General features: G+C 71.1%; 214 protein-coding genes, 1 tRNA gene, 2 pseudogenes and 2 riboswitches (1 of these 219 cut by a window edge). Of the genes and pseudogenes, 118 read left to right on the top strand and 99 right to left on the bottom strand.

The annotated features are described in order from the left end of the window. The 3 genes from HALOF300_RS15015 to HALOF300_RS15025 form a co-directional block, all read left to right on the top strand. Positions 1-474 (top strand): LuxR C-terminal-related transcriptional regulator (locus HALOF300_RS15015; protein ID WP_156741746.1); only part of this gene is annotated, 474 nt, incomplete at its 5' end. Positions 475-523: 49 nt separating this feature from the next. After that, positions 524-1,171 carry an SDR family oxidoreductase gene (locus HALOF300_RS15020; protein WP_156741747.1) on the top strand — a complete coding sequence of 216 codons (648 nt, stop codon included), beginning with the start codon at positions 524-526 and terminating at the stop codon, positions 1,169-1,171. 49 nt (positions 1,172-1,220) lie between these two features. Continuing rightward, a complete protein-coding gene (locus tag HALOF300_RS15025) occupies positions 1,221-1,568 on the top strand; it encodes a hypothetical protein (protein ID WP_156741748.1) in 348 nt (115 codons plus the stop codon). Position 1,569: 1 nt separating this feature from the next. Here the strand turns inward: HALOF300_RS15025 and HALOF300_RS15030 are convergent, their stop codons facing one another. Beyond that, complete coding sequence (locus HALOF300_RS15030) at positions 1,570-2,562, bottom strand: aldo/keto reductase (RefSeq protein ID WP_197522587.1); 993 nt, start codon at positions 2,560-2,562, stop codon at positions 1,570-1,572. A gap of 76 nt (positions 2,563-2,638) precedes the next feature. Between HALOF300_RS15030 and HALOF300_RS15035 the strand changes: the two genes are divergently transcribed. The 5 genes from HALOF300_RS15035 to HALOF300_RS15055 all read left to right on the top strand — a co-directional run bounded on the left by HALOF300_RS15035 (position 2,639) and on the right by HALOF300_RS15055 (position 9,035). Then, a complete protein-coding gene (locus tag HALOF300_RS15035; protein WP_156741749.1) occupies positions 2,639-3,031 on the top strand; it encodes a MerR family transcriptional regulator in 393 nt (130 codons plus the stop codon). 143 nt (positions 3,032-3,174) lie between these two features. After that, the gene (locus HALOF300_RS15040) at positions 3,175-4,368 is read left to right on the top strand and encodes a Fic family protein (RefSeq protein ID WP_156741750.1); all 1,194 of its coding nucleotides are present in this window, start codon (positions 3,175-3,177) and stop codon (positions 4,366-4,368) included. Positions 4,369-4,424: 56 nt separating this feature from the next. Beyond that, positions 4,425-4,901, top strand: coding sequence for a DUF456 domain-containing protein (locus HALOF300_RS15045; protein ID WP_231955419.1), 477 nt, complete (start codon positions 4,425-4,427; stop codon positions 4,899-4,901). Positions 4,902-4,956: 55 nt separating this feature from the next. Next, the gene (gene pcrA / locus HALOF300_RS15050; RefSeq protein ID WP_156741751.1) at positions 4,957-7,443 is read left to right on the top strand and encodes a DNA helicase PcrA; all 2,487 of its coding nucleotides are present in this window, start codon (positions 4,957-4,959) and stop codon (positions 7,441-7,443) included. Positions 7,444-7,484: 41 nt separating this feature from the next. After that, positions 7,485-9,035, top strand: coding sequence for a hypothetical protein (locus HALOF300_RS15055; protein ID WP_156741752.1), 1,551 nt, complete (start codon positions 7,485-7,487; stop codon positions 9,033-9,035). Positions 9,036-9,063: 28 nt separating this feature from the next. Here the strand turns inward: HALOF300_RS15055 and HALOF300_RS15060 are convergent, their stop codons facing one another. Next, positions 9,064-9,948: a GNAT family N-acetyltransferase gene (locus tag HALOF300_RS15060; RefSeq protein WP_197522588.1), complete on the bottom strand. Its 885-nt coding sequence runs from the start codon at positions 9,946-9,948 to the stop codon at positions 9,064-9,066. 161 nt (positions 9,949-10,109) lie between these two features. Further along, positions 10,110-11,801 (bottom strand): alpha/beta hydrolase, encoded by a 1,692-nt coding sequence (locus HALOF300_RS15065; protein ID WP_156741753.1) that lies wholly within the window; start codon positions 11,799-11,801, stop codon positions 10,110-10,112. Between the two features lie 214 nt (positions 11,802-12,015). Between HALOF300_RS15065 and HALOF300_RS15070 the strand changes: the two genes are divergently transcribed. From HALOF300_RS15070 to HALOF300_RS15100, 7 genes are all read left to right on the top strand, one after another. After that, positions 12,016-13,530 (top strand): PQQ-binding-like beta-propeller repeat protein, encoded by a 1,515-nt coding sequence (locus tag HALOF300_RS15070; RefSeq protein WP_156741754.1) that lies wholly within the window; start codon positions 12,016-12,018, stop codon positions 13,528-13,530. A gap of 71 nt (positions 13,531-13,601) precedes the next feature. Beyond that, the gene (locus tag HALOF300_RS15075) at positions 13,602-13,985 is read left to right on the top strand and encodes a YciI family protein (protein ID WP_156741755.1); all 384 of its coding nucleotides are present in this window, start codon (positions 13,602-13,604) and stop codon (positions 13,983-13,985) included. A 108-nt stretch (positions 13,986-14,093) separates the two neighbouring features. Continuing rightward, a complete protein-coding gene (locus HALOF300_RS15080) occupies positions 14,094-16,046 on the top strand; it encodes an acyltransferase family protein (RefSeq protein WP_156741756.1) in 1,953 nt (650 codons plus the stop codon). A 113-nt stretch (positions 16,047-16,159) separates the two neighbouring features. Further along, entirely contained in the window at positions 16,160-17,335 is a 1,176-nt protein-coding gene (sucC, locus tag HALOF300_RS15085; RefSeq protein WP_154793005.1) for an ADP-forming succinate--CoA ligase subunit beta, read from the top strand. Between the two features lie 42 nt (positions 17,336-17,377). Then, positions 17,378-18,268, top strand: a complete 891-nt coding sequence (sucD, locus tag HALOF300_RS15090) for a succinate--CoA ligase subunit alpha (RefSeq protein WP_154793006.1) — start codon at positions 17,378-17,380, stop codon at positions 18,266-18,268. 151 nt (positions 18,269-18,419) lie between these two features. Continuing rightward, positions 18,420-20,618 (top strand): RNA polymerase recycling motor ATPase HelR, encoded by a 2,199-nt coding sequence (gene helR / locus HALOF300_RS15095; RefSeq protein ID WP_156741757.1) that lies wholly within the window; start codon positions 18,420-18,422, stop codon positions 20,616-20,618. A 55-nt stretch (positions 20,619-20,673) separates the two neighbouring features. Beyond that, positions 20,674-21,945 carry a cell division protein PerM gene (locus HALOF300_RS15100; protein ID WP_156741758.1) on the top strand — a complete coding sequence of 424 codons (1,272 nt, stop codon included), beginning with the start codon at positions 20,674-20,676 and terminating at the stop codon, positions 21,943-21,945. Positions 21,946-21,960: 15 nt separating this feature from the next. Here the strand turns inward: HALOF300_RS15100 and HALOF300_RS15105 are convergent, their stop codons facing one another. Beyond that, the gene (locus HALOF300_RS15105; RefSeq protein ID WP_156741759.1) at positions 21,961-22,488 is read right to left on the bottom strand and encodes a UbiA prenyltransferase family protein; all 528 of its coding nucleotides are present in this window, start codon (positions 22,486-22,488) and stop codon (positions 21,961-21,963) included. Positions 22,489-22,592: 104 nt separating this feature from the next. Here HALOF300_RS15105 and purN point away from each other — a divergent pair, with 104 nt between their 5' ends. Next, positions 22,593-23,252: a phosphoribosylglycinamide formyltransferase gene (gene purN / locus HALOF300_RS15110; RefSeq protein ID WP_156741760.1), complete on the top strand. Its 660-nt coding sequence runs from the start codon at positions 22,593-22,595 to the stop codon at positions 23,250-23,252. Between the two features lie 30 nt (positions 23,253-23,282). Here purN and HALOF300_RS15115 read toward each other — a convergent pair whose 3' ends face one another. After that, a complete protein-coding gene (locus tag HALOF300_RS15115) occupies positions 23,283-23,822 on the bottom strand; it encodes a GNAT family N-acetyltransferase (protein ID WP_156741761.1) in 540 nt (179 codons plus the stop codon). 13 nt (positions 23,823-23,835) lie between these two features. Then, on the bottom strand, positions 23,836-24,009 hold the full coding sequence (locus HALOF300_RS15120; protein ID WP_156741762.1) for a hypothetical protein: 174 nt from the start codon (positions 24,007-24,009) through the stop codon (positions 23,836-23,838). Positions 24,010-24,138: 129 nt separating this feature from the next. Then, a riboswitch (ZMP/ZTP riboswitch) is annotated at positions 24,139-24,231 on the top strand. Positions 24,232-24,305: 74 nt separating this feature from the next. Here HALOF300_RS15120 and purH point away from each other — a divergent pair. Then, the gene (purH, locus tag HALOF300_RS15125) at positions 24,306-25,892 is read left to right on the top strand and encodes a bifunctional phosphoribosylaminoimidazolecarboxamide formyltransferase/IMP cyclohydrolase (RefSeq protein ID WP_156741763.1); all 1,587 of its coding nucleotides are present in this window, start codon (positions 24,306-24,308) and stop codon (positions 25,890-25,892) included. 33 nt (positions 25,893-25,925) lie between these two features. On the opposite strand, the gene HALOF300_RS15130 is transcribed toward purH, so the two are convergent. Next, a complete protein-coding gene (locus HALOF300_RS15130) occupies positions 25,926-27,170 on the bottom strand; it encodes an NAD(P)/FAD-dependent oxidoreductase (protein ID WP_231955421.1) in 1,245 nt (414 codons plus the stop codon). 68 nt (positions 27,171-27,238) lie between these two features. Here HALOF300_RS15130 and HALOF300_RS15135 point away from each other — a divergent pair, with 68 nt between their 5' ends. Then, complete coding sequence (locus HALOF300_RS15135; RefSeq protein WP_156741764.1) at positions 27,239-27,814, top strand: GNAT family N-acetyltransferase; 576 nt, start codon at positions 27,239-27,241, stop codon at positions 27,812-27,814. An 11-nt stretch (positions 27,815-27,825) separates the two neighbouring features. Here HALOF300_RS15135 and HALOF300_RS15140 read toward each other — a convergent pair whose 3' ends face one another. Continuing rightward, entirely contained in the window at positions 27,826-28,146 is a 321-nt protein-coding gene (locus HALOF300_RS15140; protein ID WP_156741765.1) for a Uma2 family endonuclease, read from the bottom strand. A 54-nt stretch (positions 28,147-28,200) separates the two neighbouring features. Here HALOF300_RS15140 and HALOF300_RS15145 point away from each other — a divergent pair, with 54 nt between their 5' ends. Then, the gene (locus HALOF300_RS15145) at positions 28,201-28,509 is read left to right on the top strand and encodes a DUF3017 domain-containing protein (RefSeq protein WP_156741766.1); all 309 of its coding nucleotides are present in this window, start codon (positions 28,201-28,203) and stop codon (positions 28,507-28,509) included. Positions 28,510-28,605: 96 nt separating this feature from the next. Here HALOF300_RS15145 and HALOF300_RS15150 read toward each other — a convergent pair whose 3' ends face one another. Next, a complete protein-coding gene (locus HALOF300_RS15150; RefSeq protein WP_156741767.1) occupies positions 28,606-29,697 on the bottom strand; it encodes an MIP/aquaporin family protein in 1,092 nt (363 codons plus the stop codon). 253 nt (positions 29,698-29,950) lie between these two features. On the opposite strand from HALOF300_RS15150, the gene HALOF300_RS15155 reads away from it, so the two are divergent. Next, a complete protein-coding gene (locus HALOF300_RS15155; protein ID WP_156741768.1) occupies positions 29,951-30,937 on the top strand; it encodes a malate dehydrogenase in 987 nt (328 codons plus the stop codon). Between the two features lie 92 nt (positions 30,938-31,029). Here the strand turns inward: HALOF300_RS15155 and HALOF300_RS15160 are convergent, their stop codons facing one another. Beyond that, positions 31,030-31,611 carry an HdeD family acid-resistance protein gene (locus HALOF300_RS15160; RefSeq protein WP_197522589.1) on the bottom strand — a complete coding sequence of 194 codons (582 nt, stop codon included), beginning with the start codon at positions 31,609-31,611 and terminating at the stop codon, positions 31,030-31,032. 172 nt (positions 31,612-31,783) lie between these two features. On the opposite strand from HALOF300_RS15160, the gene HALOF300_RS15165 reads away from it, so the two are divergent. Both HALOF300_RS15165 and HALOF300_RS27545 read left to right on the top strand, forming a co-directional pair. Further along, the gene (locus HALOF300_RS15165; protein ID WP_156741770.1) at positions 31,784-34,840 is read left to right on the top strand and encodes an alpha-mannosidase; all 3,057 of its coding nucleotides are present in this window, start codon (positions 31,784-31,786) and stop codon (positions 34,838-34,840) included. 109 nt (positions 34,841-34,949) lie between these two features. Beyond that, positions 34,950-35,597 carry a hypothetical protein gene (locus HALOF300_RS27545; RefSeq protein WP_156741771.1) on the top strand — a complete coding sequence of 216 codons (648 nt, stop codon included), beginning with the start codon at positions 34,950-34,952 and terminating at the stop codon, positions 35,595-35,597. A gap of 134 nt (positions 35,598-35,731) precedes the next feature. Here the strand turns inward: HALOF300_RS27545 and purU are convergent, their stop codons facing one another. Further along, on the bottom strand, positions 35,732-36,589 hold the full coding sequence (gene purU, locus HALOF300_RS15175) for a formyltetrahydrofolate deformylase (protein WP_156741772.1): 858 nt from the start codon (positions 36,587-36,589) through the stop codon (positions 35,732-35,734). Between the two features lie 68 nt (positions 36,590-36,657). Between purU and HALOF300_RS15180 the strand changes: the two genes are divergently transcribed. From HALOF300_RS15180 to HALOF300_RS15200, 5 genes are all read left to right on the top strand, one after another. After that, positions 36,658-37,194, top strand: coding sequence for a GNAT family N-acetyltransferase (locus HALOF300_RS15180; RefSeq protein ID WP_156741773.1), 537 nt, complete (start codon positions 36,658-36,660; stop codon positions 37,192-37,194). Between the two features lie 123 nt (positions 37,195-37,317). Next, positions 37,318-37,405: riboswitch (ZMP/ZTP riboswitch) on the top strand. Between the two features lie 41 nt (positions 37,406-37,446). Further along, a complete protein-coding gene (glyA, locus tag HALOF300_RS15185; protein WP_156741774.1) occupies positions 37,447-38,745 on the top strand; it encodes a serine hydroxymethyltransferase in 1,299 nt (432 codons plus the stop codon). After that, a complete protein-coding gene (locus HALOF300_RS15190) occupies positions 38,742-39,599 on the top strand; it encodes a bifunctional 5,10-methylenetetrahydrofolate dehydrogenase/5,10-methenyltetrahydrofolate cyclohydrolase (protein WP_156741775.1) in 858 nt (285 codons plus the stop codon). The genes glyA and HALOF300_RS15190 overlap by 4 nt, the downstream gene beginning before the upstream one ends. A gap of 102 nt (positions 39,600-39,701) precedes the next feature. Further along, positions 39,702-41,093 carry a UTP--glucose-1-phosphate uridylyltransferase gene (locus tag HALOF300_RS15195; RefSeq protein ID WP_156741776.1) on the top strand — a complete coding sequence of 464 codons (1,392 nt, stop codon included), beginning with the start codon at positions 39,702-39,704 and terminating at the stop codon, positions 41,091-41,093. Then, a complete protein-coding gene (locus HALOF300_RS15200; RefSeq protein WP_156741777.1) occupies positions 41,087-41,881 on the top strand; it encodes an exodeoxyribonuclease III in 795 nt (264 codons plus the stop codon). The genes HALOF300_RS15195 and HALOF300_RS15200 overlap by 7 nt, the downstream gene beginning before the upstream one ends. A gap of 55 nt (positions 41,882-41,936) precedes the next feature. On the opposite strand, the gene HALOF300_RS15205 is transcribed toward HALOF300_RS15200, so the two are convergent. Together HALOF300_RS15205 and HALOF300_RS15210 are read right to left on the bottom strand one after the other, a co-directional pair. Then, the gene (locus HALOF300_RS15205) at positions 41,937-42,161 is read right to left on the bottom strand and encodes a hypothetical protein (RefSeq protein WP_197522590.1); all 225 of its coding nucleotides are present in this window, start codon (positions 42,159-42,161) and stop codon (positions 41,937-41,939) included. Between the two features lie 90 nt (positions 42,162-42,251). After that, complete coding sequence (locus HALOF300_RS15210; protein WP_156741778.1) at positions 42,252-43,247, bottom strand: serine hydrolase domain-containing protein; 996 nt, start codon at positions 43,245-43,247, stop codon at positions 42,252-42,254. A 127-nt stretch (positions 43,248-43,374) separates the two neighbouring features. On the opposite strand from HALOF300_RS15210, the gene HALOF300_RS27550 reads away from it, so the two are divergent. Further along, the gene (locus tag HALOF300_RS27550) at positions 43,375-43,509 is read left to right on the top strand and encodes a hypothetical protein (RefSeq protein ID WP_269455295.1); all 135 of its coding nucleotides are present in this window, start codon (positions 43,375-43,377) and stop codon (positions 43,507-43,509) included. Then, on the top strand, positions 43,506-44,687 hold the full coding sequence (locus tag HALOF300_RS15215; protein WP_156741779.1) for a N(5)-(carboxyethyl)ornithine synthase: 1,182 nt from the start codon (positions 43,506-43,508) through the stop codon (positions 44,685-44,687). Before HALOF300_RS27550 ends, HALOF300_RS15215 begins: the two co-directional genes overlap by 4 nt. Here the strand turns inward: HALOF300_RS15215 and HALOF300_RS15220 are convergent. The 4 genes from HALOF300_RS15220 to HALOF300_RS15235 all read right to left on the bottom strand — a co-directional run bounded on the left by HALOF300_RS15220 (position 44,681) and on the right by HALOF300_RS15235 (position 49,166). Continuing rightward, a complete protein-coding gene (locus HALOF300_RS15220; RefSeq protein ID WP_156741780.1) occupies positions 44,681-45,883 on the bottom strand; it encodes an ABC transporter permease in 1,203 nt (400 codons plus the stop codon). The genes HALOF300_RS15215 and HALOF300_RS15220 overlap by 7 nt on opposite strands. Next, positions 45,880-46,677 carry an ABC transporter ATP-binding protein gene (locus HALOF300_RS15225; RefSeq protein WP_156741781.1) on the bottom strand — a complete coding sequence of 266 codons (798 nt, stop codon included), beginning with the start codon at positions 46,675-46,677 and terminating at the stop codon, positions 45,880-45,882. Before HALOF300_RS15225 ends, HALOF300_RS15220 begins: the two co-directional genes overlap by 4 nt. Next, positions 46,674-47,705 (bottom strand): efflux RND transporter periplasmic adaptor subunit, encoded by a 1,032-nt coding sequence (locus HALOF300_RS15230; RefSeq protein ID WP_156741782.1) that lies wholly within the window; start codon positions 47,703-47,705, stop codon positions 46,674-46,676. The genes HALOF300_RS15225 and HALOF300_RS15230 overlap by 4 nt, the downstream gene beginning before the upstream one ends. A 120-nt stretch (positions 47,706-47,825) precedes the next feature. Next, positions 47,826-49,166, bottom strand: coding sequence for an MFS transporter (locus HALOF300_RS15235; RefSeq protein WP_156741783.1), 1,341 nt, complete (start codon positions 49,164-49,166; stop codon positions 47,826-47,828). Positions 49,167-49,271: 105 nt separating this feature from the next. On the opposite strand from HALOF300_RS15235, the gene HALOF300_RS15240 reads away from it, so the two are divergent. Next, positions 49,272-49,790 carry an ArsR/SmtB family transcription factor gene (locus HALOF300_RS15240; protein ID WP_156741784.1) on the top strand — a complete coding sequence of 173 codons (519 nt, stop codon included), beginning with the start codon at positions 49,272-49,274 and terminating at the stop codon, positions 49,788-49,790. 12 nt (positions 49,791-49,802) lie between these two features. Here the strand turns inward: HALOF300_RS15240 and HALOF300_RS15245 are convergent, their stop codons facing one another. From HALOF300_RS15245 to galK, 3 genes are read right to left on the bottom strand one after another with little or no spacing between them, the layout of a single operon-like run. Next, a complete protein-coding gene (locus tag HALOF300_RS15245; protein WP_156741785.1) occupies positions 49,803-51,395 on the bottom strand; it encodes an Hsp70 family protein in 1,593 nt (530 codons plus the stop codon). A gap of 24 nt (positions 51,396-51,419) precedes the next feature. Beyond that, positions 51,420-51,854 carry a transferase gene (locus HALOF300_RS15250; RefSeq protein ID WP_156741786.1) on the bottom strand — a complete coding sequence of 145 codons (435 nt, stop codon included), beginning with the start codon at positions 51,852-51,854 and terminating at the stop codon, positions 51,420-51,422. Positions 51,855-51,906: 52 nt separating this feature from the next. Continuing rightward, complete coding sequence (gene galK, locus HALOF300_RS15255; RefSeq protein WP_156741787.1) at positions 51,907-53,106, bottom strand: galactokinase; 1,200 nt, start codon at positions 53,104-53,106, stop codon at positions 51,907-51,909. A 158-nt stretch (positions 53,107-53,264) separates the two neighbouring features. Between galK and HALOF300_RS15260 the strand changes: the two genes are divergently transcribed. The 24 genes from HALOF300_RS15260 to HALOF300_RS15375 all read left to right on the top strand — a co-directional run bounded on the left by HALOF300_RS15260 (position 53,265) and on the right by HALOF300_RS15375 (position 78,011). After that, complete coding sequence (locus HALOF300_RS15260; RefSeq protein ID WP_156741788.1) at positions 53,265-53,804, top strand: 2'-5' RNA ligase family protein; 540 nt, start codon at positions 53,265-53,267, stop codon at positions 53,802-53,804. Positions 53,805-53,889: 85 nt separating this feature from the next. Next, positions 53,890-55,020 (top strand): YihY/virulence factor BrkB family protein, encoded by a 1,131-nt coding sequence (locus HALOF300_RS15265; RefSeq protein ID WP_156741789.1) that lies wholly within the window; start codon positions 53,890-53,892, stop codon positions 55,018-55,020. Between the two features lie 106 nt (positions 55,021-55,126). Further along, positions 55,127-56,236 (top strand): mannose-1-phosphate guanylyltransferase, encoded by a 1,110-nt coding sequence (locus HALOF300_RS15270; protein WP_156741790.1) that lies wholly within the window; start codon positions 55,127-55,129, stop codon positions 56,234-56,236. Between the two features lie 213 nt (positions 56,237-56,449). After that, a complete protein-coding gene (locus HALOF300_RS15275) occupies positions 56,450-57,400 on the top strand; it encodes a nucleoside hydrolase (protein WP_156741791.1) in 951 nt (316 codons plus the stop codon). A 61-nt stretch (positions 57,401-57,461) separates the two neighbouring features. Next, positions 57,462-58,781 carry an ABC transporter substrate-binding protein gene (locus tag HALOF300_RS15280; protein WP_156741792.1) on the top strand — a complete coding sequence of 440 codons (1,320 nt, stop codon included), beginning with the start codon at positions 57,462-57,464 and terminating at the stop codon, positions 58,779-58,781. A gap of 46 nt (positions 58,782-58,827) precedes the next feature. Continuing rightward, positions 58,828-59,757 carry a carbohydrate ABC transporter permease gene (locus tag HALOF300_RS15285; RefSeq protein WP_231955422.1) on the top strand — a complete coding sequence of 310 codons (930 nt, stop codon included), beginning with the start codon at positions 58,828-58,830 and terminating at the stop codon, positions 59,755-59,757. Next, positions 59,754-60,617 carry a carbohydrate ABC transporter permease gene (locus tag HALOF300_RS15290; protein WP_156741794.1) on the top strand — a complete coding sequence of 288 codons (864 nt, stop codon included), beginning with the start codon at positions 59,754-59,756 and terminating at the stop codon, positions 60,615-60,617. The genes HALOF300_RS15285 and HALOF300_RS15290 overlap by 4 nt, the downstream gene beginning before the upstream one ends. Next, the gene (locus HALOF300_RS15295) at positions 60,614-61,543 is read left to right on the top strand and encodes a ribokinase (RefSeq protein ID WP_156741795.1); all 930 of its coding nucleotides are present in this window, start codon (positions 60,614-60,616) and stop codon (positions 61,541-61,543) included. Before HALOF300_RS15290 ends, HALOF300_RS15295 begins: the two co-directional genes overlap by 4 nt. Before the next feature lie 60 nt (positions 61,544-61,603). Beyond that, positions 61,604-62,647, top strand: a complete 1,044-nt coding sequence (locus HALOF300_RS15300; RefSeq protein WP_156741796.1) for a LacI family DNA-binding transcriptional regulator — start codon at positions 61,604-61,606, stop codon at positions 62,645-62,647. Between the two features lie 56 nt (positions 62,648-62,703). Then, on the top strand, positions 62,704-63,948 hold the full coding sequence (locus tag HALOF300_RS15305) for an amidohydrolase (RefSeq protein ID WP_156741797.1): 1,245 nt from the start codon (positions 62,704-62,706) through the stop codon (positions 63,946-63,948). 207 nt (positions 63,949-64,155) lie between these two features. Beyond that, entirely contained in the window at positions 64,156-65,274 is a 1,119-nt protein-coding gene (locus tag HALOF300_RS15310; RefSeq protein WP_156741798.1) for a BMP family lipoprotein, read from the top strand. Positions 65,275-65,395: 121 nt separating this feature from the next. Beyond that, positions 65,396-66,985 (top strand): ABC transporter ATP-binding protein, encoded by a 1,590-nt coding sequence (locus tag HALOF300_RS15315; protein WP_156741799.1) that lies wholly within the window; start codon positions 65,396-65,398, stop codon positions 66,983-66,985. Next, on the top strand, positions 66,982-68,256 hold the full coding sequence (locus HALOF300_RS15320) for an ABC transporter permease (RefSeq protein ID WP_231955423.1): 1,275 nt from the start codon (positions 66,982-66,984) through the stop codon (positions 68,254-68,256). The genes HALOF300_RS15315 and HALOF300_RS15320 overlap by 4 nt, the downstream gene beginning before the upstream one ends. Further along, a complete protein-coding gene (locus HALOF300_RS15325) occupies positions 68,253-69,542 on the top strand; it encodes an ABC transporter permease (RefSeq protein WP_231955424.1) in 1,290 nt (429 codons plus the stop codon). The genes HALOF300_RS15320 and HALOF300_RS15325 overlap by 4 nt, the downstream gene beginning before the upstream one ends. Next, on the top strand, positions 69,539-69,955 hold the full coding sequence (locus HALOF300_RS15330) for a cytidine deaminase (RefSeq protein ID WP_231955425.1): 417 nt from the start codon (positions 69,539-69,541) through the stop codon (positions 69,953-69,955). The genes HALOF300_RS15325 and HALOF300_RS15330 overlap by 4 nt, the downstream gene beginning before the upstream one ends. A 46-nt stretch (positions 69,956-70,001) precedes the next feature. Further along, complete coding sequence (locus tag HALOF300_RS15335; RefSeq protein ID WP_156741800.1) at positions 70,002-71,297, top strand: thymidine phosphorylase; 1,296 nt, start codon at positions 70,002-70,004, stop codon at positions 71,295-71,297. Further along, positions 71,294-71,701, top strand: coding sequence for a YidH family protein (locus HALOF300_RS15340; protein ID WP_197522591.1), 408 nt, complete (start codon positions 71,294-71,296; stop codon positions 71,699-71,701). The genes HALOF300_RS15335 and HALOF300_RS15340 overlap by 4 nt, the downstream gene beginning before the upstream one ends. A 13-nt stretch (positions 71,702-71,714) precedes the next feature. After that, positions 71,715-72,032, top strand: a complete 318-nt coding sequence (locus HALOF300_RS15345) for a DUF202 domain-containing protein (RefSeq protein WP_156741801.1) — start codon at positions 71,715-71,717, stop codon at positions 72,030-72,032. Between the two features lie 46 nt (positions 72,033-72,078). Continuing rightward, positions 72,079-73,209: an adenosine deaminase gene (locus HALOF300_RS15350; RefSeq protein ID WP_156741802.1), complete on the top strand. Its 1,131-nt coding sequence runs from the start codon at positions 72,079-72,081 to the stop codon at positions 73,207-73,209. Then, positions 73,209-74,396, top strand: a complete 1,188-nt coding sequence (locus HALOF300_RS15355; RefSeq protein WP_156741803.1) for a TerC family protein — start codon at positions 73,209-73,211, stop codon at positions 74,394-74,396. Before HALOF300_RS15350 ends, HALOF300_RS15355 begins: the two co-directional genes overlap by 1 nt. A gap of 148 nt (positions 74,397-74,544) precedes the next feature. Beyond that, on the top strand, positions 74,545-75,408 hold the full coding sequence (locus tag HALOF300_RS15360) for an ABC transporter substrate-binding protein (protein WP_197522592.1): 864 nt from the start codon (positions 74,545-74,547) through the stop codon (positions 75,406-75,408). Positions 75,409-75,418: 10 nt separating this feature from the next. Further along, entirely contained in the window at positions 75,419-76,285 is an 867-nt protein-coding gene (locus HALOF300_RS15365) for an amino acid ABC transporter permease (RefSeq protein ID WP_156741805.1), read from the top strand. Further along, entirely contained in the window at positions 76,282-77,028 is a 747-nt protein-coding gene (locus HALOF300_RS15370; RefSeq protein WP_156741806.1) for an amino acid ABC transporter ATP-binding protein, read from the top strand. The genes HALOF300_RS15365 and HALOF300_RS15370 overlap by 4 nt, the downstream gene beginning before the upstream one ends. After that, on the top strand, positions 77,025-78,011 hold the full coding sequence (locus tag HALOF300_RS15375) for an EamA family transporter (RefSeq protein ID WP_156741807.1): 987 nt from the start codon (positions 77,025-77,027) through the stop codon (positions 78,009-78,011). Before HALOF300_RS15370 ends, HALOF300_RS15375 begins: the two co-directional genes overlap by 4 nt. Positions 78,012-78,156: 145 nt before the next feature. Here the strand turns inward: HALOF300_RS15375 and HALOF300_RS15380 are convergent, their stop codons facing one another. From HALOF300_RS15380 to HALOF300_RS15410, 7 genes are all read right to left on the bottom strand, one after another. Then, positions 78,157-79,047, bottom strand: coding sequence for an aldehyde dehydrogenase family protein (locus HALOF300_RS15380; RefSeq protein WP_156741808.1), 891 nt, complete (start codon positions 79,045-79,047; stop codon positions 78,157-78,159). Beyond that, on the bottom strand, positions 79,044-80,492 hold the full coding sequence (locus tag HALOF300_RS15385) for an aldehyde dehydrogenase family protein (protein ID WP_156741809.1): 1,449 nt from the start codon (positions 80,490-80,492) through the stop codon (positions 79,044-79,046). Before HALOF300_RS15385 ends, HALOF300_RS15380 begins: the two co-directional genes overlap by 4 nt. Positions 80,493-80,500: 8 nt before the next feature. Continuing rightward, the gene (deoC, locus tag HALOF300_RS15390) at positions 80,501-81,538 is read right to left on the bottom strand and encodes a deoxyribose-phosphate aldolase (RefSeq protein ID WP_156741810.1); all 1,038 of its coding nucleotides are present in this window, start codon (positions 81,536-81,538) and stop codon (positions 80,501-80,503) included. A 77-nt stretch (positions 81,539-81,615) separates the two neighbouring features. Then, positions 81,616-82,236 carry a CYTH domain-containing protein gene (locus tag HALOF300_RS15395; protein ID WP_156741811.1) on the bottom strand — a complete coding sequence of 207 codons (621 nt, stop codon included), beginning with the start codon at positions 82,234-82,236 and terminating at the stop codon, positions 81,616-81,618. Between the two features lie 85 nt (positions 82,237-82,321). Continuing rightward, positions 82,322-83,599: a threonine ammonia-lyase IlvA gene (gene ilvA / locus HALOF300_RS15400; RefSeq protein ID WP_156741812.1), complete on the bottom strand. Its 1,278-nt coding sequence runs from the start codon at positions 83,597-83,599 to the stop codon at positions 82,322-82,324. Beyond that, entirely contained in the window at positions 83,596-85,383 is a 1,788-nt protein-coding gene (locus HALOF300_RS15405; protein ID WP_156741813.1) for a phospho-sugar mutase, read from the bottom strand. The genes ilvA and HALOF300_RS15405 overlap by 4 nt, the downstream gene beginning before the upstream one ends. Then, complete coding sequence (locus HALOF300_RS15410; protein WP_231955461.1) at positions 85,383-86,240, bottom strand: purine-nucleoside phosphorylase; 858 nt, start codon at positions 86,238-86,240, stop codon at positions 85,383-85,385. Before HALOF300_RS15410 ends, HALOF300_RS15405 begins: the two co-directional genes overlap by 1 nt. A 50-nt stretch (positions 86,241-86,290) precedes the next feature. Between HALOF300_RS15410 and HALOF300_RS15415 the strand changes: the two genes are divergently transcribed. After that, the gene (locus HALOF300_RS15415; RefSeq protein ID WP_156741815.1) at positions 86,291-87,757 is read left to right on the top strand and encodes an NAD(P)H-quinone dehydrogenase; all 1,467 of its coding nucleotides are present in this window, start codon (positions 86,291-86,293) and stop codon (positions 87,755-87,757) included. A gap of 48 nt (positions 87,758-87,805) precedes the next feature. Here the strand turns inward: HALOF300_RS15415 and HALOF300_RS15420 are convergent, their stop codons facing one another. From HALOF300_RS15420 to HALOF300_RS15455, 8 genes are all read right to left on the bottom strand, one after another. Next, positions 87,806-88,525 (bottom strand): NADPH-dependent F420 reductase, encoded by a 720-nt coding sequence (locus HALOF300_RS15420; protein ID WP_231955427.1) that lies wholly within the window; start codon positions 88,523-88,525, stop codon positions 87,806-87,808. A gap of 130 nt (positions 88,526-88,655) precedes the next feature. Beyond that, a complete protein-coding gene (locus tag HALOF300_RS15425; protein ID WP_156741817.1) occupies positions 88,656-89,375 on the bottom strand; it encodes an ABC transporter ATP-binding protein in 720 nt (239 codons plus the stop codon). Then, complete coding sequence (locus HALOF300_RS15430) at positions 89,365-90,198, bottom strand: ABC transporter ATP-binding protein (protein ID WP_408636859.1); 834 nt, start codon at positions 90,196-90,198, stop codon at positions 89,365-89,367. Before HALOF300_RS15430 ends, HALOF300_RS15425 begins: the two co-directional genes overlap by 11 nt. Then, the gene (locus HALOF300_RS15435; protein WP_156741818.1) at positions 90,191-91,405 is read right to left on the bottom strand and encodes a branched-chain amino acid ABC transporter permease; all 1,215 of its coding nucleotides are present in this window, start codon (positions 91,403-91,405) and stop codon (positions 90,191-90,193) included. The genes HALOF300_RS15430 and HALOF300_RS15435 overlap by 8 nt, the downstream gene beginning before the upstream one ends. Then, the gene (locus tag HALOF300_RS15440; protein WP_231955429.1) at positions 91,402-92,397 is read right to left on the bottom strand and encodes a branched-chain amino acid ABC transporter permease; all 996 of its coding nucleotides are present in this window, start codon (positions 92,395-92,397) and stop codon (positions 91,402-91,404) included. The genes HALOF300_RS15435 and HALOF300_RS15440 overlap by 4 nt, the downstream gene beginning before the upstream one ends. A gap of 114 nt (positions 92,398-92,511) precedes the next feature. After that, entirely contained in the window at positions 92,512-93,666 is a 1,155-nt protein-coding gene (locus tag HALOF300_RS15445) for a branched-chain amino acid ABC transporter substrate-binding protein (RefSeq protein WP_156741819.1), read from the bottom strand. Positions 93,667-93,833: 167 nt separating this feature from the next. Then, a complete protein-coding gene (locus HALOF300_RS15450) occupies positions 93,834-95,300 on the bottom strand; it encodes a sugar porter family MFS transporter (protein ID WP_156741820.1) in 1,467 nt (488 codons plus the stop codon). Positions 95,301-95,424: 124 nt separating this feature from the next. Continuing rightward, a complete protein-coding gene (locus HALOF300_RS15455) occupies positions 95,425-96,492 on the bottom strand; it encodes a fatty acid desaturase family protein (RefSeq protein WP_156741821.1) in 1,068 nt (355 codons plus the stop codon). Positions 96,493-96,671: 179 nt separating this feature from the next. On the opposite strand from HALOF300_RS15455, the gene dapE reads away from it, so the two are divergent. The 4 genes from dapE to HALOF300_RS15475 all read left to right on the top strand — a co-directional run bounded on the left by dapE (position 96,672) and on the right by HALOF300_RS15475 (position 100,605). After that, positions 96,672-97,829, top strand: coding sequence for a succinyl-diaminopimelate desuccinylase (dapE, locus tag HALOF300_RS15460; RefSeq protein ID WP_156741822.1), 1,158 nt, complete (start codon positions 96,672-96,674; stop codon positions 97,827-97,829). Further along, entirely contained in the window at positions 97,826-98,632 is an 807-nt protein-coding gene (locus HALOF300_RS15465) for an LOG family protein (RefSeq protein WP_156741823.1), read from the top strand. Before dapE ends, HALOF300_RS15465 begins: the two co-directional genes overlap by 4 nt. Before the next feature lie 261 nt (positions 98,633-98,893). Beyond that, entirely contained in the window at positions 98,894-99,061 is a 168-nt protein-coding gene (locus tag HALOF300_RS15470; RefSeq protein ID WP_133106452.1) for a DUF3117 domain-containing protein, read from the top strand. An 8-nt stretch (positions 99,062-99,069) separates the two neighbouring features. Next, positions 99,070-100,605 carry a leucyl aminopeptidase family protein gene (locus HALOF300_RS15475; protein ID WP_156741824.1) on the top strand — a complete coding sequence of 512 codons (1,536 nt, stop codon included), beginning with the start codon at positions 99,070-99,072 and terminating at the stop codon, positions 100,603-100,605. A 40-nt stretch (positions 100,606-100,645) separates the two neighbouring features. Here HALOF300_RS15475 and HALOF300_RS15480 read toward each other — a convergent pair whose 3' ends face one another. Then, the gene (locus HALOF300_RS15480; protein WP_331716238.1) at positions 100,646-101,170 is read right to left on the bottom strand and encodes an O-methyltransferase; all 525 of its coding nucleotides are present in this window, start codon (positions 101,168-101,170) and stop codon (positions 100,646-100,648) included. 284 nt (positions 101,171-101,454) lie between these two features. On the opposite strand from HALOF300_RS15480, the gene HALOF300_RS15485 reads away from it, so the two are divergent. The 5 genes from HALOF300_RS15485 to HALOF300_RS15505 all read left to right on the top strand — a co-directional run bounded on the left by HALOF300_RS15485 (position 101,455) and on the right by HALOF300_RS15505 (position 105,927). Further along, a complete protein-coding gene (locus HALOF300_RS15485) occupies positions 101,455-102,195 on the top strand; it encodes a tetratricopeptide repeat protein (RefSeq protein ID WP_156741826.1) in 741 nt (246 codons plus the stop codon). A 76-nt stretch (positions 102,196-102,271) separates the two neighbouring features. Beyond that, positions 102,272-102,922, top strand: coding sequence for an RNA polymerase sigma factor SigE (gene sigE / locus HALOF300_RS15490; protein ID WP_231955431.1), 651 nt, complete (start codon positions 102,272-102,274; stop codon positions 102,920-102,922). Further along, on the top strand, positions 102,919-103,809 hold the full coding sequence (locus HALOF300_RS15495) for an anti-sigma factor family protein (protein WP_156741827.1): 891 nt from the start codon (positions 102,919-102,921) through the stop codon (positions 103,807-103,809). The genes sigE and HALOF300_RS15495 overlap by 4 nt, the downstream gene beginning before the upstream one ends. Before the next feature lie 89 nt (positions 103,810-103,898). Further along, the gene (locus HALOF300_RS15500; RefSeq protein WP_156741828.1) at positions 103,899-105,461 is read left to right on the top strand and encodes a S1C family serine protease; all 1,563 of its coding nucleotides are present in this window, start codon (positions 103,899-103,901) and stop codon (positions 105,459-105,461) included. 19 nt (positions 105,462-105,480) lie between these two features. After that, positions 105,481-105,927 carry a twin-arginine translocase TatA/TatE family subunit gene (locus HALOF300_RS15505; protein WP_156741829.1) on the top strand — a complete coding sequence of 149 codons (447 nt, stop codon included), beginning with the start codon at positions 105,481-105,483 and terminating at the stop codon, positions 105,925-105,927. Positions 105,928-105,980: 53 nt separating this feature from the next. On the opposite strand, the gene HALOF300_RS15510 is transcribed toward HALOF300_RS15505, so the two are convergent. The 3 genes from HALOF300_RS15510 to HALOF300_RS15520 form a co-directional block, all read right to left on the bottom strand. Next, positions 105,981-107,165, bottom strand: coding sequence for an Mrp/NBP35 family ATP-binding protein (locus HALOF300_RS15510; RefSeq protein ID WP_156741830.1), 1,185 nt, complete (start codon positions 107,163-107,165; stop codon positions 105,981-105,983). Positions 107,166-107,229: 64 nt separating this feature from the next. Further along, positions 107,230-107,742, bottom strand: a complete 513-nt coding sequence (locus HALOF300_RS15515) for a DUF1003 domain-containing protein (RefSeq protein WP_156741831.1) — start codon at positions 107,740-107,742, stop codon at positions 107,230-107,232. Further along, positions 107,735-109,015, bottom strand: a complete 1,281-nt coding sequence (locus HALOF300_RS15520; protein ID WP_156741832.1) for a magnesium transporter MgtE N-terminal domain-containing protein — start codon at positions 109,013-109,015, stop codon at positions 107,735-107,737. Before HALOF300_RS15520 ends, HALOF300_RS15515 begins: the two co-directional genes overlap by 8 nt. Positions 109,016-109,090: 75 nt before the next feature. Here HALOF300_RS15520 and HALOF300_RS15525 point away from each other — a divergent pair, with 75 nt between their 5' ends. Further along, entirely contained in the window at positions 109,091-109,594 is a 504-nt protein-coding gene (locus tag HALOF300_RS15525) for a general stress protein (protein ID WP_156741833.1), read from the top strand. A 115-nt stretch (positions 109,595-109,709) separates the two neighbouring features. Here the strand turns inward: HALOF300_RS15525 and HALOF300_RS15530 are convergent, their stop codons facing one another. Next, complete coding sequence (locus HALOF300_RS15530; RefSeq protein ID WP_197522594.1) at positions 109,710-111,155, bottom strand: DUF2079 domain-containing protein; 1,446 nt, start codon at positions 111,153-111,155, stop codon at positions 109,710-109,712. After that, positions 111,152-112,651, bottom strand: a complete 1,500-nt coding sequence (locus HALOF300_RS15535; protein ID WP_156741928.1) for an aminopeptidase P family protein — start codon at positions 112,649-112,651, stop codon at positions 111,152-111,154. Before HALOF300_RS15535 ends, HALOF300_RS15530 begins: the two co-directional genes overlap by 4 nt. A gap of 86 nt (positions 112,652-112,737) precedes the next feature. Here HALOF300_RS15535 and HALOF300_RS15540 point away from each other — a divergent pair, with 86 nt between their 5' ends. Together HALOF300_RS15540 and HALOF300_RS15545 are read left to right on the top strand one after the other, a co-directional pair. Then, complete coding sequence (locus HALOF300_RS15540; RefSeq protein WP_156741835.1) at positions 112,738-113,580, top strand: PHP domain-containing protein; 843 nt, start codon at positions 112,738-112,740, stop codon at positions 113,578-113,580. Further along, positions 113,577-114,194 carry a MarC family protein gene (locus tag HALOF300_RS15545; protein WP_156741836.1) on the top strand — a complete coding sequence of 206 codons (618 nt, stop codon included), beginning with the start codon at positions 113,577-113,579 and terminating at the stop codon, positions 114,192-114,194. Before HALOF300_RS15540 ends, HALOF300_RS15545 begins: the two co-directional genes overlap by 4 nt. Positions 114,195-114,295: 101 nt before the next feature. Here HALOF300_RS15545 and HALOF300_RS15550 read toward each other — a convergent pair whose 3' ends face one another. The 3 genes from HALOF300_RS15550 to HALOF300_RS15560 form a co-directional block, all read right to left on the bottom strand. Beyond that, on the bottom strand, positions 114,296-115,990 hold the full coding sequence (locus HALOF300_RS15550) for a DEAD/DEAH box helicase (RefSeq protein WP_231955432.1): 1,695 nt from the start codon (positions 115,988-115,990) through the stop codon (positions 114,296-114,298). A 228-nt stretch (positions 115,991-116,218) separates the two neighbouring features. Beyond that, positions 116,219-117,007 carry a thioesterase family protein gene (locus tag HALOF300_RS15555; RefSeq protein ID WP_156741837.1) on the bottom strand — a complete coding sequence of 263 codons (789 nt, stop codon included), beginning with the start codon at positions 117,005-117,007 and terminating at the stop codon, positions 116,219-116,221. 81 nt (positions 117,008-117,088) lie between these two features. Further along, a complete protein-coding gene (locus HALOF300_RS15560; protein WP_156741838.1) occupies positions 117,089-117,331 on the bottom strand; it encodes a DUF3107 domain-containing protein in 243 nt (80 codons plus the stop codon). A 152-nt stretch (positions 117,332-117,483) separates the two neighbouring features. Between HALOF300_RS15560 and HALOF300_RS15565 the strand changes: the two genes are divergently transcribed. From HALOF300_RS15565 to HALOF300_RS15575, 3 genes are read left to right on the top strand one after another with little or no spacing between them, the layout of a single operon-like run. Continuing rightward, on the top strand, positions 117,484-118,272 hold the full coding sequence (locus HALOF300_RS15565; RefSeq protein WP_156741839.1) for a DUF3152 domain-containing protein: 789 nt from the start codon (positions 117,484-117,486) through the stop codon (positions 118,270-118,272). 40 nt (positions 118,273-118,312) lie between these two features. Further along, the gene (locus tag HALOF300_RS15570) at positions 118,313-121,672 is read left to right on the top strand and encodes a UrvD/REP family ATP-dependent DNA helicase (protein ID WP_156741840.1); all 3,360 of its coding nucleotides are present in this window, start codon (positions 118,313-118,315) and stop codon (positions 121,670-121,672) included. Beyond that, positions 121,669-125,034 carry an ATP-dependent DNA helicase gene (locus tag HALOF300_RS15575; RefSeq protein ID WP_231955435.1) on the top strand — a complete coding sequence of 1,122 codons (3,366 nt, stop codon included), beginning with the start codon at positions 121,669-121,671 and terminating at the stop codon, positions 125,032-125,034. Before HALOF300_RS15570 ends, HALOF300_RS15575 begins: the two co-directional genes overlap by 4 nt. A 31-nt stretch (positions 125,035-125,065) precedes the next feature. Here HALOF300_RS15575 and HALOF300_RS15580 read toward each other — a convergent pair whose 3' ends face one another. Continuing rightward, entirely contained in the window at positions 125,066-126,442 is a 1,377-nt protein-coding gene (locus tag HALOF300_RS15580) for a macrolide 2'-phosphotransferase (RefSeq protein ID WP_231955436.1), read from the bottom strand. 72 nt (positions 126,443-126,514) lie between these two features. Here HALOF300_RS15580 and nudC point away from each other — a divergent pair, with 72 nt between their 5' ends. Continuing rightward, positions 126,515-127,477, top strand: coding sequence for an NAD(+) diphosphatase (nudC, locus tag HALOF300_RS15585; RefSeq protein ID WP_231955439.1), 963 nt, complete (start codon positions 126,515-126,517; stop codon positions 127,475-127,477). 24 nt (positions 127,478-127,501) lie between these two features. Here the strand turns inward: nudC and HALOF300_RS15590 are convergent, their stop codons facing one another. Then, on the bottom strand, positions 127,502-127,726 hold the full coding sequence (locus HALOF300_RS15590; RefSeq protein WP_156741932.1) for a mycoredoxin: 225 nt from the start codon (positions 127,724-127,726) through the stop codon (positions 127,502-127,504). A gap of 196 nt (positions 127,727-127,922) precedes the next feature. Between HALOF300_RS15590 and HALOF300_RS15595 the strand changes: the two genes are divergently transcribed. Beyond that, entirely contained in the window at positions 127,923-129,986 is a 2,064-nt protein-coding gene (locus tag HALOF300_RS15595; RefSeq protein ID WP_156741841.1) for an ATP-dependent helicase, read from the top strand. 423 nt (positions 129,987-130,409) lie between these two features. Then, positions 130,410-130,778: a WhiB family transcriptional regulator gene (locus HALOF300_RS15600; protein ID WP_331716239.1), complete on the top strand. Its 369-nt coding sequence runs from the start codon at positions 130,410-130,412 to the stop codon at positions 130,776-130,778. Positions 130,779-130,818: 40 nt separating this feature from the next. Here HALOF300_RS15600 and HALOF300_RS15605 read toward each other — a convergent pair whose 3' ends face one another. Continuing rightward, a complete protein-coding gene (locus tag HALOF300_RS15605) occupies positions 130,819-131,850 on the bottom strand; it encodes a ThiF family adenylyltransferase (RefSeq protein ID WP_156741843.1) in 1,032 nt (343 codons plus the stop codon). Between the two features lie 104 nt (positions 131,851-131,954). On the opposite strand from HALOF300_RS15605, the gene HALOF300_RS15610 reads away from it, so the two are divergent. Beyond that, complete coding sequence (locus tag HALOF300_RS15610) at positions 131,955-132,482, top strand: M48 metallopeptidase family protein (RefSeq protein WP_156741844.1); 528 nt, start codon at positions 131,955-131,957, stop codon at positions 132,480-132,482. Positions 132,483-132,506: 24 nt separating this feature from the next. Here HALOF300_RS15610 and HALOF300_RS15615 read toward each other — a convergent pair whose 3' ends face one another. Further along, positions 132,507-134,036: a zinc-dependent metalloprotease gene (locus HALOF300_RS15615; protein ID WP_156741845.1), complete on the bottom strand. Its 1,530-nt coding sequence runs from the start codon at positions 134,034-134,036 to the stop codon at positions 132,507-132,509. 87 nt (positions 134,037-134,123) lie between these two features. Between HALOF300_RS15615 and HALOF300_RS15620 the strand changes: the two genes are divergently transcribed. Continuing rightward, the gene (locus HALOF300_RS15620; RefSeq protein ID WP_231955440.1) at positions 134,124-135,293 is read left to right on the top strand and encodes a YlbL family protein; all 1,170 of its coding nucleotides are present in this window, start codon (positions 134,124-134,126) and stop codon (positions 135,291-135,293) included. 58 nt (positions 135,294-135,351) lie between these two features. Here HALOF300_RS15620 and HALOF300_RS15625 read toward each other — a convergent pair whose 3' ends face one another. After that, entirely contained in the window at positions 135,352-135,900 is a 549-nt protein-coding gene (locus tag HALOF300_RS15625) for a PPA1309 family protein (RefSeq protein ID WP_331716240.1), read from the bottom strand. Positions 135,901-136,090: 190 nt separating this feature from the next. Between HALOF300_RS15625 and HALOF300_RS15630 the strand changes: the two genes are divergently transcribed. The 3 genes from HALOF300_RS15630 (at position 136,091) to HALOF300_RS15640 (ending at position 139,869) form a co-directional block, all read left to right on the top strand. Next, the gene (locus HALOF300_RS15630) at positions 136,091-139,030 is read left to right on the top strand and encodes a UPF0182 family membrane protein (protein ID WP_231955442.1); all 2,940 of its coding nucleotides are present in this window, start codon (positions 136,091-136,093) and stop codon (positions 139,028-139,030) included. An 87-nt stretch (positions 139,031-139,117) separates the two neighbouring features. Beyond that, positions 139,118-139,191: transfer RNA gene (locus HALOF300_RS15635), tRNA-Met, on the top strand. 132 nt (positions 139,192-139,323) lie between these two features. After that, positions 139,324-139,869 (top strand): hypothetical protein, encoded by a 546-nt coding sequence (locus HALOF300_RS15640; protein WP_156741847.1) that lies wholly within the window; start codon positions 139,324-139,326, stop codon positions 139,867-139,869. Between the two features lie 68 nt (positions 139,870-139,937). On the opposite strand, the gene HALOF300_RS27555 is transcribed toward HALOF300_RS15640, so the two are convergent. The 14 genes from HALOF300_RS27555 to HALOF300_RS15705 form a co-directional block, all read right to left on the bottom strand. Continuing rightward, positions 139,938-140,066: a hypothetical protein gene (locus HALOF300_RS27555; protein WP_269455296.1), complete on the bottom strand. Its 129-nt coding sequence runs from the start codon at positions 140,064-140,066 to the stop codon at positions 139,938-139,940. An 82-nt stretch (positions 140,067-140,148) separates the two neighbouring features. Then, complete coding sequence (locus HALOF300_RS15645) at positions 140,149-141,402, bottom strand: FAD-binding protein (protein ID WP_156741848.1); 1,254 nt, start codon at positions 141,400-141,402, stop codon at positions 140,149-140,151. Positions 141,403-141,460: 58 nt separating this feature from the next. Further along, complete coding sequence (locus tag HALOF300_RS15650; protein WP_156741849.1) at positions 141,461-142,207, bottom strand: hypothetical protein; 747 nt, start codon at positions 142,205-142,207, stop codon at positions 141,461-141,463. Next, complete coding sequence (locus HALOF300_RS15655; RefSeq protein WP_156741850.1) at positions 142,204-143,610, bottom strand: DUF58 domain-containing protein; 1,407 nt, start codon at positions 143,608-143,610, stop codon at positions 142,204-142,206. Before HALOF300_RS15655 ends, HALOF300_RS15650 begins: the two co-directional genes overlap by 4 nt. After that, entirely contained in the window at positions 143,607-144,623 is a 1,017-nt protein-coding gene (locus tag HALOF300_RS15660) for an AAA family ATPase (protein WP_156741851.1), read from the bottom strand. Before HALOF300_RS15660 ends, HALOF300_RS15655 begins: the two co-directional genes overlap by 4 nt. After that, positions 144,620-145,120 carry a hypothetical protein gene (locus HALOF300_RS15665; protein ID WP_156741852.1) on the bottom strand — a complete coding sequence of 167 codons (501 nt, stop codon included), beginning with the start codon at positions 145,118-145,120 and terminating at the stop codon, positions 144,620-144,622. Before HALOF300_RS15665 ends, HALOF300_RS15660 begins: the two co-directional genes overlap by 4 nt. Then, on the bottom strand, positions 145,117-145,950 hold the full coding sequence (locus tag HALOF300_RS15670) for a DUF4129 domain-containing protein (protein ID WP_156741853.1): 834 nt from the start codon (positions 145,948-145,950) through the stop codon (positions 145,117-145,119). The genes HALOF300_RS15665 and HALOF300_RS15670 overlap by 4 nt, the downstream gene beginning before the upstream one ends. Positions 145,951-145,988: 38 nt before the next feature. Beyond that, positions 145,989-146,462 carry a dihydrofolate reductase gene (locus tag HALOF300_RS15675; RefSeq protein WP_197522595.1) on the bottom strand — a complete coding sequence of 158 codons (474 nt, stop codon included), beginning with the start codon at positions 146,460-146,462 and terminating at the stop codon, positions 145,989-145,991. A gap of 21 nt (positions 146,463-146,483) precedes the next feature. Beyond that, a complete protein-coding gene (locus HALOF300_RS15680; protein ID WP_156741855.1) occupies positions 146,484-147,281 on the bottom strand; it encodes a thymidylate synthase in 798 nt (265 codons plus the stop codon). A 72-nt stretch (positions 147,282-147,353) separates the two neighbouring features. Next, positions 147,354-148,145, bottom strand: a complete 792-nt coding sequence (locus HALOF300_RS15685; protein ID WP_156741856.1) for a nucleotidyltransferase domain-containing protein — start codon at positions 148,143-148,145, stop codon at positions 147,354-147,356. A 58-nt stretch (positions 148,146-148,203) separates the two neighbouring features. After that, positions 148,204-148,977, bottom strand: coding sequence for a hypothetical protein (locus HALOF300_RS15690; RefSeq protein ID WP_156741857.1), 774 nt, complete (start codon positions 148,975-148,977; stop codon positions 148,204-148,206). A gap of 53 nt (positions 148,978-149,030) precedes the next feature. Continuing rightward, the gene (locus tag HALOF300_RS15695; RefSeq protein WP_156741858.1) at positions 149,031-149,456 is read right to left on the bottom strand and encodes an OsmC family protein; all 426 of its coding nucleotides are present in this window, start codon (positions 149,454-149,456) and stop codon (positions 149,031-149,033) included. A gap of 52 nt (positions 149,457-149,508) precedes the next feature. Then, complete coding sequence (locus HALOF300_RS15700; protein WP_156741859.1) at positions 149,509-150,063, bottom strand: maltokinase N-terminal cap-like domain-containing protein; 555 nt, start codon at positions 150,061-150,063, stop codon at positions 149,509-149,511. A gap of 41 nt (positions 150,064-150,104) precedes the next feature. Further along, positions 150,105-151,259: a hypothetical protein gene (locus tag HALOF300_RS15705; RefSeq protein WP_156741860.1), complete on the bottom strand. Its 1,155-nt coding sequence runs from the start codon at positions 151,257-151,259 to the stop codon at positions 150,105-150,107. Positions 151,260-151,293: 34 nt separating this feature from the next. On the opposite strand from HALOF300_RS15705, the gene HALOF300_RS15710 reads away from it, so the two are divergent. The 3 genes from HALOF300_RS15710 (at position 151,294) to HALOF300_RS15720 (ending at position 157,026) form a co-directional block, all read left to right on the top strand. Continuing rightward, positions 151,294-152,310, top strand: coding sequence for an NAD-dependent epimerase/dehydratase family protein (locus HALOF300_RS15710; RefSeq protein WP_197522596.1), 1,017 nt, complete (start codon positions 151,294-151,296; stop codon positions 152,308-152,310). Positions 152,311-152,395: 85 nt separating this feature from the next. Next, positions 152,396-153,373: an NAD-dependent epimerase/dehydratase family protein gene (locus tag HALOF300_RS15715; protein ID WP_156741861.1), complete on the top strand. Its 978-nt coding sequence runs from the start codon at positions 152,396-152,398 to the stop codon at positions 153,371-153,373. A 56-nt stretch (positions 153,374-153,429) separates the two neighbouring features. After that, positions 153,430-157,026, top strand: a complete 3,597-nt coding sequence (locus HALOF300_RS15720) for a bifunctional proline dehydrogenase/L-glutamate gamma-semialdehyde dehydrogenase (protein WP_156741862.1) — start codon at positions 153,430-153,432, stop codon at positions 157,024-157,026. On the opposite strand, the gene HALOF300_RS15725 is transcribed toward HALOF300_RS15720, so the two are convergent. Continuing rightward, positions 157,004-157,690, bottom strand: a complete 687-nt coding sequence (locus tag HALOF300_RS15725; RefSeq protein ID WP_197522597.1) for an NUDIX hydrolase — start codon at positions 157,688-157,690, stop codon at positions 157,004-157,006. The two genes, HALOF300_RS15720 and HALOF300_RS15725, sit on opposite strands and share 23 nt — an antisense overlap. A gap of 192 nt (positions 157,691-157,882) precedes the next feature. Between HALOF300_RS15725 and HALOF300_RS15730 the strand changes: the two genes are divergently transcribed. Genes HALOF300_RS15730 through HALOF300_RS15740 form a run of 3 tightly spaced genes read left to right on the top strand, consistent with a single transcriptional unit; the run spans position 157,883 to position 161,125 of the window. Further along, positions 157,883-158,794 carry an ABC transporter ATP-binding protein gene (locus tag HALOF300_RS15730; RefSeq protein WP_231955445.1) on the top strand — a complete coding sequence of 304 codons (912 nt, stop codon included), beginning with the start codon at positions 157,883-157,885 and terminating at the stop codon, positions 158,792-158,794. A 22-nt stretch (positions 158,795-158,816) separates the two neighbouring features. After that, positions 158,817-159,965 (top strand): ABC transporter permease, encoded by a 1,149-nt coding sequence (locus HALOF300_RS15735; RefSeq protein ID WP_156741865.1) that lies wholly within the window; start codon positions 158,817-158,819, stop codon positions 159,963-159,965. Beyond that, positions 159,962-161,125, top strand: a complete 1,164-nt coding sequence (locus HALOF300_RS15740) for an ABC transporter permease (protein ID WP_156741866.1) — start codon at positions 159,962-159,964, stop codon at positions 161,123-161,125. The genes HALOF300_RS15735 and HALOF300_RS15740 overlap by 4 nt, the downstream gene beginning before the upstream one ends. Positions 161,126-161,187: 62 nt before the next feature. Here HALOF300_RS15740 and fdhA read toward each other — a convergent pair whose 3' ends face one another. Beyond that, positions 161,188-162,405, bottom strand: coding sequence for a formaldehyde dehydrogenase, glutathione-independent (gene fdhA / locus HALOF300_RS15745; RefSeq protein WP_156741867.1), 1,218 nt, complete (start codon positions 162,403-162,405; stop codon positions 161,188-161,190). Between the two features lie 319 nt (positions 162,406-162,724). Then, positions 162,725-163,060: a hypothetical protein gene (locus tag HALOF300_RS15750; protein WP_156741868.1), complete on the bottom strand. Its 336-nt coding sequence runs from the start codon at positions 163,058-163,060 to the stop codon at positions 162,725-162,727. A gap of 141 nt (positions 163,061-163,201) precedes the next feature. Here HALOF300_RS15750 and HALOF300_RS15755 point away from each other — a divergent pair, with 141 nt between their 5' ends. Then, the gene (locus HALOF300_RS15755; RefSeq protein ID WP_156741869.1) at positions 163,202-163,675 is read left to right on the top strand and encodes a DUF1801 domain-containing protein; all 474 of its coding nucleotides are present in this window, start codon (positions 163,202-163,204) and stop codon (positions 163,673-163,675) included. Between the two features lie 42 nt (positions 163,676-163,717). Here HALOF300_RS15755 and HALOF300_RS15760 read toward each other — a convergent pair whose 3' ends face one another. Next, entirely contained in the window at positions 163,718-164,689 is a 972-nt protein-coding gene (locus HALOF300_RS15760; RefSeq protein ID WP_156741870.1) for a GlxA family transcriptional regulator, read from the bottom strand. A gap of 165 nt (positions 164,690-164,854) precedes the next feature. Between HALOF300_RS15760 and HALOF300_RS15765 the strand changes: the two genes are divergently transcribed. Further along, a complete protein-coding gene (locus HALOF300_RS15765; protein ID WP_156741871.1) occupies positions 164,855-165,451 on the top strand; it encodes a hypothetical protein in 597 nt (198 codons plus the stop codon). Positions 165,452-165,499: 48 nt separating this feature from the next. After that, complete coding sequence (locus tag HALOF300_RS15770; protein ID WP_156741872.1) at positions 165,500-165,871, top strand: DUF4342 domain-containing protein; 372 nt, start codon at positions 165,500-165,502, stop codon at positions 165,869-165,871. Between the two features lie 18 nt (positions 165,872-165,889). Here the strand turns inward: HALOF300_RS15770 and HALOF300_RS15775 are convergent, their stop codons facing one another. The 6 genes from HALOF300_RS15775 to HALOF300_RS15800 all read right to left on the bottom strand — a co-directional run bounded on the left by HALOF300_RS15775 (position 165,890) and on the right by HALOF300_RS15800 (position 172,332). Beyond that, on the bottom strand, positions 165,890-167,056 hold the full coding sequence (locus HALOF300_RS15775; RefSeq protein WP_197522598.1) for a DNA glycosylase AlkZ-like family protein: 1,167 nt from the start codon (positions 167,054-167,056) through the stop codon (positions 165,890-165,892). Positions 167,057-167,090: 34 nt separating this feature from the next. Next, entirely contained in the window at positions 167,091-168,104 is a 1,014-nt protein-coding gene (locus HALOF300_RS15780) for a LacI family DNA-binding transcriptional regulator (protein ID WP_156741873.1), read from the bottom strand. Between the two features lie 73 nt (positions 168,105-168,177). After that, on the bottom strand, positions 168,178-169,089 hold the full coding sequence (locus HALOF300_RS15785) for a carbohydrate ABC transporter permease (protein ID WP_156741874.1): 912 nt from the start codon (positions 169,087-169,089) through the stop codon (positions 168,178-168,180). Beyond that, positions 169,089-170,159: a carbohydrate ABC transporter permease gene (locus HALOF300_RS15790; protein ID WP_156741875.1), complete on the bottom strand. Its 1,071-nt coding sequence runs from the start codon at positions 170,157-170,159 to the stop codon at positions 169,089-169,091. Before HALOF300_RS15790 ends, HALOF300_RS15785 begins: the two co-directional genes overlap by 1 nt. 70 nt (positions 170,160-170,229) lie before the next feature. Next, positions 170,230-171,561 carry an ABC transporter substrate-binding protein gene (locus tag HALOF300_RS15795; RefSeq protein WP_231955447.1) on the bottom strand — a complete coding sequence of 444 codons (1,332 nt, stop codon included), beginning with the start codon at positions 171,559-171,561 and terminating at the stop codon, positions 170,230-170,232. 270 nt (positions 171,562-171,831) lie between these two features. Next, complete coding sequence (locus HALOF300_RS15800) at positions 171,832-172,332, bottom strand: DUF2505 domain-containing protein (RefSeq protein WP_156741876.1); 501 nt, start codon at positions 172,330-172,332, stop codon at positions 171,832-171,834. 170 nt (positions 172,333-172,502) lie between these two features. Between HALOF300_RS15800 and HALOF300_RS15805 the strand changes: the two genes are divergently transcribed. Then, a complete protein-coding gene (locus HALOF300_RS15805) occupies positions 172,503-173,957 on the top strand; it encodes a sensor histidine kinase (protein ID WP_156741938.1) in 1,455 nt (484 codons plus the stop codon). A gap of 59 nt (positions 173,958-174,016) precedes the next feature. On the opposite strand, the gene HALOF300_RS15810 is transcribed toward HALOF300_RS15805, so the two are convergent. After that, a complete protein-coding gene (locus tag HALOF300_RS15810; RefSeq protein WP_154793131.1) occupies positions 174,017-174,265 on the bottom strand; it encodes a WhiB family transcriptional regulator in 249 nt (82 codons plus the stop codon). A 278-nt stretch (positions 174,266-174,543) separates the two neighbouring features. On the opposite strand from HALOF300_RS15810, the gene HALOF300_RS15815 reads away from it, so the two are divergent. Continuing rightward, on the top strand, positions 174,544-174,984 hold the full coding sequence (locus tag HALOF300_RS15815; RefSeq protein ID WP_156741877.1) for a hypothetical protein: 441 nt from the start codon (positions 174,544-174,546) through the stop codon (positions 174,982-174,984). Here HALOF300_RS15815 and HALOF300_RS15820 read toward each other — a convergent pair. Then, positions 174,981-178,493, bottom strand: coding sequence for an FtsK/SpoIIIE domain-containing protein (locus HALOF300_RS15820; protein WP_197522599.1), 3,513 nt, complete (start codon positions 178,491-178,493; stop codon positions 174,981-174,983). The two genes, HALOF300_RS15815 and HALOF300_RS15820, sit on opposite strands and share 4 nt — an antisense overlap. 100 nt (positions 178,494-178,593) lie before the next feature. Here HALOF300_RS15820 and HALOF300_RS15825 point away from each other — a divergent pair, with 100 nt between their 5' ends. The 4 genes from HALOF300_RS15825 to HALOF300_RS15840 are packed head-to-tail and all read left to right on the top strand — an operon-like array spanning position 178,594 to position 183,410. Next, positions 178,594-179,202 (top strand): TetR family transcriptional regulator, encoded by a 609-nt coding sequence (locus HALOF300_RS15825; RefSeq protein WP_231955449.1) that lies wholly within the window; start codon positions 178,594-178,596, stop codon positions 179,200-179,202. Next, complete coding sequence (locus tag HALOF300_RS15830; RefSeq protein WP_156741880.1) at positions 179,199-180,914, top strand: MDR family MFS transporter; 1,716 nt, start codon at positions 179,199-179,201, stop codon at positions 180,912-180,914. The genes HALOF300_RS15825 and HALOF300_RS15830 overlap by 4 nt, the downstream gene beginning before the upstream one ends. A 41-nt stretch (positions 180,915-180,955) precedes the next feature. Then, entirely contained in the window at positions 180,956-182,995 is a 2,040-nt protein-coding gene (gene recQ / locus HALOF300_RS15835) for a DNA helicase RecQ (RefSeq protein ID WP_231955451.1), read from the top strand. 22 nt (positions 182,996-183,017) lie between these two features. Then, positions 183,018-183,410, top strand: coding sequence for a DoxX family protein (locus HALOF300_RS15840; RefSeq protein ID WP_231955452.1), 393 nt, complete (start codon positions 183,018-183,020; stop codon positions 183,408-183,410). Between the two features lie 65 nt (positions 183,411-183,475). On the opposite strand, the gene HALOF300_RS15845 is transcribed toward HALOF300_RS15840, so the two are convergent. From HALOF300_RS15845 to HALOF300_RS27050, 7 genes are all read right to left on the bottom strand, one after another. Next, complete coding sequence (locus HALOF300_RS15845) at positions 183,476-186,070, bottom strand: ABC transporter permease (protein WP_231955454.1); 2,595 nt, start codon at positions 186,068-186,070, stop codon at positions 183,476-183,478. Then, positions 186,070-186,861 carry an ABC transporter ATP-binding protein gene (locus HALOF300_RS15850; RefSeq protein WP_156741881.1) on the bottom strand — a complete coding sequence of 264 codons (792 nt, stop codon included), beginning with the start codon at positions 186,859-186,861 and terminating at the stop codon, positions 186,070-186,072. The genes HALOF300_RS15845 and HALOF300_RS15850 overlap by 1 nt, the downstream gene beginning before the upstream one ends. A gap of 123 nt (positions 186,862-186,984) precedes the next feature. Continuing rightward, positions 186,985-187,698 carry a response regulator gene (locus HALOF300_RS15855; protein WP_156741882.1) on the bottom strand — a complete coding sequence of 238 codons (714 nt, stop codon included), beginning with the start codon at positions 187,696-187,698 and terminating at the stop codon, positions 186,985-186,987. After that, positions 187,695-189,116 (bottom strand): sensor histidine kinase, encoded by a 1,422-nt coding sequence (locus HALOF300_RS15860; protein WP_197522600.1) that lies wholly within the window; start codon positions 189,114-189,116, stop codon positions 187,695-187,697. Before HALOF300_RS15860 ends, HALOF300_RS15855 begins: the two co-directional genes overlap by 4 nt. A 186-nt stretch (positions 189,117-189,302) precedes the next feature. Continuing rightward, the gene (locus HALOF300_RS15865; protein WP_156741883.1) at positions 189,303-190,283 is read right to left on the bottom strand and encodes a carbohydrate kinase family protein; all 981 of its coding nucleotides are present in this window, start codon (positions 190,281-190,283) and stop codon (positions 189,303-189,305) included. A gap of 42 nt (positions 190,284-190,325) precedes the next feature. Then, the gene (locus tag HALOF300_RS15870; RefSeq protein ID WP_156741884.1) at positions 190,326-191,105 is read right to left on the bottom strand and encodes an SOS response-associated peptidase; all 780 of its coding nucleotides are present in this window, start codon (positions 191,103-191,105) and stop codon (positions 190,326-190,328) included. 99 nt (positions 191,106-191,204) lie between these two features. Further along, on the bottom strand, positions 191,205-191,492 hold the full coding sequence (locus HALOF300_RS27050) for a hypothetical protein (protein ID WP_197522601.1): 288 nt from the start codon (positions 191,490-191,492) through the stop codon (positions 191,205-191,207). A 96-nt stretch (positions 191,493-191,588) separates the two neighbouring features. On the opposite strand from HALOF300_RS27050, the gene HALOF300_RS27055 reads away from it, so the two are divergent. The 4 genes from HALOF300_RS27055 to HALOF300_RS15890 all read left to right on the top strand — a co-directional run bounded on the left by HALOF300_RS27055 (position 191,589) and on the right by HALOF300_RS15890 (position 195,422). Then, a complete protein-coding gene (locus HALOF300_RS27055; protein WP_197522602.1) occupies positions 191,589-192,068 on the top strand; it encodes an SRPBCC family protein in 480 nt (159 codons plus the stop codon). A 181-nt stretch (positions 192,069-192,249) separates the two neighbouring features. Further along, on the top strand, positions 192,250-193,533 hold the full coding sequence (locus HALOF300_RS15880; RefSeq protein ID WP_156741885.1) for an ABC transporter substrate-binding protein: 1,284 nt from the start codon (positions 192,250-192,252) through the stop codon (positions 193,531-193,533). 156 nt (positions 193,534-193,689) lie between these two features. Then, the gene (locus tag HALOF300_RS15885) at positions 193,690-194,535 is read left to right on the top strand and encodes a carbohydrate ABC transporter permease (RefSeq protein ID WP_156741943.1); all 846 of its coding nucleotides are present in this window, start codon (positions 193,690-193,692) and stop codon (positions 194,533-194,535) included. Then, positions 194,532-195,422, top strand: a complete 891-nt coding sequence (locus tag HALOF300_RS15890; protein WP_156741886.1) for a carbohydrate ABC transporter permease — start codon at positions 194,532-194,534, stop codon at positions 195,420-195,422. Before HALOF300_RS15885 ends, HALOF300_RS15890 begins: the two co-directional genes overlap by 4 nt. Before the next feature lie 27 nt (positions 195,423-195,449). Here HALOF300_RS15890 and HALOF300_RS15895 read toward each other — a convergent pair whose 3' ends face one another. Beyond that, positions 195,450-195,674 (bottom strand): hypothetical protein, encoded by a 225-nt coding sequence (locus HALOF300_RS15895; protein WP_156741887.1) that lies wholly within the window; start codon positions 195,672-195,674, stop codon positions 195,450-195,452. 213 nt (positions 195,675-195,887) lie between these two features. Between HALOF300_RS15895 and HALOF300_RS15900 the strand changes: the two genes are divergently transcribed. The 3 genes from HALOF300_RS15900 (at position 195,888) to HALOF300_RS15910 (ending at position 198,748) form a co-directional block, all read left to right on the top strand. Next, positions 195,888-196,799 carry an SH3 domain-containing protein gene (locus tag HALOF300_RS15900; RefSeq protein ID WP_156741888.1) on the top strand — a complete coding sequence of 304 codons (912 nt, stop codon included), beginning with the start codon at positions 195,888-195,890 and terminating at the stop codon, positions 196,797-196,799. 96 nt (positions 196,800-196,895) lie between these two features. Continuing rightward, complete coding sequence (locus HALOF300_RS15905; RefSeq protein WP_156741889.1) at positions 196,896-197,246, top strand: hypothetical protein; 351 nt, start codon at positions 196,896-196,898, stop codon at positions 197,244-197,246. 467 nt (positions 197,247-197,713) lie between these two features. Then, positions 197,714-198,748 carry a LacI family DNA-binding transcriptional regulator gene (locus HALOF300_RS15910; protein ID WP_197522603.1) on the top strand — a complete coding sequence of 345 codons (1,035 nt, stop codon included), beginning with the start codon at positions 197,714-197,716 and terminating at the stop codon, positions 198,746-198,748. Here the strand turns inward: HALOF300_RS15910 and HALOF300_RS15915 are convergent. The 6 genes from HALOF300_RS15915 to HALOF300_RS15940 form a co-directional block, all read right to left on the bottom strand. Continuing rightward, the gene (locus HALOF300_RS15915; RefSeq protein WP_197522604.1) at positions 198,714-200,018 is read right to left on the bottom strand and encodes a glycoside hydrolase family 32 protein; all 1,305 of its coding nucleotides are present in this window, start codon (positions 200,016-200,018) and stop codon (positions 198,714-198,716) included. The genes HALOF300_RS15910 and HALOF300_RS15915 overlap by 35 nt on opposite strands. Beyond that, entirely contained in the window at positions 200,015-200,905 is an 891-nt protein-coding gene (locus HALOF300_RS15920) for a carbohydrate ABC transporter permease (protein WP_156741891.1), read from the bottom strand. The genes HALOF300_RS15915 and HALOF300_RS15920 overlap by 4 nt, the downstream gene beginning before the upstream one ends. A gap of 8 nt (positions 200,906-200,913) precedes the next feature. Next, complete coding sequence (locus tag HALOF300_RS15925) at positions 200,914-201,858, bottom strand: carbohydrate ABC transporter permease (RefSeq protein ID WP_156741892.1); 945 nt, start codon at positions 201,856-201,858, stop codon at positions 200,914-200,916. Next, positions 201,855-203,249, bottom strand: coding sequence for an extracellular solute-binding protein (locus HALOF300_RS15930; RefSeq protein ID WP_156741893.1), 1,395 nt, complete (start codon positions 203,247-203,249; stop codon positions 201,855-201,857). The genes HALOF300_RS15925 and HALOF300_RS15930 overlap by 4 nt, the downstream gene beginning before the upstream one ends. 331 nt (positions 203,250-203,580) lie before the next feature. Further along, the gene (locus HALOF300_RS15935; protein ID WP_156741894.1) at positions 203,581-203,985 is read right to left on the bottom strand and encodes a hypothetical protein; all 405 of its coding nucleotides are present in this window, start codon (positions 203,983-203,985) and stop codon (positions 203,581-203,583) included. A 26-nt stretch (positions 203,986-204,011) separates the two neighbouring features. Continuing rightward, positions 204,012-204,584, bottom strand: coding sequence for a hypothetical protein (locus HALOF300_RS15940; protein ID WP_156741895.1), 573 nt, complete (start codon positions 204,582-204,584; stop codon positions 204,012-204,014). Between the two features lie 305 nt (positions 204,585-204,889). On the opposite strand from HALOF300_RS15940, the gene HALOF300_RS15945 reads away from it, so the two are divergent. The 5 genes and pseudogenes from HALOF300_RS15945 (at position 204,890) to HALOF300_RS15965 (ending at position 207,133) form a co-directional block, all read left to right on the top strand. Continuing rightward, positions 204,890-205,042, top strand: a complete 153-nt coding sequence (locus HALOF300_RS15945; RefSeq protein ID WP_156741896.1) for a hypothetical protein — start codon at positions 204,890-204,892, stop codon at positions 205,040-205,042. Positions 205,043-205,066: 24 nt separating this feature from the next. Further along, on the top strand, positions 205,067-205,324 hold the full coding sequence (locus HALOF300_RS15950) for a hypothetical protein (protein WP_156741897.1): 258 nt from the start codon (positions 205,067-205,069) through the stop codon (positions 205,322-205,324). Positions 205,325-205,346: 22 nt separating this feature from the next. After that, positions 205,347-205,484 (top strand): annotated as a pseudogene (locus tag HALOF300_RS15955) (CpaF family protein); the annotation flags it as partial. Positions 205,485-205,583: 99 nt separating this feature from the next. Beyond that, positions 205,584-206,450, top strand: a complete 867-nt coding sequence (locus HALOF300_RS15960) for a hypothetical protein (protein WP_156741898.1) — start codon at positions 205,584-205,586, stop codon at positions 206,448-206,450. Positions 206,451-206,476: 26 nt separating this feature from the next. After that, positions 206,477-207,133 (top strand): hypothetical protein, encoded by a 657-nt coding sequence (locus tag HALOF300_RS15965; protein WP_197522606.1) that lies wholly within the window; start codon positions 206,477-206,479, stop codon positions 207,131-207,133. Here the strand turns inward: HALOF300_RS15965 and HALOF300_RS15970 are convergent. Then, positions 207,130-207,288 carry a hypothetical protein gene (locus HALOF300_RS15970; RefSeq protein ID WP_156741900.1) on the bottom strand — a complete coding sequence of 53 codons (159 nt, stop codon included), beginning with the start codon at positions 207,286-207,288 and terminating at the stop codon, positions 207,130-207,132. The two genes, HALOF300_RS15965 and HALOF300_RS15970, sit on opposite strands and share 4 nt — an antisense overlap. Before the next feature lie 647 nt (positions 207,289-207,935). Between HALOF300_RS15970 and HALOF300_RS15975 the strand changes: the two are divergent. After that, positions 207,936-208,162: pseudogene (locus HALOF300_RS15975) on the top strand (CpaF family protein); the annotation flags it as partial. A 216-nt stretch (positions 208,163-208,378) separates the two neighbouring features. Here HALOF300_RS15975 and HALOF300_RS15980 read toward each other — a convergent pair. After that, positions 208,379-208,603, bottom strand: a complete 225-nt coding sequence (locus HALOF300_RS15980) for a hypothetical protein (protein ID WP_156741901.1) — start codon at positions 208,601-208,603, stop codon at positions 208,379-208,381. A 343-nt stretch (positions 208,604-208,946) separates the two neighbouring features. Here HALOF300_RS15980 and HALOF300_RS27560 point away from each other — a divergent pair, with 343 nt between their 5' ends. The 9 genes from HALOF300_RS27560 (at position 208,947) to HALOF300_RS16020 (ending at position 215,436) form a co-directional block, all read left to right on the top strand. After that, positions 208,947-209,081 carry a hypothetical protein gene (locus HALOF300_RS27560; RefSeq protein ID WP_269455299.1) on the top strand — a complete coding sequence of 45 codons (135 nt, stop codon included), beginning with the start codon at positions 208,947-208,949 and terminating at the stop codon, positions 209,079-209,081. 1,226 nt (positions 209,082-210,307) lie between these two features. Beyond that, positions 210,308-211,534: a CpaF family protein gene (locus HALOF300_RS15985; protein WP_156741902.1), complete on the top strand. Its 1,227-nt coding sequence runs from the start codon at positions 210,308-210,310 to the stop codon at positions 211,532-211,534. 4 nt (positions 211,535-211,538) lie between these two features. Continuing rightward, positions 211,539-212,399 carry a type II secretion system F family protein gene (locus tag HALOF300_RS15990; protein WP_156741903.1) on the top strand — a complete coding sequence of 287 codons (861 nt, stop codon included), beginning with the start codon at positions 211,539-211,541 and terminating at the stop codon, positions 212,397-212,399. Further along, positions 212,396-213,337, top strand: a complete 942-nt coding sequence (locus HALOF300_RS15995; protein WP_156741904.1) for a type II secretion system F family protein — start codon at positions 212,396-212,398, stop codon at positions 213,335-213,337. Before HALOF300_RS15990 ends, HALOF300_RS15995 begins: the two co-directional genes overlap by 4 nt. 14 nt (positions 213,338-213,351) lie before the next feature. Then, positions 213,352-213,534, top strand: coding sequence for a hypothetical protein (locus tag HALOF300_RS16000; RefSeq protein ID WP_156741905.1), 183 nt, complete (start codon positions 213,352-213,354; stop codon positions 213,532-213,534). Beyond that, positions 213,531-213,899, top strand: coding sequence for a TadE/TadG family type IV pilus assembly protein (locus HALOF300_RS16005; protein WP_156741906.1), 369 nt, complete (start codon positions 213,531-213,533; stop codon positions 213,897-213,899). Before HALOF300_RS16000 ends, HALOF300_RS16005 begins: the two co-directional genes overlap by 4 nt. Next, the gene (locus HALOF300_RS16010) at positions 213,896-214,369 is read left to right on the top strand and encodes a TadE/TadG family type IV pilus assembly protein (RefSeq protein WP_231955456.1); all 474 of its coding nucleotides are present in this window, start codon (positions 213,896-213,898) and stop codon (positions 214,367-214,369) included. The genes HALOF300_RS16005 and HALOF300_RS16010 overlap by 4 nt, the downstream gene beginning before the upstream one ends. After that, on the top strand, positions 214,366-214,839 hold the full coding sequence (locus HALOF300_RS16015) for a hypothetical protein (RefSeq protein ID WP_408636861.1): 474 nt from the start codon (positions 214,366-214,368) through the stop codon (positions 214,837-214,839). The genes HALOF300_RS16010 and HALOF300_RS16015 overlap by 4 nt, the downstream gene beginning before the upstream one ends. Before the next feature lie 39 nt (positions 214,840-214,878). Continuing rightward, positions 214,879-215,436 (top strand): TetR-like C-terminal domain-containing protein, encoded by a 558-nt coding sequence (locus HALOF300_RS16020; protein WP_156741907.1) that lies wholly within the window; start codon positions 214,879-214,881, stop codon positions 215,434-215,436. Between the two features lie 411 nt (positions 215,437-215,847). Here the strand turns inward: HALOF300_RS16020 and HALOF300_RS16025 are convergent, their stop codons facing one another. The 6 genes from HALOF300_RS16025 to HALOF300_RS16050 form a co-directional block, all read right to left on the bottom strand. Then, positions 215,848-217,293, bottom strand: coding sequence for a pyridoxal phosphate-dependent decarboxylase family protein (locus tag HALOF300_RS16025; protein WP_156741908.1), 1,446 nt, complete (start codon positions 217,291-217,293; stop codon positions 215,848-215,850). Further along, positions 217,290-218,729: an MFS transporter gene (locus tag HALOF300_RS16030; protein ID WP_156741909.1), complete on the bottom strand. Its 1,440-nt coding sequence runs from the start codon at positions 218,727-218,729 to the stop codon at positions 217,290-217,292. The genes HALOF300_RS16025 and HALOF300_RS16030 overlap by 4 nt, the downstream gene beginning before the upstream one ends. A gap of 148 nt (positions 218,730-218,877) precedes the next feature. After that, positions 218,878-219,672 (bottom strand): ectoine/hydroxyectoine ABC transporter ATP-binding protein EhuA, encoded by a 795-nt coding sequence (gene ehuA / locus HALOF300_RS16035; protein ID WP_156741910.1) that lies wholly within the window; start codon positions 219,670-219,672, stop codon positions 218,878-218,880. Then, positions 219,659-220,306, bottom strand: coding sequence for an ectoine/hydroxyectoine ABC transporter permease subunit EhuD (gene ehuD, locus HALOF300_RS16040; protein ID WP_197522607.1), 648 nt, complete (start codon positions 220,304-220,306; stop codon positions 219,659-219,661). The genes ehuA and ehuD overlap by 14 nt, the downstream gene beginning before the upstream one ends. Then, positions 220,306-221,070, bottom strand: coding sequence for an ectoine/hydroxyectoine ABC transporter permease subunit EhuC (gene ehuC, locus HALOF300_RS16045; protein WP_156741911.1), 765 nt, complete (start codon positions 221,068-221,070; stop codon positions 220,306-220,308). The genes ehuD and ehuC overlap by 1 nt, the downstream gene beginning before the upstream one ends. Before the next feature lie 12 nt (positions 221,071-221,082). Next, positions 221,083-222,006, bottom strand: coding sequence for a transporter substrate-binding domain-containing protein (locus HALOF300_RS16050; RefSeq protein ID WP_197522608.1), 924 nt, complete (start codon positions 222,004-222,006; stop codon positions 221,083-221,085). Positions 222,007-222,386: 380 nt separating this feature from the next. On the opposite strand from HALOF300_RS16050, the gene HALOF300_RS16055 reads away from it, so the two are divergent. Next, complete coding sequence (locus HALOF300_RS16055) at positions 222,387-222,962, top strand: HhH-GPD-type base excision DNA repair protein (protein WP_156741912.1); 576 nt, start codon at positions 222,387-222,389, stop codon at positions 222,960-222,962. Between the two features lie 310 nt (positions 222,963-223,272). Continuing rightward, positions 223,273-224,640 (top strand): multidrug effflux MFS transporter, encoded by a 1,368-nt coding sequence (locus HALOF300_RS16060; RefSeq protein ID WP_231955459.1) that lies wholly within the window; start codon positions 223,273-223,275, stop codon positions 224,638-224,640. An 83-nt stretch (positions 224,641-224,723) separates the two neighbouring features. Here HALOF300_RS16060 and HALOF300_RS16065 read toward each other — a convergent pair whose 3' ends face one another. Together HALOF300_RS16065 and HALOF300_RS16070 are read right to left on the bottom strand one after the other, a co-directional pair. Then, positions 224,724-224,861, bottom strand: a complete 138-nt coding sequence (locus HALOF300_RS16065; protein WP_156741913.1) for a putative transporter small subunit — start codon at positions 224,859-224,861, stop codon at positions 224,724-224,726. Positions 224,862-224,877: 16 nt separating this feature from the next. Beyond that, a complete protein-coding gene (locus HALOF300_RS16070) occupies positions 224,878-226,554 on the bottom strand; it encodes a sodium:solute symporter family protein (RefSeq protein ID WP_156741914.1) in 1,677 nt (558 codons plus the stop codon). 426 nt (positions 226,555-226,980) lie between these two features. On the opposite strand from HALOF300_RS16070, the gene HALOF300_RS16075 reads away from it, so the two are divergent. Then, positions 226,981-227,089: the beginning of an aldehyde dehydrogenase family protein gene (locus tag HALOF300_RS16075; RefSeq protein WP_156741915.1), read on the top strand. It continues 1,388 nt past the right edge of the window; only the first 109 of its 1,497 coding nucleotides appear in the window; its start codon is at positions 226,981-226,983; its stop codon lies beyond the right edge, outside the window.

The raw sequence follows: 227,089 nt of genomic DNA on the forward strand, positions 1-227,089 counted from the left end.
CAGGGTGGGGGTGGGGCGGAGGTGCTGGCCGGTTGCGCCGACGTGCTGGGCGACGTCACATTCCTCGCGCTGTCGGTCTCGGACGCCAGTGAGGACGTGGTCTCGGTGATCCGGGCCGGCGCGCGCGGGTACGTGACCAAGGCGATCAACGGAGCAGACCTGTCCGATGCGGTGCGTCGGGTGGCCTCCGGAGATGCGGTGTTCTCGCCGCGCCTGGCCGGATTCGTGCTGGACGCGTTCGGCACCGCTGCGGCGGACGTCGCCGTCACCGACGACGAGCTGGACCGGTTGTCCGCACGCGAGCAGGAGGTGATGCGCCTGATCGCCCGTGGGTACACCTACCGCGAGGTCGCCGGCGAGTTGTTCATCTCCATCAAGACCGTCGAGACGCACGTCTCCGCCGTGCTGCGCAAGCTGCAGCTCTCGTCCCGGCACGAGTTGACCCGCTGGGCCGCCGTGCGAAGGTTGCTGTAGCGGGCGCACCTCACCGCGCCCGGCGAGAAACCGAGACGAAGGTAGGAACATGTCCCTCATCGCGATCATCGGCGGCCACGGCAAGGTCGCGCTGCACCTGAGCCGGATCCTGGTCCAGGACGGGCACCGGGTCAGCTCGCTGATCCGCAACCCCGCGCACGCGGCGGACGTCGAGGCGACCGGGGCGACGGCGGTGGTCGCCGACGTGGAGAACCTGTCCGCCACGCAGATCTCCGAGTACCTCGCCGGACACGACGCCGTGGTGTGGTCAGCCGGTGCCGGCGGTGGCAACCCGGCCCGGACCTACGCCGTCGACCGTGATGCGGCGATCCGCTCGATGGATGCGGCCCAGCTGGTCGGCGTGCTGCGCTACGTGATGGTCTCCTACCAGGGCGCGCGCATCGATCACGGCGTCCCCGAGGGCTCCGGCTTCTTCGCCTACGCCGAGGCGAAGGCCGCCGCCGACGAGCACCTGCGCGGCACCGCGCTGGACTGGACGATCGTCGCGCCGGGTGCGCTCACCGACGAGCCGGGAACCGGGAACATCGCCGTGGACACCGACACCGGCGGCGTCGCGCGCGAGGACGTCGCGCGCGTGGTCGCGTTCGCCCTCGACGAGCCCCGCACGATCGGCCGGTTCGTCGGCTTCACCGGGGGCAGCACGCCGATCCCGCAGGCGCTCGCAGCCCTGGCCTGAGCTGGCGCCGATTGGCCCCGCGGAACCGTTCTGACGTAGTGTCAGCAACATGGACATCGTCTACGGGATCCTGCTCGTCCTGCACCTCATCGGCTGGGCCATCGTGCTCGGCGGCAGCCTCGCCGGCCTGAAGTCGGCGACGCTGTACAAGGGCACCGTGCACGGCATCCTCACCGCCCTGGTCACCGGCATCCTGATGGTCGGCCTTGCCTCCGCCGGCGTCGCGGGACATGACCCGAACAACATCAAGATCGGCGTGAAACTCGTCATCGCCCTCGTGGTGACCGGGCTCGTGATCTACGGCTCCCGGAACTCCGAGAAGGTCACCAAGGGTTACCTCGGTGGGATCGCCGGCCTCACCGTCGTCAACATCGCGATCGCGGTGCTCTGGAGCTGACTCACCAGGCCTCCTCGAGCCGACTCCGGAGTTCGGTCGGCAGGTACAGGCCCACGCCGGTCATCGCTGTCGCCAGTTGGTCGAGGTTGCTCACCCCGATCACCGGGGTGATCGCCGGGGTGCCGCCCGTCATCCAGGCGAGCACCACCTCACTGCGTGAGTGCCCGACGGCGTCGGCCACCTCCGCAAGTGCCTCCAGCCGGCGGGTGGTCCCCACGTGCACGAAGGCCTCCGAGACCGGCCGGTCCGCCCGTTCGTAGGTGCCGGCAATCAGCGGGCGGTAGGCCCAGATGTCCACGTCCGGATCGGACGCCGCGTAGTCGAGGGCCTCGTCGGTGACCCATCCGAACCGGTGGTCGTGGTCGCGTCCGCGCACCATCGGCCGCGGCTGGAGGTAGCTGTAGCGCAACTGCAGTGCGGTCGGTCCGGCGGTGCCGAGCCCGGCAGCGATGCCACGGGCGCGCTCGGTGCGCCACAGGGCGGTGTTCGAGTGCCCGAGCCGACCGACCTTCCCCTCGGTGACGAGGGAACCGAACGCGGCGACGTTGTCCGCCTGTGCCACGTCCCGGTCGTCGCGGTGGGCCCAGTACAGGTCGATGTGCTCGATGCCCATCCGGCGCAGGCTCTGCTCGGCGACGTCCCGGATAACCTGTGGGGCGAGTCCCTCGGAGACCTCGGGCCAGCTGTTCGGCGTGAGGCACTCGCACCCGACCTTCGTGGCGATCCGGACCCGGTCCCGGACGCCGGGACGCGCGGCCAGCCACCGCCCCAGGAGTTCCTCGCTCTGACCGCCGTACCCGCTCGGGTCGGCCCAGAACGCGTAGCAGTCGGCGGTGTCGATCCAGACGCCGCCGGCATCGACGTAGGCGTCCAGGATGTCGAAGGAGGTGGGCTCGTCGATGGTGGTCCCGAACAACATGGCGCCGAGCGCGACGCGCGGCTGGGTTTGCTCGAGGGGAGTGGTGGAGCCGGTGGGCGGTGTCGTTGGTGTCATGGAGCCACCCTCTGACCTGTAGCGCGCTATAGGTCAAGCCCTTGATCGAGGGACTTCCGCGGCGCACGATGGACCCGTGGCCACCTACACACCTGCCGAGACCGAGGCCCGCAGCGGATTCAGCATCGGGACCCTGCGCTACTACGAACGGGTCGGGTTGCTCTACGACATCGCCCGCGATACGAGCGGGCGGCGTGTGTTCACCGACCGGGACCTCGAGTGGTTGGAGATCCTGCGCTGCCTGCGTGACACCGGGATGCCGATCGCCCAGATGCAGCGGTACGCCGACCTGACCGTCAACGACGGTTCCGTCGACGAGCGCCTGGAGATCCTCCGTCAGCACGACGACGCGGTGACCGAGCAGATGGCGCAATTGCGTCGCTGGCGGCGGCACCTGCGGGACAAGATCGCCTACTACGAGGGCGTCCAGGAGCAGGCGCCGCCCGGACCCGATGCACCCTCAGAGTGAGTGCACTCCGGGACCGAGCATGGCTGCCGGGCAGATCTCGGCCAGGTTCTCTTGCATCAATCTCCGACAAGCCACATGCTTATTTGAGGTTAGCGGTACAACATCCAATAAGGCCGCTCGTTGTTGGAGGATCTGGAGGCGTCATGCCATGGCCACCGGTGGCCTGGGAGGAACACAACTGGGTGCCCTCCGACTCCGGCCTGCTCTCACGTCGCATGACGCGGGCCAACAACGGCGCGTACCGGTCAGCGGTGCCCCCCGGCATCACTGCGCTCGACGTCGCCATCCCGGCCGAGGTGCAGACCGACGCCGAAGAGGCGGCCCTGGAGATCTCCAGGTTCGACTCCGAGGCCCAACACGTGCTCGGCGACGCCGAGATCGCCCCCATCGGTGCCGTCCTCATGCGCAGCGAATCCGCGGCATCCTCACAGATCGAGAACCTCACGGTCGGAGCACGCCAGCTCGCCCTGGCCGAGCTCGGGGAGGAGTCCAGTGCCAACGCCCGGATCGTGTCAGCCAACGTCGCGGCGATGGCAGCAGCCACCGACCTCGCTGGTGACCTCAGCGAGACCGCGGTGCTGGCCATGCATGCTGCACTGATGGTGCACCAGCCGCGGGTCGCCCCGGGGCGGTGGCGCAGCGAACAGGTGTGGATCGGCGGTACTGACGCCGGCCCGCACCAGGCGTCGTTCGTCCCGCCACACCATGGCTTGGTGCCGGCGGCCATGGCCGACCTGATGACATTCGCAACCCGAGCCGACCTGCCCACGCTCCCGCACGCGGCCCTCGCGCACGCTCAGTTCGAGACCATCCACCCGTTCCCCGACGGCAACGGGCGCACCGGCCGCGCACTCATCCACGCCATGGTCCGCCGGGCCGGGCTGACCCGACGCATGACGGTCCCGATCTCCGCAGGTCTGCTCGCCGACACCGGGACCTACATCGAGGCGCTCACCGCCTACCGCGGCGGCGACATCGTCCCGATCATCGGCGAGATCACCAACGCCACATTCCGCGCCGTCTCCAATGGGCGAACGCTCCTGAGCGACCTGGCCGACATCCACGGCCGGTGGCTCGAGACGATCACCGCCCGCAGAGGCGCTGCCGTCTGGCGCGCAGCCGACCTGCTCATCGGGCAGCCGGTCGTGACGGTTCGGTTCGTTCAGCACCGGCTCGGCGTCGACTTCAACACCGCGCAGAAGGCACTCGACCGCCTCGAGGCCGCGAGCGTCGTGAGCCAGACCGTGGTTGGCCGAAAGCGCAACCGCACCTGGCACGCAAGGGAGATCACACAGGCTCTCGACGCCTTCGCCGAGCGAGCGGGCCGCCGCGGCTGACCCCGCCACGAGGTCGTCCATGAGCAGGCGCCGCCCGAACCCGGCACACTGACCGGGTGAGTGCACTCGAGGTCATCTGCGCCCTGATCATGGTGGTCGGCCTGTTCGGCGTGGTCGTCCAGGTCCTGCCGGGCTCCTTGATCGTGCTCGGCGCCGTGCTCATCTGGGCGATCGCCACCGGCGGCGGCGCCTGGTGGGTGTTCGTGATCGGGGCGCTGGCCGTAGTGGCCGCGGGCGTGGGCAAGTACCTGCTCGCCGGACGCGGGCTGAAGCGGGCCGGCGTGCCGAACTCGACGCTGATCTGGGGCGGGATCGCCGGCGTGGTCGGGTTCTTCGTGGTGCCGGTGATCGGTCTCCCGCTGTTCTTCGTGCTCGCGGTGTTCCTCGCCGAGTGGATCCGCCTGCGGGACCTGGCGCCCGCCTGGTCCTCCACGAAGTCGGCGTTGAAGGCCACCGGTGTGACGATCCTCGTGGAACTCGCCGGCGCGATGGTCGCGATCGGTGCCTGGGTCGTGGCCCTGATCGTCACCTGATCGAGTGGACGCCTCGTTCACCGGTGTCGGCGGTGACGCCTAGTCTTGAGGTGCCATGACCTCACTGTTCGACAACCTCCCGCTGCCCGGTCTGTCCGCGTCCGCCGACGCCCACCTGCCCCGGGTGATGCCACCACGCGACCCGGATGCGCAGGCATCCCCCGACGGTCGAGACGCCAACGGCGAGAACGGGCCGGGCTCGCTCGCCGCCGAGGCCCTGTTGGACGGACTGAACCCGCAGCAGCGTGCGGCCGTGGTGCACGAGGGTGGGCAGCTGCTGATCATCGCCGGGGCAGGTTCGGGCAAGACCCGGGTGCTGACCCACCGGATCGCGTACCTGCTCGCGACCGGTCGCGCGCGCACCGGCGAGATCCTCGCGATCACGTTCACGAACAAGGCCGCGGCCGAGATGCGCGAGCGGGTCAGCGAGCTCGTGGGACCCCGCGCCCGGAACATGTGGGTCTCCACGTTCCACTCCGCGTGTGTGCGCATCCTGCGTCGTGAGGCCAAGACCCTCGGGCTGCGCTCCAACTTCTCGATCTACGACGCCGCGGACTCCCAGCGGCTGATGCTCCTGGTCTGCCGCGAGCTCGACCTGGACCCGAAGCGGTTCCCCCCGAAGGCGTTCTCGAACCGGGTCTCCGATCTCAAGAACGAACTCGTCGACCCGGACGACTACGCGAGGACGGTCGGGGACTCCAACCCGTTCGAGCAGAACCTGGCCGCGGCGTACCGCCTCTACAACGAGCGGTTGCGCCAGGCGCACGCCCTCGACTTCGACGACCTGATCATGACGACCGTGAACCTGCTCCAGGCGTTCCCGGCCGTCGCCGAGCACTACCGGCGCCGGTTCAGGCACATCCTCGTCGACGAGTACCAGGACACGAACCAGGCCCAGTACATGCTGGTGCGCGAGCTGGCCGGGGTCCCGCTGGACCCGTCCGAGGGCGCCGCTGGCGCCGAGGCGAACGACAACGACCTGCCGACGGCGGAACTCACCGTCGTCGGTGACGCGGACCAGTCCATCTACGCGTTCCGCGGCGCGACGATCCGCAACATCGTCGAGTTCGAGAGCGACTACCCGGACGCGACGACGGTCCTGCTCGAGCAGAACTACCGCTCCACCCAGACCATCCTGAGCGCCGCCAACGCCGTCATCTCCCGCAACCCGGACCGCCGGGCGAAGAACCTCTGGACCGACAGCGGCTCCGGCCCGCAGATCATCGGGTACGTCGCGGACAGCGAGCACGAGGAGGCCCGGTTCATCGCCGAGGAGATCGACCGGCTCGGTGACTCCGACGGCGTCCGTCCCGGCGACGTGGCGATCTTCTACCGGACGAACGCCCAGTCCCGGGCCCTGGAGGAGGTCCTGATCCGCGTCGGGCTGCCGTACAAGGTGGTCGGTGGCACCAGGTTCTACGAGCGCCGCGAGGTCAAGGACGCGATCGCCTACCTGCGGGCTATCGCCAACCCGGATGACGCGATCAACCTGCGCCGGATCCTGAACGTCCCCAAGCGCGGCGTGGGGGACCGGGCCGAGGCTATGATCACGGCGCACTCCGAGCGGGAGCGGATCTCGTTCGGTGCCGCGATCTCGGACGCCGAGAACGTGATCGGCCTCGCGACCAGGTCGCTGACCGCGGTCCGCGGCTTCGCGACCCTGATGAGCGGCCTGCGGGAACTCGCCGCCGGCGGCGCCTCGCCGGCGGAGGTCCTCGACGCGGCACTGGACCGGTCCGGCTATCTCGCCGAGCTGCGCGCGAGCGACGACCCGCAGGACGCCTCCCGCGTGGAGAACCTCGCCGAGCTGCATGCCGTCGCCACGGAGTTCTCCGAGAGCGACCCGGAGGGCGACCTTGGCGACTTCCTCGAGCGGGTCGCTCTGGTCGCGGACACCGACCAGATCCCCGACGACGACGACGATCGCGGCGTGGTCACCCTGATGACAGTCCACACCGCGAAGGGGCTGGAGTTCCCGGTGGTCTTCGTCACCGGTCTCGAGGACGGCACGTTCCCGCACCAGCGTTCCCTCGCGGACGAGACGGAACTCGCCGAGGAGCGCCGGCTCGCGTACGTCGCGCTGACCCGGGCGCGGCAGCGGCTGTACCTGTCCCGGGCGGCGGTCCGGACGGCGTGGGGGATGCCCAACGAGTTGCCAGCCAGCCGGTTCATCGCGGACATCCCCGAGGAGCTGATGGACTGGAAGCGCCGCGAGTCGTCGATGGCTGCTCTACGGGGCGGATCCTTCACCGGCGGGTACCGGAACCGCGGGGACGGTGGCCGCGGCGGGTCCCGCGGGCCGTCGGCGCCACCGGTCCGCACCACCCGCGCGGGGGCGGACACGCCGTCGTTCGGCTCGGCGAAGCCCCGAGCCGACGCACCGTCGGTGGACGTCGGTGACCGGGTGACCCACGACGCCTACGGCATGGGCCGGGTGATCGCCGTCGAGAGCACCGGCGCCAACGCGGTCGCGAAGATCGACTTCGGATCCAGCGGGACGAAGCGGCTGCTGCTGCGATATTCGCCGGTGACCAAGCTCTGAATCGTCGCCACGATCGAGTGCGCCGCTAGTACCCTCCGATGGTGGCGTGGTGGGCGTACCTGATCGGCGGTGGCCTGGTCATCCTTGCGGGTGTCGTCTGCGGCATCGTCTTCGCCATCTGGCGTACTCGCAGTGCAGCGCGTGCGGAGTCCCGGATTCGGGCGGGTCGTCACGCGGCCGTCGCAGTGATGGTCCTGACCGATCAGTTGCGTCGTGGTCGCGCGTTCGGGGACGGCCGCGACATCCGGATGTCCGGTCGAGGGGTCGCCTACGTCGTGGACCGGTCGGAGCTGTCGACCGCGGCTGTCCGTCGCGATCAGATCGACGACCAACTGGCGGAGTTCGCGCAGTTACGCGGACTCACGGACGAGGACGGGACACACATCTTCGTGGGGCCACCGGACGCGTGGGCGCCGGCCTACGAGTCGCTGGTCTGCGCTTCCGTCCCACGTCTGGGACGCCTGCGGGTTCTGGGGTTGGCGATGCCCCGCGCGGCACTGATCACAGGCGTCGTCGCCTTGGCCCTGGCCGGCGTGTTCCAGGCCATCTGGTGGACCGGACACGACCAGGTCGCGACCGTGATCAGCATCGGGCTGGACGAGGAGGGGTACGGGCTGTGTCAGGTCGCCTGGGAGGACGCCGGCCGGACCGAGGAGACGATCGTCGACTGTTACGAACCCCTGCCGTCGGCTGGCGATCACCTCACCGTTCGGGTGCTGCCCTGGCCCTTCCGTGGTGAGGCCCTCGACCACGAGGGTTCGTACGAGGGCCTCACCTCCGTGACCGCAGGACCGGCCCTGGCGCTGCTCGGCACAGCCGTCGGAGTGGGCCTGGCCAGAGCGATCCGACGGCCGGTGCGCCTCCAGCGCACCGTGGGTGTGGAGTCAGAGCCGGCCACACCAGATGGGCAGGACCTACAGTCGGCGCGCTCCGGCGCCGGGTCGGTAGTCGCACCGCCCGGTGGAGCGAGACCGGTGGAACTCGGAGATCTGACCATTCGGGAACTGATCCGGCGGGTCGGCGTGCTTGAGGGCTGGGCGGACGAGGCCGATGCGGCACCGTCGCCACCGACGGCCTGGCAGTTCGCAGGGGAGGCCGCCCGGTCCCCGATCTGGTGGGTCCTGGTGCCGCTCCTGGCACTGGCGGGGCTGGCGGACGACATGCCCATGGGCGTGCGTCTGGCGATCGTGGTGATCGCGGGGGTTGTGCTGGTGTGGACGATCATCAGGACAGCGCGGTCGTGGTTCATCTTGCGCGAGGTTGCCGCCCAGCCGATCACCAGCGAATGGGACTACCTGGTCTTCCGAAGCGTGGCAGGCGAGTGGTTCCTCTTCCTCGTGCTCGGTCAGACCCCGTATTGGGCCATCGGGCTCCCGGAGCGTCGCCATCCGATCATGGCCGGACGTTGTGGGGTCCGAGGCACGCTGTTCGAGGGAAGCGCCGTGAACCTCGTGATCGATGACGAGATCTGGGTGCCGACCGGCCCGGTCATGCGCGAGGACGACGAGTCCCGCGCCCTCCTGCGTGAGGACCTCACCGCGCGCCTCGAGCCTGCGACACCCCCGGCGCCAGGACCGTCGGCCCGGTCGTGAGAGTCGTTTCGCGCCCGTTCGGTGCCGATCAGGCCGGCGAGATGCCCAGGTTCGCCATGTCGGCGACGCGTCGGTAGCCGATCGCCTCGTAGATCCTGTTCGAGGTGGGGTTGGCCTGGTCGGTGAACAGGCACATCCGCACCCCGTCGGCCAGGCCACTGTCGGTCAGTTCGGCGACGACGTGGGAGGCGATCCCGCGGCCGCGGTCGGCCTTGGGTGTGTAGACCGGCGCGATCCGGACGACCCCGAACGCGGGCGGGCTGGTCCCGGTCAGATGCACGGGTCTGCCGTCCGGATCGGTGAACAGCCAGAACCCGCCCGCCGTGATCGCGCGGCGGACACGATCCGGGTCGGGACCGAAGCCACGGTCCGGAACCCGACCGGCCTGCTCCTGCGCGTCGCGGTGGAACGCCGCGTACCAGTCCAGGACGAGTTCGGCGTCCGGGACCTCCGCCCGCCGCAGCAGCCCGGGCACCTCGCGCGGCCGGACCACCTCAATGCACTCGAACAGCCGGGTGTGCTGGGCGATCGCCGAGGCCCCACCCCAGAGGCGCACGGTCTCGTCGGCGAAGACCCGGGCCGCCGGAAGTGCCCCGTTGCAGCCGCCGGGATGTTCGCCACGGTCCCGCAGCGATCCTGCAAGAAGGCGAGCAGCGGCGTCCGGCATCGGCAGCACGAACACCGGATACGGTGGCTGCGCAGCGGTGCGCATGGCGAGCCCGATGACCGTGTCACCGTCGGTCACGGTCGCCCACCAGCACGGGCGGGCCGGGGCTGGAACGCCGGCGGCCCGGTCACCGGCGGCGCGTTCGGTCGTCGTGGCGACCACGCTGCCGACCACCGGGTCCCCGGCCAGCATCGGGCGGGCATTCGCGAGGAACTCAGCCGGATCGGTGTGGAACGTGACCTTCACAGGACCGACTGTAGGACGGGCAGGCGCGGCGCGGCAGGGCACATCTGCCGACCGGCGCCGTCACCCTCGATCGTGCCCGGCGCAACCGCTGCCGACGGCGAGGCGGTGCACCCGGGTGCACCGCCCCGCCGTCGGGCCGGGTCTTGCTTCCTTCCGGTCCGTCAGCCGACCGGGATCGTCGCCGGCACCTGCTCCTGCGCTGCCGCCGTGAACGGCGCGAGATCCTGCTCGCAGGTCGCCCCGTCGGTGGCCTCGAGGTGGATCAGGTAGTTCGTGATCGCCGCGTCGGCGCACGCGCTCGGGGTGGCCAGGGTGGTGTGTCCGTAGCCCTCGACGGTGAGCATCCGGGCGTCGCGCCACAGGTCCGCATACGGCTGCGTGAACGCGTACGGCGTCGCCGGGTCATAGCGGGTCCCGATGACCAGCACCGGGGCGTCGGTGCCCTGCTCCCACGGGCCCGTGTACCGGTCCTCGTCGGCCACCGGCGTGAACTCGCACTGGATGCCGACCCAAGCCCTGGCGGTGCCGAAGTGCGGTGCCTCCGCCTCCGCCGCGGCCGCCTGCGCCGGGTAGTCGAGCGCGGTGCCGGGGTGCTCCCCGTCGACGCACATGCTCGCCAGCGCACCGCCCATCGAGGGGTAGTCCTCGAGGATCCCGACCCGGCGGAGCAGGTCCTGGATCGAGTCGTTCCCGAGCGAGTCCTCCTGCGCGGACAGGGTGCCAGGTTGTTCGGGGACCGGGACCAGCGAGGCCAGCGCGGCAGCGAGGTCCGCCCAGCCGGCCGGCGCGTACAGCGACGAGAAGATCGTGGTGACGGCGTCGTCGTAGCCGATCGTGACGGTGGTCCCGTCGCCCAGCGGCACCTCGACGGGCTCGGCCTGCAACTGCGCGAACAGGTCATCCATCACCTGCTCCGGGTCACCAAGGGCGGCCAGTGCGCAGCCCTGCGGTCCGGCCTCGGCGCACAGGCGCAGGAACTGCCCATAGGTTTCGCTCGCGGCGACCGCCTGACCGGTCCGGCGTCCGATGCTCCGGTCGTCACCCAGGCCCGTGTAGGCCTCCGGGTCCATCGTGCCGTCCAGCACCAGGGCGCGGATCCGGTCCGGGAACAGGGCCCCGTACGTCGCGCCGAGGTAGGTGCCGTAGGAGTAGCCGAGGTAGTTCAGCTCCGTGTCGCCCACAGCCTGACGCAGCAGATCCAGGTCCCGGGCCACGTTGGCCGTGGAGGACGTGGCGATCCGGTCACCGGAGATCGCGGTGCACGAGGCACCGGCCACGGCCCAGGACCCGATGAACCGCGCCTCCTGCTGGGGGCCGACCGGGAACGCCTCGAGGTTCGAGGTCCATCGGGCTTCCGCGTCGGCGTTGCGGAAACAGGTCACCGGGTCGGAGAGCCCCACACCGCGTGGATCGAAGCCGATGATGTCGAACCGGGCGCGCAGCTCGGGTCCGTACGCCTGCGGGCCGAGCGCCTGGAGGTTCGCCACCCCGGGACCGCCCGGGCCGCCGAAGTTCAGGAACAGCGAGCCGATCCGCTGCTCCGGGTCGGTGGCCGGAAGCCGGGTCAGCGCGATCGTAGTGGTCGGGCCGTACGGGTCGTCGTAGTCGCTGGGCACCTCGGCGCTCGCGCACTCGAAGCCCTCCAGCCCCTCGCCGCAGTCCTCCCAGACGAGGTCCGGGATCGGTGCTTCCACCTGCGCGGCGTCGGCCGGCGGTGGGGTGGGCCCGGCGCCCGCGGACGGGGACGCCCCGGCGGCTGTGGCGCCGCCGAGCAGGAGCCCGGCGGCCGCCAGCGCGGCGAACGCGGCGGTGCGTGATCGTGATGGTCTGAGGTCCCCCGTGATCTGTGTCATGCCGTCCTTGCTAACAGCGGAGCCGGGCCGCGGCAATGGCTGACGGCGTCTCGGAGGCGAGGTTCACCCGGGCGACGGAGGCGCCGGGCGCGCAGTCTCCCCCATGCGGAGGAGGGCGCTCCACCTCAAGGACCGGATCGCGGATCCGATGCTGCGGCCACGGTCGAGGTCTGCGAAAGTGGGGCGGCGAGCAGACATCGACGAGGGGGACAGCATGTCGACCAAGCGGGCCGACGTCCACGGGCCGGCCAGGTTCACCGGGCGCCTGCTCGCCGTCATCGGAGCGGGACTGCTGCTTGTGGCCGCCGGCTGCGCGGACTCCGATCCGCAGGGCTCGGAGGACCCCGGCGGTTCCGGTTCCACCGGGCCGACGAGCGACGCGGAGACCACAGATCCCGACCCTGCCGGCCCGACCACCGGGGACTGGGTCGAGGTGCCGCCGGGATCGGTCCTGCTGGCCTCGACCGTGGGAACCGCGGTGCTCGCGGTCGGCGCGGCAGTGCCGAGCGAGGCAGCCGGCGAGAGGGTCGACGGTGCGGTCACCACGACCCGCGACGTCGCAGCCTACGACGCCGCGGGGGCCGTCCGCTGGGAGTTCCCCGGAGTGGTCGAGGACTACTACGACCCGACCGTGGTGGCCACCACGTCCGGGGTGGCGCTGCTCTCACCGGAGGATGGCGGCACCCGGCTGACCCTGGTCGACTGGGCTACCGGCGAGGAGGTCTGGAGCTTGGGCCCGGACGATCTCGGCGGGTGCCGGCAGTGGCGCTTCACGGACCTGCCCGAATCGGACGTGATCGCGTTGACCTCGGACGGCCCGCCCTGCCCGGGCACCGAACCCGACCGCGCCGGCGTGGTCACGATCGACGCCGCCACCGGGGCCACCCGGGACGCCTACCTGCCCAGCGCCGGCACGATCACCACCGTCCTCGCTCCGGCGACGGCGGAGGTGTGGAGCGTCGAGCTCACCGACACCGCGCTCACCGTGCAGCGCTTCGACCCCGCGAGCGGCGCGGTGGACGCCCGCGCGTTCGGGTGGGACGCCGAGCACGCGGCGGAGTTGCGCGCCCTGAGCGCCCACGAGCACAACCGGATCGAACAGGTCGGCCCAGACCTCGCCGTCGTCCAGCGTTGGGGCGGGGAGGGCCTGGTCGCCTCCTACCTGATGGACTGGACCACGGAGATCCCCGGGTTCACCTCGGGCGACGCCGTCGGCCCGTGCTTCGGCGAGGCGCTCGCCGCGAGGGACGTACCGTCCGCCGGGTGCCTCGCCCAGGACCTCGGTACCGACGATCCGCCCCTCACCTCGGCCGGCTTCGACGGCACCACCCGCTGGGAGATGCCCGGGAGCGCGGGACTGACGATGGAGGTCCCGGCCCGGGTGACCCCGGTGCACGTGGGCCAGGACCGGGCGTGGGTCGTCTCCACCGGGTCGGACCTGCTCACCGCGGTCGACGTCGAGACCGGTAAGACGCTCTGGGTGGTAGGCGCCGGGGAGGGTGCCGGCGAGATCAGCCAGGGCTACCTCGCCGAGGGTCGCGTACTCGTCGCGGCGGTCGCCGGCGCCGCGGGCGGTCCCGGCGAGGTGGTCCGCGTCGACGTTGCGACCGGTGCCGAACTGGATCGGCACGACTATCCCGGCGGTTGGGTCTCGAGCACGGATACCGCGGCGGTCGTGACCGGCGCCGAAGCCGCCCTGCTCACGGTCGTCATCGAATCCGTCGGCTGAGACTGTCGATCCGTGTGCGTCCCGGCCGTCATCACTGCTGAGAGCCCATCACCGACCGAGAGGCCAAACCGATGAAATTCCTGGTGCTGATGACCGAGGCGGAGCACTTCGACCGCTGGGATGCCAGCGACGACGCGGCGCAGCAGGCCGTGCTGGACGCCTATGCACGGTTCACCGACGCCGTCCGCGCCCGTGGCGCCGTCCTCTACGGTGACGCCCTCGCCCGCCCCGAGCAGGCCCGGACGCTGCAGCCGGGTGACGGCGAACACCGGCCGGTCACGGAGGGGGCGTACGTGGAGTCCGTCGAGCAACTGGGTGGTTTCTACGTCGTCGAGGCACCGGATCTCGCCGGCGTGACCGAGGCAGCGCGGCAGCTGCCGCGGGAGTACACGATCGAGATCCGGCCGTTGCTGGACGTGTACCAGGGGGTGACCTGGCCGCTTCGGGCCGGGTGAGCACGGACCGGACCGATTCGGCGCATCGCCGAGAACGGTCCGGCCGGAACCGCGTGCCGCGCCCTAGGCTCGGTCCGAACGAAGAGGCGAGCCGGACCGGAGGAGATCGTGAGCGTTGACGCGCCCAGCGCGCCCAGCCGTGAGCAGGTCGACTCGGGTGACCCTGCACAGGCCCTGCGCACCGGCCGGATCGACGGGCTCGACGGCGTGCGTGCCCTGGCGATCATCGCCGTCCTGATCTTCCACCTGCGCCCCCTGAGCCTGCCCGGCGGGTACCTCGGCGTCGACGTGTTCTTCGTGATCTCCGGGTTCCTGATCACCACCCTGCTCGTGCGGGAACTGCGCGGGAACCGGCGCATCGACCTGCGCCGGTTCTGGACCCGGCGCGCGCGCCGGCTGCTGCCCGCGCTCGTGGTCGTGGTGTTCGCGACGGTCTCGCTGGCGGTGTTCGCGGGCGGAGACCTGCTCGTCAACATCGGCCGGCAGGTGACCGGTGCCCTCACGTTCTCCAACAACTGGCTGGAGATCGGCGCCGGCTCCAGTTACTTCAACGCCACCTCGCCGCAGTTGTTCGTGAACTTCTGGTCCCTGGCCGTTGAGGAGCAGTTCTACCTGTTCTGGCCACTGCTGTTCACGGTGATCATGGCGATCACCAGGACCGGCCGGCAGCGCGTGGGAGTCCTGCTCGCGCTCGCGGCCGCATCCGCGCTCGCCATGGCCGTGCTGTACACCCCGGGCCAGGACGCCACCCGCGTCTACTACGGCACCGACACCCACGCGTTCGGCCTGATGATCGGCGCCGCGCTCGCGGTCAGCGCCGCCGGGCAGTCCTGGAACCTGCTCGCCACCCGGTTCTGGCGACGGGGCCGCGTGTTCATCGCGCTCGCGGCACTGGCCGGCCTGATCGCACTGATGCTCTGGATGGACCCGAGCCGCCCGGTCGCCTACCGGGGCGGAATCCTGGCGGCCTCCCTGCTCACCGCGGCGATCGTCGGCGCACTGCCCGGGCCGACCACGGTGCTCACCGCGGTGTTCTCGCTGCGTCCGCTCGCCTGGATCGGGGAGCGCTCGTACGGCATCTACCTGTGGCACTGGCCCGTGATCCTGCTGATCGCCGCGTTCGCACCCCCGGTCGGCATGGACACCCCCGGGCACTGGGTGCAGCGCGGCCTGGCCGTGCTGGCGACGCTCGTGATCGCTGCGGTCTGCTACCGGTGGATCGAGAACCCGATCCGGGAGCTGGGCTTCCGGGAGGCGAGCCGCCGCGCGCTGGATGCGATCGGCGCCCCGGGGCGCCTGACCGGTCCGCGGCTCGGCGTCGCCGCAAGCCTGGCCTGCGTGTCCCTGTTCACCGCAGCGCTCGCGACCGCACCGGACCGCTCCCAGGTGGAGATCGCCCTCGCGGACGCGGCCGCGATCGTCGAGGACACCGGGGCCGTCGCCAGCGAGGGCGTCGGGGACGACGAGGCGACGGCGCAGGGCGAGTCGGCCACCGACGGCACCGACGAGGCGGCCCCGGAGGCGCCGGCCACGGAGGCGCCGCCGGCCGCCGCGGAGGAGCCCGCTGCGCCACCCGAGGCGCTGGGGGAGCAGATCTCCGGATTCGGTGACTCGATGCTCTATGTGGCAGCACCCGGCCTGTCCGCAGACCTGCCGGGCATCGGCATCGACGCCCAGTCGAACCGGCAGTGGCCGGACGTCCTGGCGGCCATCCAGGCCGCCGTGGCGGCAGGCTCCGTGCGCGAGCACGTGGTGATCGCCGCGGGCACGAACGCCGGCGTGCGGGATCCGGACCTCGTCCGGGCGGCCCTCGACCTGCTCGGCCCGGACCGGTCCGTGGTGCTCGTGAACATCTATGGGTCGAGCAGCTGGGTGCCGGAGTCCAACCAGAACCTGGCCGACGTCGCCGCCGAGTACCCGAACGTGGCGGTGGCGGACTGGAACGCCGCGGCGACCGCGCATCCAGAGCAGCTCCAGCCGGACCTGATCCACCCGAACATGGACGGCATGTACCTGTTCTCGGACGTGGTCCAGGCCGCTCTGGCGACACTGACCGCCTGAGGTCGCGGTCGGGGGCATCGTCGGGCGCCTGCCCCGGTGCGCGGTACAGTTCGAGGGAAAGTCTCGATGTCGAGGCATCCGATGACAGCGGGCAATAGAAGGGCGCGACGCAGGTGGACCTGTTCGAATACCAGGCACGAGATCTGTTCGAGAAGCACGGCGTACCCGTGCTGGGCGGCATCGTCGCCACCACACCCGAGGAGGCCAGGGCCGCGGCGGAGCAGCTGCTCGGTGACTCCGGCGGGGTCGTGGTCGTCAAGGCGCAGGTGAAGATCGGTGGCCGCGGCAAGGCCGGCGGTGTCAAGGTGGCGAAGTCCGCGCAGGAGGCGGCCGACCGTGCGTCGGAGATCCTCGGCATGGACATCAAGGGCCACACCGTGCACCGGGTCATGATCGCCGCGGGCGCCGACATCGCGGAGGAGTACTACTTCTCCGTGCTGCTGGACCGCTCCGAGCGCCGCTACCTGGCCATGGCCAGCGTCGAGGGCGGCATGGAGATCGAGGAACTCGCGGTCGAGCGTCCGGAGGCGCTGGCCCGGGTGCCCGTCGACCCGCAGGTCGGGATCGACCAGGCCAAGGCCGATGAGATCGTCGCGGCCGCCGGCTTCGCCGCCGACGTCGCCCCGAAGGTCGCCGCCGCCATCCAGAAACTGTGGACCGTCTACCGCGAGGAGGACGCCACGCTGGTCGAGGTGAACCCGCTCGTCAAGACGGGCGCCGGGGACATCGTGGCGCTTGACGGCAAGGTCACCCTTGACACGAACGCCGACTTCCGGCACGCCGACCACGCCGAGCTCGAGGACAAGGCCGCTGCCGACCCGCTCGAGGCGAAGGCCAAGGCCGCCGGCCTCAACTACGTCAAGCTCGACGGCGAGGTCGGCATCATCGGCAACGGTGCGGGCCTCGTGATGAGCACCCTGGACGTCGTCGCCTATGCCGGGCAGGCGCACGGCGGCGTCAAGCCCGCCAACTTCCTCGACATCGGGGGCGGTGCCTCCGCCGCGGTGATGTCCGCCGGACTCGACGTCATCCTGAACGACCCGCAGGTCAAGAGCGTCTTCGTGAACGTCTTCGGTGGCATCACCGCCTGCGACGAGGTCGCGAACGGCATCGTGCAGGCCCTCGAGATCCTCGGCGACAAGGAGAACAAGCCGCTCGTCGTCCGCCTCGACGGCAACGCTGTGGAGGAGGGCCGGGCGATCCTCGCCCGCGCCGCCCACCCGCTGGTCACCGTCGTGGACACCATGGACGGCGCCGCCGACAAGGCCGCCGAACTGGCGAACAGCTGAGCCCCCGAGAACCTACGAGACGCAGAAGAGACAACTGAGAACATGGCGATCTTCCTCAACGAGACCTCGAAGGTCATCGTCCAGGGCATGACCGGGTCCGAGGGTCAGAAGCACACCACCCGGATGCTGGCCTCCGGCACCACCATCGTCGGCGGCGTGAACCCCCGCAAGGCCGGCACCGCCGTCGACTTCGACGTCGACGGCACCACCACCTCCGTGCCCGTGTTCGGCACGGTGGCCGACGCCGTCGCCACCACCGGCGCCGACGTGTCGGTGATCTTCGTCCCGCCCGCGTTCACCAAGGACGCGGTGATCGAGGCCATCGACGCCGGCGTGCCGCTCGTGGTCATCATCACCGAGGGCGTGCCGGTCGACGACACGGCGGTCTTCTACAACTACGCGGCCAGCAAGGGCGTGCGACTTGTCGGCCCGAACTGCCCCGGCCTGATCAGCCCCGGACGCTCGAACGTCGGCATCATCCCGGCGAACATCGCCGGCGCCGGCCCGATCGGGCTGGTATCCAAGTCCGGCACGCTCACCTACCAGATGATGTACGAACTCCGGGAGTTCGGATTCTCCACGGCCATCGGCATCGGCGGCGACCCGATCATCGGGACCACCCACATCGACGCCCTCGAGGCGTTCGAGGCGGACCCGGAGACCAAGGTCATCGTCATGATCGGTGAGATCGGCGGCGACGCCGAGGAGCGGGCCGCGGCCTTCATCGCCGAGCACGTCACGAAGCCCGTCGTCGGTTACGTGGCCGGCTTCACGGCCCCGGAGGGCAAGACGATGGGCCACGCCGGCGCGATCGTGTCCGGCTCGTCCGGCACCGCCGAGGCCAAGAAGGTGGCCCTCGAGGCCGCAGGCGTGAAGGTCGGCAAGACCCCGAGTGAGACCGCCGCGCTCGCGCGCGACCTGCTCGGCGGCTGAGCCCGCGGTCCGCGTGGGTGGTGCAGCACCAACGCTGCTCACGCGGACCACCGCACCTTCCCTGCCCTTTCATTTATAACAGAATTCGCGCGGCCTCATGAGGCGCGAATTTCCGATCTAAGGTGACCAACCTCAGATTGGAGTGACGGGCATGAATCCCTTGCGAACCAGCGCCTTCGACCTTCCCGACCGCCTCAGCGCGAAAGCCGACGAGGCCCTCATCGGTGCCGACGAACGACACTTCGCAGCGATCGAGGCGACCCTCGCCGAACAGATCGCAGAGCTCTCCGACCGGCTCGACGTCGCCCGGCGGTCCCCGGGTCGCAGCGGCCAGGCCGCCCTCGAGCGGGACCAGGAGATCCACCGGCTCACGGCCCGGCTGCGTCTGCTCCGGCGGTTCGGGCTCGACCTGTGCCTCGGGCGCATGGTCGCCATCGACGGCCCGGCCGGCCCGGCCGGCTCGGCCACCACCCCCGTATACGTGGGCCGGCTCGGACTCACCGACGGCGACGGCCGGCGCCTGCTGGTCGACTGGCGCTCACCGGCCGCCGAACCGTTCTTCGGCGCCACCCACGCCAACCCGATGGGCCTGACCAGCCGTCGCCGCTACCGCTGGACGGGCGGCTGGATCACCGACTACTGGGACGAGGTCTTCACCAGCGACGGCAGTGCAGGCATCGAAGGGCTCGACGGCAATCCCGCCCTCGATGACCAGTCCGCCTTCATCGCGAGCCTGGGCAGCAGCCGATCGCCCCGGATGCGGGACGTGCTCGGCACCATCGCGGCCGACCAGGACGCGATCATCCGGGCCGGATCGGACGGCGCCCTCGTCGTCGACGGCGGTCCCGGCACCGGCAAGACGGTGGTCGCCCTGCACCGCACCGCCTATCTGCTCTACTCCGACCCCCGGCTCGGCCACCGACGCGGTGGCGTGCTCTTCGTCGGCCCCCACCAGCCCTACCTCGCCTACGTGTCCGACGTCCTGCCGAGCCTCGGCGAGGAGGGCGTGCAGACCGCCACGATCCGCGACCTGGTGCCCGAAGGGCCCGCGGCGCGCGCCGAGACGGACCCGGACGTCGCCGGCCTGAAGTCGTCGGCCGAGATGGTCGGCGCGATTGAGCGGGCCGTCGCGTTCTACGAGCAGCCCCCGGCCGATGCCGTGGTGGTGAACACCGAATGGGCCGACTTCCGGGTGAGCCCGGACGCCTGGGCGGAGGCGTTCGCCGCGCGCGATGAGACCACGCCGCACAACGAGGCCCGCGAGGACATCTTCGAGGAACTGCTCAACATCCTGCTCGACTCCTACGACGGTGAGGAGGACGTCGAGGCAGTGCGCACCGCGCTGCGCCGTAGCGCCGACCTGCGCGGCGCCCTGACCAGTGCCTGGCCCACACTCGAGGCGACGGACATCGTCGGCGACCTCTGGTCCGTCCCCGCGTACCTGCGCCTGAGCGCCCCGTGGCTGAGCAGGGACGAGATCCGGAGCCTGCAGCGCGACGAGCCTCAGGCGTGGACCGAGGCAGACCTCCCGCTCCTGGACGCTGCCCGCCTGCGCCTCGGGGACCCGGCGGCCTCGCGCCGCCGCCGCCTGCGCGAGGCGGCGCTTGCCGAGCAACGCGCGCACATGGACGACGTCGTCGAGGACCTCATCGCCACCGACGACAGCGAGATGGGCGTCATGCAGATGCTGCGAGTGGACGACATGCGCGACAAGCTCGTCGACTCCAGTGCCGTGGGTACCGACGTGGTCGCCGATCCGCTCGCTGGGCCGTTCGCGCACATCGTCGTGGACGAGGCACAGGAACTGACCGATGCACAGTGGCAGATGTTGCTGCTGCGGTGCCCCTCCCGCAGTTTCACCGTGGTCGGGGACCGGGCCCAGGCCCGGCACGGCTTCACCGAGTCCTGGCGGGAGCGCCTGGACCGGATCGGGCTCGACCGGATGCACCTGGCCTCGCTGACCATCAACTACCGCACGCCCGAGGAGGTCATGAGGCAGGCCGAACCGGTGATCCGCGCGGTACTCCCGGACGCGAACGTGCCGACCTCGATCCGCAGCACCGGCACGCCCGTGCGACACGGCGACATAGGTGAGCTCGAGGAGATCCTGGACGGCTGGCTCGCCGACCATGCCGAGGGGATCGCCTGCGTGATCGGAACCGGGCCGATCGGCCGACCCGGCCGGGACCGGGTCCGGGCGCTGCCCCCGGAGCTGGCGAAGGGCCTCGAGTTCGACCTCGTGGTCCTCATCGACCCGGAGTCGTTCGGCACCGGGATCGAGGGTGCGGTCGACCGCTACGTGGCGATGACACGCGCCACCCAGGAACTCGTGATCCTCACGAGTTCCTGACTCACCCGCGCGCCGAACGGCCTCCGCGGGCCGATCCGGGTGACCATGGGAGGCGATGAGTACCACCACCCGCCCGCCGACGATCCCACCGCGCGTCATCGAGCATGAGGCCTATGGCAGCGGCGGTCGCCCGACGTTCCGGCTGCCGGAGCACTCCGTGCGCGGGCTGCTCGCGGGCGCGGAGGCCGTGTTGTTCGGATGGTTGGTGCTCGTGATCCCGGCCGTGGCCGCGTACGTGGCGACGGCCGCGGCGCCGGCGCTCGGTGAGGCCGGCTGGTTGGAGGCGGCCCGGGTGGGCACCGCGGTGTGGCTGCTCGGCCACGGGGCGTTGCTCTCCGCCGGCGGCCTGCAGATCAGTCTGGTCCCGATCGGGGTCACTGCGCTGTCGGTGTTCCTGGTGTCGGCCGCGGTGCGCCGCGCCCAGCTCACCGGGTGGGCGGCGCTGCTGATCGCGTCGGCGACGTATGTCGCCGTCACCGGTCTGCTCGTCGCGTTCGCGGGGGTCGACGGCGGAGCCCGGGCTCTCGCCGGTGCGCTCGCGGTGGCCGTGGCCGGGTCGCTGCTCGGTCAGCGCGGCCGGTACCCGCGGCTGCCCGACGCCGTGACCCGGCTCGCCGAGGCGGTCCCGGACTGGTTCGTCCTGGGGCTGCGGGCCGGCGTGCGGATTCTGGTGGCCCTGGCGGTCCTGTCGCTGGCAGCCGTCGTGGCCGCGGTCGTCGTCTCGTTCGACCGGATCCTCGAGCTCCAGGCGGGTCTGCACACCGACGGGGTGAGCACCGTGATCGCCGTGTTCGCGCAGTTGCTGCTCGTGCCGACGCTGATGATGTGGGCGCTCGCGTACCTGGCCGGCCCGGGGTTCTCGGTGGGGGAGGGGACGGCGTTCGCCCCGACCGGCATAGACGCCGGGCCGCTCCCGGTGGTGCCGGTGCTCGGCTCGCTGCCAGAGCCCGGCAGCCTCCTCGGCGAGCTCGGCCTCGTGGTCGTGTTCGGGGTGCTCGTGGGCGCGGCCGTCGGGTGGTGGCTGCACCGGGCCGCCGCGGAGGAGGATCTACCCCGCTCGTTCGCCGCGGTCGTGGTGGCCGTGGCGCTGGCCGCCGCCGTCGTGGCCGTCGCGGTCGGTGCCGGCTCGGGCGGGATCGGGCCCGGCCGGATGGCGGTCGTCGGGGCCGACGCCGTCGTGGTGGCCGTCGCCGTCGGTTGGCAGGTGCTGCTCGGAGCGGCAGTGGTGGTGGTCCTCGCACACCCGACCACGGCCGGCGCCTTCCGTGCCCTGCGCGGTGTGGTGCGGTCCTGGTGGGGCGAGGTCCGCCCCGACGAGCGGTCCTGACCGCCCGCGAAGTCCTCAGCCGCCGGATCCGTCGGTGCCGTAGCGCTCGGCCACCGCCTCGCTGAACTGCTGTTCGCACCGGTCCTGGGCCGCGATCGTCAGCGCCGAGTCGAGACATTGCTGGCGTTCCACCTGGGCCGGCCACAGCGAGAGCAGTGTGACCGAGGAGAACAGCATCAGCGCGGACAGCACCATGCCGCCGGTGAGGAACACCGAGATCATGCCGCGCACGCCGGCCCGCCGGATCCGGCCAAGGGTGCGCAGGCCCACCACGATGGCGCCGGCAGCGAACACCGGGGCCGCCACCTGCCACGGGATCGGCAGTCCTGACGTGAGCACTGCGGCGAGCAGCAGCAGGCCGAAGAACATGACCGAGCGGCTGATCTCGATGAGCTGTTCGGGTGTCGGTGCCGGCCGGGGCGGCTCGGCCCCTCGATCCGTCCCGATGCGGGCAGCCGACGGTAGGCCGGGTGGTCGTGCGCTGTGCCGATCCGGGTCCGGTTTCGGCCGCGACGGGTCCGGCGGGGCATAGGGATTGCTCATCCGACCCTCCTCCGGCGTCCAGCGGCCACGACCAGTGTCCATTCTCCCAGATCACGGGCCCGCGCTCGCCACCCCCACATCCGCACGGACTACAGTCGGACGCTGTGTCCACTCCCACGCCCGCCCACGCCGGATCAGACGTTCACGCAGGCCGTGGCCCCACCCGGGTCGTGGTCCTCATCTCCGGCGGCGGGTCGAACCTCGCCGCGCTGCTCGAGGCGGCGGCCGACCCGGGCTACGGCGCGACCGTCGTGGCCGTCGGTGCGGACCGCCCCGGTTGCGCCGGGCTCGACATCGCCAGGGCAGCGGGCATCCCGACGTTCGTCGAGCGCCTTGGCGACCACCCCGATCGGGACACCTGGGACGCGGCCCTGACCCACGCCGTCGCCGAGCATGCACCCGACCTGGTGATCTCCGCGGGTTTCCTGAAGCTCGTCGGCGCCCGGTTCCTCGCCGAGTTCGGCGGACGGTACCTGAACACGCACAACGCCCTGCTGCCCGCGTTCCCGGGCATCCACGGCCCGCGGGAGGCGCTTGCCTACGGGGTGAAGCTGGCCGGAGCGACGCTGTTCGTCGTCGATGAGGGCGTGGACACCGGCGTGATCATCGCCCAGTGCGCGGTCCCAGTGCTCGATGACGATACCGAGGAGTCCCTGACCGAGCGGATCAAGGTCGCCGAGCGCGTCCAGCTCGTGGAGTACACCGGACGGCTGGCGCGCCACCCGTGGCGGGTCGAGGGCCGACGCTTCGTCATCGACGGCTGACGCCGGCTTCGACGGCCGACGCCGGCCGCCTCAGGTGGGCGCGAGCAGTGCGGGGCCGCCGGAGCCGATCGGCCGAGTGAGCACGTCGGTCGGCTGGTTCGGATCGCCCAGCCAGTCGATGTGCTTCCACCAGCGGAATCCGACCTTGTCCGCGACTCGACGCGAGGCCGCGTTCCGGGGATCGATCAGGCAGAGCAGCTCGCCATCGGCGATCCGATCGGCGCTGGCGAGCAACGCCGTCGTCGCCTCGGTGGCGTACCCGCGGCCGCGCGCCTCGGGCACGAACCGCCAGCCCCACTCGAGCCGGTCGAGTCCGTCGACCACGGCCGTGCCGACGCCGGTGTAGCCGACGATCGCGCCCGTCGCCCGCTCGATCACCGGTTGCTTGGCGTACGGGACGGCGTCGACCAGGAGCAGCATCCCGTCGAAGCGCGCGTTGGCGGACACCGCGTCGTGCACGCCGTCGGAGAAGACGGTGAACGCCTCGTCGGTGAACATCGCGACGAAGCGGTCGCGATCAACCTCGACCGGATGCCGGATCGTGAGGCGGTCGGTCTCGATCGTCGACATGAACTGCAGCGGACTACGGCCCGTAACCGCCGTTCATCGTCCGGCCCCGCAACGCGATGCGGGGGTGGACATGGGCCTGGTTCCTCGCGATCGTGTCGGTCGGCTCGCTCGGAGCGAACATCTCGGCGACGAAGCCGCGGATGGCCCGCCACGCCCGCACGTACCACGCTGATGGGGTCTTCGACATGTCCGTACTCCTTCGTCCGGCCAACCTTCGAATGAGTCTTGACCAAGACTTTACCAGGGAGCGGCCGGCTCGCGACAGGGATCGGCGACCGACCCACCCGGGCGAGCCGCCGCCGTCGGGCGCTAGACTGGCCGCGGTCGTGACTGGCGTCAGAGGTGGAGCACCACCTGGGAGCGGCCGAAGGATCGAATCTGTAGCGCACCGATCGCCTGGGTGCCGCGGTGGTGCACATCATCGTCGAGCGACCCGTCGCAGGGTCGCGCCATTCGGACCATTCGAACCAGGAGTTCACGCCCATGACCGATCTCATTCCTCTGCGCCGCGCCCTCGTCTCGGTCTACGACAAGGCCGGCCTGCCCGAACTGGCGACCGCGCTGCACGCCGCCGGTGTCGCGCTCGTCTCCACCGGCTCCACCGCCGGCGTGATCGAGGGCGCCGGGGTCCCGGTGACGCGGGTCGAGGACCTGACCGGCTTCCCCGAGTGCCTCGAGGGCCGCGTCAAGACACTGCACCCGCGGGTGCACGCCGGGATCCTCGCCGACCGGCGCAAGGCCGACCACGTCCAGCAGCTTGCCGACCTCGAGATCGAGCCGTTCGACCTGGTCATCGTGAACCTGTACCCGTTCACGGAGACCGTCGCCTCCGGCGCCAGCCCGGACGAGTGCATCGAGCAGATCGACATCGGCGGTCCGTCCATGGTGCGCGCCGCCGCGAAGAACCACCCGAGCGTCGCTGTGGTGGTGGACCCGGCCCGCTACGACGAGGTCATCGCCGCCGCGCAGGGCGGTGGGTTCAGCCTTGCCCAGCGGCAGCGCCTCGCCGCGGACGCGTTCCGCCACACCGCCACCTACGACGTGCACGTCGCGTCCTGGATCGGCAACGTCGTGGCCCCGGACGACGAGGGCTCCGGTTTCCCCGGCTGGGTCGGCGCCACGTGGGACCGCACCGCGGTGCTGCGCTACGGGGAGAACCCGCACCAGCGCGCCGCGCTGTACACCGACGGGTTCGGTGAGCCCGGCCTCGCCGGCGCGACGCAGCTGCACGGCAAGGAGATGAGCTACAACAACTACGTGGACGCCGATGCCGCGTGGCGTGCCGCCCACGACCACGGCGACGCCCCGACCGTCGCGATCATCAAGCACGCCAACCCGTGCGGAATCGCCGTCGGTACCGACATCGCCGACGCCCACGCCAAGGCGCACGCGTGCGACCCGGTCTCCGCGTACGGCGGCGTGATCGCCTCGAACCAGGTCATCACCGAGGCGATGGCGAACCAGGTCAAGGACGTCTTCACCGAGGTCGTGCTGGCGCCGGGATACGACGATGCGGCCCTGGAGATCCTGACCCGGAAGAAGAACATCCGTCTGCTCACGGTGGCCTCCGCGCCCTCCGGCGGCGGCCTGCGGGACATCTCCGGCGGCATGCTGCTGCAGAACGCGGACCTCATCGACGCCGACGGCGACGCCCCGGCCAACTGGACCCTGGCGACCGGCGAAGCGGCCGACGATGCCACCCTCGCGGACCTGGAGTTCGCGTGGCGCTCGGTACGGGCCGTGAAGTCCAACGCCATCCTGCTCGCGAACGCCGGCGCGTCCGTCGGCATCGGCATGGGCCAGGTGAACCGAGTCGACTCCTGCCGCCTCGCCGTCGAGCGTGCGAACGCCGACCTCGACGGGGCCGGCGGAGCGGATCGAGCACGCGGCGCGGTGGCCGCCTCGGACGCGTTCTTCCCGTTCGCCGACGGTCTGCAGGTACTCCTCGACGCCGGCGTGCGCGCCGTGGTCCAGCCCGGCGGATCGGTGCGCGACGAGGAGGTCGTCGCTGCGGCCAAGACCGCCGGCGTCACCCTCTACCTCACCGGCACCCGGCACTTCGCCCACTGATCGCGGGCCTCGGGCGGCGCGTTCGTCGGGGTGTCAGGGCACGACGGCGGAGCGCAGCTTGGTGGTCGGGTCCGCCGCGAGCACGGGGTCGAGCCGGGCCAGGTCGGTGCCGCTGAGCAGTCTGCGGACGGCGGCCACCTCGCGGGGGGCGTCGGCGATGACCGCGCCGACGAGGGCGTCATCCTCCAGCGCCAGGGTGGTCCACGGGCCAGCGTCGACGTCACCGCGGTCGAGGAGGCGCACGGGCGCACCGTCCGTGCCGTGGAGGCGCCCGAACACGGTCAGGTGGTGCCCGAGCTGCGTCGAGTACACGTACGGTGCGGGCTCCGGCGTCCCGTCGTCGTCGATGCCGAGCAGGGCGCGCGCCAGCGGCGCGGGGTCGCTCAGGGCGGCGGACCAGTGCCCGCCGGGTACCCGGCCGAGGGTGGGGTGCGGCCGGGCCGCCACGTCCCCGACCGCCCACACCCCGGGCGTGGCCGAGGCGCCGCCCGCGTCGACGCGCAGGTGCCCGGAGGCCTCCCGGGTCACGGCATTCCCGAGCCATTCGGTGGCCGGGCGTGCACCGATGGCGCACAGCACCACGTCCGCGGCGAACGCGCGGCCATCGGCGAGGTGCACGCCGTCGGCCTCCACCCGGGCGACGGTGGCGTCGGTGTGCAGGTCCACCCCGGCCTCGGCGTACCACGCGGTGGTACGTCTGCCCAGGTCGGGACCCAGCTGGCGGCCCAGGGGAGTGGGCCCCGCCTCGAGCACGGTCACCGCGGCGCCCGCGGCCGCGGCGACGCCGGCCACCTCGGCACCGATCCACCCGGCGCCGACCACGACGAGCCGCGCGCCGGGCGTGATCGTGGCCCGCAGCGCGTCGGCGTCGCTCGCGCCGTGCAGGACCAGGGCGTGATCCCAGCCATGCGGACGCAGCGGCCTGGACCCGGTGGCCACCACCACGGCGTCCGCGGCGAGATCGGCGCCGTCGGACAGGTGTACGACCGGCCCGTCGCCGGTACGGCTCAGCCCGGCGGCCGGCGCAGCCAGGCGAATCTCGTCAGCGAGGGAGCTCAGGTCGTAGCCGAGGTCGTCCGCCAGCCACAGCGGGCTGGTGCGGGTGAGGAGCTCCTTGGACAGCGGCGGGCGGTCGTAGGGGGGCATGCCCTCGTTCCCCAGGAGCATCAGGTGCCCGGCGTAACCCTGCGCGCGCAACTCGGCGACGGTGCGGAGCCCCGCCAGCCCGGCACCCACAACCACGATCCGGTTCGGCCGCCGGCCGGTGGTGTGACTCACGCACCCCACGGTACCGCCGCCGTCCGCGGCTCAGCGCGAGTGTCCGCTCCTGGTGGCACGATCGACCGATGGCGATCGAGATCCGTCCCGCGGCATCCTTCGACGACGTCCGGACGCTGGTCGGCCCCAAGCGGCCCGACGCCAACGTCTGCTGGTGTCTGAGCTACCGGATCCCGTCGAAGGAGAACCTCGCGCTGGCCGGCCCCGCGCGTGGTGAGCGAGTTGCGCAGCTCGTGCGGCAGGACCCGGCGCCCGGGGTTCTCGCCTACGACGACGGCAGCGACGTCGTCGGATGGGCCGCGGTCCATCCGCGAGCGGACACGAGTTTCGCCCGCAACCGCAGGATCCCGCACGTCGACGACGTGGACGTGTGGTCCGTGTGGTGCATCCGGGTCCGGCCCGGGTACCGCGGGCGGGGGATCTCGCACGACCTGCTCCGCGGCGCCGTGGAGTTCGCCCGCGGCCACGGCGCACCGGCGATCGAGGGCTACCCGGTGGACAACGACGGGAAGAAGGTGGACCTCACGATGGCGTACGTCGGCACCCGCGCGCTCTTCGAGCAGGCCGGCTTCGTGAAGGCCGCGGACACGACGTCGGTGCTCAACGGGTTCCCGCGCGTGCTCATGCGGCTTGATCTGCGCTGACCGGTCGCGGGTCAGGGAGCCGGCCGGACGAGGTCCGCCGGGACCACGTCGACGACGAACGGCCGGTGAAGTACCGCGCGCTCGTCGCCGGCCACGTCCGCGCTGGTGACATAGCCGCCGTCGACCAGGTCGAGCGCGACGAGCGACGGCGCCCTCGGGTCGATGATCCAGTACGACTGCACCCCGCAGTCCTCGTACTTCGAGCGCTTGAGCACCAGGTCCTTGCGCCGGATGGACGGCGAGAGCACCTCGACCGCCAGGGCGCGCGGCGCGGTGACGTTCATCTCGCCGACGTCATCGTTGCCCACGTCGCGGTCGGGCGTTGTCCACATGCTGCTCCTCCCGCCAGCGACGGTGTTCGAGGGCTGGCGGGTACGCTCGGATCTGTGACAGTTCCGACGAGCGCGCCGGCCGACGTGCCGATCCCGGCGCAGCCACGCAGCCACGCCGTGATGTGGGTGGCGCTGCTCGCGATGGTCCTGATCGTGGCGTCGTCGTTCCTGATCGGCGCGCGAGCGGCGTCCGTCATGTTCGCCGCCGAGCTCGTGGTGCTGGCGTTCGTCCGTGCCGTCGCGCCCCGGCCCGGTCCCTACGGCATCTCGGCACGCTCGCGCGGCTTCGACGTGGTGTTCCTGGTGGTCACGGGCCTGGCGATGGCCGTGTTCGCCGTCACCGCGCCGGGTGGGGCCATCTGACCTGACACCCACGCGCGGCGTGCCGGCCCGACGCCGGACGCACGCTCCGTGGTGCGTGCGTCCGGCGTCCGGCCTCTAGTCCGGCGGTCAGAGCGATCAGGGGCGAGTGGTGCCCTCGGGCGCCTGCGCCCCGTCGTCGCCGTCGTGCTCGTCCTCGGTGTCGTCGGCCTGGTCGGCCTCGGCCTCGGCCTCGTCCTCGTCCTCGTCGACCTCGGTCCAGTTGACGACCTCGTCGGCGCCATCGGTCGTCTCCTCGAGGGTGACCGACGCGGCGCCGTGCGTGACCGCCTCCTCATCGGTGTTGTCGACCTCGTCGTATTCCTCGTCGTCGTCCTCGTCCTCGTAGTCCTCGTCGTCGTACTCGGCGACTGGCAGGGGCTCGGGCGCGAACACCGTGAACAGCAGCGCGGTGATGGCCCCGCCGAGCAGCGGTGCCACCCAGAACAGCCACACCTGACCGAGTGCCCAGCTCTCGGAGAAGACCGCGATCGCGGTGGCGCGGGCGGGGTTCATCGCGCCGCCGGCCACGAACGCAGTGGCCACCGAGAGCACACCGTAGAAGAGGCCGGTCACGATCGCCGCCGAGTAGCCCGGGCGTGCGGACGAGGCGCGCCTGGTGGCGGCCAGTGCGACCGCGACGAACAGGGCGGTGGCGACGACCTCGACGATCAGGACCTGCAGCATCGTGGTGCTGATCGCCCCGGTGGAGGCGCGGGCGAAGGTCGAGTTCTCGCCGAAGCCGCTCGCGGACTGTGCGAACAGGGCCCGCACCGAGCTGAGCTGCAACTGCGTGGGCAGTTCGGCGGGAGTCGTGATGAACAGCAACGCGGCGGCGGCGACGCCACCGGCGACCTGTGCCACCCAGTAAGGCAGGAGCGCTGACCAGGACAGACGGCCCGTGATCGCGGCTCCGAGAGACAGCGCGGGGTTGAAGTGGCCGCCCGAGATGTACACGAACATGGACATCGCGGCCATCAGTGCCACGCCCCAGGCGAGCGCCTCGGCCACCTGGTCGGCGTTGAAGAGGATCCCCCCGTAGACCGCGAGGCCGAGGCCGAGGAACACGAGGATGAAGGTGCCGACGAACTCGGCACCAAGGCGTTCGCCCAGCGAGCGGGGCCGCTGCGAGACGTACACGTCGTCCGCCTCGTCGTGGTCGGTGTCGTCAACGATCGTGGTGCTGGTCATGGGTATCCCGTCGAGAGAGGGCGTGATCGGGGCCTAGCCTCTCACCCCGGGCTGGGAGTCCGCTGAACGTGGAGGCTGACGGCGCCCGGTATCTCGATGTCGAGTAATCTGGTGGCGCATGCCGGCCGCCCGCTCCGTTGCGGGTCGGCGCGACCGGTGGCAGACCGCCCAGGAGTTCCCCGACGCGCTCGCGCTCTTCCTCGAACGCCTCACCCCGCACTCCTGGTCACCAGACCAAGACAGGAGTTCGACCATGACTCAGCCCGTCAACGTGACGGTCACGGGGGCCGCCGGCCAGATCGGCTATGCCCTGTTGTTCCGCATCGCCTCCGGGCAGCTGCTCGGCCCGGACACTCCGGTGAAGCTGCGCCTGCTGGAGATCCCGCAGGGGGTCAAGGCTGCCGAGGGCACCGCGATGGAGCTGGACGACTGTGCGTTCGACCTGCTCGCCGGCATCGACATCTTCGATGACCCGACGGCGGGCTTCGAGGGAGCCAACGTGGCGCTGCTCGTGGGCGCGCGCCCGCGCGGCCCCGGCATGGAGCGCGGCGACCTGCTCGAGGCGAACGGTGGCATCTTCGGGCCGCAGGGCAAGGCCCTGAACGCGGGCGCGGCGGATGACATCCGCGTCCTCGTCGTCGGCAACCCGGCGAACACCAACGCCCTCATCGCGCAGGCGAATGCCCCGGACATCCCGGCGGAGCGGTTCACCGCGATGACCCGCCTGGACCACAACCGGGCGCTGAGCCAGCTCGCCGCGAAGACCGGCGCCGCCGTCAGCGATATCAGGAACCTGACGATCTGGGGCAACCACTCCGCGACCCAGTACCCGGACATCTTCCACGCGCAGATCGGCGGCCGCCCGGCCACCGAGGTCGTGGACGACCAGGCCTGGCTCGAGGACACGTTCATCCCGACCGTCGCCAAGCGCGGCGCCGCGATCATCGAGGCGCGCGGTGCGTCCTCCGCAGCCTCCGCGGCGAACGCCGCCATCGACCACGTCCACGACTGGGTCAACGGCACCCCCGCGGGCTCCTGGACCTCCGCCGCGATCCCCTCGGACGGCTCCTATGGCGTCCCCGAGGGCCTGATCTCCTCGTTCCCGGTGACCTCCGCCGGCGGCGCCTGGGAGATCGTCCAGGGTCTGGACGTCAACGAGTTCTCCCGCGCCAGGATCGACGCCTCGGTGGCCGAGCTCACGGAGGAGCGCGACGCCGTCAAGGGGCTGGGGCTGATCTGAGCGTGGCCTGACCCGCGGAACGCCCGACGGTGCCCGCCCACCTCGCGGGTGGACGGGCGCCGTCGTCCTTGCTGCTGGACGGGCGTCCTGCGCTACGGGGCGGGTGTCTCGACCGAGCGGCCGACGGCGCGCACGCTCAGGCCGATCATCACCAGCACGATGCCGGCGAGCAGGGCATAGATGCCGAGCAGGATCCCGAAGGTGGTGGCGGCGACGTCCGGGGCGGCCACCAGGAAGATGCCGAACGCCAGGGTGATCACGCCGAGGGCGAGCCCGAGCGTCCACGCCGCCCCGAGGCTCTTGCGGCCACGCACCGCTGAGATGACCAGGATCAGCCCGCCGATGATGGCCCAGACACCGGCGACGATGAGCAGGATCGTGGCCCCCACGTCCGGCTGCACGATGAGGAACACGCCGGCGACCGCGCCGAGGATCCCGAAGAAGATCTCGGAGCCGGCTCCGGGCGTACCCCGGGTGCGGATGCCGTGGACGATCGCCAGGACGCCGTCGACGGCCCAGAAGATGCCCAGCAGCAGGACGAACGCGGTCAGGACCTTGTCCGGCCAGACCAGGGCGAGGATCCCGAAGACGATCGCGACGGCCCCGCGCAGCGCCAGGTAGTACCAGGCCCCCTTGGCGAGGTTGGAGACGAGATTGGTTGGCGACTCGGACACGTTTGCTCCTGCTCTCTCCCCCTGGCGGAAGGTGACGTAGGCCATTGATACCACCGGTGCCCGCCCAGCGGTCTGTGCCACGCGGCGGTACGGGCATGTATGGGCACAGCGCAGAGCGGACTACGGTTGTCGGTGGTCACGTCCGCCCCCGACATCGGAGTCAGAATCCGCCGTGCATGACACCACCGCCCGCACCGAGCACCGCCTTCGCCGCTTCGTCGCCGAACGCCTCGAGACCGCCGGCTACCGCTCCCGTACCCCGCTGACCGTCACCGCCTGGGAGGTCCCGGACGAACCGGTGCCGTTCGCCGAGGCGCTCAGCCAGACCTACACCCCGTTCGAGATCGGCAGCGCGTGGGGCCGGCCGTGGAGCACGGTCTGGTTCCACCTGCGCGGGCAGGTGCCCGAGCAGTGGACGCAGGATCTCTTCGCCCACGGCGCCGGTGCCGTCCGGCTGGAACTGCTGGTCGATCTGGGCTTCTCCGGCGCCGGCCCCGGCTTCCAGACCGAGGGGGCGATCTGGTCCCCCGACGGGGTGCTCCTCAAGGGCCTCGAGCCCCGCAACCACTACCTGCCCCTGGACGTGGCGCCAGGGGACTGGGTGGACCTCTACGTCGAGGCGGCCGCGAACCCGGACGTGCCGAACGGGCAGTGGATCAAGCCCACCCCGATGGGGGACAAGGCCACCGCCGGCACCGATCCCATCTACGAGTTGCGGGCCGCGGACCTGGCGCTGCTGGACGTCGACGTCTGGGAACTGACCCAGGACGTCGAGGCGCTGCAGGGCCTGATGCTCGAGCTGCCGGCCACCTCACCCCGGCGCGCGCAGATCCTGCGGGCGCTGGAGGACATGCTCGACGCCGTCGACCCCGAGGACCTGGCCGGTACGGCAGCGATCGGCCGTGAGCGACTGGTCGACGTGCTGGCCGCACCGGCGAACGCGAGCGCGCACCGGTTGCACGCCGTCGGGCATGCGCACATCGACTCGGCCTGGCTGTGGCCGGTCCGGGAGACCGTGCGCAAGTGCGCCCGCACCTTCTCGAACGTGCTGAACCTGATGGACGCCGACCCGGACGTGACGTTCGCGTGCTCCTCGGCGCAGCAGTACGCGTGGATGAAGGAGTTCTACCCCGAGCTGTACGGCCGGATCGCCGAGCGGGTCCGCGAGGGCCGGTTCATCCCGGTCGGCGGGATGTGGGTCGAGTCGGACACCAACATGCCCGGCGGTGAGGCGCTGGCCCGCCAGTTCGTGGCCGGCACCCAGTTCTTCATCGACGAGTTCGGGGTGGAGCCCAAAGAGGTCTGGCTGCCGGACTCCTTCGGCTACACCGCGGCCCTGCCGCAGATCGCACGCGCGAGCGGCAAGGAGTTCCTGCTCACCCAGAAGATCTCCTGGAACGACACGAATCGTTTCCCGCACCACACCTTCGAATGGGCCGGCACCGACGGCACCCGGATCTTCACCCACTTCCCGCCCGTGGACACCTACAACTCCATGATCAACGGCGCGGAACTGGCCAAGGCGCAGCGCCAGTACGCCGAGAAGGGCCGGGCGAACTCCTCGCTGCTGCCCTACGGCTACGGCGACGGCGGCGGCGGACCCACCCGCGAGATGCTCGCCGCGGCCCGGCGCACCGCGGACCTGGAAGGCTCGCCGAAGGTGACGCTGTCCACCCCGGAGGCCTTCTTCACGCAGGCCCGCGCGGAGTACGCCGACCCGCCCACCTGGACCGGCGAGATGTACCTCGAGTACCACCGCGGCACCTACACCTCGCAGCACCGCACGAAGGCCGGCAACCGGCGCAGCGAGCACCTGCTCCGCGAGGCGGAGCTGTGGGCCACGGCGGCCACGGTGCGAACCGGGGCCGACTATCCGGCCGATGCCCTGCGGCGGATCTGGCGCCTGGTCCTGCTGCAGCAGTTCCACGACATCCTGCCCGGCTCGTCGATCGCCTGGGTGCACCGCGAGGCGGAGCGCAACTACGCCCTGGTCGAGGCCGAGCTCGAGGCCCTGATCGGCACTGCCCTCGGTCACCTGGCCGGCTCCGGCGACGATCGGATCGCCCTGAACGCCGGGCCGTTCCCGCGGGCCGGTGTGCCGGCCCTCGGCGGTGCGGCGGTAGGTGACTCGGTGGGGCCCGCCGGCGCCACCATCGAGCCCGACGGCGAGGGCTGGGTCCTGCGTGACGCCCACCTTCGGGTGGTCGTGGACCCGCGCGGCCTGGTCACCTCGCTGCGTGACCTCACCGCCGACCGCGAGGTGGTGCCCGCCGGGATGGCCGCGAACCTGCTCCAGGTGCACCGGGACATCCCGAACGAGTGGGACGCCTGGGACATCGACGCCCACTACCGCCACGTGGTGCGCGACCTCGACACCGCGGAGGAGATCGTCGCCGAGCCCGACGGCGATGGCGCGACGACCGCCCGACTGGTGATCCGCCGTCGGTTCGGTTCCTCGACCATCACCCAGCGGCTCGCGCTGATCGATGGCTCCCTGGAGATCACCACCGAGGTCGACTGGCACGAGCGCCAGAAGCTGCTGAAACTCGCGTTCCCGATCGACGTCCAGGCCGAGCGGGCCACCTCCGAGATCCAGTTCGGGCACATCCACCGGCCCACCGCGACGAACACCTCCTGGGACGCGGCCCGGTTCGAGACCGTCGCACACCGCTGGGTGCACGTCGGTGAGGCCGGCTACGGGGTCGCCGTCGCGAACGACCAGACGTACGGCCATGACATCCGCGCCGACCTCGACCCGGCCGGCCGTCCGATCACCGTGGTCCGGCAGTCGCTGCTGCGCGCCCCGCTGTTCCCCGATCCGGATGCGGACCAGGGCGAGCACGTGCTGCGCTCGAGCATCCGCCCGGGCGCGGGCATCGCCGATTCCGTGCGCGAGGGGTACCGGATGAACCTGCCCGTGCGCACCGTCACCGGCTCCGGCGCCCTCGTCGCGCCCCTGGTGCGCACCGACAACGACGCCGTGGTCATCGAGGCCGTCAAGCTCGCGGAGGACGGCAGCGGGGACGTCATCGTGCGCCTGTACGAGTCCCTCGGCGGCCGCGCCCGGGCAGCAATCACGGCGGACTTCGCGGTGACGTCGGTCACCGAGACCGACCTGCTCGAACGCCCCCGCGGGGACGGGTCCGGCGTGCTCACGCAGACCGCCGACGGAAGCGTCACGGTCGATCTCCGGCCGTTCCAGATCTGCACGCTCCGGTTCGCCAGGTGAGCGGCCTTCGGGTGCGCGTGGTCACCGACGCGGCGTGGGCACCGAGATGGGCATCGGTCCCCATGGACACTGACCGGCGTGGCCCCGCGGTTGCCCTAGGCTGCTCCGCATGAGCCAACGATTCAACGCCCCGCCGGGGTGGCAGGTCCCGCCGAACTTCACCCCGCCCGAGGGCTGGCAGCCGGACCCGGCGTGGCCGCCGGCGCCGGCGGGCTGGAACTACTGGGTCGACGATGCCGCGGGCTCGGCCGCCGGCATGACCGGGCAGAACCCGGGCTACGGTGCGCCCCTCGGGCAGAACCCGGCCTACGGCCCCGGCTCGAGCCCGGCCTACGGTCCCGGCTCGTCCGCGCCCGCGGGTGCCTCGCCCTACGGAGCCTCCGGGACGGCCTCCGCGGCGTTGGCCCAGGAGGAGGTCAAGAAGGCTCGCAACTCCGCACTGATCGGCTTCGGCATTCTCGCCGCCGCGGTGCTGGTGTTCGCCATCAGCTTCGGGATTGCGGCGAGCAGTTCGACCGGGGGCCGGTACTACTTCCCGTGGTACTTCATGCTGGCCGGCCTGATCGTCGGAATCCGCGGGCTCGTGGCCTACAACAAGGCCAAGAAGGCCGCGTCGTTCACGGCTGGCGGCAACTTCGACCCGACCGCGTACTCCGGTTCGGCCGGCAGCGTGACCCCGCCCGGCGTCACCCCGCCCGGCGGCTACCCGGCGCCCGGTTCCGACTCCGGCCCGCGCCCGGGCGAGTACCGCCCGTAGACGGCGAGTCCTACCCGCGGCGGCGACCGACCGCCGTCGACGATGGCTCAACAGTGACGAACGCCCCGCCGAACCGGCGGGGCGTTCGTGCTGTACCCGCTGAGCCGCAGCCACCCTGGAGCGGGTGGCGCCGTTCAGCGGAAGATGACCGTGCGGTGCCCGTCCACCAGCACCCGGTGCTCGGCGTGCCAGCGCACCGCGCGGGCGAGCACCCGCCGTTCCACGTCCTGGCCGATCGCGACCAGCTCGGCGGCGTCGTCGGCGTGGGTGACGCGCTCCACGTCCTGCTCGATGATCGGCCCCTCGTCCAGGGACGCGGTGGCGTAGTGGGCCGTGGCACCGATGAGCTTGACGCCACGGTCGTGCGCCTGAGCGTAGGGCCGCGCCCCCTTGAAACTCGGCAGGAACGAGTGGTGGATGTTGATGATCCGGCCCTCGAGCGCGTGGCACAGGTCACCGGAGAGGATCTGCATGTAGCGGGCCATCACGACGAGCTCGGCGTCGAGCTCGCCGACCAGGTCCAGCAGCGCGCGCTCGGCGGCGGGCTTGGTGTCCTTCGTGACCGGGATGTGGTGGAACGGAACACCGTAGAACTGCGCCGTCGGCGCCAGCTCGGTGTGGTTGGAGACCACGGCCACCACCTGGATCGGCAACCGGCCCTCGCGCTCGCGGAACAACAGGTCGTTCAGGCAGTGCGCCGCGGTGGAGACCATCACCACGGTTCGCACCGGGCGGCCCACGCGGTCAAGGGTCCACGTCATCGAGAACGCCTCGGCGACCTCGGTCAGCGCGGACTCCAGGTCCGCCTTCGCGGTCGCGGACTCCACCTGCACGCGCATGAAGAACAGCCCCGTGCCCGCGTCACCGAACTGCTGGGACTCGGTGATGTTGCCGCCGTTGGCGGCGAGCACACCCGCGACGGCGTGCACGATCCCGGCTCGGTCGGGGCAGGAAAGGGTCAGGACCCAGTGCTCGGGGGCTGCGATCGTCACACGGCGAGGTTAGTCCGCCCTGGGCGGTTCGGGTTCGCACGGGCGGGAGTCAGTGGAAGGATGGGGGCATGGACGAGCTGAGGATCGACGTCGTCGAGGACAAGGACGCCGGCGAGCTGCTGACCGTGCGGCGGGCCGCGTTCGTGACCGAGGCGCAGTTGTACGACGACCCGCACATCCCGGCCCTGACGCAGACGTTCGACGAGCTGCGCGAGGACCTGGCGCGGGCGGACGTCGTCACGCTCGGCGCGTGGATCGGCCCGCGGCTGGTCGGCTCGGTGCGGGTCGGCCTCGAGGAGGACCGAGCCCTGCTCGGCCGTCTCGCGGTGGTGCCGGACCTGCAGGGTCAGGGTCTGGGGACCCAGCTGCTCATGTCGGTCCTCGGCTACCTGCCGGAGCAGACCAACGAGGTGTGGGTGTTCACCGGGCAGGACTCCAAGCAGAACCTCTCCCTCTACGCCAAGCACGGCTTCGAGCACCAGTACGACCAGAACGCCGGCGACCTCACCTATGCCTACCTGCGCAAGATCCTCGGTGAGATGGAGACCGGCGAGACCGGCGACCAGGAGCGGGACGGGGCCACTTCCTCGCCGGCGGAGGCCTGAGCCCGCCGGGACGGGAGTCGTTGCCCCGAACGGGTCGAGCCGGACGAGCCCGGCCGATCTCTCGACAGATCCTCGCGCCTGGTCCGGACACACTGGACGCACCCGCGTTCGGCCTTGCTAGGCTGGACCCATCGCGACTGGCGCAGAGGTGGATCACCACCGGGGAGCGATGCAGTAGTTCGACTCGAGGTCGCCCGCCTGGGCCTGGAGTGATCCGATGAGACCCATCACTGCATCGCCTGCGGAGGAAGCATGAGCCAGCCCACGTCCACCGTCCCTGTCCGCGACCAGTCGCTCGCGGAGCTCGACCCCGAGATCGCCGCCGTGCTCGAGGGGGAACTGACCCGCCAGCGCGAGACTCTCGAGATGATCGCGAGCGAGAACTTCGTACCGCGCGCCGTGCTCCAGGCACAGGGGTCGGTGCTCACGAACAAGTACGCCGAGGGGTACCCCGGCCGCCGCTACTACGGTGGCTGCGAGCAGGTGGACATCGCCGAGAACCTCGCGATCTCGCGGGCCTCGTCACTGTTCGGCGCCGAGTACGTCAACGTCCAGCCGCACTCCGGGGCCCAGGCCAATGCCGCCGTCCTGCACGCGCTGATCAAGCCGGGTGACACCATCCTCGGGCTGCAGCTCGCCCACGGTGGTCACCTCACCCACGGCATGAAGATCAACTTCTCCGGCAAGCTCTACAACGTCGCCTCCTACGGCGTCGACGAGCAGACCCACCGGATCGACTACGACGCGCTGCGGGCCAAGGCGCTCGAGGCCCGGCCCCAGGTGATCATCGCCGGCTGGTCCGCCTACCCCCGCCACCTCGACTTCGAGGCGTTCCGCTCGATCGCGGACGAGGTCGGCGCGTACCTGTGGACGGACATGGCGCACTTCGCCGGTCTCGTGGCCGCGGGCCTGCACCCGAACCCGATCCCGCACTCCCACGTGGTCTCCAGCACCGTGCACAAGACCCTGGGCGGCCCGCGCTCCGGGGTGATCTTCTCGCGTGACAAGGAGACCTTCGGCAAGAAGCTCGACTCGGCCGTGTTCCCGGGCCAGCAGGGCGGACCGCTGATGCACGTCATCGCGGCCAAGGCCGTCGCGTTCAAGGTGGCGGCCGGTGAGGAGTTCGCCGAGCGGCAGCGCCAGACCATCGCCGGCGCGCAGATCCTCGCCGAGCGGCTCACCGCCACCGACGTCAGCTCCGCCGGGGTCTCGGTGCTGACCGGTGGCACCGACGTGCACCTGGTGCTGGTGGACCTGCGGCACTCCGACCTCGACGGCCAGCAGGCCGAGGACCTCCTGCACGCCGCCGGGATCACCGTGAACCGCAACGCGGTGCCGTTCGACCCGCGGCCCCCGCGGGTCACCTCCGGCCTGCGGATCGGCACCCCGGCGCTCGCCTCCCGCGGGTTCGGCGAGGCCGAGTTCACCGAGGTGGCGGACATCATCGGTGGCGTGCTCGCCGCCGGCACCGGGGCGGATCTGGACGCCGCGCGTGCCCGGGTCAAGGCCCTCACCGATGCGTTCCCGCTCTACCCCGGCCTGCAGCAGTGAGCGCGCGCCTACTGCCGGGCAAGCCGGTCGCCGATGCGGTCTTCGCCGAACTCGGCCCGCGGATCGACGCGCTCATCGCCGCCGGGCACACACCGGGCCTCGGCACGATCCTCGTCGGGGACGACTCCGCCAGCGCCGGGTACATCCGGATGAAGCAGGAGAAGGCCGCCTCCCTCGGCCTGACCTCCCCGCACATCCACCTCGGCGCCGACGCGACCCAGGCGGACGTGCTCGCCGCGATCGGCGACATGAACGACGCGGCCGACGTCGACGCCGTCCTGCTGCAGCACCCCACGCCGCCGCAGATCGACTTCGACGCCGCCCTGCTCGCGCTCGACCCGGACAAGGACGTGGACGGGCTGCACCCGGTCAACATGGGTCGGCTCGCCCTCGGGATGCCGGGACCGGTGCCGTGCACCCCGGCCGGGATCGAGGCGCTGCTCGCGCACTACGAGATTCCGATCGCGGGGCGAGAGGTGTGCATCCTGGGCCGCGGCACCACGCTCGGGCGGCCGCTCGCCCTGCTGCTCAGCCAGAAGCGCCCGACGGCGAACGCGGCCGTGACCGTGGTGCACACCGGGGTCCCGAACTGGGCCGACTACACCCGGCGCGCCGAGGTGGTCATCGCGGCCGCCGGCGTGCCCGGAATCCTCCAGCCCGAACACCTCACCCCGGGCGTCACCGTGATCGGTGGCGGGGTCCGCTACGAGGGCAAGCGCCTGCTACCGGACGTGGACGAGTCCTGCGAGGAGGTCGCCGGTGCGATCACCCCGCGCGTGGGCGGCGTGGGCCCGACCACGATCGCACTGTTGTTCCGCAACGCGGTCGAGGCCGCGGAGCGCCGCGTCGGCTGACGCCTGGCCGCTTGGCGGCCACGAACCACGACGACGGCGGGTGCCGGGCGCCATATGGACGCCCGGCACCCGCCGTCGTCGTCCCGTCATAGGGTTGGAGCCATGACTGAGGACGGGTTGCAGGCAGCCATCACGAAGATGCAGGCGCGGGGCATCGATCCCCGGGCGATCAACGTATTCGCCCACTACTGGCGGGACCTCGCGGCGGGTGCGCAGGGCCTGATCCCCGAGGAGACCATCGAGCCGCTCGGCGAGGTCCCGGCGCTCGGCGACTTCGCAGCCACCCCGCAGCAGCGCCGCGACGCCCTGGCACGCACCGCCGTCATCAAGCTGAACGGCGGGCTCGGCACCTCGATGGGGATGACCGGGCCGAAGTCCGCCCTCGAGGTGCGAGACGGCCTCACGTTCCTTGACATCATCGCCCGCCAGGTCCTCGCCCTGCGTGCCCAGCACGACGTGCAGCTCCCGCTGATCCTGATGAACTCCTTCCGCACGCGGTCCGAATCCCTGGCGATCCTCGAGAAGTACCCGGACCTCGCCGTGGACGGGCTGCCGCTCGACTTTCTGCAGAACGCGGAGCCGAAGCTGCGGGCGGACACCCTCGCACCGGTCGAATGGCCGGCCGACCCCGAGCTCGAGTGGTGCCCGCCCGGGCACGGTGACATCTACGTCGCGCTCCAGGGCAGCGGCCTGCTCGGAGCCCTGCGCGCACAGGGGATCAGGTACGTCTTCCTGTCCAACGCGGACAACCTCGGCGCCACCTGCGACCCGGACGTGGCGGCGTGGATGTTCGACCAGGGCGTGCCGTACGCGGCCGAGGTCTGCCCCCGCACCGCGAACGACCGCAAGGGCGGGCACCTGGCCCGTCGCCGCAGCGACGGCCGGATGATCCTGCGGGACAGCGCGATGGTCGCCGACGGCGAGGACCACCACTTCCAGGACAACGACCGTCACCAGTACTTCCACACGAACAACCTGTGGGTGGACCTCGAGGTGCTCGAGCGACTCCTCGACGAGCGGGACGGCGTGCTCGGCCTGCCGATCGTTGTCAACCGCAAGACCGTGGACCCCTCGGACTCCTCCTCGACGCCGGTGATCCAGATCGAGTCCGCGATGGGCACGGCGGTCGAGGCCTTCGAAGGGTCCCAGGCCCTGCTGGTGCCGCGACGCCGATTCCGGCCTGTCAAGACCACCAACGAGCTGCTCCTGCTGCGCTCGGACGTGTTCGAGCTCGATGACGACTCGGTCGTGAACTCGGTCATCACGCACGACGAGCCGGCGATCCGCCTCGACGGCCACTACAAGCTCGTCCCGGACTTCGAAGCGCGGTTCCCGGCGGGGCCGCCGTCGCTGCGCGAGTGCACCGGCCTGGAGGTCGCCGGGGACGTGACGTTCGGCGCCGGGGTCGTCTGCGTCGGCGACGTGCAGGTGCGCGCCGAGGAGCCCGCGACCATCACCGACGGCACCCGACTGTCCGGGTCGGTCACGTGCTGAGCATCGGTTCGGTCAACGTCAACGGCATCCGGGCCGCGTTCCGCCGGGGCATGGGGGAGTGGATGACCGAACACGCCCCGGACGTACTGCTGCTCCAGGAGGTCCGGGCCACGGACGAGATCCTGGCCGCGCAGCTCGGCCCGGACTGGCACTTGGTGCACACCGAGGGCGCGACGAAAGGTCGGGCCGGGGTCGCCGTCGCCGCCCGTGAGCCGTTCACCGCGGTCCGGATCGGGCTCTGCGCCGATGAACCGGAGCCGGACGTCGGCCGATGGGTGGAGGCGGACCTCGAACTCGGTGGCGAACCGGTCACCGTGGTCTCCACCTACCTGCACTCCGGGACTGCCGGGACGCCGTCGATGGACCTCAAGTACGCGCACCTCGATGCCGTCACCGCACGGATGGGCGTACTTGCCGCCACCGGCCGGTGCGTCGTGGTGGGCGGTGACCTGAACATCGCCCACCGCGAGGTCGACCTGAAGGCCTGGAAGACGAACCGCCGGTCTGCGGGGTTCCTCCCCGAGGAGCGTGCCTACCTGGACCGGTGGATCGACGAGCAGGGCTGGGTGGACCTGGGCCGCCGGTTCGGCGGCGACGGCCCCGGTCCGTACACGTGGTGGTCCTGGCGCGGCCAGGCGTACACGAACGACTCGGGGTGGCGCATCGACTACCAGTTCGCCACGCCGGCCCTCGCCGAGCGCGCCAAGGACGCGGTGATCGACCGTGCGCCCACCTACGAGGCGCGGTTCTCCGACCACGCGCCGGTGCGCGTGCTCTACGACCTCTGAGGCCGGGGCGGGCCGTGCCGACGTGGTGCCGCCGGCGGAGTTGTCGGCGGCGCCGTCAGTGTTGCCCGGGCGGACCGTTCGGGTTGCGCCAGGACCGGCCGCGAGTGCTGAGGTAGCCCAGGACCGCGCCGGCGACGATGAGGATCAGGCCGATCACGAGCCAGGTCGGGTCCCCGGTCATGACGCTGCCGGGCAGGATGCCCGAGCCCTGGCCCGCCCACAGGAGCCCGATCAGGATGGCGATGATGCCGACGACGGCCAGCAGGGGTTTCCTGATCACGTGGGGTCCTCTGCTCGGATGTCGCTGAGTGGTGGTGGACCGAGCCTACTGCGCCCTCCGACCGCCGATCTGCCCGGCATCGCACGCGGCTCAGCCCTTCGCTGGACCGCTCTGCTCGGCGAGGAGCGCGAAGCCGGGGCGGTCGACCGAGGCTGCGGTGGCCGTCAGGATGACCGCGCCGGTGCCCGCGGTGCGGTCGAGCCCGAACCAGGATCGGAAGCCACCAGACCCTCCGTTGTGCCAGGTGATGGTACGTCCGTCAACCGGCGTGGTGATCCAGCCTGCGCCGATCCGGGTGCCCATACCGAGCGACGCGACCGGGTCGAGAGCGGCGGTGCCGGGCGCCGAGCCGCCGAGCAGTCCCGCCGCGAGGCGGGCCATGTCCCAGATGCGGGCGCGGATCCCACCGGCCGGTCCCAGGGCTTCCCCGGTCCAGGGCTGCCGTGGCCGGCCCCCCACGGTGGTGCCGGTGAGCGCGCCGGGCCGAAGCTGGTCCATGGTCGCCGGGACGTACATGCCCCTCAGCCCGAGGGGCCGGGCCAGACGCTCGCGGACGAGGTCCGCGTAGGTCATCCCCGCGGCGCCGGCGACGGCATGGCCCAGCAGTTCGAACCCGAAGTTGGAGTATCGGACCCGAGGCCTGCCCACGCGGACCCCTCGAGCCTGCTCGACAAGCTGCGCCAGGGTCTCACCGTAGGGATTGGTGCCGTGTCGCCACAGGGCGACCGTCCGGCGCCACGGCTGTGCCGAGCGGGGCAGCCCGGGCAGCCCGGAGCGATGTGTGCTGACCGAGGCCAACGTCACGTCCGCCGCGGGCGTACCACCCAGCGGAAGCAGCGAGCCGAGGGTGGCGTCGTCGCGGATCTCCCCGCGGGCCAGCCCGTCCGAGTAGAGCAGACCGGTTATCCCCTTCGAGACCGACGCGATCTCGTAGTCGGCGTGCAGGTCGGCGCCGCGGGAGGCGACGGTCACCGCGTCCGGCGTGAGGGTCGCGACGGCGAAGACCGGATGTCGGGGTCCTAGCAATGCGTGGGCTCTCGCGGCGAGCTGTGCGCCCGAGCGGGCGCCCGGAGTCTGCGGGTCCATGCCGGCAACCATAGTTGACGGATCGGTGGGCGGTCCCGGTGGCGACCCGATCGGCCCTTCGGTGGGTCCCGGTGGCTTAGTCTCGGGCTACGGGCCGGTTCCGGCCCCGTGAACGAGGGAGTTCGTCATGAACGACAAGTCCAACGCCAAGAAGGCCGGGAAGTCCCTCAAGGAGAAGCGCGCCGACAAGGCGGACAAGCGGTCCCGTGCCGCGGACCACGCGAGCGCCGTGGAGGCCGTCGTCACCAAGAAGAAGCGGTGAGCGTGTCCGACCAGCTGCGACTCGGCCTACTCGGCACCTCCCGCAAGGCGGACGAACGTCGTCTCGCGATCCACCCCGCCCATCTCGAGCGTATCGACGCCGACCTACGCGCCCGGATCGTCGTCGAGCACGGGTACGGTGACCGCTTCGGGGTGAGCGACGCCGCCCTGGCCGAGCGGGTCGGCGGCGTGCTCTCACGCGCTGACCTGCTCGCCGAGGTCGACGTGGTGGTGCTGCCCAAGCCGCAGCCCAGCGACCTGGCGGAACTGCGCGAGGGGCAGACCCTGTGGGGCTGGCCGCACTGCGTACAGGACCGGGCGATCACCCAGCTCGCGATCGACCGCAGGCTCACCCTGATCGCGTTCGAGGCGATGAACCACTGGACCAGGGACGGCGGGTTCGGCCTGCACGTGTTCCACAAGAACAACGAGCTGGCCGGCTACTGCTCCGTGCTGCATGCCATGCAGTTGCGCGGCTTCACCGGCGACTACGGGCGCCGCCGGCGCGCCGCCGTGATCGGCTTCGGGGCCACCGCCCGTGGCGCGGTGACCGCCCTGAACGCCCACGGGGTTCACGACGTCCATGTCCTGACCAACCGGGAGGTGGCCGCCGTCGGCTCCCCGATCCCGTCCGTTCGGATCCTGCGTCTGGACCACGACGACGATCCGTCCCGGCCGAGCCACGTCATCAGCGAGGCAGGCCGGGTGCCATTGGCGCCGTTCCTCGCGGACGCTGACATCGTCGTGAACTGCACCCTGCAGGATCCGCTGGCGCCGCTGACCTATCTGCACGAGCAGGACCTGACACTGTTCCGGCCCGGCAGCCTCATCATCGACGTCTCCTGCGATGACGGGATGGGTTTCAGCTGGGCCCGTTCGACGAGCTTCGCGGACCCGATCTTCGTGGTGGGCGACCATGTCTACCACTACGCCGTCGACCACAGCCCGTCCTACCTGTGGGACTCCTCGACGTGGGAGAACAGCGAGGCTCTGCTGCCGTTCCTGCGCACGGTCATGGAGGGCCCGGCCGGATGGTCCGGGGACGAGACGATCAACCGGGCGATCGAGATCCAGGATGGACGCATCCGCAACCCGGACGTCCTTCGGTTCCAGGGGCGTGCGGACGCCTACCCGCACCCCGTGCTCGAGGCTGCGGACCTCGGGGCGCCCGCTCAGTAACGGATCGCGTCGATCGGCTTGACCCGAACCGCCACGAGGGCCGGCAGCAGCCCGGCCAGCGCCCCGATCGCCGTGGCGGCCACCAGCCCGGTGACCGCCGCGGAGACAGGGAACGGTGGGAGGTCCTGGATCGTGCCCCAGCCGATCAGGGACTCGATCGGGGCGTTGCGAACCGCGACCACGGCGATCCCGACCCCGACGACACCGGCGAGCACCGTCGCGACGAGCGACTCCATCATGATCGAGAAGAAGATCCGCCCCGAGGACGCGCCGAAGGAGCGGCGGATGCCGATCTCGCGGATGCGTTGGCGCACCGTGACGAGTGAGATGTTCACCAGGCTCAGGGCGCCGAGCATCAGCACCAGCACGCCGATGCCCGTGACCACCAGCTGGAAGACCTGATCGAACTCCTCGATGCCGAACGCGTCCTGACGGTAGATCTGCACCTGTGTCCCGGCGCCGAGGGCGGCGGTCAGATCCCGGTTCAGATACTCCTCCGCGACCGCGGCGTCCTCCGGCGGCACCCACACCTCGAGCGCCGGGACGGTGAAGTACTCAGGGTTCGGCGGGATCCACCGCTCGTATGCCGAGCTCAGGATGTAGGCCTCCGGGTACGCACCGGGCCAGAGGTCGGCGACCACGCCGGTGACCGTCGCCAGGACCGGCTCGCCGGCACCGATCAGCACGGTGGGGCGCCCGGCCAGGTCGGTGACGCCGAGCTCGCGCAGGAACGCCTCGTTCACCACCAGCGCGGGGGAGAACCGGTCCGCGTCGGCCGCAGTGAACCAGGACCCATGGATCGGGGCGATCCGGTGCATCGTCCCGTACGGCGGGTCGACCGCCTGCACGGTGACGTCCCAGGTGGCCGTCGGCATCCGGACCGGCATCGTCGAGTACGTGACCAAGGAGGCCTGCTCGATCTGGTAGCGGTCCACGAATTCGCGGAACGCCGCGGTCGTGGCCGTCGCGTCCAGTGTCGCAGTCTCGGACCAGGCGTCCACGCGGAACGTCGCCGGCCGCCCGCTCTGGGCCTCGCTGAGTTCCGCCTGGGCCTGCCGGGTGATGTCTCCGAGCGCCGTGACGCCGGTCATCGCCGCGACCGCCACGGCCACGCCGATGAGCGAGAGCAGCACCCGCAGCCGATGGATCCGAAGTTCCCCCCACGCCTCGACCAGGGCGCCGACGAACCCGGTCATGCCGGTCCCGCCTCGGCCGCGGCGAGGGCCGGGACGGACTCCGGGTCGACGACGTCCGTCGCGGTCAGGGGATCGCCGAGCTCGGCGAGGGTGCCGGCCGTGCGCGGCGCGATCGTGATCGGGGTGAGCACGCCCTCGCCGAGCCGGAAGTGGCGGGCGGCCCGGGCGGCGACGGCGAGGTCGTGGGTGATCGCGATCAGCACGGCGCCGGTATCGGAGGCGATCTCGTCGAGCATGCTCATGATCTCGGCGCCGGTGTCCACGTCCAGGGCGCCGGTGGGCTCGTCGGCGAGGATCACCCGCGGGGTGCGGACCAGGGCGCGGGCGATCGCGACCCGTTGCTGCTCGCCCCCGGAGAGTTGTTCGGGCTTGGACTCCAGCCGGTCGCCGAGGCCCATCCGGTCCAGCATCGAGGCGGCGATCGACTGCCGCCGCCAGAACGTGCGGCCGCGCGCGTAGAGCAGTGGCGCGATCACGTTCTCCAGCGCGGTCCGCCCGGGCAGCAGGTTGAACTGCTGGAAGACGAAGCCGAAGTCGTCGCCGCGGCGCCGGGCCCGACGGCGGTTGCCGAGTCTGCCGATCGGCGTCCCGTCGAGCAGGTACTCGCCGTCCGTAGGGGCGTCCAGCAGGCCGAGGATGTTCAGCAGGGTGGACTTCCCGGTGCCCGACCTGCCCACGATCGAGATGTGCTCACCGGCGCCGACGCTCAGGTCCACCCCGCGCAGGATGTCCAGCCGGGAGTCGTCGGGCAGTCGGACGGTCCGGGTGATCCCGCGCAGCTCCAGGAGGCTCATCCGAGCCCCGGGTCCATCGCGTAGGGATCGATGGGCTCGATCTCGGCGCCCGGCACGAACTCGAGGACCAGGTCCCCGGCGGCCACGCCGTCGACGATCTGGACCAGCTCGCCGTCCGTGAGGCCGAGGGTCACGGGCCGCTCCTCGGGTTCGCCGTCCGGACCGACCACCCAGACCACCCCGGTCTCGAACAGTCCCTGCACCGCGGTCACAGGCAGGACCAAGGCGTCGGCGGCCTCGCCGCTCGTGATCACCAGCGAGGCGGTCAGGCCGGGGAACACGGTGACCTCGGCGGGCACGGAGCACCGGGCCTGCACAGTGGTGCCGTCGGTGGGGGCCTGCGCCTCGCCGTCTGGCTGCTGGTCGGGGGCGCCGTCGGCGCCGACGGCGACGCCTGTGGTCAAGCCGGTACAGGTGAACGGGGCAGGCCCGCCGGGCACCTCCACCTGCCCCTCGGCCGGCGCCGAGATGAGGCGGTACTGCTGTTCCGGGGTCAGCGAGCCGAGCACGGAGAACGTGCCGGGCGTGACGGTCGCGACCGCATCGCCGATGGAGACGGCCTGGTCCTCGAGGACGGAGAACCGAACCACGCCCGAGGCTGGTGCGCGCACCACCGTGGTGGTGACCTCCGGGCTGCGCGGGGTGACGGTGACGTTGCCCTCGTCGTCGGTGCTCTCGACGGGATCGCGCGGCGTCTCCTGACGGATGACGAGCAGTCGGTCGCCCTCGGTGACGAGGGCGCCCTCGTCCACCTCGAAGTAGTTGATCGTGCCGTCCAGGTTAGCCCGCGCGGTCACGGCCCCGTCGGCGACGATCGTGGCCGCGAGCGTCACCTGATTCGTGATGGTGGCGGTTGTGACCTCCACCTGGGGCTCTTCGAACACGGCCGAAGGCTCGTCGGGACCGGCGCCGGGATCCCCGGTCGGTGTGCTGCCGCCGCCGAAGGCGAGCTGCAGCAGCGCGACTGCGATCACCGCCCAGATCAGGATCCGCAGCGCGGGAAAGACGATTCGGCGCGTGACACCCATGGCAACAGCCCCCTGCAGTCGTTCGGCATGACCCCGAGACCGGCACCCACGCCGGTCCGCACCCCCCGTGCTCGGGTCATAGTAGCGGGCCGGGCAGTGCCGTCGGGCTACTCGATTGGATCAGGAGACCCCGGTGCTGGATGTGCGGTCGTCGTCGGTTGCCGTCGGCAGCGTCGTCATCGTCCACAGCGGTGAGATCACCACCGGGAGCGCAGCGAGGAGCGAGCCGATCACGGCGAACCACAGGGCCGGGACCACCCCGAACGAACTGCCCAGCCAGCCGCCGAGCAGGCCGCCGAACGGCATCGTGCCCCAGACGATGAACCGCACCGACGCGTTCATCCGACCGAGCAGTCGGGGCGGGCACAGTCGTTGGCGGAAACTCACCGTGGCGATGTTGTAGACCACCATCATCGTGTAGCTGAGCCCGAGTCCCACGATCAGGGTCACCGTCGGCGGAATGGGTAGCACCGACGCGAGCGGGACCAGCGCGATCGGGATCCCCATCGCGACCGCGCTCACCGGGACCAGCCGGGCCTCGCCGATCCACTCCGCGGCTCTGCGGCCGAGCAGGGCGCCGAGCAGCGCGCCCACGGACGCGGCGGAGAAGATCGTGCCGAGCGCCGCCTCGCCAAGATCGAGATCACGCAGGATGTACAGGGCCTGCAGTGCGGACAGGATGCCCCACGCGAGGTTACCGAGCGCGGTGCAGGCGACCATGCGACGCAGCAGTGGCTCCCGCAGCACGAAGGACAGGCCCTCCCGGATCTCCACGACGAGCGGCCGCCGCTCCTCCCGGGGCGGCAGCGCCTCGCGGTGCGCGATCCGAGACACGAAGAGCGCGGAGAACACGTAGGTCAGCGCGTTGAACCCGATCAGCGCTCCCGAGGTGACGAACCGCAGCAGCACCCCGGCGGCGGCTGGCCCGGCCACCTGGGCGACCGACGCCGTCGCCTGCAGTTTGGCGTTGCCCTCCACCACGTGATCCATGCCGACCAGGGCGGGCACGTAGGACTGGTGCGCGACGTCGAAGAAGACCGTGGCGCTGCCGAGCAGCAGGCCGGCCACGTAGAGCAGGGGCATCGACGCGGTGCCGGTCAGGGCGGCAACGACCACGCCGGCCAGGATGGCGGCGCGGAACAGGTCAGCCGTGATGAGCACGGAGCGCTTGCGCATCCGGTCCACCCACGCCCCGGCCGGCAGGCCGATCAGCAGGAAGGCCGCCATGTTCGCGGCGGAGAGCACACCCATCTGCCACTCGGTCGCCTGGAGGGCGCCGACGGCGAGCACGGGCAGCGCGAGGCCGGTGAACTGGGCGCCGAGCTGGCCGAGCGCATCGCCGGCCCAGAGGTGGCGGAAGTCCCTGTGGTGCCACAGCGCCCGGGGCTTGGGCGCAGGGTCCTCCGGCCCAGCAGCGACGGGCGGCTCTGCGGGTGGGTCGGGCGTGGTGGTCTCGGCCATGTGACCAGTGTGAATAAGTGATTGAGAAATGTCAATCACTAATGATCGGAAAACCCCAATCACTCCGGCGAGGCTGCAGCACGGGTCGTCGGTACCATCGGAGCCATGACCGACGAGGCCATCCCCGGCGCTGCCGCGGACGCGGACGCCCGAGCCCTGAGCTCGGCCCTGCGGATGCGGATCCTGCGCTTGTGCCTGGACGAGGCGCTGACGAACAAGGAGATCGCGGGCCGTCTCGGGATGGCGCCGGCGACCACGTACCACCACGTGCGGCTGCTCGCCGAGCGCGGGTTCCTCGCCGCCCAGCCGGAGCGGCAGGGCAAGCGGGGTGCCCGGGAGGTGCCCTACCTGGCGACCCGCAAGTCGCTGCGCACGCCGATGGGACCGGGCGCGGGCCAGATCCTGATCCAGGCGTTCCTGGACGAGTTCGCGCTGTCAGATCCGGCTCGGGCCGAGGTGGTGCGGCTCGGACTGCGGCTCAACGAGGAGGATCGCCACGAGTTCCTGCGCCGATTCTCGGACCTGTTCGCCGAGTACGCGGACCGCGAGCTGGACCCCGACGGTGAGCCGCTTTCGCTGTTCTTCGCGCTGCACGACGACGTCGCCCGTCGGCGCCAGACCTGACTGCGGCCAGCCCTACGATCTGCCGGCGGCGCCGATGGTGTGGGTCTGGCCGTAGCCGGAGTCCAGGTCGGTGATCCGGACCTCGATCATCCCGTGCCGGTCGATCACGTAGCGCTCCTCGACGTGCGGCCCGTCGTCGCGGCGGTGCACCTGCGCGGCCGACACGTCTGCGGTCCGGTCCGGGCCCTGGAGGGCGGGATCGAACGGGAAGGTCACCTGGGCGAACGGGACGATGTTGCCCTGCGGTTCACCGGTGGCGTCGATGGCCGTGCACTCGACGAACCGGAACCGGCCCACGTTGTGGGCGGCACGGTACCGGCGGACGATGACGGCGTCCTCGTCGGCGCCGGTCGGCAGTGCTGCGTCCGGGCGCAGGATGGCGTCGAAGCTCAGCCGGGCGCCGCCGTCGCGTTCGCGGAACACGCCGAAGCCCCGGGAGAGACGGTCCGAGAGGGTGAACTCGGCATCCGGGTCCGCGGCGATCGCCAGCCCGATCGCGGTGGAGGCGGCCGGCAGCGGCGACCGGTGCACGCGGCGGCCGTACTGCTCGCGCAGCAGGCGGGGCACCAGCGGGAGACCGCTGCCACCGCCCACGAGGTAGATGCCAGCGATGTCGGTGAGGTCATCGGCGGACTCCGGGTACGCCGCATCCCCGACGGTCTCGGTCGGGTCGGGCTCGTCGTCTGCGGGCAGCGCCGCGAGAAGCGGTCGCATCGCCTCGATCGTCTGCTGCAGGAGCGGCGCCGCAGCCTCGTAGTAGTCGTCGACCCCGACGGTGACGTCGGTGTCGCCCACCTCGAGGGCGATCCGCCGCGACTGCGGGGTGAGTCGTTCCTTGGCCTCGCGGGCCTGTTCCCGCAGGCTCTCGAGGAGCTCGGGATCCCGCGTTCCGGAGGCGCCGGCCGCGGCGAGCGCGCACTGCACCAGGGCCTCGTCGAAGTCGTCGCCGCCGAGCCGGTTGAGGCCGGCGGTGGCGAGGACGTCGTGGTCGGTGTCCCGCACGTCCACGAGCGAAGCGTCGAAGGTGCCGCCGCCGAGGTCGTAGACGACCACGCGGGTGCGTCGGGAGCTCACGGTGGCGCCGCGGCGGTGGGTGTACTCGAAGCCGGCGGCGGAGGGCTCGTTGACCATGGCGGTCACCGTGAACCCAGCGCGCCGGAAGGCCTCCAGGGTGAGGTAGCGCTGTGCCCCGTGGGCGTGAGCAGGGACCCCGACAACAGTCCGGGAGGCCTCGCGTGCCCGAGCGTTGCGGGCCGCGCGGGGCAGGTTCGAGCGCTCGTACAGGGCGGTCCGGAGCGCGGTCAGGAAACCGGTCAGGACGTCCAGGATCGGCTCGGTGCGTGAACCGATGGCCACGGGCGTCGCCCCGGTGACGTCGGGTGCGGCGAGCGTCCGCTTGAAGGAGCGGAGGGTCGCCGCACCTGCGTGACCGGCGGCCACCGCGTCGAAGCCGTAGACGAGTTCGCCGGCATCGTCGGCCACCACGGACGGGAAGTGGTCGTGCGCGTCACCGTCGCCGTCGAGGAAACTCACCACCGGGTAGTTGCCCCGGTCGGTGGCGGCGACGATGGTCCGGGTGGTGCCGAGATCGACGCCCAGGTGCATGGCCTCAGCCTAGCAACGCAACCCTCAGGCGGCCGTGCCGTACCGCGGGGATCCGGGCCCTGCCGTGGAGCGGCTGCGACCGTCGGCGACCTGCCCGTCGGCGAGGTCGCTGTCCGGCTCCAGGGTGACGCCGGGCTCCACTCGTGCCTGGGCGCCGATGCGGCTCCGGCTGCCGATCCGGGCCCGCGCGCCGACGTGGGCGCCCGGCCCGATGTGGACGTTGGACGCGATCCGCACCCCGGCGTCGATCCGGGCTCCGGGTTCGATCCACCCACCGGAGCTGATGTGTGCCCCGGTGCCGATCACGGCACCCGGGTCGACCCACACGCTCTGCGCGAGGTAGGCACGCTCATCCACGGTGGCGCCGGTCGCAACCAGGCCACCACCGTTCTCGTGACGGCGATAGCGCACGGACCGGCCGTCATCGTGGTCGAGGACTTCATACTTCTTGATTCGCATGGTTCTGACATAACGCGTCGCGACCGGCAGTTGTTCCCGGGGCGGACGGCGGTCAGGCGTCCCGGTGGGCGGGACCGGACGGGGTCGCGATCAGGAACTCCGGCGCGGTGAAACCTGCGTCGGCGAACGCGGCGGAGACGGCGTCGGCCACGGGCCGGGCGGTTCCCGCCTCGATCAGTGCGATGGCGGAACCGCCGAAGCCGCCGCCGGTCATCCGGGCTCCGAGGGCACCTGCGGCCCGGGCTGTGGCAACGGCCACGTCCAGTTCCGCGCAGGTCACCTCGTAGTCGACGCGCAGCGACTCGTGCGAGGCGTCCATCAGCGGGCCGACGTCTCGGATCCGGCCGACGTCCAACAACGCCACGAACTCGGTGACCCTGGCGATCTCGGAGACCACGTGCCGGACCCGGCGGCGGCTCACGTCGTCGCCGAGGGCGGCCAGCGCGTCCGGCAGGCCGGCGGGGTCGATCTCGCGAAGGGTCGGTACGCCGAGTGTCACGGCAGCCGCCTCGCAGGTGGCGCGACGCTGGGCGTACTGGCCGTCCACCAGGGCGTGCTCGGCCCTGGTGTCGATGACGAGGAGGTCGAGGCCGGCCGCGGCGAGGTCGAACGGCACCTGTCGGGTGGACCCGTCGCGGCAGTCCAGGAGCAGGGCGTTGCCCGCGGCGCACCGCAGGGACGCGGCCTGGTCCATGCCCCCGGTCGGTGCCCCCGCCACCTCGTTCTCGGCGCGCACGCACGCCTGCGCGAGGAACGCCCGGCCCTCGTCGCTCGACGGGTCGGGACCGGTCCAGGCCGCACCCATGCGGTCGGCGATCGCGACGGCGAACGCGGACTCCAACGCCGCCGAGGAGGACAGCCCCGCTCCGTACGGGACGCAGGAGGCGACCGCGGCGTCGAACCCGGGCACCGGGATGCCCGCCTGCGTCAACGCCCAGGCCACGCCGGCAGGGTACGCGGGCCAACCCTCGACGGTGCCGGGGCCGACCGCGGTCAGCTCGGACGACCACACGCCCGACTCGCGGCCCGAGACCAGGCCGAGTCCGCCGTCGTCCCGGGTGCGCAGCGCCACGAAGGTGCGGTGCGGTAGCGCGACGGGCAGGCACAGGCCGCCGTTGTAGTCGGTGTGCTCGCCGATCAGGTTCACCCGGCCGGGAGCGGACCAGACGCCGTCGGGCTGCCCGCCGAAGACCTCGGCGAACTGTGCGCGGGCCGTGGCGGCGCCGTCGGTCGGGGTCCAGGGGTCGATCATCGCGGGTCCTCATGGTCGGGTGCGGTGTGCGGACAGGTGCGCGCGGCACGGCCGGCGCCGCGCCCATCCTGCCGCATGGCCAGGCTGCGCGCGGCCACCGTCGCGGGTGCGGCACACTAGGAGAATGGATCGCAGGGGACAGTGCCGGTGATCGGCGGATGAGCGCTCCGGAGCGGATGGGTGAGCAGGTTCGCATCGGGGTATCCATTCCGATCCCGGAGCCGTACAGCGCGAGCCTGACCCGTGCCCGCATCGAGGCCGGCGATCCGTTGGCGCACTCGGTGCCGCCGCACATCACGCTGATGCCACCGGCGGTCGTCGAACCCGACGATCTCGCCGAGGTGACCGAGCACCTGCGCGCGGTCGCCGCCGAGCATCCGCCGTTCGTCGTGGAACTGGGCGGTACGGATTCGTTCCGCCCGATCTCGCCCGTGGTGTTCGTGCGGCTCGCGGCCGGAGCGCAGGCGTGCGAGCGACTGCAGCGGGCCATCAACGCCGGGCCGCTGCGCCAGGAGCTGCGGTTCCCGTACCACCCGCACGTGACCATCGCGCACGAGATCGACGATGCCGGTCTGGACGCCGCGAACGCGGCCATGGAGGCCTTCGACGCGGTCTTCCCAGTGGCCCACTTCTCGCTCTACGAGTACGGCGACGACGGCGTCTGGCGGGACGTCAGCAACTTCGTGCTGACCTCCTGATCGCCCCTCCTTCGCCGGTCGCGAGCGGCCGTGGATTGTGCCGGTCGAGGTGCGGTGCGCGTCCGGAGCCGGGAAACTGGCTCGCATGGCTGCCATCACGACCCGGATCAAGGCGATCCTCGCGTGGTGGAAGCAGACCAGGCCCGCCCGAGGCCTCGCGCGCTACGGAGCGGCCAACGGTGCGCTGCTATCCGGCGGCATCGCCTACTCCGCGCTGTTCTCGATCTTCGCCGGGCTCACCATCGGATACACGATCTTCATGGCCGTGCTCGGTTCGAACACCGAACTGCGTGACGCCGTCCTGGACTCGATCAGCGACGTACTGCCCGGCATCATCGAGACGGACGACAATCCGGACGGCCTGATCAGCCCCGACGATCTCGTGCTGTCCACCGGCACCGGAATCGTGGGCATCATCGCCGTGGTGGTCCTGGTCAATGCGGCCACCACCGTGATGGCCGCCCTGCGCACCGCGATCCGGGCCATGTTCGGCATCATCGCGCCGAAGGAGAACGTGGTGGTCGGCAAGTTGCGCGACCTCGGCGGCTACTTCGGGCTCGCCATCGCCGTCCTGCTCACCTCGGCGCTCGGCATCGCGGTCGGCGCTGCCGGTGCGTACCTGCTTGGCCTGATCGGTGCGGACGGCAGCACCGCCGGCCGCTGGGCGCTCCGGATCGTCGGGCTCCTCGTGGTGCTCGGCATGGACATGCTCGTGTTCGTGATGCTCTACCGGGTCCTCGCCGGGGTACGCCCGCCACGCCGCGACCTGTGGCTCGGCGCGCTCGTGGCCGCGGTCGGCGCGGGCGTGATCCGCTACCTCGGCACGAGCATCGTCGGCAGTGTCGAGGACAACCCCCTGCTGCAGACCTTCGCCGCCCTGGTCACGCTGCTGCTCTGGGTGAACCTCGTGGTGCGGGTGACGCTGATGGTGGCGGCCTGGACGGCGAACCCGCCCGCGCCGCCGGAGGTCACCGAGGAGATGGTCACCCACCTCGACGAGCACCCGAACTACGTCACGGTCTCCGAGCCGGCCACCCTCGAGTGGGACCACGATCCGGTCACCGGCAAGATCCGTCCCGAGGAGCCGCCACCCGAGCCCGAGTACTGGGGCGGTCTGATCGGGTGGGTGCGGCGCAAGTGGCGGGCGGTCCGCGAGGAGTCCCGCACCCATCGCGAGGCGCTCGAGCGCCACCGGGAGTACACCGAGCGCGACTGAGGCGCCGGGTGCCGTCAGTCGTGGACCTGGGCGAATCGGTCGGCACCGCCCGGCTGACTCGCCGGCGTCGGGACCGACTCGACCGGCCGGGCCCTAGGCTGACCCGATGAGCCAGACCTTCTACGCGGTGATCCCTGCCGGTGGCGCGGGAACCCGCCTCTGGCCACTGTCGCGCGCGGGGCACCCGAAGTTCCTGCACGACCTCACCGGCTCCGGCCGTACCCTGATCCAGGCGACGGTCGACCGGCTGGCACCGCTGGCCGACGCCACCCTGGTCGTGACCGGGACCGCGCACGCCGAGGCGATCGGTGCGCAACTGCCGGACCTCCTCCCGGAGGACATCCTGTGCGAGCCCAGCCCGCGTGATTCGATGGCTGCGATCGGCCTCGCGGCGGCCGTGCTGCTACAGCGCCACCCGGACGAGGACGTGGTGCTCGGCTCGTTCGCGGCCGATCACGTGATCGACGGCCGGGCGGCGTTCGAGCGCGCGGTGCGTACCGCCGTCGCCGCCGCCCGCCGGGACCTCGTGGTGACGATCGGCATCGCCGCGGATCATCCGTCCACGGCGTTCGGCTACATCGAGGTGGGCGAAGCGGTCGACGGCGGGGGAGCGGTCGCCGAGCAGGGCGGCGCCCGGCACGTGGTCGCCTTCACGGAGAAGCCCGACGCCGACACCGCCGCCGCGTACCTGGCGACCGGCTCCTACCGGTGGAACGCAGGCATGTTCGTCGTCCGGGCGACCGTGCTCCTCGAGCACCTGCGCCAGCTGCAGCCAGCGCTCGCCGACGGCCTCACCGCGATCGCCGCGGACTGGGACACCGACCGGCGGGAGGAGACCCTCGCGCGGCACTGGCCCGCCCTCACCCGGATCGCGATCGACCACGCGATCGCCGAACCGGTCGCGGCGGCCGGCGGCGTCGCCGTGGTGCCCGGTGACTTCGGCTGGGACGACGTGGGGGACTGGGCCGCGCTCGCCGACCTGCTCCCGGCGACCGCCGGGGGTGTGCTCGGGTCCGCCGCCGACGTGCTGGTGCGCGACTCGACCGGGTCGATCGTGGTGCCCGCGGCCGGGCGGACCGTGGTGCTGCTCGGCATCGACGACGCCGTGGTGGTGGACACCGCGGACGCGCTCCTGGTGACCACGAGGGAGCACGCGCAACGGGTCAAGGACGTCGTCGGCCTGCTGAAGGACTCCGGGCGGGGCGACCTGACCTGATCCGGCTCGGCACTCGACCGCCGCGCCGGCGACTTCGCACGTGGGCGGCCGACATCGCACGTGCACCCGGTGCGATGTCGGCGCCGTGGGTGCGATGTCACGGTCGGTGACCAGCGTGACCAACTCGTGATCTCGTGGTGTGCTCATTGGCTTGATTCCGACGGTCAACACGTGTCAACATATGCGCAACACGAGTTGAACGAAGGAGTTCAGATGCGAATCATCCTTGACACCGACATGGCGATGGGCGCGCCCGGTTCCGAGATCGACGACGGCTTCGCCCTCGCCCTCCTGCTCGCCGACGACACGTTCGACGTCGAGCTCGTCACGTCCGTCAACGGCAACATAGACGTGGAGTCCGGCACCTACCTCAGCGTCGAGCTCCTCGAGCGTCTCGGCCGGCCGGAGATCCCCGTGGTCCGTGGGGCCGCCGCGCCGATCGTGGAGCCGGACCGTGCGCGTTCCGCGCCGGAGGAGGTTCGGGCCCGTTTCGGCCACCACAAGGCGGCTCCCGGGTTCGCCGCGGCCGAGATCGCCCGCCGCGTGCTCGCCTCCCCCGGTGAGATCACCATCGTGGCGATCGGCCCGCTGACGAATGTGGCGGCTGCGATCGCACTCGAGCCGACGGTGGCAGGAGCGGTCAAGGAGATCGTTGTGATGGGCGGGGTGTTCCTCGGTCACACGAACGTGCGCCGGATGCCCGGTGAGTTCAACTGGTGGGTGGACGCGCTGGCCGCGCGAGCGGTGCTGCGCAGCGGCGCACCGGTCCGGCTGGTGGGTCTCGACGTCACTACCAAGGTACGGCTGACCCGCGAGCACGCGGCCACGATGGCGGCAGGCGGGCGGCCCTTCGGGGAGTTCGCGGGCGAATGCACGATCGCCTGGCTCGACCGCCTCGGTCGCGAGCACCCCGGCGACCCCGAGGCCGGCCGCTCCTGCGCGATGCACGACCCGCTCGCCGTGGCGGCGATATCCCGGCCCGAGCTGCTCACCTGGGTGCCTGCGCACGTGGACGTCGTGGCCGCCGACGAGGTGGGCCGCGGGGTTGCGATCACCGACCTGCTGGCGGGGCATGACGCGCCGCCGGCCAACGCGACCGTGGCGACCGCCGTCGACGTGCAGGCGTTCATGACGTACTTCCTCGACCGCATCGCGGCGCTCTGACGCGACCCGAACAGCACAGCCAGTCCCGAACCCCGACACCGAAGTCACGAAAGGACACATCATGCGACGCACCACCCGTGCGGCCGGCACCGTCGGCGTCATCGCCCTCATGCTCACGGCCGCCTGCTCCTCCGGATCGGACGGCGGTGGCGACGGGGGCGGCGACGGCTCCTGGAGCCTGCCCGCCGAGGACCCGACCGCCACGATCCAGGTGCTCGGGCACCAGGACGCCGAGGACATGCAGCCCGTGCTCGACGCGTTCGCCGAGGCCCACCCGACGATCACCGTCGAGTACGAGGCCGTGCCGTTCGACCAGCTCAACTCGATCCTGGACGCCCGGATCGGGAACCAGGACGGCAACCCCGACGTCTTCTGGGCGGACCAGCCCCGGATCCCGGCGCTCGCGTCCCGCGGCTACACCGAGGACCTGACCGAGCAGTTCAGTGACGACCTCGAGGCGTTCGACCCGGCCCCGGTCGAGTCCAGCTCGTTCGACGGCAGCCTGTGGGCGGTGCCGATCGCGAACTCCACCCAGCTGCTGTACTACAACAAGACGCTGCTGGACGCCGCCGGCGCCGAGTACCCCTCGGCCGCGGTCGAGGACCGGATGACCTGGGAGGAGGTCACCGAGCGGGCGCAGGTCGCGGTCGATGCCGGCGCTCAGAACGGGATCCTGTTCGGCCAGGTCAACCGCTATTACCAGCTGCAGCCGCTGCCGATGTCGCTCGGCGGTTCCGCGGGCGGGACCGGCGACGGCAGCCTCACGCCCGACATCACCAGCGAGGGCTGGGTCGAGGCGATGACCTGGTACGGCTCGCTCTTCGCCGACGGGCTCTCCCCTCAGGGCGTCACGCCGGAGCAGTCGGATGCCGAGTTCCTCACCGGCAACACCGCCTACATGGTGCAGGGGCCGTGGCTGCTGCCGCAGCTGTCCGACGCCACGTTCGAGTGGGGCGTGGCCGCACACCCCGCGTTCGAGGGTGGCGAGGCCGTCACCCCGACCGGGTCGTGGTCGCTGGCGATGAGCCCGTTCAGCGACGACAAGGAGGCGGCCGGCGTCTTCATGCGGTGGATGTCGGTCGAGGACGGCGGCGGGTACGCGCTCAACTACGCCTCACCCGAGCTGCCGGCAACCCCCGAGGGCAAGACCGCCTACTTCGAGCGCGACGTGTTCGACTCCGACTCCGGCCAGGACGCGGTCGCCATCATCGACTACGAGTCGTCCAACACCGCGGTTCCGCGGCTCCAGACGGTGGGCTACGTGGAGTTCGAGGAGATCCTCGGGCGGGCATTCTCCGACGTCGCCAACGGTACTGACCCTCAGACAGCGCTCGAGTCGGCCACCGGCGAACTCGAGACCGCCTGGGCCCAGTATCAGTAGGGCCGTCGATACGATGAGTGTGCAGCACGAGGTTCCCCGCACCGGTGTGAGGACATCACGCGGTGCGGGGAGCCCAGCCCCGCGACGGCTCTCCCGGCGCCGCAAGGAACTCGCCTGGGCCGTCATCTTCCTTGCGCCGGCGATCATCGCGATCCTGACGCTGCGGATCGCACCCAGCATCGGGGCCGTGATCTCCAGCCTCCACCGGGGCTTCCCCGGTGGCGTCCTCGAGCCGGTGTTCAGCGGCTTCCGGAACTACTCCGACCTGCTCGCCAACGAGGCGTTCCGCGACACCGTGGTCCGCACGGTCGTGTTCAACGTCATCATCAACCCGCTCCAGGTCGCCATCGCGCTCATGGTCGCGGTGCTGGTCACGCGCAGGGTCGGTGCCCCAGGTCTCTGGCGCACGCTGATCTTCATCCCCGCCACCGTCCCGATCGTCGGCTCCAGCATCGTATGGGGGGTCGCGCTCCGGCCGGAAGGGCCGATCAACGCGATCATCGAAGCGCTCGGCGGCACGCCCCAGCCGTTCTTCACCTCCGGAGACCAGGCCCTCGCCTCGATCATGCTCGTGCTCTCCTGGATCGGGATCGGCTACTGGATGCTCTTCCTGATCTCCGGGATCCAGTCGATCCCGGAGGAGTACTACGAAGCCGCCCGGCTGGATCGGGCCGGCCCGATCCGCACGTTCTTCTCGATCACGATCCCGCTGCTGAAGCGGCCGCTGCTGTTCGTGCTGGTCGCCGACACCGTCGCCAACTTCGTGGTGTTCGTGCCGATCCAGATGCTCACGAACGGGGGGCCGCAGAACAGCACCACGATGCAGATGTTCAACGCCTACCGGACCACCTACACGTACGGGAGCAAGAACCTCGGCGCCGCCGAGGTCGTCATCCTGACGCTGATCATGCTCGTCTTCGTCGCGATCCAGTTCCGGATGCTGCGTGAGGACCGCCCGACGAGGAGTCGTCGATGACCGCCACCGCCGCCACCCGACCCCGCCGGGGCCGCTCCGAGCGTAGGTCCGTCGCGCTCACCATCCTGGCCGTGCTCGTGGCCGCCGTGTTCGCGTTGCCCGCCCTCTGGCTCCTGATCGGGTCGGTCCGGCCGAGCTCGGAGATCTTCGGCTCGCTCTCGCCGTTGTCATGGCGGATCCTGGTGCCGAGTTCGGTGAGCCTCGACAACTACGTCACCCTGCTCACGGGCTCCTTCGGGCGTGCGCTGGGAGTCTCGTTCCTGGTCTGCGCACTGACGGTCGCCGTCGGCGTCCTCGTCTGTGCCCTGGCCGCCTACGCGTTGGCGGTGCTCCAGTTCCGAGGGCGCGGTGCGGTGTTCGCGTTCGTCGTGATCAGCTTCATGGTGCCCTTCGAGGCCATCGCGATCCCGCTGTCCCAGCTCTTCACCAGCTGGGGCCTGACGAACACCATCATGGGGCTGGTGCTGCCCGGGATCGGGAACGGCCTTGCGATCTTCAACCTCCGGCAGCACTTCCTCGCCGTGCCCACGTCCTATCGGGAGGCAGCGACGATCGACGGGGCATCCGAGCCTCGGGTGCTCTGGTCGGTGTACTGGCCACTGGGCGGCTCGGCGCTGGCCAACTCCGCCCTGCTGATCTTCCTCGGCCAGTGGACCGCCTACCTGTGGCCGCTGCTCGTGATCTCGGAGTCGCGTCTTCAGGTGGCGCCCGTGGCGCTGTCGCGCACGTTCGGCGAGCACACGTTCGACTACGGGCAGAACTTCGCCGGTGCCGTGGTGCTGTCCGTCGTGCCCGCCGTCATGATGTTCATTCTGCAGAGGTCCTTCGGCGGCCTCTCGTTGGCAACGGGAGAGAAATGACAGCTGGGGGAGCGCCGATCACGGTCATCGGATCCGCGAATCTTGACTACATCGTCCGGGTGCCGACGGCGCCCGGACCGGGGGAGACCGTGCTGGCCGGGGCGATGCGGAAGAGCCCCGGCGGCAAGGGGGCGAACCAGGCCGTCGCGGCAGCCCGCCTCGGGGGCACGGTCAGGTTCGTCGGGTGTGTCGGTGACGACGACGACGGAGCGCTGCTTCTGCGTGAGCTGCGGGCCGAGGGGGTCGACAGCGCGGAGGTCGAGGTCATCACCGGCGAGCACACCGGGCTCGCGATCGTCGCCGTCGAGGATTCCGGCGAGAACTCGATCGTGGTGGTACCGGGGGCGAACTTCGCGCTGACGGCAACCCGCGTGACCCGCGTCGTGCGCCGCCGCGCGGGCGGGGGGCTCGTGGTCCTCCAGGGGGAGGTGCAGCCGAGGATCATCGCTGCCGCCGCCACCGCGGCGCGCGAGTCCGGATCCCGGTTCGTGCTCAATCTCGCGCCCTTCGTGGAGTTGGACTCGGACGTGCTTGCGACCTGTGACCCGCTCGTGGTGAACGAGTCCGAGGCGGCGGCGATCACCGGACGGCCGGTCGGCAGCGTCGGTTCGGCGCACGAAGCCGCCCGGCAGCTGCTCGAGCGGGCCCGGTCCGTTGTGATCACGCTCGGCGCCCGCGGGGCGGTCTGGGCGGATGCCGACGGCGCCGGCGTGGTGCCGGCTCCGGCCGTCGACCGGGTGGTCGACACCACCGGCGCAGGCGACGCGTTCGTGGGTGCGCTGGCGGTGCGCCTGGCTCAGGGCGCCGGCCTGCGCAGCGCCGTCGAACTCGGTGTGCGGGCCGGGACGTACGCGGTGGCCCGAGACGGTGCGCAGTCCTCCTACGCCATGAGCGGCGAACTCGTCGACGTGGCCGCCGGGGCCTGATGTCGATGTGCCGCCGACGGCACGGTAGGTTCGGGCCGTGACGGCGAGGACGCGGTGGCGATGGCGGTGACCCGAGCGGAGGTCGCCGCGTTGGCAGGCGTGTCCCCGGCGGTGGTCTCGTACGTGATCAACGGCGGTCCCCGACCGGTCTCGGACAAGGCCCGACGCCGGGTCGAGTCCGCGATCGAGGAGCTCGGCTATCGCCCGAACGCCATCGCGTCCGCGCTGCGCGGCGGCATGACGCGCTCGATCGGGCTGCTCACCCCGAGCCCGCGGAACCCGTTCTTCGCCGAGGTGGCCGAGGCCCTCGTCGGCGAGCTCTTCCAGCGAGGCAACACACTCTCGATCGGGATCACCGACGACGACCCCTCCAGGGAGGCGCTGTACCTGCGATCGTTCCTGGACCGCCGGGTCGACGGGCTCATCGTCACCTCGGTGCGCGCGATGGCCACGCTCGCAGAGCTGCGGCCGGACGGTGTGCCGGCTGTGGTCTTCGACCGCGTCGACGAGGCCGCACGCTCCGACTCGGTGTCGAGCGTGCACATCGACAACGGGCAGGCCGCCGCCTACACCGTCGAGCACCTCCAGGAACACGGTCACCGGACGATCGCCTGCATCGCCGGGCCGTGGCCGGTTGCCCTCTCCGCCGAACGGATCGAGGGCTGGCGCACGCAGCAGGAACGGGCCGGCGCCGACGCGAGCAACGCGCTGGTCGAGCACGCCGAGTTCTCCGAGGCCGGCGGGCGTGAGGCCGCGCTGGCGTTGCTCGGAGAGTCGTCCCGACGCGGATCCGCCGGCGCACCCGCACCCACGGCCCTCTTCGTCGAGTCGGACACGCAGGCGTTCGGCGCGATCCTCGCCTGCCACGAACTGGGTCTGCGGGTGCCCGAGGACGTCGCCATCGCGGCCATCGACGGCACCGCCGCCGGCCGTTTCGTCCAGCCCTCCCTCACCAGCTTCCGCCAGCCCATCGTGGAGATGGCCCGGCTCGCCGTCGGGACCCTGCTCGAGCACATCCATGCCCCCGGGCTCGCGCCGGTGCACTCGGTGCTCCGCGGAAACCTCGTGATCGGGCGTAGCTGCGGATGCGTGCCACGGGGCTGAACACCGTGAGCCGGACGCCGGGCGGGCTCGCGCGCGCGAGGCAGTAGCCTCGGGGGGTGTCGAAGCCAGCTGCCCTGACGTCCCGGATCAACGCCCTCGCCGCCGAACTCGACGCCGAGTTGCGCGCACTGCGACGCGATATCCACGCACACCCCGAACTGGCGCGCACCGAGCACCGCACGAGTGAACTGGTTGCCGCCCGACTGGAGGAGGCGGGGCTGACGGTGCACCGGGTCGCGGGCACCGGCCTGTACTGCGACATCGACCCCGCGGGCATCCAGGACGTACTGCAGTCGCGCCGGTTGCGCCGGGTGGCGTTGCGGGCGGACATGGACGCACTGCCGCTGCAGGAGACGTCCGGGCTCGACTACGCCTCCACGGTCAAGGGCGTCACCCATGCCTGCGGGCACGACGCCCACACTGCCGTCGTGCTCGGGGCCGGCCTCATCCTGGCAAGCCTCGCGGCTGAAGGGACGCTCGATATCGGGGTGCGCCTGATCTTCCAGCCCGCCGAGGAACTGCAGCCGGGCGGAGCGCTGGACCTGATCGAGGCCGGCGTGCTCGCCGGCGTGGACCAGATCTACGCGATCCATTGCGACCCGAAGTTCGACGCCGGGCAGGTGGGCACCCGGATCGGGCCGATCACCAGCGCCTCCGACACGATCACGGTGACCCTGTCATCCACCGGCGGCCACACGTCCCGGCCGCACCTGACCGGTGACGTGGTGTACGCGCTCGGCATGGTCGCGACGGTCACGCCGGCCCTGCTCGGCCGGCGTCTCGACCCGCGCTCCGGGGTGAACCTCACCTGGGGGAGCGTGCGCGCCGGAAGCGCCGCCAACGCGATCCCGTCCGTGGGGGTCCTCACCGGAACCCTGCGCTGCCTGGACGTGCGCGCGTGGGACCGCGCCGAGGACCTGCTTCGCGAACTGATCGACCAGGTGGTCGCCCCGACCGGGGTGGACGTGGATCTCCAGATCCAGCGGGGCGTGCCGCCGGTGGACAACGACGAGCGCTGTGTGCGCCACATGGATGACGCCGCCGAGACGATCCTCGGACCCGACTCGGTCCTGCTCACCGAGCAGTCGCTCGGCGGGGAGGACTTCGGTTGGTACCTGACCCGGATCCCCGGCTCGATGGCTCGGCTCGGCACCCGGACGCCGGGCGGTCGCACGTTCGACCTGCACCAGGCGGACCTGGTCATCGACGAGTCCGCGATCGGGGTGGGGGCGCGGTTCCTGGCCCAGGTGGCGGTCCAGGCCGAGTCCCAGGGCATCGACCGGCGCACTCCGACGGCGTGAGCCTTGCGCGGCACTTCGCGCCCCGGCCGGCATCGGCGTTCGGTACCAGTTCGGTAACGCTTTGCCCGAACGTCTCACCATGTAACACGAACGAGATATCCGCCGGTCTACTGTCTCCCCCTAGGTGACCCACGAAACGCGTCGACCGCACCGTGGGATCCGGGCTCGCGACACCCCGCGAGCCGCCGAAGAGACACAGGAGTTCACGTGAAGAAGCCGATCTACGCGGTGGCCACCCTCGCCGTCGCCGCCCTGACCCTGGCCGCCTGTGGCGCCGCCCCCGAGGACGAGGAGACGGCCGGCGGTGGCGACACCGAGACCACCGCAGAGGCCCCCGACAACTCCGACTTCATCGGCTGCATGATCTCCGATGAGGGTGGCTTCGACGACGCCTCCTTCAACCAGTCCGGGTTCGAGGGCCTCGAGCGGGCCGAGACCGACCTCGGCATCACGATCCAGTTCGCTGAGTCCACCGACCCGGGAGCGTACGCGGGCAACGCCGACGCCATGGTGCAGGCCGGATGCTCCCTGACCATCGGCGTCGGCTTCGCGCTCGAGGACACCATCCAGGCGGCCGCCGAGGCGAACGAGGACCTGCACTTCGCCCTGGTCGACTCCGCGTTCTCCGCGCCCGACTTCTCGCCGGTGGAACTGCCGAACGCGAAGCCGCTGCTGTTCAACACGCAGGAGGCCGCCTTCCTTGCCGGCTACCTGGCCGGTGGCATGACCCAGACGGGCACGGTCGCCACGTACGGCGGTCAGGCGTTCCCGTCCGTGACGATCTTCATGGACGGCTTCGTCGACGGCGTCGCCGCGTACAACGAGGCGCACGGCACGGACGTGCAGGTGCTCGGCTGGGACAAGGACGCCCAGGACGGCTCCATGACCGGTGACTTCACCAACACCGAGAACGGCTACAACACCACGCAGCAGTTCATCGCGGCCGGCGCGGACATCATCCTGCCGGTGGCCGGCCCGGTCGGCGCGGGTTCGCTGTCCGCGGCGTCGGAGCACGAGGGCGTCTCGGTGATCTGGGTCGACTCCGACGGCTTCGAGCAGGAGTCGAACGCCGAGTACCAGGACCTCATCCTGACCTCGGTGATCAAGCTGATCGGCAACTCGGTGTTCGACACGATCGACGCCGCGGTGGCGGGCGACTTCGACCCCACGCCGTACGTCGGCACGCTGGAGAACGGCGGCGTGGACCTGGCCCCGTACCACTCGTTCGAGGACCAGGTGCCGGCGGAGCTGCAGACCGAGATCGAGGACCTGCGCGAGCAGATCATCGCGGGCGACCTCGTCATCGACTCCCCGAGCGCGAACTGATTCATCCGTCATAGTCGGTGGCCCGGGCAGCCCTTGGTTGCCCGGGCCCTCGACTGTGTTCGTCGATCGGCCGTGCCCGCACGGCGATACAGTTCGTGCCACGACGTGAAGGAGGCAGGCGGTGAAGCTCGAGCTCCGCGGCATCACGAAGCGATTCGGGTCCCTGGTGGCCAACGACCAGATCGACCTGATCTTCGAGCCCGGGCGGATCCACGCGCTCCTGGGCGAGAACGGGGCTGGGAAGTCCACCCTGATGAATGTCCTCTACGGGCTCTACACGCCCGACGAGGGGCAGATCGTCATCGACGAACAGCCCGTGGAGTTCGCAGGGCCGGGGCAGGCCATGGCGGCCGGGATCGGGATGGTCCACCAGCACTTCATGCTGGTGCCGGTGTTCACCGTCGCGGAGAACGTGGTGCTCGGACATGAGCCCACCGGTCCCCTCGGCATCATCGGACTCGACCGGGCGCGGGCACTGGTGCGGGACATCTCGGCGAGGTTCGGGTTCGACGTGGACCCCGATGCCCTGATCGAGGACCTGCCGGTCGGCGTGCAGCAGCGCGTCGAGATCATCAAGGCGCTGTCCCGGGACGCCGAGGTCCTCATCCTGGACGAGCCGACCGCCGTGCTCACGCCCCAGGAGACCGACGAACTCATCGAGATCATGCGCCAGCTGCGCGATGCCGGCACCTCGATCGTGTTCATCACGCACAAGCTGCGCGAGGTTCGCGCGATCGCCGACGAGATCACCGTGATCCGGCGCGGCAAGGTGGTCGGCACCGCGACGGCGGAGGACACCGAGGCCGAGCTGGCCTCCCTGATGGTCGGGCGCGCGGTGAGCCTCGGCGTCGAGAAGGAGCCGCCGCGGCTGGGCGACGCGGTGTTCTCGGTCACCGATCTGCTGGTCGCCGACGTCGTCGGGCGCCCGGTGGTGAGCGGGGTGAGCTTCGAGGTGCGCGGCGGGGAGGTGCTCGCCATCGCCGGAGTGCAGGGGAACGGGCAGTCCGAGCTCACCGAGGCGATCCTCGGCCTGCGGACGCCACTTGCCGGGTCGATCGACCTGGACGGCAAGGAGCTGATCGGGCTCTCCGTGAACGACGTGCTCGACTCCGGCGTGGGATTCGTGCCCGAGGACCGCAGCACGGACGGGCTGATCGGCTCGTTCAGCGTGGCCGAGAACATGATCCTGGACCAGCACGACCGCGCTCCGTACGCGCGAGGCATCGCGATGGACCTCCGCGTGGTTCGGGAACGGTCGGAAGCGTTCGTCGAGGAGTTCGACGTGCGCACCACGTCGGTCGAGGCACCGATCTCCACCCTCTCCGGTGGGAACCAGCAGAAGGTGGTGCTGGCCCGCGAGATGTCCCGCCCGCTGAAGCTGTTCATCGCGTCCCAGCCGACCCGGGGCCTGGACGTCGGGTCCATCGAGTTCGTGCACAAGCGGATCATCGCCGAGCGGGACCACGGCACGCCGGTCATCATCGTCTCCACCGAGCTCGACGAGGTGATGGCACTCGCGGACCGGATCGCCGTGATGTATCGCGGCTCGATCATCGGGATCGTGGACGGTGACGTGGACCGGGACGTGCTGGGGCTGATGATGGCGGGCGTCGCGCCCGAGGCAGCGCAGGAGGAGGCGGCCGAGCATCCGACACTTCTGCGCGAGGCGGACGTCATCGCCGACGACGAGCAGAGCGAGGAGCCCTCGTGAGTCACGAACCGGAAAGCCCTCGGACCCCGGAGGTCCCGGAGCCCGACGCCGAGGCGGGCACCCGCGCGCAGCCGGATCCCATGCGGCCCGATGAGCGGTGGCTCCGGGAGACGATGCGCGGCATCCTGACCTCCAACTGGCTGGTCACGCTGCTCGCCATCGTGGCCGCCCTGGTGCTCAGCGGCCTTCTGATCGCCATCGCGGACGAGGACGTCAGGGACGCGTCGACGTACTTCTTCGCGCGGCCCCTCGACACGCTTGCGGCCGCCTGGGACAGCGTCGCCGCGGCCTACACGTCCCTGTTTCGCGGCGCGGTGTTCGACTTCCAGGCACCCACCCTGGCCCGCGCGATCCGGCCGATCACCGAGACCCTGGTGGCCGCCACGCCGCTGATCTTCGCCGCACTCGGGCTCGGGATGGGGTTCCGGTCCGGCCTGTTCAACATCGGCGCACAGGGTCAGGTGCTGATGGGCGCGGCGGCCGCGACCTACGTCGGGATCACCTGGTCGCTGCCCGTGGTCGTGCACGTGGTCCTCGCCGTGATCGCCGCCATGGTGGTCGGCGGGCTGTGGGCCGGGATCGCCGGATTCCTGAAGGCCCGCACCGGTGCGAGCGAGGTGATCGTGACGATCATGCTGAACTGGATCGCGATCTGGCTGGTCACCTATCTGCTCACCACGACGATCCTTCGGCAGGGCGGATCCCGGCCGATCTCACCCGCGGTTGGAGAGAACGCCCGGCTGCCGCTGCTGTTCGGGGATGCGTTCCGGCTGCACTGGGGCTTCCTGCTCGCCCTCGCCGCCGCCGCGCTGGTCTGGTGGCTGATGGAACGGTCCACGATCGGCTTCAAGTTCCGGGCCGTCGGGGCGAACATGGACGCCGCCCGCACGGCCGGGATCAACGTGAACCTGATCTTCGTGTTCGTCATGGTCTCGGCGGGCATCCTCGCCGGACTCGGTGGCGCGTCCCAGATCCTCGGCACCGACAAGACGCTGCAGGCCGGCAGTGCGGGCTCGATCGGCTTCGATGCGATCACCGTCGCCCTGCTCGGCCGGTCCAGACCCCTGGGCACAGTACTGGCCGCGCTTCTGTTCGGGGCCCTGCGGGCCGGCTCGCCGCTGATGCAGACCGTCTCGAACACGCCGATCGACATCGTGCTCGTGATCCAGGCAGTGATCGTCCTGTTCATCGCCGCCCCACCGTTGGTGCGGTCGATGTTCTTCCTGCCGTCACCGGACGGAAGCCGTCGAGTCAAGGAGGTGGCCGCGTGAGCAGCCAGCTGGCCACCCCCCGCCTCAACCCCGAGGGTCTGCTCGACGAACGAGCCATGGCACCGATCTCGTGGCGCACCCCGATCATCCTCGGCGTGGTCAGCATCATCGGGCTGCTCGCCTTCGTGATCTTCACACCCCCGGGGTCCATCTCGCGCATCGTGGTCTCCAACTCGGCGACCGCGGTCCAGATCGACCCGCTGCACCTGCCGTCCCAGGGGTCGGCACTGTTCCTCGTGGTGGTGGCATTCGGCCTGACCGGGCTGGCCTTCTGGGCCACGCTGAACCGGCGCAAGCTCGGCGCGATCCCGATCGTGTTCGGGATCGTGATGCTGTTCGCGTTCCTGATCTGGGCCGTCGCCGGGAACACGGGCGGCCTACCCCTGCCGCTGCTGCTGTCCACCACGATCACCGCCGCCGTGCCGCTCGTGTTCGGGGCCCTCGCCGGCGTGCTGTGCGAGCGTTCGGGCATCATCAACATCGCGATCGAGGGCCAGCTCCTGGCGGGTGCGTTCCTGGCCGTGGTGGTCTCCTCGGCGACGCGGAACCCCTACGCCGCTCTGATCGCAGCACCGATCGCGGGCGCCCTGGTCGGGCTGCTCCTGGCGGTGTTCTCGATCAAGTACCGGGTGGATCAGATCATCGTCGGCGTCGTGCTGAACGTGCTGGTGCTGGGGCTGACGAACTACCTGTTCTCCACCGTGCTCACGCAGAACCCGCAGGGTCTGAACAACCCGCCGCGGATGCCCGCCTTCGCGATACCCGGCTTGTCCGAGATTCCCGTGATCGGCCCCGCGTTGTTCAACCAGACGGTCATCGTCTACGTCATGTACGTGGTCGTCGCGGTGCTGCAGATCATGCTCTTCCGCAGCAGGTGGGGGCTGCGGGTGCGCGCCGTCGGTGAGCACCCCAAGGCCGCGGACACGGTCGGCATCAAGGTGAACCGGACCCGGTACCGCAACGTGGTGCTCGGTTCGGCGATCGCGGGCTTCGGTGGGGCGGCGTTCGTCAGTGCCGCGCTGCCGTTCACCAAGGAGGTCTCCGCGGGGCGCGGCTACATCGCCCTGGCCGCGATGATCCTGGGACGGTGGAGCCCGACCGGTGCACTGGCCGCGGCCCTGTTGTTCGGGTTCGCCGACTCGCTGAACCGGGTGCTCGGCAACATCGGCTCCCCGGTGCCGTACGAACTCCTCGCGATGCTGCCCTACCTCGCGACGATCTTCGCCGTGGCCGGTCTCGTCGGGCGGATCCGTCCGCCGGCCGCCGAGGGTAAGCCGTATCCATGAGCCGCTCGCAGGAGGCCGCCATGACCGATGCCGACTGGGACGCCCTGCGGGACGCCGCGCGCGAGGTGATGACCCGGGCGTATGCGCCGTACTCCGGGTACCCCGTGGGCGCGGCCGCGTTCACCACGACCGGCGACCTGGTGGTCGGGGCGAACGTGGAGAACGCCGCGTACGGCGTCACCCTGTGCGCGGAGTGCTCCCTGGTGTCGGCACTGATCACCACGGGCGGGGGCCGGCTGGCCGCGTTCGTCTGCGTGAACCGCAACGGGGACACGATCATGCCCTGTGGCCGCTGCAGGCAGCTCCTCTGGGAGCACGGCGGCCCGGACCTGCTCGTCGAGACCGTATCCGGCATCCGGCCGATGACCGAGGTGCTCCCGGACGCGTTCGGACCTGACGACCTCGAGGCATGAGGGGCTCGTCCAGGCCACCGTGCACCCGGCTCACTAGGGTGAGCACATGAGCGAAGCCTTCGACGCCGTCGACGTCATACGTGCCAAGCGGGACCAGCAGGTCCTCACCGACGCGCAGATCGACTGGGTCATCGACGCCTACACCCGCGGGGTGGTCGCCGAGGAACAGATGGCGGCGCTGAACATGGCGATCCTGCTGAACGGCATGACCCGGCCGGAGATCGCGCGCTGGACCGCCGCGATGATCGCCTCCGGCGAGCGGATGGACTTCTCCACGCTGGCCCGGCCCACGGCGGACAAGCACTCCACCGGCGGCGTCGGGGACAAGATCACCCTCCCGCTGGCTCCTCTGGTCGCCGTGTTCGGCGTCGCCGTGCCGCAGCTGTCCGGCCGCGGGCTCGGACACACCGGCGGCACCCTGGACAAGCTCGAGTCGATCCCGGGCTGGCGGGCCGCGCTCACGAACGCGGAGATGCTTGCTCAGCTCGACGACGTCGGCGCGGTCATCTGCCAGGCCGGTTCCGGGCTCGCGCCGGCCGACCGCAAGCTGTACGCGCTGCGGGACGTGACGGGCACCGTCGAGTCGATCCCCCTCATCGCCTCGTCGATCATGAGCAAGAAGATCGCCGAGGGCACCGGTGCCCTCGTGCTGGACGTGAAAGTCGGGTCCGGGGCGTTCATGAAGAGCCTCGAGGACGCCCGCGAGCTGGCCCGCACCATGGTGGACCTCGGCACGGACGCCGGGGTACGCACGAGCGCGCTGCTGACCGACATGTCCACCCCACTCGGGCTCACCGCCGGCAACGCGCTCGAGGTGCGCGAGTCGGTCGAGGTGCTCGCAGGTGGCGGTCCCGCGGACGTCGTCGACCTCACCGTGGCCCTCGCCCGGGAGATGCTCGACGCCGCCGGCCGACCCGACGCAGACCCCGCCGCCGCGCTCGCGGACGGTCGGGCCATGGACGTCTGGCGCGCCATGATCGCGGCCCAGGGCGGCGACCCGGACGCACCGCTGCCGACGGCGAAGCACACCGAGCAGGTCCTCGCACCCGCCGACGGCGTGCTGGTGGCGCTCGACGCACTCGCCGTGGGTATCGCGGCCTGGCGCCTCGGCGCGGGCCGCGCCCGCCGCGAGGACACCGTCCAGGCGGGCGCGGGCATCGAACTGCACGCGAAGCCCGGCGCACCGGTGCGCGCGGGACAGGTCCTGATGACCCTGCACACCGACACCCCGGACCGCTTCGACCGGGCCGCCGAGGCCCTCACCGACGCCGTCACCATCGCCCCTGCGGGATCCCGCCCGGCGACGGGCGCGGTGGTGCTCGAACGGGTCGACGCCGCGTGAGCGACCTCCACCCGGACCGCTACCCCGCCGCCGGACCCGAGCGGCGGCCCGCGTCGGTGTACGGCGTCGGCACGGAACCGGACGCCCGGTTCTCCCTCGCGAACGAGCGCACCGCGCTCGCGTGGCTGCGCACGGGCCTGGCCCTCGTGGCCGGAGGGGTGGCCCTGACCACCCTGGCGACGTTCGCCGTCGCCGGCCCGCTGCTGGATCTCGTGGCCGCCCTTGCCTGCCTGGCCGGTGGCGCACTCGCCGTCGGGGCGCTGGTGGGCTGGCGGCGCACCGAGCGTGCACTGCGTCTTGGCCGGCCGCTGCCGGCGCCGAGTGCACTGCCGATCCTGGTGGTCGGTGTCGCGGCGATCGCCGCGGTGCTGGCCGGCTACGCAGTGGTCCAGGCGTTCGGATGAGTCGGCGCAGCCGGTGAGAGCGGTCGAAGGGCTTGCCGGTGACCCCGGGGCCCAGCCCCAGCGGACGATGTTGGCGTGGAACCGCACCATGCTCGCGGCGGTGCTCGGCGCGATGCTCGTCGCGCTCACGGCCGAGCGACAGCAGCGTCCGGTGATCGCGGCGGTCGCCGGCCTCGCCGCGCTGGCGCTGCTCGTCCTCGTGCTGCGCGACCTGCGCAGCTGGCGCCACGACGGCAGCGGCCCGTGGACCTCCCTGCTGCACGTCGGCATCGCCGTCGTGGTGCTCGCTGCGCTGGGTGGCGCCCTCGCGATCGTCGGGCTCGTGCCCTGAGCTCAGACACGCGCGCCGTTCGGGGACGGACCATTACGCTCGGTCCATGACGCTCACCCACGAGGACATCGTCGCGCTGCCGAAGGTGGTGCTCCACGATCACCTCGACGGTGGCCTGCGCCCCGCGACCATCATCGAACTGGCCGCCGACGCCGGACACGACCTGCCGAGCACGGACCCCGAGGAGCTCGCGGCGTGGTTCGTGCAGGCCGCCAGCGCCGGTGACCTGACCCGCTACCTCGAGACGTTCGCCCACACGCTCGCGGTCACGCAGACCGAGCCCAGCCTGCGCAGGGTCGCCCGGGAGGCCGTGGTGGACCTAGCCGCCGACGGTGTCGTCTACGCCGAGCTCCGGTACGCCCCCGAGCAGCACCTCGGCGGCGGGCTGAGTCTCCAGGAGGTCCTCGACGCCGTGCACGCGGGCCTCGCCGAGGGTGTCGCCGAGGCAGCCGCGGCCGGCCGGCGGATCCGGGTCGGCACCCTGCCGTCCGCGATGCGGCAGTTCGACCGGGGCGCCGAGATCGCCGAGGTGACCCTCGCGAACCGGGATCGCGGCTCCGTCGGCTTCGACATCGCCGGCCCGGAGGACGGCTTCCCGCCGTCGCGCCACCTCACCGCGCTGCGCACCCTGCGGGAGGCGAACTTCCCATACACGGTGCACGCGGGCGAGGCCGCCGGACTCGAGAGCATCTGGGAGGCCGTCCAGCTGTGCGGGGCGCTCCGGCTCGGCCATGGCGTGCGCATCATGGACGACATCGAGCTCGGCACCGACCCGGACGGCGAGCTGTTCGCGGCGCTCGGTGACCTGGCCCAGTGGGTGCTCGACCGGCAGATCCCGCTCGAGATCTGCCCGCAGTCGAACCTGCAGACGGGCATCGCCGCGACGGTGGCCGAACACCCGATCACCGTGCTCCGGGACATGGGCTTCGCGGTCACCCTCAACACCGACAACCGGCTGATGTCCGGCACGTCGATGAGCCGGGAGATGTGGGCCCTGGTGGACGAGGCCGGCTGGACCCTGGAGGACTTCGAGCAGGTGACCCTGACCGCCGCCTGGAACGCGTTCGCCCCGAACCAGGAGATGCGGGTCATCATCGCCGAACAGATCGAACCCGGCTACGCCGCAGCGCAGTCCGGTGACCACAGCCACGACGGACATCGCTCAGAGGAGTCCTGATGGAGGTGTCCGGCTGGATCTGGGCAGTCACGGTCGCAGGGATCGTGGGGCTGCTGTTCTTCGACTTCTGGTTCCACGTGCGCAAGGCCCACATACCCACGCTTCCCGAGGCCGCCAAGTGGTCCGCCATCTACGTCGGCATCGCGCTGCTGTTCGGGGTGGGCGTGCTCGTCCTCGGCGGCACCGACATGGGCACCGAGTACTTCGCCGGGTACATCACCGAGAAGGCACTCTCGGTGGACAACCTGTTCGTGTTCCTCATCATCATGACGAGCTTCAAGGTGCCCCGGGCGGACCAGCAGAAGGTCCTGCTGTTCGGCATCGTGTTCTCGCTGATCGCCCGAACCGGGTTCATCTTCCTCGGCGCCGCGCTCATCAACAGTTTCGCCTGGGTCTTCTACTTCTTCGGGCTGATCCTGCTGATCACGGCGGGCAACATGCTCAAGCCGGGGCATGACGACGACGGCGAGAACGTGGTGGTCCGGCTCGCCCGCCGGTTCCTGCACACCTCCGAGCACTACGACGGCGACAAGCTCTTCACGATCGTGGACGGGCGGCGCGCGCTGACTCCGATGCTGCTCGTGATGGTGGCGATCGGCGGCACCGACGTGCTGTTCGCGCTTGACTCGATCCCGGCGATCTTCGGGCTCACCACGAACGTGTACATCGTGTTCACGGCCACCACGTTCTCCCTGCTCGGGCTGCGCCAGTTGTACTTCCTGCTCGACGGACTGCTGGACCGGCTGATCTACCTCTCCTACGGACTGGCCGCCATCCTCGCGTTCATCGGCGTCAAGCTGATCCTGCACGCGCTGCACGAGAACAACGTCCCCTTCATCAACGGCGGCGAGCACGTGGACGTCGTCGAGATCTCCACGGCGCTGTCCCTGTCCGTGATCATCGGGGTACTCGTGGTCACGATCGTCGCCTCGCTGCTCAGTCCGAAGGGCCGGGCGCAGAACGCCATCAAGGGCGCCGAGAGGCACGCGAAGTCCTACCTCGAGGTCGAGGACGAGGACCCGAAGGTGCAGGAGGAGGTGTACGCCGACCTGCTCGCCGAGGAGGCCGTGCTGAAGGCCCTCCCGGAGAAGTACCGGGCTCGGATCCGGGACGAGGCGAACTTCATGGCGCTGCTCGAGCGGGTCCATCGGGTCCATGACGAACGGGTCGACGACCCCCGGCGCTGACTGCGCCGGACCTCGACGGCAGTGACGTGCGTCTCGGTCTCCGACCGCCGGAGTCCTACGGAGCAGGATTGTTCTAGAGTTCAAGTGTCGCCCGCGGGCATCGCCCGACGGCCGTCGCCACCCCGGATCACCTGAGAAAGGCCCTGTTGTGCGCCGTCGTCTTCCTGCCCTGGTCCTGATCGCAGCCCTCGCTGCAGTGGCCGCGTGTTCGGCCGACGGTGCCGAGGACCCCACCACGGGCACCGGGACCACCGGTGAAGGCGCCGCCGAGTGCGCGCCCGGCGAACTGACGACCCTGACCGACGGCGTCCTGACCGTCGGCACGAGCGTTCCCTACGAGCCCTGGTACGTGGGCGAGGACCCCACCACGGGTGAGGGCTTCGAGTCGGCCCTCGTCTACGCCGTCGCCGAGCAGCTCGGCTACGAGCAGGACCAGGTGACGTGGGAGACCGTGACCTTCGAGCAGATCATCGCGCCGAGCATCAAGCCGTTCGACTTCGCCGCGTACCAGACCACGATCACCCCCGAACGCGCCGAGGTGGTCGACTTCTCCAGCCCGTACCTGGACACCCTGCAGGGACTGGTGGTGCAGGAGGCCGGCCCGTACGGGGGCGCCACCACGCTCGCCGAGCTGGAGGGTGCGCGGGTGGGGGTGACCGCAGGCCAGACCTCGATGCCGATCGCCGAAGCCGCCTGGGGCGACGCCGTCGAGCTGGTGCCGTTCGACGACGCCGGGCTGGCCATGCAGGCGATGACGAACGACCAGGTCGACGCCGTCGTGATGGACGTCAACCAGGCGGTGTCCGCCTCCACCGTGTACTTCCCGGACTCCGCGGTGATCGGGACCCTGCCCGAGGTGGGCGAGACCGCCCAGATCGGGTTCGTCCTCGACATCGACTCGGTGCTGACCGACTGTGTCTCCGCCGCCGTCGACACGCTGCACGAGGACGGCACCATCGCCGAGCTCAGCACGCAGTGGCTGCGCACGGACGACATCCCCGCGCTGAGCTGACGCCGCCGCCGTGAGCGGGCACTGGGCGCCCTCCGAGCGGGCGCTGGCGCGGGTGGCCTACCGGCGCCGGCGTCGGCGCCGCTCCTTCCTGGTCGCGCTGGCGTCCACCGTGGTGGTGGCCGTGCTCGCCGTGGTCGTCCTCGTCGGGTCGCCGGGGTGGGAGCGGGCCCGGGAGGCGTTCTTCGACCCGGTCGAGTTCGTCGACGTGCTGCCCGCCGTGGCGCAGGGCCTGTGGCTGAACCTGCGGGTCTGGGTGATCGCCGGTGTGATCGCGGTGGTCGGCGGGCTGCTGCTCGCCATCGCCCGCACCACCACCGCGCCGGCGCTGTTCCCGCTGCGGGCGGTCGTCACGATCTACATCGATGTGTTCCGCGGGGTGCCGGTGCTGCTGGTGCTGCTCCTGGTGGGTTTCGGCCTGCCCGCCCTGCGGCTGCCCTGGCTGCCGATCACGGCGGTGTTCCTGGGCACGTTGGCCATCGTGCTGACGTACACGGCCTATCTGGCCGAGATCTTCCGGGCCGGTATCGAGTCCGTGCACCCCTCACAGGTTGCGGCGGCCCGCGCGCTCGGGCTGACCCGCGGCCAGACCACCCGCCGGGTGGTGGTCCCGCAGGCGGTGCGAGCGGTCACCCCGGCGCTGCTGAACATGATCGTGGCCCTGCAGAAGGACTCGGGTCTGATCTCGATCCTCGGCGCCGTGGACGCGATCCGGGCTGCCGAGATCGCCGTCACCGGCAGCTACAACTTCACCGCCTACGTGGCCGCCGGCTTCCTGTTCCTGCTGATCTCCGTGCCGCTGACCCGGCTCGTGGATGCCTACAACGCCCGCCGCGGTGGGCGCGGCAGCGGCCGTGCGACGGTGGGGGCGATCCGATGACCGAGCCGACGGCGCCGCTGCTGCGCGTGGCCGGGCTGCGCAAGTCGTTCGGGACCAACCTCGTGCTGGACGGGCTGGACCTCGACGTCGCCGAGCACTCGTGCGTCGTGCTGATCGGTTCCTCGGGGTCGGGCAAGTCGACATTGCTGCGCGCCGTCGACCTGCTCGAGGAGGTCGACGACGGCGTCATCGAGCTGCGCGGCGTCGACCTCGCCGACCCGTGGGTGGACGCGAACGCGGCCCGGGCCCGGATGGGCATGGTGTTCCAGGCCTACAACCTGTTCCCCCATATGAGCGTGCTCGCGAACGTCGCGCTCGCGCCCCGCCTGGTGCACGGCCGGACGAAGGACGAGGCGGAGTCCGCCGCCGTGGCGATCCTGGAACGGGTCGGCCTCGGGGACAAGGTCACCGCCTACCCCGACCATCTCTCCGGCGGCCAGCAGCAGCGAGCCGCGATCGCGCGGGCGCTCGTCAACGGGCCCGAGCTGCTGCTCCTGGACGAGGTCACCTCCGCGCTCGACCCGGAGCTGGTGGGGGAGGTCCTCGACCTGCTCGCCGAGCTGCGTGCCGAGGGCACCACGATGCTGGTGGCGACCCACGAGATGGGCTTCGCCCGGCAGGCCGCGGACCTGGTCTGCTTCCTCGACGGCGGCCGGGTGCTCGAGTCCGGGCCACCCGAGCAGGTGCTCGGCGCGCCCGAGCAGCCGCGCACCCGCGAGTTCCTCGCCAGGTTGCACGCATGAGCGCTGCGACCGGGCCGGGTCCCCGGGAGCCCGACGGCGGCGCCGCCTTCGCGCGCACGGTTCCCGCGGTCCGGTCGCAGGTTGGCGGCCTGTGGCTGGGACTGCTGTCGGCAGCCGTGTTCGCGACGTCCGGGCCGATCGCCCGAGCGCTGCTCGAGGTCGGCTGGAGCGCCGGGGCGGCCGTGACCGCCCGGATCGCCGGCGCCGCTCTCGTTCTGGTGGTGCCGGCCGTGCTGCAGCTGCGTGGACGCTGGTCGCTGTTGCGTACGAACGCGAGGCTGATCGCCGGGTACGGCCTGCTCGCCCTGGCCCTGACCCAGTTCGCCTACTTCTCCGCGATCGCGCACGTCACCGTCGGGGTGGCGCTGCTGCTGGAGTACCTCGGTGTGATCCTCGTGGTGCTCTGGCTCTGGGTCCGGCACGCGCAGCGTCCCCGGGCGGCCACCGTGACCGGGGTGGTGCTCGCCGTCGTCGGGCTCGTGCTCGTCCTCGACCTCACCGGCGCGAACGACGTCGACCTGGTCGGCGTGCTCTGGGGCCTCGCTGCCGCCTGCGGGCTCGCCGGGTACTTCATCCTCAGCGGCAACGCCTCGACGGGGCTGCCACCGATCGTGCTCGCCGCCGGCGGCATGACCGTCGGCGCGGTCGCCCTCGGGCTGCTCGGGGCGACCGGGCTGCTCCCGATCCGGGTGGCCGCGGCGGACGTCACCCTCGGCGGCGCGGCGGTGCCGTGGTGGGCGGCCCTGATCGCCCTGGTCCTGGTCTCGACCGTGGTCGCCTACACGACGGGGATCGCCGCGACCCGGCGCCTCGGCGCCAAGCTCGCCTCGTTCGTCGGCCTCGTCGAGGTGCTGTTCGCGATCGTGTTCGCCTGGCTGCTGGTGGGGGAGCTGCCCGGCCTGGTGCAGCTGCTCGGAGGTCTCCTGATCGTCGCCGGCGTGGCGGCGATCCGGTACGACGAGCTGGTCGGTCGCAGATCCTGACAGCGGGCGCATCGCGCCCGAGCATTGGATCGCCCACGTCGTGGGGCCTGATGACCTTCAACCGACCGCGCAGAAGCCCTTGGTCTCGCTGGCTCGGACCGTGGGTTTCCAAGCGCTCGGGCGCCCGTTTCGGCCGTGGTCCCCGTCACATCCCCTTCGGGTGCCAGACCGTCTTGGTCTCGGTGTAGGCGAGGATCGCGTTCAGGGACTGGGCCTCGGTCCAGGAGCCCTCGGCGTCGCCGGCGGGGCGGAGCACCCGCTTGACCGAGTCCGCGGCGTCCGCCTCGAGCTCGCCCCAGGTGATGCCGTCGGCGCCGAGCGCCCCGGCCACGTCGATGGCGTTGACGTCCATGTGCTTGGCCAGGTGTGGGGCGATCTCCGCGCTACGCCCCGTGATGATGTTCACCACGCCACCGGGCACGTCCGAGGTGGCGAGCACCTCGGCCAGGCTGACCGCGGGCAGCGGCCGGTTCTCGGACGCGACCACCACGACGGTGTTCCCCATGACGATCGCCGGTGCGAGCACGGACACCAGGCCGAGCAGCGAGGACGCCTGCGGCGCGATCACCGCGACCACGCCGGTCGGTTCGGGGGCGGAGAGGTTGAAGTACGGCCCGGCCACCGGGTTCGCGTTGCCGGCCACTTGAGCGACCTTGTCCGACCAGCCCGCGTACCAGACCCACCGGTCGATCGCGGCGGAGACGACGTCCTGCGCGCGCCGCTCGGTCAGGCCCTCACCGGCGGCGACATCGGCGACGAACTGGGCCCGGCGGCCCTCGAGCAGCTCAGCGACCCGGTACAGGACCTGCCCGCGGTTGTACGCCGTCGCCCCGGCCCAACCGGGCTGTGCGGAGCGCGCCGCCCGGACGGCGTCCCGGGCGTCCTTGCGCGAACCCTGCGCGGCGTTCGCGAGGAACGCACCCTTCGCACTCGTCACCTCGTAGGTCCGGCCGGACTCCGAGCGCGGGAAGGCGCCGCCGACGAACAGTTTGTAGGTCTTGCGCACGTCGATCCGTGCGGGCGACGTGGCCCTCATCGGGTGCTCCCCTCGATCAGGTAGGAGGCCAGGCCGTGGCGGCCGCCCTCCCGGCCGTAGCCGGACTCCTTGTACCCACCGAACGGGCTGGTGGGGTCGAACCTGTTGAACGTGTTCGCCCAGACCACGCCGGCGCGGAGCTTGTCCGCCATGGACAGGATCCGCGACCCCTTCTCCGTCCAGATCCCGGCCGAGAGCCCGTACGGGGTGTTGTTCGCCTTCGCGACGGCCTCGGCGGGGGTGCGGAACGTCAGTACCGACAGGACCGGGCCGAAGATCTCCTCGCGGGCGATCCGGTGCGCCGCGGAGACGTCGGTGAAGACCGTCGGCGCGAACCAGAAGCCCTGCTCGGGCAGGGCGCAGTCGGCGGTCCAGCGCACCGCGCCCTCCTCCTCGCCGGCCTTGGTCAGGTCTGTGATGCGGGCCAGCTGCGCGGCCGAGTTGATCGCGCCCACGTCCGTGTTCTTGTCCATCGGGTCCCCGACCCGGAGGGTGCCGAGCCGGGCCTTGAGGCGATCCACGACCTCCTCGGCGACCGACTCCTGGACCAGCAGACGCGAGCCTGCGCAGCACACCTGGCCCTGGTTGAAGAAGATCCCGTTGACGATGCCCTCGATAGCCTGGTCGATCGGGGCGTCGTCGAAGACGATGTTCGCGGCCTTGCCGCCGAGTTCGAGGGTGGCGTGCTTGCGGGTCCCCGCGATCTCCTTGGCGATCCGCTTGCCGACCGCGGTGGAGCCCGTGAACGCGACCTTGTCCACACCCGGGTGGGCGACCACCGCCGCGCCGGTGGCCCCGGCCCCGGTCACGATGTTCACGACGCCCGGCGGCAGCTCGGCCTGGCGGAGCAGGTCCGCGAACAGCAGCGCCGTGAGAGGCGTCGTCTCGGCCGGCTTGAGCACCACGGTGTTCCCCGTGGCCAGCGCCGGTGCGATCTTCCACGCCAGCATCAGCAGCGGGAAGTTCCACGGGATCACCTGCCCGGCCACGCCGTGCGGGCGCGGTGACGGCCCGAAACCGGCGTGGTCGAGCTTGTCCGCCCAGCCCGCGTAGTAGAAGAAGTGCGCGGCAGCCGTCGGCACGTCGACGTCCCGGGCCTCGCGGATCGGCTTGCCGTTGTCCAGCACCTCGAGGACAGCGAACTCGCGCGAACGCTCGGCCAGCAGGCGGGCGATCCGGAACAGGTACTTCGCCCGCTCCGCGCCGGGCATCGGTCCCCAGACCTTCTCCTGGGCGCGTCGGGCCGCACGGACGGCTCTGTCGACGTCGGCCTCGTCGGCCACCGCGACGTCCGCGAGGGACTCCTCGGTGGCCGGGTTGATCGTCTTCAGGGAGCCACCGGACGCGGACTCGACGAACTCGCCATCGATGAACAGCCCGTAGGAGGAGGCGATGTCGACGACGGCCCGGGACTCCGGGGCCGGTGCGTACTCGAAGCGTGGCATGGTGGTCCTCAGTCGATCGTCACGTAGTCGGGGCCGGAGTAGGCGCCGGTGGCCAGCCTCTGGCGTTGCAGGAGGACGTCGTTGAGCAGCGACGAGGCCCCGAACCGGAAGTAGTCCGGGTCCAGCCAGGCCTCGCCGGCCACCTCGTTGACGGCGACCAGGTACTTGATCGCGTCCTTGGCGGTGCGAATGCCACCCGCGGGCTTCACGCCGACCTGCACCCCGGTGGTGGCCAGGAAGTCCCGGACCGCCTCGAGCATGATCACGGTGACCGGCAAGGTCGCGGCGGGGGAGACCTTCCCGGTGGACGTCTTGATGAAGTCCGCCCCGGCGAGCATCGCGAGCCAGGAGGCGCGGCGCACGTTGTCATAGGTGGCCAGCTCACCGGTCTCGAGGATCACCTTCAGGTGCGCGGGCCGCTCGGCCTCATGGCACACCTCGCGGACCGCGACGATGTCGTCGTAGACCTTGCGGTAGTGACCGGACAGGAACGCGCCGCGGTCGATCACCATGTCGATCTCGTCGGCGCCCGCGGCGACCGCGTCCCGGGTGTCGGCCAGGCGCACCTCGCGCCCGGCGCGCCCGGACGGGAACGCGGTCGCCACAGCGGCCACGTTGATGCCCGAGGTCCCGACGGCCTCACGTGCCACGGTGACCATGTCGCCGTAGACGCAGACGGCAGCCGGTCGCGGGCAGGTCGCATCGCCGGGTTCGGGGGTGCGGGCCTTGGCCACGAGGGAGCGCACCTTGCCGGCGGTGTCGGCACCTTCGAGCGTGGTCAGGTCGATCATCGAGATCGTCAGGTCGAGGGCCCAGGCCTTCGCACTGGTCTTGATCGAGCGCGTGCCCAGCTGGGCTGCGCGCCCGTCGGCCCCGACCCGGTCCACGCCGGGCAGGCCCTGGAGGAACCGGCGCAGGCCGGCCTCGGAGAGGTCCGCGGTGCCGATCACCGCGGCCGCGTCGGCCGCCACCTGGGCGCCGGTCCGGTCCGCGGGGTGGGGCCCGTGCGCGGACCCGGACGACGGCGTCGTCACCGTTGAAGTCATAGCGGCGAGTCTACTGGCGTCCGACATGCGGACGCTCCCGGTCGGCGCTCGCCGACCGGCAGACCCCCAGACCCGGCTCAGGGCCGCTCGTTGTGGCCGAACTCCTGGAGGAACCGCGGACCCGTCGCCGCGAGCTCACGTTCGAACTGCGCGGCCCAGGTGCCATAGGGGCGTCCGGCCAGGGACTCGTTGCCGAACCGCGGATCGTCCGAGACCTCACTGACGCAGAAGTCCGGGATCACCAGGTCCGTCACCGGGCCGTCGCGTTCCACCTCCGCCACCAGCAGCGGGGCGTTCGCGGCCAGGAACTCGTCGATGACCCACCCATCGCCGCCGAGCCACACGGCATGCCGGAACTTGACCACCAGGTGCCCGCCCCGGCGCACCATCTGCTCGGCGACGTGCGGGTCGAGCTCGCGCTCGGCCTCGTACCGGGTGCCCCCGTTCGCGGGGCCCTTGGCGGTCAGCGTGCAGAACGTGAACCGTCCCGAGAGTGCGTCCAGGAGCTCCACCTCCGTGCGGGGCAGGTTCGCGGGGGCAGGCATCTGCAACCTGACCCGCAGCGCGTACCCGTCGGATGCGAGGAAGTAGCTCTGCACGATGACGTCCGGCGCCGGCTCGTCCAGCAGCGCGACGGGTAGCTCGCGGACGAGGAACTTCCGCTCGAACTCGAAGTCGCCGTACCCGGTGTCGCTCATGGTCCGAACCTACCGCGCCAGTGGCCGGATTCCGCCGATTCCGTGCCGAACGCGCCGTAGCTGCGCATCCCGGGTGATCGCTGGCTCAGGCGAAGAACCGGAATAGCGGAGAGTCCGGGGCGATCACGCGGTAGGTGAGTCTGGAGGCGTCCATCCGGGCCAGCAGGGGCTCGTAGCCGTCCGCCGAGCCGAGCGTCAGCCCCACGAACGCCGGGCCGGTCTCCCGGTTCGAGCGTTTCGTGTACTCGAACAGCGAGATGTCGTCGTCGGGTCCGAGCACCGAGTCCAGGAAGGCGCGCAGGGCACCGGGCTCCTGCGGGAAGTCGACCACGAAGTAGTGCCGCAGGCCCTGATGGACGAGCGAGCGCTCGACCACCTCGGCGTACCGCGAGATGTCGTTGTTCCCGCCGGAGAGCAGGCACACCACGGTGGACCCGGGCGCGACCTCCAGCGTCGCCCCGGAGCCGACCGGCCCGACGGCGGCGAGCGCCAGGGCACCCGCGGGCTCGGTGATGATCCCCTCGGTCTGATAGAGCTCCAGCATCTCGGTGCACACGCGGCCCTCGGCGACCTGGCGCACCGGTGCGCCGAGTTTGGCGACCACCGCGTAACTGAGCGCACCCACCCGGCGTACGGCGGCGCCGTCGACGAACGTGTCGATGTCCGCCAGGGTGACCGGCCCGCCGGCGGTCAGAGCCGCCGCCATCGACGCCGCCCCGGCCGGCTCGATCCCGACCACCTGGGTCGTCGGGCAGGCGTCGGCGAGATACGTGCCCATGCCGGCCAGCAGGCCGCCGCCGCCCACCGGGATGACCACCACGTCCGGGCTGCGGCCGAGCTGGTCGTGGATCTCCTTGGCGACGGTGCCCTGCCCGATGATGGTGCGCGCGTCGTCGAAGGGATGTACCTGCACGGCGCCGTCGGTGCGGGCGAACTGCGCCGCGGCCGCGGACGCCTCGTCGTAGGTGGAACCGGTGGGCACGATCGTCACGTAGTCACCGCCGAGGGAGGCGATCCGGTCCAGCTTCTGCCGCGGCGTGGTCCGCGGCACGTAGATCCGGCCCCGGATCCGGAGCTCCTGGCACGCCTTCGCGACCCCCTGGGCGTGGTTCCCGGCGCTCGCGCACACCACCCCCCGCTCCCGCTCGTCGGCGTCGAGCCGCAGCATCAGGTTGAACGCCCCGCGCACCTTGTAGGACCGCACGGTCTGCAGGTCCTCGCGCTTGAGCAGCACCGTCGCGCCGGTGGCCGCACTCATCCGCTCCCAGCGTTGCAGCGGGGTGCGGTGCACCGCGTGCTGGATCCGCTGGGCCGCCTCCCGCACCCCGGTCGCGGTGACCGAGTCGGCCGCGACGTCGCTCATGCGGGGATGACCAGCCCGGCGGCCGCGGCGATGTCCGCCTTCAGCAGCTCCAGGCGGCTCGCCGCCTGCGCGCGGACGGGACCGAGGTCCTCGCCGGGCGCAACCGTCTCGATCACCTCGAGGTAGCACTTGATCTTCGGCTCGGTGCCGCTCGGTCGCACGATGACGCGGTCGTTCGCCTCGGTCAGGTAGAGCAGCCCGTCCGTGGGCGGTAGGTCGGCACTGCCCTGCGCCAGGTCCACGACCTCGGCGACGGCGGAGCCCGCCAGGGTGGTCGGCGGCGCCTTGCGGAGCCGGTCCTGGGCGGCGGCGATGAGGCCGGGGTCCTCGACCCGGACGGACAGCGGCGCCGTCGCGTGCAGGCCGTGGCGGCGGGCCAGGTCGTCGAGCACGTCGGTGAGCGTGCGTCCGTGAGCGTGCAGGTCCGCGGCCAGTGCCGCGATCCGGACCGCCGCGGTGATCCCGTCCTTGTCCCGCACGGCGGCCGGGTCGGTGCAGTAGCCGAGGGCCTCCTCGTAGCCGAAGACGAGTCCGTCCACCCGACTGATCCACTTGAAGCCGGTGAGCGTGGCCCGGTGCGCGAGCCCGTGGTGCGCAGCGATGGCCGCCAGCAACCGGGAGGAGACGATCGAGCTCGCCAGCACGCCCGGACCGGACGCGCCGCCCGTTGCCCGGCCGGCTGCGGCCACGTGGCCGGCCGCCTCGGCCGCTGCCTGCTCCCCGAGCAGGGCACCGACCTCGTCGCCGGTGAGCTGACGCCAGCCGGTGACCGTGGCGACGTCGGGAACCGCCACGGAGCAGCGGTCCGCATCCGGGTCGTTGGCGATGATCAGGTCCGCGCCCACCCGGGCCGCGGTGGCGAAGGCGAGGTCGAGCGCGCCGGGTTCCTCCGGGTTCGGGAACGCCACGGTCGGGAACGTCGGGTCGGGGTCGGCCTGTTCGGCCACGAGCGTGACGTCCGCGAAGCCCGCCTGCGCCAGCACCCGCCCGGCGAGGGCGCCACCCACGCCATGCAGCGGGGTGAGGACGATGCGCAGATCGCGAGGGACGCCGTCGGGCACCAGGGCCGTGGCCCTGGCTGCGTATGCGTCGACGATGCCGCTGCCGAGGACCTCACGGGAGCCGCCGGTCGCGGCGGCGTCGGCCGCCGAGCGGGGGACCGACGCGACCGAGGGCACCAGCGCGATCCGGGCGGAGATCTCCGCGTCCGCGGGCGGCACGATCTGGGCGCCCTGCCCGGCGTCGGTGACCACCCGGCCACCGAGATAGACCTTGTACCCGTTGTCCTGGGGCGGGTTGTGGGAGGCGGTGACCATCACGCCGGCGTCCGCGTCGAGGTGCCGCACCGCGAACGCCAGCACCGGAGTGGGCAGCGCCGCAGGCAGCAGATACGCGTGCCCGCCGGCGGCGGCAACGACGTCCGCGGTATCGGCGGCGAAGTCGCTGGAGCCGAACCGGGCGTCGTAGCCGATGACGACGCGGGGGGCAGGGCCGGGGGAGCCGAGGGCGTCCGTGAGGTAGTGCACCAGCCCGGCCGCAGCCCGGATCACCACGGCCCGGTTCATCCGGTGCGGGCCGGCGCCGAGGGCACCCCGCAGCCCGGCGGTCCCGAACTCCAGCGGCCCGGAGAACCGGTCCGCGAGCTCGGCCAGGGCCACCCGCTGCTCGCCGGTGCTGAACCCGTCGCCGAGGGCGTGGTCGAGCAGTTCCCGCAGCTCGTCCGCGGTGGCCGGGTCCGGGTCGTCGTCGATCCACGCCCGGGTGGCCGCGACCAGGTCGCTCATCAGGCGATCCTGCGGACGATCTCGGCCAGCAGGGCGCCGAGCCGCGGACCGGCGGCGGCGCCGGCGTCGAGGACCTCGGCGTGTGACAGCGGGACCGGCGAGATGCCGGCGGCCAGGTTCGTGACAAGCGAGATCCCGAGGACCTCCAGCCCGGCGTGCCGGGCCGCGATCGCCTCCAACGCGGTGGACATGCCGACCAGGTCGCCACCGAGCCGCTTGACCATCGCCACCTCGGCGGGGGTCTCGTAGTGCGGGCCGCGGAACTGGGTGTAGATGCCCTCGTCGAGGGTGTCGTCCACGGACCTCGCCACCTCGCGCAGGCGGGCGGAGTAGAGGTCGGTGAGGTCCACGAAGGTCGGGCCCTCGAGCGGGGAGGCGCCGGTGAGGTTGAGGTGGTCGCTGATCAGCACGGGCGTGCCCGGAACCCACTCGCGGTGCAGCCCGCCGCACCCGTTCGTGAGCACGATCGTGTGGGCACCGGCGGCCGCCGCCGTGCGCGCCCCGTGTGCCACCCGTCGCACGCCGCGGCCCTCGTAGTAGTGGGTCCGCGCGCCGAGCACGAGGGCGTGGCGGATCTCACCGTCCGCGCCGGTGAACCGCACGGAGCGCAGGGTGCCGGCGTGCCCGGCCACCCCGGACCGGGAGAAGCCGGGGATGTCCTCGGCGGTGAACTCGGCGACGGTCTCGCCGAGCACGTCCGCCGCTTCACCCCAGCCTGATCCGAGGACCAGGGCGACGTCATGATGGGGCACGCCGCTGCGGGCGGTGATCGCCGCGGCGGCGGCCGCAGCCGCATCGAACGGGTCGGTCGCCGGGTCGTCCAGCTCGGTGCCGGGGCCGGGATCGGGGGAGGTCACGGGGGTTTCGGTACTGCTCACGGTGCCGAACCTACCTGCGTCACGGCACAATGTCCCACGTGACGAGCACCCCGACTTCGCCCACGACCACCGAGCCCGCGTCCGGAGTCGGCAGGTCATCGACCCGCGAGGGCTCCCGGGTGGTGGTCATCGGCGGTGGCCCGGGCGGCTACGAGGCCGCGCTCGTGGCCAGGCAGCTCGGCGCCGAGGTCACCGTGGTGGAGCGGCAGGGCATGGGCGGTTCCGCGGTCCTGACCGACGTGGTGCCCTCCAAGACCCTGATCGCCACCGCGGAGTGGATGACGGTCACCGAGGAGGCCGCGGACCTGGGGATCCGCCCCACCGGTGGCCACGCCGGCTCCTTCGAGGCGGACTTCGCGACCGTCGACGCCCGCGTGCTGAGCCTCGCGAAGGCGCAGTCGGCGGACATCCGCACCCGCCTGGAGCGCGAGGGCGTGGGCCTGGTGGACGGCGAAGGGCGCATGGACGGCCCGAGTGCGGTGATCGCGACCACGAGCTACGGCGATCAGCGCCTTCCCGCGGACGTGGTCCTGCTCGCGACCGGCGCCCGGCCCCGGGTGCTGCCGACGGCCGTGCCCGACGGCGAACGCATCCTGAACTGGACCCAGCTCTACCAGCTGACCGAGGTGCCCGAACGACTGATCGTGGTGGGCTCGGGCGTCACCGGCGCCGAGTTCGCCGGTGCCTACAACGGCCTCGGTGCCGATGTGGTCCTGGTGTCCAGCCGGGACCGCGTGCTGCCGGGGGAGGACCCGGACGCCGCCGAGCTCATCGAGACCGTGTTCAAGCGGCGTGGCATGGAGGTGCTCTCGCGCTCGCGGGCCGCCGGAGCCCGCCGCGTCGGCGACGGCGTCGAGGTGGAGCTCGCGGACGGACGCGTCGTGCAGGGCTCGCACTGCCTCATCGCCGTCGGTGCGGTTCCGAACACGGAGGGCCTGGAACTGGAGGGCGCCGGGGTGAAGGTGAGCGAGTCCGGCCACATCCAGGTGGACCGGGTCTCCCGGACCACGGCCCGGGGCGTCTACGCGGCCGGCGACTGCACCGGGGTGCTCGCACTCGCCTCGGTCGCAGCCATGCAGGGCCGGATCGCCATGTGGCACTCCCTCGGAGACGCCGTCTCCCCGCTCGACCTGAGCCAGGTCTCGGCGAACGTCTTCACGGCCCCGGAGATCGCGACCGTGGGCATCCCCGAGCACCGGATCACCTCCGGCGAGGTGCGCGGCGCGATCACCACCCTGCCGCTGGCCCGCAACCCCCGCGCGAAGATGCTCGGCATCCGCGAGGGCTTCGTGAAGATGTTCTCCCACCGTGCCTCGGGCCTGGTCATCGGTGGTGTGGTGGTGGGACCGCGGGCCAGCGAACTGATCTTCCCGATCACCCTCGCGATCAGTAACCGGCTGACCGTCGACCAGGTGTCCAGCGCGTTCACGGTGTACCCGTCGCTGTCCGGCACCATCGCGGAGGCCGCGCGCACGCTGCACGACGCCCGCGGCTGACGGCCCCGGGTCAGTGGTGCAGCCGGCGTTGCTCGCCGGTCGAAGGTCTCAGTGCCCGACGGCGGCCGGGGCCTCGCGTAGGAGCGTCGCCAGGGTGGTGGCGTCGTGGCTCCCGTTGAAGATCGGCGTGCCCGGCTGCAGGTGCACCCCGGATGCGAGGTCGCCGGCGTCGACCGGGTCGAAGCCGAGCCGGTCCACGAAGGCGCGCACGAGCGCCGTGGCGTCGGGGTCGTCGCCGGCGACGGCGAGGGCGCGCCGGGCCGGGGCGCCGACCGGCAGGCCCTGTTCCTCGAGCTCGTGGTAGCCGATGTGGTTGAGCGTCTTCACGACCGCGGAGCCGGTCAGGTGGCGGGCCACCACCTCCGACGTGCTCGGCGCGGCCTCGAGCTCGGGGTTGCGACCGTCGGTGCTCGGCCAGTAGTTCATGGCATCGACGACGACCTTGCCGGCGAGGGTGTCGCCGTCGAGCGTGGCATGTTTGCCCAGCGGCAGGGCCAGGACGACGAGGTCGGCGGACGCGACCGCGTCGGCGGCCGTGCTCGTGTCCGCGCCCGGTGCCATGATCTGCGCGATCAGGTCGATGAGGGCGGGATCGCCGGACGCGGCGAGCCGCACCCGGTAGCCGGCCCGTATAGCCGTCCGGGCGATGGCGGTGCCCACCCGGCCGGCACCGAGGACCGCTATGGTGCCCGGCCCGCTCCCGGCGCCGTCCGGCGCACCACGGCTGCCATCGTCGGGCAGGTCGGCGGACGGGACATGGTCTGTCACGGGGCAACTCCGGGTCGGCATCGGATACGCCTCACTCAACGCCTCCGACGGCCGGGACTATTCCGCCCGCGTGGAGGGCGCGCTGCCGACCCCGGCGGATCGCCGATCCCCCGACCAGGAGGTGGGCGGTCTAGGTGTCGCCGCCGAGATAGGCCGCCCGGACCGCGGCGTCGCCGGCGAGCTCGGCGCCGGTGCCCGACCGGACGATCTCGCCGGTCTCCAGCAGATAGGCGTGGTCCGCGCGCCGCAGGGCCTGGGCTGCGTTCTGCTCGACGAGCAGCACCGTCGTGCCCTGGGAGTTGATCTCCTCGATGATCCTGAAGATCTGGTGGATCAGCTTCGGCGCGAGACCCATCGAGGGCTCGTCGAGCAGCAGCAACCGCGGCTGCGCCATCAGAGCGCGGCCGATCGCCAACATCTGCTGCTCTCCGCCCGACAGATTGCCCGCCGGCTGCTTGATCCGTTCCTGTAGCCGCGGGAACAGCGTGAGCACGCGCTCGAAGTCGGGCGCGAGCGCGGCCGTGTTGCGGTCGCGCCGCACGTACGCCCCCATCTCGAGATTCTCGCGCACGGTCATCCCCGGGAAGATCCCGCGACCCTCGGGCGACTGGCTGATACCCATCTGCACGCGTCTGTCGGGTGAGACCTTCGCGAGGTCCTTCCCCTCGTAGAAGACCGAGCCGGCACGGATCTTCCGCAGCCCCGAGATCGTCTTGAGCGTGGTGCTCTTGCCGGCTCCGTTCGCGCCGATGAGGGTCACGACGGTGCCCTCGGGGACCTCGAAACTGAGGTCGCGGATCGCCTCGATGTGTCCGTAGTTGACCGACAGGTCGCGAACCTCAAGAAGCATCGTCGACCTCCTCCTCGACCTCGTCCTCGTCGACCCCGAGGTAGGCGGCGATCACGGCCGGGTCGTTCTGCACGCCGGCGGGCGTGCCGTCGGCGATCTTGCGCCCGAACTCCAGTACGACGAGCCGGTCGACGGCGCCCATCACCAGCCGCATGTCGTGCTCGATGAGCAGGACCGTGAGGCCACGGTCACGGATGCTACGGATCAGCTCCATCAGCGCCTGCTTCTCGGAGGGGTTGAAGCCTGCCGCAGGCTCGTCGAGGCACAACAGCTTGGGCCGCGTGGCCATCGCGCGTGCGATCTCAAGACGTCGTTGATCGCCGTAGGAGAGGTTGCCGGCCAGTTCGTCGGCGCGGCCTCGCACGCCCACGAAGTCCAGCAGCTCGTGCGCGATCTCCCGTCCGGCGGCCTCCTCGCGTCGGTATCTGGGGAGCCCGAGCAGTGCGGCGATCGGGCCGGTGCTGTGCTGCGCGTCGGCGCCGACCATCACGTTCTCGAACGCCGTCATCGCCTTGAAGAGGCGAATGTTCTGGAACGTCCGAGCGATGCCTCGTTTCGCGATCCGGTACCGCTTCATGCCCGAGGTGACCTCGCCGTCGAACGTCACGGTCCCTTGGGTCGGTTGGTAGATCCCGGTCATCACGTTGAACGCGGTGGTCTTGCCTGCTCCGTTGGGGCCGATGAGGCCGAGGATCTCGCCGCGGTCGATGTGGAAGTCGACCGCGTCGAGAGCCGTCACCCCGCCGAAACGCAGCGTCACCTCGTTCATCGAGAGCAGGGCCTCGCCCGCCGGGGCTGGGTCCAAGGGCGGTGTCTCAGCCACGGCCGGCCCCCTTCTCCTCGGGTGGGGCCCCGTCCGCGTCGGGACCGTCGCCCGTGTCCGGGCCCTCGCCGGCCACGGCGACGTCGCTCGTCTCCAGCGCCTCGATCTCCTCTTCCATCTTCTGTGCTCGCACGGTGCGCCGTGGTGGCAGCAGACCCTGCGGCCGGTAGGTCGCAAGCACCACCAGGGCGATGCCGAACACGAGCACCCGCCATTGCTCGAAGCCACGGAACCGCTCCGGCAGGTAGGCCACTACGATCGCGCCGAGCAGCACGCCCCACCGGTTCCCCTGGCCACCGACCACAACCGCGGAGATGAACAGGATGGACAGGAGCAACGTGAACGTCTCCGGGTTGATGAACCCCTGCCGCCCCGCGAACAACGCACCCGCGATGCCGCCGACGAACGCACCGAGCGCGAACGCGAGCAGCTTGAACCGGAACGTGGGCACCCCCATCAGCTCGGCGGCGTCCTCGTCCTCGCGGGTGGCCTCCCAGGCGCGGCCCACCCGGGAGTTCTTGACCCGCCGGTCGGCGAGCATGATGAGGATGACGAAGGTGAGTGCGAGCCAGTAGTACGGCGTGATGTCCAGCACCCCGAACACCAGGAACGTACTGGTGTTGTCGAGGTCCACCAGGGGCACACCGGTGCTCCAGTCGAGGTGCGGCAGCTCGAACAGCGGGATGCTTGGCGGTCTCGCGATCCCGGAGATGCCCGGTGCGCCCCCCAACCACTCCTGATTGATGAGGTTGAGCCGCACGATCTCGCCGAACCCGAGTGTCACGATCGCCAGGTAGTCGCCGCGGACACGCAGCGTGGGCCACCCCAGCAGCACGCCGGAGAGCATCGTGATGACGATCGCGGCCGGCAGGCTGGCCAGCCACGTCCAGGTCGCGTGCTCCGACGTCAGGATGCCCACCGTGTAGGCACCGATCGCATAGAAACCCACGTAGCCGAGGTCGAGCAGGCCCGCGTACCCGACCACGATGTTGAGCCCGAGCGCAATGAGCGCGTAGACGGCCACCGTGAAGAGCACGCCGCTGAAGTCGGTGCCGGGCGGGCTGATGAACGGAGGGTTCAGCAGCGGCAGTGCGTAACAGAACAGTGCGAGGGCCACGAGCAACAGGATCTGGCCCCAGCGCGGCATCATCCGCATGCGCTCGCGCAGGCCGATCCGACGGCGGCGCGGCCGCACCTGCGAGCTCATGCGCGTGCCTTTCCGAGTGACTCACCGAGCAGACCCGTCGGTCGGAAGAGCAGCACGAGCACCAGCACCGCGAAGGCGACCACCTCACGCCACTCGCTCCCGAACAGTCCGGCACCAAGGTTCTCGGCCACCCCGAGGACGAGCCCGCCGAGCAGGGCACCGCGCAGGTTGCCGATGCCGCCGAGCACGGCGGCGGTGAATGCCTTGACGCCGAGCAGGAAGCCCGCGTTGTACCGCGTGATCCCCACCTGCAGCATGTAGAGGGTCGCGGCTGCCCCCGCCAGCAGCCCGCCGATCAGGAAGGTCACCTGAATCACCCGGGTGCTGTTGACGCCCATCAGCGAGGACGTCTCCGGGTCCTGGGCCACGGCGCGGATGCCACGCCCGATCCGGGTGCGCCGGACGAACTGGTCGACCAGCACCATCATGAGCACCGCTGAGACCACGATGATGATGTCCCGGTTCGTCACACCGTGGCCGAGGATCTCGAACTGCACGGTCGGAGTGCGGTCCAACGGCATGCCGACGTTCTCCCGGGAGCTCGCCACGTAGCGGTCGAACTCGTCGTCCAGCCCGAGCGCCGCCATGATCGGCCCGCGCAGCCCCATGATCTCCGAGAGCACGAACGAGGCGCCGATCGCGGAGATCAGTGCCACGAGCCGCGGCGCGCCGCGCTTGAGGAGGGGCCGATAGGCCACGCGCTCCAGCAGCAGCGCGACTCCACCGGAGATGATCATCGCGATCACCATCGCGAACGCGAGCGAGCCGACCAGCGCCAGGCCGGTCGTCGTGGCGTCTGCGCCGATCAGGTAGAGCGCCCACACCGTCGCGAAGGTGCCGAACATGAACACCTCGGAGTGCGCGAAGTTGATGAGCTGCAGCACCCCGTAGACCATCGTGTAGCCGAGGGCGACCAGCGCGTAGAGCGAGCCGAACACCAGGCCGCCGATGAACAGGGACATGAAGTTGTCGAGGACGTACTGGAGTTGCACGGACGGGTCTCCTCGCGGGACGTGGGCCGACCGTCGCCGACCGAGGTCTGAGCGACCCCGGCCGGCGCCGGTACCCGAGCAGATGGCCGGGACGGCACCGTCCCGGCCGTGGCGCTACTGCTCGATCGGCACGCCCACCTGGATCTCGCCGCCCTCGACCGGATACTGGTAGACCACGACGTCCGCGACCTCACCGGTCTCGTCGAACGTGATGTGCTTGGTGATGCCCTCAGCGTCGTAGCTGTTCACCCACTCCAGCAGCGAGGGCCGGTCGGTGTTCCCGTCGAGAATGCCCTGCAGCAGGACGTTCGTCGCGTCGAAGCCCTCGGTGGAGTACGTGCCGGGGGCCTGGCCCGCGGACGCCTCATAGGCCGCGGCGAACTCCTCGTCGGCCGGAGCGCACGGGCAGGTCAGCACGGCGCCCTCAGCAGCGCCGCCGGCCGCCTCCACGAACGCCGGGTCCAGCGTGCCGTCACCCGACATGAACAGGCCCTCCCAGCCGCCGGAGCGCAACTGGTTCGCCAACACCGAAGCCTCGGCGTAGTAGCCGGCGAAGTACAGCGAGTCAGCACCGGAGGCGTTGACCGCGGTCACGACCGGGCCCATGTCGGTCTGGCCGACCTGGATGCTCTCGGTGCCGACCACGAGGTCGCCGAGCGATTCGACGACCCCAGCACCCAGACCCGCCCCGTACTCCGAGGAGTCGTCCACCACGAACACCCCTTCGGCGTTCGCGGTTCCGGTCAGGTAGGACGCGACGGCGGGCGCCTGGGTCGCGTCGTTGCCGATGACCCGGTGGAACGTGTCCCAGCCGTTCAGGGCCAGGTCGGGGTTGGTCGCCGACGGCGACACCGTGACCAGGCCGGCCTCGGCGAACACGTCACCGGTGGCCGCGGTCTCACCGGAGAACGTCGGGCCGACGACTCCGATGATGTCCGCGTTGCCGACGATCTCCGAGACCAGCGGGCTCGCGGCGGCCGGGTCGCCCTGCGAGTCGAACTCCTCGAGCGTGACGTCGCAATCGGGGTTCGCTTCCTGGAACTGCTCCAGCGCCAGGTTCGAACCGTTGACGATATTGATACCGAGGTTCGCAGAGGGGCCGGTCAGCGGGCCGATGTAGGCGATGACGCCGACGCAGTCGCCGCCGCCTTCACCGTCGTCGGTGCCTTCGCCCTCGGTGCCGCCACCGGTTGTGCCACACGCGGCAAGCGCGATGCCGGCTGCCGCAAGAAGGCCTGCGGTACGCCAGTTGGTCGTGGATCGAGACATTCGGGTCCTCCGCGGGAGGTGGGAGCCGGGCATCGTTACCCGACTTGTTGGTGCCCTGGAACCTAGCACCGGGAGTCAAGGTCAGCACCCCTGACCTGCGCAGAAGTTACACATTGGTAACGAGGCAGGCAGGAGCTGGAACCGTGGCCGCGCCCGGGTGGTGGGCTTCAGGTCGTCTGGATGCGTCCGCGGCGCACCACGAGGTTCTCGTCCATGTCCTCCAGCTCCCGTCCCTTCGTCTCGGGGATCTTGAACCAGACGAAGAAGAACGAGAGCACGGCCATCACGGCGTAGATGCCGTACGCGAGGGTGAGGCCCACGTCGGCCAGCGCCGGGAACGTGGTCGAGACCAGGAAGTTCGCCGCCCACTGTGCCGCTGCCGCGACGGCGAGCGCACCGGCGCGGATGGAGTTCGGGAAGATCTCGCCGAGCAGCACCCACACGAGCGGTCCCCAGGTGGCGCCGAACGCGACCACGAAGACGTTCGCCGCGACCAGCGCCACCGTGGACCAGGGCGCCGCGAGTTCCGCGGTGGTCGTGCCGTCACCGGCCTCGACGATGGTGGCGAACGAGAACGCCACCGCCATCAGGCCGAGGGACAGGGCCATGCCGACCGAGCCGACCAGCAACATCGGGCGACGCCCCACCCGGTCCACCAGCAGGATGGCCACGATCGTGACCAGGATGTTCGTGACGGACGTGATCACCGTGATGGTCAGCGCGTCGGACTCCCCGAAACCAACCGATCGCCACAGCGTCGTGGAGTAGTAGAAGATCACGTTGATCCCGACGAACTGCTGGAACACCGAGAGCAGGATGCCGACCCAGACGATCGGCTTGAGTCCGAGCCGGTGCCCGCGGAGGTCGCTCAGCGACTCCTTCTTCTCCTGGTTCAGGGTCTTCTTGATCTCCTCGATCTTGAGGTTGACCTCGACGACGCCGGTGAAGTCGTGCAGCACGGCCGAGGCCTTGTCGTACTCGCCGCGGGCCACCAGGAACCGTGGCGACTCGGGCAGACGCAACGCGAACACGCCGTAGAGCACGGCCGGGATGGCCTCCGCCATGAACATCCAGCGCCACGCCGCCTGCCCGAACCACAGTTCCTCGGCGGCGCCACCCGCCGTGTTCGCGAGCAGTGCGTCGGAGAGCAGTGCCACGAAGATGCCGGTGACGATCGCGAGCTGCTGGAGCGACCCGAGGCGGCCGCGGACATGGGCCGGAGAGACCTCGGCGATGTAGGCGGGAGCGATCACCGAGGCAGCGCCGACGCCGAAGCCACCGATCACGCGCCAGATGATCAGGTCGAACACACCGAACGCGAGACCGGAGCCGATCGCCGAGACCAGGAACAGGGCGGCTGCGATCAGCATCACCGGGACCCGCCCGAGCCTGTTCGCGACCGGCCCGGCGAACCAGGCGCCGATGGCGCAACCGATGAGCGCGGAGGAGACCGCGAATCCCTTCAGTCCGGCGCCGAGGTCGAACTCGCCGGCGAGCGCGTCGACGGCGCCGTTGATGACCGCTGTGTCGAAGCCGAACAGGAACCCCCCGACGGCCGCGGCGATACAGATCCCGATGATCCGGGCGTTCAGCCGGCTCACCGCGGGTGTGCCACCGTGCTCACTCGCTGACATTTGGCCCCTCCCCATCGGACCAGGCACGGCGCGTGTTCGCCCCGGTCTTGCCCGGTTCCCTCGCTCCCCGAAGGCTAGGGCAGATGGTGGGGTGCCGCGCGGTGTGGCGCCGCGCGGGACCGGCTCACCGGGTCCGGAACTGCGCCGTCACCGGGCACTCGAACGGGTCCATCCGGCCCAGGCCGACGTCGTTGAGGTAGCGCACCACGATCCGGTACGAACCGAGCAGGGTCGTCTCGGTGTACGTGATGCCCAGGGCCGCGCAGTACGCGCGGACCATCGGCTTCGCGCGGCGCAGACTCGGGCGGGGCATGCTGGGGAACAGGTGGTGCTCGATCTGGTGGTTCAGCCCGCCCATCGCCACGTCCACCACGCGGGAGCCGGAGATGTTGCGCGACATGAGCACCTGACGGCGCAGGAAGTCGATCCGGGCATCCGCCGGGACGAGCGGCATCCCCTTGTGGTTCGGCGCGAACGTGGCGCCCATGTAGAAGCCGAACACGGCGAGCTGGACGGCCACGAACGCCACCGCCATGCCGGTGGGCAGGACCCAGAACGCGGCGGTCAGGTACCCGACGATCCGCACCAGCAGGAACGTGATCTCGACGGCCCGGTGCTTGACGGGCTCGCGTCCGAACACGGTACGGATCGCGCTCACGTGCAGGGCCAGGCCCTCCAGGGTGATCAGTGGGAAGAAGAGCCAGCCCTGCCGACGGACGAACCACGCACCGAAGCCCCGGCGGGTGGGCACGTCCGCGGGGATGAACACCAGCGCGCCGGTCCCGATATCCGGGTCGGCTCCGATCTGGTTCGGTTTCGCGTGGTGGCGCGTGTGTTTGCGCTGCCACCAGCCGTGACTCAACCCGACGAACAGGTCCGAGATCACTAGCGCCGCCCAGTCGTTCGCCCGGCCGGACGAGAAGATCTGCCGGTGCGCGGCGTCGTGGGAGAGGTACGCCGTCTGGGTCAGCAGTACCCCGAGCCCGACGGCGAGTGCGAGCTGCCACCAGGACGAACCGATGGTCACGAACGCCCAGCCGGCCACCAGGTACGCCGCCAGCAGTCCGGACATCTTCGCTGCGTAGTAGAGCGGGCGACGGCGCAACAGGCCGGCCTCCCGGACCTGGCGGGCCAGTTCGTGGTAGTCGCTGGTCGTTCGGTCACGTGGGCGGGAGGGTACGGCGACTGTCATGGTGATCCGTTCGAGGGTCGGGGCGCACGGCCGAGGACGGGGTGTGCCTCAAGCCTGTGCGGACTGCCACCGCCGGGCGATCAGGGCGGCACCCGAACCCGGGGTAGGGCTAGCCCCATTGCCCGCTGTGGCGACGGCGGGCGCACGCGGCCCGGCCACCGGCCGTTAGGCTCGCAAACATGCTCGATTCAGCGCCTGTGCGCCTGCCTGACCCGGCCACCGTCGACGTGGTGGCACTGACCCGCGCGATCTGCGACATCCCCAGCGTCAGCGGCGACGAACGCGCCCTCGCCGATGCCGTGGAGGCCCTGCTCAGATCGGCCCCGCACCTGGAGGTCCTACGCGACGGCGACACCGTGTTGGCTCGGACCCGGCTCGGCCGGGCCCAACGGGTGGTGATCGCAGGACACCTGGACACCGTGCCGATCCAGGGCAACCTGCCCACCGAGCTGCGCACCGCGCCCGACGGCGGATCGTTGCTCTGGGGGCGTGGCACCGTGGACATGAAGGGCGGGGTCGCCGTCGCGCTGTATCTGGCCATGACGCTGCCCGAACCGGGCAAGGATGTCACCTGGGTCTTCTACGACCACGAGGAGGTCGAGGCGGACCTGAACGGCCTGGGCCGGGTGGTCCGCACCAACCCGGACTGGCTCGCCGCGGACTTCGCGGTGCTCGGGGAACCCACGGCAGGGGGGATCGAGGGTGGCTGCAACGGCACCCTCCGGGCCGAGGTCCGCACCCACGGCATGACCGCGCACTCGGCCCGTGCCTGGAAGGGGCACAACGCCATCCATGACGCCGCCGAGGTGCTGCGACGGCTCGCCCGGTACACCCCGGCCGAGGTGGAGGTGGACGGGTTGGTGTATCGGGAAGGGCTGAACGCGGTGGCGATCAGCGGCGGGATCGCCGGCAACATGATCCCGGACGAGTGCGCGGTGACCGTGAACTACCGGTTCGCGCCCTCGGCCACCCCGGAGCAGGCGTTCGCGCACGTGCAGGAGGTCTTCGACTCCTTCGACGTCGCTCTCGTCGACGCGGCAGCAGGTGCTCGGCCGGGGCTGAACCACCCAGCTGCCGTCGACTTCCTGGAGGCGGTCACGGCCGTGACCGGCGGGGTGGCCGGGCCGAAGTACGGCTGGACGGATGTGGCCCGGTTCACCGAACTCGGGATCCCTGCCGTGAACTTCGGTCCCGGCGATCCGATGCTCGCCCACGCGGACGACGAACAGGTGGCCATCGACGAGATCAGCACCTGCACACAGGCCCTCGCGGCGTGGTTGAGTACACCGGTGACCTCGAGTCACGACGACGCCCCAGACGGAACGGAACGCCGATGAGCACCACGAACAACCGCGGGAACTACCGGAAGGGCCCGGTGCGGCTACGGGGCAAGCTGATCCCGGAGAAGACCACCGACGAGAGCCTGCTTGAGCCCGCCGAGAGCGTCGACTGGGTGCACATGGACCCGTGGCGGGTGATGCGGATCCAGGCCGAGTTCGTGGAGGGCTTCGGCGCTCTCGCCGAGCTCGGACCCGCGATCAGCGTGTTCGGCTCGGCCCGCTTCAAGCCCGACGACCCGGAATACACCCTCGCCGGTGAGGTCGCCGGGCACATCGTCGATGCCGGGTACGCGGTGATCACCGGTGGCGGCCCCGGGGTGATGGAGGGCGCGAACAAGGGCGCCCACGAGGCAGGGGGCACCTCGGTGGGCCTCGGCATCGAGCTGCCGTTCGAGCAGGGTATGAACGAGTACGTGGACCTCGGGGTGAACTTCCGTTACTTCTTCGCCCGCAAGACCATGTTCGTGAAGTACGCCGAGGGTTTCATCGTCCTACCGGGCGGCTTCGGCACCCTCGACGAACTCTTCGAGGCGCTCACCCTCGTGCAGACCACCAAGGTCAAGCGGTTCCCGATCGTGCTCATCGGCACGACGTTCTGGGCAGGCCTGATCGACTGGCTGAAGAACACGCTGGTGGAGCGTGGCACGATCTCCTCGCACGACCTGGACCTGATGCACCTCACCGATGACCCGCGCGAGGCCGTCGAGATCGTGCTGAACGCGAACCGGAGCCGACGTCGCGAGGAGCTCGCGGCGGCCCAGGCAGCGGCGTCGCGCGCGGGCGCCATGGGCCCCGAATGAGGACCGCGACGAGTCACTCCTGCGGCCGTGGCTGACGCGTGAGCTGGGTGACGTGGGTCACCGGCGTGTTCGCGCTGGTGATCATCGCGGTGCTCGTCGTCGCGTGGTTCGTCTCCACCGGGCGGATCGGGGGTCCGGCAGAGCCGACGCCACGAACTGGCATAGAATGGGCCGAGCAGAGCACCACTCCGGGGACGTCGGCAGACAACGTCGCCTCGAACCGTGAGGGCGCACCACCCGATGACAGCAGGGAGTTTGCCCATGGCCGCCATGAAGCCCAGGACCGGTGACGGACCGCTCGAGGTCACCAAGGAGGGTCGGGGCATCATCATGCGCGTTCCGCTTGAGGGCGGAGGTCGGCTCGTCGTCGAGCTGAACGCCACCGAGGCGAGCGAGCTCAGCGACGCGCTGAGCGCCGTCGCCGGCTGACGCGCCCGATGGCGCAGGCGAGTCCCGAGCTCGACGTCCGCCCGGGGCCGCTGAGCCGGGACCTGCTCGCCGAGTTCGGTCCTTCGGCCGTGCTCGCGCTGCCGATCGCCCCGGCCCGGCCGGACGACGGCGAACTCCAGCCCCGAGCGGGCGTCGCGGACGCCGCGGCCGCCTACGAGGTGGACCTGTACGACCTCGCCGCTCGGTCCGGTTCCACCGGCGCCGCGGGCGAGGCGGTCGCTGTCACGCTGCCGGCGCTCACCGGTGCGCCGACACCCTGGCACGGACTGCCCGGTCGGATCGTGTTCGTCGGTGTGGGAGACGAGTCCGCCGTCGCCATGCGCCGTGCCGGCGCCGCTGCCGCGAGGATCGTCGCGGGCACGCAGACCCTGGTCACCTCGCTCGCCGCGGATGGCGTCGACGACCAGGTGCGGCCGCTCGTGGAGGGGGTCCTGCTCGCCTCCTACCGGCCGCCCTGGACGGGGACCGGGACCGGGCCGAGCGCACCGGTGAACCGGGTCACCCTGGTCGGCGACGCCGATCCGGGCGAGGTGGCACAGGCGCAGATCGCCGCGGGCACCACCCTGCTCACCCGCACCCTTGCCGCCACCCCCTCGAACCTGAAGAACCCGCAGTGGCTCGCCGACCAGGTCCGCACGCTCGCCCGCGGCACCCGATCGGTCAAGGTCACCGTGCGGACCGAGGCCTGGCTGGCCAAGCAGGGCCTGAACGGCATCCTCGCCGTCGGGCGCGGCTCGGCCACCCCGCCCCGCCTGGTCACCGTCGACCACAACCCCGCCGGCGCGACCGGCGACCCGGTGGTCCTGGTCGGCAAGGGCATCAGTTTCGACTCCGGTGGCATCTCCATCAAGCCGCGGGACGCGATGATCGCGATGAAGACGGACATGGCCGGCGCCGCGGCCGTGCTCGGTGCGGTGCTCGGCGCCGCCCGGGCCGAGCTGCCGGTCCGCGTGATCGGTGTCCTGCCGCTCGCCGAGAACGCGTTCTCCGGGGACTCCTACCGGCCCGGCGACGTGCTCCGCATGGTGGACGGCACCACGGTCGAGATCGGGAACACCGACGCCGAGGGGCGGATGGTGCTCGCGGATGCGATGGCCTGGGCGAGGCGTGAGTACGAGCCGAGGGTGCTCGTGGACATCGCCACCCTGACCGGCGCCGCCAGCCTCGGCCTCGGCAGACGGCACGGGGCGCTCTACGCCACCCGCGACGACCTGCGCGACGCCCTCGTGGCCGCCGGGGACCGGGCTGGTGAGACGCTCTGGCCGATGCCGCTGGTGGAGGAGTATCGCCACGCCCTCGACTCGGCGATCGCGGACCTGTCCCACATCGGTACCGACCCGCATACGTCCGGCGGGTCGATCACGGCAGCGTTGTTCCTGCAGCACTTCGCCGGACAGACCCCGTGGGCGCACCTCGACATCGCCGGCCCGGCGCGCTCGGCCAAGGCCGAGCACGAGATCAGCGAGGGGGCCACCGGGTTCGGTGCCCGCCTGCTGTTCCGCTGGCTGCAGACCTTGTCCTGACGACGGGTCCGATGCCGCCCGGCAGCGGGGACGCGCGCCCTCAGCGTTTGACGGCCACCAGGAGGCCGTCACCGCTGGGCAGCAGTGCCGGGATCAGCCGTTCGTCCTCGCGCAGGCGGCGGCCGAGCTCGCGCATCGCCACGGTCGCCTCGTCGCGTCGGGCCGGGTCGGCCACACGGTCGTGCCAGAGGGCGTCGGTGACGGCCAGCGACCCGCCGCTACGCAGCATCCGCACGGCCTGGTCGGCGTAGTCCCCTGCCTCGGTCGGCTCGGCGTCGATGAACACCAGGTCGTAGGCGGCGTCCGCCAGCCGGGGGAGCACGTCCAGGGCCCGGCCGGAGATCGGACGGGTGCGGGTCGCGCGGATCCCGGCAGCGGCGAAGGCCTCCTTCGCGGCCCGCTGGTGCTCGACCTCGACGTCAATGGTGGTCAGCACGCCATCGGGGTCCATCCCGTCCAGCAGCCACAGGCCGGACACCCCCGTGCCGGTACCGATCTCGGCGACCGCGCGGGCATGGGATGCGGCCGCCAGCAGGCGCAGTGCGGCACCGGTTCCGGTGGACACCGCGGCGATGCCGAACTCCTCGGCGCGGGCGCGGGCTTCGGCGGCGGCCTCGGGTTCGGTGATGAAGTCTTCGGAGTAGGCCCAGCTCTGGGCCTTGTCGGCAGCGATGGTGGGCCTCCCGGTGGATGCGTGTCTAGGGACTGGATCGTATCGTTATCGCAGACGAGCGGGCGGGTCGCCATCCCGCTGGGACCGGGGAGCAGGGTGCTGGGGTCCCGGTCGGGCGTCGATGTCACCATCGTGCACGTGACCGGCTCGGCGCCGACTCAGGAGGGAGGGGCCGGGTGTCCGAGGACCTCGACGCGCTCTGGGATTTCGAGGACCCCATCGGCAGTGCCGAGGTCTTCCGGGCCGCGATCGCGCGAGCCGGCGGTGCGGAGCGGGACGTGCTGACCACCCAGCTGGCCCGCGCACTCGGTCTGGCCGGCCGGTACGACGAGGCGGATCGGCTGCTCGAGTCGCTCGACGCCACGACCGGCGCCGCCGAAGCCGGTGCCGAGGTCGCCGTGCGGGTGGCGCTCGAACGTGGCCGGCTGCGCCGCAGTTCCGGTCGACCCGACCCGGAGCCGCTGCGGAGAGCAGCGGACCTGGCGCACACGGCGGGCCTGGAGGCACTCCGGATCGATGCGCTGCACATGCTGGCCCTCGTCGCCGAGACCCCGGCGGCGCAGGTGGTCGCGAACCGGGAGGCACTCGCCCTGGCGCGCACGGCGACCGACCCGCGGGCCCGGCGCTGGGAGGCGAGCCTGCTGAACAACCTGGGCTGTGCACTCGTCGACGCGGGTGATCCGGGCGCCGCTCTCGAGGTGTTCCGGCAGGCGCAGCAGCTCCGCCACGACGCCGGGCAGGGCCGCGAGGAGCAGATCGCGCGATGGATGGTCGCGTGGGCGTTGCGCCTCCTCGGCCGCCGGGCAGAGGCCCTAGCCATGCAGCGCACGCTCAAGGAGGACCTGGTCGCCGCGGGGATCGATGACGCGGACGTCGACGCCGAGATCGCTCTGCTGACGGATCGGCCCCCGTCCTGACCGGGACGGAACACGGCGGCGACCCCGTTCGTTCTCCCAGGGAGTTCCCAGGTAGCGGACGTAGACTCGACGAATCATGGAGGAGCAGCCGGTGGTGGCCCAGACCGACGTCGCGGAGATGATCGGTGGGTCGACGCCGCCGGTAGCGGGCGAGTTGACGACCACCGGGCCGACCGAGCCGCTCTGGGAACCGCCCACCTGGGAACGCGTGGTCCGCGAGAACTCCGACCGGGTCTACCGCCTCGCCTTCCGGCTCACCGGGAACCGAGCCGATGCCGAGGATCTCACCCAGGAGGTTTTCGTGCGGGTGTTCCGCTCGCTGCACTCCTACCAGCCCGGCACGTTCGAGGGCTGGCTGCACCGCATCACCACAAACCTGTTCCTGGACGGTCAGCGCCGCAAGAAGCGGATCCGATTCGACGCGCTCGGTCAGGCCGCCGAGTGGATCCCCGAGACCGGGGAACGCGGATCACCCGAGCGCGGCTACGAACACGAGAACCTCGACCTGGACGTCCAGCGCGCGCTGGACGTCCTCAAGCCGCAGTACCGCGCGGCCGTGGTGCTGTGCGATATCGAGGGACTGTCCTACGAGGAGGTCGGCGCCACCCTCGGCATCTCGATGGGCACGGTCCGGTCCCGGATCCACCGTGGCCGGGCCCAGCTGCGCAAGGAGCTCGCTCATCGCTCGCCGGAGGCCATGGCGGCTGCCCACGAGGAGGACCGGTGAGCCATCTCGGACCGCTGATCTCCCCGCTCATCGATGGCCAGCTGCCGGCGGCCAAGGCCGAGCGTGCCATGGCCCACGTGGCCGCCTGCGCGCAGTGCCGCGCCGAGGTCGCCGAGGAACGCGCCTGGCGTTCGGCGGCCAGGTCCGCCGGCGACGCCCGCCCGAGCGAGGACCTGACCGCCCGTCTGCTCGCCCTGCAGATCCCCGGCCAGAGTCCCGGCCCGGTCGGGCCCAAGCTCGACATCCCGCCCCTGACGGCGTCGGCACGGCGCCCCACCGGGACTCCTCATCCGCTCCGGACCAGGGTGCTGACGGGCGCGGTCGCCTCGCTCGGGGTCTTCGCCCTCGCCCTGTTCGTGCTCGGAGAGCAACCGCGCCGGGTCGATGACCTCGCCCCGCTCATGGACGCCGGCGGCGCCCTGTCCGGCGCTACGAACGGCCCCGCGCCGGCCGCTGCCCAGGCGAGCGACGATCGGTCCCGGACCGACTGGATCATCGAGTCCGGCTGGGCCGCGCCGGACGAACTCCCCGCGGGCATGGTCATCCAGGCCGTGGGACTGTTGCCGCCGGCACCCGAGACCGGCGAGATCCTCCAGGTCACCATCGGCACGCCCGGGTCCGGGCAGCAGGTCATGGTCCTGGAACAGCACGGCGTGCTCGACCCGGCGATGCTCGCCCCGCTGGAGCCGACCCGGGTCGGCGAGCACACCGTCTACCTCGTCTCCGGCGAGTGGTGGGTCGTGCAGTGCGAGGACTCCGTCGTCGTCGTCAGTTCCGGTACCGACCCGGACGCCGCACACGAGTTCATCGAACACCTGCCGGCGGGCGGCGGCACGGTCGTCGACCGGCTGACCACGACTCTGTCCGACCTGATCCCCACGTTCTGACCGGCGCGTGAGGGCTGTGGGCGACCTGCGAGCCGGCACCCACCGGTGGCAGGTCCCGAGTTGACCGCGGGCACGTCACAATGGATCACATGAGCACACCCGGCGAGGGGACCGGCGCCCCCGGCGAGCCCCGCCCGCGTACGGCGTCGGACGCCGCCTGGGCACCGACCTCGGCCGCCCCGCACAACCCAGCCACGGCGAATCCGAATCCGGGTGTCCCGACGAACCCGCCCGCCTCGCCGCCGAACCCTGTCGCTCCCACGAATCCGGGCGCAGCGACCACGGGTGCCCTGCCACCCCCGCCTGCGGCGGCGCCCGGCTCGGGAATCCCACACACACCGCCCGCGGCGCCGCCGGCGGCGTGGTCCTCGCCGAACCTGGCCGGCTACGCCGCGCCCGGCCCCCGCGCGGAGCCGAGCCCGCCGAACCGGGCCGGGCACCCGCCGTCGGGCTTCGGGCAGCAGGGCGCCGGCGCGGGTCCCGGATTGACCGGCCCCCACCAGGCGGGCCTGCCGCCTGCCACGGATACCGCCGCGCGGCCGCGGCCCCGTCGTCGGGGCGTTCCGGCGGGCGTGGTCGCGCTCCTGATGGCCCTGTGCCTGCTGCTGGGGATCCTCGGCGGGATCGTCGGCGGGCGGGCACTGTTCCCGGACCGTTCGACGGGCTCGGGAATGCCGACCTCGGACGTTGCCACGGGTTCCGGTGGGTCGGCCGGCGGCGACATGAACCCCGACTCGGTGGCCGGCATCGCCGCACGCGTCCTGCCCAGCACCGTCTACATCGAGGTGCGCACCGGCGCGGGTGGGAGCACCGGCAGCGGGTTCGTACTCCGTGAGGACGGATACGTGGTCACCAACGCGCACGTGATCGCCGCCGCGAACAACGGGGCCGGCCAGGTCATCGTCATCTTCCCCGACGGGTCACAGGAAGAGGCCGAGATCATCGGATCGACGTCCGACTACGACCTCGCCGTGCTGCGGGTGGACCGCGATGACCTGACCCCACTCGTGCTCGGGGACTCCGACGCCGTCGTGGTCGGTGAGCCCGTCGTCGCGATCGGCGCCCCGCTCGGCCTGGAGGGCACGGTCACGGCCGGCATCGTGAGCGCACTGGACCGCCCGGTCAGTGTGGCCGGGGGCAGCGAACGTAGTTTCATCAATGCGATCCAGACCGACGCCGCGATCAACCCCGGCAACTCCGGCGGACCGCTCGTGAACGCCGCCGGTGAGGTGATCGGCGTGAACACGGCGATCGCGACCGACGAACAGGCCGGTGCGATCGGCCTCGGCTTCGCGATTCCGAGCGTGCAGGTGCGCCGCACCGCCGAACAGATCATCGAGACCGGGCGGGCCACCTACCCGATCATCGGGGCGACACTCACCGGTGACTACACCGGCGAGGGCGTGCAGATCGTGCCCACCGACGAGGCCGACGGCGTGGACCCGGTCACCCCCGGCGGTCCCGCCGAGGAGGCCGGACTGCAGGCCGGCGACGTGATCGTCGCCATCGACGGCGAGCCGGTGACGACCGCCGACGAGCTCATCGTGAAGATCCGGTCCCACGCCCCGGGGGACGTCATCACGCTGACACTCCTGGAGGACGGCGGGGAGCGGGAGATCGAGGTAACCCTCGGCGAACGGGAGAGTGAGTAGTGACAGGTAGCATGGGCTCGTGAACACGGAGGAGATCCTCATCCTCATCGTCATCGCCGCGGTGATCATCGGCCCCGAGCGACTGCCGAGCTATGCCGAACAGCTGGGCCGCCTCGTGCGCCAGTTGAAGCAGATGGCGACCGGTGCGACCCAGATGGTCAAGGAGGAGCTCGGCCCGGAGTTGGGCGACATCGACCTGACCAAGCTCGACCCGCGCAAGTACGACCCTCGCCGGATCGTGCGGGATGCCCTGCTCGACGACACCCCGTTCTCGAGCAAGCCGGCCAAGCCGAAGCCGGCCCGGACCACCACGGCCGCGGGCACCGTGGCGGCCGCGACGGGCACGGCAGCAGCAGTGGCGACTGCCTCGATGGTGGCAACGGCCTCAGGTTCGGACGGGGTCACCGACGACGCCCTGGTCGGCGCGGCGATGCTGGCAACGCCGTTCGACGACGAGGCCACCTGACCTTCGCCGACCCGTCCCGCTGAGCGGGTCCGGTCCCGCGGTGGAACGAGCGGTCAGCCGACCGGCGAGATGGCCAGTTTGCGACCGGCCAGGCCGCGGGAGCGATGCCCGAGGGTACGCGCGATGTCGCGCAGCACGTCCGCCGCGGGGGAGTCGGTGGCGGTGCGCACCGAGGGCTGACCGCTGTCCCCGCCCTCGCGCAGAGACACCTCGAGCGGGATCTGGCCGAGCAGCGGCACGTCGGTCTCGAGCGTCTTGCCGAGCTCATCGGCGACGCGCTGCCCTCCGCCGGCCCCGAAGATCTCCAGGCGGGAGCCGTCGCTCTGCTCCAACCAGGACATGTTCTCGATCACGCCGACCACCTTCTGCGAGGTCGCCTGCGCCATCGAGCCAGCCCGCTCGGCGACCTCGGCGGCCGCGAGCTGCGGGGTGGTGACCACGAGCAGCTCCGCGTTCGGCAGCAGTTGGGCCACCGAGATCGCGATGTCGCCGGTGCCCGGCGGCAGGTCCAGCAGCAGCACGTCCAGGTCGCCCCAGAACACGTCCGCGAGGAACTGCTGCAGGGCTCGGTGCAGCATCGGGCCACGCCACACAACCGGTCGACCGGGCTGGGTGAACATGCCGATCGAGATGACCTTCACGTCCCCGGCGACCGGAGGCAGGATCATGTCGTCGACCTTCGTGGGTGGGTGCTCGACGCCGAGCATCCGGGGGATCGAGAAGCCGTACACGTCCGCGTCCAGGACGCCCACCTTGAGGCCGTCGGCGGCCATCGCCGCAGCCAGGTTCGCCGTCACGGTGGACTTGCCGACACCGCCCTTGCCGGAGGCGACGGCGTACACGCGGGTGAGGTTGTCCGGCTGGGAGAACGGGATGACCGGCTCCGCGACGCCGCCCCGCAGCTTCATGCGCAGGGCGGTGCGTTCGTCGTCGGTCATCACGGTCATGTCAACGACGACGCGGGCGACGCCGCCGACCTTCTCGACGGCGGCGGTGACGTCGGAGATGATCGTGTCCCGCAGCGGGCAGCCGGAGGTGGTCAGGGCGATCCCGACGGTCACCACGGCGCCATCGCCGCCTGCGTCGATCGCGACGCCGCGGACCATGTCCAGGTCCGTGATGGGCCGGCGGATCTCGGGGTCGAGGACCGTCTTCAGTGCCTCGTGGACACGTTCCTCGGTGGGTGCCGCGGCGGTAGGAGAACTGGCGGACGGGGCCGGGGAGGGTGACGCTGACATGCTTCGAGTCTAAGCCCGCCCCACGGGTTCCCGGCCCGGCCCTGCGGCAGGTGTGAGCGGCCTCTCAGCCCTTCTCCTCGGCGGCCTCATCGGACCGCTCGGCCTGGAGGTCCTCGAGCAGCGAGCGCAGCTCGCCCCGGACGAAGTCCCGGGTCGCCACGTCGTTCAGGGCCATCCGCAGCGCGGCCATCTCCCGGGCCAGGTACTCGGTGTCGGCGAGGTTGCGCTCGGCGCGGCGCCGGTCCTGCTCGGCCGAGACCCGGTCCCGGTCCGTCTGGCGGTCCTGGGCGAGCAGGATCAGCGGGGCCGAGTAGGAGGCCTGCAGCGACAGCATCAGCGTGAGCAGCGTGAAGTTCAGGGCCCGGGGGTCGAACTGCAGGTGCTCCGGAGCCAGGGTGTTCCAGGCCAGCCACGCGAAGCAGAAGACCGTCATGTACAGCAGGAACCGAGGGGTCCCCATGAACATGGCGATCGCTTCGGCCACCTTCCCGAAGGTGTCCTTGTCCCGTTCACCACGGCGGGGCAACCAGCGGCGCCGGGCGGACAGGGGGGTGTCCAGGCCGTCGTCGTCAGCCATGCGCGTCCCCCATCGCCTGGTCGGTCACGTCGTCGTCGGCGTCGCGCCAGTCCTCGGGAAGCAGGTGGTCGAGCACGTCGTCGACGCTGACCGCCCCGAGCAGCCGCCGCTCCTCGTCCACCACCGGCAACGCCGTCAGGTTGTAGGTCGCGAGCAGCCGGGTCAGCGCCCCGATGCCGGCATCGGGGGTCACCGGCTCGATGTCCTTGTCCAGGAACGTCCCGATCGCCTCGTGCGGCGGCTCGCGCAGCATCCGCTGCAGGTGCGCCACGCCGAGCAGCCGCCCGGTCGGGGTCTCCAGCGGCGGTCGGACGACGAACACCATCGCGGCCAGGGACGGGGTGATGTCCTCGCGGCGGGCGTGCGCGAGAGCCGTTGCCACCGTGGCCTCCGGCGGCAGGATGATCGGCTCGGTGGTCATCAGACCACCCGCGCTGTGATCGGCGTAGACGAGCAGGCGGCGCACGTCCTCGGCCTCCTCCGGCTCCATCAGCTCCAGCAGTTCGGAGGCCTGGTGGGTCGGCAGCTCGGAGATCAGGTCGGCGGCGTCGTCCGGTTGCATCGCATCGAGGACGTCAGCGGCCCGGTCCGCGGTGAGGGCGGACACGATGGACACCCGGTCGTCGTCGCCGAGCTCCTCCAGGACGTCGGCCAGGCGTTCGTCGGGGAGTGCCGCGGCAACCTCAAGGCGACGCCGGTCCGGCAGGTCGTGGAGCACGTCCGCGAGGTCCGCGGGCTTGAGATCCTCCATGGTGGCCAGCAGCGCCCTGGCGCCCTGCTGCTCCTCCGTCGGGGCGAGCCCCTGCACGTTTCCGACGTCGATCACCATGGACTCGCCGCGTCGGAACAGACCACCCTTGGACGGGGTCCGACGGCGGACGAAGAGTTTCGTGAGGAGCCAGTCCCGGTTGCGCTGCTGCTCGATGGCCGCGTCCTCGATGGCGACCTCACCGGAGCCGTCGACCATCGCGACGTGCCGGTCGAAGAGCTGGCTGACCACCAGCGTCTCGGCCGCCCGCTGCTCGAACCGCCGGATGTTCACCAGCCCCGTCGTGATCACGGCGCCCGGGTCGATCGAGGTGACGCGCGAGAGCGGCAGGAACACCCGCCGTCGACCCGGGACCTCCACCACCAGGCCGACCGCACGGGGCGGCAGCTTGACGCGGAGCAGGACGACGACGTCGTGCACCCGCCCGACCCGGTCGCCGAGCGGGTCGAAGACCCCGGTGCCGGCCAGGCGGGCCACGAAGACCCGGCTCGTCGCAGTACTCACGGCGGTCAGCCTATGCCAGCGACCCAGGTGCGGCCCGAGGTGACAGCCGCAACGCCAGCAGGGAACAATGGGCCCATGCCAACCATGGGAACGCCGACCGACCCGCGCGGTGGAGCCCAGCCGCGCGGCGACGAGATCGCCAGCTACGACACCTACCTCGAGGCGCAGCGGGCCGTCGACTTCCTCGCGGACAAAGAGTTCGAGGTCAAGGCCGTGACCATCGTCGGCACCGACCTGAAGATGGTCGAGCGGATCACCGGCCGGCGCACCTACCCCTCGGCGGCGCTGCAGGGCGCCGCCTCCGGTGCCTATTTCGGCCTGTTCGTTGGCCTGCTGCTCTCCCTGTTCGGCACCGGGTCGCTGCTGACCACGATCCTGCCGGCGCTGCTCATCGGTGCGGGCTTCGGGATGCTGTTCGCCGTGGTCTCCTACGCGTTCACCGGTGGGCGCCGCGACTTCACGTCCTCCTCGCAGGTGGTGGCCAGCAAGTTCGCCGTCCTCTGCCTCACCGAGAGCGCCCACAAGGCGCGCGCCCTCCTCGCGGAAATGCCGCCGCAGGAGGACCCGCTCGTCCGCTGATCCGGCGTCCGCGCCGCCCAGTTGGTCTCCTGGCCGTCGAGTTGGTCGTGAACAACCGGCTACTTCGACGGCTACCCGACCAACTCGACGTCGTCACCCACGCCCAGACCGCGACTCAGTCGGCGTCCGCCACGTGCTCGGCAACCAGGAAGCCGTCCTCGGCGAACACCTCGACGAACGTCTCCTCGGGGAACTTCGACATCGCGTAGTCGACCACGTCGGTCGGTGGGCTCCCGCCGTAGATCCCGGAGGACTGGTTGACCACCACATAGTCGGGGACCGGGTTGCCCTCGTTACCCACCCAGTAGACCTCGGTGCGCGGCGCCAGATAGGCCATCATCGTGATGTCGGTGTCCACCACGGCGCCGTCCGGGATCAACGCGAGCACCTCCCGGGCCGCCGCGTCCTGATGGGAGGGCGCGTAGGTCTGCGGGTCGGTCAGTCGCCACAGGGGGAACCATGCGGTGACCACGAGCGCCAGGACGAGGGCGCCGATGCCGATCGGCGCCGCGAACCGCCGGGCCCCACGCACCGTGACGAGGGTGTCCACCACGGCGAGGAACACGACCGGCATGAGCACGGCCGAGTAGTGCCAGTCGGTGCTCCAGTGGAACGGCACGTCCGACGTCAGCCGCCAGGCGAACGTGGGCAGGGTGATCAGCGCCAGCGGTGAGCGCAGCGCGAGGAACCCGGTGATCCCGAACACGAGCAGAACCAGGGCGGCCTTGTTGCCCACCCCGGTGAACAGCCCGTTCAAGGCTGCCCCGGGGTCGGTGACCAGCAGCGAGACGATCGAGTCGTCCGCGTAGTCCCAGACGCCGTCGGGGTTGAGAGCGGGCAGGATCACCTTGGTGGTGATCACGAACGCGGCCACGCCGCCCACGGCGAGGGCGGCGCCCAGACGCCGGGAACCGCGGATCACGATGACCACGCCGATCGCGGCCACGGTGAGCCCGAGGTCCTCCTTGACCAGCAGCAGCGGCAGCGCCCACAGCGCCGCGGCACGGTGGTCCCGGCGCACCAGCGCGGCCAGGGACAGGGCCAGGAGCGGCAGTGCGAGGGCCACCTCGTGGAACTGCGAGGCGACGGCGGACTGCAGCCCCCAGGACAGCCCGTAGGCGAGCCCGAGGCACGCACCCGGCAGCCGCCCGAGGTGCCGGACCGCGCACCCGGTCACGACCGCCGTCGAGAGCCCGATCAGGACCGCCTGCAGCACCAGCAGCGTCAATCCGGAGGGAAATGCCGCGTACACCGGGGCCAGGATCACGAGCAGCGGGTGGAAGTGGTCGCCGAGGATCATGAAGCCCTCGCCCTTGATCGACACCACCGGTGCCTGCAGGTGCGAGTACGCACGCAGGATCTGGGTGAAGATGCCCAGGTCCCACGACGGCACCTGGAACCGCGCCCACTGCCGCCACGAGAACAGGGCGTAGACCGCGGTCGTGAAGAGCCCGACGGCGGTGGCCGCCACGAGTACGTGCGCGCGCTCAGGTGGCCGGTACCCGACGGCGCCCGTGCGGTGGGTCGGCCGCTGCGCGGCCCCGGTGACGGCGGAGTTCACCGGGCCAGGGACGCCATCCAGGCCTCGACGTCCTCCGGACGCCGGGGCAGGGCGGCGGAGAGGTTCTCCACGCCGTCGGCGGTGACGAGCACGTCGTCCTCGATCCGCACTCCGATGCCGCGGTAGGCCTCGGGGACGGCGAGGTCATCGGCCTTGAAGTACAGGCCGGGCTCGATCGTGAACACCATGCCCGGCGCGAGCTCGGCGTCGAGGTACATCTCCCGGCGGGCCTGCGCGCAGTCGTGCACGTCCAGGCCGAGGTGGTGGCTGGTGCCGTGCGGCATCCACCGGCGGTGCTGCTGCCCCTGCGGGGTGATCGCGACGGCCGCCTCGACCGGGAGCAGCCCCCACTGCTCGAGGCGCTCGGCGAGCACCTCGAGGGCGGCGGTGTGCAGGTCCCGGAACTTCAGGCCCGGCCGGGCGACGGCGAACGCGGCGTCGGCCGCGTCCAGGACCGCCGTGTAGATGGTGCGCTGGATGTCGGTGAAGGTGCCGTCCACGGGCAGCGTGCGGGTGATGTCAGCGGTGTACAGCGAGTCCACCTCCACCCCGGCGTCGACGAGCACCAGCTCGCCGGCGCGTACGACGCCGTCGTTGCGGATCCAGTGCAACGTGGTGGCGTGGTCCCCAGCGGCGGCGATGGTGTCGTACCCGATGCCGTTGCCCTCCTCGCGTGCCTTCGCCCCGAACACGCCCTCGATGACGCGCTCGCCGCGCGGGTGCGCCACCGCGGCGGGCAGCGACCGGACGATGTCGGCGAAGCCCTCGGCCGACGCGGCCACTGCCGCGCGCAACTGCTCGACCTCCCAGGCGTCCTTGATCAGCCGCAGCTCGGACAGCGCCTCGGCCAGGGCGGCGTCGGCCTCCTCTGCGGAGGTGCCCCGGATCTTCTCGACGAGTGCCTCGACCTCGGTGTCCGAGCCGGGCACGACCCGCAGCAGGACGTGGCCGGCGTCCTTGGCGATGGCATCGGGGAGCTCGTCGATGTGGGCGCAACGTAGCCCGGTTCGCGTCTCGAGCTCGGCCAGGGTGGGCCGGGCGCCGACCCAGAACTCGCCGTAGCGGGCGTCCGCGTAGAACTCCTCGGTGTCCCGCGCGGCCAGCGGCCGGAAGTACAGCACCGCCTCGTGCCCGGTCTCCTCGGGATGCAGCACCAGGACCGCATCGGGCTCCTCGTCGGTGCCGAGGCCGGTCAGGTGCGCGAACGCCGAGTGCGGACGGAACCGGTAGTCGGTGTCGTTCGAGCGGACCTTCAGGGGCCCGGCCGGAACCACGAGCCGTTCGCCGGCGAACGCGGCCGAGATCGCGTCCCGGCGGCGGGCGGCGTGATCGGCCACCGGCTCCCGAGTCACGTCGGGCTCGGTGCGCGGGGCCCAGTCGGCGCCCACGAACTCGCGGAACGCCTGGGACTGGGGCCGCTGGGAGCGGTTCGAACCCCGCTCGGCGAGTTCCTGCTCGCTGGTCTCGGGGATGGACTCGGAGGTCGGCTCGGACATCATGTGCCCATCGTCTCACTGTCGCCGGCCTGCGCGCGTCTCACGTACTGGGATCCAGGCCGTCGTCTGCCCTAGTCTGGGGCCTCATGCGCATCGACCTGCACACGCACTCCCGTGTGTCCGACGGCACCGACGCGCCGGCCCTGCTGATGCGCGACGCCGCGGTGGCCGGCCTGGACGTGGTGGCCCTCACCGATCACGACACGACCGCCGGCTGGGCGGAGGCTGCGGCAGAGGTCCCCGCGACCGGCGTCGCGCTGGTGCGCGGCACGGAGATCTCCGCGCGCGCCGGACGGATGAGCGTGCACCTGCTCAGTTACCTGCACGACCCCGACGACGAGGCGCTCGCGGGGGAGCTGCAGGCCTCCCGTGGCTCCCGTGACAGTCGCGCCCGGGACATGGTCACCCTCCTCGCCGGCGACTACGACCTCACCTGGGCGGACGTGCAGGCGCAGGCACAGCCCGGCACCACGATCGGGCGTCCGCACATCGCCGACGCCCTGGTGGCCAAGGGGTACCTGGTCGACCGGTCCGCGGCGTTCGATCGGGTCCTCTCGCCCGCTGGGCCGTACTACGTCCGGTATCACGCGCCCGACGCCGTCGCCGCGGTCACGCTCGTCCGTGCCGCCGGTGGGGTGCCGGTCTTCGCGCACCCGCGGGCCGTCCTGCGTGGCCGCGTGGTCAGCGACGACGTGATCCGGGAGCTGGCCGAGGCCGGGCTGGCGGGGCTCGAGGTGCATCACCGTGACCACGCGCCGGCCGCCGTCGCCGAACTGCTGGCGCTCGCGGACGAGCTCGGCCTGTTCGTGACCGGCTCGAGCGACTACCACGGTGCGGGCAAGCCGAACCGACTGGGCGAGAACACGACCACGGCCGGCGTCCTGGCCCGCATCGAGGAGCAGGGCAGGCTCGCGGTGATCAGGCCGTGAACGCCGTCCTCGACGGCACGCTTTTCCTGACCACGTTCCTCACCCTGTTCGTGATCATGGACCCGCCCGGCACGGTGCCGGTATTCCTCGCCCTCACCTCCACGATGACCGCGAAGCAGCGGGCCCGGGCGGCCCGCCAGGCGGTGCTCGTGGCGTTCGGCGTGATCCTGGCGTTCGTGCTGTTCGGTCAGGGCATCCTGAACTTCCTGCACATCTCGGTGCCCGCCCTACAGGCCTCGGGCGGGTTGTTGCTGCTCCTGGTCGCGATGGACCTGCTCACCGGCAAGACCGAGGAGCCACAGCCATCCGGCAAGGTCAATGTGGCCCTGGTGCCGCTTGGCACGCCCCTGCTCGCGGGCCCGGGTGCGATCGTGGCGTCGATGCTGGCCGTGCAGGGCTCCGACGGCAGTGTGCAGGACTGGGTCGCGATCCTGCTCGCGATCCTGGCGGTGCACCTGAGCCTGTTCCTGGCGATGCGGTTCGCGGGGCTCATCCACCGCGTCCTGGGTGACGGCGGCACCATCCTGGTCACCCGGATCGCGGGTCTGCTCCTCGCGGCGATCGCCGTGCAGCTCATCGCGGACGCCATCCAGGCGTTCATCGAGGCCGCCTGAGACTTCCGACCGGGTCTCGCCGCGGGTCGGACAAAGCAGAACGGGGCGTGACGGGCGATCGCCCCTCACGCCCCGTCCTCTTCACACAGGGGCCGCCTGGTTCACTCCGCGGTGGGCGCGGCCGTGGTGGTGCTGGACTCACCGCTGCTGGTACGACGACGGCGACGGCGCTTGCGGGCCGGCGCGGACGGGTCGGAGGAACCGGAGCCGGTCGAAGGTGACGCTGCGCCGGAACCGGTGGATCCGCCGTCGCCCTGACGGGCCGGACCGTCCTCACGACGGCGACGGCGCTCCCGAGGTGCCCGGTCGCCGTCGTGCTTCGCGCCGTGACCACGGCCCGAACGATCCGAGCGCTCGCCGGCGCCGGTCCGCTTGCCCGTCTCGCCAAGGTCCTCGACGGCCTCGGCCGACAGACCGGCGCGGGTCTGCTCGGACCGGGGCAGCCGGCCCTTGACACCCTGGGGGATGTTCAGGTCGCTGTACAGGTGCGGCGACGAGGAGTACGTCTCCGGCGGCTCGCCGATGCCGAGCTCCAGGGCCCGGTCGATGAGACCCCAGCGCGGGACGTCGTCCCAGTCCACGAACGTGACCGCGGTGCCCGTGTTCCCGGCGCGGCCGGTGCGCCCGGTGCGGTGCAGGTAGGTCTTCTCGTCCTCGGGACACTGGTAGTTGACGACGTGCGTGACGTCGTCGATGTCGATCCCGCGGGCCGCCACGTCGGTGGCCACGAGCACGTCCACCTTGCCGTTGCGGAACGCGCGCAGCGCCTGCTCGCGGGCGCCCTGGCCGAGGTCGCCGTGGATCGCGGCGGCGGCGAAGTTGCGGTCGTTGAGCTCGTCGGCGACCTTCGCGGCGGTGCGCTTCGTGCGGGTGAAGACGATCGTCAGGCCGCGGTCCTTGGCCTGCAGGATCCGGGCCAGGACCTCCACCTTGTCCATGGCGTGGGCCCGGTAGACGACCTGCTTGATCGCCTTCAGGGTGGCGCCGTCATCGTCGGGGTCGTGCGCGCGGATGTGCGTGGGGCGGCTCATGTAGCGGCGGGCCATCGCCACGACCGGGCCCGGCATGGTCGCCGAGAACAGCATCGTGTGCCGGGTGGCCGGGGTGCCGGACAGCAGCGTCTCCACATCCGGGAGGAAGCCGAGGTCGAGCATCTCGTCGGCCTCGTCGAGCACCACGGTGCGGACGTGACCCAGGTCGAGGTAGCCCTGCTTGAGCAGGTCGATCATCCGGCCGGGTGTGCCGACGACGACCTCGACGCCCTTCTTGAGAGCGTCGATCTGGGGCTCGTAGGCGCGGCCGCCGTAGACCTGCAGCACGCGCACCGAGCGCCTCCGGGAGGCGGTGGCGAGGTCGCCGGCGACCTGGACCGCGAGCTCGCGGGTCGGCACGATCACGAGGGCCTGCGGCTTGCCCTGCTCGCGCACGGCGTCCCAACCGTCCTCACCGGGACCGGCCACGCCCTGCAGCAGCGGGATGCCGAAGCCGAGGGTCTTGCCGGTACCGGTCTTCGCCTGGCCGATGATGTCCCGGCCCTGCAGGGCGACCGGGAGCGTCAGCGCCTGGATCGGGAACGGGTGGGTGATGCCGACGTCGGCCAGGGCGTCCGCGATCGCGGCGGTGACGCCGAAGTCGGTGAAAGTCTTGGCGACCTCGGCGTGCGGGTCGGCAATGGGGGCGTCGACCGTCTCGGCGACGACGTCGTCGAGCGCCTCGGTAGCCTCGGTCGCCGGTTCGGTGGTGGCGTCGGTGCTCGGCTCGAGCACGTCGGACGCGGTGGTCTCTTGATCGTTCAACGCAAGTGCCTTCGGCTGGCGGCGTCGCTCGCTCGGATCCGCCCCACGCGGCGAGGGGGAGAGGAGGACACCTGGTCGTGGCAGCCGATCGCGAAGGATTCGTTGTCGGCCTGCGCCGACGTGTACCGCGTGATCTACCAGTGATTCAGTGGCGACCGGGCAACCGTGTACCCACCAAGTCTAGCGGCAGCAGGCGTGCAGGTGCGCCGCGCCCCCCGCAACGGCCGTTCAGAGCGGCCGCACGGTGAGGATCTGTTCCGCCCGCCCGACCGGGCCGGCGACGTCGTGCAGCGTGGTGCTGGTCAGCCCCAGGCCGCTCGGACCGAAGGTGACGGACGTGTCGAGACCCACCCAGCCGCCGGCGGGCTGCCGGTGCAGATGGATGGTGAGATCGAGGTTCGGGTACATCCACGCCGTCGGCGGCTGGCGGACGGCGATACCGTTCGCCGTGTCCACCAGGGTGATGAACGCGGCCTGCGGGCTCACGCTCCCACCCGCCACGAGGTCCGTGCCGGTGCGCAGCCACGCGGTGGTGCGGCCGGGCCGTGCGGGCGAGACGGCGCGCACGTCAAGGGATCTGACGTAGCCCCCACCCCAGGTCTCGGTCATCGGATGGCCGGCTGCCTGCTCCGGTCCGGGCAGTGGCTCCGGTGCACCGCCCGCCACCGCCGCGGTGTCCGTGGCGGCCACGAACCAGGCGCGGGCGAGGACTGCCACGCGGCCCGCGATGGTCGCCGTGGCCTGGATCAGTTCGATGGTGCGGCCGGGCCGGATCGTCTCGACCTGGATCTCGCACTCGTCCTGGCCGAGCTGGCCGAGGATGTCGAAACTGATGCGGCCGAGCTGCTTGCCATCGGGCTCGGCCCGGTCGGCCCGGTGCAGGTCGATCGCGTGTGTGATCAAACCTCCGAGCGGGCTGAAGTGGATCTCGTCGTCCCGCCAGGCGCCGCCGGCCTGCCCGGTGGGGCGGTAGCGGCCGGGGCCGACGGGCTCGAAGTACGAGGGTCGCTGCGTCATGGACACCATCCTCGGCGTGTCGGCTCGGTGACTGGCGGCAGCAGCGCTGGCGCGGGCGGCCTCACCGCCGGTCGGGACGGCTCAGAGCGTGCCGAAGCCGACCCGGCGCGGTTCGTCGGCGCCGATCTCCACGTACCCGAGCGCCGCGACGGGAACGACGACGCGCCGGCCCTTGGTGTCCGTGAGGTCGAGCACGGCGCCGTCGGTGCCGTCGGCCGACTTGGCGAGCGCCTCGTTGATCGACGCGACCACGGCGTCGCCGTCCTCGCTGATCTCAAGGCTCAGCTCGCGGGCGACGTTCTTGATGCCGATGGTGATCTCCATGGTTGCTCTCCTCGAGTTCTGGCGGGCCGCCCGCCGCGTCGGCGGGCTCCGGGCCCGTGCGGTGTTCCGGTGCAACTGCGTTCGCGGCGCATGTGTTCCGGCGAGCGGCTGCGGGTTCGAGTCTATGTCCCGGTCGATGACACGATGGACCCATGCGTGCCCGGCTCTTGATCGTCGCTGCCCTCCTGGTGGGGGCGGTTGCCGGTTGGCTCATCGCGCCCGCGGTGTTGCCGGGCGCCTGGCCCCCGGGCGCACCGGCGGTGCGGATGGCGCACACCATCCAGACCGATCAGGCGGAGGCCACCTTGCCGTGGGCCACGCTTGGCCCGCCGCCGCCCTCCCCGGAACCGGTCCTGAGTCCCGAGCAGATCGCCGATCTGGCCGCCGGGGTGCTCGGGCGGGAGATTCCCCCCGTGGCCGGCGCCGACCTGGTGGCGGTGCCCGGGTCGGTGCCGGCGCCGGTTCCGACGGCCCCGGAGGTGGTGCAGGTGCGGGTGGAGGTGGAGCAGGGGCTGCCCGTGGACGCCGCGGTGTTCGCGGGGTTCGTGATGGAGGTACTCAACGACCCGCGCGGCTGGGGTGCCGGAGGTGCCATGAGCTTCGCTCGTACCGACGGCACGGCCCAGATGCGCGTGGTCCTCGCCTCGCCGAGCGTTGTCGATCAGATGTGTGCCCCGCTGCGCACGGTCTCGTTGTACTCCTGTGGTCGCAACGGGCACGCGGCACTGAACGCGGAACGCTGGGCGATCGGCGGCGAACCGTTCCTGGCCGGCGGCGGTGACATCACGGCCTATCGCCAGTACCTCGTGACCCACGAGGTGGGGCACCTGCTGGGACATCCACACGAGCAGTGCCCCGCCGCCGGGTCGCTCGCACCGGTGATGGTGCAACAGAGCATGTCCCTGCAGGGCTGCCTGCCGAACGCATGGCCGAACCCTTGAACGGGCCGCCGGTGTCGCAGCCGCGTGATCTGATGCCGGCATGAGTTCCGCAGCGGTCCGCGACCCGTCGGGTCGGCCGGACCCGTCGCAGGAGGCGGCGCGGCGGGCCATTGGTGCCGGCGGCCACCACGTGGTGCATGGCGCGCCGGGCTCTGGCAAGACGCAGACGGCACTCGCCGCGTTCGTCGACGCCCTCGAGTCCGCCGACGCCCGGTCGGCGAACCTGTTCCTGGTGCCCACCCGCCAACGCGCGGCGGTGCTCCGCGACGAGGTGGCGCGCCGGTTGCGCCGAACGACCGGCACCGCGCTGGTCCGCACGCCCGCATCGCTGGCGTTCGCGATCCTGCGGCTGCGGGCGAGCCACCGCGGCGAGGCCGCGCCCACGCTCATCACCGGCCCGGAGCAGGACCAGGTGCTCGCCGAGCTCCTGGCCGGCCACCTCGAGGGGGAGGGGGCGAACATCGACTGGCCGGCCGCCGTCGGGCCTGCGACCCGGTCCTTGCGAGCCTTCCGCGACGAACTGCGGGACCTGTTGATGCGCGCCGCCGAGGCCGGCCTGGACGGGCCCGGCCTGGCCGCGTGGGGCGAGCGGCACGGCCGGCCGGAGTGGCGGGCAGCGGGCGCTCTGCTGACGGAGTACACGGAGGTGACCTCGCTCGGTGAGCTGACACCCGATCGCGGCGCCCGGTTCGACGCGGCCACGATCGTCGACGAGGCGGTCGGGGCGCTGCGGTCCTGGGAGCGCGAGGTGCCCGGCGTGCCCCGACCGCGGTGGGACCTCGTGGTCCACGACGACTACCAGGACGCCACGATGGCCACGGCCCGCCTCCTGGAGGCAATGGCCGACGACGGCACGCGCCTCGCGTTGTTCGGTGACCCGGACATCGGGGTCCAGGGCTTTCGTGGCGGGCTGCCCGCGTTGCTGCACTCGGCGACCCTGCCGCCCGCCCGCGGCGGGCCGGAGAGCGGACCGACGTCCCCCGGTCTGTGGGGGGCAGGCGAACATGTCCTCGAGACGGTCTGGCGGCACGGGGACCCGGTACGCACTGCGGTCGCGACGCTGACCGCATCGTTGCCGACCATGCAGGAGACCCGCCGACGGCGCGCTCAGGCGACGGGCGACGGGTCCGACACGGTCGGTGAGGTGCGCACCGCGGTGCTCGCGAGCCAGGCCCAGGAGGTGGCGTTCATCGCCCGGGAACTGCGCGAGCAGCACCTGCACGACGGCGTGCCGTGGTCCCGGATGGCGGTGATCGTGCGCTCGGGATCGGACATCGGCACGATCCGGCGTGGCCTGCGCACAGCCGGGATCCCACTCGCGATGGCGGCCCCGGACCGGCCACTGCGGGACGAGCCGGCGGTCCGTCCGCTGCTGATCGCGCTCGAGTGTGTGCTCGCCGATGACGTCAAGCCGGTGGCCGGCACCGAGCTGCTGCTCTCCCCGCTCGGTGGACTTGACCCGGTATCGCTGCGTTCCCTGCGCCGGGCTCTGCGCCAGGCCGAACGGACCGACGGCGGCGACCGGCACTCGGATGATCTGCTCGCGGCGGCACTGACCGATCGGGCGACCCTCGCCGCACTACCGGTCCGGCACCGACGCGGTCCGCAGCGGGTGGCCGAGGTCCTGGCCGCGGGTCGGGCGGCGCTCGACGCGCCGGAGTCCAGCGTCGAGACGGTCCTCTGGGCCCTCTGGGACGCCGCCGGTCTCGCGGCGACCTGGCAGCAGCGCGCCCTGACCGGAGGTGCCGCGGCCGACCGGGCGGACGCCGACCTGGACGCGGTGATGGCGCTGTTCCGCGCCGCGGAGCAGTTCGTCGACCGGACCGCACGGTCCACGCCGTCGGGCTTCGTGCACCACCTGTCCGCCCAGGACTTCCCGGCCGACACGTTGGCCGCGCGCGGGTCGTTGGGCGACTCGGTGGCCGTGCACACCCCGGCGAGCGCCGCGGGCGCGGAGTGGGACGTCGTGGTCGTGGCCGGTGTCCAGGAGGACACCTGGCCGGACCTGCGGATCCGGGACACCCTGCTCGGCGCCGCCGACCTCGCGGACATCGCCACGGCACGGCACGTGCACCTGTCCACCGGGGCCGGTGCGGCCGCGGGCGGCGGCGCCATCGCTGCCGATGCCGATGCTGGGGGAGCCGGCGACGTCGCAGGCGAGGGCAGCACCGGTGGCCCCGGCCCGCGCCGCGGGTCCGCGAACCTGATCGCGATCCGGGCGGAGCGGAACCGCCGGGCCCGCCGCGAGGTCTATGAGGGCGAGCTCCGTACGTTCGTGATGGCCTGCTCGCGGACCCGCCGGAGCCTGCTCGTCACCGCCGTCCTGGACACCGACGCCCGGCCGTCGGAGTTCTTCGAGGCTCTCGCCCCGGACGGCATCGAGGCCCAGAACGTCCGGAGCGTGCCAAGCCCGCTGGACCTGCGCGGCCTGGTCGGCGAGCTGCGGGCTGCGGTCCGCCCGGTCCTGAGCGGAGCCGAGATCCGGCCCGACCAGGTGGCCCTCGCCTCGGAGGCGGCCGCCGTACTCACCCACCTGGCCGGACATCACGTGGACGGTGCGGACCCGGGCACCTGGCCGGCTCTGACGGTGCCCACGTCCAGCGCGCCGCTCTGGCAGGACCTGACTCCGGTGACGGTGACGCCGTCCACAGTCGAGACCGTCGCGGCCTGCCCGCTGCGGTGGGCGCTGACCACCTCGGGTGGCCGCCGCGGCGACAGCGCGTCGCAGAGCCTGGGCAATCTCGTCCACGAGATCGCCGCGGCGGCGCCGCACGGCACGGAGCCCGAGCTGCTCGCGGACCTGGACGCGCGCTGGCACGAGCTGGACCTCGGTGACGGGTGGATGGGCCGGCGCGACCGGAGCCGCGCCGAGGAGATGATCCGCAAGCTCGCCGGCTACCAGGCCGCCCATCCCGGCCGGGTGGAGACCGAGGTGGAGTTCGGCGCGGACCTCGGCCGGGTCGCGCTGCGGGGCCGGGTGGACCGGGTCGAGTACACCGGGGCCGGGGTGCGGATCGTCGACCTCAAGACGGGCAGCACGGCGATCAGTGCCGCCGACGCCGGGCGCAACCCCCAACTGGGGAGCTATCAGGTGGCCGCCGAGCAGGGCGCCTTCCACGGGGAGGGTACGGCTGGTGCGGCGCTGCTCTACGTGGGTACGAGCGCCAAGTCGGGCGCGGTGACCCGGGATCAGACACCTCTGCACGATGACCCCGAGCCGGGCTGGGCCACCGAGATGCTCACCCAGGCAGCCGAGACCATGGCCGGGGCGGGCTTCACCGCCCAACCGGGACCGCTGTGCCGCACCTGCGTGGTGCGGACCTCGTGCCCTGCGCAACCGGAGGGGTCACGGGTCACCGGTGCCCTCGGCGGCGCGCACACCGAGGAGGGGGCGCGGTGACCGACCACGCAGGTCGCACGCCGTCCGGCGCGACGCACTCCGCAGAGCCGGTCGCGGCCCGGCCGAGCGATGCCGCACCCGCGGGTTCGACGTGGACTGCGGCGCGGATCGCCGAGGCACTCGGCCAACCGCCACCCACTGCCGAGCAGACCGAGGTCATCGAGGCACCGCTGACGCCGATGCTCGTCGTGGCCGGGGCCGGATCGGGCAAGACCGAGACGATGGCAGCGCGGGTGGTCCACCTGGTCGCGAACCGGCTGGTCGCGCCCGGGGAGATCCTCGGCCTGACGTTCACCAGGAAGGCCGCCGCCGAACTGTCGGGGCGGATCCGGGTGCGGCTGCGCGCCCTGGCCCGGGCCGGGGTGGAGGGCGGGGACACCGTCGAGGACCGGCCGCGGATCGCGACCTACAACTCCTACGCCTCGGCGATCGTGCGCGATCACGCGCTGCGGATCGGCGTGGATCCGGACGCCACTCTGATCGGGGACGCCGGCCGGTACCAGCTCGCCGAGCAGATCGTGGCCGCGTGGCACGACGACATCGACACCGCGCTCGCCCCCACCACCATCATCGACGCGGTCGCGGCGCTGTCCGCCGAGCTCAGCGAACACGGTCTCGAGCCGGCGCAGGCGGCGGCTGCCATGCAGCGGATCGCCGGCGAACTCCTGGCGAAGGCACCGGCCGGCCGGAGCCAGCGGCCGATGGCCCAGACCCTCAAGGTGACCGACTCCCTCGGCACCCGCGCCCAGCTGATGGACCTCGTGGCCGCGTTCGCCGAGCGGAAGCGGCGCGGCGGCGTCGTCGACTTCGGGGACCAGGTCCGCCTCGCCGCCACCATCGCCGCCGCCGTGCCGGAGGTCGGTGAGGCCGAACGGTCCCGGTACCGCGTGGTGCTGCTCGACGAGTACCAGGACACCTCGATCGCCCAGGTGCAGATGTTGCGTGCGCTGTTCGCCACCGGGCACCCGGTGACCGCCGTGGGCGACCCGAACCAGGCGATCTACGGCTGGCGTGGCGCCGCTGCCGGGACCCTGTTCGCGTTCCCCGAGGCGTTCCGTGAAGCGGACGGTGGCACGGCCAGGATCGCGCACCTGAGCACCGCCTGGCGCAACGACATCGCCATCCTCACCGGCGCCAACCGCACCGCCGGCCCGTTGCGCGAGCTCGCTTCCGTCGGTGGGGCCGTCCGTGAGCTGCAGGCCCGGCCCGGTGCCGGCCCCGGCCGGGCGGTGGCCGTGTTCTGTGAGACGGCGCAGGAGGAGGCGGCCCGGATCGCCGACCTGCTCACCGAGCACTGGCACCCGGAGCACGCCAGCGCAGCGGTGCTGTGCCGCAAGCGTGCCCAGTTCCCGGTGATCGAGGCGGCCCTGAGGGCGGCCGGGCTGCCGTGTCAGGTGGTCGGGCTGGCGGGGCTGCTGTCGACGCCGGAGGTCTCCGACATCCGCGCCGCTCTGCAGGTGGCGCACGATCCCTCCCGTGGGGACGCGATGATGCGGCTGCTCACTGGGCCGTCGGTGAATCTGGGGGCGGCGGACCTGTACGCGCTGTCCCGTTGGGCCAGGTCCCAGGCCAGCGCCTGGGTGGCGCGCTCCGACGACGACGATCCCGACGAGGCGCCGGTGGTCCTGGAGGCGGCCGAGCAGGCTTCCCTCGTCGAGGCCGTGGACGTGCTGCCGCCGCCCGCCTGGCGCACGGGGGACGGGCGCAGCCTCAGCGAGGGCGCACGCCGTCGGCTGGGTCGGCTCGCCGCACAGATCCGTCAGATCCGGTCCCTCACCTATCTGTCGATGCCGGAACTCGTCACCGCCACCGAGACGATCCTCGACCTCGACATCGAGGTCCTCGCGTCGGTACCGGGAAGCGTCGGCCATGCCCGCCGGCACCTCGACGCGTTCACGTCCGCGGCCGCCTCGTTCGCCGGGGACTCGGATGCCCCGACCCTTGGCGCGTTCCTGACCTACCTGGACGTCGCCGAGGACGAGGAGCGGGGTCTCGAGGTGGTCGAGGCCGAACCGGACCCCACCGCGATCCAGATCATGACCGTGCACGCGGCCAAGGGACTGGAGTGGGACACCGTGGTGGTGGCCGGCATGAACGAGGGCAGCTTCCCGTCCATCCCGAGCCGGAACGGCTGGCTCACCGCGGTCGCGAGCCTCCCGTACGAACTGCGCGGCGACGCGGACTGGCTCCCGGAACTGGACATCGAGGGCGCAACCACGCACAAGGAGATGGACCTCGTGCTCGCCGAGTTCAAGGAGGCCGAGGGGGATCGGCTCCTCGCCGAGGAACGCCGGCTCGCCTACGTCGCGCTGACCCGGGCCAAGCACACCCTCATGCTGAGCGGCTCGTTCTGGTCGGGTGAGCGCAAGACCCCCACCGCGCCGTCGGTGTTCCTCACCGAACTCGTCGGCGGCGGTCTGGTCGAGACCGGCCCCGACTGGCCCACCGCGTCGGCGCACGAGGTGAACCCCGGCACAGGCGCGCAGACGTACGGGTACTGGCCCGAGCAGCGCGATCCCAGCGCGGCGATCGCGGGACGGTGGGCGGAGATCTGGGCCGCGGCGGCGGCAGACGCGACCGGGTCACCCGACGCACCGGTCACCGCATCAGGAGCGGCCTGGTGGCGCGATGCCCAGCTGCTGCTCGCCGAGCGGGGCGCCGCCGCGCACACCCAGGTTCCGCCGCCGGAGCACCTGTCCGCGTCGGCCGTCGTCGGGCTCGCAGCCGACGCCGAGGAGTTCGTCCGCAACCGCCGACGTCCGATCCCGCGGCGACCCAGCGTCGCTGCCCGGCGGGGCACCCGCTTCCACGCCTGGGTGGAGCAGTACTTCGGGGCGAGTTCCCTGATCGAGATGGACGCGCTCCCCGGCGCCGACGACGACGCAGCCGGATCGGAACGCGCGCTCGCCGAGTTGCAGCAGGCGTTCCTCGGCTCGCCGTGGGCAGCCCGCACCCCCGTGGCCGTCGAGGTCGACATCGAGACCCCGGTCGCGGGAATCACGATCCGCTGCCGCATCGACGCCGTCTTCAGCGACGGTGACGGGGTCCACATCGTCGACTGGAAGACCGGGGCGGCACCGCACTCACGCGAGGCACTGCGGGCCCGGCAGATGCAGCTGGCGCTCTACCGGATCGCCTGGTCCCGGCTGCACGGCATGCCGCTGGAGCACGTACGCGCCTCCTTCCACTACGTGGCCGAGGCCGTCACGGTCAGTGGTGACGACCTCGCCGAGGCGGACGTGGCCGAGGTGCTTGCCCAGGTCGGTCCCGAGACCATGCTGGCCGCCCGCCCGCGGGCCAGGATCGACCGCTCGGACCGACCCGGTGCCGACGTCGAGATCGTCGCGGACACGCTCTGGTGAGTAAACCGGCGGCGCCGCCCGAGCGCAGCAGTCAGGTGCGGTGCGGCGGGAACTCGGTCGTCGGGGTGTCGTCGAAACCCCGACGTGGCTGGCTGCGCTCGTAGTCGGGAACGATGAAGTCCTCCTCGTCGTCCTCGACCACCGCATGTTCGGCGGTGTCGGAGTCGTCGCCGGCCAGTTCGCTCGTGCGGCGCCACAGCGGGCGACCCGGCGATACGGCCGACCGGGCGTGTTCGACCTCCACGTCGTCGTCGATGTCCGCGGTCTCGTCGCCGGTCGCGTCGTCGTGGACCGCCAGGGCCTCGCGGTCGCCCCGGTCCTCGTCGTCCGCCTCCCCCCGCTCGTCCATGGCGTCCGGGTGCTCCTCGTCGGCCCAGTCCTCGTCGTCACCCGCGGTCTCGTCGCCGGCCGCGTCCTCGCTGACCTCGGGGAGCGGGGCGACGTCCGGGATCACCGGCTCGGAGTGCCCGATCGGCGGCTGACCGGTCACCTCCTCGTCGAGCTCGTGCAGCATCTGGACGGCGTCGTCGATGATCGCCCCGTCGCGGTGCCGCACCCCGTGCATCAGCCACCGGGCCACCGCCAGCTCGCTCGCGAGCAGCGCCCGCGCGGTCAGGTGCTCGTCGGCACGTTCGGTCCGGGCCAGCGCGTACGCCTCGAGGATCGCGTCGAGGGACTCCTCCGGCGCTGCGGCCAGCAGCCAGGCAAGGTCGTCGGCAGGGTCGGCCACCCGGGCGTCGGACCAGTCGAGGATCCCGACCACGTCGTCGTCGACCACCAGGACGTGCTCGGCCGCCAGGTCCCCATGCACCGGGGTGGCCCGGAACCGCCACAGGGTGACGTCCTCGAGGGCATGCTCCCAGCGGCGGAGCAGGCCGGGCGGGATGTGCCCGGTCGCGGCTGCCTCGTCCACCTCCGCGAGGCGTCGACGGCGGTAGGCGTCCGCGTCGTAGGTGGGCAGACCGGCATCCGCGACCACGGTGCTCGGCAACTCGTGCAGACTCGCGATCGCCCGGCCGACCTGTGCGGCCAGGCCGGGGCCGGCGGCGAGCCGCTCGATCGGAAGCGGCTTCCCCCGCAGCTCGGGGTAGACCATCGCGCGGCCACCCTCGGGCAGCGGTGCGAACCCCGCCGGCCTCGGCACGTCGAAGGTGAGCAGGTCGTCGTCGGCGGCGCGGCCGAGCGCCTCGAGCAGCGCGACCTCTCCCTCGAGCGCCGCCCCGGCGGCGGAGTCCCGCGGGGACCTGACGATCCACCGCGACCCGGTGGCGTCCATCACACCCACCACGTCGAAGTCTGCGCCGGGCGTGCGCGGGGGACGGGTCGCGACCACGTCGAGACCCGGCAGGGCGACGGTCGCCAGCGCGGCGAGGGCGAGTGGGGACCGGGAGGCGTTCGGCTCGGACACAACACCACGGTAGGTGACCTTGCCGCCAAGGGAGGGTGCGCCGCATCGGCGCGTCTGATCTACGGTGAACCCGTGCACTCCGATCTCCTGCCCCTCGCTCGCGCCAGTGTCGATCGGGATGCGCATGCGCGGGTCCGTCCCGGACTGCTCGAGGAACTGCTCGCTGACGCCTCGACGCGGTTGCTGACCGTCGACGGCGACCGGGTCGCCACCACCGGTGGCGACGACACGGCGCTGGCGTTCGTACCGCCGTCGGACCGGGCCGAAGGGGCCCGTCTGCTGTACCTGGGGCGCGATGACGACGGTGCCTATCTGGCCCAGATCCTTGGTTCGGAGCACCACGCCGGCGACGCGGACCGGCGCACCGACGACCCGCAGGGGTCCACCACCGGTGGCTCGGAGTCCTACGCCGTGCTGCGCGAGATCGGCTGGCAGCTCGGGGACCGGGACGCCGGGCTGGCCGTCGGGGCGCTCGCCCTCGCCAACTGGCACCACACCCACAGCCACTGCCCCCGGTGCGGTACGGCGACCGAGGTGATCGACGCCGGCTGGGTGCGGCGGTGCCCCGCCGATGAGTCGCTGCACTACCCGCGCACGGATGCCGCCGTGATCATGGCGATCACCGACGACGCCGGGCGCATCCTGCTCGGGCACGCCCCGCAGTGGCCGGACGGCCAGTTCTCCGTGCCCGCCGGGTTCGTCGAGCCGGGGGAGTCGCTCGAGGCGGCTGTGCGCCGCGAGGTGTTCGAGGAGACGAACGTGGTGGTCGGCGAGGTGACCTACCGGGCCAGTCAGCCCTGGCCGTTCCCGGCCTCCCTCATGGTCGGCTTCGTCGGCCGGGCCCTCGCCATCGACGTCCGCCCGGACGGGGAGGAGATCACCGAGGCCCGGTTCTTCTCCGCCGACGAGCTGCGGACGGCGTGGACGACGGGGACGATCCGGCTCCCGCGACCGACCTCGATCGCGCGGAGCCTGATCGAGGAGTGGTTCGGCGAACCGCTTCCCGAGGTCGAGACCGCGCGACGCTGGGCCTGAGAATCGTCCGCGCGGTGGTGGTGATCAGGCGCCGAGGCGCTCCTGCACCTGGGCGAGGGATGGGTTCGTGGCGGCGGTGCCGTCCGGGAACAGGATCGTCGGCACCGTCTGGTTGCCGTCGTTGACCTGCTCCACGAACGCTGCTGCGCCCGGGTCCTCCTCGATGTTGACCTCGTTGTAGGCGATCCCGGCACTCTTCAGCTGCGTCTTCAACCGGCGGCAGTACCCGCACCAGGTGGTGCTGTACATCGTGATGGTGCCGGCCTCGGGTGCGGTGGTGCTCAACGGATTCCTCCAGTAGGGAGATGGATCGGCGTTCGGCCCGCGGGCCGGATGGTGGTCCGCAGGGCGGCCTCACCTGAGCGAACCACCGGGCCCGGCCGATTGTTCCCCCGCCTGTGGACACCGGGCACCGGTGTCGGACCGGGCTGCGAGAATCATCTCGATGTCCGCACCCACCCTGCCCGGCGCCGAGGAGCTGCTCGCCGCACTCGACGAGGACCAGCGCGCCGTCGCCTCCCAACTGACCGGACCGGTCTGCGTGCTCGCTGGCGCCGGCACGGGAAAGACCAGGGCGGTCACCTACCGGATCGCACACGGTGTGGTGACCGGCGTGTACAACCCGACCACGGTCCTCGCGGTGACGTTCACAGCCCGGGCGGCGGGCGAGATGCGCACCCGGCTGCGCGAGCTCGGGGTCTCCGGCGTGCAGGCGCGCACGTTCCACGCGGCGGCGCTGCGGCAGCTCTCCTACTTCTGGCCGGCCGCGATCGGCGGCGGCATCCCCCGGATCGTCGAGCACAAGGCCCCGCTGATCGCCGAGGCGGCCGGCCGGCTCGGCGTGGCCGTGGACCGGATCGCGATCCGTGACCTCGCCGCCGAGGTCGAATGGGCCAAGGTGTCGATGGTCACCGCCGAGGACTACGTGGCGGCCGCGGCTCGCGCCGGACGTTCCGGCGCGGCCGGCCAGGACCTCACCACCGTGGCCCGGCTGCTCTCGGTCTACGAGGACGCCAAGACCGAACGGCACGTGATCGACTTCGAGGACGTGCTGCTGCTGATGGTCGGCATCCTCGCCGAACGCGGTGACATCGCCGCCGAGGTCCGCAAGCAGTACCGCCACTTCATCGTCGATGAGTTCCAGGACGTCTCCCCGCTGCAGCACCGCCTGTTGGAGCTCTGGCTCGGGGACCGGAACGAGCTGTGCGTGGTCGGGGATGTCTCCCAGACGATCTACTCGTTCACCGGCGCGAGCCCGCGCTACCTGACCGAGTTCGGTCGGCGCCACCCCGACGCCACCGTGGTGCGGCTGGTCCGGGACTACCGCTCGACGCCGCAGGTGGTCTCGCTGGCGAACAACGTGCTGGCCCGCGCCGGCCGGGCCCGCTCCAGCGCCGCCGTCGAGTTGCGCGCGCAGCGGCCCTCCGGGCCGGCCGTGAGGTTCGAGACCCATGACGACGACGAGTCCGAGGCACGTGCGGTCGCGGTGCGGATCGGAGAACTGGTCCGCGGCGGCGTGAAGGCCAGCGAGATCGCCGTGCTGTACCGGACCAACGCCCAGGCCGAGGCGTTCGAGCAGGCGCTCAGCCAGGCCGGCGTCGGCTACCTGGTGCGCGGCGGGGAACGGTTCTTCTCCCGCAAGGAGGTGCGGGACGCCGTCGTGCTGCTGCGCGGCGCCGCCCGCAGCCAGGGCGAGACGCCGATGCCAGAGCTCGTCCGCGATGTCCTGACCAGCGTCGGATGGGCGCCCGAGGCGCCCGCCGTGCGGGGGGCGGTCCGGGAACGGTGGGAATCGCTGAACTCCCTCGTCGGGCTCGCCGACGAGCTCGCGGCGTCCAGGGGTGCGGACATGCCCGAGTTCGTTGCCGAGCTGGGGGAGCGGGCAGCTGCCCAGCACGCGCCGACCGTGGAGGGGGCGACGCTCGCGTCCTTGCACGCCGCGAAGGGACTGGAGTGGGACGCCGTGTTCCTGGTCGGGGTCAGCGAGGGCCTGCTGCCGATCTCGCTCGCCGAGGGCGACGAGGCGATCGAAGAGGAGCGCCGGCTCCTGTACGTGGGCGTCACCCGCGCCCGTGAGCACCTGCAGTTGTCCTACGCCAGGTCCCGCAACACCGGTGGCCGGGCCACCCGGAGGCGGTCCCGGTTCCTGGACGGGATCTGGCCGTCGGAGGAGGCCGGCGGACGCCGGCACGGTCGCCATTCGGACTCCCGGGCCGGTCGGCGCGACGCGCTGACCGCGGCAGTCACCGAGCACGATGCGGATCCGGACCTGGTCGAGCGACTGCGCCGCTGGCGCGCCGAGGTGGCCGAGCGGATCGAGAAGCCGGCCTTCACGATCCTGCATGACACCACCCTGATCGCGGTCGCCGCCGCCCAGCCGCGGGAGCTACGGCACCTCGCGATCCTGAGGGGGATCGGGCCCACCAAACTCGAGGCTTACGGCCCTGCGATCCTCGCCGTCGTGCGCGGCGAGGACCCCGTCGGAAATCAATCTGAAGAAAGTTCCTAAAAAGGGTTGGGTCCTCGGGTGCGGCCGACGTAGGCTGTCACACGTTCCTGATCGATGGGTTGCGCCTAGCCAGCACCGAGCAGCCCCCAAGGCCTGAAGGGAGTGAGCACACATGATGAATCTGATCGATACCCAGTCCACGCGAGTCGATATCCGACCGCGCGCCGTTGTGTTCACTCCGGGCCGTGCCAAGGGCACGGCCGGCGGCTCGCGTCTCGCGCCCATCGGTTTCGCCGTTCCCGGCACAGCCATGCCCGGCTCCGCATCCAGGATCAGTTAGCAGCAGCACTGCACTGAGTCCCAGCCGCGGAGCCCACCAAGGGTCCGCGGCTCTTCTCACTACTCCAGGGATAGATCTCCCCGGCTTGTGACAGACCCGGTACCCCACCGGTCGACCCACACACCATGCCTCAGGAGCATCTCGTGCAGTTCACATCAGTTCTCGATCAATTCACCCTCGGGGGATCGGCCACGACCTGGCCCCTGCCCGAGCAGACGATCGACCTCCCGATCTCGGGCGACCAGCCGCTGCCGTGCCAGGACGCGCGGAACCAGGACCTCTGGTTCGCCGAACAGGGCGCCGACGTCGAGCGCGCGAAGGCGCTCTGCGTCACCTGCCCGATCCGCAAGGAGTGCCTCGAAGGCGCCATCGAGCGGCGCGAGCCGTGGGGCGTCTGGGGCGGGGAGGTCTTCATCGATGGTCAGGTCGTGGCCCGTAAGCGTGGCCGCGGCCGGCCCCGCAAGGACGACCCGTATGCACCGTCCGCCAGGCGGGACCCGTCAGCCGCGTGAGCGGCGGGCGGGCTCCCCGCAGCGACAGGGCGGGCACCGGTCACCGGTGCCCGCCCTTCGATGTCTGCGGCGAGGTACCGGACGGCACGCCGAGGGCGGCCGGGGAGCACCCGCACTCCGGGTGCACCTGCCAGTCCCTTAGCACCGGGATCGGGTCCCACGCCGTCAGCGCCAGCTCGGCACCCTCGACGGCGGCCTGCCGGCCGTCGAGGACGGCCAGGATCTGGCCGGCGGCGAGGGCCGCGCCCGACCAGCCGAGTGAGGTCTCGACGCCGGACGGCGGGCGCGTGGCAACCTGGGTGGCGACCGCCGGCCAACGGGCGTCCGCCTCGCACCGGTACAGGTCCACGCACCGCAGGCACACGCCCAGGCCGGGGCGCACCAACGGACCCACCACGACGTCCAGTTCCCGCACGAGGACCGGGAGGTGCGCGACATCCTCGCGCATCAGGACCCGTAGCGGCACCGGATCGACCACCCCGTGGTCGACCACCACGACGAGGTCCGGGCGGGTCCGGACGGGCACCGTCACGCCGACCTTCGGGGCGACCGCACGCAGGACCGCGCGTCCCACCTCGGCCCGGTTGACGCCCACGTCACCGGGGCGGAACAACCCGGCTCCGACATCCTCCGGGCGCACCCTGGACCGGTCCTGCAGGAGCACCGAGCCGATGCCGGACTGGGCCAGGATCACCGCGATCCGCAACCCCAGCTGATCGACACCGCAGACCTGGATCACGCGATCGAGACGCGACCCGGGTGGTTCGATCCCGGCCGCGGCGGCCACCTGCCAGTACCGGGCATCCGGGTCGCCTGCGACGGTGCCCTCCTCGAGCAGCACCCCCGCCACCCGGAGCCGCTCGAGCAGTACATCGACCGCCGCGGTGCGCACCGAGTGGGCGTTCGCCAGGGTGAGCAGGGCCGCCCGGTCGACCTCTCGACCAAGGGCTTCGAGCACCTGCTGCTCGCCCTCGCTCAGATCCTCCAGAAGCACCGCGCAGCGCGGATCCAGCCCCACCTGACTGGCCCCCGGCTCGCGCCAGTAGACCTCGAAACCGTCGCGAATGCGCATGTCCCCTCCCTCAGCCACGAGCGTGACACAGCGGGCCGGGACGGGTCGGCGATGTGGTCGTGTCTGTGGATAACGAGGACGCGCTGTGCCAAAGTGAAGCCGACATGAGCGAGCGGGAGATCGAGGGGCACGGCACGGTCGAGGTGCGACGCAGCACCCGCCGGCGCAAGACCGTGTCCGCGTACCGGGAGGCCGGCCGCACCGTGGTGGCGATCCCGAGCCGGTTCACCAGGGCCGAGGAGGACGCCTGGGTCAACCGGATGCTCGAGCGGATGGCCGCCTCCGACCAGCGCCGCCGCCCCTCCGACGCCGACCTCGCCGCGCGCGCCGCGGACCTGTGCGCAGCGTACCTCGACGGCCTCGCCCCGCCGGCGTCCGTGGAATGGGTCGCCAACCAGGACACCCGTTGGGGGTCCTGCACACCGGCGCGCCGCACGATCCGGATCTCCGATCGGGTGCAGGGCATGCCCGAGTGGGTGCTCGACTACGTGCTCCTGCACGAGTTGGCGCACCTGCTGGTCCCCGGACACGGCACCGACTTCTGGCACCTGGTGGAGCGCTACCCGCAGACCGAGCGCGCCCGTGGGTTCCTGCTCGGGATCTCCTACGCCAGGGACACCCCCGCCCGCTGACCTGGCGGTGTCACGTCAGCCGGTTCAGTCCCGGTCGCCGTCGGGACCGTCGCCCGAGCCGCCGTCGCCCGTCGTGCCGTCCGGCCCCCCTTGCGTGCCACCGTCGTTCTCGACGCGGTCCGGACCAGCCGCAGTGCCGCCGTCGGGACCGACCCCGGTGCCGCCGTCGTTCTCGGCGGCTCCCGCCTCGTAGCCGAGCTCGCCGTCGAGCAGTGCCGCCAGCGCGGCATCGACGTCCTGGTCCACCTGTGCGGCGAACGCCCGGCGGTCCAGGAAGCCGGCAGGCTCGTCGAGGTCGGCCGCGGTGGGGATCACGTCCGGGTGTGACCAGAGTGCGTCCCGGACGTCCTGGCCCTTTTCCCGGGCCACGAGCGCCCACAGGGATGCCGCATCGCGGGCCCGGCGTGGCCGCAGCTCCAGCCCGACGAGCGTGTGGAAGGTGTCCTCGGCGGGACCACCGGCAGCGCGCCGCCGTCGCAGCATCTCCCGGAGCGGCACGTGGTGGGGCAGGTGCGGGGCGACCGCGTTCGCGGTGACCTCCTCGACCCAGCCCTCCACCAGGGCCAGGGCCGTCTCGAGCCGGGACAACGCCTGCTCCTGGGACGGGGTGTGCTGGGTCGAGAAGATCCCGCCGGACAGGGCGCTGCGGAGCTGGTCCATGTCCGTGGGGTCGATGGACCGCACCGACTCCTCCAGGTGTGCCAGGTCGATCTCGATGCCGCGGGCGTACTGCTCGACGGCGCCGAGCAGGTGCCCACGCAGCCACGGCACGTGGGCGAACAGCCGCGCGTGCGCGGCCTCTCGGACCGCGAGGAAATGCCACACCTCGTCCTCGGGGGCGTCCAGGTCCGCCGCGAACTCATGCAGGTTGGCCGGCACCAGCAGCAGGCTGGGCTCGGGCAGGAGCGGCAGGCCGGTGTCAGTGCCACCGAACACCTCGCGCGCCAGGGTGCCGGCCGCCTGGCCCACCTGCATTGCGAAGCTCAGCGCGCCGAGACGGCGCATCATAGCGCCGATGTCCACCCCGCCGAGCATCGCCGTCGCCTCCTCGGGCAGTTCATCGACGCTCATCATCGTGGCCAGGGCATCCGCGACCGACGTCGCGATGGGTTCGGCGACCGCACGCCAGGTCGGCAGCGTCCGCTCCACCCACTCCGCCCGGGAGGCGGCGATCTGCTGGCCGCCCGAAGGAGGCAGGTCGGTGGCCGCGTCGAGCCAGAGGTCGGCCACGCTGAGCACCGAGCGGGCCTTCGCCGCATCCGCGGCCGAGACGCTCGGGTCACCGCCGGTGTGGGCGGCCTGCCGAGCCACGTCGTGGGCGATCCGCCAGTCCGACGCGCCGCCGTCATCGGCCGAGAGGATCTGGCGCATCTGTGACATCGCCGCGGCCATCTGCTGCGGGTTCTGCGGCATGCCGGCGACCGAGGCGAACTGCTCCGGGTCCACGCCGCTGGCCTCAAGCGCGCGCATGGCCTCCTCGGCCGCCTCCGGCCCGAGCATCTGCTCGAGCATGCGGCGCCACTCGTCGCGGCCTGACGGGGTCTGCTCGGTCATGCCCCACGGTAACCACACCGGAGGGTCGGTGCGATGCCCGACCGGGTGGCTTTCGCTCAGGGCGCACGCTCGGGGGATGATGGGCCCATGTCGACGCAGGCTCCCGAGTCCGTGATGCACTCCGACCAGCCCGAGCACTCCGCCCCGCCGACGCCCGGCGGTCGCTGGCGGGCCCTGCGGCGACGCCTGGTCCTGACGAACCGGTCGATCACGATGACGATCTCGGGGCTCGCCGCCTTCGGGCTGCTGCTGACGATGATCCTGCAGCCCGTTCCGTTCGCGGTCCAGGGCGCCGGTCCCACATTCGACACCCTCGGCTCCGTGAACGACGTGCCGCTGATCACCGTGGAGGGGGCCGAGACCTATCCCACCGAGGGCGAACTGCGGCTGACCACCGTGACCACGGCCGGGGGACCCGGCTTCCCGGTGGACGTCGGCAGCGTGATCCGCGGATGGCTGTCCGCCGGACAGCGGGTGGTGCCGGTGGAGACGGCCGTGGATCCCTCGCTGACCCAGGAGGAGCAGGACCTGATCGGTGCCCAGCAGATGTCCTCCTCGCAGGAGAACGCGACGGTGTCGGCGCTGACCGCCCTGGGCTACGACGTGCCCGCCACCCTGACCATCTCCGGCGCCGACCCCGACCGGGGCGCCGCCGGAACGGTCGAGCAGGGCGACGTGATCGCGTCGATCCGCACTCCCGACCTCCCGACGACGACGATCACCACCTACGCCGACCTCGACGACGCGCTCGAGGCCACACCTCCCGGCACCGCGGTCACGCTCGGCGTGGACCGGAACGGGGTGGCCACCGACGTTGAGATCCTGACCACCGACGACGGCTCCGGTGGGAGCCTGCTCGGGATCTACCTGAGCGCCGAGTTCGAGTTCCCGGTCGAGGTGGACATCAAGATCGAGAACGTCGGCGGTCCGAGCGCCGGCACGATGTTCGCGCTGGGCATCATCGACCAGATGACCCCCGGGGCCCTGACCGGCGGTGAGGTCATCGCCGGGACCGGCACGATGTCGCTCGGCGGCGACGTCGGCCCGATCGGCGGCATCACGTTGAAGATGTACGCGGCCGAGCGCGACGGCGCCGATTTCTTCCTCGCGCCCGCGGACAACTGCGGCGAGGTGGTCGGGAACGTCCCCGACGGTCTCGAGGTGTTCCGTGTGGCCACCCTCGACGAGGCCCGGACCGCCGTCGAGGCGATCGCAGCCGGGGACACGTCCGATCTTCCGGTCTGCACCACCGGCTGATGCGCGTCCGGCCCGGCTCGGTGGTTCCGGCGACGGCCTGAGCGCCCGGGCGCCCGGCTCAGCGCAACGTCGCTGCGAGGGCCTCGACCAGGCCCGGCACCGCGTCGGGTCCGCCTGCCACCGCGTCGTCGTTGTCGTTCGCGCGCGAGCGCAGCGCGCACCAGCTCTCTCCGGTGCGCAGCCGGCCGGCGGCGATGCGCACGTCCTGCCGGTCCGGGTGATTCATCAGGTAGTCCACCCCGGCGTCCGGGTCCTGCGGCATGTTCGCCTCGGCCTCCGGGGGCACCACGATCCGCTCGACCACGATCGCCGCACCGGCCACCGTCTCGGGCCACGCCAGCTGGGCGAGCAGTTCCTCGAGGTTCGTCGACTCCGGCAGACCGTCCTGCTCGATCGAGGTCAGGTGCTCGGGATCGTGCCGCGCCGCCGCCACGACCTCGGGTGGGAACTCCCCGGCGAGCGCGGGGTTGTCCGCGAGGGCGTCGGCGGTGCGGATCAGGGCGAACACACTCACGGGCGCATCCCAACCGGCCGCGGCCGAATGCTGCTCGATCTCGATGACGGCCATGGTGAGTGAGCGTTCGCGGGGGGTCATCTCGGTGTTCACGACCCCATCGTCTCAGCGTCGGGAGAGTATGCGAAACTTCCCAGAGGGCTCGTGCGTTGTGAAGTGTGTGAGCACGCCGTCCAACGCTGTGCCCGCGCTCGCCGTCCTGACCTAAGCCCCTGAGGTGTCACTCGTGTCATTCGCTGCCAGTCGTTCCGCCCGCTCGAGCGGGGGGCGCCGCCAACGTGGCGTGTTGCTGCCCACCCTGCTGGTCCTGGTCGGGGTGGTGGTCGCCTTCCTGATCCTGGCCCGGTTCTGGACCGAGTGGCTCTGGTTCGACCAAGTGGGCTACAGCGAGGTGATCCGGACCGAATGGGTCACCCGGGCGCTGATGTTCATCGCCGGTGGCGTGGTCATGGGCGGTGCCATCTGGCTGAACCTGTACCTCGCCTACCGGCACCGGCCGATGTACGTGCCGACCACCCAGCAGCAGCAGGACCTGGACCGGTACCGGGAGGCGTTCGAGCCGCTGCGCCGGATCGCGTTCATCGGCGGCCCGATCCTGGCCGGCTTCTTCGCGGGCTCCGCGGCGAGCACGCAGTGGCAGACCGCACTCCTGGCCCTCAACGGTCAGGAGTGGGGAACGACGGACCCCCAGTTCGGGATCGACCTGTCCTTCTACATGTTCACGCTGCCGTTCCTACGGTTCATCGTCTCGTTCCTGATGACGACGACGTTCTTCTGCGCGGTCGCGGCCGTGTTCACCCACTACCTCTACGGCGCGCTTCAGCCGATGGGCCGCGGCGAGAAGATCTCCCGGCCGGCCCGGATCCATGTGGCGATCCTGGCCGCCGTGTTCACGCTGCTGATCGCCATCAACTACTGGCTGGACCGGTATTCGTTGCTGTCCAACGACGGCGACCGGTTCAGCGGCGCGTCCTACACCGACATCAACGCGGTGCTGCCCGCGAAGGCGATCCTCGCCGTCATCGGAGTCTTCGTGGCGGTGCTGTTCATCTACACCGGGGTGCGCGGGAACTGGCGACTGCCCGCCGTGGGGGTCTCCCTCATGGTGGTCTCGGCCATCCTCGTGGGCGGGATCTACCCGGCGATCATCCAGGGGGTACGGGTCGGCCCGAACGAGCAGGCGCTCGAGGCCACCTATATCCAGCGCAACATCAACGCGACAAGAGAGGCGTACGGGCTCACCGACGTCCAGGTGCAGCCCTACAGTGCGGAGACCGTGGCCGAGGCCGGGGCCCTGCGCGAGGACGCGGAGTCGACGGCGAGCATCCGGCTGCTCGACCCCCAGGAGGTCTCGCCGACGTTCCGCCAGCTCCAGCAGAACAAGCAGTACTACAACTTCCCGGCGACCCTCTCGGTGGACCGGTACACGATCGACGGGCAGAGTCAGGACACGGTGATCGCGGTGCGTGACCTGGACCTGGCGGGGGCCGGGCAGAGCAACTGGGTCAACGACCACACCGTGTTCACCCACGGGTTCGGGGTCGTGGCCGCGTACGGCAACACGGTCACCTCGGACGGCCGGCCGGCCTTCTTCGAGAGCGGGATCCCGAGCACCGGCATCTTCGGCGACACCTACGAGCCGCGCATCTACTTCAGCCCGAACTCGCCGGAGTACTCGATCGTCGGGGCGCCGGAGGGTACCCCGCCCTGGGAGCTCGACTACCCGGACGACAGCGCGCCGAACGGCCAGGTGAACAACACGTTCACCGGCGACGGCGGCCCGTCGATCGGCAACATCTGGAACCAGGCCCTGTACGCGGCCAGGTTCGGCAGCGAGCAGATCCTGTTCTCCGACCGGGTCACCTCCGAGTCCCAGATCCTCTACAACCGGGACCCGCTGGAGCGGGTTGCCCGGGTGGCTCCGTTCCTGACCCTGGAAGGGTCCACCTACCCGGCCGTGGTGGACACCGACGACGACGGGATGAAGGAGGTCGTCTGGGTCGTCGACGCCTACACCACCTCCAACGAGTACCCCTACTCGGCCCGCCAGGAGCTCGAGTCCGCGATCACCGACTCGCTGACCGAGTCCGGTGAGGTGCCGGTCGCAGCCCTTCCGGACTACATCAACTACATCCGCAACTCGGTCAAGGCGGTCGTGGACGCCTACGACGGCTCCGTGACGCTGTACGCGTGGGACCCCGAGGACCCGATCCTGGCCACCTGGGACGCCATCTTCCCGGGCAAGATCCAGCCGATCTCCGAGATCAGCGGTGACCTGATGAGCCACCTGCGCTACCCCGAGGACATGTTCAAGGTGCAGCGTGAACTGCTCACCCAGTACCACGTCACCGACGCCGAGAGCTTCTTCACGACGGCCGACTTCTGGCGGGTCCCGAACGACCCGACCTCGGACGCGGAGGTTCCGCAGCCGCCGTACTACCTGACCCTGGCGCTGCCGGAGCAGGACCAGGCCTCGTTCTCGCTGACCACGTCCTTCATCGTGGACGACGACACCAGGAACGTCCTCACAGGTTTCCTGGCGGTGAATGCCGAGCCCGGGAACACCCCGGGGGAGGTCGCGGAGGACTACGGCACGTTGACGCTGCTCGAGCTCCCACGGGACGAGACCGTCCCGGGACCGGGTCAGGTACAGGGCAACTTCGACTCGGACGCCGCCGCGGCGAACGAGCTGAACATCCTCGGCCGCGGGGGCTCGGAGGTGATCCAGGGCAACCTGCTCACCCTGCCCGTCGGTGGCGGTGTGCTCTACGTCCAGCCCGTCTACGTGCAGTCCTCGGGCGGCACCCAGTACCCGCTGCTGCGGCGCGTGCTCGTTGCGTTCGGTGACGAAGTCGGCTTCGCGCAGACCCTCGACCAGGCGCTCGACCAGGTGTTCGAAGGTGACTCCGGCGCGAACGCCGGCGACGCCGACGTCGATCCGACCCCCGACGAGGGGACCGGCACCGGCGGCGGTGACGGAACCGAGACCCCGGACGTCGACGCACAGCAGCGCCTGAACGACGCGCTCGCGGCAGCCGGTGCCGCGCTCACCGCCTCCGACGAGGCGCTCGCCAGCGGCGACTGGGCAGCGTACGGCGAGGCCCAGACGCAGCTGGAGGAGGCTATCGCGGACGCGATGGCCGCCGAGCAGGAGCTCGCCGGCGCAGCCCCCGCGGATGAGAGCGCCACCGAGGACCCGACGGACGCCGCGACGACGGGCTGATCGTGCGGCCGTGGCGTCGGTGTGACCGGCGCCACGGTCCGCGGATTTGCCCCGGCGCGGGCGGACCCGTAAGGTTGTGTTTACCGACGCGGGGTGGAGCAGTTCGGTAGCTCGCCGGGCTCATAACCCGGAGGTCGCGGGTTCAAATCCCGCCCCCGCCACGAAGGAAGTCCAGGTCAGCCATCGGCTGGCCTGGACTTTTCTGTGCCGACGTACCGGGCCCGTACGTTCGTGCCGCTATCCTCGCGCAGGGCGGGCGTCCTCGCCCACGAGGCCTGAGATCTAGGAGTCCCGTGGAAACCTGGCAATTCATCGGTATCGCCCTGCTGGTCGTCGCGCTGCTCGCGTCCCCGCTCTGGAAGGGACTGCTCACCAGCCGCGCCCAGAAGGCTGGGGAGAACGCCGGCAAGGCGTTCGCGGCCAAGCGCCTCCCGACGGCGCTGGATGCACTGGCCACCACGCTCGAGCTGCGGACGGACGCCGGCACGGCCACCGAGGTGATCAACGCGGCGGTGGCGGCCAAGCCGAAGAAGGCGGCCGCGGCCGGTCCCGGGCAGTGGTACGTGACCTTCGCCGATCGTGACGACATCCACGTCCGGCTGACCGGCGTGCCCGGCGGGGTTCGGCTCGCCGTCGTCAAGACGATCGAGTTCCAGGAGTTCCCGCAGGGCGGCGGGGACTGGGCGAAGTTCCGCGAGCGGGTCGTGGAGGCAGCGCAGGCGCGTGGCGTCGCGACCACGGAGGGTGCCTCGGCGCGCCTGCAGCGGGTCCCGGACCCGTCCGGCAGGGAGACGCTCAGCGGTGCGCCCGCGAGCATCTGGGTTGCTTCGGTCGGCTAGCCGGCAGAGGCGGAGCGTGGTCCGCGTGAGCCGCCCCCGTCAGACGGCTCGCGCGGACCGGCGCCCGGTCAGGTGGTCTCGGGTTCGTCCTCGTGCGGAACCGTGTACGGGTTCGTGACTTCGCCGAGCGTGGGCGGCTGGCCGACGGGTTCGTCGTCGTCGGCGCGTCGCGGATTCAGATCGATCCTGGGTGACATCTCGTCCTCGATGGTGGCATCCCCTGCGTGACCCCGAGAGTAGTCCCGCCCCCAGGGTCGTGTGGTGCGTTTGACGAGCCGATCAGCGGGGGAGCACCGTCCGGTCCAGGTAGTCGTTGCGGAAGCAGCCCTGCGGGTCGAGCCGGCCCGCGAGCTCGGCGAAGTCCCCGAGCCGCGGATACAGGGTGGCCAGGCGCCCGGGCCCGGTCGTGAACCACTTGCCCCAGTGCGGGCGGGCGTCGAAGGGGTCGAGGGCGTCCTCGATCCGCGGGAGCAGCGCTCGGACCGCGTCCGGCTCCCGGGCGAACGTGAGGTGGAACGCGACCCGGTCCCCGCCCTCGGCTGCGCTGAGCCACAGGTCGTCGGCGGCGACGGTGCGGATCTCGGAGACCTGCAGCACCGGCGCCATCGCCTCACCGAGGCCGCGCAGGGCTGTGATCGCTGCGACGGCGTGTGCCCGGGGCACGAGGTACTCGCTCTGGATCTCCGCACCCACACTCGGGGTGAAGCCCATCCGGAAGTGCGGCAACCGGTCGTACCACGGCCCGGGCCGGCCGAGCTGTGCGGTGCAGTTGACGGCGTCCAGGCCGTCGATCGGGTGCTGTTCCACGGTGGCGGGCACCCCCCACGGGGCGTCCGGCTCGGCCGTATCACGGCTCTTCATCCAGACCCGGCCGGCGATGTCACCGAAGCGGGTGAACACGCTGACGCTCTGCGCCGCGGAGGTGATCGCGTCGAAGTCGCCGAGCAGGTCCGCCCACGGCACGTCGCGGCGCACCCACTGCCGCACCTCGTAGCTGGGTTCGACGGCCAGGGTCACCCGGGTCACGATGCCCAGCGCCCCGAGGTGCACGACCGCGCCCGGGAAGTCCGCGTCGCCGCGGCTCAGGGTGAGCAGGTCGCCGTCGGCCGTGATCAGCTCCAGGCGAACGACGGCGGAGGCCAGGTTCCCGGTCGCGTCACCCGAGCCGTGGGTAGCGGTCGCGGTGGCTCCCGCCACCGAGATGTGCGGCAGCGAGGCCATCGCGCCGAGCGCCCAACCGGCCCGGTCGAGGGCGACCGCGAGGTCGCCGTAGCGCACGGCCGCGCCCACGGTGACGGTCCGGGCGTCGGGGTCGATGTCGATCTCCGGGTCCACGCGCTCCAGGCTGATCAGGTCCCCGGGGGAGTCGGCCAGGTCGTGGAAGGAGTGCCGGGACCCGAGTGCACGGATGTGCGTGGCGGCGGCGACGATGCGACGCACCTCGTCGAGCGTGTCCGGTCGGTGCAGCGTCGCCGCCGTGTACGCGTGGGTACCGGCCCAGGTGGTGCCGGGCTCGGCGCGTCGGTTGTCCAATGGGTGCTCCTGATCGGGTGCGGTCTGGTGGGGGAGAAGGGCGCGTGCGTCGAGAGGGTCAGGCGTCGGGGTCCACCGAACGCCACGTCGGCCGGGCGGCCGGCGGCTCGCCGCCGTCCTGCGGCGGTGCACCGGAGGACGTTCTATCACCTCCGGGCCCGGCCGGAGTGCTACCGGTGGTTCCCCGAGACGGCTTCGCCGGCAGGCGGCGAGGCCCCGGGCCGGCCTCGGCGGCGCGCAGTGCCCGCACCCCCACCAGCACGAGGACGGTGATCGCGAGCAGCGCCAGCACGGCGAGCCAGGGGAACGGGGAGGCGGGGCCCGGCAGGAACCAGACGACCACGCCGACCAGTTGCCCGAACCCTTGAACGACCAGGGCCGGGACGAGCCCCCGGCGAAGGGCCACCAGTTCCACGCGGGCCCGCGGGGACAGCCCGGAGACCCGTCGGGTCAGGTAATGCATGCCGTGCAGACACAGCAGCAGGCCGGCGCCGACGGTCGGGGACGGCTCCCGGGCGGCGAACGCGATGATCCCCGCCACCAGCGCGATCATCGGGATAGCGCCCTGGGGACCGATCGCGACCCCGACGCCGAGCGCCGCGGCCAACGCGAGCTGGGTCGGGTCCGCGGTGAGCAGCAGGCCCGCTGCGAGTACGGCAAGGCCGGCGACCACCCGGACCACCCAGGCCGGCACCCAGCGGCCCACGTCGATCTCGACCGGCGGCAGCGGTCGCTCCCGCGGTGTGTTCACGTCCCAGCCGAACATCCACTCGCGGACGCTGCTGAGGCGGCCTGGGGTGCTCATCGGGTCCGCACCCGGTGCCCGGGCCGGGACAGCACCAGCAGATCGATGTCCGCGGACGTCGACGAACCGTGGCCGTCCGGGTCACCGACCCAGTGCACCACCTCCACGCCGGTGCGGCGCAGCCGCTCGAGCCGGATCCCGCGCTCCAGGCGGACCAGGGCGTACGCGGTCTGCTGGTAGGAGTCGAGGTGATGGACACGAACCTGGGGCAGCACGTCGACGGCGATCACCCGGTGCGCCTGGGCGTGCCACTGGTGCGCCATCCGGGCCGCCTCGTCGTCGAGGAACGTGGAGAAGATCACCACCAGCGCGGACGATGGCACCTGCGGGGCCCGTTCCCGCGCGGTCGGCGAACCCTCCGGTGCGATCGTCGCGAGCCGCTGGGTGATCCGATCCAACTGCTTGCGCCCACCTGCCGGAGCCACCGGCCGGCGGCGCAGCCCGAGGTCGTCGAGCCCGACCCGGTCGCCGCCGTCGATGTACCGCTTCGCGAGTGAGGTGGCCGCCTCCCTTGCCAGGTCGAGGGAGGTGGGTTCGTCCACCCGCGCCTCCTTGCCGCCGCCCCAGGTGTCCACGTCCGGCCCGACGTTGTCGCGCGAGTCGACCACGAGCACGATCGTGGCGTCCGCGGTCGCGAACGTGCGGCGCACGTACAGCTCGCCGAGGCGTCCGGTGGTCACGTCCAGGGATCGGCGGGCCGTGACCCGCCAGTCGATGCGGCGCAGCCGGTCACCCGGAGTGAACAGGTTCACGTCGTGCAGGTCGGTGCCGTCGCCGACCCGCCGGGACGTGTGCGGACCGGTCAGACCCTGCAGCCTGCGCGGCATCGGGAGCCGGCGCAACGGGATCGCGGTGGGGTAGACGGTCACCCGCAGCGGCCCGAGGCGGCTGGGCCCGGCGACCATCGTCTGGTCGTAGGAGGACCACACCAGGTCGGTGCGGAACATCGGCTGCACGCCGGTCCGCGCGGTGTCCAGGTGCATCCGGACCGTCCGGGGTCCGGGGCCACCGACGTCGATCAGTGCCTGACCCTCGCGGTGTCCGGCGCTGGACACGCGGACCCGGAGCACCTCGGCGCCGGGTGCGGGATCGAGCACCAGGTCGGCGGACACGGTGCCGATCAGGCCGTCGGAGGCGGCGTCGGTGCCGGACCCGCGGCGACCGGTCGCCTGACGCAGGGCCTGGCGGGAGGTCGTGGTGGGCCGGGTGAACCAGGCCCAGGCGAAACCGAGCACGAACGGCAGGCCCAGCACGGCGACGTCCGGCCGGGAACCGATCACCCCGAGCGTGAGGGCGGCCACGCCGATGACGGCGGCCGCGATCGACTGCACGCCGGGACGCCAGGGCGCCGCTGCCGGTGGCGGGCGCTCACCGGTGCGTGCGGGGATGTCGGCCGTGCTCACCGGCCGGTCCGCCCGGCGGCCACCCCCGCGCTCGCCGGCCCGGGCACCTCGCCCAGGAGGGCGGTGACCACCGCTTCGGGCACGGTACCCGAGGCCCAGGCTGACGGCGTCAGCACGAGACGGTGGGCGAGGGCGGGCACCGCGATGGCCTTCACGTCCTCCGGGGTGACGAACGCGCGGCCATCCAGCACAGCCATGGCGCGCGCGATCAGCAGCAACGCCTGCGAGCCACGGGGGGAGGCGCCCACCTCCACCGCTGGGTGGGCTCGGGTCGCCACCGCGAGGTCCACGCAGTAGCGCAGGATGTCCGGATCCACCTCGACGGCCTCGACACCGGCCTGCATGCCGCGCACGGTCGCGGCGTCCACGACGGCGCGGACCTGCGCCTCCTCGCGTCGCCGGGCGACCCGGCGCGCGAGGACGTCCACCTCGGCGTCCGGGTGCGGATAGCCGACGGACAGGCGCACCATGAACCGGTCGAGCTGGGCCTCCGGCAGCGGGTAGGTGCCCTCGTACTCGACCGGGTTGGACGTGGCCATCACGTGGAAGGGGCGTTGCAGCCGGTAGCTCGTGCCCTCCACCGTGACCTGCCGTTCGGCCATCGCCTCGAGCAGGGCTGACTGCGTCTTCGGCGCGGTCCGGTTGATCTCGTCGGCCAGGAACAGTCCGGTGAACACCGGGCCCGGCCGGAACACGAACTCGGAGGAGGTCGGGTCGTACACGAACGAACCGGTGATGTCCGCAGGCAGCAGGTCCGGGGTGCACTGCAGACGGCGGAAGTCCAGTCCGAGGGCGGCGGCCAGGCAGCGCGCAGCGAGCGTCTTGCCCAGGCCTGGCACGTCCTCGAATAGCACGTGGCCGCCGGCCAGGACCGAGGCGAGCGCGATCCGCAGCGGGGCCTGCATGCCGACCACCACGGTGCCGACCTCGGCCAGGACCGCCGCACCGGAGCGGGCGACCTGCTCGATCGGTAACGGGGCGGCGTCGTCCGGGGTGGCGCTCGGTGTGGTCATCGGTGAGCCTTTCGTAGCGGGACTGCGGTCAGTGCGGTCAGGGTGCGTTGGACGCCGCGCAGATCGGGCGCGGGCTGGTCCTCGTCGATCAGGAACGCGGTCACGGGGCGGCCGAGGAGGTCCTCGACGGCACGGACGCCGTCCGGTGTGTCGAGAGAGAACCCGGCGAGCTCGAGGGTGTCCAGACAGACCCGGCGCAGCCGCCGCCGGCCGGACCCGGTCAGCTCGCGCTGCTGCCCGTACAGCGACCAGGACAGGCTGGAGACGTCGCGGCGGGCCCCGTCGCGGCGCCCGAACGGCAGCCGTGGCCACACGGCCTGGTCGCCGAGTCCGATCACGCGGCTGCCCGCGACGACGAGCGCGACGGCGAGACCGATCATGAGCGAGTGCGCCGCGTCCAGCCCGATGGTGAACGCGAGCACGGGGCCGCCGATGCCCACCACCACGGGCCAGACCCACCAGCGGCGTCTGCGCCCGTCATCCGGTTGGACGCTCACTCCTCCTCCGGTGCCGGCCGCTGCGTCGCGGCGTCGCGCCTGGCCGCCTGGAGCGCGGTCCAGCTGCGAGCCAGGTCGGCGAGACAGGTCGAGGCGGTGGTGACGTCGTCGGCCGTGACCGGAGCGGTCGAGAACCGGGCCCGGTGGTAGAGCCGGAGCAGGGTGGCCGTGGCGTGCGGGTCCGCCTCGGTCGCCTCCAGCACGCCTGCGGTGAACTCGGTGGGCGTCTGCGCGGGCGCCCGGACCACACCCGAGCGGGCAGCAGCGTCCTCGAGGGCGAGCCAGGCCGCCACGATGGCGTCCCGTGGCTCCCGGATCTGGTCGAGGTGCTTCAGGGCGGCGCTCACGCCCTGCTCCAGCACCGGCAGCTCAGGCTCCGCGTCGGCGACCTCGCCGCCGACCAGCCGGCTCCGGGCGTCCGCCTCGTCCTCGAGCGGCCGCCGCAGGTAGGCGAGATACCGCATCAGGAGGGCGATCACGATGACCGCCGCGACCAGGCCGGCGACGAGACCCAGCCAGCTCAGGTCCGGCACCGGCAGGTCCTCGAGGAACTCGGGCATGCTCGGGGTCGGGTCGGGCGTGGGCTGCTGCTCCGAACCGGTGACGCTGGGCGGTTCCGCGGTGGGCACGTCGACCTGCCACCGCTCGGTGATCTCCCAGGGCCCGACGGCGGTCGCAGCGAGCACCGCGAACAGGCACACGGCTGCGACCAACGCCGTGCGGCCGGCCGCGACGATCGGCAGCAGGCTCGGGGGACGGGGCGGCCCGTCGGGCCGGGCGCTGCCCGGGCCCGCGTCGTCGCCGGCATCGGGGCCGCCTGGTGCAGTCATCGTTCGAGCAGCCTACCCAGGTGTGTCGGCCGTCACGTTCACGGGCGCCGGTAGGTCAGGATCCGGAACCGCAGACCGCCGGCGCCGGTGCGCCACGGGCCGGCCTCGGTGACCTCCCACTCCGGCCCGATCGGTGGGGCGAAGGTGTCACCCTCGACGTCCAGGTCGATCTCGGTGACGACGAGGACGTCCGCGTGGTCGATCGCCCGCGCGTAGACCTCGCCGCCGCCGCAGATCCAGGCGTCCTCCTCGGCGACTAGCGCCAGGGCGGCGTCCAGGGTGGTCACCAGCTCCGCGCCCTCGGCCTCGTAGTCGGGATCCCGGCTGAGCACCAGGTTGCGCCGGCCGGGCAACGGGCGGAACCGCTCGGGCAGCGACTCCCATTGCCGGCGGCCCATGACCACGGCGTCACCCGCCGTCGTCGACCGGAAGTGGGCGAGGTCCTCGGGAAGCTTCCAAGGCAGGTCGTTGTCGCGTCCGATCACCCGGCCGCGGGCTTGCGCCCAGATCATCCCAAGCATGGTTGCTCCGTCTCAGACCGCGATCGGAGCCTTGATCGTCGGGTGGTGGGAGTAGCCGACGACCTCGACGTCCTCAAAGGTGTAGTCGAACAGACTCGGCGCGGCCTGCAGGCGCAGGGTCGGGAACTCGTACGGCTCCCGGGTGAGCTGCTCGCGGACCTGGTCGACGTGGTTGCTGTAGATGTGGCAGTCGCCGCCGGTCCAGATGAAGTCGCCGACCTCGAGGCCGACCTGCTGGGCGACCATATGGGTGAGCAGGGCATAGGAGGCGATGTTGAACGGCACCCCGAGGAACAGGTCGGCGCTGCGCTGGTACAACTGGCAGGACAGGCGACCGTCGGCCACATAGAACTGGAAGAACGCGTGACACGGGGCCAGAGCCATCCGGTCGAGCTCTGCGACGTTCCACGCGGACACGATGATGCGGCGGCTGTCCGGGGTCTGCCGCAGTTGGGTGAGCACCTGACCGATCTGGTCGATCTGACCGCCGTCGGGCGTCGGCCACGAGCGCCACTGGACGCCGTAGACCGGGCCGAGCTCGCCGTCGTCATCGGCCCACTCGTCCCAGATCCGCACCCCGTTCTCACGCAGATAGCCGACGTTGGAGTCGCCGCGGAGGAACCAGATCAGCTCGTGCACGATCGACTTCAGGTGCACGCGTTTGGTGGTGACCAGCGGGAAGCCGCCGGCGAGGTCATAGCGCAGCTGATGCCCGAACACCGAGAGGGTGCCGGTGCCGGTGCGGTCACCCTTGGTGGCCCCGGTGGCCAGGACGTGGGCGAGCAGTTCCTCGTACTGGGTGTCCGGCATGGGGCAAGTGTAGGTCGGCCCGCAACGGACTCTCCAGAGGTGCCGCGCCGAGGGTCGTGGAACCAAAGTCGGTCAGCGCCAGCCCCAGTGGCGGCGCTGGGCATCGATCGTCCAGTCGTTGATCCGATCGGCGTCCGCGACTGCGGGGAGCGGCGTAGCGCCGTCGTCCAGCAGGGTCCGGACCTGGGCTTCCAGTCCGGCGATCTCGAGGGAGACCTCGGTGCGTGGCACCTCACCACGTTTCACGGCCAGGACGCGCTCGCGCTCCTGCACGGGCAGGGGCAGAGTCAGCGTTCCCGTCGAGGCGATCTCGAAACCTTGATAGGCGAGCCGCAGTGCGTGGCTGCCGTACTTCACGTCCCAGCCGTACTTCTCGATCAGTTCCGGCCGATTGGGGACGTTTCGCTTCGACGCGCCCAGCATCCGCTCGTGCTGGGAATGCATGTAGCCGAGGAATCGCTCGACGGCCTGCTGCGAGAGGAAGGACGACCGCATCGATCGCAGCTCCGTTCCGAGCGGCGTCAACACGACCAGGGACTCGTCGGGCGCGAACAGAGGCAGCATCACGGTCGGGTTGCCCCGGATCCCCAAGCGGAGGTACTTGCGCAGCGAGTACAGGATCAGATCGGTGTCGCCATGACCGCTGCGCACCCCCTCGGGCTGCGTCCGCCAGACATAGTCGTCGCGGTGCTTCCCGACGCCGAGCGCGTGCGAGGGCGGCTCGATGTAGACACCCATCTCGTCGTGGTCGTCGGTGCCGGCGATCGCGATCCCGTGCACGCCACTGCCGACCACCGACCGCAGGATCTCATTCGGCAGCGCGATCGCCGAGTCGCCGTACTCGACGTTCCTGACCTCCGGCATGGCGACCACCCTGCCCGACCACCCCAGCCACGTGCACCCTGTTATCGACCCGCCCGCCTCAGGAGCCTTCTGCCGCGGCCTCGCTGCCCTTCGGCAGCGGCTCGGAGAACAGGTCATCGGGCTCGACCGTCACGGCGGTGCCCTCCACCTCCCGCGTGAAGAAGGCCGGGGCCGGCCCGAACGCCTCGTTGGTGCCACCGATCATCGTCTTGCCCATCAGCCGACCGCCGGCGAACCCGACCACGGCGCCGACGCCGAACGGCAGCAGCCGCCCGAGCATGATCGACCCGCCCTTGGCGGCGGCTACCTTGACGACCCGACCGCGCAGAGCCTTGTTGACGCTCTTCACGGTCGCCACCGGCAGCCGGGTGAGCAGCACCTTCGCCCAGGTGACCGAGCTCAGCCCGAGCTGCTGCTCGAACAGTTGCGGGCCCTGCTCGCCGAGCAGGGAGCTCATCAGCAGCGCCCGCCGCCGGTGGACGTCGCCGACGGCGATCCCGTGCACGTCCGCCACCGCCAGGGACAGTGCGCTCGAGGCGGCCAGGAACACGCCGACCTGTCCCGCGGTGAGGGCAACCGCCGCGGTGGTGCCGATCACCGGGAACGCGGCGGCCGCACCGACCGCCGCTCCGGAGCCGCTGACGGCGAGCAGGTACCGCTTCTCGAGGAGGGCGATGATCTCCTCGGGGGAGGCGGTCGGGTTCTTGCGCCGCAGGCCGTCGACGTAGGCGTGCACGCGTCCCGCGGGCACCGTGACAGCCGTGTCGATCAGGCGCTCCAGGGTCCCGGAGCCCTGCTCGCCGTTCTGCTCGTCCTTGGCCCTGCGTCCCATGGGTCCTCCTCGTGGTGCTCGGTGCGATGTGGTCGGGGGTGTCGAGGCCTCGCTCAGCGGGCGTCGGTGATGCTCAGTGTGTGGGGCATCCCGGCATCCAGTGTGCGCCCCACGGTGCAACCGCGCTCCACGGCGCGGCGCACCACCTCCTCCAGGTCGGCGCGGCCCTGCTCGTCGAGACCAGACAGGTCGAGCACGATCTCGACCCGGCCGCAGCCGTACCGGTTCTCGTCCTCGACCTTCTCGGTCTCCACCCCGACCGAGGCGCGGAAGTCCCGCCCGAGACGCCGTGACAGCGGCCAGTCTGCGCTCATCAGGTTGCAGGCCGCGAGTGAGAGCTTCATCAGTTCCCCCGGGGAGAACACACCCTCCGCGTCGTCCGGTCCGATCCGAACCTCCGCGCCGCGCGCGTTGTATCCGGTGTAGGTTCGTTTGCCGGTGCGGTCGGCCCAGAGGGCAGCGGCGGGAGTGGCTTCCATGCTCCGATCGTGCCACGTGGGGCCGAGCACGCGAGTGCTCACCTGCCGGGCTTCAAGCGGTGGCGACCACGCCGCTGCCGCCGTCCCAGGTCGCCACGAGTGCCGGTGATCCGGTCTCGACGGCCCCCGGCTCACGGGCGAAGCGCACCGAGAGCCCGTCCGGCGACGCGGCGGGATCCCACACGGTCAGGCCCACCGTCGGCTCCCGGGTCTCGACGAGGGTGTCGCCCTCCCAGACCTCGAGGGCTGCCTGGTGCTGCAGCCCGGCGAGGGCGCGCCGGTAGGCGGCCAGGGCCACGGGATCGCCCGTGCCGTCGTACACCCAACGCCGCCCGAGGACCGAGTGCTCCATGGTGGCGATCTGATGCTCGGCGGCGCCCTCCAGCGGTTCGGCCCGGTAGGTCAGGACGACGTGACGGACGGGGCCGCCACGGGTGACCAGGAGCGCCTCGATGCCGACCTCGCCGGCCGGATCGTCGAACCGGTAGCTGCCGACGCGGCGCAGTTCCCCGGGCCCGGCGAGTCCACCTGAGGCCGGTGTGGCCAGCCACTCCTCAAGCAGTTCCAACTTGGTCGGGATCAGGGTCGAAGGATGGATGATCGCCATGGACGCGGAGCCTACCGACTCGCTCCGACCGGGTCGGGTCCTCAGTCGGAGGTGGCCGCCTCGCGCTCGGCGAGCAGGCGCCGGTAGCGCACCCGGTGGGCGGCGACGTCGGCCATCTTCACGGCCATGTCGTCGATGAAGTCGACCCGGTACACCGCGTCGGTGAGCACCGAGATCGCGTAGTACAGCCCTGTGAACGTGGCCATGGCCACCGACACCCGGATCAGGGTCTGGCTGAGCACCAGCGTGTCACCGAACAGGTTCACCTCTTCGCGCCAGTTGCCGCCGTCGATCGCCCACTCCGCCATCAGACCCGGGGTGATCGTGAGCACGCCGAGCGCCAGGAAGAACACTCCGACGCCGATGCTCACCACGATCACCTGCAGCAGCTGGTTTGCGCCGACCATGGCCGCGACATTGGCCCGCTGCGGACCGGTCAGCGCCGGCAGCTCCGCAACCTCCGGGACCTCCCGCTCGGCCCGGTCGAGGATCTCCGCCGTCTCCCGGGACAGCCGGATCCGCAGGATGAGCACGATCAGCGCCACGAAGAACGCCCCGAGGATGAGGTCCGAGACCCCCGGGGTGTGGTCGAAGACCTGCCACACCTCGGTGGTGTAGAAGAGCGCGATCGAGAAGATCAGCAGCAACGGCAGGAACCGGATCAGCCGCAACAACGAGTCCCCGAGCTCCTTGCCGATCCGCGACATGCCCCACCAGAGCGTCGCAGCCAACCCGTAGCCGACCACCCCGCGCACGATCGCCAGCAGCACCACGTTGCCGACCGCGACGGAGATCCCCGTGATCCACTGCCCGCCGAAGACCACGGGCAGCACCGCGGGCGCCAGCACGAAGAAGCCCAGCTCGGCCGTGCCGACGTCCTGGGGGAGCGTGCTCCAGGGCCGGCCTCGCAGCACGTTCAGCCCGGCGTAGCCGGCGAACAGCAGGCCGATCGCGCCGACCATCACGGCCAGGTTGATCCACCACGCCCAGTCCAGCCGGATCGCCGCGAACACCTCGAGCAGCATCACCACGACCAGGAACGGGGCGGCGCGCCCGTACACGTCCCGTCGGGACGTGTGCCCGTGCACGAGCAGCGGCAGTCCGTACCTGCGGAAGGTGCGCTCGCAGGCCGCGATCTGCGCGGCGGCCCCCTCAGGGCGCACCGGCGACCGCTCGGACGTTGTCCCCGATGTCATGCACGCAGGCTACTGGCGCCCCTACGGTGGGGTGATGAGCACCGCGCTGATCATCGGCGGCAACGGACAGATCGGCGTCCCCGCGGCCCTCGCGCTCGCCGCCGACGGGTGGCAGGTCCGGGTCCTGCACCGCGGCAGCCGCCCGCTCGAGCCGGAACTGGCCGAACGCGGCGTACGCGAGATCCGCGGCGACCGCGACGACGGGACGGTGCTCGCCACCGCGGTCGGCGACGGCGTCGACCTGGTCGTGGACTGCGTCGCCTTCAACGCCGGCCACGCCGACCAGGTGCTGCGGCATCGCGCGGACCTGGGCTCCGCCGTCGTGATCTCCTCTGCGGCCGTCTACGCCGATGGTGAGGGCCGATACCTGGGTGGACCGGAGTTCCCGCACCTGGACGTCGGGCAGGACGAGGACGGCCCGACGGCGCAGCCCGGCCTGGGCGGGTACGCGTCGGGCAAGGTGGAACTCGAGCAGGCGTGGCTCGCCGCCGACATTCCGGCCACCGTGCTGCGGCCCGGTGCGATCCATGGTCGCTTCGCGCAGAACCCGCGGGAGTGGTTCGCGCTGAAACGGGTCCTGGACGGCCGCACGGACGTGGTGCTCGCTCACGAGGGCAGGTCACGCTTCCACCCGAGCGCCACCGAGAACGTCACCGAGCTGATCCGCCTCGCCGCGGCCCGGCCAGGGCGCCGGATCCTCAACGCGGTGGATCCGCAGGCTCCGACCACCACAGAGATCGTGGCGGCCGTCTACGCGACCCGCGGCCGTGACGTCACGGTGCACCCGATGCCCGGTGAGCCCGAGGGGAACGTGGGCCTGAGCCCGTGGGGCGTGCCCGTGCCGTTCGTCCTGGACATGTCCCGTGCGGCCGCGGACCTCGGCTACCGGCCGGTCATCGACTACGTGGCCTCGCTCGGGCCGTTTCTGGACTGGATCGAACGTGCGGCCACCGCGCGGGACTGGCGTGAGGCGTTCGGCGACTTCGCGGCCGGCGGCGCCGACCTGTTCGATTACGCGGCCGAGGACGCCTGGCTCGCCGCACGCCGGTAGGTTCGTACCTGTCGGCACCGCGCCTGGGCCGATCCTGTGCCAGAACCGCCCCGGCCCACCGGGGCCACGCCCGAGGAGAGACATCGTGACGAGTGTGTTGTTCATCGGTGGGAACGGGCAGATCAGCGCGTCGTGCGTGGATCTCGCCGTGTCCCGGGGGATGGCGGTGACCGTGCTGAACCGCGGGACCACGCACACCCGGAGCCTGCCCGACGGCGTCGAGGTGCTGCACGCGGACGCACACGACGTGGCCGCGCTCGGCGAGGCACTGGCCGGCCGTGAGTTCGACGCGGTGGCCCAGTTCCGTTCGTTCAAGCCGGAGCATGCGGCGGCGGACGTGGAGTTCTTCTCCGGCCGGACCGGCCAGTTCGTCTACATCAGTTCCGCCTCCGCGTACCAGACCCCACCCGCCGTGCTGCCGGTCACCGAGCAGACGCCCCTGGAGAACCCGTACTGGCAGTACTCCCGGGACAAGGCCGCGAGCGAGGAGTTGCTCTTCGACGCGTACGCCGACCGTGCCTTCCCGGTGACTGTGGTTCGGCCCTCGGCCACCTACGACCGGACCCGGGTGCCGACGTCCGGCGGCTGGACGGACGCCGCCCGGATGCTCCGCGGCGCACCGGTCGCCGTCGTCGGCGACGGCACCACCCAGTGGACGCTCACGCACGCGCGGGACTTCGCCGTCGGGTTCGTCGGCCTGCTCGGACGCGCCGACGCCGTCGGTGAGGCGTTCCACATCACCTCGGACTTCGCGCCCACCTGGAACGAGATCTTCACGATCCTGTCCGAGATCCTCGACGTCGAGGCGAACCTGCTGCACGTGCCGGCGACCGAGATGGCAACCGTGGACGCCGATTTCGGCGCCGGGATGCTGGGCGACAAGGCCAACTCGTTCGTCCTGGACAACAGCAAGATCCGCGGCTTCGTGCCGGAGTTCGCCCCCAGCACTACCGTGGAACAGGGCTTCGCGGAGTCGGTGGCCTGGCACCTGGAGCAGGGCTTCGGCCCCGTCGGGGACCCGAAACTCGAGGCGATGTTCGACGAGATCGTGGCCCGGCACTGATGCGACACCCCGCGCCCGAAATGACGTCTCGGGCGCCGAACGCGCAAGATGGGAGCATGACCGCCCCGACCGACCACACCCAGGAACCGCCCCACCGGACGGATCCGGCACCGACGACCGCGAGTTCGCTGCCGAGCGTGCCCGGGCCGGGGCGGGTGCCCACGGTCGAGGATGTCGTCGAGGACGCAGTGGCGCTCGCGCACCGGTGGGCGAGCGCGACCCACGCGGGGGAGAGCGGAGCCGAGCGTCGGGCCACGGCGCGGCTCGCGGCGCTCGTCGCCGACCCGGCCGGGCTCGACCTGGCGGTCCGGTTCGTGGACCGGGTCGCCCGCCCGGAGGACCTGAGAGTCGCCGCCGACGAACTGGGCCGGATCCGCGCCGATGCCGCCGGTGGGTTCCTGTCGAAGGCGGACCGGGGTCTGCTCGGCCTCGGGTCCGCGGTGGCCGGTGTGGCACCCGGCGTGGTGGTTCCGCTGGCCCGGCAGCGGCTGCGTCAACTCGTCGGGCACCTGGTCGTGGACGCCCAGGACCCGGCGCTCGGCGCCCACCTGGCCAAGGCCCGCTCCGAGGGCTACCGCCTGAACGTCAACCTGCTCGGCGAGCACGTGCACGGCGAGATGGAGGCACTGAGCCGCGCGGAGCGGACCCGGGCCCTGCTGGAGCGGCCCGACGTCGACTACGTCTCGATCAAGGTCTCCTCGCTGGTGTCCCAGATCAGCACCTGGGACACCGCGGGCACGACCAAGCGGGTGCTCGAACGGCTCCGGCCGCTGTACCGGTCCGCCGCGGCGAAGACCCCGGTGGCGTTCGTGAACCTTGACATGGAGGAGTACCGCGACCTCGACCTCACCGTCGAGGTGTTCGAGGCGATCTGCCTCGAGCCGGAGTTCCTCGGACTCGAGGCCGGGATCGTGCTCCAGGCCTACCTGCCGGATTCCGCGGGCGCGCTACGCCGGCTGATCGCGTTCGCGAACCGCCGCCGGGAACTCGGCGGGGCACCGATCAAGGTTCGGCTCGTCAAGGGCGCCAACCTGGCGATGGAGCGGGTCGAGGCCGAGCTGCACGGCTGGACGCAGGCGCCGTTCGGCACGAAGGCGGACGTGGACGCGAACTACGTGCGTGCCCTCGACGAGGCGCTCCGCGCGGAGTCGATCGGTGCGCTGCGGATCGGCGTAGCCTCGCACAACCTGTTCGACGTCGCGCTCGCGCACCTGCTTGCGACCGGCCGCGGCGTGGCCGGGATGCTCGACGTCGAGATGCTCCAGGGCATGGCGCCCGCGCAGGCCCGGGCGGTTGCAGCGGACCTGAGCTCGAACGGTCCGCTGATCCTGTACACGCCGGTGGTGGCGCCGGCGGACTTCGACGTTGCCGTGTCCTACCTGGTACGGCGCCTCGAGGAGAACGCCGCCCCGGAGAACTTCCTGCACGCCCTCTTCGCCGGCGGGCACGGCCAGGACCAGCAGACCGTGATGGCCGATCAGGAGGCGCGCTTCCGGGCGAGCGTCGAGGCCCGCGGGACCGTCTCGGACCGGCCCCGGCGGACCCGGGAGCGCACACCGGCGGGTGCGGACTTCGCGAACTCGGTCGACTCCGACCCGGCGGTCTCGAGCACCCGGGACTGGGCGGTGACCGCCCTCGAGGGCCCGGCCCGTGACCTCACCTCCCCCGAGCTGACCACGGTGGCCATGGTGGACGACGTCGTCACCCGCGCCCGGCGTGCCGGCGGCACCTGGGCGTCGCTCCCGGCAGCGCAACGGGCCGCGGTGCTGCGCACCGCCGCCGACGCCATCGAGGCGCGCCGCGCCGACCTGGTCAAGCAGATGGCCCACGAGGGCGGCAAGACCGTCGGCGAGGCCGATCCCGAGGTCTCCGAGGCGGTCGACTTCGCCCGGTACTACGCGGACTGCGCCGTCGACCTCGAGCGGCTGTCCGAGGCCGAGGGGCTCGCCTTCACCCCGACCGGGCTGGTGCTTGTCACCCCGCCCTGGAACTTCCCGGTCGCGATCGCTGCCGGCGGGGTGCTGGCCGCGCTCGCGGCCGGCTCACCGGTGATCATCAAGCCCGCTCCCGCCGTGCCCGGGTGCACGGAGGTGGTGGTGGAGGCGATCCACGCCGCCCTGGCCGAGCACGGGCACGATCGCGACGTGCTGAGCGTGGTGCGGGTCGACGAGGACGAGGTCGGCCGGCACCTGGTCGCGCATCCGCAGGTCGAAACGGTCATCCTCACCGGGGCCTGGGAGACCGCCCGGATGTTCACCCAGTGGCGGGCCGACCATCCCGGCGGGCCGGGGGTGCTCGCCGAGACCAGCGGCAAGAACGCGCTGATCGTGACGCCGAGCGCCGATTACGATCTCGCAGTCGCGGATGTCCTACGCAGTGCGTTCGGGCACGCCGGCCAGAAGTGCTCGGCGGCCTCGCTGCTCATCCTGGTCGGCTCGGTGGCCGGTTCGGAACGCTTCCGGCGGCATCTCATCGACGCCGTCGCCTCGGTACGCGTCGGCTGGCCGGAGGACCTCGGCACCACGATGGGGCCGATCATCGAGCCCGCCGGCGGCAAGCTGCTCGACGCCCTCACCCGGCTGGAGCCGGGGGAGACCTGGATGGTGGAGCCGCGTCGGCTGGACCCCTCCGGCCGGCTCTGGTCGCCCGGGGTCAAGGAGGGCGTCTGGCCCGGTTCCCCGTTCCATCTCACCGAGTACTTCGGCCCCGTCCTCGGCGTCATGACCGCCGCCACCCTGGACGATGCGATCGACATCGCGAACGCGGTGCCCTACGGGCTCACCGGTGGGCTGCACAGCCTCGACGCTGATGAGATCGCCCGTTGGAGCGACCGGATCGAGGTCGGCAACGGGTACGTCAACCGGCACACCACGGGGGCGATCGTGCGGCGACAGTCCTTCGGCGGCTGGAAGCGGTCCGCGGTCGGACCGGGGGCGAAGGCGGGCGGACCGAACTACGTGGCGCAGTTCGGCACCTGGATCCAGGAGCACCGGCCCGCCGGCGGCGGGGTCCCGGGGACCCGGGTGCGCGCCCTGGCGCAGACCCTGGCCGCGCTCACCACCGATCCCGGTGAGAGCGAGTGGCTGGAGGTGTCGATGGGGTCGGACGCGGCCGCCCGCGACGACGTGTTCCGTGTCGAGGCCGACCCGTCTGCGCTTAGCAGCGAGTCGAACGTGTTCCGGTACCGGCCGATCCCACACCTGACCATCCGTGCGCAGGAGCGCACGCTACCGATCGAGGTGGCCCGGGTCGCGCTGGCGGCCGAGTGCGCCGGCGTGCCGGTGAGTGTGAGCCTTGCCGCGGATGTCGCCGCCGCAGCGAACGAGTCCGCCGCGGCGTTCACCGATGCGGCCCGGGCCATCGGATACATGGGCTGGCGCACCGAGACGGCTCAGGAGTTCGCCGACCGGATCGCCGCTGGGGACGTGAGCGGACGGGTGCGGGTGATCGGTGTGGCCGACGGCCTCTGGCCGGCCACCGCGGCGCCCGACGCCGACGTGACCCTGCTCACCGGAGAGGTGCTCGCATCCGGACGCAGGGAGATGCTGGGCGTGCTCCGCGAGCAGGCGATCAGCAGCACCCGGCACCGGTTCGGGCACCTGCCGCCGGCGCCTCGGGATCCGGAGCAGGTCACGCCTCGCCCGGCTCCGTGAGCAGGTCGGCACCGCGGGCCTCGTCCCAGCCCATTCGGTAGACGTTGCCGGGGTCCCACGGCACGGTCCAGCCGAGCTGGTCGAAGACGTGGTCGAGCAGGTTCCCGGTGAAGCCCCACACCCAGCCCGTCGGGCGGCGGAACCCATGGCTGTCGAAGCCGCCCATCTGCACCATGGCCCGGGAGGCTGGATCGAGCAGCTCGGCCACCGGGACCCGGAGCGTGTGCAGGACCTCCCCCGGCGTGACCTCGTCGGCCGCGTGGGCGGCGTCCGACCACGCGAGCACCGGGGTGACCACGAACTCGCTGATCGGTACCAGCACCGGCGGGAGCGGACCGGCGACCTCCACCTGATCGGGGGCGATGCCGGTCTCCTCGTGCGTCTCACGCACGGCGGCGGCGACGGCGTCCTCGCCGGGCTCGAGCCGCCCGCCGGGCAGCGCGATCTGGCCCGGGTGGTGGCGCAGCAGCGGGGACCGCTGGACCAGGAACAGGTCCAGGCCCGGGCCGGCCTGCGCCGTCGGCGTGAACAGCAGCAGCACCCCGGAGTGCCGGAACCCCCTGGAGGTCTCCTCGGAGTAGGCGTGGGCTCCGCCCAACTTCTTGAACCGACCGGACGCGGCCCGGGCCGCGAGCTCGGAGAGATCGTCGCGACGTGGCTGCACGTCCGCCAGCCTACGTGCCGGGTCGGCGCGCCGGTGCGCGGACCCTCGTACCGGTGGCTCGGCGAATGCTCTCGCCCGTCGTCGCCCGGGTATGTCACGATGGCGGCGGACGGGGACGATCGACGGCTGGGGACGCCTGTGGCGCACGAGCGCGGAAGCACGACGAGTCAGCACGTTCTCGAGGTCGAGGCGGTGGTCCGACGATACGGCGACCTCACCGCCGTCGACGGGATCTCCTTCGACATCGCACCCGGCGAGACGTACGGTCTGCTCGGCCCGAACGGCGCCGGCAAGACCACCGCGATCTCGATGATCGCCGGGCTACTCGCCGCCGACTCCGGGTCGGTCCGGGTGCTCGGTGAGCAGATGGGTCCGTCCCGGGTCGCCGTGAAGCGGCACATCGGGCTCGTGCCCCAGGACCTGGCCATCTACCCCGAGCTCAAGGGTCGGGAGAACCTGAACTTCTTCGGCCGGCTGCAGGGCCTGCGCGGTAAGGAACTGACCACTCGCGTGGACGAGGTCCTCGATCTCGTGGGGCTGACCGACCGTGCCGGGGACCCGGCCAAGGAGTACTCCGGCGGGATGAAGCGCCGCCTGAACATCGGGATCGGACTGCTGCACCGACCCACTCTGCTCATCCTCGACGAGCCGACCGTCGGCGTCGACCCGCAGTCGCGCAACGCCATCCTGGAATCGGTGGAGGCACTGTCAGGAGAGGGCATGGCGGTGCTGTACACGACCCACTACATGGAGGAGGCCGAGCGGCTCTGCGACCGCATCGGGATCGTCGACTCCGGGCAGCTGCAGGCCGAGGGCACCCGGGACGAGCTGATCCGGCTCATCGGCGGGCTGGACCGGGTCCGCCTGGACGGTTCGGGCGACCTCGCCGCGGCCGCCGACGCCCTGGGCGACCTGGCCGCCGTCGAACAGGTCGACGTGGACCGCACGGGACTCTCGCTCGCCGTCCGCGAGGCACCGACCGCCGTCGCCGAGCTCGTCACCCGAGCCACCGCTGCGGGCGTGACGTTGGCGGACGTGGAGATCACCCGCCCGAACCTCGAGCAGGTCTTCCTGCACCTCACCGGCAAAGCGCTGCGGGACTGATCCGATGCGACAACTGTGGGTGATGACCTCATCCGACCTGCGCCAGCGCATCCGCGACAAGTCCGTGATCATCTTCTCGCTGATCGTGCCGCTCGCCCTGATGTTCGTGTTCAACCTGGTCTTCGGGGGCACCGACGAGATCGAACTCGAGCCGGTGACGGTCGCGGTGTCCGCGCCGGCCGACGACGAGGTCGCGCAGACCCTGCTCGATGCGATCACCGGGACCGGCGTCGTCGACGTGACCGTCGAGCAGGTGCCGGCGGACGCGGCACGGACCGCGGTGGCCGACGGCGACGCCAACCTGGCCATGATCGTTCCGGAGGGCTTCGGCCAGGACGTGCTCGCCGGCACCGGTGGCGACCTCGAGTTCGTGGAGGGGGACAGCTCCGGTCTCGAGACCGGTGTCGTGATCGTCGTCAGCCAGTCCGTCCTCGACGCCTACGCAGCCGGGACCGTCGCGGCAACCGCAGGCGGCGGGCTCGGTCTCGACCCCGAGGAGCTCGGGCGCGTCGCGGCCGAGGCGGCCACCTCCGGCCCGACGATCGAGTCCACGGAGGGCGAGACGTCCGACGAACAACTCGGGCAAGGGGCCGCGCTCGTGGCCGGCCAGGCCGGCCTGTTCCTCACCTTCACAGTCGGCTTCGGGGTGCTCGGGCTGATCTCCGAACGGCAGGAGGGCACGCTGGCCCGGCTCCAATCGATGCCGATGCGCCCGGGCCTGATCGTGGTCGCCAAGGCGCTGACCGGGTTCGTCCTCGGCGTCGTCGCGACGTCCGTCCTGCTGACCCTCGGCGGGCTGTTCTTCGACGTCACGTTCGGACCGCCGGCCCTCGTCGGCTTGCTGATCCTGTCCGTGGTCACCGCCATCACCTCATTGACCTTCATCGTGGTGCGTGTTGCCCGGACGGCCGAGCAGGCCGGCATCATCCAGTCCATCCTGGCCATGGTGCTCGGCATCGCCGGCGGCGCGTTCTTCCCGGTGAGCGCCTCGGGGTCCCTCGCCAGGGTCCTCGATCTCAACCCGATCGCCGCGTTCACCCGCGGGCTCGGCATCACCTCGAGCGGTGGCGGGCTCGCCGACATCGCGGCGCCGATCGCGATCATGCTCGGCTTCGCCGTGGTGATGCTCCTGGTGGCTCGGCTGATCCCCGACCGGGGGGTGTCCCGATGAGGATCGTCGGTGCCATCGCGGGGGTGGAGCTGCGACGGTTCCTACGGGACCGCTCCAACCTGTTCTTCGTGTTCGTGTTCCCGCTGGTCCTCGTGGTGCTGATCGGCTCCCAGTTCGGGGCCGCGTCCTCCTCGGGCCGGGTCGTGATCAGTGGGGCGGACTCCTCGCTTCGCGCCGCCCTCGTGGCCGAGCTCGAGGATGCCGCGATCACGGTCAGCTACGCCGACGCGGACGCCGCCAGCGAGCAGATCGCCCGCGGCCGGGTGGATCTGGGTCTGGAACTCACCGACGAGGCGGCGGCAGCGTTCGACGCCGACGAGGACCTGACCGTCGTGGTGACCTCGAGCTCGAGCGGCGGCGCGATCACCACCCGGCAACAGGTCGATCGGGCCCTGAATGCGCTGCAGCTGCGACTACGACAGGAGGCCGCGCTCGGCGGCGCGGGCGCGGACCCGGCAGCCGTCGACGAAGCACTCGACACCGCGCAGACACACGTGGTGGTGCCGACCGTGACCGTGACGAACACCTCCAGCATCTCCGAGGCCTTCGCCGGGGCGTCCGGCTTCACGGTGGGTGCGTCCGCGCAGGTCCTGTTGTTCGTCTTTCTGAACAGCCTCGCCGGTTCGGCGACCATGATCCAGGCCCGCAAGTACCGGGTGGTGGCCCGGACCCTCGCGGCGCCGGTCGCCACCGTGCAGGTAATCGGTGGCGAAGCGCTGGGCCGCTGGGTGATCGCGATGGTGCAGGGGCTGTACATCATGTTCGGCACCGCCCTGCTCTTCGGTGTCGAGTGGGGCAACCTCGCCCTCTCCACCCTGATCCTCGCGTTGTTCGCCGCCGTGGCCGCGGGCGCGGCGATGGTCGTGGGTTCGGCACTGGACAACGACAGTGCTGCCGCCGGGCTCGGTGTAGGTCTTGGCCTGGTGCTGGCCGCACTCGGCGGGTGCATGCTCCCGCTCGAGTTGTTCCCGGAGACGCTGCAGACGGTCGCCCTCTTCACCCCGCATGCCTGGGCATACCAGGCGTTCGCCGAGGTGACCCGGCGCGGGGGGACCTTCGCCGACATCGCCGGCGATCTTGCGGTGCTGCTCGCGTTCGCCGTGGTGCTGCTGGCGCTCGGCTCCGTGCTGCTGCGGCGGAGTCTGGCCCGCGCCATCTGATCCTCTGCGAGCCCACCGCCTGACGGCCCTCGCAGCCGAGGGCCGTCAGATGGCGTCAGGGCCTACGCGGCGTCGAGGTAGCCGTTCGGATTCAGCACGTACTTCTGTGCGGCACCCTTGTCGAACTCGGCGTAGCCCCGCGGCGCGTCCGCGAGCGTGATCGCGGTCGCGTTCACGTTGCTGGCGATGTGCACCCGATCGTGCAGGATGGCCATCATCAGTTCCCGGTTGTATTTCATCACCGGGCACTGACCGGTGGTGAAGGACAGTGACTTGGCCCACCCGGTGCCGAGACTGAGGGACAGGGCACCCTTCTTCGCGGCGTCGTCGATCCCACCCGGGTCGCCGGTCACGTACAGGCCCGGGATACCGAGCGCGCCGCCGGCCGCAGTGAGGTCCATGAGGTCGTTCAGGACCGTCGCGGGTGCCTCGCTCGCACCCTCACCGTGTCCCTTCGCCTCGAAGCCGACCGCGTCGATCCCGCAGTCCACCTCCGGGACCCCGAGGATCTGCTCGATCTGTTCCACCGGTCCACCCTTGGTCAGGTCGACCGTCTCGCAGCCGAACGACTTCGCCTGCGCCAGTCGGTCGGCGTTCATGTCGGCGACGATCACCGCGGACGCCCCGAGCAGCAGCGCCGAGGTGGCCGCGGCCAGGCCCACCGGCCCCGCACCCGCCACGTAGACCGTCGAACCGACGCCGACGCCAGCGGTCACGGCGCCGTGGAACCCGGTCGGAAAGATGTCGGAGAGCATCGCCAGATCCAGGATCTTCTCCATCGCCTGGTCCTTGTCCGGGAACTTCAGCAGGTTCCAGTCCGCGTACGGCACCAGCACGTACTCGGCCTGGCCGCCCACCCAGCCCCCCATGTCCACGTACCCGTAGGCGCTGCCCGGCCGATCCGGATTCACGTTCAGACAGATGCCGGTCTTGCGTTCCTTGCAGTTGCGGCAGCGCCCGCAGGCGATGTTGAACGGCACGGAGACCAGGTCACCCACGGCGATGAACTCCACCCCGGGACCCACCTCGACCACCTCGCCGGTGATCTCGTGGCCGAGGACCAGATCGCTGGGTGCCGTGGTTCGCCCGCGCACCATGTGCTGGTCCGAACCGCAGATGTTGGTCGCGACCGTCTTGAGGATGGCGCCGTGTGGCACCTTGCGGCCCACGTTCGCCGGATTCACACCCGGTCCGTCCTTCAGCTCGAATGTCGGGTAGTCGATGTCGATGACCTCGACGACGCCCGGCCCCTTGTAAGCCACGGCCTTGTTTCCACCCATGTCTGCTTCCCTTCACCTCATCGTGAACCCCACCGTTCCGGCGGGGCACTACCGCGTGGCACACGGCCGAGGCTCGCGGGCTGCAAGCCGAGCAGGATATGGATGTCGGGTGACCCGGCTGCTCGGCAGCGTGGGCACGCTCCCGAGTCTAGGTACCGTCACGGTTTCGGCAAGCGGGCGGCACCTGCTCAGCTGGCCCCCACGGGAAAGGACCCCGCCGGCCACCGCTGTGCCCAGCACCGCGTCCTCCCCGGACCCGGTGACGGCGGCGCCGCACCAGAGGTGACGTCTCCGGTCCGGGTGAGCCGGGTCGGCACGGTCAGCGGCTGGGATCCGCGGGCGTGTCCCGGCCGGACTCGGTGCCGGGGGACTCGGATGCGCCGGGGGGAGCCACGCCGGTCTCCTCGCCCAGCGCGTCACGGGCGTCGTCCGGTGCGACGGCTCGCGGCGTGCGCTTCGCGGAGCTGCGGGCATAGCCGAACGCCGCCACCAGGAACGTCGCTGCGAAGATGGCCGGAGTGGACAGGAGCGGCGCAGAAGACTCCCCGATGGACGCCATCATCGCGACGACGGACACCAGGGCGACCACCAGCCACACGGTCGCGGGGATGCGACCGAGGCCGGCGGAACGCCCGCGCTGTGGAGACGAACTCATGTGTCGATGCTAGTCCTCGCGTTCTCCTGGCCGATGCGGCCCAGGCAGGAAGTGAGCAGGAATCGAGAAGCCCGATCTCTCGGGTGGCGACTAGCGTGGCGGACTCGTACACCAGACGATCACAGCCCAAGGAGCACAGCCATGAACGCGTCGAAGGCGGAAAGCGGCGGGACCGAGTCCACCGGGGCAGGGTTCTCCGCCGAGGAACGGGCGTCGATGAAGGCACGCGCCGAGGAGCTCCGGTCCGATGCCCGAGGCGGCCGGAGCGCGAAGAAGGCGGCCGCCGACGAGGCTGCGTTGCTGGCCAAGATCGAGGCCATGCCCCAACCGGACCGGACACTTGCCGAACGCATCCACGTCGTCGTCACCTCGACCATCCCCGACGTCGCACCCAAACTCATGTACGGCCAGCCGGCTTACTACCGGGCCGGGAAGGTGCTCTGCTTCTTCCGGAGCGGACAGGGTGACTCCGAGCGGTACTCGACGTTCGGGTTCAGCGAGGCGGCCGCCCTCGACGACGACGCGGGCATCTGGGCCACCTCGTACGCACTCACCGAGTGGACCGAGTCCGTCGAGGCGATGATCACGGACCTCCTGACCAGGGCCACCAGCTGACTCCGTGACACGGCGACCGGCAGCGCGCAGTGACGAGGGGCGCTACCGCACGGCCAGGGAACGGGTATGCGTGCTGCGCATTCTCCGGGGACTCGTGCCGTACCGGACGACGAACGCCTGACGCAGGCTCTCGGCCGAGCCGAAGCCACATCGCCGCGCGACCTGGGACATCGAGAGGTCGGTCGTGGAGACCAGCCGTGCGGCCAGTTCGAGGCGGATCCGGCGCACCGCGCTGGCCGGTGGGACTTTGAGGTGATCCTGGAACAACCGGGTCAGCTGTCGCGTGCTGACCCCGACGAGACCGGCGAGCGCGGACGTACGCAGGTCCCCGTCCGGATGAGCCGTGGCGTGGTCGAGGACGCGCTTGACGAGGGCATGGTCGGCGCGTGGGGCCGCGGTGAAGATGCTCATCTGAGCCTGGTTCGCCGGGCGCTGGAGGTAGGTGACCATGCCCATCGCCACCCAGCGCGCGAACTCGGCGCCGTGATCCTCCTCGATGAACGCGAGGGTCAGGTCCAGCGACGCGGTGACACCGCCGGACGTGGCGACCTTGCCGTCCCTGATGTAGATCGGCCCTGGGTCAAGACGGACCCGGGGGAAGCGTTCGGCGATGTCCGCCGCGTAGAACCAGTGCGTGGTGGCTCGCCGACCGTCCAGCAGACCTGCCGCTGCGAGCACGGAGGTACCGGTGCAGACCGACGCGATCCGGCGCGCCCGAGCCGCGAGGCGCCGGACGTGCTGGGTCAGGTCCGGGTTGCGACTGGCGTCCTCGTGGCCGAGGCCGCCGGAGACGATCACCGTGTCGGCTCCGGACACCTCCGCCAGGGCTCGCTGCGCTCCGAGCCGCAGGCCCGAGTCGCAGGTGACGTCCCGCCCGTCGATGGTCGCGAGCTCGATGCGGTAGTTCGGGCTGGCGCCGAGGCGGTTCGCCAGTGCCAGCGCGGACGTGACGCTCGAGATGTCGACGAGCTCGGCACCTTCGAATCCCACGACGACGACGCTCATGGAGGCCATGAGGCCAGCGTAGGCAGAGGTCCGCGTCGACGGTATGCGTCTCGCAGGACGGGTATCCAAGAATTCCAGCCAGGCCCGGTCAGAGTGCGATCTCGCTTTGGCATCGTCGTGCGCGCCCGCCCGCCCGGGCGGGCGCGGGGCGGTGATCACGACGAGGGAGCAACCATGACCAGCACACGCAGGACCGGGACCGAACGCCGGACCCGCTCCGGACGTGCCAGCACCGCCTGGGTCGTGCTCGGAGTCGTCAGCGGACTCGGCATGACCTACGGGCTGGCCGCGATGCACGGCGAGTCGATCATCAGCGGGACCACCCAGCTCACGCCCGCCACAGCCGTCGGGGTCGCGGCCCTGTGCTACCTGGCCGCCGCGGCCACGAGGACCCGCTGGGTCGCCTGGCTCAGCGTGCCGGTGTTCAGCGGCCTCGCCTTCGCGGGCCTGCTCGGGGCCATGCCCTGGTGGACCCTGTTCCTCCTGGCAGCGATCGTCCTGCTCGGGGTCGGGGTGCTCCTGGGGGCCGGCCAGGTCACCGCGGTCCAGGCCGCGGCCCTGCTCGGCTACTTCGGCATGGCGATCGTCGCGCTCCAGCTGAGCGTGCAGCTCGGACTGGCGATCGCGGGCGTGACGCTGGCCGCCCACGCGTTCTGGGACGTCAAGCATTACCGAAGCGACCAGGTGGTCCTGGGCTCGCTGGCGATCTTCTGCATCGGGCTGGACCTCACCGTCGGTGCCATCTGCGTGGCGCTGGCGATCGCCGGCTGAGGCACCCGGGGGTGGCGTACCGACGGCGGCTCAGCGAGGATGGGACGCATGGACGAGAAGCAGAACGAAGGCGAGAAGACCTGGTACGAGGAGTTCAGCGTGTCGGGTTCGGAGTTGCTCGACAAGGTCAAGGACCTGGTCCACGAGGGCAACGTGCGGCGCCTGTACATCAAGAACAGCGACGGCCGGACCCTCCTCGAGATCCCCCTCACCGCGGGCGTCGCGATCACGGCCGTGGCCGCGGTGATCGCCCCCGTGCTGGTAGCGGTGGGCGCGGTCGCCGCCCTGCTGACCAAGGTCACGCTCGGGGTCGAGCGGGAGGGGGCGGCAGCGTCGGACCCGACCGCCCCTGCCACCGCCGACCAGGACGCCCCGGGGATCGCCGGGGTGGACCCGGCGCGGGACGAGGACGCACGATAGCACCCGCGCGGACGGAGCCTATTCGTCGACGAGGCCGCCGAACTCCCGACCTCGCCACCGAGCCAGTTCCGCGCCTCGGTCCTCGACAACGCGGCGCAGGGCGGCGCTGCCCGACAGCCACGGTGTGAATCGGATGCTGATGGTGCTGCCCTTGGTGAGCGGGCGCCAGGTACCGAGGATCTCACCCCCCGCGGCGACCGCGCCGGGCCTGCCGATGCTGGGGAACAGGTCCTTGCGGCTCGCCTCGTCCGGCACCAGCAGGTCCCGGTCCTTCGCCTGCAGCAGCGGATCGAACGCGCCAAGCAGGCGCACCCCGAGCGCGTCGTCATCGGCCTCCGGCCCGTCGGTGTCGACCACGGCGTCCAGGTCCGGCTCCAGCAGCCACGATGGGCGACCCTCGACATCCACCGCGACGGCATCCGCGGGCCAGGCCGCGACCACGTCCCGGACCGGTGCGTCGAGATAGGCGGCCACCTCCTTGGGGGTTGCCGGGCCGAGCAGGCGCAGGTAGGCACGGATGACCTGCAGGTGCTCGGGTGCTGTGCCGGGACCCTGGGGTGCGCGAGCAGGACCATGGCTGTGGCGGCGCCAGCCCGGGATCCGGCGCAGCACCGGGGGTGAGGTGCCCGGCTCCAGCTCCAGCCCGGCGTACAGGGCGCTGAGCCGGAACGGCTGCTCGTACAGGTGCGTGGCCTTGCAGACCCGGCAGTAACGCAGGTACGGCTCGTCCACGCGGGCCGTCAACTGCGCGGACATCTCACCCTTGACGGTCGGCTCGGTGACGATCTCGTGCATCTGCCCGGCGACGACGTCGAGTGCGTCGAGGACGTCGATACCCGCGCGGCGCAACGGCCTGGACGCGTCGAACACCCGCTTCGCAGCGTCCGCTTCGGAGAACGGTGAGACCGCCTGCATCACCCCGGGCAGGTCGGCTCGCCGGTAGGCGTGCGGTGCCCCGCGCAACGTCCACGCGAGCGCCAACTGGGGCTCCGCCGTCGCCGGGTCGACGCCACGCAACCACAACGCCCAGGCGGACCCCATCGGGCCGGTGTCCTGCACGCCCAGGTCGAGCGCGGGCGCCTGCGCGACGCTGACCGGCCCGGCGTGGTCCAGCCCCTGACGGCGCCAGCGGTACCGCAGCACACCGGCGCGGGAGACGGTGACCATCGGCCGCTGCACATCCATCCGCCCAGGCTAGACCTGGGCACCGACCCTCGGCTCAGGCGGACTCGCGAACGACGAGTTCCGTCGGCATGGTCACCGGCTCGAGGATGGGACCACCCTCGAGTTGCGCCAGCAGCATGGCGACCGCTTGGGTGGCCATCTCATCGACAGGGTTCACCACGGTGGTCAGCGGTGGCAGGGTCCTGGTCGCCAGTTCGAGGTTGTCCATGCCGACCACGGCGATGTCCCTGGGGATCGCCCGCCCGCTCGCGCGGATCGCGTCCATGGCCCCGCTGGCCATCAGGTCCGAGGCGACGAACACGGCGTCGAGGTCCGGGTGGCCGGCGAGCAGGCGCGTCATCGCGTCGCCCCCACCCGCCACCGTGAAGTCGCCGAGTTCGACGGCGTCGGCCGGCAGGTCGTGCTCGGTGAGGACGCTGCGCCAGCCTTCGAGCCGGTCCGCGCCGGCGCTCATGTCCGCGGGACCCGCGACGGTGCCGATCCTCTTCCGGCCGGAGTCCACCAGGTACCGGGTGGCGAGCGCCGCGGCCGCGACGTTGTCCACGTCGACGAACGTCAGGCCGGGGTGCTCGGCGAACGGGCGGCCGAGGAACACCGTGGGCAGGCTGACCTCGGCGACGGATCGCCACAGGTTGTCGTTCGCGTGGTGCGAGACGATGATCGCGCCGTCGGTGTGGCGGCCGCGGATGTACCGGTCCAGGCGGCCGTCGCCGTCGCCCGGGCTGCCGATCAGTAGCACCATCTGCAGTTCGGTCAGGGCCAGCGCCTTCGTAACGCCACGCAGGGTCCCAGCGAAGAACGGGTCGTTGAAGACCCGCTCGTCGGACTCCGGCACCACGACGGCGATTGTGTCCGTCCGTCGGGTGACCAGCGAGCGGGCGGCCAGGTTCGGGCTGTAGCCGAGGTCGCGGATCGCCGCCAGGACGGCCTCGCGAGTGGCGTCCTGGACACGCTCGTCCGCGTTGACGACCCGGGAGGCCGTGGCACGCGAGACACCGGCCGCGCGCGCAACATCCTCGAGCGTCGGAACGCCGGTTCGTCGTGACATCGTGCTGGCCCGCCCTTCGCCGTGATTGCTGGTGCTCAAACTATCCGCCGATCCTTGTCTGCGTTCGCATGCCTCAGCCCTTGACCGCGCCGGCCATGATGCCGCTGACGAGCTGCCGCCCGGCGACCACGAACAGGATCAGCAGCGGGAACGTGGTCACCAGCACCCCGGCCATGACGAGGGAGTAGTCGGTGAAGTAGTTCGCCTGCAACAGCTGGACCGCCATCGGCAGGGTCGGATTGTTCGAGGTGAGGATGATGAACGGCCAGAAGAACGCGACCCAGTGCTGCACGAACGTGAACAGACCGAGCATCGCCGCGGCCGGCCTGGCGGCGGGCAGAGCCACGTGCCAGAACGTCCGGATCATCGACGCGCCGTCCACCCGGGCGGCCTCGATGAGCTCGTAGGGGAGGGCCTGGTCCAGGTACTGGGTCATCCAGAACACTCCGAACGCCGAGACCATCGCCGGCACGATGACTCCGATCAGGTTGTTCGCCCAGCCGAGCTCGGTGAACAGGATGAACATCGGCACGATGCCGAGCTGGGTGGGCACGGCCATGGTCGCGATCACGAACACCAGGAGCGGCCCGCGGCCCCGGTAGCGCAGTTTCGCGAACGAGAATCCGGCCAGGGTCGAGAACGCGACGACCGAGACGGCGGCGCTGACCGAGATGATCATCGAGTTCACGAACGCCTTGCCGAACGGGACGCGGCCGCCGAGCACCTCGGCGATGTTCGCGAACAGGTTCCCCTCGGGCACCAGGCCCGGGATCGGGTTGCGCGCGATCGAGACCGCGTCCGAGGAGGCGAGCTGGAGCGTGTAGTAGAGCGGATACACCGCGATCAGCAGGACCACGGCGAGGATCGCGTAGGTGATCCAGCCCGGCCGGCGGTTCGCGCCACCGGTCGCGCGCCCGCGTCGCCGGGCCGCCCAGCGCGCGGCCCCCGGGCCGGCGCTCTGCGCGATGACGGGGATCGAGGACATCAGGTCTCCTTCGAGGCGGTGGTTGGCCGCGTGGCGTCCGCGCCGGGGGTGCGGCCGGCGTCTCCGGAGCCGCGCGCGAGGAGCCGGGCGGCGCCTCGCGGAGCGTCGCCCGTGGCGATCCGGCGCGAGACGAGGAAGTTGACCACGGCCACCACGATGATGATCAGGAAAAGCAGCCACGCGATCGCGGCGGCGCGGCCGAAGTTCTTCTGGTTGCCCCAGCCGACGTCGTACATGTACATGGCCACGGTCATCCAGTTCCGGGACGGGCCGCCGAGGCCCTGGTCGTCGAACAGGCGTGGCTCGTCGAAGATCTGCAGGCCGCCGATGGTGGCCGTGATGATGACGAAGATGATCGTCGGCCGCAGTTGCGGCACCGTGACCGAGAAGAACTGGCGCAACCGGCCCGCGCCGTCGATGATCGCGGCCTCGTACAACTCCTGTGGCACGGCCTGCATGGCGGCCAGGAAGATCAGGGTGTTGTAGCCGGTCCAGCGGAAGTTCACCATCGTGGCGATCGCGATGTGGCTGGTCAGCCGGTCCGAGTGCCACCCGAGCGGCTCCAGACCGACCTGGGTGAGCAGGGCGTTCACGAGGCCCGAGTCGTCGGCGAACAGCCGGCCGAAGATGAGCCCGACGGCGACGGGCGCCACGATGAACGGAAGCAGCACCCCCATCCGCCAGAACGTCTTCGCGCGCAGGTTCGCGTTGAGTACCGCGGCCAGGGTGAGTGCGGCGATCATCTGCGGGACCGAGGACAGCGCGAAGATGCTGAACGTGTTGCCGATGGCCTTGAGGAAGGTGGGCTGGGCGAACACGTCGCGGTAGTTGGTGAGCCCGACGAACTCGCCCTGGCCGCCGAGCAGGTTCCACTCGTGCACCGAGACGAACGCGGTGTACAGCAGCGGGAAGGCCCCGACCACCGCGAACAGGATGAAGAACGGGGAGATGTACAGGTAGGGCGAGACCTTGACGTCCCAGCGGCCCATCCGCTGCTGGAACCCCATCCTGCGAGCCGCGGCCTCGCGGGGCCGCTGCGCCGTCGGCGGGCGCGGGGTGATGACGCTCATGCTGCTCCTCATGAGAGGTCGGCGGGGCGGGTGTGATGCCGCCCCGCCGACCGGTTGGCGATCGATCGGGCTAGAGGCCGAGGTCGGCAACCGCCTGCTCGGCGGCGGCCCAGGAGTCCTCGGCGTTCTGCTCACCGGTCACGTCCACACGAAGGATGGCGTCCTGCACCGTCTGGTGGATCGCGAAGTAGTTCGGGCCCTTGTAGGGCAGGAACCCGAGCTCGTCGACGGCGAGGGAGCGGCTCGCGAAGATCTCACCGACGGGAGCGTCGTTGAAGAACTCGTTCGTGGCCCCGGTCAGGTCCGGGTTCTCGTAGGCGTCCACCTGGCTCGGGAACGTCCCGGCGTTGCCGAACGCCTGGACCTGGACCTCCGGGGAGGTGAGCCACGCGGCGAGGGCCTGCGCCTCCTCGACGTGCTCGCCGCCGGCGGGCACGGTCAGGTACGAGCCGCCCCAGTTGCCGCCGCCGCCCGGGAATACGTCGGCGATGTCCCAGCCCTCGACCTCCGCCGCGTTGCCCGCGATCGGGCCCTGCATCCACGCGGGGCAGAGCATCGTCGCGAACGCGTTGTTCTGGAACCCGGCGGTCCAGTCCTCCTGCCACTGCTCGAAGCCCGCCGACAGACCGTCTTCGGTGGACGCGGTCAGCACGGCGTCGTAGGCCTCGCGCACCTCGGGATTGGTCAGCCCGACCGGCGTGCCGTCGCCCTCCTCGTAGGCGAACTCGACCTGGTTGATCATGCCCTGGTAGATCGATACGGCCGAGTCGTACCAGGCCGAGTCGGACGCGCCGACGAACTGGCGCCCGACCTCGAAGTAGTCGTCCCAGGTGGCGTCGGCCCCGCCCAGCAGCTCGGCGACCTCAGCCCGGTCGGTGGGTAGGCCCGCCGCTGCGAACAGGTCGGAGCGGTAGCAGATCGCCTGCGGGCCCACATCGGTGCCGTAGCCGAGCAGTCGGCCGTCCTCGGTGGTGGCCGCGGCGACCTTGCTCTCCAGCCAACGACCCTCGACGGCCGGGTCGGAGAGGTCTGTGAAGTAGTCGGGGTACTGCAACAGCTCGGCCAGCCAGTCGACCTCGATGGCCTCGATGTCGCTCAGGCCCTCGCCGCCGGAGGCGAGGTTCGTGGTGAGGTTGGCCCGGGCGTCCTCGGCGCGGGCTGCCAGGACGTGCTCGACCACGATGTTGGGGTGTTCGGCGGTGTACTGGGCGAGGAGTTCCTCGGTGTAACCGAAGTCGTTGAACGTGGCGACCGTGAGGGTGATCTGCTCACCCTCGCCGGAGCCGCCGTCCGTGGTCGAACCGGTCTCGCCACTGCCGGCTTCGCCGCCGCCGCACGCGGCCGTCAGGGCCAGGCCGCACAGGCCGGCCGTTGCTACCAGTGCTCGTGTCCTACGTCGCACGATGACTCCTTCGTCGTGGTGCGGCTGGTGCCGCGACCTTGGTGGGGTGCCGGGTCGTTCCGGCGGTCGAGAGATTTGCGCAGGTGTTCCGGGCAGCTTCGTCCGGAACAGGATAAGAGCGCTCTCACGATCGGACGACCGTGTCCTGAGAGCGCTCTCAGGGATGCAGTGATAGTGGAACATGTGCGGCCATCGCGTCAAGTCCCGTGACCGAACCGCAATCAAGGCCGGTCGGCACCGACGGCCGATCCGGACCGTGTATCGAGTGCGTCAGCGCTCGGTCAGCCACTCCTGCGCGACCCGGCGCTCGGCGTCGAGCACGTTCTGCACAGCCTCCACGACGGCTCGTTCCACCGGAGCGCCCAGGAACGGCACGTTGACCTTCGCGTCGCCGTCGTAGCGGACCCGGGAGCCGGCCGCGCCGGTGGGCTCGAGCTCGGTGGTGCCGGTGGCTCCGGCCGGTGCGCCGGCCACGTCCATGGTGAAGGTCCCGCTGCGCCGTCCATCGGCGTCGGCCCCTTGCCAGACCTCGACGAACCGGACGTCGATCGAGGCGCCGACGAAGGAGCGCAGCGCCGTCGGGATCCTGTCGGTCGGCGTTGAGCGCCGGGTCAGCACGGTGAAGCCGCCGTCGTCGCCAGGCGTTACCTCGATGGCGGTCGACGTCGCACCGGTCGCCTCGACCTTGCGTCGCACGAACTCGGGATCGGCGAACATCCGAGCGACCCGCGTGGTGTCCGCGGGGTAGTCGATGGCGGCATCGAAGCGCATGGCTCTCCTCGCTGGGCGGTCGGGCCGGCCGGCCCATCTCTGAGCGTAGCGACGCACCGCTGGCGGCACACCCCGGCCACACTCCTGCCACACCCGCTGCACCGACCGGCCGCCGTCGGACCGTGGCTCGCCGCCGGTCCGGCGATGCGTAGGCTACGAGCGTGTCCACGATGGGTGACCTGATCGAGAACCACAGCGACCTGAGCAGCCAGGACGCCGAGTGGCTGCATCTGCTGGTGGGGGACTGGCAGGTGATCTCCGACCTGTCCTTCGCCGACCTGGTGCTCTGGCTACCCACCACCGACGGTGACCTGGTGGCGGTCGCACACGCACGCCCATCGACCGGGGCGACCGTGCACCACGACGACGTGGTCGGCAGGCGCGCCCCCGCGGGACTGCGGACGGCGCTGCTGCAGGCCCTGGAGACCAAGGAGATCAACCGCGCGCGCGAGGCCCGTTGGAACGGGTCGTTCGCTATCCGTGAGGAGGCCATCCCGGTGGTGCGGGCGGGTCGCATCCTTGCGGTCGTCGCCCGGGAGACGCACCTCGGTGCGAGCCGCACTCCGAGCCGGCTCGAGCTCAACTACGTGGAGTCCGCGGACGAGCTCTGCGGGATGATCGCGCGCGGAGAGTTCCCGCTGGCGAACGCGGCCACCGGTCCGCGGCGTGGTGCCCCCCGGGTGGGTGACGGACTGGTCCGGCTGAACAGCGAGGGTGAGGTCCTGTACGCGAGCCCGAACGCGCTCAGTGCGTTCCACCGGCTCGGTGTCAGCGACGAGGTCGTCGGGCAATCCCTGGCGGAGGTGATCACCCCGCTGCTCGAGGACCATTCGCCGGTCGACGAATCGCTCCCGCTCGTGGTGATGGGCCGGGCGGCGTGGCGCACCGATGTGGAGGCGCGTGGTGTCAGCCTGTCCCTGCGAGCGGTGCCGGTCACCGAGTACGGCCAGCGCGTCGGAGCGGTCCTGCTCGTACGGGACGTGTCCGAACTGCGCCGCCGCGAGCGCGAACTCCTCACCAAGGACGCCACGATCCGCGAGATCCACCACCGCGTGAAGAACAACCTGCAGACGGTGGCCGCGCTGTTGCGGTTGCAGGCGCGTCGAACCGACTCCGACGAGGCCAAGTCCGCGCTGAACGAGGCGATGCGTCGGGTTGCGACCATCGCGACGGTGCACGAGGCGTTGTCCCAGACCATAGACGAGGTGGTCGACTTCGACGAGGTCTTCGGACGCACCCTGCGCCTGGTGGCCGACGTCGCCGCGGGCGAGGCGCACGTGAAGACGGTGCGCGAGGGCGCCTTCGGCCGCGTGCCGGCCACCGACGCGACCGCTCTGGCCGTCGTGCTCACCGAACTGGTGACCAATGCCGTCGAGCACGGGCTGGCGACCACCGGCGGCACCGTGACGATCAACTCCCGTCGGGAGGGACCGATGCTTCGGGTCAGTGTCATCGACGACGGCGTCGGCATGGGCGAGGACCCGCAGATGAAGGGCCTCGGTACCCAGATCGTGCGCACGCTCGTGGCCACCGAACTGGACGGGACCATCTCCTGGCAGCCGGTCCCCAGCGGTGGCACGGAGGTCGTCCTCGAGGCTCGCGTCGGCGAGCTGCGGGACTACTGAAGGCACGCGAACGGCCGGACCGCCAAGGGCCATCCGGCCGTTCGGGAAGAGGCTTCGGGTCAGCCGGCGCGGCGGGCGCGGGCGGTGCGGCGCTTCAGCGCGCGGCGCTCGTCCTCGGACATTCCGCCCCAGACGCCGGCGTCCTGACCGGACTCGATCGCCCACTTCAGGCACGTGTCCACGACGGGGCAGCGACGGCACACTGCCTTCGCCTCCTCGATCTGCACGAGCGCGGGCCCGGTGTTCCCGATCGGGAAGAAGAGCTCGGGGTCTTCGGTCAGACAGGACGCGTTGTGACGCCAATCCATTGCGTTCTCCTAGCGTGGGCGCGTGCGAGTGCGTGGCCATTTTTCAGGCCGAGTTGGGTGGGGGGAGTTCCGCTACTCGCGTGAATCTCTGGGAACAACTTTCACATGGTATTTGAACGTGCACAAGGGGTTACGACAAAGTTTCAACTTGGTTGCCGTGAGACATTGTTCACAGGGTGGACACCTTGAACGGAATGCTCGCCGTGTGCTCGCCGGGCGCTGCCGGCCCGACGGCGGAGCTCGGCCCGGGCGGTCCGGCGCGCCGTAGAGTGGTGGCCGTGTCTGCGACCTCCACGCCCCCGGAATCGGACGCGACGAGCCCCGGAGAGCGTCCGTTGCCACTCCGCATCGGCCTCGCCGTCGCCCTCCTCGAGGCCGTGGCGCTGGCGGTGATCGGCGTCGTGTCGCTGGTCCTCGCGCTCTCGGACGACGCGACCTTCGTCGGCTTCGCGGCCGGCGTCCTGGTGTTCCTGGTGTTGATCGCCGGCCTGCTGTTCCTGGCCGTCCGGGCGCTGTGGAGTGGCAAGCGCTGGGGCCGCGGGCCGGTGATCACCTGGCAGTTGCTGCAGTTCGCGGCCGGGGCGTCCTCGCTGTCCACCGTGGTCTGGTGGGCTGCGACCGTGCCGATGGTGGCCGCTGTGGTGGTGATCGTGGCGTTGCTCCTGCCGGTGTCGCTCGCGGCGACCTCTGGCGCCGGCGGGCCGGACGCCGTCGCCTAGCTCGCGAGCTGGACCGGGGTGAGTCGGCCGCCGTCGAGCAGCACCCCGCGACCCGGTCCGGGGTAGTCGTCGGCATGCCGGCGCAGGTCCACCCCGGTCAGGTGTGTGGCGCCCCCGGCGGGGCCGATGATGACCATCAGCGGCGCCTCCCGCAGCCGCGCCCCGACCTCGTGGTAGAGACCGAGTAGGGCCTCCGGGCGGGCGGCCGCGACCACTGCGAGGTCGACGCGCTCGCTCGCCTCGGCGACCGCGGTGAGGGTTGCCGCCGGGAGCCGGTCGGCGTCATCGAGCAACAGGACCGGGCCGCGGGCCGGCACGACCGGGTCGTCGGCACCCGAGGGTCGGGTCGTACCAGGGGAGGTAGGGGCCTGGAGGGCGGCGAGCCCGTCGGGCCCGTCGATGACCACGCGGCCGCCGGCCCGGAGCTGCCCACCGAGCATCCGGAGCGCGCCGGTCCGCCCGGAGCCGGCTGGTCCGGCGACCAGCCAGGTGCCGCCGTCGGGCAGGTCACGCACGATCGGGCCGGCATCATCCCCACCCACGCCGAGCACGAGTCCCGCTGGTGCGCCGTCGAGCTGGCCGATGTCCGCCAGCGTGACCGTGGCAGGCAGTGCGATCAGGCGAACGGGCGCCCGGGCCGGGTCTCGGTAGGAGTCGGGAGCGGCCGCCGCGAGCGCGACCTGGGCCATCCGGGTCGCGCCGGACGTGATGAGCACGCCCCGCCCCGCCGGCCAGCCGGTGCCCACGAGATCCCTCGGGATCCCGGCCAGGAGGGCGTCGCCGACGTCCTGTGGTCGCAGCGCCAACCGGTCGGCGACGAGCGGCGCCCAGCGGGTCGGCGCACCGGCACAGGTCAGTACCACCCCGACACCGGCCGGGCGGGCCCGCCGGAGCAGAGCGGTCATGAGGTCCACCCCGGTGCCGATGCCCCCGGTCTCGTCGAGCGCACGGCAGAGGACGTCGACGTCGTCGACGAGGAGCACCGCCGGACCGGCGGCGCCTCCGGTGAGCAGCTCGATGAGCCGCCGTGCACGGCGGGAGTCCTCGGGTCCGCACTGGGTGCCGTGCGAGGTGTCGCTGGACGGAGGGACGATCGCGGCCAGGTCCTCGGCGATCACATGCGTCGCCAGGCCGGTCCGGTGCGCCATCTCGGCCAGCGTGCGCAGCGCGGTGGTCCGGCCGGACCCGGGAGGTCCGCTGACGAGCAGGGTGGACGCGGGTGGCAGGGACCAGGTGCCGAGGGTCTGCTCATCGGGCAGGTCGGTGCGCAGGAACGGCAAGGTCGCGGGCGTCGGCCACACCTGCCCGGCGTCCCGTAGGCTGCGGGGCTCCGTGGCCACGTAGCCGGACTCATCGGTGGCGAGTTCACCGACATCGATGCGGCCCGGCAACGGTTCGGCCCACGGGCGCGGGCGCCGGGTCCGCCACGGCTCGCGCGTCTCGAGGTCGGCCGCGGCGGCCACGAGCCGGCCCACCAGGGCGTGGACCGTGCCGGCGTCCGGTGGGCCGGTCCAGGGCACCTGCACGATCGTCCGCCCACCGGCCAGGACCACCGCGCGCCCCGGTACCGGCGGGAGGCGGGCGGCCGACGCGTCACCGACGAGGTCCATCGAGTCGGCGTCCTCGAGCACCCGCAGGCAGATCCGCACGGTGAGGTTGGCGCGCATGTCCGGTGTCACCGCACCGGCGGGTCGCTGGGTGGCGAGCACCAGGTGGATGCCGAGGGAGCGCCCCTGGGCGGCCAGCCGCACCAGCGCGTCGAGGAAGTCCGGGTGCTCGGCAGCCATCGCCCGGAACTCGTCGACCATCACCACCAGTGCCGGCGGACGTTCCTCGGGCGGGACACGGGCCCGGTGGTCGACGAGGGTCGACGTGCCCGACGCGGCCAGCAGTCGCTCGCGGCGGCGCAGTTCCGCGCGCAGGCTGGCCAAGGCCCGGGCGGTGTCCGCCGCATCGAGATCGGTGAGCACCCCGGCGGCGTGCGGCAGGTCCGCGACCGGTCCGAACGTCGCGCCGCCCTTGTAGTCGATGAGCACCAGCGCCAGGTCCGCCGGGGAGCACGCGTGCGCCAGCCCGAGCAGCCACGACAACAGCAACTCGGACTTGCCCGACCCGGTGGTGCCTGCCACGAGTGCGTGCGGTCCGTCCACGCCGAGGTCGAGCCGGAGCGGACCGGCGGGGCCGACGCCGATCACGGCCGACAGCCCGGAGTCCTCGGTCCAGCCGCGGATGATCCCGGCGACGTCACCCGGGCCGACCACCGCGCCGATCGGCACCATCTCGGGGAGCCCTCCGGCGTGGCGGGTGGCAGCGGCGACGGCGGCGCACACCCTGGCTGCCCAGCGCTCGCCGACCCGACGGGCGTGGCCCGGGCCGACCTCGATGGTCCGCTCGCACCAGGGCGGCACCTCGGTCAGGTCCCGGGCGAGCACGATGCGCACGCCATCGGCGCCGGGTGGCCCGCCCGGCCGCTCGACCACCTGGACGGTGAGGCGTTCGGGTCCACCACCGGGGGCGCGGTGCGGGAGCGTCGTCGCCCAGGCCCACGCGGCCGGCAGGTCCAGGCGCACCCGCGTCGCCGGGTGCCGCACCGCGAGCCGACAGACCAGCCACCGGGCGAGCGCGGCCACGTCCTCGTCGTCGCCGACCAGGGCCAGGGTGCCGGGCGCGCCGGGCAGGTACCGGGCTCGTTCGTGGTCGCGCCGGGCGCGAGCGGACGACGGCGGTGCGCGCCGTCGGGTGGATTGGTTCGCGTCACCGATCTCCCACCTGGGCACGTGTTCCGTGGCCCGGTCGGTGGCGGCGCGCGGCGGCGCGCCGGCGCTCATCAGGAGACCGGCCGGGTCGTCCGGGCCGGGGTCGGGCTCCGGTTCGACGGGCGTCTCCGGCCGGCTCCGCTCACCTCGGCGGCGTCGTCGCTGCGCCAGCAGCGGCCACAGGACCGAGCCGACCAGCACCAGCGGGAGCGCGATCGCCACGACGAGCCGCCATGCACCCGATCCCGAGAGCAGCAACGGCACCGAGCTCACGCACATGATCAGCGGGAACATCAGTCGCCCGAGCAGGCCGTCGCCGACACCCGACGGCTGCGCCGGCCCGGTCCGGTCCCGCAGCGAGGGGTGGCGCCGAACCTCGATGACGCTGGCGCCCGCCAGGAGCAGATCACCCTCGCGCAGGGCCCACCACCCGGTCCGCAACCGGTGCGACCGTCGGCCCGGGATCGGCGTATCGGCGTGCGGACCTCTGCGGGCACGGACGACCGCGGTGCCGTTCGCCGAGCCCAGATCCCGGGCACGCAGGCGCCCGCCGCGCGCGCTCACCAGGACGTGGTCTCGGGAGAGCGACGGGTCCTCGAGCGTGAGCGAGGCCGTCGGGCCCCGGCCCACCAGGACCGGCTCGGCGCCGAGCGGCGCCACCCAACCCGGGTCAGGGCCCGCTACCACGGCCAGATGGAACCGGGTCGTGGCCGGAGCGGGTCCCGCGCGCCCGGTGGGGATATCTGTGGGCATACCTACGATGCTCGCCCTCCGCCGTCGGGTGCGTGCTCGGCCTGTGGACGACGGCGCCGGCGACCTTGTCAGAATTTTGCAGTCATGCAAAAATGCACGAGTGCAGGAAACATCGCTCAGGGAGCGCAAACGCGCCGAGACCTGGGGGGCGCTGCACGAGACGGCGGTGGCCATGGTCCTCGAGGACGGCCTCGGCGCGGTGACCGTGGACGCGATCGCCGCCCGCGCGAACGTCTCGACGCGGACGTTCTTCAACTACTTCCCGACGAAGGAACACGCCGTCGTCGGGCTTCGGCATCCGCACCTGGACCCGGCCACCCGGCAGGCGTTCCTCGACGCACCCCAGGACGGGCAGCTGCTCAAACGGACCACGCGGCTTCTCATCGCGGTCGCGCGGACGGCGTCCGGCAGCGCGCTCAGCCGCACCCGGCGCCGGGAGATCTTCGATCGGCATCCCGAGCTGGTGCGGCACCGCACCGAGTCGTTCCGGGAGACCGAGGCGATCGTGACGGAGATCGTCACGGATCGGATCGCGCTGGTGATCGGCCACGAACCCGACGAACCCCATGTGCGGATGCTGATCTCGATGGCCTCCGCCGCACTGAACTTCGCCGCCACGAACGACCCGACCTTCATCCTTCGCGATGACGTCGACGGCATCCTCGATGACGCCGTCGACCTGCTCCGAGAGGTAGTGCAGAAGTCATGACAACCGCCCCCACCGCTCCCGGTGGGTCGTCCGGAACCCTGCTCGATCGGCGTGCCCTGGCGCTGCTGTTCGCCGGGCTCATCCTGTCCATGCTGCTCGCGTCCCTGAACCAGACCATCCTGGCGACGGCACTTCCGACGTTGGTCGGCGAGCTCCAGGGCGCCCACCTGATGGTGTGGGTGATCACCGCTTACATCCTGGCGTCGACGGTGATGATGCCGGTGTACGGCAAGCTGGGCGACCTCATCGGTCGCAAGCCGCTCCTGGTCGGCGCGATCGCGCTGTTCATGGCGGGGTCGGTGGTGAGTGCGCTCACCCTGAACATGACCGGACTGATCGTGGGCCGCACCATCCAGGGCCTCGGCGGCGGCGGGTTGATCATCCTGTCCCAGGCGATCATCGCCGACGTCGTCCCACCACGGGAACGTGGCAAGTACATGGGGATCATGGGTGGGGTGTTCGCGTTCTCCTCGGTGGCCGGGCCGCTCCTCGGTGGTTGGCTCACGGAGGGCCCCGGCTGGCGGTGGGCGTTCTGGATGAACATCCCGCTCGGCCTGGCGGCGTTGGCAGCGGCGCTCTTCCTGATGCCGCTCCCACGAAACCGGCGCGGGCGTCCGCACCTGGACCTCGCCGGGATGGGCCTGATCGCCGTCGGCACCACCTGCCTCGTGCTGCTCGGCACCTGGGGTGGGTCCCACTACGCCTGGAACTCGCCGATCATCCTCGGCCTGATCGCCGGCACCGTGGTCGCGGCGGCGCTGTTCGTGTTCGTCGAGGGCCGCACCCGGGAGCCGATCATCCCGCTGCACCTGTTCGCGGACCGCAACTTCAACCTGACCACGGTCGCCGGGCTGTTCATCGGCATCGGGATGTTCGGCGTGCTGGGATACATGCCCACCTATCTGCAGATGGTCGCCGGGCAGGACGCCACGGCGTCCGGGCTGCTCATGGTGCCGATGATGGGATCGATGCTGGTGACCTCCACCGCCGGCGGCTGGTACGTGAGCCGCACCGGGCGGTACAAGTGGATGCCGATCGCCGGCTCGGTGCTGATCGCGGCAGCGCTGGTGGCGCTGTCCACCCTGTCGGTCGGCACTCCGATCTGGCTGGCGTGCGTCTACCTCGGGGTGCTCGGTGTGGGTCTGGGCGGGACCATGCAGATCCTGGTGCTGGTGGTCCAGAATTCCTTCCCCGTGACGCAGGTCGGCACCGCCACCGCCGCGAACAACTTCTTCCGGCAGATCGGCGGCACGCTGGGATCGGCGGTGGTGGGCAGCGTCTTCACGGCCCGCCTGCTGAGCCTGCTGACCGAGCGGCTGCCGGGTGCCGAGGGTGCCGTGGAGGGGGGCACGAGCGCGCTCACCCCGGACGTGGTCAAGCATCTCGACGACGCCCTCCGGATCCCGATCGTGGACGCCTACAACGACGCGTTGACGCCGATCTACCTGGTCATCGCACCGCTCGCGGTGCTCGCGGCGATCCTGCTCTGCTTCATCGACGAGAAGCCGCTCGCGACGCGGATCGAGCGGGAGGCACCGGCCGAGTCCGTGGTGCCCGCCGACGCCCCGGTACCCACGGACCTCGCCGCCGGCGCCCAGGCACGGGTTCCGGGCGCGCCGGCCGCCGAAGAAGCGGCAGCCGGGGACGTGGATCCACTGGCCGACGCGGACCCGCGAGCCATCGAAGGGACCTCCGCGGGGAGCAGGCGCTGACCCTGGGCTCGACCGTCGGTCCCGGCGCATAGGCTGGCCGGGTGGCTGAGGAGAGCAGGGGCGATGTGTCGCCGGTCGAGGACCAGTGGGGCGAGCCTCCGCCGGACTGGGACGAGCCGCCGCCGGACCACCGCAGCGATTGGGACGTGCCCGAGGCCACCGCCGGCGATCCCGCGGTGCGCTCGCTCGTGCGCAACCGGGTCGCTCGGCCCGCCGAGGCAGCGCCGACCCACCCGGCACGACCGGCACAGGCCGCCCGCCCGACCCCGCCGTCGGCGAGTTCACCGCTCGAGGCGCTCACCGCCGTCTGGGGCTACGACGCCTTCCGCGGGGAGCAGGCGGAGATCATCGACACCTTGGTCGCCGGCGGGGACGCGCTCGTGCTGATGCCGACCGGCGGCGGCAAGAGCCTGTGCTACCAGATCCCGGCGCTGGTCAGGGAGGGCACCGGCGTGGTGATCAGCCCGCTGATCGCACTCATGCATGACCAGGTCGACGCCCTCGAGCAGGTGGGGGTGCGCGCCGCCTTCTTGAACTCGACCCAGTCCGCGGCCGAGCGGCGCGACACCGAGGACCGGCTGCTCGCTGGCGAGCTCGACCTGCTCTACCTCGCCCCGGAACGGTTGTCGGCGGCCGCCGGGCTGCTCGACCGCGCCCACATCGCCCTGTTCGCCATCGACGAGGCACACTGCGTCGCGCAGTGGGGTCACGACTTCCGGCCGGACTACCTCGCGCTGTCGATGCTGCATGAGCGCTGGCCCGACGTGCCACGGGTCGCGCTCACCGCGACCGCGACCGAGGCCACCCGCGCCGAGATCGTCGCGAACCTGGACCTCGGCGGTGCCCGGGTGTTCGTGTCCAGCTTCGACCGGCCGAACATCGCCTACCGGATCACTCCGAAGGCCCAAGCCCGCCCCCAGCTCCTGCGACTCATCGAGGAGTACCCGGGTGAGGCCGGCATCGTCTACTGCCTGAGCCGGGCCTCCGTGGAACGGACCGCCGAGTGGCTGGTCGGCCAGGGTCACACCGCGCTGCCGTACCACGCGGGCCTTCCGGCGCCGCAGCGGGCCGCGAACCAGTCCCGGTTCCTTCGCGAGGAGGGCATCATCATGGTCGCCACGATCGCGTTCGGCATGGGCATCGACAAGCCGGACGTGCGGTTCGTGGCCCACCTCGACCTGCCCAAGAGCGTCGAGGGCTACTACCAGGAGACCGGCCGGGCCGGCCGGGACGGACTGCCGTCGACGGCGTGGCTCGCCTACGGCCTGCAGGATGTGGTGCAGCAGCGCCGGATGATTGCCGACGGGGATGGGGATGCGCAGCGCAAGCGCGCCCAGTCGCTGCACCTGGACGCCATGCTCGCGCTCTGCGAGACGGTGCAGTGCCGGCGCCAGCAGCTGCTCGCCTACTTCGGCGAAGCCTGCGAGCCCTGCGGCAACTGCGACACGTGCCTGTCCCCGCCGAAGTCCTTCGACGGCACCGTGCCCGCGCAGAAGGTGATGTCCACGATCCTGCGGCTACAGCGCGAACGCGGTCAACAGTTCGGGGCCGGTCACGTCGTCGACATCCTGCTCGGCCGCGAGACCGAGCGGATGGTGAAGTTCCGGCACACCGACCTGAGCACCTTCGGCATCGGCACCGAGCTGGGGGACACCGAGTGGCGGGGCGTGGTGCGCCAGCTCCTCGCGCAGGGGTTGCTGCAGGTGCAGGGCGAGTACGGGGTGCTCGCGCTCACCGACGCGGCCGCCGATGTGCTCGGCGGCCGCCGGGAGGTCATGCTGCGCATCGAGCCCGAGCGCACCCGCGCTCCCCGGTCGGCGAGGTCAGCGGGCGCGAAGGGTGCCGTGCTCGACCTCGACGACTCCGGTCAGGAGCTCTTCCAGCGGCTGCGTACCTGGCGGGCGGAGGTGGCCAAGGAGCAGGGTGTACCCGCGTACGTCGTCTTCAACGACGCCACGCTCGCCGGGATCGCGCAGGCCCGTCCGGCCGACGAGGCGGCACTGCGTGGGATCTCCGGGGTGGGCGAGGCCAAGCTGGTGCGCTACGGACCGGCCGTCCTCGAGGTGGTCGCCGGCGGGTGACGCCGACGTAGGCTGGGCGACCATGTCATCCGCCGACGCGCCCCACGTGACCACCCCCGGCCCGGCCGCGCTGACGTCGGTGATGTTCGCCGTCACCGGCGTGACGCACCTGGCCCGACCACGGACCTTCGACGCCATCGTGCCCCGGATGCTGCCCGGGCCGGCCCGCGCCTGGACGATCGGCTCCGGCCTGATCGAGCTCGCCCTGGCCGGCGCCGTGTGGAACCGGCGGACCCGCCGTGGGGGCGGGCTGGCGTCGGCGGTGTTCCTGGTGGCGGTGTTTCCCGCGAACGTCCGCACGGTGCGGCTCGTGCGTGACCGGAGCGCACGTGCGCGGGCGATGGCGTGGGCGCGGCTGCCCGTGCAGGTACCCCTGGTGATCCTGGCCCTGCGGGCCGCGACCGACCCCCGCTGAACCGGTCCTGCCCGGCACCGCACCCCTCCAGACCGGGTGCCGGGCAGAAGACCTGCGGGCCGGGCTCAATCCATCGCGAGCGCCGCGACCGGCGGCGTCCGCGCGGCGGTGCGGGCCGGCAGGACCGACGCGAGCAGTCCGGCCACCAGTGCGATCACCACCACGATCGCGAGGTCGCGCCACGGCACGGCCAGGGTCACCTCGCCCACCGAGGACAGCATCACGGCGGTGCCGGCCCAGCCGAAGCCGAGCCCTGCGATGATCCCGAGCGCTGCCCCCGCACCGGCGATCATGACCCCCTCGACGGCGAGCATGCCGCGCAGCTGGCCCCTGGTCAGGCCCATCGCACGCAGCAGGGCCGACTCCCGCCGTCGTTCCAGCACGGACAGGGAGAGCGTGTTCGCGACCCCGACGAGCGCGATCACCACCGAGACCGCGAGCATCCCGAGCACGACGGCGAGCAGGGTGTCCACCACGGAGGTGAAGGCGGCGCGTTCGACGGCGGCGCCGGCCACGGAGGCGGTCGGTGCGTCGGTCGTCGCGGACAGGTCGGTGAGCACCGTCTGGATCTCCCGGACCGTGTCGACGGCGTCGACGTCGTCGGCGAGGCGCACGGCCATCGCGTTCTCGACGGGCGTCAGCCCGAGCGCGGCGAACGTCGCGGGCGTGACCATCGGATCGACCCCGCCCAGTTCGGTGACCACTGCGGTGAGCTCCACCTCGGAACCGTCCTCCGCGGTCACCGTCACCGGGTCACCGTCGACGAGGTCGTACCAGGCCGCGTAGATCCGTGGCATCACGATCGTGGCGTCGGACAGGCCCGCGGCCACGTCCGGGTCGCGGAGCACCGGGCTCAGGTCCTCGAGCTCGACGGACTGCGCGAGCACCCACTCCTGTGAACCGTGTACCCCGAGGGTGACCGGGGCCAGGCTCAGGAGCGCGGACTCGGCTACGCCGTCGGTCTCGGCGACCGCGTTGATCTGGGCGTGGTCCAGGGCGACGTCGGAGCCTGCGAGCGAGACGCTGACGTCCACCGGGTACTGGGTGGAGAGGGCATCACCGAGGCTGTCCTTCGCGGCAGCTGCGCCGGTGGACATCATCGTGACCAGGGCCACGCCGATGAACAGGGCACTTGCGGTCGCGCCGGTGCGGCGAGGGTTGCGGACCGCGTTCGCGGTGGCGATGCGCCCGGGCACCCAGCGGGACAGGATCCGGCCGGCGAGCCGGATCAGCGCGGGGACCACGAACACGGTGCCGATCAGCAGGCCGAGCACGGTGCTCAGCCCGCCGAGCACGCCGATGCCGAGCGCGATGAGCAGCCCGCTCTCCGCGTCGATGCCACCGAGCCCGCCGGCGATGCCGACGGCGAGTGCGAGCAGCCCGACGCCGCCGGCCACCAGCACGAGGGCGAAGGCCATCCTGATCCGTCCGGCGCCGCGGGCGTGCTCGCCCTCCACCGGGCGCAGCGCAGCGAGCGGCGCCACCCGGGTGGCGATCCGAGCCGGCACCAGCGCGGCCAGCACCGTCACCACGGTGCCGACGAGGACGGGCACGATCACGCTGACGGCGTTCACGTGCAGGGTCCGGTCGAGCGGGACGTCCAGGTTCAGCTCCGCCACCACGGCGAGCCCGACGGCCATCAGCACCGTGCCGAGCACCAGTCCGGCGATCGAGGAGACCAGGCCGACCACGAGCGCCTCGATGAGCACGGTCGAGCGGACCTGCTCCTTCGTGGCCCCGACGCAGCGCAGCAGGGCCAGGCTGCGGGTGCGCTGGGCGACCAGCACCTGGAACGTGTTCGCGATGACCAGCGCGGCGACGGCGAGCGCGACGGCCGCGAAGCCGAGCGGGAGCACCACGAACGTCATGTCGTTGCCGGTGATCTCCGCCGTCGTGCGCTGGGCCTGTTCGGTGACGGTGAGCACCTCGGCCGTGGCGTTGCCCGCGAGTTGTGCCGCCACCGCGCCGAGGGTGGCCTCGGCGTCCGCGCCGTCGTCGATCGCGATCAGGATCGAGGACCACGTCGAAGCGGACTCGTTGGCCTCGAGCTCCCAGCGGGTGAGCTCGTCGGCGGGCACGTAGGCGTTCGGTGCGCCGTAGGCCAGGCCGCTGTTCTCCTCGATCAGGCCGCTGATCCGCAGGGACTCGGCGTGCGGCGCCCAGGTGCCGCTCTCGGGGTCCTCAGGATCGGGCGTCCACGACTCCCAGGTCGCCTCGATCTCGTCGCCGGGCTGGACGCCGAGCCGTTCCGCGATGTCCACTCCGAGCGAGATCTCCCCGGCCGCGGCCGGTGCCGACCCGCTGGTGTAGACCGCAGGAGACAGCCGCGCGTCGCTGGCCGCGCCGCCGATGTTCACCCATTCGGTGCGTCCGCCGGCGCCGAGCTCGGCCCCGAAGGAGTACATCGGGTCGGCCGCGGCGACGCCGTCGGTCTCTCGGATCCGGTCCAGCGCGTCGGCGTCGAGGCTGTATGTCGGGTCGTCGACCACGAGGTCCGCGTCGGCGAGCTGCGCGGTGACCGCGTTGTAGGTGGTCTGCTCCAGCGTGGCCGAGGCGAGCAGGGTCACGGACACGAACGCGGTGCCGAGCAGGATGGCGATACCGGCCGCGGCGAGCCGGCCGGCGGATGTGCGCATCTGCGCCAGGGTCAGGCGCAGCATCAGCGAGCCACCTGGGTCTCGAGCCCGCGCAGCGCGTCGAGCCCGGCCAGGACCGACTCGGGGGTCGGGTCGTCGATCGTCCCGGCGATGCGACCGTCGGCGAGCATGACGACGCGGTCGGCATATGCGGCGGCCGCCGGGTCGTGGGTGACCATGACGATGGTCTGGTTCAGCTCGCGCACGGAACGGCGCAGGAACGAGAGCACCTCGGCGCCGGAGCGGGAGTCGAGATTTCCGGTGGGCTCGTCGGCGAAGATCACGTGCGGACGGGTGCTCAGCGCGCGTGCGATCGCGACGCGCTGCTGCTGTCCGCCGGAGAGTTGGTGCGGCTTGTGGCTGAGCCGGTCCCGCAGCCCGAAGGTGTCCACGAGTAGGTCGAGCCACGCGGGATCGACGGCGGTGTTGGCCAGCTCGGAGGGCAGCGCGATGTTCTGCTCCGCGGTGAACATCGGCAGCAGGTTGAAGGACTGGAACACGAACCCGACGCGCTCACGCCGCAGGATCGTCAGCTGCTTGTCGGTGAGCGTGGTGATGTCCACGCCGCCGAGGATCACCTGACCGGAGGTCGCGGTGTCCAGGCCGGCTAGCAGGTGCATCAGAGTGGACTTGCCGGAGCCGCTCGGGCCCATGATCGCGGTGAACACGCCACGCTCGAAGGAGACGTCCACGTGATCGAGGGCGGTCACGGCCACCTCGCCCTCGCCGTAGATCTTGCTGAGGTCGACGGCGCGCACGGCGCTGGTGGACTCGCTGCGGGGCGGGCCGGAAGGCTCTGGGGAGGTCATGCTCATGAACCTACGGTCCGGGTGCCGAGGCCCGCGTCGCGCTTCGGTCGGGTTCGTGGATCATCCCGTGGGTGGACCCTTCGGAGGGCGGGTCGGCCCGTCGGTGGGGCAGGTCCATGCCCGACGGCGTCAGGTGCCCGGGCTGACCAGTCCGGTCTCGTAGGCGGTCACGACGGCCTGGACACGGTCCCGGACGCCGAGCTTCGCGAGCACGCGGCCGACGTGTGTCTTGACCGTGGCCTCGGCCACGAACAGATCGCCGGCGATCTCGGTGTTCGTGCGGCCGCGAGCCATCAGGATCAGCACCTCACGCTCGCGGTCGGTGAGGGCGTCGAGGACGGCGGCGGGCGTCTTCTGCTCGTCCGGCAGCACGGTCGCGAGGTGCTCGATGAGCCGCCGGGTGCTGGACGGCGCGATCACTGCGTCCCCCTGGTGCACGGTGCGGATCGCGGCGAGCATCTCCTCCGGTGGCGTGTCCTTGAGCAGGAACCCGCTCGCTCCGGCCTTGATCGCACGTAGGACGTACTCGTCGAGGTCGAACGTGGTCAGGATGACGACCTTCGGGATGGTGCCCTGCCGGTGGGTGGCCGGGTCGGTGAGGGCGGCCGTGGCGGCCAGGCCGTCCATCATCGGCATCCGCACGTCCATCAGTACCACGTCGACCTCGTGGGAGGTGAGCAGCCGCAGAGCCTGGGCGCCGTCCCCGGCCTCGAGCACGACCTCCAGGTCCGGCTGGGAGTTGATCACCAGCGCGAACCCCGCCCGGACGAGTTGCTGATCGTCCACCAGGGCCACGCGGATCGGCGCGGTGGGAACGTCGGGGAAGGCGCCTTCGAGGGTCATGCGGTGGAGCCCTTCAGTGGGTTCGGATCGGATCGGGCCGGCGGCCCGATGCGTGGGGTGGGTGCCGTGCCGCCCGGCCCGGGATGTGGAGCCGAGGCGGGTGGCGACGTGGGGGCGGGCCAAGGGCCGGGCTCCGGAGCGGGTGGCCGCGGGGCGACCGGGGTGAGCGGCGCCGTCGCCGGGTTCGGCGCCAGCCGCGGCCCGCGCCCGCCGGGCAACGGGATCTCGGCGCGGACGCGGTACCCGCCGCCCGGGCGCGGGCCGGTGGCGAGGGTGCCACCGAGCATCGCGGTCCGCTCGCGCATGCCGAGGAGACCATGGCCGGCACCGTCGGTGGTGGCGGCGGCGCCGCGGCCGTCGTCGTCGATCTGGAGCACCAGCCCGATCGGGGTCCACTGGACCAGGAGCGTGGCGTGCGCACCCGGGCCGGCGTGCTTGAGGATGTTCGTCAGGGCCTCCTGGGCGATCCGGTAGACGGTGAGCCCGGCGCCGGGCGGCAGCGCCCGCGCCTCGCCGACCCGGACCACCGAGACCTGCAGGCCGGTGTTCCGGACGTGCTCGGCGAGGGTGTCCAGGTCCGAGTCGTCCGGCTGCGGGATCAGGTCGCCATCACGCGGGTCGTCGCTGCGGAGCACGCCGAGGATCCGGCGCATGTCCGCCAGCGCGGCCCGTCCGGTCTCGGAGATGGTGGTGAGCGCGCGCGTCGCCGCCACGGGGTCCGCGGAGGCGGCGTACCGGCCGCCGTCGGCCTGCGCGATGACCACAGAGAGCGAGTGCGCCACGATGTCATGCATCTCGCGGGCAATCCGGGCCCGCTCGGCGGCGGTCGCGATCTTGGCCTGCTGGTCGCGTTCGACCTCGAGGCGGGCGGCCCGGTCCGCGAGCGACTCGACCTGGTCCACCCGGGCCTTGCGCACCATGGCGATCGCCCAGGTGATCATCACGAGCGCCGACAGGAACGCCATCGCCGCCCCTGCCACCACCAGCGAGGGCATGGGCGCCTGGCCGGACGTCGCCGCGTAGTACCCACTCAGGACGAGACACCCGAGCAGTGCGGAGCCGAGAGCGGTCCTCCGGGCCCACATCGGCCCGTAGACGGTCACCGAGTACAGCGCCACGAAGATCAGTGAGTCCGCGAAGATCAGTGGCGCACCTGCGAGGAGGTGCGCCAGGGCCGCCGCGTACACCACGACGGACGAGTGCACCGGATGACTGCGCCGCCAGCCGATGGCCACCGGCATCACCAGGGAGGCGAGGCCGCCGACGGCAGCGCCGGTGGCGGGGTATCCCATGGACACGGCGAAGGCGAGGGACGGGAGCCCCACGAACAGCAGCGCGACGCCGGCGAACACGGCGTCGACCGCGTTCGGCGTGACCCGGCCGGTCCACGCCACCGGCGGCTGGGCAGGGGCACTCATGGGACCAGCCTAGGAGTCGTCGTCGAATCGGGCGTACCACCCGGGGCGGAATGCTGCGTCCACCCCCGGGATTACCGCGACTGCGGACCGGTGATCACGGGACCGGGAGCGTGCTCCCAGCGGAGCGCGGCCGGAGTCGCCGGCGGCCGTGGCCGCCCAACTGATCCGAAGGTCGTCTCGCGGTCGTCAGAGGCGCAGGTCGCGCATCCGGGGTGCGACCTCTGCGGCTGCCTCGTCCCCATAGGCTGCGGTGAACCGCTTGAGGAAGGTGTTGCCGAACCGGTACTCCTGGGTGCCGGTCACGGCGATCACGTAGCTCGCCAGGAGCGAGCCGATCTGCGCGCAGCGCTCCAGGCTCACGCCCCAGGACAGCCCGGCCACGAAGCCGGCCCGGAACGCGTCGCCCATGCCGGTCGGGTCCAGGGTGACCTCCTCGCGGGCGATCGGCACGTCGATACGCTCGGATCCGGAGTAGATGCTTGAGCCGTCCTTGCCGCGGGTGATCACCCGGTGCTGGACCCGGCTGAGGATCTCATCGTGTGACCAGCCGGTCTTCTGCTGGATCACCGAGTCCTCGTAGTCGTTGGAGAACAGATACGTGGCGCCGTCGATCAGGCTCCGGATCGCCGGCCCGTCCATCCAAGCCACCTGCTGGGAGGGATCCGCGAGGAAGGGGTAGCCACGGGTGCGGCACTCCTCGGTGTGCCGCACCATCGCCTCCGGGTCGTTCGGGCCGACCAGCACCAGGTCGATCCGGCCGGCCCGGGCCTCGATCGGACGTAGTTCGATCTCCCGTGCCTCGGCCATCGCCCCGGTGTAGAAAGATCCGATCTGAGCGTTGTCGGAGTCCGTGGTGCACACGAATCGGGCGGTATGGGCCGTCTCGGAGACCCGGACCGGCCAGGTGGCCACGCCGTGCCGGTCGAGCCAGGCCCGGTAGTCATCGAAGTCCGCGCCCACCGAGCCGACCAGCAACGGGGTCAGGCCGAGCGCGGCCAGGCCGAAGCAGATGTTCGGGGCGACGCCGCCGCGCTTGATCTCGAGCTCCTCGACGAGGAAGGACAACGAGACCTTGTCGAGCTGCTCCGCAAGCAGGGAATCGGCGAAGCGGCCGGGGAAGGTCATCAGGTGGTCCATGGCGATGGAACCGGTCACGGCGATATTCACTTGCTGAACGGTACCCGACGCGCCGGCACGACGTGCCACATCTCAGATGGGCCGGATCAACTCGGGGGAGTTGTTGCGCACGGAACCCACCTGGGCGCCGACCTCGTGCCAGGACACCGCCGGAGCGGGCGCGGCGAGGACGGCGAGCGCCTCGCCGGGATCGGTCACGGTCGGGTCCAGCCAGGTGGCCACGCCCGCAGGCGTCAGCATCGCGGGCTCCCGATCGTGGATCTGCTCAAGTCCGTCGCGCGCATCGGCCGTGACGATGGTGGCGCTCAGGACCCACCTGTCCGGATCGTCGGCCGACTTCGACCGATCAGGCCACCAGGCGTACAAACCTGCGAACGCGACCGGGGAGCCGTCGGTCGGGTGGATGTAGAACGGGGTGCGGTCCACCTTCTTCGTGCCCGGCACCGGCGTCTTGTGCCACTCGTAGTAGCCGTCCGCCACCACCACGCAGCGCTTGGACTCAAGCGGCTTGCGGAACGCCCTGGACTCGGCGAGCGACTCGCTGCGCGCATTGAACATCCGGGCCCCGACGGACAGGTCCTTCGCCCACGCCGGGACCAGGCCCCACCGCGCGAGGTACATCTCCCGACGCACCACGGACTCCGCGGTGCCCTGCTCGACGAGGTTCCCCCGGCCGACTTCGGCGTCCGCCGTCGCCGGTTTGGGGGCACGATCGAGGACGATCCGGATCGGATCGGTGGGAGCGACGTTGTAACTGGCCGAGACCTCGGCGGCGGCGTCGGTGACGTCCTCCACGTCGAAGGCATCGGCGAGGTCCTGGGCCTCCCGGAACGAGGCATAGCGTCCGCACATGCCCCCTACTCTCGCACCGGCCACCGACGCCCGCTGACCGCGCACCCGGACCGTCGAGTTCGAGCCGGGTGCGAAGTCAACGATGGAGCCGGCGATCGCTCACGGGCCCCAGCCGAGGTAAGGCTCAACCACCGTCACCGACGTGATCCACACCGCGGCGGCGAGCACCGGGACCAGCAGCACCCAGGACGGGTGGTCGCGATACCAGCGCAGACCCAGTGTGAACAGCGTCACCCAGGCGATACTCAGGACGAGGGCGCCCCAAGCGGGTGCCACCACACCCGCCGCGACGTAGAACGGGAGCTGCGCGACCATGAGCAGGAGCCCGAACGACGCGACGACGGTCTCGAAGGGGTGCGCGCGGCGCACCTGGACGACATCGGCCATCTCCACACGATAGTTGGCGGGGACGCTCCGCGCCCGGCAGTCTGGTCCCGGATCGGGCGCGGGCCCGGCACGGTTCGAGGGCGTGGGGAGGGCACGGTGGCGGACGGCACCTTCACCTTCACGTCCACCTGGCGCGCGGAGGCGACACCGGCGCAGGTCTGGCGGGTGCTCTCGGACGTCGCGAGGTGGCCACAGTGGTGGCCCGGCGTGGTGGCCGCGACGGTGGTGCGCCCCGGCGACGGCGATCACCTCGGTCAGCGCACGGTGCTGACCGTGCGTGCACCGACCGGCTACCTCCTCCGGTTCGGGGTGGAGCTCACGGACGTCTCGCCGGGTTCGTTCGCGCACGCCCGCGTGGTGGGGGACCTGGCCGGTGCCGGCGCCTGGTCGCTGTCAGCCGACGGCGAGGCAGTGGTGATGGTGATCGTGTGGCAGGTACGGGCCCGACGGCGGTGGATGCGTCTGGTGTCACCGCTCGCCGGGCGGTCGTTCGCTCGCGCACACGCCGCGGTGATGGCCGCGGGCCAGCGCGGCTTGCGCGCTGCCCTGGCCGGGGTCCATAGTGATGGCCCCTGATCCGGCGGACGAATGAGAGCGCTCTGAGTGGCGGTTTTCCGCCGAACGGCCAGGTCACAACTTGGCGTCGGTTTGGTGCCCCTGGAGGCCCCGGACGCGCGCCGGGAACAGAATGAGGAACGTCACCTGCCGCGCGGCGGGCGACACGTCCGGAATCGGACCAACCACGAAGGAGTGACGTATGCGACGCATCGGTGTGGTGGCCACGGCCGCCGCGATTGGCCTCGCCCTGACCGCCTGCAGCGGCGGCGGCGACGGCGGCGGCGACGGGGATGGGGGCGATGGTGGTGGTGACGGCGGCACCGACGTCGAGGTGTTCACCTGGTGGGCCGCCGGCTCGGAGCTGACCGGGCTGGAGGCGCTCGAGGCGGTCTTCGCCGAGCAGCACCCGGACCTCACGTTCGTCAACGGCGCGGTGGCCGGTGGCGCCGGTTCCGCCGCGAAGGACCTGCTCCAGACCCGCCTGCAGGCGGGCGATCCGCCGGACACCTTCCAGGCGCACGCGGGAGCGGAGCTGACCGACTACATCGCCGCCGGTCAGCTCGAGGACGTCTCCGACCTCTACACGGAGTTCGGCCTGACCGACGTCTTCCCGCAGGACCTGATCGACCTGCTCACGGTGGACGGGAGCATCTACTCGGTGCCCTCCAACATCCACCGTTCGAACGTGGTCTGGGCGAACCCGACCGTGCTCGAATCGGCCGGGATCGACCCGACCGCGGTGCCGGCCGACATCGACGCCTGGATCGCCGACCTCGAGGCCGTCCAGGCCACCGGCGTCACTGCCCTCTCGGTGGCGACCACCTGGACTCAGGTCAACCTGCTCGAGACGGTGTTGATGGCCGATCTCGGTGCCGACGGCTATGTCGGCCTGTGGAACGGTGACACGGACTGGGCAAGCGCGGACGTCACCACGGCGCTCGAGCACTTCGAGACGCTGATGAGCTTCACGAACACCGACCGGGACGGGCTCGACTGGCCTGAGGCAACCCAGATGGTGATCGACGGGACCGCCGCCTACAACGTCATGGGTGACTGGGCGGTCGCCGCGTTCGAGGAGCAGGGCGTCGAACGAGGCGCAGGCTTCGTGGACTTCCCGGTCCCGGGCAGTGAGGGACAGTTCGGCTTCCTCGCCGACTCCTTCACCCTGCCGGTCGGGGCACCCAACCCGGACGGCGCGACGGCGTGGCTGGAGACGGTCGGCTCGCTCGAGGGCCAGGTCGCGTTCAACCAGGCCAAGGGGTCCATCCCGGCCCGTACCGACGCGGACCCGGCGGACTTCTCCGAGTACCAGCAGTCCGCGATCGAGTCCTACGCCAACGACGCGATCGTGCCGTCGCTGGCCCACGGTGCCGCGGCGCCGATCGCGGTGCTGAACGCCATCTCGGACGCCACCAGCAAGTTCACCACCGGTGGTTCCGACCTGGCGACGTACCAGGAAGAGCTGGCGGCCGCCGTCGGCTGACATGGCGGATGCGTGCCCGGGCGCCGAAGCGCCCGGGCAAGCGCCCGCGCCCACGCCGTCCGTGAGCGCTCATGACCTGCGTCGAAGGGTAGATCCGTGAAGACCATCAAACGGTGGGGACCTCCGGTCCTGCTGCTGACTCCGTCCATCATCCTCATGGCCGTCTTCGTCTATGGCCTGATCGTCGCGAACTTCGCGACGTCAGCCACCGACAACCACACCTCCGCGCAGGCCACCGGCGTCCAGCCGACCGTGTTCGTGGGCATCGGCAACTACCTGGACCTGCTCGCCTCCGAGGCGTTCCAGCACTCCCTGAAGAACCTGCTCCTGTACACCGTGGTGTTCCTGGTGGGCACGATGGTGATCGGATTCGTGTGGGCGTGGCTGCTGGAGCGGCCGATGCGCGGTGAGGGCATCTTCCGCTCGGTCTACCTGTTCCCGATGGCCGTGTCCTTCATCGCCTCCGGGGTGGTGTGGCGGTGGCTGCTGAACTCCAACGAGGGGGAGCAGGCGCTCGGGCTGAACCGGCTGTTCCAGATGATCGGCCTGGACTTCCTGCAGAACCCCTGGTGGAACAACATCAGCTGGGGCATCGCGGCGATCGCCCTGCCGGCGATCTGGCAGCTGTCCGGCTACGTGATGGCCCTGTTCCTGGCCGGGTTCCGGGGCGTGCCAGAGGAACTGCGTGAGGCCGGGCGGATGGACGGCGCCAGCGAGTGGCAGGTCTACCGGCACGTGATCTTCCCGCAGCTCTCGCCGGTGGCACTGTCCGCCCTGATCATCATCGGGCACATGTCGCTGAAGGCGTTCGACCTGATCATGTCCATCTCGAAGCCCTCGAACTACCAGACCAAAGTGCCCGCGGTGGACATGTACGTGTTCAAGTCGAGCTTCGACTACGCGAACTCCGCGGCGGTCGGAGCGATCCTGCTGATCATCGTGGCGGTGCTCGTGATCCCGTATCTGATCCACACCAACCGGAAGGAGGCGAGTGGCCGATGACCGCGACCACCATGCCCACCGCCCCCGGCGTCGGCGACCTCGCCCAGGCGCCCCGGCGCCCCAAGGGCCGGTTCTCGGCGGCCCGCACGGCCCGCTACGCGATCCTGCTGTTCTCGGTGCTGATCGTGCTGATACCCGTGTACGTACTGCTCGTGACGAGTTTCAAGGGCCCCGGCGACGCGACACCGACCAGGGCCTGGGCGCTGCCCCAGCTGTGGATCGCGGACAATTGGATCACCGCCTGGGACACCCTCTCCCCGGCGATCGGGCGCACCCTGCAGATGGTGATCCCGGCGTCGATCATCTCGGCGTTCCTGGGCTCGATGAACGGGTTCGTGCTGTCCCGCTGGTCCTTCCGCGGGGCGAACGTGGTGTTCACGCTCATCCTGTTCGGGATGTTCATCCCCTACCAGGCGGTGATGATCCCGCTGAACCAGATCGTGCTGGACATCGGACTCCCGAACGGCGTGCCGACCCTGATCCTTCTTCACGTGATCTATGGCATCCCGATCACGACCCTGATCTTCCGCAACTATTACGAGTCCGTGCCGCACGAGTTGATCGAGGCGGCCCGGATGGACGGCGCCGGAATGCTGCGCACCTACGCGTGGGTGGTGCTGCCGATTTCCATCCCGAGCTTCGTGGTGGTGCTGATCTGGCAGTTCACCTCGGCCTGGAACGACTTCCTGTTCGCGGTGTTCTTCTCCACCCCGAACACCGGCCCGGTCACGGTGGCGCTGAACAACCTCGCCAACGGCGCCCAGTTGCAGAACTACGGGGTGTCGATGGCCGGGGCACTGTTCGCATCCCTGCCGACGCTGCTGGTCTACATCATCCTTGGCAAGTACTTCGTGGGTGGGCTGATGTCCGGATCTGTGAAGGGCTGAGCGGACCGGGCGCCGACAACGGTGGCCTCAGCCCCGCGGCTCACCACCGAGCATCGTGATGACCGTGTCCAGTTTCTCGCCGATCGAGTCGAGGCGGGTGTTGTGTCCGTCGAGCCGACCATCGATCGAGTCGAACCGGGCGTCGTGGGCCAGTTGATGTTCAGTGACCGCGGTGAGCATCGAGTAGATCTCGTGGACGTCGTTGTCGAGTTGATCGACCTTGCGCTCGAGTTCGGCGGGGGTCTTCGGCATGAACCGACGATAGGCGTCATCGGGCTGCCGGACCAGCGGCATCGGTGATCTGTGGACAACCCGGAGATCCCCAGGGATCCGAGCCTGGACGTGCCAGGTCACCGTCGAGCGCGCACGTGCCGAGGTTCGTGACCGACCTCACGCGATCTGACATTTGATAACGGTTTGGTTACGATGGCTCGGCTTCGTGACCGATCGACCGTGAGGAACTTCGTGCCAGCAGGCCGCCACCGCGCCGCCGGGACCCGGCGTACGCCCTTGTCCCGGATACTCGGCGCCGCCACCGTGGGCACTCTCGCGCTCGCGAGCCTCGCGGCCGCGGTTCCGGTCGGGCAGACCGCTTCGACCAGGTCGACGGCGGAGTTACCGGTCCCGTTCGAGGGCACCGATGCCGCCGCAACTCTCGACGAGCGCGCCGAGGAGGTCGCGCAGCGGTCCGAGGCGCGGGAGCCGGTGCCGACGCCCACGCCCACCCCGACCGCGGCCGCGGCCGCGGCCGCGGCCGCCGAGCCGAGCGTGCCCGAGCCCGTGCCTGCGGTGACGGGCCAACTGTGGGTGACCTCCGCCGTCAACGTGCGCTCAGGGCCGTCCGCGGACGACGAGCGGCTGACCACGCTCGCGTGGGCCGACCAGGTCGACGTGACCGGCGAGAGTGCCGACGGCTGGACCCAGGTGATCTGGGACGAGCGCGTGGCCTGGGTGAACTCGAGCTACCTCGCCGAGGAGGAACCGATCGCGCAGGAGCCCGAGGATCATGGGGTCTCCAGCGCGGCGTGCGCCACCAGCCCGGGGATCGAGTCGTCGCTGGCTGCGAACGCCGCGGCGGCCTACCGTGCCGTCTGTGCCGGGTTCCCTGGCGTCGCGTCCGCCTACGGCGGCTTCCGCGCCGGCGACGGCGGCGACCACGGCTCCGGCCACGCCCTCGACATCATGGTCACCGGCGCCGCCGGGTGGGAGATCGCCCGGTACCTGCAGGCGCACGCCGGCGAGCTCGGCATCACCTACCTGATCTTCGAGCAGCAGATCTGGATGGCCGGCGCCGCCGCCGGCGCCTGGACATACATGGCCGACCGCGGCAGCACCACGGCCAACCACTACGACCACGTGCACGTCAGCACGTCCTGACCGAGGCGATCCTGGCCCAGCCGGCCGAGGGTTCCGCGGTACTGCCCATGCCCGAACTCCCTCGACAACCTCGCGCCAATCCGTAATGCTTCGGAGGTGGCGACGTACCGGGTGAACCCCGCCGGAGTCGAGCAGGCCGGTCGGCTGATCGACGCCAGGCAATACGTGCTGGACAGCGACTGGGGCGACGCGCAGCCGCGAGCGGAGGCACAGAACGACTACCTCGAGAGACACTCGTGGCAGGGCTACGCGGCGTGGCACCTCGGCCTCACCGACGGTGCTGCCGAGGAGACAAAGGCCCGGTACGCGTTCGTGTACGGCGACTTCCGGCGCGTGCACAGGACCGCGCTGATCGCCTGCGTCTATCGGGCCTCGGAGTGGCGACACAAGGAGATCGAACTCGCTGCGCACGATCTGCTGCAGCAACTGGACGCCACCAGTCGCTGAGGGCACCCAGAGAGCAACGCGATGCAGGCGATCGAGAAGATCCGCCACAGGTCATCATCGCCGACCGTCGCAGAGTACGGCTACCCATGCGAGGTCTCTCCCGGACGATCGAAGACCTGCTCGACCAGCTCGAGGTCGAGCGCTGCTTCGTCTGCCTCCACCACTTTCGGGGCTCCGGTCGGCTACCACCTGGCCACCCGTGCGCCCGACCGCATCCACGGTCTGATCGTCCAGACGACAGTGCCCACCCAGCCCTTCGGCGCGCACTGGGACGACGCGTGCCCACTGGGCCGACTCATGCGGGCGTTCGTGTTCGACAATGCCGGAGCAGCTGGCAGTCGCAATCGCAAATCGCGACCGCGGCGCAGGAGGCGCGATCCCATGCGTGGTCCCAGCCATCCGCGCGTGCGCGCGATCGGCGGTGTTCTGGTTACGATTGCGACCTGACACGAGTTAGGAGCGCAGCGTTGACGGTCACCAGTGCGGACGTGGCTCGGCGGGCGGGGGTCTCCCGGACGGCTGTCTCCTTGGTGCTCAACGGGCGCGCCGAGGGCAGCATCTCCGCGGCGAACCAGGCCAGGATCCATGCGGCCGCAGCCGAGCTCGGGTACCGGCCGAACGCGGCCGCGGTGAACCTGAGGCGCCGCTCGACCGCGACGGTCGGCATCGTCACCGACGAGATCACCACGAGCCCGTTCGCAGGCCCGCTGCTGCAGGGTGCCCGCGAGGTGGCATTCGAGCGCGGCTACCTCACCATCGTGGCCGACTATGGGCTCGACGACGAGCGTGAGCACCAGATGGTTCAGGCGTTGCTCGGGCGCCAGGTCGACGCGTTCCTGCACGCCGCGATGTCGATGCGCGAGATCACGCCGGATCCGGCCATGGTCGAACTGCCCACCGTGCTCGCCAACTGCTTCGCCGCCGGCGGGCCCGCCGGGGTGATCGCCGACGAGGAGGAGGGCGGCTACCGGGCCGCGCGCGCCGTGTTCGAGCGCGGGCACCGGCGGGTCGTCATGTTGGCCGGGCGCGACGCGAGCGAGACCGACTACATCCCGGCCACCGCGCTGCGCCGCCGCGGCTTCGAGCGCGCCGCCGTCGAGGTGGGCGCCAGCGAGGCTCGGGTGATCGACGCCGGGTGGAACATCGAGACAGGCGTGCGGCACGCGCTCGCCCTGCTGGATGCACCGCAGGCACAGCGGCCGACGGCGTTCGTGTGTGCGCGCGACCGGGTAGCGGTCGGCGTGGTGCTCGCCGCCGCCCGGCTCGGCCTGCGGGTGCCCGAGGACGTCTCCGTGGTCGGCTACGACGACGAGACCGACGTCGCTGCCGACATGTCACCGGCGCTGACCACGATCGACCTGCCGCACCGGCGCATCGGTGAACTCGCGATGGAGCTCCTCCTCGCCACCGTGCTCGACGGCGAGCCGTTGCCCGAGGCGGACGTGCTCGTGCCGTGCGAGCTGGTGGTCAGGGACTCGGTCGGCCCAGCTCCCACACGCTGAGGTCCGGCTCGGCGGCCGACCCGCCTCCGGCCCGGATCACCCACTGTTCGCCGGCGCCGGGGTAGGCCCGCACCGTGTTCGCGGCGCCGCCAGCGAACGCCTCCACCACCGAGCCGTCGACGAGCACTCGCGAGAGCCCACCCGTGGCGTGCGCGGGCGTACGCCAGACCTCACGCTCGCCATGCGGACCCGAGAGCCCGACGGCGAGTACGCCGTCGGCGATGGCCTCCCAGGCCGGTGCGTCCGGGCGGACCTCGGTTCCGGTGACGGGGATCGGAGCCCGGCGCAGGCCCGTCAGTTCGCGGGCTGGCGCGGAGACCACCGTGGTCCCGTCGAGCACGAGTTCGCGCGGGAACGTCAGTGCACCGGCCCACCCGGCCGCCGCGACATCCTCCGGGGAGCGGGTGCCGGACTCCCAGGTCCAGCCCCACAGCAGGGTCCGGTCCGGGCCTGCCAGCGCCTGCGGCGCGTAGAAGTCGGGGCCGTCGTCGAGCAGGTGCCCGGCGTCCGGGCGGAACCGTGGGTGCGGCCCCGTCAGGTCGAGGTCACCCACCAGAGCCGCCACGCCCCGCAGGTGGCGGTCGTGGGCGTCGTCCCACAGCGAAAGGATCAGGACCCACCGTAGGCGCCCCTCGCCGTCGGGCAGTTCAACGAACGACGGGCACTCCCAGATCTTGCCGGGCGCCACGCCCGCCGCGACGTCGTCGGTCCCGTCGAGCAGGTCCCCGAGCAGTTCCCAGCGGTCCAGGTCGTCGGCCCCATAGACGAGCACGACGGGGGTGCCGTCGGCGCGCCCGCCGCCCATGAGTGCGTACCGGGCACCGCCGGAGGTGAACACGAACGGGTCGCGGATCTCCCGCAGGTCCCCGCCCGGCGCCGGCGCCACCTGCCGGCCCGGCACCCAGGTGCCGTCCGCGCCTCGCCGCGCCAGGGCCACGCCGGCGTTCGCCGCGACATCGGGCACGGCCGTGTACACGAGGACCGGTTCGCCGTCGTCCATCGTGGCGACACCGCTCCACACGCCGGCCGCGTCGATGGAGCCCGGCCGGGGGGCGAGTGCCACCGGCTCGTCGCGCCAGGTGAGCAGGTCCGCCGAGGACGAGTGCCCCCAGTGGATGTTCGCGTGCACCGGGGCGTGCGGGTTGTACTGGTAGAAGACGTGCCAGCGTCCGTCCCAGTGGCCGATCCCGTTCGGGTCGTTCACCCAGCCCTGCGGCGGGCGGATGTGCAGGTGCGGGAACGGGTCGAGGGTGGTGGAGGTGTCGGTCACTTGGAGACTCCGGCGGTCAGGCCCTCGCGCAACGGGCGCTGCCCGAACAGGAATACGACGAGGGCGGGGATCATGGACAGCACCACACCGGCGAGCACCACCGAGATCGACCCGGTGCCCATGTTGCCCTGCAGGGACACGAGCCCGAGGGGCAGCGTGAAGTTCTGCTCGCTGATGGTGAGGATGAGGGGGCGGAAGAACTCGTTCCAGTGGAAGTTGAACGCGAGGATGCCGATGATGGCCAGGCCCGGCAGGGCGAGCGGCGCGTAGATCGAGGCGAACGTGCGCCACGGTCCGGCGCCGTCGATCGAGGCCGCCTCGCCGAGCTCGACCGGTAGACCGAGGAAGTACTGGCGCATCAGGAAGGTGCCGAACGCCGTCGGGATGGCGGGCAGGATCAGCGCGAGGAGCGTGTCGGACAGGCCCATGCCGCGGATGATCATGAAGACCGGCACGATCGTGACCTGGACCGGGACCATCATCGTGGCCAGCACGAGGGAGAACCACAGGCTGCGGCCGCGGAACTCCAGGCGGGCGAACGCGTACCCGGCCAGGGCTGCGGTGAGCATCTGCCCGACGGCGATGAAGCCGGTGACCAGCGCGGAGTTCAGCGTCAACAGACCCATGTTGATCTGGGAGAAGACCTGGATGTAGGGGGTCAGGTCGGGGTCGGTCGGGATGAGTTGGGGCGGCAGTGTGAAGGACTCGGCGGGGCTGCGCAGCGACGTCGAGACGGTCCAGATCACCGGCCCGAGCGTGAGCGCCGCGGCGACCACGAGGAACGCGATCCGGGCCATGGTCGACGGCGTGGGCACGGCTCTGGTGCGCCGCTGCGGCGGCGAGGTGCTGGTGGTGGTGGCGGGCGGAGTGACGGTTGCGGTGGTCATCATCGACCTCACTGGTAGAAGACGAAGCGGCGGGACAGGCGGAACTGGAGCGCGGTGACGCCCATGATCAGCAACATCAGGACGACCCCGATCGCGCTGGCGCGGCCGAACTCGAGCTGACGGAACGCGGACTCGTAGATGACCATCACCGCGGTGCGGGTGGCGTCGCCAGGACCGCCGCGGGTGAGCACGTAGGGCTGGTCGAAGATCTGCAGCGCGGAGATCACGGCCATCACGCAGGCCACGAGCATCGTGGGGGACAGCAGCGGCAGCGTGATCGAGCGCAACTGCCGCCACCCGGTCGCGCCGTCGATGGAACTGGCCTCGTAGACCTCGGTGGGGATCGACGCGAGGCCGCCCACGAACAGCAGGAACGTGAAGCCGAACTGCTGCCAGACGTACACGAGGACGATCACGACCGCGGACGCAGTCGGGGAGGTGAGCCACGGCACGCCGCCGATCCCGACGAGCGAGAGGAGCCAGTTCACGACGCCGAACTCCTCGTTGAACAGGTACCTCATGACGATCGAGACGCTCGCCGCGGACAGAATCAGCGGGAAGAAGAACACGGAGCGGAAGAACGTGCGCGCCCACGCGGGCATCCGTTGTGAGATCAGGACGGCCAGGGCCAGCGAGACGGCGATCTGCAGCGTCACCGCGACCACCACGAACACGAGCGTGTTGATGAAGGAGATCCGCACGGTCGGGTCGGCGACGACGTCCACGAAGTTCGTCAGCCCGACGAACTCCGGGTCGGTGATGATGTCCCACCGGAAGAATGCGAGCAGGATCGAGGCCAGGATGGGGCCGAGCGTGAAGATCCCGATGCCGATGATGGTGGGGGCCAGGAACGTCAGCACCACGACGCGGCGGCGCCAGGCCGGACCCTGGCTGCGGGGGCCGGAACCCCGGTCGACGGCGGCGCGTGCGGTGGGTGGGGCGGCGGCGGTCATGACATCCTCCTCAGGGCCTGGGTGAGGTCGCGGTCCAGGGCCGCCAGGGCGCCCGGCACGCCGGCCGCGCTGCCGCTGACGGCGGCCGAGACGTTCTTGATGAGCGCCGTCTCGACGGCCGCCTGCTGCGGTGGTGCGGGGATCGGGCCCGTGGTCGGGAACGTATCGAGCGTGTCGTAGAAGACCTGCCAGTTCCGCGGGCCGGTGTCGGCGTAGAACGCCTCGTTGACCATGGAGCGGCGGGTCGGGGTCGTCGTGGGACGCGGGTAGGCGAGTTCCATGGCGGGCTTGGTGGCGGAGAACTTGACCCACTCCCAGGCGGCATCCTTGCGCTCGGAAGTGGCCATGATCGCGTACCCGGCCGCGCCGAACTGGTGGCGCTGGGTGCGCCACCGCGGGAAGAACTGGACGTCGAAGCCGTCGGGATCCATGCCGGCCTCGTGCAGACCCTGCGCCCAGTACCCACCCGCGGGCGTGGTGCCGATGCGTCCCGATGCGAACAGGCCGACCAGGGCGCCGCCACCGCCCTCCTCCGGGCGGGTGCCGAGCCCTTCGGCGACGAGTTCACGCAGGTACTCGACCGACTCGGCCACGAGCGGGTCCTCCGCGTTCGACTCGAGCCACCGGTAGCCGCCGCTGCGTTGCTCGCCGGGGTAGAAGCGGTCCCAGAACCAGCCGCCGCCCGGGGCCTTCGTCTCGGTGAGGAAGCTCGTGTCGTTGACGTAGAGCCAGGGGACGAGCCCGCCGAACAGCCGGTTGGTCCAGAAGTACGGCACGAAGTCGTCGGCGTTCGTGGTGCGCATCGCGCGCAGGAGGTCGGTGAAGTCGTCCTTGGTCCAGTCGTCCGGCGGTCGTTCCAGGCCGGCGGAGTTCAGCGCTTCGGTGTTGAGGTACATGTTCGCGGCGTTGAAGTCGGTGGGCAGCTGGAACAGGCTGCCCTCGTACATGAACGCCTCGAGCAGGGTGGGGTGGACGTCGTCGAAGTACTCCTGCAGATCGGCGGCGTCGCGCATGACGTAGGCGTCCAGCGGCTCGGCCATCCGGGACGCGAACAGCTGGGTGCCCTCGGTGGCCACGTTGACCACGTCCGGGGGAGTACCGGCCGCGATCATCGTGAGGATCTTCGAGAAGAAGTCACCCCAGTCGTTGCCCTGGATTGCCTGGATCCGTACGCGGATGTCCGGGTGCGCCTCGGTGAACGCGTCCACCAGGCTCTGTCGGGCCGCGGCGTCCTGGGACGTGCCGAGGATCGCGACGGTCAGCACGTCCTCGCCGCGCCCGGGGATGTCGCTCGCGGTCAGGCGGGGCCAGGACAGTCCGACGGTGGCGGCGCCGGCGACGCCGAGGGCGCCGAGCGCCACGCGCCGAGTGATCTCAGGTTGTCTGTGCATCGTTGCTACTTCCTCTACCTGTCACGTGTCACCTAACACGTGACAGGTAGAGTGCACCAGGACTGGGGCCGCCGTCAAGGGGTCCCGACGATCAGGGGTGTTCGCTACCCCGATCGACCAGACCAGCCAACGCCACCCCAGCTGACTCCGCGGCCAGATTCGCGGGAACGGTGCGGTTTCGACGTACCGGTACGTTGGAATCGCACCACAACAGGGCGGGCCGAGAGTGGCATCGGACGGACAGCCTCTGGCGTCCTTAGTGATCTCAAAGTGCGGCCGTTGTCCACAGGCCGTCTCAGGCCGTGATGATTCGGCTAGGTTGTGACGCACTTCACTGCGGCAAAGGCGCGGTGCGGGGGTGATGGGAGACCCGATGGGCGAAGGGGTGGTACTCCTCGAAGAAGAGGTTTGTGCCGTCCTGGCGCCGACCCATGATCACGACCTTGGTGACGCTGTCCCGGGACTGGTTCCTCACGCTGACGGCACTGTCGAGCTCTGTGTAGTCGACCCCTTCAATCGTGACCACACGGTGGCTGGTCCATTGGCCTGAGACGATCACACGGCGGACCTCGGTCAGCAGCTCCTCCTCGGCGCGGTCACGGCGCTCGGCGGCGAGTGCTGCCTCCGCTGCCTTACGCCCACGCAGCTCGACGAAGAACGGCAAGCAGGGCACGACGGCGGCCAGGACCGTTCCGATAGCAGTGACCCATAGCAGCGCGACTTCCAGGCCCGTCATACCGGACGCTGCGAGTGGGCGAATGGCTACCCCTCGGCGGTGATGGACGATGCCAGTTGGTCGCCGTCGAGGCGGACCACGTCGCCGTCGGTGTACCGAGCCCAGCGGCGCCCGGACACGTCGGTGAACTCGACCCAGCAGCGCGGGCGCTCGATGCTGCTGCCCACGTCGGGGCCGCTTGCCGTCGCCACCTTCTCCTCGCCCGGTTTGATGATCTGCCAGGGCATCTCCGTGAGCATGGTGCCGATTGGGGTGTTCACGACCAGCTCGAAGACTGGGTTGTCCGAGTGGTTGGTGACGTGCACAGCCAGGTCGAACATCGTGACTCGTTCGCTGCGTACAGGTCGTGCTTCCAACTGCGGCCACACGGCGATGCGTCGGACTCCGGCCAACAGCTCCTCCTCGGCACGGCGGCGCTCAGCCTCCCGCTGACGCCTGAGCTCGGCGTCGAGCGCGTCTTGCGCTGCCTTGCGGTCGCGGCGCTCCACCAGGAAGAGCACGAGGGGTACGCCAGCCGCGAGCAGCGTGACGAAGCCAACCGCGATGTTGACCCAGAGCGCCTGCAACTCGTACGTGCCCGACAGCGTAGGAGCCCCCACCGACACGTGTGGGCGAATCGGTAGGAGGTGCCGTGGTCCAATGGCCGATCAATGTCGGTGGAGGGCCGCTACTGTGCGGTCGCATGATCACCCCCTGACACACCCTCGTTCCAACACCCTGCGTTCCGGTGCCCACACTGCCACTCCATCGCACAACAGGACTCGATGGCCTGCACGGCCGTCGACGACGATGGCGGCGAGTACTCGGCCGGTATCTCGATGGCTACGTGCTTCGTCTGTAAGCAGAGTTCGTACTGGCGGCATGTGCACTCGATGCGGGGCACGGTGGAGTCCTCATCTACCCAGTGGCGGAGCGCGGCGGCCCGGACCCCAGCCCGGACATGCCCGAGGATGTGGCTCAGCTCTACGAGGAGGCGTCGACAGTTGTCGGCCTGAGCCCACGCTCGGCATCGGCACTCCTGCGGCTGGCGCTGGAGGCCCTGCTCAAGGGACTGTAGTCAGGCGAGACCAGCCTGAACCAAATGATCGGCGCCGCGGTACGCGACGGTCTGCCGCAAGGCGTTCAGCAGACCATGGACGTCCTTCGGTTCAGCGGCAACCAGTCGGTACACGAGGTCCACCACGATGACACGCCCGAGACCGCGGGGACCCTGTTCAACCTGCTGAATCTGGTGGTCGAGCGGCTAGTGACGCAGCCAAAGCAGCTCGACGAGCTTTACTCGGGGCTACCCGAAGGAGTCCGCGACTCGATCGCGCGCCGGGATGCAGCTACGCCCTAGAGACCCTATTGCAGCTTTGGCTCCGGGCAAGGTGTTCGTCGCCCGGAGCGGTCGCGCGGAGCTGACCAACACGATCCTCACGGAGGTCGCGATCCGGGACCTGGTGGAGCGGATGCTGCGGCCCTCCGGGCGCCGCCTGGACCTCTCCAATCCTGCAATTTGAAATATCTGTGATACCTCCCACTCGCCAGACGGCAAATCTGCCGGATTTCACCGTTTCCGAGACGTATGTCGGTGCCTCGGGCCAGACTCAGCGACTATGGCGCGAACCACCGGACTGTTCCAGGCCCCCGAGGACCTGCAGACGCTCTACGAAGACATCCCTCCCCACCTGCGGCTGCCTCTTCAAGAATGGGTGGGGCAGGCGCTGCGCAACATCGATGGGTCCAACTCACACGCCGGAGCCCGCACGGCGTTCGGTGCCTATGACCTCCAGTTCCGTCCCTCGGACCCGCTGCTCATGCGGCTCGAAAGACGCGGCTCCTGGCAAGAGGTCATCGCCGCACTCAATGACCGGGAGTTTCTGCAACTCATCGATTGGTGCTTGCTCCCAGAGGTGTGGTCCAACCTTCGCCGCGACCTGGACACCTTCCTCCTCAAGGGCGGGAGCGCTTGGACGGTCTACGACCGCACGGACGAGAACGACAACGACGAGTTCGGCCTTGAGCGCAGAGTCCCCGAGGGTGTCCAGGTCGCTGCTGAGGCCACCATCGCGAGCGCCGGACACGCTGGCGAGCGGCTCGCTCAAGCCTGGCACCACGCCTTCGGGGTGAACCCCAACCCGAGTGCTGCGTACCGTGACGCCATCCGCGCCGTCGAGGACGCGATGAAGAACGCGGTCTCCCCGAACGACAACACAGCCACGCTGGGCAAGATGCTCGCCACGATCGAGAGCCAGAAGAACTGGACACTCCCGCTACAGCGGACCGACCCCCGAGCCGAGCCCGCCGTCGTGATCGTCGGGATGCTCCGCGCACTCTGGGTCGGGCAGGCCGACCGCCACGGCGGCGATCCGGCCCCAGCCCTCGCGATCACTCAGGAGGCGGCCGAGACAGCCGTGATGCTGGCGGTCCCGCTCGTCCACTGGTTCACGTCGGGCCACGCAGCGCGGCGCAGCGGCACATGAAGGCAGGATCAGTCACGTGGGCGCAGGTGCTCATCAGCACGCTGCCTGCCGTTCTCGCGCTCGTCGGTGTGCTTTGGGGCGCTGCGCGAAACCGGAAGGCGATGATCGAAGCGGAGACCGCGCGTTCGAAGTCGACAATCGAGGCCGAGAACCTCCGGCACCAGAACGGGCTAGACGCCGAGGATCGGCGGTGGCTCTGGGGTGCGAAGTCGAAGGCGTACTTCATGGCGATCGAGGCATCGGTACGGCTCACGGTGGGCGCACAGCAAGCGGTCTGGTTCGATCGTCCGGATCAGACCGGCACGGGGCCCACCAATTCCGAGGCTGTCCGCGTGCGGGTGGAGCAGTACAACGTGGCGAAGAACGACCTCAGTCACGCGCGCTCGGAGATACTGGCGGTTGGCAACCCTGACCTGGCGGACCTGGCGAACAGGGTCATCGCGGCCGCGAAGCGGTATCTCCACATCTCCAGGCTGAACTTCGAGAGCCGGGCCGCGTGGGAGATGCACCCCGACCGACTGGCTCGACTCGCAGCCATGAGCGAGGTTCGGCACGACCTGATCACGGCGATCAGGAGTGAGTTCGGTGCAGGTGCGCTGCACGAACCATCCGAGGATGAGCCGCTATCCGACTGGAGCGATCACGCCGAAGTGTCACCGACCGACGTGCCTCAGGACCACTAGGACACCACCAGCAGCCGCTCGCGCAGGCCGGTGAGGTCATTGATGTGGTCCCACGCCGTGGCGTTCGGATCGCTCGCGCCGGTCACGGCCCACCCGCGCAGGTTGACCAACTGGGTCGGGCTCAGGCTGCGCCGGGGCACGTCCAGGTGGGTCATCAGCGCGCGCTCCATCGCCGGTTGGCCCAGCCGCGCCGATGGAGACCACGGCGGCGTCGCACGGTGGGCACAGGTAGCCCTCGATGGGTCGGGGGGCCGCGCCCGCCGAGTCCGGACGGGACGGATGCGGCCGGTGGGGAGGTGCCGCTGGATCCAGATGTCCACCTCCCCAGGCTCGAACCACAGCCCCCGGCGTCCGGTGAACCTGTAGGCGGGCAGGCCCGGGGCCACATAGGTGCGTACAGCGCGCTCACTGACCTCAAGGCGATTGGCGGTCTGGGCGACAGAGACGAGATTGGACGCGAGTGCTCCTGGGGAGACACGACGCCCGCCCGCCGCTCGCGTTCAGCGGCCTCAGGAGAGGTACGTCTGTTCGTGCATCTCGGGGCGGACTTCGTCTGGAAGCCCGCCCGATGTGGTGTGCCGTTCTGCTCGCTGGTCTTCCGGATGCTCGGTGCCCGCGAGGTCCACGCTCCCGAGCAGTCGAACGGCTGACTCTCAGGTGAGGAGCACGAGTTACCGTGCTCCTTCAAGTCTACAGTTCTGCAACGAGCGGCACCATGCCGCAGCCGCCATTTTGCACCGTTCTCCGGGCCTCACAGGGCCACTCTGCGCTTCGTCGTTTCCATATGTAGTTCTACGGATTCGACCTGAGCAACCCCTTCGTGGATGCTTCGCTGCCCGGCGGGGATCGATTGCACGCCGTCATCCCTGATGTCACGCGCAGGCCCTGGGCGATCAACGTTCGCAAGTACGTGGTGCGGGCCAAGCTGGTCGCCGACCTCGTGTCGCTCGGCTCGCTCACGGCAGCGGCGGCGACCTTCTTGGAGGCCGCGTGGTGTCCGGCCTGAACATCCTCGTGTCCGGAGCCACAACCCCAGCAGGAAGCAGGTACTTTAGTTGGTGGCGCGTCGGAGCCAGTTGCTACTTAGCCAGCGCTGCGCGGCGCAGGCCTCCACGTTTACGCGCGTGGCGTTCGGCGATGCCTCAGCCGTGGAGGTGTCCGCAGGGGGCATTGTGTACGCGACGATCTCGCTGATGGCGGCGAGTGCAGGGCGCTTGAGGTGCTTCTCTTTCGCGCCAAGCTCGGCTAGCAGCCAGATCGCCGCGACCTGCTCCGCAGTGCCATTGCCATCAGTCCTGCCACGCGCTGCGCATACGCCGCAACGGTCACGAACCGGTCGGTTCCGTCGAGGCGGCGCTTCAAGGCTAGATCGCGTGTCGCGGTCCAGGCGGTACCGAGTACCGCAGCGATCCCGCCCAGCACGATCAAGACGGTGTCGCCATGCTCCATCGCGAGCTCCTGCCAGTTCATGTCGGGGATTCTATGCAGCCGTTGGATGTGACCCACATCGTGTACACGGTGCGACATCCCCTAGCGGCAAACCTGTTCATTGGATCGGTCCGCGCCTGAGTCGCAACTGGACGTTCCGCCCACGGCGGAAACTCGTCCCGCGTGTCGTTCCCTCAATACACGGCTGCGCGGCCTCATTCTGATATTGGCGCGTTCAAGGAGGCCCGCCCCTCCGACGCGCAGCCGCCCGCCGCGAGGCCTGTCTAGAGCAGCGGTGTGCCGGGGTGAGGTCCGGCGCCGAGCAGTGCCCCGCTTGGGGAAGCGTGGGGCACGTCTGCAGGTGGCTGGGGAAGGAGGACCATCGATGGCGAAGAACTCGAAACAGACGAGCGCCAAGGTCGCGAAGCAGGCCAGTAGCATCCTGCGTGACGGCCGCACGAGCGCGAAGAGCAAGTCTGTCGCGGCGTCAGCGCTGGCGCAGGCCAAGAAGGGCAAGTAGCCCTCGCAACGGCCCCTGGCTGACCCACCCGGCCAGGGCTCTACGCTCTGACCCACGAGCCAATTCACACCTCGAGTGCAGGCACGCAGGCAGGGCGCTAGGACAGATTGTCCGGGCGCTACCGTCCTCTCCGTAAAGGTCAATTCAAGAGCCGCACGAGGCGATTCCGGTGCTATACGTTCGTCGGAGTCGACGGCCGCCAGATGTCGACGGCCTGGTACTTCTGGGCGCACCGGACGTCGTTCTACCTCACCAACGAGGACGTCGGCGGGCTAAAGGTCAGTCTCCATGGGCGCGACCCTAGGCACCTTGGTCGGGAGCACTACCGCATCGAGCCGACGAGTTTTGGCGACGGACTCCACGGGACCGACCGGGTCATGCTCCTCCCACCCCGCACCGGCTGGCCGCTCCGATTCGCGGGACAGCGCAGCGGGCCGCAGCGGGCAAGGAGACCTGGTGCTCCGGCTACGCGTGACACACGCCGCGAACTACCTCGGCATCCCCCAACTCCGGCACCAGAGATGCCCAGTAGCGCGAAGATCGCGCTGCCCCCGCCCTTGAATGGCTGGGCCAACGACTTTGACTTGACCTTCTCGCAGGTGCCCGTGGGTTGGTATGCCGCCAATACTCACGACAACTGGATCGTCCTCAAGCATGCCGGAACCACGATCCACATCGGACGGGCGCAACCCGGCTTCATGATCCACAGCGACGATGGAGTGGTGCTGCGCGGCGACTCTCGCCGTCGTTGGACCGACTGGTACCCCACGCCGTCTCATCTGCGGGCACCCCCGGCCGAGTCGCCTGCCAGCGCGCGCCGCGCAGTTTCCATAGATGTGGATGACGATGGGCTGCTCTGGATCGTGGAGCAGGCCACGACGCCCAGCCTGGTCGACTCGCGCCCCGCTGTGGGACGCGGTCAGACGGCGAAACGGTGGGGTGGTCCTGGCCCACTGTCGACCTCATGGCGGCGCGGGCAAATCGGGCCGATAGCGATTAGCTCGGCTCACCGCTGGACCAGCAAGAGTCGGTGACCTGCATTCGACAGTGACGCGAGGTAGGGGAGATAAGGACCTGGTTCCTCGCAACAGTGACGGAGGTTGGCTATCGTTCGGATTTGAGGGCGTCGGAGTTATCCACAGGCCTTCTCACGCCGTGATGATTCGGCTAGGTTGTGACGCACTTCACTGTGGCAAAGGCGCGGTGCGGGGGTGATGGGGGACCCGATGGGCGAAGGGGTGGCACTCCTCGAGGAGGAGGTGCGCGAACTCATCCGCCGACGAGGGCTGGACCCCGAGCGTGACGACGTGGGTGTGCGCGGACTGATCGCGGCCGCGGTCGCGGACTACGAGGAGCGCTCGCTACTCGGTCTGGTGCCACGCCTCGACGATCTCGACCTCACCACCAAGAGCCTGCACGACGTCATCAGCGGCCTCGGTCCGTTGCAGCAGTACCTCGACGACCCGGAGATCGAGGAGATCTGGATCAACGAGCCGGGCAAGGTGTTCGTCGCGCGAAGCGGCCGCGCGGAGCTGACCAACACGATCCTCACGGAGGTCGCGATCCGGGACCTGGTGGAGCGGATGCTGCGGTCCTCCGGGCGCCGCCTGGACCTGAGCAACCCCTTCGTGGACGCCTCGCTGCCCGGCGGGGAGCGATTGCACGCTGTCATCCCTGATGTCACGCGTCGGCACTGGGCGATCAACGTTCGCAAGTACGTGGTGCGGGCCAAGCGGGTCGCCGACCTCGTGTCGCTCGGCTCGCTCACGGCGGAGGCGGCGACCTTCTTGGAAGCCGCCGTGGTGTCCGGCCTGAACATCCTCGTGTCCGGAGCCACCCAGGCTGGCAAGACGACCATGGTGAACGCCCTCGCCGGTGCGATCCCCTCGAACGAGCATGTCATCACCTGTGAGGAGGTCTTCGAACTCCAACTCGCGGCCAGGGACGTGGTCGCCATGCAGTGCCGGCAGGCCAACCTCGAGGGCACGGGGGAGATCCCGCTGCGCCGGCTGGTGAAGGAGGCGCTCCGAATGCGCCCCGACCGGCTGATCATCGGGGAGGTCCGCGAGGCGGAGGCTCTCGACCTGCTCATCGCGCTCAACGCCGGTATCCCGGGGATGTGCACGATCCACGCGAACTCGGCACGGGAGGCGGTGGTCAAGATGACGACCCTCCCGCTGCTGGCCGGGGAGAATGTGTCCGACCGCTTCGTGGTGCCAACCGTCGCCGCCGCCGTCGACCTCGTCGTACACCTCGACCTCGACTCCCAGGGACGCCGTCGCGTTCAGGAGATCATCGGACTGTCCGGCCGGTCCGAGGGCGGGATCATCGAGATCACCACTCTGTTCGAGCGACGCGACGCCCAGCTCACCCGGGCCAGTGGCTTCCCGCCGCATGAGGAGCGATTCACACGGGCCGGATTCCGGCTGCAGGAACTCCTGGCGGCGGGCTGAGGGAATGGGCACGGTCGCGGGTCTGCTGCTCGGGGTGGGCCTGCTGTGCATCTGGTGGTCGTTCTGGCCCCAGCAGCAGCCGCGCCAACGGCGATCGACTCAGCGTGGCGAGCGCACCCAGGATCTGCTGGTCCAGGCGGGAATGCCGGGTGTGCGGCCGGCCGCCTTCTACGGCACCAGCGTCGCGATCGGCCTGGTCACGTTCGTGGTCGCGGCTGCCGTGACCGGTTCGCCGACGATCGCGGCAAGCTTCGCGGTGCTGGTCGCGCTCGCCCCGGGCGCGTATGTGCGCTCCCGAGCCCGACGGCGACGTACCGAACTGCGTGAGCTCTGGCCCGAGGTGGTCGACGACCTGAACTCGGGGATCCGCGCCGGTATGTCACTGCCGGAGGCGCTGATCGGTCTCTCTGAGCGGGGTCCGGAGCCGATGCGAGCCGAGTTCCGGGCGTTCGCGGACGACTACCGGGCCACCGGCAGGTTCTCGGACGCACTCGACCGCCTCAAGGCTCGCCTCGCCGACCCGGTCGCGGATCGCCTGATCGAGGCGCTGCGGCTGACCAGGGACGTGGGTGGCACCGACCTCGGCCGGCTGCTTCGGACGCTCTCGGCGTTCCTGCGGGACGACCTGCGTGCCCGCGGTGAACTCGAGGCGCGTCAGTCCTGGACCGTGAACGGAGCACGTCTCGCGGCGGGGGCACCCTGGCTGGTGCTCGCCCTGCTCAGCACCCGCCCGGAGACAGCCGCCGCGTTCAATACGGCCCTCGGCGCAGCGGTGCTGCTGTGCGGCGCTGCCGCGTCCGCGGCCGCCTACCTGCTGATGGTCCGGATCGGGCGGCTGCCCGAGGACGTGCGGGTGCTTCGATGAGTCTCGAGAACCCCGCGCTGACCGGAGCCGCCTTGGGACTGATGTTCGGCGTCGGGCTCTGCCTGGTGCTCTGGCGCGTGTCGGCGCGTCGGGTCCGCCTGATCGACCGTGTCTCGCCGTACTTGCGTGACCGCCCGACGACCTCCCGTCTGCTCGTGACGCAGCAACCGATCACGCCGTTCCCGACGTTGGAGCGACTCCTGCGCCCCGTCGTCGCCGATGCCGCCCGGCTCCTTGAGCGGCTCGGTAGTTCCGCGGTGGGGATCCGTGGCCGCCTCGTCCGCGCCGGGTCCTCCGCCACGGTGGAGCAGTTCCGTACGGAGCAGGTCATCTGGGCCGCACTCGGCCTCACCGCCGGACTGGTCGCGGCGCTCGTGCTCGGGGTGGCCCGCGGAGCTGGGATCGTGCCGCTGACCGTCCTGGTCCTGCTCTGCGCGATCGGCGGGGCCCTGGCTCGCGACCAGTGGCTGAGCCAACAGGTGAGTGCGCGTGAGCGCCGGATGATCGCGGAGTTCCCGACCGTGGCGGAGTTGCTCGCGCTCGCGGTCGGCGCGGGGGAGGCGCCCGTGGCAGCCCTTGACCGCGTGTCGCGCACCACCACCGGCGAGCTCTCCGGAGAGATCGGGCGCACGCTGGCCGAGGTGCGGTCCGGCATCCCGCTCACGCAGGCGTTGGACCGGATGTCGGCGCGCGTCGCCCTGCCGAGCATCTCCCGGTTCACCGAGGGAGTCGCCACTGCCGTCGAGCGGGGCACGCCGCTCGCGGACGTGCTTCGCGCCCAGGCCCAGGATGCCCGAGAGGTGGGCCAGCGGGCGCTGATGGAGGAGGGCGGCAAGCGGGAGATCCTCATGATGATCCCGGTCGTCTTCGTGCTGTTGCCAACAAGTGTTCTGTTCGCGGTCTTCCCCGGGATATCCGTCCTGCGGGTGGGCCTGTAGACGAAGGGTGAATGATGAGAAGCTGGTCGAACGAACTACGACGGCGCCTGCGGGCCGAAGGCGACCGGGGCGACGTGCCCGGGTGGGTCCTGGTGACGCTCATGACGGCCGGTCTGGTGGTCCTGATCTGGGCACTGGCGGGCGAAGCGCTCACCCAGGTGTTCAACACCGCCATGGAGCGCGTGCTCGGCGCATGAGGTCCGAGCGGGGCTCCGCGGTAGTGGACTTCCTGCTGGTCTCCCTGCTGGTGACGATGCTGGTCCTGGGTGTGGTGCAGTTGGCGCTCACCCTGCACGTCCGCAATGTCCTGATCGACAGCGCTTCGGAGGGAGCCCGGTACGCGGCCCTGGATGGGAGTTCGTTGGCAGCCGGGCAGCAGCGGACCGCGGACCTGATCACCTCCACGCTGCCCGCCGTGTACGCGGAGAATCTTGCCGCCCGATACGTCACCTATGCGGGCGCGACCCTGGTGGAGGTACGAGTGAGTGCACCGATCCCGGTCCTCGGCCTGCTCGGGCCGTCGGGCGTGGTGCACGTGACCGGAAGGGCGGTCCAGGAGTGAGGCTCGCGGCGTGGCTCCGGGCCCGGCTGGATCGCGCCGGTGCGGCAGAACGCGGCAGCGCGGTCGTGGAGTTCCTTGGCATCTCCCTGCTGGTGCTGGTGCCGATCGTCTACCTGATCATCACCCTCGGCCGGATCGAGGCGGCCAGCTTCGCCGCCGAGGGCGCGGCACGCGACGCCGGCCGGTTGATCGCGGATGCCGAGACCATGGAGGAGGGCCTCGCGCTGGCGGCGCTCGCCGTCGAGCTGGCGTTCGCGGACCAGGAGATCGCGGTCGACGGCGGCGATGCTCTGACGGTGACCTGTGCCGAGGATCCTTGTCTGAGCCCGGGTGCCTACATCCACCTGAGGGTTGACACCACCGTCCGGCTGCCGGGGGCGCCGAGTTTCATGGCCGACGCGCTACCGATGGAGGTCGCGATCGAGGCGGAGGCCATGACCGCCGTGGACACCTACCGGGAGCAGCCGTGACGGGCATGGTCGCCCGTCTGCGCGAACGCCGGGAGGACGGGCAGATCCTGCTGCTGTCCCTGGTTTACGGGCTGGTCACGCTGGCGCTGGTGATGGTCGTCGCCTCGGTCGCCTCCGTGTACCTGGAGCGCAAACGCCTGTTGTCCCTGGCCGACGCACTCGCTGCGGACGCCGCCGATTCGGTGGACGAGGCGCAGTTCTACACCGGCGACCGTGGCTCCGTCGTGGACCTGCCGCTCTCGGACGAGTCCGTGCGGGCCGCCGTCGAGGAGTACCTGCGGGCTGCGCCGGCCGGCGTCACGGACGAGTTCGAGGCCTTCGCCGTCATCGATCCGACCGGGAGTCCCGACGGCGATATCGCCGAGGTCAGCCTCGGTGCCGTGAGCCGGCCACCGCTGGTGCCCTGGGTCCTGATCCCATGGTCGGACGGCATCCTCATCGAGGTCACCGCACACGCCGAAGCTGGCTGACCCGCCACAATCTGGTCAACGTCTAGATATGGTGGGGTCATGACCGGATACCACCACGGCGACCTGCCCCGACAGTTGCTCGCTGACGCCGCCGCGATGGCGGCGGAGATGGGGCCGGAAGCCATCACGCTGCGGGAACTCGCCCGTCGCTCCGAGGTGTCGCACTCGGCGCCGGTGCATCACTTCGGCACCCGGCAGGGTCTGCTCACCGCGTTGGCCGTCGAGGGCTTCCAGGCGCTGAACGACGCCCTGTCGGCGCACCGGGACGACATCCATGAGATGGGCGTGACGTACGTGACCTGGGCCCTCGACCATCCCGGTCACTATGCGGTGATGTGGCAGCCGCGGCTGCTCAGTGGTTCGAGTGAGGACCTGGTGGACGCGCGCGACCGGGCCTGGGACCTGCTCTCCGCGACCGTTGCCCAGAGCGCCCCCGGCGACCGTGACGATCCTGACGAGGGGACGGATGCCTATGCCGCGTTCGCGATCGTCCACGGTCTGGCCGGACTCTGGCTCAGCGGGGCACTGCCCTACCCGGAGGATGCGACTGCACGGGCTCGGCACGTGGTCCGGCGCCTGGGCCTCGATCGTCGTTGATTTGACGCGACGACGGCGAGTTCTTGACGCCATCGAGGCGGACTGGCGCGACGGGCGGTCACAGAGGGAGACCTTGACCACAAACGGCCCACGCACCTGCGGTACTTGAAGCATCACGCGTCTACTCTTGATTGCGTGGGCGTTCGTCCCGCTGCAGGCGCCCGAGGGTGTGCTCTGAAGACTCGCCACTGAACGGAGCAACCATGCGTTACCTGAACTGGTTCGTCGATGCGATCATCCCTTCCGCCGAACGTTCCGAACATGTCGACCGATTGCCGCTGTTCTTCAAGCAGTTCTGAGCAAACCGGTCATCGGAAGCCCCGACGCACCCCGAAGGTGCGGGCGGGGCTTCGTCCGTTCGGGGGGTGCGGGCCCACGCAGCCGGGTCACGTGCGTGCTCCGGTCGCGCTGCTAACCCGCGGGCGCAGGCTCGACGAGTCGTGCCAACAACTCCGTGAGCAGTCGCTCGGCGAGCGCAGGCGGGGTGATCTCGATGATCGCCAACAGCGGGGCCAGAGCGTCCGGGAGCGCGCCCTCGGCGCCTATGCCGAAGCCGGCGAGGATCACGGCGGCTGTGTCGGAGTCGAGGGGACCGGTGAGCGGCGGCAGCTGACCGAGCAGCGCAGTGGCATCGACGTGCGGGACACCGCGCACGGCGTCGGCTCCTGCCGCTAGCGCCGCGAGCAGCTCTGGTAGCACCCGCTCGGTGACCGGGGTGATGGTGAGGTGCGTCGTCGAACCGATGGCGCCGTTCGCCGGCTGCAACTGCAGCGTGAAGCCGAGGCCGCGCACGACGTCCGCCCAGTGGTGCGGGTCGACGCGGGCTGCGGCGGGCACCGCCGGGTCGGCGGCGACCGCGAGGAGTGGGCCGACCGGATCTCCGAGTACCCGCAGCCCTTCGATCGCCGCGATCGCGTCGAGGATGACGTCGGTCGAGCGTCGGGTCGAGTCCACGAGTCCCTGGAAACCAGGCATCCCGAGAGCGCGGGTGATCGCCCAGGCGGCAGCGAGGGGGCCGGCCGACCGGGAGCCGAGGATCGTCGGGTTGACCACCGGGTAGCCCGGCCACCGGGTGGTGGCGAAGTACTGCAGGCGCTGCCGGTCGCGGCCACGCTGCAGCAGCACCGAGGCGCCCTTCGGCGCGTAGCCGTACTTGTGCAGGTCCACGCTCACGCTCGTGACGCCGGGGACGGCGAAGTCCCAGGCCGGCAGGTCCGGCCAGAACGGCAGCACGAGCCCGCCGATGCAGGCGTCGACGTGCACGTCGATGCCGCGGACGGCCGCGAGTTCGGCGACCGCTGCGATCGGGTCGAGGGCAGCGACAGGGTACGAGGGTGCCGAGACCACGACCAGGGCCACCTCCGCCCCGAGCCGTGCCTCAAGGTCGCCGACCGCCACCACACCTTCGCTGGAGACCGGGACCAGGTCGAGGGTCAGCCCGAAGTAGTGGGCCGCCTTGTGGAACGCGGCGTGCGCGGTGGCGGGCATGACCAGCCGCGGCGTGCCCGACCCGCCCGCGGCCACCCAGGCGTCCCGGGCGGTCTTGACGGCAAGCAGGCACGACTCGGTGCCACCGGTCGTGACGGTGCCCACGACGTCGGCGTCGCCGTGCAGCAGGTCGCGCACGAACGCGATGACATCGCGTTCGAGCGCCGCCACCGACCCGAACGTGGTCGGGTCGAGTCCGTTGACGGGCTGCATCAGGCGCGTGGCATCGGCGGCGAGTTGGTCGAGTTCGGCCACCCCGGGGTCGTAGACGTAGGACAGCACGCGTCCACCGTGCGTCGGAGCATCGTGCTCGCGTAGCGCGCGCAGCTGCTCGAGGATGGTTGCCGGCTCTTCGGCGAAGGTGCTCATGCGGTGGGGGCTCCGTTCGGCGGGGCGGGTTCGGAGGCCACGCGGTGCGTGCTCTCGTCGATGTCGGATCTGCGCAGCGGGTAGCGCGCGAGCGAGAGGAGGCTGCCGAACATCAGCGCCGCCGGGATGGCACTGAAGCTCACGATGATGCCGACGATCGCGCTCTCGGGCTGGGTCACGCTCTGTCCGGCGACGGTCGGGATGAATCCGGTGACGGCGAGCACGATTGAGGCGATGGTGCCGCCGAACGCGAGCCCGGCGGTCTCACCGGCGGTCCAGACGCCACTGAACGTGCCGGCTCGGCCGGGTCCGTTCCGCGCCGCGTCGTGGGCGACCGTGTCCGGCAGCATCGCCAGGGGTAGCGACTGCAGGCCCGCGTACGCCGCGCCGGCGAGCGCTACCGGCGCGTAGAGCCACGGCCCCGGGAACCAGATGAGCAGGATGAGCGACAGCGCCGCGACGGCGAACACGACCGTCGCGATCCGCAGTGCCCGCTCCTTGCCGATGCGGCGCGAGAGCGCCGCCCACAGCGGCGTGACGAGGAGAGCTGGGGCGATGAGCGACAGGAACAGGACGAGTACACCGGCGCCGAGGATCTCGGCGGCCACGTAGGCGACTCCCGCGAGCATGAGCCCGATCGCGAGCGCCTGGATGACGAAGGTGACGAGCAGCGCACGATAGGGCGCACTGCTGCGCACCGCCGACCAGCCGCGCCGGTAGTGCATACCCGGGCCCACCTTCGGGGCGGCGGGACCGTCGACCGACGCTGGGGCCGGCACCACCGGCTCCGAGGTGCCGCGCGCGCTGCGCTCCACCGTCGAGGCGATGAGGAACGCGACTGCGAAGATGAGTCCCGCGACGCCCGCCATCACGAGGTAGCCGAGGTACTCGGTTCCGCCGCTCGCGGTGACGAGCCCGACGATCTCGGTCGCCCCGCCCCCGAAGGCGAGGATCGCGAGGGCGAGCACGATGACGCGTGCCGAGATCAGCCGGGTGCGGTCGTCGTAGCCGTCGACGAGTTCGGCCGGGAGGGCGATGTAGGGCACCTGGAAGAAGCTGAACGCAGTGGCCGCGAGCAAGAACCCGATGAGCACCCATGCGGCCGAGGCGAGCTCCGGCAGACCTGGCGGCACCGTGAAGGTGAGTACGAAGAACACCGGCAGTCCGATGGCGCCGAGCACCATGAAGGTGCGACGCGCCCCGGTGCGGGCGAGACTGCGATCGCTTCGCGCACCGATCCAAGGGTCGATGATCACGTCCCAGATCTTCGACACCGTGAACGCTGCGCCGGCGAAGGCGGGGTTCACTCCGAGCGTGTTCGTCATGTAGATGAGCAACACCAGGCCGGGCAGAGTGCCGAAGCCCCCGGTCCCGACCGAGCCGATCGCATAGCGGACGACGGTGCCGCGTCCCAGGGCGGATGTGGGCGGGGCCATGGTCCGAACCCTAGAGGGGATCGGTCCCCTGAACTCATCGATCGCGGCATTCACCGCGCCGGTGCCCGGCACTCGACGAAGCCCACCGCACCCTGGGGTACGGCGGGCGTCGTCGACGGCCAGGCGGGTGCGTGCACCGCCGGGACTGCTACAGCACGGCCTGCAGGAACGCTCGGGTGCGCTCGTTCTCCGGGGCGGTGAACATGACGTCGGGAGAGGCCTCCTCGACGATGCTGCCGCCGTCGAACATCAGCACGCGGTGCGAGACGTCCTGGGCGAACTGCATCTCGTGGGTGACGATCAGCATCGTGATGTCGGTGCTCTTGGCGACGTCCCGCAGCACTCCGAGGACCTCGCCGACCAGCTCCGGGTCCAGGGCCGAGGTGACCTCGTCCAGGAGCAGGATCTCGGGATCCATGGCCAGGGCCCGGGCGATCGCCACGCGCTGCTGCTGTCCACCCGAGAGGCGGGTGGGGTGCTCGTCGGCCTTGTCCGCGAGCCCGACCTGGTCCAGCAGTTCCAGCCCGCGGGCGCGGGCCTGGTCCTGGGACCTGCCGAGCACGTGCACCGGAGCCTCGGTGATGTTCTCCAGCACGGACATGTTCGGGAACAGGTTGAACTGCTGGAACACCATCCCGATCTTCTGGGTGGTCCGGGCGACGTCCTTCGACCGGCGTTCCACCCGGCGACCGTTCACTTCCATGTGGGTGAGCGGCTCGCCGTCGACGAACATGTACCCGCCGGTGAGGTGCTCGAGCGTCATCACCAGGCGCAGGATCGTGGTCTTGCCCGATCCGGACGGCCCGATCAGGGTGACCCGCTCGCCGCGCTGGACGTCGAAGTTCAGGTCGTCCAGCACGGTGTGGTCGCCGAACTTCTTGACGACGTTCTCGAAGCGGATCGCCGGTTGTCCGGCGACCGCGGTGGAATCAGTAGGTGGCAAGGCGCTTCTCCATTCTGCGCAGCAGGACCGAGATCGGGTAGCTGGCGGCCAGGAAGATCAGGCCGGCCATCGTGATCGACTCGGTGTAGACAAAGGTTCGCGATCCGTAGTTCTCGGCCTGCCGCACCATGTCCACGACGAAGATGACCGTGAGGTAAGGGGTGTCCTTGAGCATCGAGATCACCCAGGTGCCCAGGGCCGGCAACGTGGTCCGGAGGGCCTGAGGGATGACCACCTTGCGCCAGGTGCGTGCGGGGGACAGGGACAGGGCCTTGGCGGCTTCCCACTGGCCCTTCGGCACGGCGTCGATCCCGGAGCGGTACACCTCGGCCATGTAGCTGGCGTAGTGCACGCCCAGCACGATCACACCGAGCGTCATGCCGTCGACGGAGGTGAACGTGTAGAAGACGAACAGCAGTTGGATGACGATGGGCGTCATCCGGATGAACTCCATGATCGCGTGCACCGGCGCCGCGATGAACGCCGGCGCGGTGCGGCGCACGATCGCGACGATCAGGCCGAGCACGGCGGCGATCGCCGAGCCGATCAGGGTCGCGACGAGCGTGACCTTGACGAAGGCCACGAGCAGTTCGGGGAGCACCTCGATGGCGCGGTCCCAGCTCCACCAGTCCATCAGGCGACCCCCGCCCCGCCGCTGCCCGCGTTCGCGGCCGGCTTCGGATCCGTCGTCGCCTTGTCGGTGATGCGCACGCTGAACAGGCCGCCCTTCGGCGGACCCTGGCCGAGCCGGCGCTTCGCGTGGCGCTCGAGCGCGTTCGCGCCGAGCACCATGGCATAGGAGATGAGGAAGTAGATGATCATGCCGACGCCGTAGGCGAAGAACGTGTTGCCGGTCTGCTGACGCAGTTGGTCGGTCTCCCAGGTGAGGTCGTGCATGAGGATGATGTAGGCGACGGCGGTGCCCTTGAGGAGCATCACGGCCAGGTTTGCGAGCGAGGGGATCATGATCGCCCAGGCCTGCGGCCAGATGATCTTGCGGAGCTTGCGCACCGGGCTCAGCGAGAGCGCGGTCGCGGCCTCCCACTGACCCTTGGGCACGGAGTTGATCGAGCCGCGGACCACCTCTGCGGCGTAGGCGCCGTAGTTCAGGCCGAGAGCCAGTACCCCGCAGAGCAGCGCGTCCAGCTTGATGCCGAAGAGTGGCATGACGTAGAAGAACCAGAACAGCTGCACCAGCAGCGAGGTACCGCGGAAGAACTCGATGAGGACCCGGGCGGGCACCCGCGCCGGCCAGCGCGGACTCCGTGCCGCCAGGCCGAGGACGATGGCGATGACGAACGCGAGCACGACGCCCCCGACCGTGAGCTGCAGCGTGATGAACACGCCGCTGCGCAGGTCGGGGAGCGCCGCGATCAGCGCATCGATGTTGTCATTCATAGGCTGGCTGAATCAGCCGATGTCGCCCGCGCAGAACTGCTCGGTCGTGATCTCACCGGTTGGGCGCTCCTCGGCGGTGAAGCCGAAGTCGCCGACGACCTCGAGGTAGGAGGCCTCGTCACCGACGATGCCCGCGAGCTGCTCGTTGTAGGCGTCGCGCAGATCGGTGTCGGACGGGCGGAACACGGTGCCACCGGCACCCACCTGGTCGACGCCGTCGATGTTCGCGACGAAGGACTCGGTGACCTCGATCGGGGCGTCCGGGTTGTTGTCGGCCATCCAGTTGAGCGAGATGCCGGTGAGGGCGAAGACGTCGGCGCGGCCGTTGACCACGGCGTCCAAGCCGTCCTGCGGGTTCCCGACCTCCATCGCGGAGATGCCGAGGTCGGTCGCGTAGGTGGCCTCGATGGCGCCGGTCAGGGCGGCCACCTGAACGCCGGAGTCGACGATCGACTGCATGTCGGTCAGACCCTCCGGGTTGCCCTCGGGGACCATCAGCGCGGTCGTGTACATGAACTCCGGGTCGGAGAAGATGGCCTGCTCGCAGCGCTCGGGCAGGATCGACATCCCGGCGGCGATCACGTCGAACCGGCCCGCGTTCAGACCCTGGATCAGCTGGCCGAACTCGGCTTGGACGCCCTCGACGTTCTCGATGCCGAGTTCGTTCCAGATCCGCTCGTGCAGCGCGACGGTGGCGCCGGTGAGTTCACCGCCGTCCTCGAAGCTGTACGGGGCCTCGCCGGCGAACCCGACGGTGATCGTGCCCTCCTCCTGCAACTGCTCGAGGGTCAGCGCCTCGCCGCTGCTGCCGCCGGTGTCGCCACCGTCGGTCCCTCCACCTTCGGCGTCGCCGCCACCCCCGCAGGCGGCAAGCCCGAGTGCGACGGCTCCCGCCGTCGCGAACATCGCGGCCTTGCGGCGCGAAGTGATTGTCATCATGGTCCCTTCGGTTGGACGAGGCATAGCCTCCCGGCGGTGCGACCACTGGGGCGCGCGGCACCGGACGGGTCACCCCGACGGTCATGGTGTCGATCCACCGTAGGCGGGTCCCTGAGGGGCTACAAACGCCGAATTCGGCCATTTTTCGGCTGTCGGAGCCTCCGAGGACGATTTGCTCTCAGCCGCATGCTCATGCGCCTGAGAGCAAACTGCACGGCGGCCGATCCGGGCCCGATCCGGGCCTGATTCGATGCCATTCATTGTTACTCTGTTGAGACAACCTCCACATATTTCAAACCTTCCATTGAGCAAGGCTTTGCTAAAACATGGGTTGATCGGCGGTGGTCAGAGCCCGTGACGGGTGGCAGGATCGGCACATGGACCTCCACCTGACCGGCGACGCGGACGCTGACACCCTGCTCTCCTCCGACCCCCTCGCGCTCCTGATCGGCATGCTTCTCGACCAGCAGGTGGCGATGGAGACCGCGTTCATCGGGCCGCGCAAGATCGCCGAACGAGTGGGCGGTATCGACGCCGCCACGATCGCCGGCATGGATCCCGAGGAGTTCTCGGCGCTGTGCGCTACACCCCCCGCGGTGCACCGGTTCCCTGGCTCGATGGCCGGACGTATCCAGGCCCTGTGTGCCGCGATCGTGACCGAATACGACGGCGACGCGGCCCGGATCTGGACGGCCGGCGAGCCGGACGGCGCCGAGGTGCTGCGCCGGCTGAAGTCGTTGCCCGGCTTCGGCGAGCAGAAGGCGAAGATCTTCCTCGCCCTCCTCGGCAAGCAGGCGGGCCTGGCGGCGGCAGGGTGGCGAGAGTCCGCCGGCGCCTACGGCGAGGCCGGCTCGTTCCGCTCGATTGCGGACGTCGTGGACCCCGAGTCCCTGCTCAAGGTCCGCGAGACCAAGCGCGCCGCGAAGGCGGCGGCGAAGGCCGCCAAGGGCTGAGATCGGCGGCTCCCGACGGCGGGGCCGGTCGGGCCGCTCCGGCGGGCTCCGCAATCGGTCCGGGCGTGCTCCGGAGGTGCCGTCGCGACCGGCGCCGCCAGCGTTGTTCGCTGGCCGTTCCATGGTTGTTTGCGGACTACCGGTTGACCCGGACGGGCTGCGGTGAATCGCGCCGCGGAACTGTCGCCAGCATCACAGGAACCCCGACACGAAACGATTCGACTTCGGCCCGCCGAGCGCCGACAATAGATCTTGCCGAGGGTCTGTTCCCGGCGCGCCCGATCATCCTTCCGCCCACGGGAATCCTCGATTGACTGCTGACACCTCACCCTCGCGCGTCCACGCGCCGACGCCCGGTGCCCCCTCCTCCGACGACCTGATCGACCCGGCCATGACCGCCGACCAGCTCGCCCCCGCCGTCGCCGCCGTCCCACCGGTGCCGCCGGTCCCGGCCGACCCTGGCACCCCCGTCGCGGCCACCGCCAGGCGACGCGCCCCGGTGAAACTGATCCTGCTGCTCGGGGCGATGTCCGCGCTCGGAGCCCTGACCACGGACATGTACCTGCCGTCGCTGCCCGAGGTGGTCACGGATCTCGCCGCTGGCACGGCGTCGGTGCAGTTCACGATCACCGCGACGCTGATCGGTGGCGCACTCGGACAGTTGCTCATCGGCCCGCTCTCGGACCGGTACGGGCGCCGGCTGCCGGTGCTGGTCGGCCTGGTGGTGCATGTGGTGGCGTCGCTGCTGTGCCTGCTGGTCGCGGACGTGGCGCCGCTGATCGTGCTGCGGACGATCCAGGGCATGGGTAACGCCGCCGCCGGGGTGGTGGCCGTGGCCGTGATCCGGGACCGGCTCTCCGGCGCGGAGGCCTCCGCCGTGCTGTCCCGGCTGATGCTGGTGATCGGGATCGCCCCGCTGCTGGCCCCCACCATCGGCGGCATCATCGCCTCGATCTGGGACTGGAAGATGGTGTTCGCCGCGCTCGCCCTGTACGGGGTGATCCTGTTCTTCATCGTGGCGCGGTTCCTGCCGGAGTCGCTGCCCAAGGAGTTGCGCTCCACCAGCACCCGCGCGGTGATGGGCTCCTACGGGGTGCTGTTGCGGGACCGGCAGTTCGTTGCGCTCGCGCTGCTGCCCGGCCTGGGGATGGCGGCCCTGTTCGCCTACGTCTCCGGCTCACCGTTCGTGATCCGCGAGGGGTACGGCCTCAGCGAGCACCAGTTCTCCCTGCTGTTCGCGGTCAACGGCATCGGCCTCGTGCTCGGCGCGCAGGTCAACGCCGCGCTCGTGCGCCGGTTCGCGCCGATCCGGATCATGCGCCTGGCGCTGCCGATCGCCACGTTCTTCGCCGTGGTGCTGCTCGTTGTGGGCGTGACCGGCTTCGGCGGGCTGGTCGGCCTGTGCATCCCGCTCTGGCTGATGCTCGCGGTGAACTCGCTGGTACCACCGAACGCCTCCGCGCTGGCGCTGACCCGGCACGGCGAGCGCGCCGGCGCCGCCGCCGCCATGATCGGGTGTGCCCAGTCCGGCGTGGCCGGTCTGGTGGCCCCGCTGGTCGGCATGCTCGGCGGCACTGCAGCGGCGATGAGCGTCGTGATCGTGGCCGCCATGCTCGCCTCGCTCGCGGTGCTCGCGTTCGGCACCCCGGCGTACCGCCGTGGCGGCTGGACCGCCTGAGCGGCCCAAGCAAGCATGGACGACGGCGGCGCTCACCCCGCGAGGTGAGCGCCGCCGTCGTCCATGGCTTGTTCGGCAGACGATCAGATGATGTCGCGGCCCTCGCGGCGGGCCTCGAGCCAGTCCTTGATGAAGGCTCGGCCGATGATGAATAGGACCACGGCGACGATCACGGGCCACATCAGGACGTAGACCGTCAGGGCGATGGTGGAAATCGACATCTGTCTCTCCTCTCGATCAGGTGGTTGAGGCGGTGCCGGCGGCGACCGGCTCGTCGTCGGGGGTCTCGTCGAAGTCGCCGACCCGTTGCTTGATCAGTGCGAAGTCGAAACGCTCCCGGTTGCGCATGCTGATAGCCGTGCAGACGATCGTCGAGACCGAATACGCGACCAGCGAGGCGGTCAGGGTCGTGTACTCATGCAGCGTCCCGATGGCGAACGGCGCCGACGCGAGCGCCGCCACGGCGCCGGCGATCCGTCCGACCCGGGCTCCGAAGAACCCGAAGGCCATCAGCCCGATCACCACGCCGACGCCGATCACGGCCAGCACGTCCACGACGATGCCGAGTGCGCCGTCGAGCGGCACCAGCGAGAACCGGACCGGCAGGAACACCGCCAGCGCGGCGACCACCGAGATGGTGAACGCTTTGTTGGTGACCCGGTCCCAGTAGAAGCTGGCGATCACGGGGAACACGAGCGCCCCCCAGAGAGCGCCGACGAACACGAGCAGGTCCAGGATGCTCAGCTGCAGGCTCGCGAACGCGACCGCCGCGGCCGTGGCCACGATCATCGTGATCCGGCCGATCAGCAGCATGGTCTTCGGGTTCGCGTTCTCCTTGCCGACCGTCTGTCCGTAGCCGTCCGTCATCACGATCGAGGACAGGGCGGCAAGGTCGGAGTCGGCGGTGGAGGAGAGCGCTCCGATGATCATCACGAAGAACAGCACCAGCAGTGCCGGGGTCAGATAGGTCGCCGCCATCTGCGGCACCAGGTTGTTGACGTCCCCGCCGGCGGGCTCGATGCCGAGGTACAGGGCCAGGACGCCGAGCATCCCGACGCCGATCACCATGGCGCCGTACCCGAACGTGGCGGTGACGAACGTCTTCTTGATCAGGTCCTCACGCACCGCGAACAGGCGCTGGGCGATGGTCTGGTTGCCGATCGCGTACGCGAGCACGGCCGCGATGTACGGGGCGCCCTGGTTTAGGAACGCGTCGCTGGAGAAGAAGTTGCCCTGCTGCGGTGTCAGGTTTGCCGCGCCGGTCTCGAACGCCGCGGGGAAGTCGGCCGCGAAGAAGATGACCGGCACGATGATGACCACCGCGCCGAGCATCGCGACGACCTGCACGAAGTCGGTCAGCACCGACGCCCGGAAGCCGGACCAGAGGGTGTACAGCAGCACACCGCCGGCCACGGCGATCACGCCCTGGAAGAACGAGAACGGGGACAGCAGGCTGATCAGCGCGCCGCCGGCGATGAAGTTCGACATCAGGCTGATCACCGAGCCGACCACGTTCGAGCCCGCCAGCATCACCTGGCTGGAGCGACCGTGCCGGGCGTACATCACCTCGGCGAGGGTGTGGGCCTTCGGCGCCACCGTGCGGATCCGGCGCCCGAAGGGGTAGATGAACAGGATCATCAGAGCGCCCCACAGGCCGTAGTGGATCGGACCCGAGATCCCGTACGTGTAGCCGGACGTCGCGGATGCGTACATCGAGGACGCCCAGATCCAGGTCGCGGTCATGCTGGCGGCCGAGATGCCGAACCCGATGTTGTTTCCCGCCGTCATGTAGCCGTCGGCGTTCTCCTCCTTCTTGCCGATCCGGGTCGAGATGAGAAACGTGATGCCGTAGAACAACACCAGGATCACGACAACTGTCAGGACGCCGAACTGCACCTCTTCAGGGACGTTCACGCGTCACCTCCTTCGTCAGTAGGGATTCATCGAACGGGCGATGGCGCGTGGCAGCACAGAGAGTGAACTCGCGCGAACTCGGGTGCGCGGCCACCGGCCGAATGGTCTCGGGCCGGGGCGCCCGTGGGCGCACACGGGTCACTGGTGCGGAGAATCACATCCGTTCGGTCGTTCGGACTTCGACGCGCCGGCGGAAGGGCGCGCGGGTCGGTTGCGCGCCGGCATGGGCGACGCAGGGAGGCATTACCGTGGCGAGCGGGCGGTCAGCTCCGGTCGGTCCCGAACCAGCAATGCCAGAAGTTGACTCGTCAACTTCGGCGCTCTCGACCCTAGCAGAGGATGTGAACGTTCCAGTCGGGACGTGTGTCGAGGGCCCTCCGGCCGCGCTCGCTAGCGATTCGCGCCCGAAAGGGGCACAGTGGAGCAATGAGCGCGATCACCACCTCTACCCCGATGTCGGAGGTGCTGCAACTGCAGCGCTCCGCCTTCCACCGCGACGGCCCGCCCTCCGCCGCGCTGCGCCGGGACCGGATCG

Source organism: Occultella aeris (assembly GCF_902703175.1).
In the GTDB taxonomy this organism is placed as follows: domain Bacteria; phylum Actinomycetota; class Actinomycetes; order Actinomycetales; family Beutenbergiaceae; genus Occultella; species Occultella aeris.

What these genes read in the sequence shown, in the direction of transcription:
- HALOF300_RS15300 (WP_156741796.1), top strand. Translation starts at nt 61,604, where the DNA reads ATGGCGGTGACCCGAGCGGAGGTCGCCGCGTTGGCAGGCGTGTCCCCG.
- HALOF300_RS15685 (WP_156741856.1), bottom strand. Translation starts at nt 148,145, where the DNA reads ATGCCGGAGGTCAGGAACGTCGAGTACGGCGACTCGGCGATCGCGCTG.
- HALOF300_RS15935 (WP_156741894.1), bottom strand. Translation starts at nt 203,985, where the DNA reads ATGACGGGCCTGGAAGTCGCGCTGCTATGGGTCACTGCTATCGGAACG.
- HALOF300_RS15990 (WP_156741903.1), top strand. Translation starts at nt 211,539, where the DNA reads ATGGGCACGGTCGCGGGTCTGCTGCTCGGGGTGGGCCTGCTGTGCATC.
- HALOF300_RS15270 (WP_156741790.1), top strand. Translation starts at nt 55,127, where the DNA reads ATGAGCCAGACCTTCTACGCGGTGATCCCTGCCGGTGGCGCGGGAACC.
- HALOF300_RS15805 (WP_156741938.1), top strand. Translation starts at nt 172,503, where the DNA reads ATGGGTGACCTGATCGAGAACCACAGCGACCTGAGCAGCCAGGACGCC.
- helR (WP_156741757.1), top strand. Translation starts at nt 18,420, where the DNA reads ATGAATCCCTTGCGAACCAGCGCCTTCGACCTTCCCGACCGCCTCAGC.
- fdhA (WP_156741867.1), bottom strand. Translation starts at nt 162,405, where the DNA reads ATGGGTGGAAACAAGGCCGTGGCTTACAAGGGGCCGGGCGTCGTCGAG.
- HALOF300_RS27555 (WP_269455296.1), bottom strand. Translation starts at nt 140,066, where the DNA reads ATGTCACCCAGGATCGATCTGAATCCGCGACGCGCCGACGACGACGAA.
- HALOF300_RS15970 (WP_156741900.1), bottom strand. Translation starts at nt 207,288, where the DNA reads ATGACCCACCTGGACGTGCCCCGGCGCAGCCTGAGCCCGACCCAGTTG.
- HALOF300_RS15180 (WP_156741773.1), top strand. Translation starts at nt 36,658, where the DNA reads ATGGACGAGCTGAGGATCGACGTCGTCGAGGACAAGGACGCCGGCGAG.
- HALOF300_RS15925 (WP_156741892.1), bottom strand. Translation starts at nt 201,858, where the DNA reads ATGACCGCCGCCGCCCCACCCACCGCACGCGCCGCCGTCGACCGGGGT.
- HALOF300_RS16000 (WP_156741905.1), top strand. Translation starts at nt 213,352, where the DNA reads ATGAGAAGCTGGTCGAACGAACTACGACGGCGCCTGCGGGCCGAAGGC.
- HALOF300_RS15275 (WP_156741791.1), top strand. Translation starts at nt 56,450, where the DNA reads ATGCGAATCATCCTTGACACCGACATGGCGATGGGCGCGCCCGGTTCC.
- deoC (WP_156741810.1), bottom strand. Translation starts at nt 81,538, where the DNA reads ATGACTTCAACGGTGACGACGCCGTCGTCCGGGTCCGCGCACGGGCCC.
- HALOF300_RS15775 (WP_197522598.1), bottom strand. Translation starts at nt 167,056, where the DNA reads ATGGATGTGCAGCGGCCGATGGTCACCGTCTCCCGCGCCGGTGTGCTG.
- HALOF300_RS15755 (WP_156741869.1), top strand. Translation starts at nt 163,202, where the DNA reads ATGAACGCGTCGAAGGCGGAAAGCGGCGGGACCGAGTCCACCGGGGCA.
- HALOF300_RS15570 (WP_156741840.1), top strand. Translation starts at nt 118,313, where the DNA reads ATGAGTTCCGCAGCGGTCCGCGACCCGTCGGGTCGGCCGGACCCGTCG.
- HALOF300_RS15830 (WP_156741880.1), top strand. Translation starts at nt 179,199, where the DNA reads ATGACAACCGCCCCCACCGCTCCCGGTGGGTCGTCCGGAACCCTGCTC.
- HALOF300_RS15500 (WP_156741828.1), top strand. Translation starts at nt 103,899, where the DNA reads ATGAGCACACCCGGCGAGGGGACCGGCGCCCCCGGCGAGCCCCGCCCG.
- HALOF300_RS15560 (WP_156741838.1), bottom strand. Translation starts at nt 117,331, where the DNA reads ATGGAGATCACCATCGGCATCAAGAACGTCGCCCGCGAGCTGAGCCTT.
- galK (WP_156741787.1), bottom strand. Translation starts at nt 53,106, where the DNA reads ATGATCGACCCCTGGACCCCGACCGACGGCGCCGCCACGGCCCGCGCA.
- HALOF300_RS16050 (WP_197522608.1), bottom strand. Translation starts at nt 222,006, where the DNA reads ATGACAATCACTTCGCGCCGCAAGGCCGCGATGTTCGCGACGGCGGGA.
- HALOF300_RS15115 (WP_156741761.1), bottom strand. Translation starts at nt 23,822, where the DNA reads ATGTCGACGATCGAGACCGACCGCCTCACGATCCGGCATCCGGTCGAG.
- HALOF300_RS15660 (WP_156741851.1), bottom strand. Translation starts at nt 144,623, where the DNA reads ATGACCACACCGAGCGCCACCCCGGACGACGCCGCCCCGTTACCGATC.
- HALOF300_RS16065 (WP_156741913.1), bottom strand. Translation starts at nt 224,861, where the DNA reads ATGTCGATTTCCACCATCGCCCTGACGGTCTACGTCCTGATGTGGCCC.
- HALOF300_RS15350 (WP_156741802.1), top strand. Translation starts at nt 72,079, where the DNA reads ATGACGCTCACCCACGAGGACATCGTCGCGCTGCCGAAGGTGGTGCTC.
- HALOF300_RS15280 (WP_156741792.1), top strand. Translation starts at nt 57,462, where the DNA reads ATGCGACGCACCACCCGTGCGGCCGGCACCGTCGGCGTCATCGCCCTC.
- HALOF300_RS15140 (WP_156741765.1), bottom strand. Translation starts at nt 28,146, where the DNA reads ATGTGGACAACGCCCGACCGCGACGTGGGCAACGATGACGTCGGCGAG.
- ehuD (WP_197522607.1), bottom strand. Translation starts at nt 220,306, where the DNA reads ATGGACTGGTGGAGCTGGGACCGCGCCATCGAGGTGCTCCCCGAACTG.
- HALOF300_RS15100 (WP_156741758.1), top strand. Translation starts at nt 20,674, where the DNA reads ATGAGTACCACCACCCGCCCGCCGACGATCCCACCGCGCGTCATCGAG.
- HALOF300_RS15210 (WP_156741778.1), bottom strand. Translation starts at nt 43,247, where the DNA reads ATGGACCCGCAGACTCCGGGCGCCCGCTCGGGCGCACAGCTCGCCGCG.
- HALOF300_RS15260 (WP_156741788.1), top strand. Translation starts at nt 53,265, where the DNA reads ATGAGCGCTCCGGAGCGGATGGGTGAGCAGGTTCGCATCGGGGTATCC.
- HALOF300_RS15375 (WP_156741807.1), top strand. Translation starts at nt 77,025, where the DNA reads ATGAGCGCTGCGACCGGGCCGGGTCCCCGGGAGCCCGACGGCGGCGCC.
- HALOF300_RS15590 (WP_156741932.1), bottom strand. Translation starts at nt 127,726, where the DNA reads ATGTACAGCACCACCTGGTGCGGGTACTGCCGCCGGTTGAAGACGCAG.
- HALOF300_RS15760 (WP_156741870.1), bottom strand. Translation starts at nt 164,689, where the DNA reads ATGGCCTCCATGAGCGTCGTCGTCGTGGGATTCGAAGGTGCCGAGCTC.
- HALOF300_RS15075 (WP_156741755.1), top strand. Translation starts at nt 13,602, where the DNA reads ATGAAATTCCTGGTGCTGATGACCGAGGCGGAGCACTTCGACCGCTGG.
- HALOF300_RS15750 (WP_156741868.1), bottom strand. Translation starts at nt 163,060, where the DNA reads ATGAGTTCGTCTCCACAGCGCGGGCGTTCCGCCGGCCTCGGTCGCATC.
- HALOF300_RS15680 (WP_156741855.1), bottom strand. Translation starts at nt 147,281, where the DNA reads ATGCCGGACACCCAGTACGAGGAACTGCTCGCCCACGTCCTGGCCACC.
- HALOF300_RS15895 (WP_156741887.1), bottom strand. Translation starts at nt 195,674, where the DNA reads ATGCCGAAGACCCCCGCCGAACTCGAGCGCAAGGTCGATCAACTCGAC.
- HALOF300_RS15980 (WP_156741901.1), bottom strand. Translation starts at nt 208,603, where the DNA reads ATGAACTGGCAGGAGCTCGCGATGGAGCATGGCGACACCGTCTTGATC.
- HALOF300_RS15225 (WP_156741781.1), bottom strand. Translation starts at nt 46,677, where the DNA reads ATGAGCCTCCTGGAGCTGCGCGGGATCACCCGGACCGTCCGACTGCCC.
- HALOF300_RS15445 (WP_156741819.1), bottom strand. Translation starts at nt 93,666, where the DNA reads ATGTCTCGATCCACGACCAACTGGCGTACCGCAGGCCTTCTTGCGGCA.
- HALOF300_RS15995 (WP_156741904.1), top strand. Translation starts at nt 212,396, where the DNA reads ATGAGTCTCGAGAACCCCGCGCTGACCGGAGCCGCCTTGGGACTGATG.
- HALOF300_RS15220 (WP_156741780.1), bottom strand. Translation starts at nt 45,883, where the DNA reads ATGACCGGGTTCGTCGGCGCCCTGGTCGAGGCGTGGGGGGAACTTCGG.
- HALOF300_RS15465 (WP_156741823.1), top strand. Translation starts at nt 97,826, where the DNA reads ATGAGCACCACGAACAACCGCGGGAACTACCGGAAGGGCCCGGTGCGG.
- HALOF300_RS15610 (WP_156741844.1), top strand. Translation starts at nt 131,955, where the DNA reads ATGAGCGAGCGGGAGATCGAGGGGCACGGCACGGTCGAGGTGCGACGC.
- HALOF300_RS15535 (WP_156741928.1), bottom strand. Translation starts at nt 112,651, where the DNA reads ATGTCCGAGCCGACCTCCGAGTCCATCCCCGAGACCAGCGAGCAGGAA.
- HALOF300_RS15475 (WP_156741824.1), top strand. Translation starts at nt 99,070, where the DNA reads ATGGCGCAGGCGAGTCCCGAGCTCGACGTCCGCCCGGGGCCGCTGAGC.
- HALOF300_RS15710 (WP_197522596.1), top strand. Translation starts at nt 151,294, where the DNA reads ATGAGCACCGCGCTGATCATCGGCGGCAACGGACAGATCGGCGTCCCC.
- HALOF300_RS15070 (WP_156741754.1), top strand. Translation starts at nt 12,016, where the DNA reads ATGTCGACCAAGCGGGCCGACGTCCACGGGCCGGCCAGGTTCACCGGG.
- HALOF300_RS15020 (WP_156741747.1), top strand. Translation starts at nt 524, where the DNA reads ATGTCCCTCATCGCGATCATCGGCGGCCACGGCAAGGTCGCGCTGCAC.
- HALOF300_RS15455 (WP_156741821.1), bottom strand. Translation starts at nt 96,492, where the DNA reads ATGACAGTCGCCGTACCCTCCCGCCCACGTGACCGAACGACCAGCGAC.
- HALOF300_RS15030 (WP_197522587.1), bottom strand. Translation starts at nt 2,562, where the DNA reads ATGACACCAACGACACCGCCCACCGGCTCCACCACTCCCCTCGAGCAA.
- HALOF300_RS15370 (WP_156741806.1), top strand. Translation starts at nt 76,282, where the DNA reads ATGACCGAGCCGACGGCGCCGCTGCTGCGCGTGGCCGGGCTGCGCAAG.
- HALOF300_RS15450 (WP_156741820.1), bottom strand. Translation starts at nt 95,300, where the DNA reads ATGTCAGCGAGTGAGCACGGTGGCACACCCGCGGTGAGCCGGCTGAAC.
- sigE (WP_231955431.1), top strand. Translation starts at nt 102,272, where the DNA reads ATGGAGGAGCAGCCGGTGGTGGCCCAGACCGACGTCGCGGAGATGATC.
- HALOF300_RS15930 (WP_156741893.1), bottom strand. Translation starts at nt 203,249, where the DNA reads ATGCACAGACAACCTGAGATCACTCGGCGCGTGGCGCTCGGCGCCCTC.
- HALOF300_RS15065 (WP_156741753.1), bottom strand. Translation starts at nt 11,801, where the DNA reads ATGACACAGATCACGGGGGACCTCAGACCATCACGATCACGCACCGCC.
- HALOF300_RS16020 (WP_156741907.1), top strand. Translation starts at nt 214,879, where the DNA reads ATGACCGGATACCACCACGGCGACCTGCCCCGACAGTTGCTCGCTGAC.
- HALOF300_RS16055 (WP_156741912.1), top strand. Translation starts at nt 222,387, where the DNA reads ATGGACCTCCACCTGACCGGCGACGCGGACGCTGACACCCTGCTCTCC.
- HALOF300_RS15720 (WP_156741862.1), top strand. Translation starts at nt 153,430, where the DNA reads ATGACCGCCCCGACCGACCACACCCAGGAACCGCCCCACCGGACGGAT.
- HALOF300_RS15855 (WP_156741882.1), bottom strand. Translation starts at nt 187,698, where the DNA reads ATGACCCTCGAAGGCGCCTTCCCCGACGTTCCCACCGCGCCGATCCGC.
- HALOF300_RS16005 (WP_156741906.1), top strand. Translation starts at nt 213,531, where the DNA reads ATGAGGTCCGAGCGGGGCTCCGCGGTAGTGGACTTCCTGCTGGTCTCC.
- HALOF300_RS15595 (WP_156741841.1), top strand. Translation starts at nt 127,923, where the DNA reads ATGTCCGCACCCACCCTGCCCGGCGCCGAGGAGCTGCTCGCCGCACTC.
- HALOF300_RS15540 (WP_156741835.1), top strand. Translation starts at nt 112,738, where the DNA reads ATGCGCATCGACCTGCACACGCACTCCCGTGTGTCCGACGGCACCGAC.
- HALOF300_RS15555 (WP_156741837.1), bottom strand. Translation starts at nt 117,007, where the DNA reads ATGACGCAGCGACCCTCGTACTTCGAGCCCGTCGGCCCCGGCCGCTAC.
- HALOF300_RS15770 (WP_156741872.1), top strand. Translation starts at nt 165,500, where the DNA reads ATGGACGAGAAGCAGAACGAAGGCGAGAAGACCTGGTACGAGGAGTTC.
- HALOF300_RS15155 (WP_156741768.1), top strand. Translation starts at nt 29,951, where the DNA reads ATGACTCAGCCCGTCAACGTGACGGTCACGGGGGCCGCCGGCCAGATC.
- HALOF300_RS15265 (WP_156741789.1), top strand. Translation starts at nt 53,890, where the DNA reads ATGGCTGCCATCACGACCCGGATCAAGGCGATCCTCGCGTGGTGGAAG.
- HALOF300_RS15810 (WP_154793131.1), bottom strand. Translation starts at nt 174,265, where the DNA reads ATGGATTGGCGTCACAACGCGTCCTGTCTGACCGAAGACCCCGAGCTC.
- HALOF300_RS15650 (WP_156741849.1), bottom strand. Translation starts at nt 142,207, where the DNA reads ATGAGCACCCCAGGCCGCCTCAGCAGCGTCCGCGAGTGGATGTTCGGC.
- HALOF300_RS15765 (WP_156741871.1), top strand. Translation starts at nt 164,855, where the DNA reads ATGACCAGCACACGCAGGACCGGGACCGAACGCCGGACCCGCTCCGGA.
- HALOF300_RS15820 (WP_197522599.1), bottom strand. Translation starts at nt 178,493, where the DNA reads ATGCCCACAGATATCCCCACCGGGCGCGCGGGACCCGCTCCGGCCACG.
- HALOF300_RS15105 (WP_156741759.1), bottom strand. Translation starts at nt 22,488, where the DNA reads ATGAGCAATCCCTATGCCCCGCCGGACCCGTCGCGGCCGAAACCGGAC.
- HALOF300_RS15120 (WP_156741762.1), bottom strand. Translation starts at nt 24,009, where the DNA reads ATGTCGAAGACCCCATCAGCGTGGTACGTGCGGGCGTGGCGGGCCATC.
- HALOF300_RS15240 (WP_156741784.1), top strand. Translation starts at nt 49,272, where the DNA reads ATGACCGACGAGGCCATCCCCGGCGCTGCCGCGGACGCGGACGCCCGA.
- ehuC (WP_156741911.1), bottom strand. Translation starts at nt 221,070, where the DNA reads ATGAATGACAACATCGATGCGCTGATCGCGGCGCTCCCCGACCTGCGC.
- HALOF300_RS15470 (WP_133106452.1), top strand. Translation starts at nt 98,894, where the DNA reads ATGGCCGCCATGAAGCCCAGGACCGGTGACGGACCGCTCGAGGTCACC.
- HALOF300_RS15330 (WP_231955425.1), top strand. Translation starts at nt 69,539, where the DNA reads ATGAGCCGCTCGCAGGAGGCCGCCATGACCGATGCCGACTGGGACGCC.
- HALOF300_RS15025 (WP_156741748.1), top strand. Translation starts at nt 1,221, where the DNA reads ATGGACATCGTCTACGGGATCCTGCTCGTCCTGCACCTCATCGGCTGG.
- HALOF300_RS15355 (WP_156741803.1), top strand. Translation starts at nt 73,209, where the DNA reads ATGGAGGTGTCCGGCTGGATCTGGGCAGTCACGGTCGCAGGGATCGTG.
- HALOF300_RS16025 (WP_156741908.1), bottom strand. Translation starts at nt 217,293, where the DNA reads ATGAGCACCTTCGCCGAAGAGCCGGCAACCATCCTCGAGCAGCTGCGC.
- HALOF300_RS27050 (WP_197522601.1), bottom strand. Translation starts at nt 191,492, where the DNA reads ATGGCCGATGTCGTCCAGGTGCGCCGCGCGCACCCCTTCGAGACCGTC.
- HALOF300_RS15740 (WP_156741866.1), top strand. Translation starts at nt 159,962, where the DNA reads ATGAGGATCGTCGGTGCCATCGCGGGGGTGGAGCTGCGACGGTTCCTA.
- HALOF300_RS15335 (WP_156741800.1), top strand. Translation starts at nt 70,002, where the DNA reads ATGAGCGAAGCCTTCGACGCCGTCGACGTCATACGTGCCAAGCGGGAC.
- HALOF300_RS15385 (WP_156741809.1), bottom strand. Translation starts at nt 80,492, where the DNA reads ATGCCACGCTTCGAGTACGCACCGGCCCCGGAGTCCCGGGCCGTCGTC.
- HALOF300_RS15565 (WP_156741839.1), top strand. Translation starts at nt 117,484, where the DNA reads ATGCGTGCCCGGCTCTTGATCGTCGCTGCCCTCCTGGTGGGGGCGGTT.
- HALOF300_RS15250 (WP_156741786.1), bottom strand. Translation starts at nt 51,854, where the DNA reads ATGCGAATCAAGAAGTATGAAGTCCTCGACCACGATGACGGCCGGTCC.
- HALOF300_RS15860 (WP_197522600.1), bottom strand. Translation starts at nt 189,116, where the DNA reads ATGAGTGCCCCTGCCCAGCCGCCGGTGGCGTGGACCGGCCGGGTCACG.
- HALOF300_RS15510 (WP_156741830.1), bottom strand. Translation starts at nt 107,165, where the DNA reads ATGTCAGCGTCACCCTCCCCGGCCCCGTCCGCCAGTTCTCCTACCGCC.
- HALOF300_RS15785 (WP_156741874.1), bottom strand. Translation starts at nt 169,089, where the DNA reads ATGTCCTCGATCCCCGTCATCGCGCAGAGCGCCGGCCCGGGGGCCGCG.
- HALOF300_RS27560 (WP_269455299.1), top strand. Translation starts at nt 208,947, where the DNA reads ATGGCGAAGAACTCGAAACAGACGAGCGCCAAGGTCGCGAAGCAGGCC.
- HALOF300_RS15230 (WP_156741782.1), bottom strand. Translation starts at nt 47,705, where the DNA reads ATGGGTGTCACGCGCCGAATCGTCTTTCCCGCGCTGCGGATCCTGATC.
- HALOF300_RS15735 (WP_156741865.1), top strand. Translation starts at nt 158,817, where the DNA reads ATGACCTCATCCGACCTGCGCCAGCGCATCCGCGACAAGTCCGTGATC.
- HALOF300_RS15415 (WP_156741815.1), top strand. Translation starts at nt 86,291, where the DNA reads ATGTCCCACGTGACGAGCACCCCGACTTCGCCCACGACCACCGAGCCC.
- HALOF300_RS15605 (WP_156741843.1), bottom strand. Translation starts at nt 131,850, where the DNA reads ATGCGCATTCGCGACGGTTTCGAGGTCTACTGGCGCGAGCCGGGGGCC.
- HALOF300_RS15040 (WP_156741750.1), top strand. Translation starts at nt 3,175, where the DNA reads ATGCCATGGCCACCGGTGGCCTGGGAGGAACACAACTGGGTGCCCTCC.
- HALOF300_RS16030 (WP_156741909.1), bottom strand. Translation starts at nt 218,729, where the DNA reads ATGGCCCCGCCCACATCCGCCCTGGGACGCGGCACCGTCGTCCGCTAT.
- HALOF300_RS15235 (WP_156741783.1), bottom strand. Translation starts at nt 49,166, where the DNA reads ATGGCCGAGACCACCACGCCCGACCCACCCGCAGAGCCGCCCGTCGCT.
- HALOF300_RS15890 (WP_156741886.1), top strand. Translation starts at nt 194,532, where the DNA reads ATGACCGCGACCACCATGCCCACCGCCCCCGGCGTCGGCGACCTCGCC.
- HALOF300_RS15670 (WP_156741853.1), bottom strand. Translation starts at nt 145,950, where the DNA reads ATGACTGCACCAGGCGGCCCCGATGCCGGCGACGACGCGGGCCCGGGC.
- HALOF300_RS15700 (WP_156741859.1), bottom strand. Translation starts at nt 150,063, where the DNA reads ATGGCGATCATCCATCCTTCGACCCTGATCCCGACCAAGTTGGAACTG.
- HALOF300_RS15150 (WP_156741767.1), bottom strand. Translation starts at nt 29,697, where the DNA reads ATGACCAGCACCACGATCGTTGACGACACCGACCACGACGAGGCGGAC.
- HALOF300_RS15695 (WP_156741858.1), bottom strand. Translation starts at nt 149,456, where the DNA reads ATGGAAGCCACTCCCGCCGCTGCCCTCTGGGCCGACCGCACCGGCAAA.
- HALOF300_RS15800 (WP_156741876.1), bottom strand. Translation starts at nt 172,332, where the DNA reads ATGCGCTTCGATGCCGCCATCGACTACCCCGCGGACACCACGCGGGTC.
- pcrA (WP_156741751.1), top strand. Translation starts at nt 4,957, where the DNA reads ATGACCTCACTGTTCGACAACCTCCCGCTGCCCGGTCTGTCCGCGTCC.
- HALOF300_RS15195 (WP_156741776.1), top strand. Translation starts at nt 39,702, where the DNA reads ATGACTGAGGACGGGTTGCAGGCAGCCATCACGAAGATGCAGGCGCGG.
- HALOF300_RS15870 (WP_156741884.1), bottom strand. Translation starts at nt 191,105, where the DNA reads ATGTGCGGACGCTATGCCTCGTTCCGGGAGGCCCAGGACCTCGCCGAT.
- HALOF300_RS15690 (WP_156741857.1), bottom strand. Translation starts at nt 148,977, where the DNA reads ATGGGACGCAGGGCCAAGGACGAGCAGAACGGCGAGCAGGGCTCCGGG.
- HALOF300_RS15985 (WP_156741902.1), top strand. Translation starts at nt 210,308, where the DNA reads ATGGGCGAAGGGGTGGCACTCCTCGAGGAGGAGGTGCGCGAACTCATC.
- HALOF300_RS15845 (WP_231955454.1), bottom strand. Translation starts at nt 186,070, where the DNA reads ATGCTGCGCCTGACCCTGGCGCAGATGCGCACATCCGCCGGCCGGCTC.
- HALOF300_RS15885 (WP_156741943.1), top strand. Translation starts at nt 193,690, where the DNA reads ATGGCCGTCTTCGTCTATGGCCTGATCGTCGCGAACTTCGCGACGTCA.
- HALOF300_RS15920 (WP_156741891.1), bottom strand. Translation starts at nt 200,905, where the DNA reads ATGACCACCGCAACCGTCACTCCGCCCGCCACCACCACCAGCACCTCG.
- HALOF300_RS15960 (WP_156741898.1), top strand. Translation starts at nt 205,584, where the DNA reads ATGGCGCGAACCACCGGACTGTTCCAGGCCCCCGAGGACCTGCAGACG.
- HALOF300_RS15295 (WP_156741795.1), top strand. Translation starts at nt 60,614, where the DNA reads ATGACAGCTGGGGGAGCGCCGATCACGGTCATCGGATCCGCGAATCTT.
- HALOF300_RS15290 (WP_156741794.1), top strand. Translation starts at nt 59,754, where the DNA reads ATGACCGCCACCGCCGCCACCCGACCCCGCCGGGGCCGCTCCGAGCGT.
- HALOF300_RS15380 (WP_156741808.1), bottom strand. Translation starts at nt 79,047, where the DNA reads ATGAGGGCCACGTCGCCCGCACGGATCGACGTGCGCAAGACCTACAAA.
- purH (WP_156741763.1), top strand. Translation starts at nt 24,306, where the DNA reads ATGACCGATCTCATTCCTCTGCGCCGCGCCCTCGTCTCGGTCTACGAC.
- HALOF300_RS15405 (WP_156741813.1), bottom strand. Translation starts at nt 85,383, where the DNA reads ATGAGCGACCTGGTCGCGGCCACCCGGGCGTGGATCGACGACGACCCG.
- HALOF300_RS27545 (WP_156741771.1), top strand. Translation starts at nt 34,950, where the DNA reads ATGAGCCAACGATTCAACGCCCCGCCGGGGTGGCAGGTCCCGCCGAAC.
- HALOF300_RS15675 (WP_197522595.1), bottom strand. Translation starts at nt 146,462, where the DNA reads ATGATCTGGGCGCAAGCCCGCGGCCGGGTGATCGGACGCGACAACGAC.
- HALOF300_RS15950 (WP_156741897.1), top strand. Translation starts at nt 205,067, where the DNA reads ATGATCGGCGCCGCGGTACGCGACGGTCTGCCGCAAGGCGTTCAGCAG.
- HALOF300_RS15850 (WP_156741881.1), bottom strand. Translation starts at nt 186,861, where the DNA reads ATGAGCATGACCTCCCCAGAGCCTTCCGGCCCGCCCCGCAGCGAGTCC.
- HALOF300_RS15525 (WP_156741833.1), top strand. Translation starts at nt 109,091, where the DNA reads ATGCCAACCATGGGAACGCCGACCGACCCGCGCGGTGGAGCCCAGCCG.
- HALOF300_RS15395 (WP_156741811.1), bottom strand. Translation starts at nt 82,236, where the DNA reads ATGAGCGACACCGGGTACGGCGACTTCGAGTTCGAGCGGAAGTTCCTC.
- HALOF300_RS15435 (WP_156741818.1), bottom strand. Translation starts at nt 91,405, where the DNA reads ATGAGCTCGCAGGTGCGGCCGCGCCGCCGTCGGATCGGCCTGCGCGAG.
- HALOF300_RS15135 (WP_156741764.1), top strand. Translation starts at nt 27,239, where the DNA reads ATGGCGATCGAGATCCGTCCCGCGGCATCCTTCGACGACGTCCGGACG.
- dapE (WP_156741822.1), top strand. Translation starts at nt 96,672, where the DNA reads ATGCTCGATTCAGCGCCTGTGCGCCTGCCTGACCCGGCCACCGTCGAC.
- HALOF300_RS15245 (WP_156741785.1), bottom strand. Translation starts at nt 51,395, where the DNA reads ATGCACCTGGGCGTCGATCTCGGCACCACCCGGACCATCGTCGCCGCC.
- HALOF300_RS15780 (WP_156741873.1), bottom strand. Translation starts at nt 168,104, where the DNA reads ATGTCACGACGAACCGGCGTTCCGACGCTCGAGGATGTTGCGCGCGCG.
- HALOF300_RS15705 (WP_156741860.1), bottom strand. Translation starts at nt 151,259, where the DNA reads ATGACATCGGGGACAACGTCCGAGCGGTCGCCGGTGCGCCCTGAGGGG.
- HALOF300_RS15425 (WP_156741817.1), bottom strand. Translation starts at nt 89,375, where the DNA reads ATGCTTCTTGAGGTTCGCGACCTGTCGGTCAACTACGGACACATCGAG.
- HALOF300_RS15615 (WP_156741845.1), bottom strand. Translation starts at nt 134,036, where the DNA reads ATGACCGAGCAGACCCCGTCAGGCCGCGACGAGTGGCGCCGCATGCTC.
- HALOF300_RS15880 (WP_156741885.1), top strand. Translation starts at nt 192,250, where the DNA reads ATGCGACGCATCGGTGTGGTGGCCACGGCCGCCGCGATTGGCCTCGCC.
- HALOF300_RS15790 (WP_156741875.1), bottom strand. Translation starts at nt 170,159, where the DNA reads ATGAGCGTCATCACCCCGCGCCCGCCGACGGCGCAGCGGCCCCGCGAG.
- glyA (WP_156741774.1), top strand. Translation starts at nt 37,447, where the DNA reads ATGAGCCAGCCCACGTCCACCGTCCCTGTCCGCGACCAGTCGCTCGCG.
- HALOF300_RS15840 (WP_231955452.1), top strand. Translation starts at nt 183,018, where the DNA reads ATGTCATCCGCCGACGCGCCCCACGTGACCACCCCCGGCCCGGCCGCG.
- HALOF300_RS27550 (WP_269455295.1), top strand. Translation starts at nt 43,375, where the DNA reads ATGAACGACAAGTCCAACGCCAAGAAGGCCGGGAAGTCCCTCAAGGAG.
- HALOF300_RS15620 (WP_231955440.1), top strand. Translation starts at nt 134,124, where the DNA reads ATGTCGACGCAGGCTCCCGAGTCCGTGATGCACTCCGACCAGCCCGAG.
- sucD (WP_154793006.1), top strand. Translation starts at nt 17,378, where the DNA reads ATGGCGATCTTCCTCAACGAGACCTCGAAGGTCATCGTCCAGGGCATG.
- ilvA (WP_156741812.1), bottom strand. Translation starts at nt 83,599, where the DNA reads ATGAGCGACGTCGCGGCCGACTCGGTCACCGCGACCGGGGTGCGGGAG.
- HALOF300_RS15515 (WP_156741831.1), bottom strand. Translation starts at nt 107,742, where the DNA reads ATGGCTGACGACGACGGCCTGGACACCCCCCTGTCCGCCCGGCGCCGC.